The sequence below is a fragment of the Halomonas sp. SL18_1 genome, assembly GCF_055755715.1.
On record NZ_JBVTRK010000001.1, the window covers coordinates 3970386 to 4141733 of the forward strand.

Below are 171348 nucleotides of genomic sequence, written 5' to 3' on the forward strand. Positions count from 1 at the left end.
CGGCCGATATTACCGCCCGGAAAGCGAGAAAGCTCAGCCTCAAGTTGCAGGAGCACAATGCCACGCTCATGCAGCTAGCGCATACCGATCCCGTCACCCAGATTGCCAACCGACATCATATTGAGCAGATCCTCGATGCCGAACTGCTGGTCAGTGAGAAAGATCACACGCCTTGCTCGTTGCTGCTCTTCGATATCGACCACTTCAAACGTATCAATGACACCCATGGCCACAACGCTGGCGACAAAATCCTCAGGCGGCTCGCGTCTGAAGTCCAGGCTCGACTGCGCACGACCGACCATCTCGGCCGTTGGGGGGCGAAGAGTTTCTGATCATCGCTTCCGGATCCAAGCTGGAAGCGGCTGTTGAGTTGGCCAACCGACTGTGTCACGAGATACCCTCCCTCTCCATTCCCCCCGTGGAACGGCTGTCCGTGAGCATTGGCGTCACACGCTGGGAGCCTGGCGATACGCCCAGAAGTATTGTTCGACGTGCAGATCTCGCCATGTACGAAGCCAAAGATGCCGGACGTGGCTGTGTTCGCGTGGTAACCACCCAGTAGCATTGCTCAGCCCTGTGATTGCCGCGCCAGCAGGCGCTGCATCGCCACCGTGGGCGTTTCGATCTTCTCGAAGCGCCGACTGGCGGCGTAGCTGTCGTTGAAGGCATCGAAGTAGTCGTCGAGCACGCCGGCGGCATCGGCATCGCCCGACTGGCGCAGCAGCTCGGCGGCCACCTCGGCGGTGCACAGGTGGGCCGCGGAAGCCGGCTTGCGCAGCCGGTAACGGGTCAGCCGCTCGGTGGCCAGCGGCAGCACCGGTAGCGCCTCGAGGTAGGGGCTCTTGCGGAAGATGCGCCGCGCCTGGCGCCAGGTGCCGTCGAGCAGAATGAACACCGGGGTTCGGGCCCGCTCCTTGGCGCTGGCCACCGCCTCGATCCCCACCACCCGGTCGGCATAGTCGGGCTGGTCGTCGGGGAAGATCACGAAGGGGGCGTAGCGCTCATCTTCCAGCAGCGCCAGCAGCCGCTCATCCGGGGCCGTGCGGTACCAGGTGAACACCTCGGTGTCGGGCAGCACGTCGCGGATCAGCCGCCCGGTATTGGTCGGCTTATGGTGCTCCAGGGGGTGGGTCAGCAGCCACACCCGCGCCTCGCTGGCGGCGCGGGCCCGGTAGGGGCAGAGGCAGTTGAGCTCGGGCAGGTTGCACCCCTGGCAGCGCACCACGAAACTGCCGCGGGCCTTGAACTCACGGCGCGGCGGGCGGGGATGACCGGTAGCGGGATCACGCGAAAGCCCGGTAGCGGGAGGCTCGGCGAGGGCATCCGGGGAGTAGCGATCGGACATAGGGTCACGCTTCGTCTCGACAGGGGGCGGCATTCTACCATGCCTGACCACCGGGCCGGAGCCGCTCCGCCCTCACCCCTCGCCCCTCGTGCCTCGCGCCTCGCACCTCGCACCTCGCACCTCGCGCCTCGCGCCTCGCACCTCGCACCTCACCCCAGCACCACCTCCGGCACCCAGAGCCGTCCCGCGCGCTTCCAGTGGCGCACCAGCTGCGGCACGCCCTTGCCGGCGGGCCGGGCCAGCCGAACCACGCCCGGCGGCGCCAGCGATTCGGCGTCGGGGTCGACCAGCAGGCAGGGCGTCTCCAGGGGGGCGTGATCGAGCAGCGAGGCGGCCGGCATCACGGCAAGCGAGGTGCCCACCACCAGCAGCAGGTCCGCCTCGGCGACGATCTCGCAGGCGTCACCGAAGTGCGGCACGCTCTCGCCGAACCACACCACATCGGGCCTGAGCTGGCTGCCCTTGTCGCAGATATCACCCAGCGCAATGCCGCCGCGCGGCAGCGGATACTGCATGCGACGGTCCACCGTGGAGCGCGCCTTGAGGATCTCGCCGTGCAGGTGCAGCACGTTGCGCGAGCCGGCCCGCTCGTGCAGGTCGTCGATGTTCTGGGTGACGATACTGACCCGAAAGCCCTGCTTCTCCAGGGCGGCCAGGGCCTTGTGGGCCGCATTGGGGCGGGCGCGACGCACCTGGTCGCGGCGCCGGTTGTAGAACTGCAGCACCCGCTCCGGGTCGCGCCGCCACGCCTCGGGCGTCGCGACCTCCTCGATGGGGTGGTCGGCCCACAGGCCGTCGCTGGCCCGAAAGGTCTGAATCCCGCTCTCGGCGCTGATGCCGGAACCGCTCAGCACCACCAGATGGGGGCGCGCTGGCTCGCCCATGCACTGCCTCCTGACCCATTGCCCCGCCGGCTTCAATAGACCAGGCCGTTGGTCTCGTTGCCGGCGAATCGCTGCTTGTTGCGATAGGGGTAGACGTCGATCACCCGCCCGTCGCGAATGGCCTGCTGCAGCCCCTTCCAGTAGTCGGCGTCGAGAAGCTCCGGATGCAGGTCATAGAAGAGCTTGCGCAAGCGGATATCGGCGAACAGGAAGGGGCCGAACTCCTCGGGAAAATATCATTGGGCCCCACCGAATACCAAGGCTCGTCGGCGAGCTCCTGCTCCGGGTACATGGGCTCGGGAATATGCCGGAAGTTGCACTCGGTGAGGTAGCAGACCTCGTCGTAGTCGTAGAAGATCACTCGCCCGTGGCGGGTCACCCCGAAGTTCTTCAGCAGCATGTCGCCGGGGAAGATATTGGCCGCCGCCATCTGCTTGATGGCGTTGCCGTAGTCCTTGATCACCGCCCGGGTCTCGGCCTCGTCGCACTGCTCCAGATAGAGATTGAGCGGGGTCATCATGCGCTCGGTGTAGCAGTGCTCGATGATCACCTTGTCGCCCCGGAGTTGCACCGTGGAGGGCGCCACCTCCAGCAGGTGCGCCAGGCACTCCGGCGAGAAGTGATCCTTGCGGGCGATGAAGTTGGAGAACTCCTGGGTATCGGCCATGCGCCCGACCCGGTCGTGGCGCTTGACCAGCCGGTACTTCTCGCGCACGTTCTCGCGGCTCATCTCCTTGGTGGGGTCGAAGCGGTCCTTGATGATCTTGAACACCGTGCGGAAGGAGGGCAGCACGAATACCGCCATCACCATGCCGCGCACCCCGGGGGCGATGATGAACTGATCCTCGCGCTTGGCCACCTGGCGGTTCAGCGCCCGGAAGAACTCGGTCTTGCCGTGCTTGAAGAAGCCGATCGACGCATAGAGTTCGCCCTCCGGCTTGTCCGGCATCAGCTCCCGGAGGTAGTCGACGAACTCCCCCGGCACCTGCACCTCGACCTGAAAGTAGGCCCGGGTGAAGGAGAAGATGATCGACACCTCGTCGGGCTCGATCAGCACCGTGTCCAGGTGCAGCCCCTGGCCCTCGTCGTGGAGCACCGGCAGCACCAGCGGCACCTGCTCGCCGCCGCCGCGGATGCGCCCCACGAGATAGGCGCCCTTGTTACGGTAGAAAACGCTCTTGAGCAGCTCGACCTCGGCATCGCCGGCCTCGAGAATCGCCGCCGGCAGGTGACCGCACAGGAAGTCGCTGCCCAACCGCGCGTCGCGCTGAAGATCGTCAAAAGGGGTCTCGAAGGGGGCCTCGGCCAGCGCCCAGCGAATGGCCGCCTCCCAGTCGCCGTTGACCGTGAAGCGACGGCAGCGCTCGATCCCCGAGTGGTGGGCGGCGGCATCCCGTGAGCTGTAGACGAACATCCAGTCGTTGCGGATATGCCGGTGGTGAAAGATCGAGCAGAACAGCGAGTTGAAATAGGTCTCGGCCAGCTCGTAGTCCAGGCGCTGACTGATCAGTTCGGCGTAGTGGTTCTTCGCCTCCCGCCAGCACTCGCAATGAGTCAGCTCCTCGTCGGAGAAGGTCCGCTGCAGCCGGCCCAGGGTCTCCCCCACCTTCTGTTCGTAGAGGTTAATGCGCTCCGCCGAGGCCTGCTGCGCCTCCCGCCAAGCGGCATCGCGGAAACGCCGGCTGGCATCGGCGGTGATCTCCTTGAAGCGCGAGCGGTATTCGTCGAAGCCATGCAGGATAGTGGCAGCAAGGCGATAGGCGGGCGAAAGCTTCATGACGGACTCCGGGCAGCGTGAAGGCACAGCTTCGCGAATTACGAGGCGCTTGGCGAGCCGACCATGGTGAGACGTGCTGTAGCGAAATGACAAGTGCCGCCACGCCGAGCGCCTTGGGCGGTGCAGCCTAACCGCCTCGGTCATGGCGAGCCCTGTCATGATTTGTTCATGGCAGCGTCTCGCCAGCGTCATCGCCTGGGCTCAGTCTGCAATGAGCCATCCCGCTCGATCGAGCCATTGAGCATACGACGAGGAGCCCATGCGCATCTGTCTGGTCAGCGAGACCTGGTCGCCCGACATCAACGGCGTGGCCCATACCCTGAGCCAGCTCAGCCGTGAGCTGATGTCGCGCGGTACGAGGCTGCAGCTGGTGCGCCTGCGACCACGCCACCATCTGGCCCTCCGGCGAGAACCCGGGATGCAAACCGAACTCCAGGTGCCCGGCGTATCGCTGCCCGGCTACCGCGAGGTCCGGTTCGGGCTGCCGGTCACCCGCCGCCTCCAGCGCCTGTGGCGCGAGCAGCGTCCCGATGTGATCTACCTGGCCACCCAGGGACCGCTCGGCTGGTCGGCCAGGCGGGCGGCCAGACACCTGTCGATTCCCGTTGTCGCGGGCTGGCACACCAACTTCGATCACTACTGCCAAGACTATCGCGTCCCCTGGCTAACGCCCGTCATGCGCGCCGCGCTGCGACACTTCCACAACGGCTGTGCGGCCACGCTGGTCCCCACTCACCGACAGGCCGCCGCGTTGAGCGCAAGCGGCTTTCAACGCCTGGCGGTGATGGGCCGAGGCATCGACGGCCAGCGTTTCTCGCCCGCCCACCGCGCCCCTCTCCTGCGACAGCAGTGGGGGGTGGATGCGCACTGCCCCGTGGCGCTCTACGTGGGTCGCCTGGCCAGCGAAAAGAACCTCGCCCTGCTGCAAGAGAGCTTCATCGCCATGCGCCAGGCGCGGCCCGACATGGCCGCGGTGATCGTCGGCGACGGCCCCGGGCGCCAGGCGTTGGAAAAGGCCCTCCCCGAGGCGCACTTCACCGGCTTTCTGACGCCGGAGGCGCTGGCCCGCCACTATGCCAGCGCCGATATTTTCGTCTTCCCCTCACTCTCCGAAACCTGGGCAACGTGGTGCCGGAGGCCATGGCCAGCGGCCTGGCGGTGCTCGCCTATCGCCACGCTGCCGCGGCCGAACTGATCGACAACGACATCAACGGCATGACCTTGCCCCCGGCGATGCAGAAGGCTTCTGCCAGACCGCCGCCGACCTCTGCCAGCACCCGGCCCGCTGCGCGCGCCTGGGCCGAGCCGCCCGCACCCGGGCCCTCGACTGCCGCTGGCCCGCCATTGCCGATCAATTCCTGTCAGTCCTCGAGCGCGCCAGGGAGGTCCCCCATGCCAGCACGCACACCTGCAGTATTTGACCGACTCGACCTGCTGGAGTGGCGGCTCTGCCGCCGCTTCGCCGGACTCAGCGCAAACCGCCCCTGGCTGGCCACTTTGCGGCTGGCCAGCAAGCTCGGCGACTGGCCCGCCTGGGTAGTCCTGATCGCGGCACAGCCCTGGCTCCACGGCCGAGACGGTATGCCCCTCCTGCTTCAGTACACGGCAACGGCGCTGGTGGCCCTCCTGGTCTACCGGCTGATCAAGACACGACTGTGCCGCGAACGCCCCTTTATCACCTTCGGCATTCGCTGCGGCGAACCGGCTCGGGATCGCTACAGCTTTCCCAGCGGCCATACCATGCATGCGGTGATGTTCTGTGTGCTGACGGCGAGCCATGCGCCCTGGCTGCTGCCCCTGCTGGTGCCGCTGACGCTGCTGATCGCCCTCTCCCGCGTCGGCCTGGGGCTGCACTACATCAGCGATGTCATTGCCGGCGCGCTGATCGGTGCCGCCTTCGCCCAGCTCAGCCTCAGGCTGCTGGGCTGAAACTCGCCAGTCTGCCAAGCCTTCTTACCGCCCCCAGCCCACTCGAGAGCGCTGGCTCTGAAGTGCCCTCGATTCCTGCACCGCTAAATGCCAAAAAGCCGGTGGCTTTTCAGCGCACCGGCAAGTGTAACGATCGAAACAGACACTAGAGGGTCGCCGGGCAGGGTCACACTGCCAGGCACCCCGAGACAGCCTCAGAAATGATACCGCGCACCCAGAATGTAATAGGCATCATCGTTGGCGTCGCCGTCTCTCGCTTCTTCATCCATGAACTCGACGAAGAAGTCGAGACTGCTGGAGAGTCGATAGTGCGCGGCAGCCACCCAGATATCTCGACTGCCTGACTGGGCTTCTTCATCCTTGTTGTAGTAGTCGGCATGAAAGCGCCACTGACCGGTGGAGAAGGTGCCACCCAAGCCGATAGTGTCGAAATTATCATCCTGCGTTTCGTAGCCGATACGGGCAGAGAAGGCATCGTTGAAGGCGAAGGAAGCGGTAGCCCCGTAAAGCACTTCTCCGGCCCCACCAGCGACGCCATCCTTGTCATCCACATAGCCCAGGGCAATGCCGAACGGCCCTGTTTCATAGCTCACGCCGCCTTGGGTGACTATCTCGGACGACTCCCCGGGAGCCGCATCGTTGCTGCTGTAGTGCTTGGCTGAGATAAAGGCCTTGAAGCCTTCCAGGTTCGGTGTGATGTAGCCCAGGGAGTCGCCGCGCGCCTGAAGACCGCCACCGCCGATTTCAAACCCCTTGTTGATGTAAACATCGAAGGGTGCGGCCACCAGGTCACTGTAAAAACTGTCATAGTTGCCGGCGATCAGGGTGCCGAAAGTAGCGCTTTCCACCCCCAGGTAGCTGTTGCGCACTTCGCTGAAGCCCGACGACTGGTCACGCTCATCACCATTGAAGCGCCACTGCACCCGCGCAAAACCACGCAGATCATCATTGATCACGCTACTGCCGGTCAGCTGCAGGCGAGAGCCCACGTTAACGAACTCACTACCATTATCCTCTGCATTACCACCGGACTCTACGCCCATGGCGATGCGACCATAGAGATCGAGGCTGGTGCCATCCTGATCATAAACCTTAGCCGCATGGGCCGCAGAAGATGCCAGCAAGACGCTGGCGATGGCACTGGAAATGAGAGATTTCTTCATCATCATAAATTCCCTTGGACGAACGATCATGTAGACGATTGGCGTTAGTAGAGGCACCGCAAAAGGCACCCTATTCTTGTTCTTTGGCCTCGATCATAACGGCCCAAAATGTCAGTTATGTGCCAATCTCATGTCGATACACTGATTCGTCATCATCCCCCAGCCGGCGTCACTAAACGGTCATGATCGTGAAGCCCCTCTGTCACATCACCTTGGCAAGGTTGGCAACCGCTAACGCAGTTATTCACACCGCTTGCCAAGAGGTTCTCCATGATCAAGTCGATGCTGCCCCTGACCATTGCCGCCGCGCTCTTCGCTACTGGCCAGGCCCAGGCCGCCGAGTCCTGCCCCTCCACCCTGCGCTTTGCCGATACCGGTATTGAAGGCACAGAAGAACTTCAGCGCGCCTTCAATGAATTTGTCGAGGAAGTTGAGTCGCGCTTAGGTGTCGAGGTGGAGTTCTTCCCAGTGGGCAACCGCACTACCGCCATCAACGCCCTGCGCTTCGAGCAGGTCGACATCGTGCTGGCCGGTCCTTCGGAGTACGTGCTGATGGCCGAGCGCGTCGAGGGCATCCAGCCGATCAGCGCCATCGTACGCCCGGAGTACTACTCGGTGTTCATCGCCTCCACCGACAGCGACATCGAGACCCTGGAGGATCTGCGTGGCAAGCACGTGGCCATGAAGGACCACGGTTCCACCACCGGCCATATCATGCCCAGCTACATGCTGCACCAGGCCGGCCTGGACATTGACCGCGACCTGCAGATCACCCTGCTCGACGGTGCCCGCATGCAGGCCTTGGCTTCTGGCGAGGTGGACGCCGTGGGTACCGGCGTGCGCGACTTCGCGCCTTTCGTTGCCCAGCACGGCGAGGAGAACTACCGCATCATCGAGCGCGGCCAGGACATGCCGGGCGACCCGATGGTGGCCGGCCCGCATATCGCCGCGGATTGCGTGAGCGAGATCCAGGAGGCCTTCATGGCCGACCCGGAGGGCCTGCTGCAGGCAATTCTCGCCCCGGGCGAGCGTGACAAGTATATCGGCGCCGAGATGGTTCGCGTGAATGACGCCGAGTACGACGTGGTGCGCGACTCCTACGCCCTGCTGGGCCTCAGCGACTAAGTGTGAGCTGTATGCAATTGACCGTAAGCGACCTAACCAAGATCTACCCGGACGGCACCCGCGCCCTGGGCGGGCTGTCGTTCGAGGTGGCTCCCGGGGAGGGCGTTGTGATCCTTGGGCACAACGGCTGCGGCAAGTCGACGCTGATGAAGTGCCTGACCGGTCTCGAGCGCCCCACCACGGGGCGCCTGGTACTGGACGGCCTCGACCTTGCCCGCGCCTCCCGCCGCGAGCTGCGTCCGCTGCGCCAGCGTATCGGCTGCGTCTTCCAGAAGTTCAACATGGTCGGCAACCTCTCGGTGCTGCAGAACGTCCTGTTCGGCCTGATGGGCCGCCGCGGGATCCTGGCCAGCCATGCCCTGACCGCCAGCCGCGAATCGAGACGGGACGCCATGCAGGCACTTGAGCGGGTGGGCCTCGCCCACCTGGCGCCGCGCCGCACCGACACCCTCTCCGGCGGCCAGCAGCAGCGCGTGGCCATCGCTCGCATGCTGATGCAGGACGCCGAGATCGTGCTGGCCGACGAGCCAGTGGCGAGTCTCGACCCCCGTGCGGGCCGCGAGGTGATGGAGCTGCTCTGGTCGGTGGTGCGCGAGCGCGGCATGACCGTGCTCTGCGTGCTGCACCAGATCGACCTGGCTCGGGAGTTCGGCGAGCGGCTGATCGGCCTGCACGGCGGTCAGCTTGCCTTCGACCGCCCCACCGCCGAGATCGGCGACGCCGACATCACGGCCCTCTACCAGACCGTCACACCACAGGAGGCCGCTACCGATGAGCGATTCATCGCCGCACCGCGACGCCCCGCCCAGGCTTGAACGGCCCTCCCCCATCGCCTTCATCTTGCTGCTGGCCTTCGCGGCCTTCTTCATCAGCGGCTTTACCAGCGCCGATATCCACCCGGACCGGCTGCTGCGTGGCGTCGCGAATCTGGGCACCTTCTTCGGCGAGGCGATGCCGCCCAACTTCGCCCGCTGGGACGTCATCGCCGTCGCCATGCTGGAAACCTTCCAGATGGCCATCGTCGGCGTGGTGTTCGGGGTGATCCTGAGCCTGCCCATGGCCCTGCTGTGTGCCCGCAACACCAGTCCGCACCCCCTCGTTCGGGTCATCGCTCGCAACGTGGTGGCGACGCTACGTACCGTGCCCGACCTGGTGTGGGCGCTGATCTTCGTGGTCGCCGTGGGGCTGGGTCCATTAGCGGGCATTCTCGCCATCATCATGGATACCATCGGCTTCTGCGCGCGCTTTTTCTCCGAGCGCATCGAGGAGGTGGACCCGGCCCCGGCCAGGCCCTAGCCGCCACCGGCGCCTCGCGTAGCGGGGTGGTGTGCGGTGCCATCATCCCCGAGTGCACGCCCTCCTTCGTGGCGACCAGCCTCTTTTCGGTGGAGAAGGCGGTGCGCAGCGCCGTGGTACTGGGCCTGGTGGGCGCCGGCGGCATCGGCGTGGAGCTCTCCGCGGCCATGAACCTGTTCCGCTACGACCAGGCCCTCACCGTGATCCTTGCCATCCTGGTGGTGGTGATCGGCGTCGAGCAGGTCAGCGCCTGGATTCGCAAGCGGGTGATTTGAGTAGATCGGCTCTCTCCGGCTCCACCGGCGTGGGCATGGCGATGAGCGCCGCGGCGGTCTTCACCACCACGGCGCAGCGAGTGGCGCCAGCCGCCTTACTCCACCACGCGGTAGATCTCCCAGCGGGTGGAGCCGCTGACCACCAGGGGCTCGATCGCCTTGCCCCACTCCCGGTGGTCGTCACGCTCGGCGAGCTTGTCCCACTGGGCGCTCAGGGTGGCCATGTCCGCCACCCGGAGATCCACCGCCACCACCGACTCGGCGGCGCCCACGCTGCCGGTGGTGATGGTGTAGTCGGTCTGGCCTATGTCGCGGCCGATGGTGGACCACCACTCCTGGGTCTTCGCCAGCAGCTCCTGCTTGTGCCCGAAGCGGGCCTGACAGTACCAGCGTGCAATGATCATGACATCCTCCCGTGCTCTGCAGGTTGCGAATCGCCGGAGCTCACCCCGGCGAGCGCAAGGACGCAGCCGGCATCGGGATTGTTCCCGCCTCCTGCCTCCCCGGCCAAGGGCGTACGGTTGCGTCTCCCCCAGGCCCTACGATACTGAGACGGAAGGCGGCGGCAGATGGGGCGGCGCATCGGCCTGCCTTCGAGCCGTGGCCGGAGACCGCCGCCATCGCGTCGCACTCACCAGGGAGCAACGCCATGAGTGACCCAAAACCGTCGTCAGCGAAGTCAGGCGACCAGCCAACGCCACCCCAGGAGACGCCATCCGACGAGCTGGCAAAGCGCTATGGCGAGGCCCTCGCGCGATTGTCGACCGGATCGTCCCAGGCCTGGCAGGGCTGGCTCGAGCGCCAGGCGCGCGGGGACTTCTTCACCCTGCCCGACCCGGCGGTCGCGGCCAAGGCCATGACCCGCCTGGGCCAGCAGTTCCTCTTGCAGCCACAGCACGCCCTGGAGGTCCAGCGGCAGCTGTGGCAGGGCTACACGACGCTGTGGCATAACACCGCGCAGCGCCTGCTCGGCGAAGCGCCGTCATCGGCCCTCAAGCCCACCCCGCGAGACAGGCGCTTCAAGGGCAAGGGCTGGGAGGAGAACCTCTACTTCGACATGCTCCGCCAGGCCTACCAGCTGACCGCCGAGCAGTGGTTGAAGGGGGTGCATGAGGTCACCGAGGAGCTGGACCACGACGAGCGGGTGAAGGTCGAGTTCTATGCCCAACAGCTGATGGATGCCCTCGCCCCCAGCAACTTCGCCACCACCAACCCGGAGGTGATCGAGGCCACGCTGCGCACCGGCGGCGCCAACCTGCTGCAGGGCATGGCCAACCTGATGGAGGACCTGGCCCGGGGCGAGGGGCTGCTGCGCATCAAGCAGAGCGATTCGGCCGGGCTGGAGCTGGGCAAGAACATTGCGGCGACCCCGGGCAAGGTCATCTACCAGAATGAGTTGATGCAGCTCATCCAATATGCGCCGACCACCGAGACGGTCGACCGCCGGCCGCTGCTGATCGTCCCGCCCTGGATCAACAAGTTCTACATCCTGGACCTGACGGCGCAGCGCTCCTTCATCCGCTGGGCCGTCGAACAGGGCATGACGGTCTTCGTCATCGCCTGGGTCAATCCGGACGAACGCTATGCCGAGGTGGCCTTCGACGACTACCTCACCCAGGGCACTCTCAAGGCCATGGACGTGGTGGCCGAGGTCACCGGCGAGGAGTCGCTCAACACCATCGGCTACTGCATCGGCGGCACCCTGCTGGCCAGCACACTGGCGCATCAGGCCGCCCGAGGCGATGAGCGGGTGCACAGTGCTACCTTTTTCACCACCCTGCTCGACTTCAGCGAGGTGGGGCCGCTGGAGGTGTTCATCGACGAGGAGCAGATTCGCTATATCGAGCAGCACATGGCCCAACGCGGCTACCTGGAGGGCACGCATCTCTCCAACGCCTTCAACCTGCTGCAGTCCGCCGACCTGATCTGGGGCTTCGTGATCAACAACTACCTGCTCGGCCGGGAGCCCCAGGCCTTCGACCTGCTCTACTGGAATTCCGACTCTACCCGCATGCCGCGGCGCATGCAGAGCTTCTACCTGCGCAACATGTACCTGGAGAACCGCCTCGCCGAACCCGGGGGCATCTCCCTGGCGGGGGAAGCCATCGACCTTGGCAAGGTGAAGATCCCGACGTTCTTCGTGGCGACCGAGAAGGATCACATCGCGCCCTGGCAGTCTAGCTACCGCGGCGCGCACCTACTGGGCGGGCGACCCCGCTTCCTGCTCGGCGGCTCCGGCCATATCGCTGGGGTCATCAACCCCGCCGGCTCGCCGAAGTATGGCTACCGGACCTATGGCCACCTGCCGAAAGAACCCGAGCGCTGGCTGGCCTCGGCCACCCACCATGCGGGCTCCTGGTGGCCGGAGTGGCGCGGCTGGATCGAGCGCCACGCCGGTGGCCAGGTGCCCGCCCGCGAGCCCGGAGGTGGGCGCTACTCCCCCATTGAGGACGCGCCGGGTTCCTATGTCCGGGTGCGGGTCGACGACGTGGGTGCCTCCGGCGGGTGAGACGCCGGAGGCGCTTGCCCCGATACGGCGGCCCAGAAGCAGTACACTGCTTCTGGGCAAGATCCCTCCCCATCGACACTTCGGAGCCCACTCATGTCTCGCGCTATCGACATTCCCGCCGCCGACGGCACCATAGACGCCCATATCGTCACGCCCGGGAGCGCCGAAGGTCCACTGCCGGCCGTGCTGCTGTTCACCGATATCGGCGGCCTGCGCCCCTGCTTTCACGAGAAGGCCCAGCGGATAGCCGACAACGGCTACGCCGTGTTGATGCCCAACGTCTACTATCGCGATGTGCGCGGCCCCGTCGTGCCGGAGGGCAAGTCCTTCCGCGACCCGGACGTGCGTCCGACGCTATTCGAGTATGCCGGCCGGCTGACCCCGACGCGCAATCCCGCGATTTCGCCGCCCTCCTCGCCTGCCTTGACGGCGAGGCCGAGTTCACGGCCGGCAAGATCGGCGTGGTCGGCTACTGCATGACCGGCGCCTTCGCGCTGCGCCTGGCGGCCGAACACCCCAACCGCGTAGCCGCCGCGGCCGGCTTTCACTCGGCCAGGCTGGCGGGCGCCGATGATCAGGAGAGTCCAGTCCATCTGGTCGACACCATCGAGGGGCGCGTCTATCTCGGCCATGCCGACCAGGATGAGCTGCTGCCCCCGAGCAGATCGCCCGCCTGGACGAGGCGCTGGCCAAGGCCGGCGTGCACTTCACCACGGAGCTCTACAAGGGAGCGGCCCACGGCTTCACGGCCAAGGACGCCCCCTCCTACAACGCCACCGCCGACGCCCTGCATCACAAGCGGCTCGCCATGCTTCTGGAAGAGACGCTTTGACGAACGAAGCGTCGTCCCTCACGACGAGACTCACCACACGCCGAGCTGGGTCGCCACCCAGCGCCCCGGGGCCAGGGTACCGGCAAAGGCGCCGACCAGCCCAAGATAGGCCCCGCGCATCCAGCCACGGTGCTGCGCCACCCGTCCCTGGCTGATGGCATGGACCGCCACGCCAAGTGCCACCAGCATCCACAGCGACAGCAGGTGAATGGGGCCGAAATGTCCCACCAGCGGCAGCACGCCGCCGCCCAGCCAGAAAGAGCTCAGCGCCGAGAGGGCCATGGCCAGCACCCAGACGCCACCCATCAGCCGGTGAGGGGCGGTCCCCTTGGGCGAGAGCAGCAGAACGGCCCCTAGCCCGAGAGCCAGGAAGGACGCATAGAGATGCAGGGTGAATGCCATGACAGCCTCCGATTACCGGGCGCCGGCCGGCTGGCCAACGCATCGCTTGAAATGCAACTTGTTGCATAAGACTAGCCGCCGCCCGCTTCCTATGCAACCATATGCATATCAAGGTCATCCCCATGGTCTCCCATGTCACTACGCGCCGTCCTCCTGATCACCCTCCAGCGCGAGCCGGGCACCGGCTACGACGTTCTTCAGCGCTTCAAGGCCGGGCTCGCCCACGTCTGGCAGGCCAGCCACCAGCAGCTCTACCGGGAGCTGGACCGCATGCGCGGCGACGGCCTGCTCGAGTGCAAGACGGTGCCCCAGGCCGAGCGCCCCGACCGCAAGGTCTACCGGCTGACCGAGGCGGGTCGGCAGGCGCTGGACGCCTGGCTCGCCAAGCCCCTGGCCGCCAGCCCCGTGCGCCAGCCGCTGTTCGCCAAGTTCTTCGCCTGGGAGCGCTGGCCCGACCCCGCCCGCCGCGAGGAGCTTGCCGCCCTGCGCAAGCAGCTCCGCGAGCGCCTGGCGACCTACGCCACCATCGAGCGGGAGTGGTTCAGCGACCCGGAGGCCCTGACGTCCGCCCAGCGTGCGCCCTGGCACACTCTGCGGCTGGGGCAGCGGCTTACCGAGACCTGGCTGGCGTGGATCGAGGAGGTGTTGAAGGACGTGCAAGAGAGGCCTTCGTCCTAGCCAAAAGAAGCCTTCGCTTGCGTTACATCATTGTGTTGAATAAAACCCGAGCAATAATGAATCCTATGTCATCGCGATAGGGACAGCGCCCATCATGCACGGGAGTCATGGATCACTCCGAGGAGCGTGCATAGACGAGACAAGGACCCGTGCATGCATCCTTATCAAGCGGATCAAGGCCACCGCCGGGCGGTGCTGCAGGCAATGCTGCTGGTCACCATCGTCAGCGCCCTCGGCTTTGCGGCCCTCAACTTTCCTGACGACATGATCCTGGTCGCTTGGATCCAGGTAGCCCTTGCCGCCTTCGCCGCCGGCCTACTGGTCGTGGTTCGCCGTACTGAGCGGGTTCAGGCCTGGTGTCTGGGCTTCATGCTGGTGTTGCTGTCCGCCACGATCCTGCTGCTAAGCCGCCCGGACATCTCGCCCTACGCCTTCATCTGGCTGCTGATCATCCCGCTTGTCACCCATCTCCTGCTCGGCTCCCGGCTGGGACTGTGGCTCTCACTGGGCTATATGGGGGTTGGCGGCGTCATCTATCTGTACCGCTTTGGCGGCCACCCCGAACTCGTTCGAGTGGAGGTGCTGGCCAACGCCGTCATCGCCGCGCTGACCACCCTGGGCATGTCACACTTCTACGAACGCACCCGTGAACGCTCCGAGAAAACGTTGATGCGCCTGGCGACGGTCGACCCGCTGACCGGGCTGGCCAATCGCATGCGGCTCAACGATGTCTTCGAATGGGAACGGGCACAGGCGCAGCGCCACGGGACCCCGTTGTCGGTGCTGATGCTGGACCTGGATCGCTTCAAGCGGATCAACGACGAGCACGGTCATGAGGCCGGCGACAGGGTGCTGGTCGCCTTCGCCCGCATGCTGCGGGAGCGCCTGCGGGAGATCGACCTGATCTCACGCTTTGGCGGCGAGGAATTCCTGGTGCTGCTGAACAACACCGATGGCAAACGCGCCGTCGCCGTGGCCGAGGCGCTGCGGGAAGGCGTGGAGCAGCTGGCTATCGAACATCGGGACAAGACCCTGAAACTCACCGTCAGCATCGGCGTCGCCGAATACGGCCCCGATGGAATAGACCTGGATACCCTCAGCCGAATCGCCGATGAACGGCTCTACCAGGCCAAGGCGAATGGACGCAACCGCGTCTGCGATGGCCGTGCAGTGGAGGCTGGAGTCGCGTCGGAGACCACCGTTGACGTATAGCCGGGGTCGCCATGCAGAGAGTCACTTCGCAATAGGGGCAAGTGCCTACCTTGGAAGCACGAGAAGATGCCGGCTTTCGGCCATGAGCTGACATTCAGCGCATTCTGATGTAACGCCCGCAGCACGCGCGGCTTTTTACTGGAGGCGCAGCCGCAATGAAAAAGCCGTCGCTGTGCCTGCGATTGTTATGCATTTATAAGAGCGCCAGAAGAGCCGAAGCACCAGCGCCAACAATACTTGCTACTGTGCTGTTTTCCAGAAGTTTTCTTAGCGCCAATTTCGCCTCTTGGTCATCACTTTTTGCTACAGCTTCAACAAGACCTTGAACGCTAATATTGACAACCTGTGAGTTGTTGCTTCCTACCTGTACTTGCTCGCCAGTGATAGAGCCAATATTAAAGGTAGAGGATTGAGTACTTGTCGTGTGCGGCTGTGCCGTAAGATTTTCCACTTTAAGTGTTAGTAGATTTTTATGCTTAGTACCTACGCCAAGAGTTCCGCCCGCCTGAAACTGAGCATCAATGACCTTGAGTTCGATTTCTCGCTTTCCAGACTTTTGAGTGATTATGTCGCCGATTCCTACGTCTGGTTCATCAGTGTATGGAACTAGTAATGTACCTTTCGACACGTTGCGCTGGCCGCTGAATTCAGACCCCGCAATAATGATTTTCTCTGGATACGCAAGTGCGTCAAAATTCATTTGGCCTCCCTGCGGTTGATTTGTGCATAACGCCCGCACACCGGTGTGAGCTTGCGAGCATCCGGCGGCCGACAAGCTGCGTAGTGATGTGCTTGGTTATTATTTTCAGTCACCTGAATCCGTGAGGTCAGCCACCCGAAATGCTTCTAACTCACTGACCTGAATGGCAATATAGCTGATATCGCCATTCACCCAGACAGTGCCATGCCCAACGTCAAATTCCGCGCCAGTCGCCGCACCCTTACCAGCCACGCCGGGCTATCCATCATCGGGCAGTGCCTCGAGATCGCCGGCGTCGACAGCATCGACAGCCGCTTCCCCACCACGCTGGGCATGCGCACCAGCGACGTGGTCAAGAGCTACCTGGGCCTGCTGTGCCTGGGCATGAGCGACTATGATGCCATCGAAAACTTCCGTCGCGACAAGCCCTTCCAGCAACTGCTGACCCTGCAGAAGGTGCCGAGCACGGCGACGCTGCGACAGCGGCTGGAGAAGCTTGCCGCCAACGACCTGCAGGCACGCACCGCCACCTGGTCCACCACCCTGCTGTCGCTGGTGGAGGCACCGATCACCGCCGAGACGACACATGTCTGCCTCGACATCGACACCTTCGTCATGGACAACAGCAACTCGAAGAAGGAAGGCGTCTCGCGGACCTACAAGAAGGTCGACGGCTACACCCCAATCGCCGCCTACCTGGGCAACGAAGGGTGGTGTCTGGGCCTGGAACTGCGTCCCGGCAAGCAGCACACCATGAAGGAGAGCAACGCCTTCCTGGAGCGGGTGCTGCCCCGCGCCCAAGGCCTGACCGAGCGACCTATCTTGCTGCGTGAGGACAGCGGCTTCGACAGCCAAGCGCATCTGGCCCTTCTCGAACGGCAGCGGCTGGCCTTTGCCGAGGAAGGCCGCCAGCTGGACTACCTCGTCAAATGGAACCCGCGGGACTCGGCCACGGCCGATCAGGACACCTGGCTGGCCGTGGCGGCGGACTATTGGGAAGAATTGCGCCCCGGAAAGCGCCAGGCACTATGGACGCAGACCGTCTCGATCCGCGATGGTCGGTCTGAGTACGAGCTCAAGCGCGTGATGCGCCTGGTGGAGCGCACCGCCGATCACGATGGCCAGTTACTGCTCGAACCGGAGTATGAGCTGGAAGGCTGGTGGACCAGCCTGGACGAGGCGCCGGAGGCGGTGATCAAACGCTACCAGGCGCATGCCACTCATGAGCAGTTTCACAGCGAGATCAAGACCGATCTCGACCTGGAGCGGCTGCCGTCGGGAAAGTTCGCCACCAATGATCTGATTCTGCACCTCGCCCAGCTGGCCTACAACATCCTGCGGCTGATGGGCCAGATGGGCATGACCGGCGAGCTGAGCCCGGTGCGCCATCCCGCCAAGCGGCGCCGGATCCGCACCGTGCTCCAAGAGTTGGTACATCGCGCGGCTCTCGTGATCCACAAGGCACGGCAGGTCATCCTCGACTTCGGGCAGGACATCGGGCGCATGACGGTGTTGAACACCCTGCGATGCCGCCTTCGCTATCCCCGAGGCACACCATGCTGATCGTCTGTCGGACAACGACATCACGTAGAGGGCTGACGGTCACCGGCAGCCAGCATCACCGTGCCCGGCGGGTAGCTATGCATGTCAAAACGGGCTGCCGTCGCCGGTCGACGCCGCCCTGGTCGGCCATCACCGGCATGCATTGGGCAGTTGAGACGGAATCGGAGGTCAAAAAATGCGCACTGGCGGTGATAGGGGAAGTGTCGGCGCTGGCTTCACGGAATCAGGAGTCAAAATAGTGCCACCAACGCTATTAATACACTCAATACAGATAGTGCTATTGTTATCAAGATGTAGTGACGCCCACAGAAATCCTGCAGCCGCGCCATGAAGTTTGTGGCCTGGTTATCTGGCGCTCTATCGGACTCTTCAATTTCACTTATGAGGTCGCTCACCTTAATATGGATTCCCCTGCAGCCACCCCCAAATTTAGCCTCTAACTCTGGAGCTGGATTGATGTCTCGGAAATCATCAAATTCCAGAGTAACCGATTTTCCGGTTGATGGCTGCACAGCCCGAACTTTGCGAGCGTCTCGGTCAATGTAACCTTCATACTGCCCAAACACGGTATTCACTTCAAAGTTCACAGCACCCTCTGGTAAAATCAGGTATTAGGCCGCGTGCTCGATATTTCACTTGAACGCGCATGCGCGTTCAACAATGTTATGCTGCGCGATCAAACATATCTCATCATATTGAAAGCCCTAGGCATTAAGTATAGCTCGGTAGTATAGCACCAAACATCGTGCATGCTGCATATCCCCAATGAACGTGCTCGCTGCCTCTGCCACCATGTCGGCTTAGGGTCGTTTTCTGTCCTTCTCCTCCCTCACGCCGGCGGTTTTCGATACTCAGTGCCTTCATCTGGCCAGCTCAACCGCCGCTGGTCGCGCGCTAAAGCGACCTCCTACAGTGGGGGAGCCACCGAATAGCGCATTCGAGCCGCTCGCGGCCCTTCATGCTGACCCTTTCCGGTAGCCGATTGCCTACATCGAGCCATCAAGACGAGATCGATAGCCCATCTGGCCACATCGAGTAACTCTCAGCGTACTAAAGATTTCTTCGATCTGCCCGGCCGAATCTCGAGTTTTCTCATATTCGTGGGGCAAGAGACTAGCCCCGCCGATGCGCAGCGGTGCCTCGCCGTCGGTGCTGGGGCTTTTCGTGGCCAACCGGGTGGGTTGGCACAACCGGCCCTACCCCTTGGCGATCAGGAAGGCGCCGGCGGCGGCCATCAACGAGCCGGCGGAGCGGTTGGCGCCCTTCATGGCGCGCTCGGTCTGCAGGAAACGCCGCGCGCTGGAGGCGCCGGAAGCCACCAGCATCAGGCCTGCCATCAGCCCGAGGAAGGTGAGGCCGACCACCAGCCCCATGTCGCCGCCGCTCAGGGCGGTGAGGTCGATGAAGGTGGGCAGGAAGGCGATGTAGAAGAGAATCACCTTGGGGTTGGAGGCGGAGATCAGAAAGCCTTGCAACACGCCTTTCATGGCATCGACTCGCCGCTGCTCCGGGTCCAGGGGCTCGGCCCGTACCGGGGCGGTCCACATCTTCCAGCCCAGGTAGAGCAGGTAGGCGGCGCCAAGGTAGCGGATCACCGTGAAGGCCTCGCTCCAATTCTCGGCGATGGCCGCCAGGCCGTAGAAAGCCAGCACCAGGTAGATCAGATCGCTCAAGGTCATGCCCAGCGCCAGAGGCAGGCAGGCTCGCGCTCCGGATGCCATGCCTCGGGCCAGCAGGGCGAAGACCCCAGGACCGGGGGTCACGGCAAACACGAAGATGGCCACGAGATAGAGGAGCGCGCTTTCGAGGGACATGGTTTTCCTGCCGATGTATCGAGTGAGCACTACACGCTATCACGCGCCGTGGCAGCCGTCGCCCCGGGTTCTCACGGGGCCCCAGGCCGCCGAGCCGACCGCGCTCTACCGCAGCATCTCCGCCAAGGCCCCTTCGGGGCTGCCACCAACGCTTCATCAGCTCTTAACCGCTCCGTCATGCCATCGACTGCTGACTGTCATGATCCCAGGCGAAAGTAGGGGCCGATTCCGCTTCACCCAGTACCGTTATCACGACCTGGAGCCACCATGACCGTTTCGACCCTGAATCGCACCCTGCTGGCCAGCACCGTGGCCGGCCTGTTCGCCGCCGCCAGCTTCTCCGCCAGCGCCGATCTTTCACAGCGCTACACCGACGCCGACGGCGACATGGTCGCCGACATTCCCAGCGATGAGTCCCGCTGGGTCGACCCGGCTACGCTGGTGTTCGCCTACACCCCGGTGGAAGATCCGAGCGTCTATGCCGACGTTTGGGCCGACTTCCTCGATCATCTCGCCGAGGCGACGGGCAAACGGGTGCAGTTCTTCCCGGTGCAGTCCAACGCCGCCCAGCAGGAGGCGCTGCGCGCCGGTCGTCTTCATGTGGCCGGCTTCAACACCGGCGGCGTGCCGGTGGCGGTGAACTGCGGCGGCTTCCGCCCCTTCGCCATCATGGCCGGGGAAGACGGCAGCTTCGGCTACGAGATGGAGATCATCACCTATCCGGGCAGCGGCATCGAGCAAATGGAGGATCTGGCCGGTCGCCAGCTCGCCTTCACCTCGCCCACCTCCAACTCCGGCTTCCGCGCTCCCTCGGCGCTGCTGCGCTCCGAGTACGGCATGGAGGCCGATGAGGACTTCGAGACCGCTTTCTCCGGCTCCCACGATAACTCCATCCTCGGCGTCATCAACAAGGACTACGAGGCGGCGGCCATCGCCAACTCGGTGTCCGGCCGCATGCAGGCCCGTGGCGTGATCAACGAAGGCGACTACGAGGTCATCTACACCTCCGAGACCTTCCCCACCACTGCCTACGGCACCGCCCACAACCTGCATCCGGAGCTTCAGGAGGCGATTCAGCAGGCCTTCTTCAGCTACGACTGGGCGGGCACCCCGCTCGAAGCCGAGTTTGCCAACAACGGTGAGTCTCAGTTCATTCCGGTCACCTACGAAGAGCACTGGTCGGTGATTCGCACCATCGCCGAGGCCAACGGCGTGACCTACGACTGCGACTGATTCCGAGAACGACCAGCGGCGATCGCTGCTTTTCTCATTGGAATCGAGCCATCAACAGTACGGGCCAGGAGGGCCTCGCTCTCCGGGCCCGTGCGCATGTAAGGGAGACCCGACCATGCTGACGCTTTCCCAGGTCAACAAGCGCTACCCCACCGGGGACCGTGCCCTGACCGACATCGAGCTGACGCTGCCCCGCGGTCAGGTGATGGCGCTGATCGGCCCCTCCGGGGCCGGCAAGAGCACCCTGATCCGCTGCGTCAATCGCCTGGTGGAGCCTACCAGCGGCAGTATCCGCCTGGAGGAGACCGAACTGACCCGGCTTTCCGGCAACACCCTGCGCCGGGCGCGCCGCGCCATGGCGATGATCTTCCAGGAGTACGCCCTGGTGGATCGCCTCACGGTGATGGAGAACGTGCTCTCCGGCCGGCTGGGCTACGTGGGCTTCTGGCGCAGCTTCCTGCGTCGCTACCCAAAGGAGGACATCGCCGAGGCGTTTCGCCTGCTGGAGCGGGTGGGCCTGCCCCACGCCCTGGACAAGCGCGCCGACGCCCTCTCCGGCGGCCAGCGCCAGCGGGTGGGCATCGCCCGGGCGCTGATCCAGCGTCCCAGGCTGCTGCTGGTGGACGAGCCGACGGCGAGCCTCGACCCCAAGACCTCCCGGCAGATCATGCGCCTGATTCGCGAGCTGTGCGCCGAGCGGGAGCTGGCCGCCATCATCAATATCCACGACGTGGCTCTGGCCCAGCAGTTCGCTGACCGCATCGTGGGGCTGCGCGCTGGCGAGATCGTCTTCGACGGCAGGCCCGGCGAGCTCGACGCCGACACCCTCACCACCATCTACGGCGAGGAGGAGTGGGATACCCGGGTCCAGGAGGAAGAAGCCCGAGCGAGCCCGCTGCCGAGCCCACCTCCTCTCCCCAGTTGACCCTGGCCACCGGGGGCACCTCATGAGCCGTCAGACACTGGCGCAGGCGGGCCGCTGGCGGCGCCTGCCGTTGATCGAGAATCCTAGGCTGCGCTGGGGCTTGGTGGTGGGCCTGGCCGTCTATCTGGTGCTGGCCCTTTCCACCATCGACGTCAACTGGGCACGGGTCGCCGAGGGCGCCAGCCGAGGGCTGAACTTCCTGGCGGCCTTCACTCAGCCAGATTTCGTCAGCCGCCGCGGCGACATCATCGACGGCATCCTCGAGAGCCTCACCATGACGCTCACCTCCACGGTGATCGGCGTGGCCCTGGCCGTTCCAGTGGGGCTGGGCGCGGCGCGCAATATCGCTCCCTGGCCGATCTATTACCTGTGCCGGGGCATCATCACGGTGTCGCGCACCTTCCAGGAGATCATCATCGCCATCCTCTTCGTGGTGATGTTCGGCTTCGGCCCCCTGGCCGGCATGATCACCCTGGCCTTCGCCACCATTGGGTTCATGGCCAAGCTGCTCGCCGAGGACATCGAAGACCTGGACTGGCGCCAGGTGGAGGCGGTGCGCGCCACCGGTGCGAGCTGGTGGCAGACCATGAACCACGCCGTGCAGCCCCAGGTGATGCCGCGGCTGATCGGGCTCTCCATGTACCGGCTGGACATCAACTTCCGCGAGTCGGCGGTGATCGGCATCGTCGGGGCCGGCGGCATCGGCGCCACCCTGAACACCTCCATCAGCCGCTACGAGTACGACACTTCGGCCGCGATACTGCTGATCATCATCGCCATCGTGCTGCTGTGTGAGTACTCCTCGAGCCACATCCGCCGCTGGACCCAGTAATGCAATGACTGCGCGTACGAATCGCTGTGTTGCTCGAATGCTCAGAATCCTCACATATCCCTCATATGCTCCGGTTCTTGCGCTTCGAGCGCCTTGCGCTTCATTCCGCTCGCTCATTGCCTTTGCCTGAAAGGAATGATCCATGCCCGTTTCAACGACGCCGCAGGGCACGCCCACCTGGCGCCTGCGCACGACCCGCGCCCAGTGGCTGGGCTATCTGGCCTGGCTAGCCGGCGCCTGCCTGTTCCTGCTCTGCTGGAAGCTGATCTCCGACAACACCATGTGGGTCTTCGTGGAGGATGCCGGCCGCCAGGGCAGCGACCTGATCAGCCGCATGCTGCCGCCCCAGTGGGAGATCGCCCACCGGCTCTGGAAGCCGATGTGGGACACCCTCAACATTGCCACCCTGGGCACCCTGCTGGGTATCGCCATGGCCTTTCCGGTGGCCTTCCTGGCCGCCCGCAACACCACGCCCCACCCCCTGGTGCGCAGCGCCGCCCTGGTGATCATCGTCTCGTCGCGCTCCATCAACTCGCTGATCTGGGCCATGCTGCTGGTCACCATCCTGGGGCCGGGGTGCTGGCCGGCATCATCGCCATCGCCCTGCGCTCCATCGGCTTTATCGGCAAGTTGCTCTATGAGGCCATCGAGGAGATCCACCCCACCCCGGTGGAGGCGATCAGCGCCACCGGCGCCGGCCGCCTGCAGGTGATGAGCTACGGGTGCTTCCCCAGGTGATGCCCGCCTTTGCCGGCATCAGCGTCTACCGCTGGGATATCAACATTCGCGAGTCCACGGTGCTGGGGCTGGTGGGGCAGGCGGCATCGGGCTGCAGCTCAACGCCGCCATCAACAGCCTGGCCTGGAATCAGGTCAGCGTGATCTTCGTGATGATCTTCGTCACCGTGCTGGCTTCGGAGTGGATCTCCGCCCGGGTGCGCCACGCCATCATCTGAACGTGAACAGGAGCACCACCATGCGCTTTCCCGATGCCGAGGTGACTACCCTCGACCTGGTCCGACACGGCGAACCGGTGGGGGGCCGGATGCTGCGCGGCACCACCGACCACCCCCTAAGCGAGCAGGGCTGGCAACAGATGCAGGCGGCCGTCTACGCCCTGACAACCGACGGGGCGGCCCCCGGGATGCCATCGTCACCTCGCCGCTGTCGCGCTGCCGCGAGTTCGCGCTGTGGCTTGGCGAGCAGCATGACCTGCCGGTGACGGTGGAGCCTGACCTGGCCGAGATGGCCCTGGGCGACTGGGAGGGCAAGACCCACGAAGAGGCACGGGCGCTCGAGACGGACGAGGATCGCCAGGCAGCGCTGTGGGCCGACCCCAGCCGCACCTCGCCGCCGGGCGGCGAAGCGGTGGCGGCCTTCGACGCCCGGGTGGGCGGCGCCTGGGAGGCGCTGCTGGCACAGCCGCCCGGCCGGCATGTGCTGGTGGTCTGCCATCTCTTCGTCACCAATGCCGTGCTGCGCCAGGTGCTGGCCCAGCCGCTCTCGCGCATCCTGGCCTTCGATCTGCCCTACGCTGCCACCTGCCGCATTCGCCACGAACGCCACGCTCTGGGCGAGACCAGCCTGGTGGAGTGGGTCGGGCGATGATGGCGTGGCCAGCCAGATAAAGTGGATTAGTGCAATGGCCCGCTGCCCGGGAGGCAGACGACTCACTGCCGCACCCCTAGGCGTGCCACTACTCGACGGTTGATCATCATGACTCTCTGGATCGCCACCCTGCTCGGCACCATACAAGGCGTCTTCATGTTTCTACCGGTCAGCTCTACCGCCCATCTGGTGCTCACGCAGCACTGGCTGATCGGTCAGGGACACCGTCTGCCGGCCCCGGACAGCGCCGAGATGATTCTCTTCGACCTGGTGGTGCATGTCGGCACCCTGGTCTCCATCGCCCTCGTGTTTCGATCGAGTCTGGTGCGCCTGAGCGTCGGCATCACGCGCCAGAGCCTCGAGTGGGCCTCTCGGCGCGGCTCCCTGGGCGTGAGCTGCTCTATCTGCGCCTGGCGCTGCTCTGCGTGCTGTCGGTGGCGGCCACCGCCGCGGTGGGGCTGCTGCTCAAGACCACCTTTGAGCGGGTCTTCGCGCTGCCCATGCTGGTGGTCGGCACCCTGACGCTGACCGGGCTCCTGTTGTGGTGGACCGATACCCTCGGCGCTCGCCCCCGGGGGCTGCGCCAGATCACGCCGCGCAATGCCCTGGTCATCGGCGCGGCCCAGGGGCTCGCGCTGGTGCCGGGCTTTAGCCGCAGCGGCCTGACCATCTCCGCCGCCCTGCTGAGCGGGCTCAAGCGCCGCTGGGCCGCGGAATACAGCTTCTTCCTGGCGATCCCTACCATCCTGGCCGCCACCGGCGTGCAGGCCGTCGAAGTGGCCCGCAACGGCGGGCTCGGCGAACTCGACTATGCCGTGATGCTGACCGCCTTCGTGGTGGCCGCCGCCGTGGGCGCCCTGGCCCTGCGTCTGGTGCTCTACTTCCTCTACCGCGCCCGCATGAAGGTCTTCTCGTTCTACCTCTGGGGCCTGGCCGCCGCCGTGCTGCTGGGCGTGATCAACCTTGGCTAGGGGTGGCGGTCCCTGGGGAGGCGAGCCTTGGTCAGGCCGTCGCTGCGCACGCATCGAAACAGGCAGAACACGGCCAGGGCGCCGGTTGCCGTGGGCAGCAGGAAGCCCACGGCGTAGCTGCCGGTGAGCCAGACGATCAGGCTGAACAGCGCCGGCCCCACCAGTACCCCCATGTAGGTGAGCACCAGCACGGCAGCGGTGGCCTCGCCCACCTCGCCGGGCTCGCAGCGCCGCGCTACCTCTCCCAGGTAGACGCCGTTCCACCCCACCGCTGTGGCGCCGGCCACCACCATTAGCGTGATCGTCAGCCAGGTTGGCACCGCGGGGCCGAGCGCCGCCAGCAGGAAAAAGATCACCGCAATGATCCCGGCGAGGCCAAACAGCACCGGCAGGCTGCCGCCCAGGCGGTCGGCCAGCGCCCCCCACGCCAAGCGGCCCGATACCCCGGCCACGTGCACCAGGGAGACCACGGCGCCGGCCACCACCAGGCTTAGCAGCAGCTCCTCGACCATGTAGGCCACCGCGAAGCTGAGCAGCGAGAGCTGGGCGGCCGAGAGACAGAAACCGGTGGCCCCCAGCCAACGCATGGACGAATAGCGGCGCAGCACGCCCAGGCTGCCGGCCCGCTGTATGCGCACGCTGGCATCCCGGCTGGCATCCCATCGCTCGCGGCGCGGCTGAAGCAGCAGCAGGGTGGCCAGGCAGGCCACCCCCACCGCCAGGAAGGCCGCTTGCCAGTTCCAGATGGATGCCAGCGGGGGGGCCATCAAACCGGCAAGCACGCCGCCCAGGGGCACGCCGGTCTGCTTAATCGAGTAGACAAGGTTGCGCCGTTCCGGCGGGGTGAAGCGGGAGAGCAGCTCGGCGGCCGCAGGGCTGGTGACACCGTAGGCAAGGCCCAGCAGCAGGGTGGTGGCCAGCAGGGCCAAGGGCGTACCGATCAGCGCCAGCGCACAGCCCCCCATCACCAGCGCCATGGCCAGCTGGCTGGCCCGGCAGCCCCCCAGGCGTCTGGATAGCACCGCTGACTGCAGCGAGGCGAGCATCGCCACCCCGTAGAGCAGGCTGACCTGCAGCCCCACCCAGCCGGTGGGTATGCCAAAGGCCGCCGCCACCTGAGGCGCCAGGGTCGGCACCAGCAGCATGCCCCCGCTGCACAGGACCTGCACCCAGGTCGTGGCGGCAAGGACCCGCCAGCCTTCTCCGCGAACGTGCAGCGACAAAGCGTCAGGAGGCGAGGCAGACATGGCAGGCTCCGGTCATAACAGGGAAAACCGTTAGCCTACACACAATTTTTCGCCTTTAGCCAACGCCATTGGCGAAGGCTGCATTCGTCATCTGAGTTCTGGCAGCCAGAGCGGCACACGACCGAGACACCGTGTCCTCAGCTGGAGTTCCCCGCGCGACGCCTGTGGTGGCGACGATCGACGAAGAGGCTGTTGCCGGGCCGGCGTTTGGCCTGGGCCTTGAGTTCGGAGAGCTCGGCGGCAAGCTGTGGCGGCGCCAGTGCTTCACCGGCCGCTATCGGCCGCGCCGCCAGCGACAGGCTGACCAGTGGATGAAAGACCTGCTCACCCCGGCGACTCTCACCTACCATGCCGCCGGCAGCGCGGTGCTCAGGACGATAGAACTCGGGCACCAGAGCGGCGAAATCCGCGAGTATCGCCTCGCAGTTAGCTCGCCAGTCATCTCCCCCGAGCAGCAGCATGAAGTCATCGCCGCCCACATGCCCCAGGAAATCATCGGCATCACTCAGGCGCGCCAACAACAGTCGCGACAGTGACAGGATCATCCGATCCCCTTCGGCATAGCCATAGCCGTCGTTGTAGGCCTTGAAGTTATCCAGGTCGGCAAACACCGCCACCAGGGCCTGCCCCTGACGTAGTCGCTCGGTCAACGCTTCCTGAATCAGGATATTCCCCGGCAGGCCGGTCAGCGGATTAGCGTTGCGGGCCTGGCGCACCTGGATGGCGGTGATCTCCCGCAGCAGGTCGATGATATTCCCCATGCCTCGGTAGCGCCCCGTATCGTCGACGACTACGAAGTCCTCCTGCTGCAGCCCACGGGCATCGGTAATGCGCTGGCTGAGTACTTCCAGGGACGTATCCTGAGGCACGCTGAGCAGGTGACGATCGGCAATCTGATCCACCTCTGTTCTGGCGTGCAGAGCATGACTGTAGGGATTGGTGAACAGCGTCAGGAATTCGTGACGACGCACCACCGCCAGTGGGCGGTCAGCCTCCACCACCGGCACGCAGCGAAGCTCGGGCTGGGCACGGAAGCGCTCTACCAGGGACAGAACCGGCAGCCTCGGCGAGACAGGGTCCACCTGCGCAACAATCGTGCTGGCACTGCGTCGCGGTGACTGTGCCGTCAGGCCGTGGCTGGGCAGCAGCGGCGACACCTGGCGCGGTGGCTCGGCACAGGGTCGGGCGAAATAATAGCCCTGCAGCAGCACGAGCCCACGGTCCAGCTCCCAGAGACAGCGCTGCTCCTCGGCGGTTTCGACACCTTCCGCAATCAGTTCACATCCCAGGCTGCGGGCCACGTCCAGCAGCGAGCGCAGGAACTCGCGCTTGTCGGGAGAACTATCGATCCCGGCGACGAAGTGACGATCCAGCTTGACCATGTCCGGACGCAATTCCGCCCAGTGGCGAAGGCTGGAGTGACCCGCCCCCAGGTCGTCCAGGGCCACTCGAAAGCCCATCTCCCGATAGTGGTCCATGGCCTGTCGCATCGCTTGGTAATCCGCGATGGGAAGATGCTCGGTAAGCTCGATTACCACCCGCTCCGGTGCCAGCCCACCTCTATCCAGATAGGCCAGGGTCAGCCCCTCTCGAAAGTCACGCTCCAGCAGGGTCGAGGGCATGACATTGAGGAACAGCTTTCCTCCAAGCCCCAGCGCCACAAAACGTTCGATGGCCAGCCGCCGGCAGAGCAGGTCCAGCTCCACTAGCAGACCGGCCTGCATGGCGCTCTCGAAAAGCCGCTGGGGAGCGTGCAGCGGTGAATGCTGTGGACCACGAATCAACGCCTCATAGCCGTGGATGCGGCGTTGCCCCATATCGACGATGGGCTGGAAGTAGGGCGTCAACTGCTCCCCAACGATGATCGCCTCCAGCAGGTGTTGCTCGCTCGGTGTCATGCCCGCACTCGTCGCCATGAAAAGCCATAAGGATGCGGCAGTGCGATGGCAAATCCATGACAGTCGAAGCGTGTCACTGAAGCATCGCCATGGACACGAACTCTCATCAGCCCCACCGCGACCGACCAACGCCCCGAGGCAGGCTGGATACATGATGTCAGCCACCCACCATCACCTAACCGACATTTTTCTGCCACCGCGATGTCATCGCCTGTCACTAATATCGGCGGGAAAAGTGTTCATTTTCATCATTGGCCCATGGGTCGCCGCAGACGCAAGGAGAGCATCATGCCCGCATTTTCATTGAAAGGCCTGGCCGCCGGCATCGCCGCAGCCAGCCTGTCGCTGTCCGCTCATGCCACCGTGGAGGTGCAATGGTGGCATGCTATGGGCGGCGAACTCGGCGAGATACTGGAAGGCATCACCGAAGACTTCAACGCCTCCCAAGAGGAGTATCGGGTTCGCCCCAGCTACCGGGGCAACTACACCGAGACCATGACCGGTGCCATCGCCGCCTTCCGCGCCGGCCAGCATCCCCACATCCTGCAGGTGTTCGAGGTCGGAACTGGCACCATGATGGCCGCCGAAGGCGCCGTCTATCCCGTTTACCAGCTGATGGAAGACCATGGCCGAGCCTTCGATCGGGAGGCCTTCCTGTCGGCAGTGGTGGGCTACTACACCGATACCCGCGGCAACATGCTCTCCTTTCCCTTCAACTCCTCCACCCCGATCCTCTACTACAACCGCGATGCCTTCGAGGCGGCGGGGCTCGAGGGTGCGCCGCAGACCTGGGAGGACGTCGAAGCCTATTCACGCCGGCTAAGCGAGCAGGATGCCGCCAGCTGCGGCTTCACCACCTCCTGGCCGAGCTGGGTGATGCTGGAAAACTTCTCCGCCATGCACGACTCGCCGCTGGGCACCCTGGAAAACGGCTTCGGCGGCCTCGAAACGGAGTTCGTTTTCGATAACGAGCTGGTGGCCCGCCACTGGGACAACCTGAAGACGTGGCAAGACGAGGGCGTGTTCCGCTGGGGTGGACCGGGACCGGGCAGCGACGCCGCCCCGATGTTCTATTCCGGTGAGTGCGCCATGTTCTTCGGTTCTTCGGCAGCCCGTGCCGGCGTGCTGGCCAATGCCGATTTCGCGGTCGGCTACGGCATGCTGCCCTACTACGCCGACGTAGAGGATGCGCCGCAAAACTCCATCATCGGTGGTGCCACCCTATGGACGCTGCGCGGGCACAGCGAGGAGGAGTACGCAGCCGTGGCGGCCTTCTTCGATTACCTCTCCGAGCCTGAGGTGCAGGCCGACTGGCATCAGCGCACCGGCTACCTGCCGATCACCCATGCCGCCTGGGAGCTTAGCGAGGCACAGGGTTTCTATGCCGAGAACCCGGGCACCGAGATCTCCATCGAGCAGATGACCCTCAACGAGCCAACCGAGAACTCCAAGGGGCTGCGCTTCGGCAACTTCGTGCAAATTCGCGACATGATTTCCGAGGAGATGGAAGCGGTGATGGCCGGACGCAAGAGCGGCGAGCAGGCCAGCGCCGATGCGGCACGGCGCAGCAATGCCCTGCTTAGGGATTTCCAGCAAGCCAATCAATAAGAACAGCCCTTTCGCGCCGCCCTCCCCTGGGAGGGGGCGCCTTTTTCATCGTCTTGCCGAGCAATAAATCATGCAGACCAAACGCATGACGTTTCCCGGTCGCTGGCTGCCCTATGCGTTGCTGGCGCCTCAGGTCATCATCACCCTGATCTTCTTCATCTGGCCGGCGGGACAGGCGCTGTACCAATCGCTGCTGCGCGAGGATGCCTTCGGCCTGAGCACCACCTTCGTCGGGCTGGCCAATTTCTCCCGGCTGTTCGAAGACGCCTACTATCTCAACTCCCTCTCGGTCACCGCCGTGTTCGCCTTGGGCACGACCCTGCTCTCGATGAGCGCGGCCCTACTCCTGGCAGTCACCGTCAACCGAATGCTTCGCTCCCGAGATGGCTACACCATCCTGCTGGTGTGGCCCTATGCCATCGCACCGGCCATCGCCGGTGTGCTGTGGTGGTTCATCTTCAACCCCTCCATTGGCATCGTGCCCTACGTGCTCGACATGCTGGGCTACCGCTGGAACCACCGCACCTCGGGCACGGATGCCATGATCCTGGTGATCATCGCGGCGGCCTGGAAGCAGATCGCCTACAACTTCCTGTTCTTCCTGGCCGGGCTCCAGTCGATCCCGCAGTCGCTGATCGAGGCCGCAGCCATCGACGGTGCCGGTCCGGCCAAGCGCTTCTGGACCATCGTCTTCCCGCTGCTCACCCCCACCACCTTCTTCCTGCTGGTGGTCAATGTGGTCTACGCCATGTTCGACACCTTCGGCGTCATTCATGCCACCACCCAGGGAGGCCCGGCCCAGGCGACCAACATCCTGGTCTACAAGGTCTACGCCGACGGCTTCGTGGGCATGAACATCGGCAGCTCGGCTGCCCAGTCGGTGATCCTGATGGCCATCGTCATCGCGCTGACGGTGATCCAATTCCGCTTCATCGAACGCCGCGTCAACTACTGATTCCAAGAGGCACGCAACATCATGGTCGAAAACCGGCCCTGGGGCAACCTGGTTGCCCATCTGATCATCATCCTCGGCGTGGCCCTGGTGCTGTTTCCGGTCTACGTGGCCATCGTCGCCTCCACCCAGGGGCCGGGCGAGTTCCTGCGCGGCACCCTGCCGCTGGTACCAGGTAGCCACGCCCTGGAGAATTACCGCGCCATGTGGCAGACCGGCCTCTCCCGCGCCGGTGCCCCGCCGGCAGGCCAAATGCTCTGGAACAGCCTGGTGATGGCGCTGGCCATCACCCTCGGCAAGCTGTCCATCTCGCTGCTGTCAGCCTTTGCCATCGTCTATTTTCGCTTTCCCTTCCGGATGTTCTTCTTCTGGATCGTCTTCATCACCCTGATGCTGCCGGTGGAAGTACGCATCATCCCCACCTTCCGCGTGGTGGCGGACCTCGGCATGCTCAACAGCTTCGCCGGCCTCTCCATCCCCCTGATCGCCTCGGCGACCGCCACCTTCCTGTTCCGCCAGTTCTTCATGACGGTGCCGGAAGAACTGCTGGAAGCCGCCCGCGTTGATGGCGCCGGGCCGCTGAAATTCTTCAAGGACATCCTGCTGCCGCTGTCGGTGACCAACATCGCCGCGCTGTTCGTGATCATGTTCATCTACGGCTGGAACCAGTACCTGTGGCCCCTGCTGATCACCACCGACCCCGACTACTACACCATCGTCATGGGCCTGCAGCGCATGACCACCGCCGCCGACGGCGACCCGCAATGGCACCTGGTGATGGCCGCGGTGGTCATGGCCGCGCTGCCCCCGGTGCTGGTGATCCTGTTCATGCAACGGCTGTTCGTGAAGGGCCTGACCGAGACGGAGAAGTAAAATGGCAAGTATCAAGCTGGAAGGCCTGAAGAAGACCTATCCCGGCGATGTCCAGGCGGTCAAGGGCGTCGACCTGGAGGTGGCGGACGGCGAATTCGTAGTGCTGGTAGGCCCCTCGGGCTGCGGCAAGTCGACCCTGCTGCGCATGGTGGCGGGTCTCGAGACCATCAGCGAGGGCCGGCTGACCATCGGCGAGCGGATAGTCAACGACCTGGAGCCCGCCCAGCGCGACATTGCCATGGTGTTCCAGAACTACGCCCTCTATCCCCACATGACGGTGTTCGACAACCTCGCCTACGGACTGAAGAATCGCGGCTTCAAGCGCGACGAGATAGAGCGCCGGGTGCGCGAGGCGGCACGTATGTTGGAAATCGAGGAGTTCCTCCCGCGCAAGCCACGCAAGCTCTCCGGCGGCCAGCGCCAGCGGGTGGCTATGGGCCGGGCGCTGGTGCGCGAACCCGCCGCTTTCCTGTTCGACGAACCGCTCTCCAATCTCGATGCCAAGCTGCGCGTGCAGATGCGCGTGGAGATCAAGCAGCTCCAGCGTCGCCTCAAGACCACCAGCCTCTACGTCACTCACGACCAGCTCGAGGCCATGACCCTGGGCGACCGCCTGGTAGTGCTCAACGGCGGTCGCATCGAACAGGTCGGCACACCCATGGAGATCTACGCGCGCCCGGCCTCCCTGTTCGTGGCCACCTTCATCGGCTCGCCGGCGATGAACCTGATTCCGCTGGACTATCTGCGTGAGCGGGGCAATGGACTACTCGAGGACCTGCCCACAGGCACCGATATCGTCGGCATCCGCCCCGACGACCTGCACATGCAGACCCCGAGTGGCCCACATCTGGTGGTGGACTCCACCCTGGAGCTGTTCGAGGCCGCCGGCGCTGAGAGCCACCTCTACGTGCGCCTGGCCGGCAGCGACCAGTCCAGCGTGATTCGCACCGCCGGCCAGCCGCCGGTGGCGGAAGGCGAGACCCTGCGCTTTTACGTGCGCCGCGAAGCGCTGCACCCCTTCCACCGGGAAAGCGGAAGGCGCACCGACAAACCCACCCGACAGGAGGCCGCATGATCCACAAGACGCCGCTAATCGACACGCTCAAGCAAGCCGCTCAGGCGGCCGGCGAAATCCTGCGCGAGGGTTATCAGGCCGCAGGCACGATCGATTTCCAGTGCAAGGGCGCCTCGGACTTCGTGACCGACTACGACAGGGCGGCAGAGCGGGCCATCATCGACACCGTGCGTCGCCACCATCCTGAGGTGGGTTTCCTGGGGGAGGAGACGGGCGCAACGCCAGCCCAGGACGGCACCCTCGTGGTGGTCATCGACCCGTTGGATGGCACCAACAACTTCCTGCACCGCGTGCCTCACTTCTCGGTGTCCATCGCCGTGCAAGAGGGTAACCAGCTGACCCATGGGGTGGTCTACCAGCCGCTGCTCGACGAGATGCTGTGGGCGGTCAAAGGACAAGGCGCCCACCTTGGCAGCCATCGTGTCGTCGCTTCTCCAGCCCGCCCCATGCCGGAAATGCTCCTCGCCACCTGCCTGCCGTATCACGCCAAGGGCGACTGCCCTACCAGCCTGCGCCAGCTCACGGCACTGATGCCGACCGTGGCCGGGATTCGGACCCCCGGCTCGGCAGCTCTGGAGATCGCCTACACCGGCCTTGGCCGTTTCGATGCCTTCTGGTCCCAGGGCGCCAGGCTCGACCTGTGGGATGTGGCCGCCGGTATCGTCTTCGCCCGGGAGGCAGGCCTTGTCGTGACTGACCTCGAGGGCAACACCGATCCCGCCGAATGGCACAGCCTGCTGGTGGCCCATGCCGAGCGGCACGATGCGCTGCTCGAAGCCTTGCTGAAGGCAGGCTGACCACCTCGATACACTTGATGCCTTGCCCGGCCCGACTCGTCACCCTGCTGTCATCCTCCGTCGTTAGCGTCTAGAGACCTAGACCCTTCGACAGGAGACAGCCCGATGCCACGGCGACAGCGCGAACCGCTGAGTGACGAGGAGGTCGAGTTCCTGGTCCAATTGGCCAATGGCAATGCCCTGGCCCAGCACCGTCGCCGTGAGCGCGAGCGGCGACGCTCAAGATGTGAGCAACGGCCCGACAATCGCAAAAACGACTGACGCACCACGGACAAGAGGGTCGACTGCCATGAAGCATCTCTACTTGATTCGACATGCCAGGGCGAAACGAACTGGCGATATCGAGGATCGCCAGCGTCCGCTGAGCGCCCGAGGCCAGCGCCAGGCAGCGGCCATGGCCCCGGCGCTGAGGCAACTTGGTGCCTTTTGCGGAGACATCCACGTCAGCTCGGCCCTTCGGGCTCGGCAAACGCTAGAGGCACTGGATACCGCTCTGCACGAGCTGGATCTGGTAAAGCGGGCACGGTGCCATGACGCCCTTTACACCTTCGAGGAAGAAGCGCTTCACCGATGGCTCCAGGCCGTTGATCCTGCGGTCGATCATCTCGCCTTGATCGGCCATAATCCTGCCCTGCTGGCACTGGCCCAACGTTTGAGCGACGAGGTGCCCAAGCGGCTACCGACCGGTGGGCTGATACACCTCGCCCTGCCCATCGACACCTGGCACGATCTGGGCCGCTGCCAAGGGGAGGTCCGCCATACGCTCTCGCCTCTGGAAGCGAGTCATACCCTGTTCCAGCGTAAGGCGCCTGAACCGCCGCGCCTCGACAAGCTGGAGACGGCCACGCGCATCCAGTATCGACTGGCATACCAGTACCGCATGATCCGATCCCTGGAAGCCGGTGCAAGCGCCGGGCACGACCCCGAATTCCTGCACCAGTATCGGGTCAACCTGCGACGCAGCCGAGCGGTGGGAGAGGCGCTGAAAGCCATTCTTGACATCCCGGGGCTCAAGCGTGCGTTGAAAGGGCTGCGTCGTCATGCACAGGCCACCAGCGACTTGCGCGACCTGGAGGTAATGCTGGATGACCTGAGCCGGCGGTCTAACGATGCCCCCCGGAAAGCACGGGAGCCGATAATTGCCTGGCTGCGTGCCGAGGCACAGAGGGCGCGCCAGGCGTTCAGGGAAAACTTGCGAGGGCGACGCTATGCTCGCGACATGCAGGCATGGAGGGAGCTCATCGACTCTGGGACTTTGCCAAGGCACTCAACCGCCTGAAGAAACCTCAGGTCGATCAGGTCTTGCACGAGCAACTGGCCCGCCATGATGCGCTCCTTAACTCTCTCGACGAAGCCTCTCCGGATGCGGCACTGCATCGGCTGCGCAAGCAGGTGAAGCGCATCCGCTATCTCGCCGAGTTGGCACCGGAAAGGCACCGGGGCCTGCTCGACCAGCTCAAGGGGCGCCAGGAGCGGCTGGGAGAGTTTCAGGACCTCTGCACGCAGCTGGCCTGGTTCGAGGCCTTTCGTCAACAGGCATCGCCCTCTCGGGAAACTCTTCAGGCGCTGCGTCATTGGCAAGCACGACGCGAGGAACGCAAGGCCGCGGCACGGCACGCCATCCTGAGGCTCGGCGCCCTTGCCAGCAAGGACGCCCTGTGAATCCTCCTGAGCGGCGAAAGCCACCAGGCTCTGCCCTTGACGACCGCCGCACCGCTAAGCTGGAAGGCTTAGAAAGCACCGTCGGCACACTGCAGGCAAGTGAGGCCCAGGCGACGCCACTGCGCCACCACGGCATCGCGATCATCCAGGACTAACCAGGGGATGAAGCCGTCACAGCGCATACGCTCAAGCAGCCGGGATTTTACGACTTCGTCGGCGAGGTGATCATCACCCTGGTCTCGCAGGTAGAGGCCGTGGTAGGGAATCTCTTGCTCCATCAGCCAGCGCCGGGTGTGCTCGCGATAGCCATCGGGCCGACCACTGCAGATCACGATGCTCTGGCCCTGTTCCGCCAGGATGCGTACCAGTCTCACGACCGGCTCGATGGCCGGGGCCTCGGCCATATGCGAAAAAAATGGATCCCACTGTTTTTCCGGCCCCAGCACCCAGGCCCCTCCCGGCCGGGATTGAACTCTGCCAGGGTGCCGTCGACATCGACGATTACTGCGTTATCTTGCATGCTGATGTGCCTCATAGCGGTGTATTTGCCAACCCAGAACGCCGGGCGACATCAAGTACGGGGTGGCGTTGGCCAGCCGCGGGCCGTGCGGCGTGCCGATCAGTTGGGCGCGGATGGCCCGAAACACCCCCGAGTGAGCCACAATCAGCGGCAGCTCCGCGCTTGCCAGCACGCCGTTGAGCGCCGTCAGCACCCGGGCCTGAAAATCCGCCCAGCTCTCGCCGCCGGGTGGCGTGGCTTCGTAGGCCGGCTGCTGCGTCAGATGCATCTGGTCCAACTGCCCCCAGTCGCGCTCGTCGAGCCCGCTCAGGCGCGTGGCCTGCTGGCCGGGCACCGCCAGCTCCGCGGTGTGCCAGGCGCGTTGCAGGGTGCTGGTCACGACCCGGCTCCAGGGTCGCTCCAGCCAGGCGCCGGCCCGGCGCGCCTGAGCCTCGCCCAGCGCCGTCAATGGCACGTCGATGCGCCCGCAGATGCGCTGCTCGCGATTGAGCCGGGTCTCGCCGTGGCGAATGAAGACGAAGGGCCTAGCCAGCAACATCGCTTTCCTCCGCCGCGTTCACGGCCAATCCTGTCGGTAGTTGCAACATGTTGCTTACCTCATGGGTTTGGGAAGTGAACAGTGGAATCGCCCGTATGGCCCGGAGCCGATGCACCAGTACGCGCAGGTGCGACAATCGCAGGTGGACGTTCCAGCGTCGCCAGTCGACCTCACCCGCTGCGCGCTGACGCTGTCGTCGGGGGTGAGATAGCCGGTATGAAGCAGGCGATGAATCGGCCAGTCATCCGGGTCGTCGTCGCAGTCTTCCACCAGCCACAGTCTGGGCGAGGTCGAATGCGAGGCCTCGAGCAGCCGGCGAATGGCCGCGTCGTGTTCCACCCGGCGCAGCGTGGCGGGCAGGCACAGCAAGCGTTCGAGCCCCACCCGACAGGCGTCGTCCAGGTTCCAGTCGATGCCGAGCCGCGGCGCCATGGCATCGAGCCACAGCGCCATCTCCAGCGCGCGACCCGAAGCCGGCACCGGCATTACCCGCGGTTCGCTCAGCTGCTGCGCAAGGGCGTCTCGGCACTGCGCCTGGGGCACATCGTAGAGCCCGTAGGAAGCATCCAGCAGCGCAACGCAGGCCGGCGGCGGCTCGTCGAAGGGAAACAGCAGCGATTCCAGGCAGGCATCACCGCTGTAATAAACGCCTTGACCAACACCGAGATGCAGCCATACACCGCCCAGCGAATGCCCCGCCTGGCCAGTGGTAACCGTAATGCCAGCAATCCGACACTCGCCGCGTGCGGGCAAGGGACGCCACTCACGCCCCTGCGGCAGGGCAGCCGCCACCGGGGCCGTACAGTAGAGCGGCAGCTCGGCGGGCAACGCCGCCACGCCGCCGATATGATCGACATGGTCGTGGCTGATCAGCACCGCATCGACATCCAGGCCCTTGGCCCATTCGCTCGACTGCCCCGGGTGGAGGGCACCGCCGGCATCGAGCAGCAGGCGCCTGCCCTCGGCCTCGACCAGGATGGCGGCCGGGGCCTTCTCGCCCAGTCCGCTGAGCACTTCGATACGCAGGCTCATACGTCGGGCTCCAGGCACCATCCCTCGTGCAGCACAACCGTCACCTCCTGCCCCATGGCAGGCGCGGCATGATGATAGGCCAGCAGCGTCTCACCGCTTTCGAGACGCAGGTGCAACTCGTAGCGCTCGCCACGGAAGGTCACGCTCTCCACCCGCGCCAGCAGGCCCCGCCCTGCTGAGTCATCAGGCAACACCATGACATGCTCGGGACGCACCAGCACCGACTGGGTACGCTCGCCGGAAACGGCGGCAAGCCCGCGCATCAAGGCAGCCTCTTCCAGGCGCCGGCCCGGCCGCCCCGCCGCCACCCGGAGCAGGCTGCCCTGGCCGATGAAGCCGGCTACCCAGGCACTGAGTGGCTTGCGATAGAGCGCTTCGGGCGTGGCCCATTGCGCCAGCCGGCCGTCACGCATCACGGCGATGCGATCAGCCAACGACATCGCCTCGCTCTGGTCATGGGTGACGTAGATCATGGTGGCCCGGGTGCGGCGATGAAACTCCCGAAAGCTTTGCTCCATGGACGCCCGAAGGTGGCGATCGAGGTTGGCCAAGGGTTCGTCGAGTAGCACCACTTGCGGATCGGTGACCAGGCAGCGGGCCAGCGCCACGCGTTGTCGCTGACCGCCGCTCAGCGCCTGCGGCGTGCGCTCGGCGTAAGGAGCGAGATCCACCATCGCCAGCGCCTGTTCCACCCTACGGCGGTAGGCCTCGCCCGCTAGACGCCGCAGCTTGAGCGGGTAGCCGACGTTATCGGCCACGCTCATATGCGGCCATAGGGCGTAGGACTGGAACACCATCGCCATGTTGCGCTGTTCGGGCGGCACATGGTGCTCACGGCTGGCCAGTGTGCGCTGCCCCAGGCGAATTTTGCCCTCGCTGAGTGACTCGAAGCCGGCCAGCATGCGCAGCATGGTGGTCTTGCCGCAGCCGCTGGGGCCGAGCAACGCGACGAACTCTCCCGGTTCGATGTCCAGCGAGAGGGCCTCGACGGCGGACTGTTCGCCGAAGCGCTTGGTAACCCGATCGATTATCAGCTCTGCCATGGCACGACTCCCTTGGGCAGGCGAGGCGCCAGCACGCTGAGGAGTAGCATCAGCGCAGCGATCATCGCCACCACCAGCACCGACACCGCTGCAGCCAGGACGCTCTCGCCACCCTCCGCAAGATTGAAGATCAGAACGCCCAGGGTCTCGCTGCCGGCACTCCACAGCAGAGCCGAGACCGTCAGCTCGTTTACCGCCAGCAGGAACACCAGCAGTCCACCCGCAAACATGGCCGGAGCCACCAACGGCAGCACGATGCCTACCAAGCGCCGCCAGGGTCCGGCACCTGCAAGCTGGGCGGCCTCCTCCAATGCAGGGTCGAGCTGGGAAAGCCCCGCGGACACCGGCTTGAGGCACACCACCAGAAAGCGCATCAGGTAAGCGACGAAGATCAGCCCCAGGGTGCCGTAGAGGGCTACGTTGACCACCGGAATAGGCCGCACGAAGAGCAGGATGCAAGCCACCGCCAGCACCACACCCGGCAGCGCGTAGGGTAGCTCGATGGCACTCAGCGCCAGGTTCTGCCAGCGCTGGGGAAGACGCTGCAGGCGGTAGGCCAGTGGCAGGCTACACAGCATCAGCACCAGCGCGGCCCCTCCCGCAAGCCTCAGGCTATTGTGCACTGCACGCCAGGTCGCCCCCTGGCGTCCGATCACTTCGTGATAGGCATTCAAGGTGGCGGTCTCCCAGGAGAGCGGCACCCCCACGGCAGGCACCAGCGAGCTCACTATCAAGGCGGCCAGGGGTGCGACCAGAATCGCCATCAGCACAGCGACCAACAGTGCGGTCACCGCGCTGCGCCAACGCCCCAGCGAGAAGTCGTGGGCACGTCCGGCATGGCCCACCAGGCCGAATCGGCTGCGCTTCATCCACGCCTGTTGCAGTGCCACACCGGCCAGCGCCAGAAAGCCGATCAGCAGCGACAGCGAGGCCATCTCGGCCAGCACGCCGGTGCCGAAGCTGGCCATGCGCTGGTAGATCAGGGTCGGCAGCACATAGTAGCCGGCGGGGATGCCCAACATGGCCGGGATGCCGAAGTTGCCCAGGCTGGAGATGAACGCCATGGCACCGCCGGCGATCAGGCCGCCGCGAGTCACCGGCAGGATGATATGGCCCCACACCTGGGTCTGGCGGGCGCCGCTGATTCTGGCGGCCTCGACCAGCTCACGGGGGAGGGAAAGCAGTGAGGTGCGTAGAGCCAGGAACACCAGCGGCGCACTCTGGATGCCCAGCAGCAGGGCAATGCCCTCGGCGGAGTACAGGGGCTGCGGGCTGCCCAGCGGTGGCGCCATGCCGATGCTCTTGAGCAGCGGACTGGCCGGACCGAAGAGCTGCAGCCAACTCAGCGCCGTGACCTGGGGCGGAATCATCATGGGCAGCATGAAGCAGAACACCAGCCAGGCCTTGCCGCGAATATTGGTCAGCGTGACCACGAAGGCGAACAGGCTTCCCAGCGCCAGGGCAATCAGCATGCCCAGCCCCGAGGTATAGAGGCTGCGCCAGAGTGCCCGCCAGGTGCTCTCGGCCTGCAGCACTCGCCATAGCGGTGCCTCGTTGCCCTGGGCCAGGTCGCCCAGCGCTTCCATCAGCAAGCGCAGGCTGGGCACGAGGCTGAGCGCCACGATAGTGATGGTTAACAAGGTGAGCAGCCAGCGTTGCTGGCTGCCGTCAGTCAGACTCGGTGTCATGATCAGCTACCGAAAAGGTCGCCAAAGCGCTGCTTGAGCTCGGCTTCCCTGGCCAGGGCACTCTGGGTATCCAGCGGCATCAGGGCGATATCGTCACGCGCGGGGAAGCCCTCGGGCGGCGCCACCTCGGGATGTGCGGGCAGGTAGCCCTGCTCGCTGACCAGCTCCTGCCCTTCACGCGAGAGCACGAAATCGACGAACTTCTGCGCCGCTTCGAGATTCCTGGCCTGCTGCATGATGGCGACCGGCTCGGTCACGGCGCTCACGCCCTCTTCGGGGAACACAAACGCCACCGGCGAGCCCTTGGCGGCCTCACGGATCGGCAGGAAGTCCACCACGATGCCATAGGGCTTGTTGCCTGCCGCCACGGCATTGAACACGCCGCCGTTACCGCCCTGGGCCTCGGTGCGGTTGGCCTGCAGCGCCTCATAGTATCCCTCCCCCAGATCAGGATGAGCCTCCACCGCCGCCATATGAATCAGCGCGGCGCCCGAGTAGAGGGGGCTCGGCATGGTGACCTGCCCAGCGTATTCGGGCTGGGTGAGCTCCTCCCAGCTCTGCGGCTGTCGATCGGCACCGGTGTTGTAGACGATACCGGTGGTGATCAGCTTGGTGCCGTAGTAGTAGCCCTCCGGCTCATACAGTTCGGCAGCATAGGCCTCGCGCTCGGGGCTGAGGTAGCCCTGCAGATGCCCCTCCTGCTTGAGTGACACCATGGTCATGCTGTCGGCAATCAGCAGCACGTCGGGATTGCTGACGCCGGCCGAGAGCTCGGAGCGCAGACGGGTCATCAGTTGCGTAGTGCCGTCGCGCACCCACTCCACCTCGATATCCGGGTGGGCGGCACGAAAGGCATCGACGGTCTGCTGGGCATCGCTGTTGGGCTGGCTGGTGTAGAGCACGAGCTTGTCGCTGGCGAGTGCGGGAAGAGCCAGGCCGGCCAGTATTGCGGCTGCGGAAAGAGCGGTAATCGAGGGGCGCTTCAACATGAGAAAATCTCCTGAGGTTGGGCCCCATCAACATTACTGTCATCGCCTTACAGCAAAGTGACACCAACGTTTCGTTCGACAAGCCATGTGCTTCGCATCACTTCTTTTTCCTTTCGTTTGGAGATGGCATGAACAAATTTGAACGGCATAGAAAGTTGCTGGAGGAGGTGAATCAGCATGGCCGTCAGCCGCTGGAAACTCTGGCACAGAGGTTCGGGGTATCGGTCCAGACCCTGCGGGGGGATGTGCGCCACCTGGCCGAGAAAGGCCTGGTACTGCGTCGTCATGGCGAGGTCTTACCGTTTCCCGAACGAGAGAACATTGGCTACGACCGGCGAAAAATCATCAACGAAGAAGGCAAACGCCAAATTGCACGACGCGCTGCCACATTGATCCAGAACAATCAGTCGCTGTTTCTGGGCACCGGCACTACCGTCGTGCAGCTCACCGAGATGCTGCGTGACAAACAGGGCCTCCAGATCATGACCAACAACCTGCATGCAATGATTCGGCTGTGTAGCATGGAGGCCGAGCTAATAGTGGCGGGAGGACGCGTACGCCAGAGGGACCAGGACGTGATAGGCGGTGATGCTTGGCGTTTTTTTCACCGCTATCGGGTCGATGTGGGCATCGTCTCAGTGGGCGGAATGGATAGCCAGGGGCAGCTATTCGACTACAATGACGACGAGGCGATGGCTCGCGAGGCACTGCTCACAAACGCCGCCTATCGCATCCTGGTTATGGACAGCACCAAATTCGATCTCCCGCTGCGCAGAGCTGCGGGTGAACTCGCCGATTACGATGCCGTTATCACCGACATTCCGTTACCCGACCAACTGCGAAGCCCGCTGGCGGCAAAGGGTATACATTGCGCCTCGGCTAGCGCCTCACGATAACCTGGCTAAGTAGAGCAGGCTGACTTACAGCCCTACCTAGCCAACCAGTATGCCGAAGGCTTCATTCATCATCTGATGTCTGGCTACCAGGGCAGCGGCTCGCCGTTGCTGTGCCAGAAGGTGCCGGAGGTGGAGAGCGTCAGCGTCGCGATGCGCTCGGCGATACCGGCGGCGGCCTCTTCCGGGGTGATCAAGCCGCCGAAGTTGACCATGCGGGTCTGCACATAGCCGGGGTGGAGCTGGATCACCGCGATGCCGCGGGGCGCGAGGTCCACGGCCAGGGACTTGCCGAAGGCGTTCAGGGCCGCCTTGGAGGCGCGGTAGCCGTAGCGGCCGCCGGAGTCGTTGTCGGCGATGGAGCCCATACGGCTGGTGATGTTGGCCACCTTGCTGCCCTCGCCCAGGTTATCGAGCAGCGCCTCGGTCACCCGTAGCGGCGCGTAGGCGTTGATCTCCATTTGCTCGCGGATCGAGTCGAAGTCGATCTCGCCCAGCACCTCGTCCCTGAGCAAGCCGGCGTTATTGATCAGCAGCGTCAGGCGCTGCCCCGCCAGCTCGTCGGCCAGGCGAGCCACGTCATCGGCGCGGGTCACGTCGATGCCTTCGATCAGCCGCTCCGCGACCTCGGCCAGCTCGTGTGAGGCCTCGCGGCAGACGCCGATTACTGCCCAGCCCTCGGCGCGATAGTGGCGGGCCAGGGCCAGGCCGACGCCGCGATTGGCGCCGGTGATCAATACGGTGGACGTCATGGCAACTCCAGTATGGGAATGATCGGTGCCCTAAAGGTGGGGACGGGCCTCCGACGTCAACCGCCGCCTGACTCGCCGGGATGCCAGCGCTCGAGATGCTCGGCATGGGTGGCCAGGTAGGCCCCCGGTCGGTAGTGGCGGTCGTAGAAGTCGGTGTCCAGGTGCACCGCCTGAACGAAGCCGGGCAGCACGATGGTGGTGAAGGTGCCGGGAAACTTGCCGTACTTGTCGTGGATGTACTGGGCCACCTCGCCCAGGCAGGCCACGAACGCCTCCGAATAGGGAGTCACCCCACCCTTCACCTCGCGGTTGCGCTGCCAGGGGCCGGGCGTGGCGGCATCGTAGGCGCCGCCGGGGCCGAACTTGCGCTCCACGAAGGCCGCCACTGCCGCCCGCATGTCCGGGTAGTAGGGCGGGCAGAGCGCCTCGTAGACGCCATCGAGCCCCACCGGGTTGGGCAGGGTCCAGCGCGCATCGCGCACGAAGCGGAAGCCGGCGCCGGCGATGCCCTGGTCGGCGAAGGCGCCCAGGATGCTCCAGCGGTTGAGGCCGTTGAAGTAGAGACCGCCGAGGCCCATGGCCTGCATCGTCAGCACCATATTGTGGCCCATCATGGCCAGTTCGGCGCAGTTCCCCTCATAGGCCATCTGCTGCAGCACCGAAAGGGGCACCCGCTTCTCCTCCTGGAGCAGGCCGCTGCGCTGGAAGGGCGCCAGGTCACCGGCGGGACAGCCAAGCTCGTCATCCACGAGGGTGTTGCCATTGCCGATGGCCATGGCCAGCAGCGCCAGCACCTGCTCGCTGGCATCGCCGACGGGCATGAACAGGGTCGAGCCCGGCGCATTGGCCATCCACAGGTTGGGCTCGAGCATATGGGGCGGCGCCGCGGGCAGATCCAGCCGCTGGGGCGAGAGCGTCAGGGTGTGCTCGCGCACCAGCGCCACCAGGCGTTCCAGGTCGTCGTCGACGTCCCGGTACTCCTGCATGCGGCTCGGGGGCAGGTCGCGGGTGTTGAGAAAGTGGAGGCCCTCGTCATCGGTGAAGAGCATCGCCGGGGTACCGAAGCCCCCGGCGGTGGGCGCGGTGCGCCCGGTATAGCGCAACGAATAGTGGGCGTGCTCGTCGGGGCGATCCGGCCCGTAGGGCACCCCAAAGCTCCAACCGCTGACCCCGGTGCCGGCGATCAGCAGCAGGTCCCGCTCCAGGGCCGAGAGCGGCAGCGGCGCGTGACGGGAGCGATAGGCCAGGGGCCCGGAGGGGATCTCCATGCCCAGGCCGAAGCGCCGGGCGCGGCGCCCCAGCATGGCCTCGAAGAGGGGGTAGTGGAACAGCGCGTTCAGGTGGTCCGGCGACGCCATGGCAACGCCTCCTCCATCGGTGGAACCCGCCGCACCGCAGGGCGCGACGCCTTGCCTCCAGTGTAGGCTCCCCGCCAGGGCTCCGCGCACACCGCCCTGCATCGCCCGGGGCGCGACGTCAGGGGCGGCCACTGCCCCGCCGGCGGGAAGTGCGAAGGGATGGAAAGCGGCTAGGCTGAACGTCAGGACTCCCCTTTCCTTGCCGCGAGAACCCGCCGAGATGAGCCAGCGAATCCTGATCCTGCAGGGACACCCCGATGCCAGCGAAACGCACCTCTGCCACGCCCTGGCCGCCCACTACCACGAAGGCGCCCATGCCCAGGGCCATGAGGTCCGCCTGATCGACCTGGCCACCCTGGAGTTTCCGCTGCTGCGCTCCCAGAAGGCGTGGAAGGTCGCTCCCCTCCCCTCCTCGCTGGCGGCGGCACAGGAGGCCATCGGCTGGTGCCAGCACCTGGTGCTGTTCTTCCCGCTGTGGCTTGGCGACATGCCGGCCCTGGTCAAGGCCTTCCTGGAGCAGGTGCTGCGCCCCGGCTTCGCCTTCGAGTACGTGGAGGGCAACCCGCTGGGCAAGAAGGGGCTGACCGGCCGCTCGGCGCGGGTGGTAGTGACCATGGGCATGCCGGCGCTGATCTACCGTCACCTCTATCGTGCCCACAGCGTGAAATCACTGGAGCGCAATATTCTGGGCTTCGTCGGCCTGTCACCGGTCCGCGAGACGCTGATCGGCAGCGTGGAGACGATGAGCGAGCTGGAGCGCGACAAGTGGTTTCGCAAGCTGCATGCCCTCGGCGCCGAGGCAAAGTGAGCAGGCCGCCAGGAACGCCGTCCGTGACACGGACTCGTCGCTCCTCTACAGGGCGGTTCCGGCTTGATGCAAGGAAGGGAAAGGGGCTTTCGGGATGGCGCACGCTCCCCGGCAGGGGCGTGGGCCTCCTGCCGGGGAATCCACGGCTACCGAACCGCGATCACGCGCCGTGATAGCCGTCCTCCTCGGGGTTTTCGTGGGCGCCCTTGGGCAGATCGCCGGCCCACTGCATGGCGGCGGCGTAGTCGTGCCTGGGAAAGGTGCGGATCTCCACGACCTTGAACAGGCGCTCTTCCAGATGAGCGAGGTGCTTGATCCACTCCCGGTCGGTGATCACGGCGGCGCGATGATAGCGCTCGAGGTCGCTAAGCTGGGTGAGGCCGTAGCCAATGTCCTTGAGCAGGGCGGTGAGGGTCATCCAGCGCATGTCGTCGAGCTCCACCACCAGGCTGACCCGGGGATGGTCGCGCTTGGCGGTCTCGATGGCATCGATGGCCCGCTGCAGCTCTTCGGCGGTGACGACACCGCCGGCCCTCATGGCCACGACATGCTCTGCGGGATGGGTAATGAATTCCAGCATCTAGCGTCTCCTTGAATCGCAGCGGTTTCTCTCGCCTTCAGCATAGCCGGTCGTGGCAGACTGCCGGGGGAGGATCGCGCCACCCTTGGGGGCTGGGGGGCCTAACGGCGCAGGGGAGCGCGGCGGCCATAGGTCCCCCACCGCCATAGCCACTCCACCGGCCCCATCCGAAAGTGACGAAACCAGAGCGGGGCCAGGCCCAGCAGCAGCGCCCACACCATGGCGACGACCAGCAGCTGCTCGACCCGGTCGAGCCGGCCGAACAGCCCCAGACCGTGGCCATAGAAGAGCGCGGTACACAGCAGGCTGGTAAACAGGTAGCCGGTGAGCGCACCCCGCCCCAGGCAGCGCAGCCGGTGCATCAGCCCCGGCCAGGCACCGCGCTTGAGCAGCCAGATGAGCGCACAGACCCAAGCCATGGCGATCAGCGGCGTGGCGACATGGTTGAACAGCCCGCCCAGGTAGAGCGAGGTGCGCATCTCCCAACCGGTGGCGTGATGAAAGAGCTGGCCGGCCGCGGCCAGGGGCAGCCCCAGCCCTGCCCCGAGCAGCGCCGCTCGCCGATAGCGTGCCGCCGACCAGGCACCGGTCAGCAGGCCGCTGCGGTAGGCGGCCATGCCGGCGAGCATCATCGCCAAGATGCGCCAGCCCTCCTCCAGGGGAACCACCAGCAGATGCATCTGCAGCACGTCGGGCACCCGCTGCGCCATCTGCGCCCGCCAACCGCCGCGGTAGGCGCCCTGCTCGGCGGCCAGCTGCTCGGCAGAGGGCTGCCAGGCGCTGACCACCAGGTCGCGGTAGGCGGCCTCGGGCATGGCGTGCATCAGCCATGTCATCAGCAGGCCCCACAGCACGGGTACGGCATACAGCCAGGCCGCCGCCCGCAGCAGGCGAGGCGACGACCAGCGGCGAAAGACGAAGGCCAGCAGGCCGATCAGCGCCAGAGTGAAGAGGATATCGCCGAACCAGATCAGGTAGGCGTGGGCCAGCCCGATCAGCGCCAGCACCGCCGTACGGCGTCGATGGCGGCGCCAGGGCGCGACACCGGCGGCCTGGGCACGCTCGGCCATCAGCACCAGGCCGGCCCCGAACAGCACCGAGAAGATCGCCAGGAATTTTCCGGCGAAGGCCACCTGGCCGAGGCTCCAGACCCACCACTCGGCCGGGCCGATGGGGCCGGCATAGGTGGGGTTCACGTAGGCGGCGGTCACCATGGCGAACCCCTGAACGTTCATCACCAGGATGCCGAGGATCGCCATGCCCCGCAGCACGTCGAGGCTGTCGATGCGTTCGCCCGGCTGTACGCCGCCGGCTGCTGCGTCACGCCCTGTCATACCACGCCTCCCCGCGGCCCTCGCCGCCCCTGCCCTCCCGCACGTTAACAGGCGAGATCACCCGCGTCAGGCGCCACACCGAGGCTCTGCTACCTTGAAACACTGGCGGAACCGCAACTGGAGGCAACCCCATGACCCTGACGCCCTCGACCATGCCCGAGCTCGGCAGCCCCATGCCGGCCTTTCGGCTACCCGACCCCCGCGGCGGCGAGGTGGGCAACGCCGAGTACCACGGCCAGCCGCTGCTGGTAGTCTTCCTGTGCAACCACTGTCCCTTCGTCAAGCACATCGCCGATGCCTTCGCCGACTTCGCCCGAGAGTATCAGGCCAGAGGCCTGGCGGTGGTTGGCATCAACAGCAACGACTACCGGGCCCAGCCCGACGACAGCCCGGCGCGGATGATCGAGGAGGCGCAGCGGCGCGGCTACTCCTTTCCCTACCTGGTGGACGAGAGCCAGGAGGTGGCACGGGCCTTTCAGGCCGCCTGCACGCCGGACTTCTTCCTCTACGACCGGGAGCACCGGCTGGCCTACCGCGGCCAGTTCGACGCCAGCCGCCCCAGCCAGGCCACCCCGGTGACCGGGGAGGACCTGCGCGCCGCCGCCGAGGCGGTGCTGGCCGGCCAGTCGCCGAGCGAGCGGCAGATGCCGTCGATGGGGTGCAATATCAAGTGGAAATAGGCCGTGCCGGTCAGGCGGTCAGCCAGATCGCCAGCAACAGGACGATCGCCACCAGGACCAGGGCCATCAGGATGCCGAGCCGGCGGGCGTAGCGATGTAGCATGGCGACTCCTTGCGCTGTTACACCATATCGAAGCGGTCGGAAAAGATCCGGGTGGGGGCCACGCCCCGGTCGATCAGCGCCCCCTCGGCGGCGTTCATCAGGGGATCGGGGCCGCAGATGAAATACTCGCGCCGGCCGTCGTCGGCGGGCAGCCGGCGCTCGAGCAGCGCGCCGTCCACAAGGCCCCGCTCCCCCTCCCAGCCGGTGGGCGGCTCGGCCAGCACGTGGATAACCTCGAGGCGCAGCGCCTGGCGCAGCTCGGCCAGCTCCTCCCGGAAGGTGGCCTCCTCCCAGGTCTCGTTGGCGTAAACCAGCCACAGCGGCATCCTCTCCCGGCGGTCGCGAAAGCTGCGCAGTATGCTCATGATCGGCGTGATGCCGATCCCCCCGGCGATCAGCACCGCGCCCGAGGGGTGGCCAGACTCCGGTATGAAGGCGCCATATGGCCCCTCGATGAAGGCCCGGGTGCCGGGCGTTACCTCGGGCAGGCGCGCCGTGAAATCGCCCAGTCGCTTGGCCGTGAAGGCCACCCGCCCGGGCTCGGCCGCCGAGGAGACCAGCGAGAACGGATGCTGCTGCAGCGAAAGGGGGTCTCGCCCAGGGTGATCCAGATGAACTGACCCGGCTGGAACCTCAGACCGCGATGCCCTTCGGCTTCCAGGGTCAGGGTGGTGGCATCGCCGCGGGCCGGGCGATTGTCGATGACCTTCCAGGGCCGGCGACGCAGGCGCCAGACCCGCAGCAGCCGAGAGTCGAGCAGCAGCCCCACCGGCACCGCCATGATGGCGACCAGGGCCAGGGCGCTGATCCAGCCGCCACTGTAGCGCCCCACCATCAGCGCATGCCCCAGGCCGCCGAGTACCAGGAACAGCGCCAGGCCACCGTGCAGCAGGCGCCACCACTCGTAGCTCAGCCCCCAGCGCGTTCGCCACAGCGAGCTTGCCACCAGCACCAGGGCCGCCCCCGCCAGGGCGAACAGGCTGAGCGCGCGCAGCGGCGCATCGCGGGGGTCGAGATGGTGGAGAAAGCCCGGCTCGGCGCCCAGGAGCACCAGCGGATGGGCCAGCACCAGCAGCAGCGCGAACAGGCCGAGCTGCCGATGGAACTGGAGCACGTTGTCGAAGCCCAGGCCGCGGGCAAACCAGCGATGCCGACCCGAGGCCACCAGCTGCATGCCGAACACGCCCAGGGCCAGCAGCCCCAGCAGCGCGCCGAACTCCCCCAGCAGCCCCCGCGGCTCGGGCCGCCCGCCCAGCATCACCGCGGCGAGCGGCATCAGCACCAGCGCCAGGTAAATACCGCTCCACAGCAGCGCGCGTCGGGTCACCGGCCTCATGGTCGCCTCCTCTGCAACGGGTCAGTCTGGCATCCTGCAGCCCAGTGTGGCCGCAATGCCCCCGGGGGTACAGCGCCCTCCCCCATGGCCGCCGGGGGTGGTGACATCCGCGGCCTCGACGGCGACAATGTCGGCCCTTTGCTGCCACGGGCTAATCCAGCATGCCGCATTCGCTGACCCTCCTGCATCAGGACGAGCACCTGGTCGCCGTGCACAAGCCGGCGGGGCTGCTGGTGCATCGCACCGCCCTGGCCCGCGGCGAGCGGGAATTTCTGCTGCAGCGGCTGCGCGACCGGCTCGGCCAGCGAGTCTATCCGGTGCATCGCCTGGACCGCCCCACCTCCGGGGTGATGGTCTTTGCGCTGTCGCCCGAGGTGGCCACCTCCCTGGCCGCGGCCTTCACCGAGCGGCGGGTGGCGAAACGCTACCTGGCGGTGGTGCGGGGCATCGGCCCCGAGGCGGAGCGCCTCGACTATCCGCTGCGGGAGGAGGACGCCCGCCTGCCCAAGGCCGAGATGCCCGCCATGGAGGCGGTCACCGATGTTCGCCGCCTGGACAGCGTGGAGCTGCCGGTGCAGGTGGACCGCTACCCCCAGAGCCGCTACTCATTGATGGAGGCGCGGCCGCTGACCGGGCGTCGCCACCAGATCCGCCGCCACCTGTCGCGGCGGGGCTACCCGATCATCGGCGACGCCAAGCACGGCAAGGGCAACCACAACCGTTTCTTCGCCGAGCGCCTCGCCTGCCCGCGCCTGCTGCTGGCCGCGGTGGAGCTGACATTCGACCATCCGGTAGAGACGTATCGCCTGGCGCTGAGCTGCGCGCCGGACGCCGCCATGCGCGCACTGTTCGAGCGCTTCGGCTGGGCCGGCCACCTGCCGGTAGACGGCGCGCGCCGCCTTGCCCCTTCATCCGCCACCCCCGCCTGACCGGGAGACTCGACTGCCGCCATGACCGCCCCCTCGACCCCCAGCGCCGCACTGCCCACTGACGACTACGCCCTGCGCTTCGGCGGCATCCGCCGGCTTTACGGCAACACCGCCGTGGAACGCTTCCGCCAGGCCCATGTGGTGGTGGTCGGGGTCGGCGGTGTGGGTAGCTGGGCGGTAGAGGCCCTGGCCCGCTCGGGCATCGGCAAGCTGACCCTGATCGACCTGGACGACGTCTGCGTCTCCAACGTCAATCGCCAGCTTCACGCCCTGGACGGGACCGTGGGGCGTCCCAAGGTAGAGGTGCTGGCCGAGCGCTGCCGGGCCATTCAGCCGGGGATCGAGGTGATGGCGGACAGCGCCTTCGTCACCCCCACCAACCTGGCCGAGCGCATTCCCGACGACGCCGACCATGTGCTCGACGCCATCGACAGCGTGGTGGCCAAGGCGGCGCTGATCGCCTGGTGCAAGCGGCGCAAGCTGGCCATTACCGTCACCGGCGCCGCCGGCGGCCAGACCGACCCCACCCGGATTCGGGTGGCCGACCTGACCCGCACCGAGCACGACCCGCTGCTGGCCAAGGTACGCTCGCGCCTGCGCCGCGATTTCGGCTTCTCACGCAATCCCAGGCGGCGCTTCTCGGTGGAATGCGTCTACTCTGACGAACAGCTGGTCTATCCCGACAGCGACGGCGAGGTGTGCTTCGCCAAGCCCGCCAGCGGCGAGTCGACGCGCCTCGACTGCGCCTCGGGGTTCGGCGCCGCCACCTTCCTCACCGGCAGCTTCGGCTTCGTTGCCGCCTCGCGGGTGCTGGCCCGGCTGGCGAAGCAGGCCAGCAAGACGCGACAGGCACCGCCCCCGGAAGAGTGACCCCAAGCGCGACCCCACCAAAGCCGGTCGAGGAAAGCCGGCCCCCACCCCTGGAGCCCACCATGACACGTCCCCGCCCCGTTCCCGGCATCTACTGCCACTACAAGGGTAACCGCTATGAGGTGCTCGGCGTCGCCCGCCACAGCGAAACCGAGGAGCCGGTCGTGGTCTACCGCGCCCTCTACGGCGACTACGGCCTCTGGGTGCGCCCGCTGGACAACTTCACCGAGCTGGTGGAGGTGCAGGGCGAGCCGGTGCCGCGCTTCGAACTCGAAAAGGCGTTCTAAGGCAAAGAAGATACCCTATCGCCCGAGGGAAGAGTGGATTCCCGTCGCGAGCGAAGAGAGGCTGGCCGCCGCCGGAACGGAGCAACCGGAGTTGACTGGCGGCTCAATGAGGATTGCGAGTACCGCCGGCGGCCAGGATATCGAGCGCAGCAGGGAAGGCACCTTACCGCTGGCCGCGGTGAGCCCACGCTGTCATCCGCTTCTCGAGGACGGCGAACAGCTCGTACATCACCATGGCCATGGCGCTGATCACGATCAGCCCGGCGAACACCAGCGACATGCGCATCTGGGAGCCGGCGCTCATCATCAGGTAGCCGATGCCCTGGTTGGAGGCCACCGTCTCCGACACCACGGTGCCGACGAAGGCGAGCGTGATGGCGATCTTCAGCGAGGCGAAGAAGTAGGGCAGTGAGCGCGGCAGGCCCACCTTGAGCAGCACGTCCAGGCGCCGCGCGCCCAGCACCCGCAACACGTCCTCCATTTCCGGCTCCAGGGTGGCAAGCCCGGTGGCCACGTTGACCACGATGGGAAAGAAGCAGATCAAAAAGGCGGTGAGGATCGCTGGCACCGAGCCGATGCCAAACCACACCACCAGGATCGGCACGAAGGCTACCTTGGGAATGGCGTTGAAGCCCACCAGCAGCGGGTAGCAGGCGTGGTAGAGGAAGCGCGACGAGCCGATGATGAAGCCCAGCAGCAGACCCACCGCCACCCCCAGGCCGAAGCCCGCCATGGTGGTCCAGAAGGTCTGCCAGGAGTGCACTCCGATGGGGCCCGCGAAGGTGACCAGGGCCTGGGCGGTGGCCGAGGCGCTGGGGAAGATGAAGGGCGGCACGTTGAAGAGCCTGACCGTCGCCTCCCAGATCAGGATCAGCGCCAGCACGGCGATCCAGGGGGCCAGGCGCTCGAGCAGCCGGCTGTGCTTGGACATGATGACTCCTCAGCTGCCGCGGATCGTGCCGATCCGCGCGCGCAGTTCCTGCACCAGGCCGGTGAAGGCGGGTTCAAAGGTCATTTCCAGCGACCGAGGCCGCGGGAAGTCGATCTTCCGCTGCTCGAGGATGCGCCCGGGGCGACGACTCATCACGTAGACGGTGTCGGCCAGGAAGGCCGCCTCGCGCAGGTCGTGGGTGACCAGCACCACGGTGAAGCGCTGCGCCTCCCAGAGGTCGCGCAGCACGCACCACAGCTCCTCCCGGGTAAAGGCATCCAGCGCCGCGAAGGGCTCGTCGAGCATCAGCAGGCGCGGACGATGGATCAGCGCGCGACAGATAGAGGCACGCTGCTGCATTCCCCCGGAGAGCTGCCAGGGGTACTGATCCTCGTAGCCCTCGAGACCGACGGTACGCAGCAGCTCCCGGGCCCAGCCCTCGAACTCGGCCCGGCGCTTGCGGAACTGGGAACGGTAGGGCTTCACGATCTCCAGCGGCAGCAGCACATTGTCCAGAGTGGTGCGCCAGGGCAGCAGGTTCGCGCTCTGGAAGGCCATGCCGCAGATCTTCAGCGGCCCGCCCACCGACTCGCCGTCGACCCGCACGCTCCCCCCGGTGGGGGCGTGCAGGCCGGTACAGAGCTTCATGAAGGTGGACTTGCCGCAGCCCGAGGGGCCCACGAAGGCGACGAACTCCCCCTCCTCGATGGTCAGCGACACCTCCTCGATGGCGTTGCCGCTGTCATCGTAGGCCAGGCTGACCCGGTCGAAGGCCACGAAGGGGGCCGCCCCGGCGCGCGTAGCGCCGTCCGGGGTCAGGGTGGCGGGTGCCGTCATGCTCAGTCTCCCTGCGCCGGGAAGATCATCCGCTCCGCCTGCTCGGGGAGATAGCGGGAGGTGAAGACCCGCTCCGCCGAGGGCGCCTCGGGCAGGTCGTAGGCGTCGGCCACCAGCTGGATGGCGTTGGCCAGGCGCGCCTCGTCCACCGCGCCGGCCCCGTGGTCGCGGGCATCCGGGGTGTCGATCACGCTCTCGATGGCGAGCTTGAGACGGCGTGTCTCCATCTCCACGTCGATCAGACCGTCCCGGGCCAGCACGTAGTCGATGGCCCCCTCCGGGTCGGCCAGGGTCTCGGCCAGGGCCCGGTTGAAGGCGCGCAGGAAGCCCTCCACCGCCTCGGGGTTGTCCTCGGCGAAGGCTTCACTGGCGATGATGGCGTTGCCGTAGAGCGGCACCCCGTAGTCGGGGAAGGGCAGGATGGTCAGGTCCTCTTCGCCCATGCCGCGCCCCTCCAGGTTGAGCAGGCTGGTGAAGTAGAAGCCAGTGATGGCGTCCACGTCGCCGCGTACCAGCAGGGTCTCGCGCAGGGTCGGATCGACGTTCTGCCAGGAGACGGCCTCGGCGTCGAGGTCGTTGGCGGCGGCGAAGATCCCCAGGCGCGGTAGCCAGTATCGAAGGCGGGCGCGGCGAGGGACTTGCCGTCCAGGTCCGCGGGGACTCGATGCCGCGATCCTTGCGGGCGAAGACCGCGGCCGGGGAGCCATCGTAGACCACGTAGACCCCCTGGATGCCAGGGCCGTCCGGATTCTCGGCCAGGAATTCCACCAAGGCATTGAGATCCCCGAAGCCCATCTCGTAGGCGCCGGAGGCGACTCGGTTGATGGCGCCGGCGGAGCCGCTGCCGGAGTCGACCTGGACGTCGAGCCCCTCCTCGGCGAAGTAACCGCGCTCCACCGCCATCAGGAAGGGCGCCGAGGGACCCTCGAAGCGCCAGTCGAGCTGGAAGCGGATGCGGGTCTCGTCGGCCGCCGCCAGCGGGGCCCCGATCAGCGACAGGCCGAGTGCTCCGGCAATCAGGCCAGTAGAACGAACAGGAAATCGATGCATGGATGTGCCCTCGCGCAGTCTGGATTTTACTTTTTGTATGCAGAAAGCCTGCCAACTCCACGCTGCCGGACACCACCCGGGGGATTGCGGGTGACGACGGTGCAGACCGCAACGCCAGCGGCAGCGACGTGGTGCAGCACCTGCCTGGCGGTGCATCCACATGCACCAGCGTAGATCATTGCCGGACGTTGCCAAGCGGGCGGTAGGGGCAGAGAGCCGGGGCAGACACACCACCGGCGCCTCAGGGGCGCCGGTGGAGTGTCTCTGGCTTGCTATCGCGGAGGGGGCGTTATTCGTCGCCGGCTTCCTGCATCTGTTTGAGCAGGTAGTTCTCGATGCCGACCTTGTCGATCAGGCTGAGCTCGGTTTCGATATGGTCGATGTGCTCTTCCTCATCCGCGAGAATATCGCGGAAGAGATCGCGGGAGACATAGTCCTTCACCTGCTCACAGTAGGCGATGGCGTCGATGTAGTCCTGGCGACCTTCGTGCTCGATCTTGAGGTCGCACTCGAGCATCTCGCGCACGTTCTCGCCGATATTGAGCTTGCCGAGGTCCTGCAGGTTGGGGACGCCCTCGAGGAAGAGGATGCGCTCGATCAGCTTGTCGGCGTGATTCATCTCATCGATGGACTCGTCGTACTCCCACTTGGCCAATGCCTTGAGGCCCCAGTCCTTGTACATCTTGGCGTGCAGGAAGTACTGGTTGATCGCCACCAGCTCATTGCCGAGTGCCTTGTTGAGGTGTTCGATGACCTTGGCATCGCCTTTCATTGCACTTCTCCCTATTGCGTCGTCAGGTCTTGCGGGAAGTCAGCGCCCATCGGCGCTGAATCCATTCTGACAGTATTGGACAACAGTGCCAAAAAGTCCAATATCAACAATGGCTTGGAGAAATATCAACAAGAATGAGAAGGATTGGCTTCACGTTGGGAAGGAGGTGGGCGACCGGGCCCGATCACGTTCAGACGGCGTAGGCCAGATCGCTCGCCGAGGCGGTCATCTCGGTCATTACGGCTTCACGGGTGATCGCCTTGCCGGCACCAGCGCACTTGCCGCACTGGGTACCGCAGCCGGTCTCGCCCTGCACCTCGCGCCAGCTGCGCGCGCCACTCTCCACGCTCTCGCGGATCTTGTGGTCAGTTACACCCTTGCAGAGACATACGTACATCGCCATCACCTCGCTGTGCCTACGAGGTTTAATGTAAACGATTCGCATAGGCTATCGCAAGCGTTGATCGCCTCGATGTGTGTCCCAGGTCAACTTTCCCGCTTCCTGTCGATCAGCGGGAGGCCTTGGGCAGCACCACCACCCGGGTGCCGGAGACGATATCCGGCCAGCTGCGCCGCTCGTTGTCGATCAGCACCCACAGGTAGCCCAGCCCGAAGACCGCCAGGGAGACCCAGGCCACCAGGAAGCGCACCAGGCTCTGGCCCAGGGTGATCGAGCAGCCGTCGCGGGTTTGCACCCGCAGGCGCCAGGCCTGCATGCCCAGGGTCATGCCGCCGCGGGTCCAGGAGACCGCAAAGAAGGCGAAGGCCCCGGCCAGCAGCAGCAGCTGGAGCGTGAGCCGCTGCAGGCTGCCGACCCCCACCTCCTCGGCGGAAAAGCCCAGCAGCTGACGCAGCACGCCCAGATGCAGCGTCGCCAGCAGAATCCAGATGGCGGCGACCAGAAAGGCGTCGTAGAGCATGGCCCCCAGCCGTCGTCCCAGGCCGGCGGGCCAGACATCGTCGAGTTGGGTGAAGCGTCGTTGCATAGCGTGGGTACCTTGTTTCCAACCGATTAAGCGCAACCGAGGGTCAGCCGGTGCGGCGTAGCAGATAGAGCCCTAGGGCGGCGCACAGCAGGGTTGGCGCCAGCACCGCCCAGGCCGGCGAGAAGCCGAACACCATGGAGGCCGGGGCCAGCAGGTCCTGCAGGTACTTGAACACCAGGCCGGTGACGACCCCGTAGAAGACCCGAGTACCGGCGGCCACGGTGCGCAGCGGCCCGAAGACGAAGGAGGCCGCCACCAGCACCAGCGAGGCCATGGTCAGGGGCATCAAGACCTTCTGCCAGAAATAGAGCAACGGCTGGGTGGCCTGCAGCCCCTGGTCCTGTAGATAGCGGGCATAGGCCCACAGTTCGCTGGGCGCCTGGCTGTTGATGGGGCGCAGCAGGCGGTTGAGCTGCTCGGGCGTCAGCGCGGTCTCCCAGACCTGGGCGTCGCGGTGTTCGACCTCGGTGTGCGACTCGCCGAAGCGGGTGGTGGCCACGTTCTCCAGCACCCAGGCACCGTCGCGCCACACGGCCCGATCGGCCACCGTGGCCTCGCGCAGGCTGCGCGCCTCGAAGCGATAGCGGGTCAGGTCGAGCACGGTGTCGTCGGCGCGAATGGCGCCGAAGCGGTAGACGCTGTCGCCCTCCCGCTGCCAGCCGCCGCGCTGGGTCACCACCGCTCCCTCGCCCTGCAGCTGCTCCAGCCGCCAGGCGCTAGCGAACTGCTCGGTTCGCGGGCTGACGTACTCGGCGATGAGCAGCACCACGACCACCACCAGAATGACCGGCTTCATCACGCTCCACAGGATCCGCGTCAGCGAGCGGCCGGCGGCGCGCATCACCGTCAGCTCGTTGCTCGAGGCCATGCTGCCCAGGCCGATCAGCGCCCCGATCAGCACCCCCACCGGCGCATACTGGTAGAAGCGCCAGGGCAGGCGCAGCAGCAGGTAAAGCAGCACCTGGAAGGCGCCATAGTCGCCTTCGATATCGTCCAGGTCGTTGATGTAGGAGATCACCAGGTCGAGCCCCAGCAGCACCACCTGGACGACGATGATCGCGCCCAGCACGTTGCGGGCGATATAACGGTCGAGACGATCCAGGCCCATCAGCGCATCCCCTTGCGCTGGGCGTGCAGCATCAACCCCAGCCCCAGGGCCAGGAAGACGGCGTGAATGGGCCACATGCCGATCGCCGCCGGCAGCGCCCCGCGGCCGATGGCATCCAGGGCCGCCAGCAGCAGGCTGAGGTAGCAGACGTGCAGAAAGACCGCCGGCAGCAGCTTGGCGAAGCGGCCCTGGCGCGGGTTGACCCGGGAGAGCGGCATAGCCAGCAGCGTCAGCACGAAGACCATGACCGGCAGCGACAGCCGCCACTGCAGCTGGGCGCGGGCCTCGGCGGCGTCGTCGGCCAGCAGCGCCGCGGTGGAGGCATACTCGGTGGCATCGAGCTCGCGCATGTCGTCCACCTGGGAGAGACGCACGGCGTAGGTGGCGAACTCAAGGCGCTCGGCCTCGAAGCGCCCTGGGTCGACGCTGTAGCGCTCGCCCTCGGCCAGCACCAGAAAGCGGCTGCTGGTCTCCTCGTCGACGGTCTGATAGCCGCTGGCGGCGCGGGTCACCGCGCTCTCCGGGGTGCCGTCACGGCGCCGCTGACGCTCGCTGATGAACACCTCCAGCATTTGAGAGCGATCGTCGCTGAAGGCCTCGGTGTAGGCGGTGCGGCCGCCGCCGAAGTCCTGGAAGCGCCCCGGCGCCAGGGCGGTGAAGTCCAGCCGGCTGCGCTGTTCCTCGAGCATCACCGCGTTGTGCAGCGCCCCGGCGGGGGTCAGCCACAGGCTGCACAGCCCCACCAGCAGCGCCACCAGCGCCGCCGGCACCAAGCTTACCTGCAGCAGCTTGGCCGGGCTGGTACCGCAGGCCACCAGCACGGTGATCTCGCTGTTGAGATACAGCTGGCCGTAGGCCAGCAGGATGCCGAGGAAGAACGCCAGCGGCAGGATCAGCTCGAGAAAGCCCGGCAGATGAAAGAGCATCAGGGTGCCGAGGATGCTGGCCGGGATGTCTCCCTCGGCGGCATCGGTGAAATAGCGGATGAAGCGACTGCCCATGATGACCAGCAGCAGGACCCCGGCCACGGCGGCCATGGTCAGCAGGATCTCGCGGGTCAGGTAGCGAAAAATGATCATGCAGCTCTTTTATGCAATGGGGCCATGCCTTGGGTACACTGAGGCGATTCGGCACGGCCTGCGGGCGTGCCGGCATTATCCAGAATCCCTCAACGCTTGTAACCCCAAAGCTTGTCTTGTGGAGTCACCATGGAATTCCCAGTTCAGACGGCCAACCCCGCCAAGATCGAAACGGCCTGCTTCGTAGTCCCGGTGTTCAAGGACGGCGACCTGCTGCCCGCCGCCGCCAAACTCGATGACGCCAGCGAGCGACTGATCGGCCAGCTGATCGAGCGCGGCGACTTCGATGCCAAGCTGGGCAATGTGCAGCTGATTCCCTTCGCCCCCGGGCTGGGCGCCGACCGCCTGATGCTGGTCGGCCTGGGCGAGCGCGACAAGTGCCTGGAAGGTGCCTTCCGCAAGGCCGTGGACGCCGCTTTCACCGCCCTGGCCGGGCTGCAGGTGGACGACGTCACGGTCGCCTTCACCGACGTGCCGCTGGCCGACCGCCAGTGCGACTGGAAGGCGCGCATGGTGGCCGAGGCGGCCCATCGCGCCGTCTATCGCTTCAACGAGTTCAAGTCCCAGCCGGCGCCGACGCCCCGCCTGGCGCGCACCACCCTGCTGGTCAGCGAGGGCGGCAACGCCGAGGCGGCCCGGGAAGGCGCCCGCATCGGCGACGCCATCGGCCAGGGGGTGAGCCTGACCCGCACCCTGGGCAACCTGCCGGGCAACGTCTGCACGCCGCGCTACCTGGCCGAGCAGGCCGAGCAGCTGGGCCAGGGCTCCGGCGGGGCGCTGGCGGTGGAGATCCTCGACGAGGAGGCCCTGGAGGCGCTGGGCGCCCACAGCCTGCTCTCGGTGGGTCGCGGCAGCGAAGAGCCCTCGCGGCTGATCGTGATGCGCTACCAGGGCGCCGAGAACCCCGACGACGCGCCCCATGTGCTGGTCGGCAAGGGCATCACCTTCGACACCGGCGGCATCTCGCTCAAGCCCGGCGAGGCCATGGATGAGATGAAGTTCGACATGTGTGGCGCGGCGAGTGTGTTCGGTGCCGTCAAGTCGGTGCTGGCCATCAAGCCCAAGCTCAACCTGGTATTCATCGTCGCCGCCGCCGAGAACATGCCCGACGGCCGCGCCACCAAGCCCGGCGATATCATCAAGACGCTGAAGGGCCTCACCGTGGAGGTGCTCAACACCGACGCCGAGGGACGCCTAGTGCTGTGCGACGCCCTGACCTACGCCGAGCGCTTCGAGCCCGCCAGCGTGGTCGACATCGCCACCCTGACCGGCGCCTGCATCATCGGCCTGGGTCATCACGCCACCGGGCTGCTCTCCAACGACGACGACCTGGCTCTCGACCTGCTCGACGCCGGCCAGACCGCCTGGGACCGCGCCTGGCACCTGCCGCTGTGGGACGAGTACCAGGAGCAGCTCGACTCCAACTTCGCCGACCTGGCCAATATCGGCGGCCGCCCGGCGGGCACCATCACCGCGGCCTGCTTTCTGTCTCGCTTCGCCGACAAGTTTCCCTGGGCGCACCTGGACATTGCCGGCACCGCCTGGACCTCCGGCAAGCAGAAAGGTGCCAGCGGCCGGCCCGTGGGCCTGCTGACCCAGTACCTGCTGGATCGCGAGGCCGAGGCCGTGGTGGAAACCGAGAAGGAGTGAGAGGCGGTTCCACGGCGCCCCTCGATCGGGCCGCGTTGAGTCCCTACAGGGCTTGCGTTTTTGCCGCGTCGCCTTTCTCATGTGGACTGACGATGAATCCACGACCCGGGCCGGCACTCACCGGCCCGAGCTTCCTGTATCACCCCGGGGCCGGCACGCCCCGGGCGTAGCGGAGACCCCTTGCCGTGTCGAATGCTAGCTTCGAATTCCTGCCCAATTCCACCCCCACGGCCGACTCGATCCGTGAGGATATCCTCGCCAGCCCCGGCTTCGGCCAGCACTTTACCGACCACATGGCCCACGTACGCTGGACCCTGGACGCCGGCTGGCACGGCCATGAAGTGCGCCCCTACGGGCCCCTGACCCTGGATCCTGCCGCCGCCGTGCTGCACTACGCCCAGGAGATCTTCGAAGGCATCAAGGCCTACCGCCATGCCGACGGCTCGGTATGGACCTTCCGCCCGGAGAAGAACGCCGAGCGCTTCCGTCGCAGCGCCCGCCGTCTGGCCCTGCCGGAGCTCTCCGACGAGGACTTCATCGGCTCGCTAAAAGCGCTGCTCGCCCAGGACCATGCCTGGGTGCCGACGCCGACGAGCGAGGCGGACGAGTGCAGCCTCTACCTGCGCCCCTTCATGATCGCCAGCGAGAAGTTTCTCGGTGTGCGCCCGGCCCAGGAGGTCGACTACTACGTGATCGCCTCCCCGGCGGCGGCCTACTTCAAGGGCGGCATCGCCCCGGTGTCGATCTGGCTCTCCAGCCACTACAAGCGCGCCGCCCCCGGCGGCACCGGCTTCGCCAAGTGCGGCGGCAACTACGCCGCCTCCCTGGCCGCCCAGAAGGAGGCCAGCAACCACGGCTGTGGCCAGGTGGCCTTCCTCGATGCCGCTGAGAACAAGTGGATCGAGGAGCTGGGTGGCATGAACCTCTTCTTCGTGTTCAAGGATGGCCGCATCGCCACGCCGCGCCTCACCGACACCATCCTCGAGGGCGTGACCCGCGACTCGGTGCTGACCCTGGCCAAGGACGAGGGCCTCACCCCCGAAGAGCGTCCAATCAGCATCGACGAGTGGCGCGAGGCCGCCGCCTCCGGCGAGCTGACCGAAGTATTCGCCTGCGGCACCGCGGCGGTGATCACTCCGGTGGGCCAGCTGGTTACCGAGGACGGCACCATTCAGATGCCCGATGCCGGCAACGAGATCGCCAAGCGTTTACGCGGCAAGCTGCTCGACCTGCAGTATGGCCGCGCCGAGGATACTCACGGCTGGCTGACGCGGCTGGTGTGATCGCTTCGCCGGCCGTGGCGCACGGGAGGCCTGCGGCCTCCTTCGCCCGGTAAACCGGGCTCCCACAGAAGCCTCGCTGCCCCAGGCCGGGGATGGCGCCATGGCAACTGTGGGAGCCCAGCTCGGCTGGGCGAAGGCGCCGCAGGCGCCCCGGGGCTTGCAGGTCAACCGTGAATCTCCCACCAGGAGCACAGTCCGCCTTGGACAGAGTCCCATGACCCAAGTCGATTTCTACATCCTCCCCGACACCACGCTCGAGGCGCGGCTCGGCTTCGCCTGCCGGCTGGCCGAGACCATCGCCGGCAAGGGCTACCGACTGCACTTGCACGCCGAGGACGAGGCCATGGCCAACGACCTCGACGAGCGGCTGTGGACCTTCCGCCCCGACGCCTACCTGCCCCACGCCCTGGCCGGCAGCGAGATGGCCCGCGAGGTGCCGGTGGTGATCGGCTGGCAGGCGCCACCGGAACCCGCCGAGGAACACCCCCAGGCGCTGCTCAACCTGCACCCGGAGATTCCCGAGTGGTTCTCGCGCTTCGAGCGGGTCGCCGAGATCATCAACCAGCACCAGCAGGTGCTCGTCGCCAAGCGCGAGTGCTGGCAGACCTACCGGCAGCGCGGCTATCCCGTCAAGGCGCATCAGCTGCGCGGCCAGGCAGGCTGAGCCCGTTCACGAGGCCATTGCGGTTGCGGCCTTCAACCCTGAGTGGCCGAGCAAGGTGGGAGGCCGATTCATCGGGCGAAGGCGCCGCCAGGCGCCCGGGTGTGGCAGCGCTGCGCGCTGCTTCGCGAGCTGAAGCTCCCTCCCACACAAACTGCGACAGCCCAGCATCAGCACTCCGGCGCCCATGACGCCAGGCGCCCCCTCGCGCTATAATCAGGCTCATTTTTCGTCGCCCTCTCCTGCCGTCCGACCCCCGGGTCGGCGGCGACCATTTCTGGACCCGGAACGCCCATGGACAAGACCTACCAACCCGAGCAGATCGAATCCCGCTGGTACGAGCGCTGGGAGGCCGACGGCCATTTCGCCCCCTCCGGCTCCGGCCTGCCCTACTCGATCATGATCCCGCCGCCCAACGTCACCGGCAGCCTGCACATGGGTCACGCCTTCCAGGACACCATCATGGACACCCTGATCCGCTGGAAGCGCATGCAGGGCAGGAACACCCTGTGGCAGGTAGGCACCGACCACGCCGGCATCGCCACCCAGATGCTGGTGGAGCGCAAGGTCGCCGCGGAAGAGGGCAAGAGCCGCTTCGACCTGGGCCGCGAAGCGTTCATCGATAAGGTCTGGGAGTGGAAGCAGGAGTCGGGCGACCATATCACCCGCCAGCTGCGCCGCATGGGCGCCAGCGTCGACTGGAGCCGCGAGCGCTTCACCATGGACGATGGCTTCTACAAGGCGGTGCAGGAAGTCTTCGTGCGGCTCTTCAACGAGGGCCTGATCTATCGCGGCAAGCGCCTGGTCAACTGGGACCCCACCCTGCACACCGCCATCTCCGACCTGGAGGTGGAGAACCGCGACCAGCAGGGCCAGTTTTGGCACTTCCGCTACCCGCTGGCCGACGGCGTCACCACCGACGCTGGCCAAGACTACCTGGTCGTCGCGACCACCCGCCCCGAGACCCTACTCGGCGACACCGGGGTGGCGGTAAACCCGGAAGACCCGCGCTACGCCTCCCTGGTGGGCAAGTTCGTCGAGCTGCCATTGGTAGGACGGCGCATTCCCATCGTCGCCGACGAGCACGCCGACATGGAGAAGGGCTCGGGCTGCGTGAAGATCACCCCCGCCCACGACTTCAACGACTACGAGGTCGGCAAGCGCCACGACCATGCGCTGATCAACGTCTTCTCCCAGGACGCCAAGATCCTGGCCCGCGCCGAGGTCTTCGACCTGCAGGGCAATCCGCTGCCCAACATCGACCCCAGCCTGCCCGACGCCTACGCCGGGCTCGATCGCTTCGAGGCTCGCAAGCAGATCGTCGCCGACATGGAGGCTGCCGGGCTGCTCGAGCAGGTGGAGACGGTCAACAACACCCTGCCCTATGGCGACCGCTCCGGCGACGTCATCGAGCCGCTGCTCACCGACCAGTGGTTCGTGGCCGTGGAGAGCCTCGCCAAACCGGCCATCGAGGCCGTCGAGAAGGGCGACATCCAGTTCGTGCCCAAGAACTACGAGAACATGTACTTCTCGTGGATGCGCGACCTGCAGGACTGGTGCATCTCGCGCCAGCTGTGGTGGGGCCATCGCATTCCCGCCTGGTACGACATCGACGGCAACGTCTTCGTGGCCCGCAACGAGGTCGAGGCAACTCGCCAGTACGTCTCCGAACTGGCCGACTACCTCGAGCACGAGTGCGACAACTTCCACGACGCCATGCGCCTACGCTCCTTCGACAAGCTGCTGGGCGGTACCACCCGGCTGACCTCCGACGCCCTGCTGACCATGGAGCGGCTCGGCGTGCAGCCGCTGACCCAGGACGAAGACGTGCTGGACACCTGGTTCAGCTCGGGCCTGTGGACCTTCGCTACCCTCGGCTGGCCCAACCGCGGCGAGGACTTCCTCAACTTCCACCCCTCAAGCGTCTTGGTCACCGGCTTCGACATCATCTTCTTCTGGGTCGCGCGGATGATCATGCTGACCCTGAAGTTCACCGGCGAGGTGCCGTTCAAGACCGTCTACGTCCATGGCCTGGTGCGCGACGGCCAGGGGCAGAAGATGTCCAAATCCAAGGGCAACGTGCTCGACCCCATCGACCTGATCGATGGCATCGACCTGGAAAACCTGGTGGAGAAGCGCACCGGCAGCCTGATGCAGCCGCAGAAGGCCAAGGCGATCGCCAAAGCCACCCGCGCCGAGTTCCCCGAGGGCGTCGAGCCCCACGGCACCGATGCGCTGCGCTTCACCTTCCTCTCCCAGGCCACCACCGGACGCGATATCAAGTTCGACATGGGCCGCCTCGACGGCTACCGCAACTTCTGCAACAAGCTATGGAACGCCTCGCGCTACGTGCTGATGAACGCCGAGGGGCAGGACTGCGGCGCCGATGGCGGCGACGTGGAGCTGTCGCTGGCCGACCGCTGGATCGTTTCGCGCCTGCAGCAGACCGAGACCCAGGTGACCCGAGCGCTGGAGGAATTCCGCTTCGACCACGCCTCCCAGGCGCTCTACGAGTTCGTCTGGAACGAGTACTGCGACTGGTACCTGGAGCTCTCCAAGCCGGTGCTGTGGGACGATGCCGCCTCGGCCGAGGCCAAGCGCGGCACCCGTCGCACCCTGGTGCGGGTGTTGGAAGCGATCCTGCGCCTGGCCCACCCGATGATGCCCTACATCACCGAGGAGATCTGGCAGCGCGTGGCCCCGCTGGCCGGCACCCTGGATGCCGACTCGAGCCCGCGCGACTCGATCATGGTCCAGCCCTGGCCCAGCACCGAAGAGGACAAGATCGACGAAGCCGCCGAGCGCGATATCGAGTGGCTCAAGGGGTCATCGTGGCGGTGCGCAATATCCGCGCCGAGATGAACATCGCCCCGGGCAAGCCTCTCGACGTGCTGCTGACCAAGGGCTCGGCCGCCGACCGCGAGCGCCTCACGGCCAATCGCCCCTTCCTGGCCAAGCTCGCCAAGCTGGACAGCGCCGCCTGGCTCGACGACCCGAGCGAGGCGCCGCTTTCGGCCACCCAGCTGGTGGGCGAGATGGAGGTGCTGGTGCCCATGGCCGACCTGATCGACAAGGACGCCGAGCTGGCCCGCCTGACCAAGGAGATCGACAAGCAGGAGAAGCTCATCGGCGGCATCGAGAAGAAGCTGTCCAACGAGAGCTTCGTCGCCAAGGCCCCCGAAGCGGTGGTGGAGAAGGAGCGCGGCAAGCTCAAGGAATTCCAGACCACCCGCAGCCTGCTGGTCGAGCAGCGCGACAAGATCGCCGCCCTCTGAGGGCGGCCGGGGACCCCTGAGATGCGCCGCCGCGACCAACGGCAGAGTGGCAGTGGCCCGCCATCCGACCCTCCCAGCCCCCTGAGCGCGGGGCTGACGCGGGAGGCGATCAGCCCGCTGTTTCCGCTGTTCGAGCATGCCAGCGCCGGCGCCATCTCGGTGGATGCCCAGGCGCGGCTCACCTGGATCACCGACAGCTACTGTCGTCTGCTGGGCATCGACGACCCGGCCAGCGCGATCGGCCGACCGGTGGGCGAGGTGATCCCCCACACCCGCATGCCGGAGGTGGTGCGCAGCGGCCGTCCTATCCTGCTCGACATCATGGAGTACGGGGCGCATCAGCTGGTGGTCACCCGGCTGCCGCTGCACGACCGCCAGACCGGCGCCATTACCGGCGCCGTGGCCTTCATCGTCTTCGAGGACCTGGAGGCGCTGACGCCGCTGATGGGCAAGTACCGCCGCCTGCAGCACGACCTGGCGGTGGCCCGCCGCGCCCTGGCGAGCCGCGGGGCCCGCTACGCCCTGGGCGACTTTATCGGCGCCAGTCCCGGCGTGCTGGAGGTCAAGCGCCGCGCCCGGCTGGCGGCGGCCCGCTCCACCCCAGTGCTGCTGCTGGGCGAGACCGGCACCGGCAAGGAGGTGCTGGCCCAGGCCATCCATGGCGACTCGCCCCGCTACGCGCAGCCCTTCGTGGCGGTCAACGTGGCGGCAGTGCCGGAGACCCTGCTGGAGGCGGAGTTCTTCGGCGTTGCCCCCGGCGCCTACACCGGCGCCGACCGGCGGGCGCGGCAGGGCAAGTTCCAGCTGGCCAGCGGCGGCACCCTGTTTCTCGACGAGATCGGCGACATGCCGTTGCCGCTGCAGGCCAAGCTGCTGCGCGCTCTTCAGGAGGGCGAAGTGGAGCCGCTGGGCTCCAACGAGGTCAAGTCGGTGGACGTGCGCCTGATCGCCGCCACCAGCCGCGATCTCGAGGCCATGGTCACCGAGGGCAGCTTCCGCTCCGATCTCTACTACCGGCTCAACGTGCTGCGCATTCGCGTGCCGCCGCTGCGGGAACGCCTGGCGGACCTGGGCATTCTCTGCGAGGCGATCCTTGGCAGGCTGTCTGCGGAGAGCGGCGAGCCACGCGCCGAGATCACCGCCGAGGCGGTGGCACTGCTGCAGCGCCACGACTGGCCGGGCAACATTCGCGAACTGCGCAACACCCTCGAGCAGACCCTGGCCCTCCATGAGGCATGCAGCGTGATCGACGCCCCGGCGCTGCTCACCACCCTGCCCGCCGCGCCCGACGACACGCTCCCCGGGCCGGCCGGCCCCTCCCCGGTGCGCCCGCTGGCCCAGGTGGTGGCCGAGGCGGAGCGCACCGCCCTGCACAATGCGCTGAACGCCTGCCACGGCAACAAATCCCGCGCCGCCCGCCTGCTGGGCATTCCCCGCTCGGTGCTATATGAAAAACTGGCTCGACTGTCTGAAAAACCAGACACCTGACCGGATTTTCGGACACCTTCGTCTCGAACCAAGGTCGAACATTGTCTGTATATCCGGACACCCTGCCTAACACCCTTCCCGAGCCACGACTACAACCCCTTGTTTTTAAATCGCTTTCCAAAGATGGCACGGAGTCTGCAATGACATGGCCAGGCGCCACGCCGCGTGGCGCGTCTATGCCAACAACAACCGCTTCAAGGAGCCGTCATGTCCTCCAAGACCTCTTTCGCCAGCCTGCTTCGCCCCCTCACTCTCGGCGTCGCCGGCGCCTCTCTGCTGCTGGGCGCCGCCGGGGCCAGCTCGGCCGAAGCCCAGGAGCGGGTGCGCTGGCAGGTGCCCATCGCCTTTCCCTCCCACCTGGTGGGGCTCAGCACCCCGGTACGCTATCTCAGCGAGTCGCTGGACCAGGTCTCCGGGGCAACATCAACCTGCGCTACTACGAGCCGGGCGAGCTGATCCCGCCCTTCGAGATCCTCGATGCGGTATCGGAAGGTCGCTATCCGGCCGGCTTCACCTGGGTCGGCTACGATCAGGGCAGCATCCCCGCCCTGCCGCTGTTTGCCGGCGCCCCCTTCGGCATGGAGCCGCCCGCCTACCTGGCCTGGCACTATTTCGGCGGCGGTGCCGAACTGCTCGAGGAGATCTACGCGGACTACGACGTCCATCCGCTGCTGTGCAGCATGATCGGCCCCGAGGCCGCCGGCTGGTTCGCCGAACCCCTCGAGGACCTGGAGCAGATCGACGGCCTGCGCATCCGCTTTGCCGGCATCGGCGGGCGCGTGATGGAGCGCCTGGGCGCCTCGGTCACCATGATTCCCGGCGGCGAGCTCTACCAGGCCATGGAGCGCGGCACCATCGATGCCATGGAGTTCTCGGCGCCGGCCGTCGACCGCATCCTGGGCATGCAGGAGATCGTCCAGAACTACGTGCTGCCGGGCTGGCATCAGACCTTCACCACCGCCCACCTGCTGATCAACCAGGAGAGCTGGGACGCCCTGGAGCCCCAGACCCGCGCCACCATCGACATGGGCTGCCGCGCCGCGACGCTGTACGGCTACTCCGAGAGCGAGATGGAGAACCCCAAGGCGCTTCGCGACTTCGAGGAAGAGGGCGTCAACGCCCAGGTGCTCCCCGACGAGATCCTCGGCGAGCTGCGTCGGGTGACCAACGAGGTGCAGGCCGAGATCGCCGCCGAGGACGAGATGTTCGCCCGCGTGCTCGAAAGCCAGCGTGAGTTCATGAAGGTGCACGGCAACTGGCACGTGAAAGGCCACCTGCCGCGCTCCTACTACGCCCCCGAGGCCCTCGACGAGGAGTGATGCGCGCCATCGCCGCCTGAACGCCGGCCGCCGCCCGCAGGGGGCGGCCAGCTGCCTCGTTACTTCCGTATCCCGCATCGACGCCACGGAGCCACCCCATGAGCGTGCACGATTCCGCCTCCGGCGCCCCGGCGCCGGAAGGGCACTCTGCGCCTGAGCTGCCCACCAACCGCCTGAGCTACCGCCTTGACATGGCCATCCTGACGGTCGGGCGGGTCATCTCCTGGCTGTGGCTCGCCACCCTGGCGGTGGTGCTGACCAACGTGGTCAACCGCTTCATCCTCGGCCGCGGTTCCATCGCCGTGGAAGAGCTCTCCTGGCACCTGTTCGGTGCCACCATGATCCTGACCCTGGCCTACGCCGTGGTCAGCGACGATCACGTGCGCGTGGACGTGATCCGCGAGAAATTCTCGCTTCAGGGCCCAAGCCTGGATCGAGCTGCTGGGCATCGTTCTGCTCGCCCTGCCGATTCTCTATCTGATGGTGGAGCAGCTGTACCAGTACGGCTACCGCTCCTTTGCGCGCGGCGAGCGCTCTCAGGCCCCCAGCGGCCTGCCCTATCGCTTCATCATCAAGACCCTGATTCCCATCGGCCTGACCCTGGTGGCGGTCGCGCTGGCCTCCCGCGCCCTGCGTTGCACCACCCTGCTGTTCGGCTTCCCGCGGCGCCTGGCGCGCACCACGCCGCGTCAGTAGCGCCCTGGCCGGCTTCCCGCCCCCCGGGCCTTGCTTCGCTAACGCATCGAGATTGACTATGGGACTGGAACAACTCCTCGTGCTGGCCATGTTCGCCAGCTTCATGAGCCTGCTGCTGCTGGGCTTCCCCGTCGCCTGGTCGCTGGCCGGCGTCGGCTTCGTCTTCGCCGTGATCGGCCACCTACTGGTGGAGGTCTTCGCCGCCGACCTGTGGTTCTCCTGGGGCGGCACCATCGGCGTACTGGACCGACGCATCTACGGCATCGTCTCCAATGAGCTGATGGTGGCCCTGCCGCTGTTCATCTTCATGGGCATCATGCTCGACCGCTCCGGCATCGCCGAGCGGCTGATGAACTCCCTGGTTCGGGTGCTGGGCGGGCTGCGCGGCGGCTACGCCGTCACCGTGGTGATCGTCGGCGTGCTGCTGGCCGCCTCCACCGGCATCGTCGGCGCTTCGGTGGTGCTGCTCGGCATGCTGTCGCTGGGGCCGATGATGCGCGCCCAGTACGATAAGTCGCTGGCCGTGGGCACCGCCTGTTCGGTGGGCACCCTGGGCATCCTGGTACCGCCAAGCATCATGCTGGTGCTGATGGCCGACCGGATGGGTACCTCCGACGCCTCGGTGGGACGGCTGTTCATGGCGGCCCTGGTGCCCGGCGTGATGCTGGGGCTGATGTATATCGCCTACATCCTGATCGCCGCCTACCTGAAGAAGGACCTGGCCCCGGCCCCCAAGAACCGCGAACCCCTGGATGCCCGCGCCTACCTGCAGGTGTTTCTGGCCGTATTGCCGCCGCTGGGGCTGATCCTGGCGGTGTTGGGCTCGATCTTCACCGGCTTCGCCACCACCACCGAGGCCTCGGCGGTGGGGGCGCTGGGCGCCATGCTGCTGGCCCTGGCCAACCGCCGCCTGACCGTGGCCAAGGTGCGCGATGCGCTCTATCAGACCAGCCGCACCACCGCCTTTATCTTCGCGATCTTCATCGGCGCCACGGTCTTTGCCGCGGTGCTGCGCGGCCTGGGCGGCGACGACGTGGTGCGCCTGGCGCTCACCGGGCTGCCCTTCGGCGAGACCGGCATCGTGTTGACCATCCTGGCGGTGGTGTTCCTGCTCGGCTTCTTCCTCGACTGGGTGGAGATCACCCTGATCATCCTGCCGCTGGTGGCCCCGGTGGTGATGAGCCTGGGCGTGGATCCGCTGTGGTTCGCCATTCTCTTCGCCATCTGCCTGCAGACCTCGTTCTTAACCCCGCCGGTGGGCTTCGCGCTCTTTTACATCAAGGGCGTCTGCCCCCGGGGATCACCACTGGCGATATCTATCGCGGGGTCGCCCCCTTCGTGGCCATCCAACTGCTGGGCCTGCTGCTGGTGTTCGCCTTCTCGCCACTGGCGACCTGGCTGCCCAGTGAAGTCTACGGCGGTCGCTGACCGCCCTTTAACCTGGAGATACCCTTATGCGCATGATTGACAAGACCGCCCTGATCACCGGTGCCGCCGGCGGTATCGGTCGCGCCGTGGCCGAGCGCTACGCCCGCGAAGGGGCCCGGGTGGCCATCGCCGACCTCGACCTGGCAGCGGCCGAACGGACCGCCGCGGGAATCCGCGAGGCCGGCGGCGAGGCCATGGCGCTGGCCATGGACGTCACCGACGAAGCGGCGGTCAACGCCGGCGTTGAGGCCCTGGTAGCGCGCTGGGGCCGCCTGGACGTGGTGCTGGCCAACGCCGGCATCCAGCACATCGAGCCGCTGCACACCCTGAGCTTCGCCGACTGGCGCAAGGTCACCGCCGTTCACCTGGACGGCGCTTTCCTGGTGACCAGCGCCGCGCTGCGCCAGATGTATCGCCAGGATGAGGGTGGCTGTCTACTGTACATGGGCTCGGTACACAGCAAGCTAGCCTCGCCGCTGAAGGCCCCCTATGTGGCGGCCAAACACGCTCTGCTGGGGCTGTGCCGCACGGTGGCCAAGGAGGGGGCCGCGCACCGCGTACGCACCAACGTGATCTGCCCGGGCTTCGTGCGCACGCCGCTGGTGGATCGCCAGATCCCCGAGCAGGCCCAGGCCCTGGGCATCTCCGAGGAGGCCGTGGTGCGCGACGTGATGCTCAAGGATACCGTCGACGGCGAGTTCACCACCCTGGAGGATATCGCCGAGGTGGCACTTCACCTGGCGGCGTTTCCCACGGCAGCGCTCACCGGGCAGTCGGTGGTGGCCAGTCACGGCTGGTACATGCAGTAGCCGGGTCAGCCAGGGGGCAGCCGGGGCAAGGCAGTTGGGGAACACTGTTCTGTTATCGCCATTTGGCCTAAAATAGCGTCACAATTCCCCAACCTAGCCATTGCGATGCCGCCGACTACCCCCAAGCTCGATCTGCCCAAGCTGCTGCTCTTCAACCTGCTGGGGGTGGCGCTGATCCTGACCTGGATCTCGCCCGGGTCATGTTCTGGACAGAGCTGGATGATGCCGTCTTCTTCGTCACCAACGCCTGGCTGACGGAAGACAACAGCGCTTGGGTTTGGCTGGTGGCCGCCACCAACGCACGGCTCTTCGACGTGGTCAGCTTCTTCATCCTGCTGGCGATCTACCTGTGGGCCATCGGCCGCGACCCGGAGCCGCACCAGCGGATGCTGCGCTGGGGCGGCACCGGCATCACCATGCTGCTCACCGCGGTGTTCATCGCCCAGGGGGTTCGCATGGTGGTGCCCTACACCCATCCCAGCCCCACCCTGGTCTATGAGGACGTCAACCTGGTCACCCAGATGGTCGACTTCTCCACCAAGGACAGCTCCGGGTCGAGCTTTCCGGGCGACCACGGCGTCAACCTGATCCTGTTCACCGCCTTCATGTGGCGCTTCGCCGGCCTCAAGGTGATGCTGGTCAGCGCGGTGACGGCGGTGATCCTCAGCGCCCCGCGGATTCTCAGTGGCGCCCACTGGTTCAGCGACGTCTACTTCGCCGCGCTGGTCATCAACCTGATCGTCGCCCCCTGGATCCTGCTGACGCCGGTGGGCCCCTGGCTGTCGCGGGGCATCACCGCGGGGCTGGCCAAGGTTCTGGCACTGCTGCCAGGGCGCTAACAGCCTTTCGCGAAGAAAGCGCATAGTCGCGTAACGAGCGAAGATAGGCTGGCCGCCGCCGGAACGGAGCAACCGGAGTTGACTGGCTGCTCAATGAGGATTGTGACGGTCCGACGCTTCGGTACCGCCGGCGGCCAGGATGGCTAGGTTCGTTCCCGACGAACCAACGCACTTCCCACATCCATGTGGGTCGTCGAGCGCAGTAGCGAATCCGCGCTTTCGTCAGTTGGCCTTGCGCCAGCCGCCCAGCACTCGCTGGTCGGGGCCGAAGAAGACCAGCCGGTCGTGGTCGATCAGGTAGCGGTAGGCGGTTTCCAGCATGCCGGTGACGCGGGCCGCGTTCTCGCCCTGGGGGCAGGCGCGGCGGGTGGTGGCAAGCTCGGTGAACTCGATGCGCTGATGCTCTCCCAGGCGCACCCGGCCCCGCATCTCGTTGCAACCGTCGCTGCCCGTCACCCGGCCCTTTTCATCGATGCGAAACCAGGCAGGCTGGGGCAGGGAGAGGCGCTCGTCGGTGCCCACCAGCAGCAAGTTCCAGCGCTGCTCCACCACCGGCCCCGAGAGGCTCACCTCGCGCTCTGGCGGCGCATCGGGGCGGCTGCCGCAGGCCGCCAACAGCAGCGTGGCGGCCATTACCAGGCCCAGGCGGGCCGGAAGCTTGGTCGTCATGTCTCGATATTCTTCCTTGTCAGGGACCGGCATCTCACCAGGTGCCGGTATTTTCCATGGAGGCCCAGGGCTCTCGGGCGGGCAGCGCCTCGCCCTTCTGCAGCAGCTCGACGGAAATGCCGTCGGGGCTGCGCACGAAGGCCATGTGGCCGTCTCGCGGCGGGCGGTTGATGGTCACCCCGGCGCTCTGGAGCTTCTCGCACAGGGCGTAGATATCGTCGACCCGGTAGGCCAGGTGGCCGAAGTTGCGCCCGCCGGTATACGTCTCCGGGTCCCAGTTGTAGGTGAGCTCGAGCTCCGGCGCCTTGAGCTCGGCGGAGCGCGCCTCATCTTCCGGGGCGGCCAAGAAGACCAGGGTGAAGCGCCCCTTCTCATTCTCCTTGCGCCGCACCTCCTTGAGGCCCAGCAGGTCGCAGTAGAAGCGCAGCGAGGCCTCGAGGTCGCTGACGCGCACCATGGTGTGCAGGTACTGCATATCGGCTCCTTTCTTTAATCAGGCCTATCTCAGCGGAGCATGTCGAGGGGCGCCGGGGACAGGTCGTCGCGGAGGTCTTTTGCCAGGGATGGCAAAAATAGCGCCCAGGGAAGGGTTCACAGCGCCTCCGCACAGACCTGTCGCCGGATCAGCCCCGATCGCTATCGCTCTTGGCAATCAACACCGACGGGGCTCGACTCAGTGAGTGTACTCGCTGAATACCGCCGGGGTACGATCGTCATGCTGCCAGGTCAACACCTGATAGTCATCGTACTGCCCGGTCTCCATGCCCGGGGAGCCGTGGGGCATGCCCGGCACCGTGAGGCCGACCACGTCGGGGCGCTCCTCCAGCAGGCGGTGGATATCCGCGGCGGGCACATGGCCCTCGATCACGTAGCCGTCCACCAGGGCGGTGTGGCAGGAGGCCAGCTCCGGGCTGACGCCGTGCTCGATCTTCACCGAGCGCACGTCGCGAGTCCGGTGCTGCTCGACCGTGAAGCCCTCGGCCTCCAGGTGTTCGGCCCAGGCGTCACAGCAGCCGCAGTTGGGGTCCTGGTACATCTCGACCACGGTGCCGGCCTGGGGGCTGGTACCGGGCGCGAAGGCGAGGTAGACGGCCAGGGCGCCGCCGGCCAGCAGCGAGAACGCCGTCATCTTTCTCGCCTTGCGGTTCATGGGTAGGCTTTTCATGCTGGGTGGCTCCTGAAGCGTTGACACCGGATAGTGGAATCGTGACAAGCCGTCAACGGCTTGCCAATACCTGCCAATGGAAAGAGAGTGGAAATGTCGCACTATTGTGATCTGGCACCGGGTCATCCGTTTCATGGCCCCTATCACGATCGGGAGTACGGTTTCCCGGTGGCCGATGACGCCGCGCTGTTTGAGCGTCTGGCGCTGGAGATCAACCAGGCCGGCCTCTCCTGGCTGACGGTGCTCAAGAAGCGCGAGGCGTTTCGTCGTGCCTTCGACCACTTCGATATCGCAAAGGTTGCCGCCTACGGTGACGGTGAGCGCCAACGCCTGCTCGGCGACGCCACGATCATTCGCAACCGGCTCAAGGTCGCGGCGGTGATCCACAACGCCGGGGTGATCCAGGCGCTGCAGCGCGAGCACGGCAGCTTCAAGGCGTGGCTGGATCATCACCATCCGCTCGACCACGGCGACTGGGTGCGCCTGTTCAAGCGCACCTTCCGCTTTACCGGCCCCGAGATCGTCGGAGAGTTTCTGATGAGCACCGGCTACCTGCCCGGCGCCCACCGCGACGACTGCCCGGTGCAGGCGCATATCCTCGAGGCAGGGCCAAGGTGGGCTCGGGCGTGAGCAAAGGGCATTGCCGTCAACTCCCCATAGACTTGTCGACGGAAAAGTCCCAAGCGAGCTGCCATCTGCGCTAATCATCGGCCTGGTGAGCAAGCGGGAACCGAGCCTGCACCCATGGCATCATAGTCGGGCACTCTCAGCGAGGAGCCCCTCCCGATGGATCCCGTCACCCATGCCGCCCTGGGCGGCGCGGTAGGTGGAGTGGTACTGGGCCGCCGACTGGGCCGCAAGGCGGTAGTCTTCGGCGCGCTCCTGGGCATGTCACCCGACCTGGACGTACTTCTCGACTACGGCGATGCCGTGGCCAACGTCACCGAGCATCGCGGCTTCAGCCACTCGCTGTTCGTGCTGACGGGGCTCGGCACCCTGCTGGCCCTGCTCGCCTCACGATGGCAATCGGCCAGAGCGATTCCGCTGGGGCACTGGTGGCTCTTCTTCGTGCTCTGCCTGACCACTCACCCGCTGCTGGATGCCCTGACCACCTACGGTACCCAGCTGTGGTGGCCGCTGGACGTGCCCCCCACCGCCTATCCCATCGTGTTCATCATCGACCCGCTCTACACCCTGCCGCTGCTGGCGGGCATCGGCGTGGCACTGATCACCGGCAACGGCCGGCGCGGCCCGGCCTGGGGGCTGGCGCTCTCCTGTGCCTATCTGGTCTTCGCCTTCGGTGCCAAGCAGCTGGTGGAGCAGCGGCTCGAGCCGCTGCTGGCCGAGCACGGCCTGCAGGACGCGCCGCGGGTGGTGCAGCCCACGCCCTTCAATACGCTGCTGTGGCGGGCCACGGTGGTGGACGGCGACGCCCACCATGAGGTGCTGATCGGTCTTTTCGACGGCGCGACGCCGCCGCGGCTGGAGACCTATACCCGCGGCGCGGCGCTGGAATCGGAAGCGCTGGCTATCGAACAGGGGCGACAGCTGGACTGGTTCGCCGGCCCCTTCCTGCGCTACGAGGCGGAGATGATCGACGGCCGCGAGACGCTTACCGCCACCGATCTGCGCCTGGGCTTTCCCGGCTTTCATCCCTTCGTTTTCACCCTGGCCACCCGGGAGGGCGGCGAGTGGCAGCCGCTGGCCGTCACCGAGCAGCTGGCGAGCCCCTACCAGGCCGACGAGGCGCGCCTGGCGGCGCTGCCCCGCCTGATGCAGCGCATCCTCAGCCCCGACCCGATGCTGTGCACCAGCGACTTCGTGGCCAGCCGCTGGGTGGTGGAAACACCTGAGCGGTGTTGATGGCCGCCGGGCGCCTTAGGAAGCGCTGAACAAATCGCCGAGCGAGATGAAGCGCAAGGCGCCCGGAGCACAGGAACCGGAGCATATGGGGTATATGTGAGGATTCCGCGCACCGCGCAACGCAGCGATTCGCTCGCGCAGGCATTTGTGCAGTGTTTCCTTAGAGGCGCTCGACCAGCCCATCGACGGCCTGCTTGGCCTCGGTCATGGCGACGTCCTTGCGTCCCATGGCCAGCCCCTCGGCGTAGACCACCTGCACATCGGTAATGCCGATCAGCCCCAGCATCCCCTTGAGGTGGGGGTCTGGCTGTCGAGCTCGGTGCCGGCGTACTGGCCGCCGCGGGCCGCCAGGATCACCGCACGCTTGCCTTCGAGCAACCCCTGGGGACCGTTCTCGGTGTAGCGGAAGGTTTCCCCGGCGCGCATCACCCGGTCGAACCAGGCCTTGAGCTGAGAGGGAATGCCCAGGTTGTAGAGCGGCACCGCCAGCACCAGCAGGTCATGGGCCCGCAGCTCCTCGATCAGCGCATCCGAGCGGGCCGCCAGCTCGCGCTGCTCGGCGGTCCGCTCATCCGCCGGCTGCTGCCAGCTGGAGAGCTCGGCGATGTCGAGATGGGGCAGCGCTTCGGCCACCAGGTCGCGCTCGGTGACTTGCACGTCGTCCCGGGTGGCGACCCGCTGCTTGAAGTGCTCGGCCAGGGCGATGGACTGGCCCTGCTGGCCGAGAATGGAGGAGGTGAGAACGAGAGTCCGGGTGGTCATGGCAAGCTCCTTGATAGGCGATGAATCATGGGAGCCATGATTGCGTGCATTTAGTGCAACGAAAAGCAGAAAAATCCGGGCGTGACATTCAATAAAATCGAAAAAACGGGGCCCCGCCGTTTCCGACGAGGCCCCGCATGTCAGCCGGCAGGCGCCGCGGCCGCGGCGCCGGCAATCAGCTGAAGTTCTGGGCGACGAAGTCCCAGTTAAGCACGTTCCACACGTTCTCGAGGTACTTCGGACGCGCGTTGCGGTAGTCGATGTAGTAGGCGTGCTCCCACACATCGATGGTCAGCAGCGGGGTCTGGCCGTGGGCGATGGGGGTGTCGGCGTTGCTGGTGTTGACGATGTCCACGCCGCCGTCGTCGGTCTTGATCAGCCAGGTCCAGCCGGAGCCGAAGTTAGCCACGGCGTTGGCGTTGAAGGTCTCCTTGAACTTGTCGAAGGAGCCGAACTTGGCGTTGATGGCCTCGGCCAGGGCGCCGCTCGGCTCGCCGCCGCCGTTGGGAGACAGGCAGTGCCAGTAGAAGGTGTGGTTCCACACCTGGGCCGCCTGGTTGAACAGGCCGCCGGAGGAGGACTTGATGATCTCCTCCAGGGACTTGTTGGCGTCCTCGGTGCCTTCGGTCAGCTCGTTGAGCTTGGTGACGTAGGCCTGGTGGTGCTTGCCGTAGTGATACTCGAGGGTCTCGGCGGAGATGTGCGGCTCGAGGGCGTTCTTCTCGTACGGCAGTGCGGGCAGTTCGAATGCCATGCTGGTCGCTCCTTGCTTTTCACGGTGGGAATCGGGGCGATCCCTGCCGGACTCGCCGGCTTGCCTGATGGCCGCCCCGTCGGTATTTTCATTGCAGCGTAATTTTCAAAGCGATCACTAGGTTAATTCCATCAGACGCCATGTCAAGCGATCCTAATGAAAAACCCGCCACCGCCGGCGAGCGGCTGCTGCACCTGCTGAAGACCCGCGGCCCGCACTCCGCCGCCGCCCTGGGCGAGATGCTGGGCACCAGCGGCGAAAACGCCCGCCAGCAGCTCGGCAAGCTGGCGCGCCAGGGGCTGGTGGCCCAGCGCCCGCGCCCGGGAGGCGTGGGGCGGCCGGTCACCGAGTGGCGGCTCACCGAGGCGGGGCACCGCCGGTTTCCCGACACCCACGCCGAGCTGGCGGCGAGGCTGATCGTCAGCGTGCGCGACACCCTCGGAGAGCCGGCGCTGAAGCGCCTGGTGGACACCCGCGAGGCCGAGACCCTGGCGCTCTATCGTCGCGAGCTGGCCGCCTGCGCCTCGCTGGGCGAGCGCGTGGCCCGGCTCGCCGAGCTCCGCGCCCGGGAGGGCTACATGGCCGAGTGGCACCGGGAGGACGATGGCAGCCTGCTGCTGATCGAGAACCACTGCCCGATCTGCAGCGCGGCCCAGGCCTGCCCGGCCCTGTGCCAGTCGGAGCTTCAGGTGTTTCGCGCCGCGCTGGGCGAGGACGTCAGCGTCGAGCGCCTCGACCATGTGCTGGCCGGCGCCCGGCGCTGCGCCTACCGGATCACGGAGGAGTAGGCGCGATACCCTGGCCACAGCCCCGATAGCTTTCCCCTCGAGGGTCAGGGTCACCCGCGCCGGAAAGGGCTCACCGCTCATGTCATCGAAGCAGGCCCGCGCCTCCAGGCGCAGCTCGAAGGGCGTGTCACTGCGGCCACTGGCCAGGGTCACCCGCCCCGCGGCGTTGTCCATCTCGGTGACCCGGTAGGGCAGCGTCAGCTCCCGGGTGCCGTAGTCCAGCAGCAGGCTCACCTCGGGCACGTCGTGGGCCAGATCGGCGACCCAGCCCGGCTCGTTGCCCCGGGCATGGAACATCACCCCGGGACGCTCCTGGCGGGTCAGCGTCTTGCGGGTCGCATCCCGGGTGCAGTCGAGCCGGCCGTTGGCGCTCTCGACCAGCGCCTCCTCGCCCTTCGACCAGAAGCTGATGTCACCATGCTGAAAACGGGCCCCGCTGGCCACCACCGCCGGCTGCAGCCGATAGGCGCCGTGGGCCGACCACAGCCGCAGCTCATCGTTGGCCTGCACCGAGACCAGATCTTGAGCCGGCATGCAGCGCCAGGCCTGAAATTCCCGGGCGCCGCCGGCGAACAGCAGCGAAGGCAGCAGCGGCGCGGAGGGCGCCTCCAGGGCCGCTTCCGTCGCCTCGGGCTCTTCCGGGGAGGGGGCGGCATCGCGGATTTCGGGCCGGGGGCCTTCACCGGGGGCGGCACAGCCGGCCAGCATCAGCAGGGCGACCAGCCCCAGCGCGGGGCGCGGCAAAGTGGACGGGGAGACAGAGGCGGAGAGATGAGACATCGGGGTGGCTCCTTGCGCGGATCGACGGTCCATGGACGCCAGCATACCAGGCGCCGGGGCACTTGGCCCCGGCGCCTGTCGTCGATGCCGACCCGGCTTTCGCACACGCCGTGCTCAGCCGTGGCGGCGGCGCAGCGTCTCGGCGGCCTTGACCATGTTGGCCAGCGCCGGCTCCACCTCGGCCCAGCCGCGGGTCTTCAGCCCGCAGTCGGGGTTGACCCACAGCCGGTCGACCGGGATACGCTCGGCGGCCTTCTCCATCAGCGCCACCATCCAGTCCACCTCGGGAATGTTCGGCGAGTGGATGTCGTAGACGCCGGGGCCGATCTCGTTGGGATAGGCGAAGTCCTGGAAGGCGTCGAGCAGCTCCATGTCGGAACGCGAGGTCTCGATAGTGATCACATCGGCATCCAGCGCGGCGATGGAGCCGATGATGTCGTTGAACTCCGAGTAGCACATGTGGGTGTGAATCTGGGTAGCGTCGTCGGCCACCGCCGCGGTGAGGCGGAAGCAGGTCACCGCCCAGTCGAGATAGCCCTGCCACTCCGCCTGGCGCAGGGGCAGCCCCTCGCGCAGCGCCGGCTCGTCGATCTGGATGGCCGCAATCCCCGCCGCCTCGAGGTCGGCCACCTCGTCGCGCAGGGCCAGGGCGATCTGGCGGCAGGTGGTCTCGCGGGGCTGGTCGTCACGCACGAAGGACCATTGCAGGATCGTCACCGGCCCGGTGAGCATCCCCTTCATGGGCCGCTCGGTGAGCGACTGGGCGTACTCGCTCCAGCGCACCGTCATCGGTGCGGGGCGGGCCACGTCGCCGACGATCACCGGCGGCTTCACGCAGCGCGAGCCGTAGCTCTGCACCCAGCCGAAGCGGGTGAAGGCGAAGCCGTCGAGCTGCTCGCCGAAGTACTCCACCATGTCGTTGCGCTCGGCCTCGCCGTGCACCGGCATGTCGATCCCCAGCGCCTCCTGGCGCGCCACGGTGGCGGCGATCTCTTCGCGCATCCGCGCCTCGTAGGCCTCCCGGTCGAGCTCGCCGGCCTTGTAGGCCCGCCGGGCGGCGCGGACCTCGGCGGTCTGGGGAAAGGAGCCGATGGTGGTGGTGGGAAACAGCGGCAGCGCCAGCTTGCGCCGCTGGGCCCGCGCCCGCTCGGGGTAGGCGCTGTTGCGGCGGGTATCGGCTTCGCTCAGCCGGGCCAGGCGCTCGGCCACCGCCGGCCGGTGAATCCGCGCCGACTCGCGACGCCCGTCCAGTGCCGCGGTGGCGGCATCCCGGCGGGCGCGATCGGCGTCGCCGGCCCGACCGTCCAGCAGCCGCGCCAGGGTCACCGTCTCGTCGAGCTTCTGGCGGGCGAAGGCCAGCCAGCCCTTGAGTTCGTCGTCCAGCTCGGTCTCGGCGGCCAGATCCACCGGCACGTGCAGCAGCGAACAGGAGGGAGCGATCCACAGCCGTTCGCCCAGGCGCATGCGCGCCCCGGCCAGGCGCTCGTGCAGGGCGGCCAGGTCGGCCCGCCAGACGTTGCGGCCGTCGATGGCCCCCACCGAGAGCACCTTGTAGCCGGGCAGGTTGTCGATCACCGGGGTCAGCTGCTCGGGGGCGCGCACCGCGTCGATATGCAGGCCCTCCACCGGCAGGTTGACCGCCAGCTGCAGGTTGTCGCCCAGCCCGCCGAAGTAGCTGGCCACCAGCAGCTTGACCGGGGCACGCCCCAGCACGCTGTAGGCGGCCTCGAAGGCCTGTTTCCAGGCCTGGGGCAGGTCCTGGACCAGCGCCGGCTCGTCGAGCTGCACCCACGCCACGCCCTGCTCGGCCAGCCGCGCCAGCACCTCGCCATAGACCGGCAGCAGCGCCTCGAGCAGCGACAGGCGGTCGAAGTCGGTGTCGCCCTTCTCCTTGCCCAGCCACAGCCAGGTCAGCGGCCCAGTGAGGGTCACCTTGACCGAGTGACCCGCCTCGCGGGCCTCGTCCACCTCGTCGAACAGCCGGCTGCTGGCCAGACGGAAGGTCTGCCCGGCATGCAGCTCCGGGACCAGGTAGTGGTAGTTGGTATCGAAGTACTTGGTCATCTCGCAGGCGGCGGCGGGCTCGCCGCTGGGCGCCCGGCCCCGGGCCATGCGGAACTGGGTGTCCAGGTCAACCTCGCCGCGAGCGACCTCCTCCTCGGCGGCGAAGCGCGGGGGCACCGCCCCCACCAGGGCGGAGACGTTGAGCACCTGGTCGTAGAAGGCGAAGTCCCCACCGTGACCAGGTCGAGGCCGGCATCGCGCTGGGCCTGCCAGTGGCGGGCGCGCAGCTCGCGACCCACGGTTTCCAATCCCTCCCGGTCCAGGCCCCCCTGCCAGTAGCGCTCCAGCGCCCGCTTCAGTTCGCGATTGGCGCCGATGCGCGGGTAGCCGGAGATATGAGCCAGTGTCATGATAATGTCTCTTCTGCATGAGTGATGCAGCAGAGTCTCGCTGGCCACCTCTAGTGAATCAAACTAAACTTTTTAATTAAAAACATGAGGTGATTTCATACGATGCTGGAACTGCGCCATCTCCGCACCCTGCTCGCCCTGCGCGATGCCGGCTCGCTGGTGGAGGCCGCCGAGCGGGTGCATCTCACCCAGTCGGCGCTCTCCCACCAAATCAAGGATCTGGAAGAGCGCCTGGGCAGCCCGCTGTTCGTGCGCAAGACACGACCGGTGGAGTTCACCCGCGCCGGCCAGCGGCTGCTGGCCCTGGCCGAGCAGGTGCTGCCCCAGGTGCGCATGGCCGAGCGCGACCTGGCGCGCCTGGCCGGCAACGAGCCCGGCCGACTGCACATGGCCATCGAGTGTCACAGCTGCTTTCAGTGGCTGATGCCGACCATCGACCACTTCCGCGACCACTGGCCTGAGGTGGAGGTGGATATCCCCGGCGGCCACCACTTCGACCCGCTGCCGGCGCTGGCCCGGGAGCAGCTCGACCTGGTGATCACCGCCGACCCCCAGCCGCTGGCCGGCGTGCACTACGAGCCGCTGTTCCGCTATCAGGGGCTGCTGGCCGTCGCCCGCCAGCACCCGCTTGCCGAACGCGGCTTCGTTACCCCGGAGGAGCTCGCCGACGAGACCCTGATCACCTACCCCGTGGAGCATTCGCGGCTGGATGTCTTCACCCAGTTTCTCGACCCCGCCGGGGTGCGTCCCCGGGAGATCCGCACCGCCGAGCTGACCATCATGATGATGCAGCTGGTGGCCAGCGGCCGCGGCGTCTGCGCGCTGCCCAACTGGGCGCTGACCGAGTATCTGGAGCGCGACTATGTCAAGGCGGTGGCGCTGGGCGAGAAGGGGGTCTGGAGCACGCTGTTCGCCGCCATCCGCGAAGAGAGCCGCGAGCAGCCGTGGATGGAGGATTTCCTGCGCACCGCGCGGGAGACCTCCTTCGCGGTGCTCGAGGGCATCAGGCCTGCCTGATAGTGGGGACCGGCTGGGCAGCAGCAGCGAGAAGCGCCCGCCGCCCAGCGCCTCGCTGTCGTCGACCAGGGCACTGCCGCCGTGCCAGGCCATGATGCGCTCGACGATGGAGAGCCCGAGCCCGTAGCCGCCCGACTGGCGGGTGCGGCTGTCGTCGAGGCGGGCGAAGGGCTTGAAGATGGCCTGGCGTTCGCTTTCCGGCACCCCGGGGCCGTCATCCTCGACGTCGAAGCGCACTACCCGACGCTCCACGGTGATGCGCACCAGCACCCGCGACCGGGCGTGGCGGCAGGCATTGGCCACCAGGTTCTGCAGCGCTCGCTGCAGGTAGCGCGGCTCCGCCAGGATCTCGGCTTCCTCGCCGGGGGCCAGCTCGAGGCGCAGCTGGGCGTGCAGCGGCGCCAGCGTCTCGATGACCCGCCGGGCCAGGGCCCGGCACTCCACCGGGCTGCGCTGCAGCTCGGCGCCGTTGGCGATGCCACTGTCGAGCCGGGCGTAGGTGAGGATCTCGTCGATCAGGTGGTCGAGCTCCTCGATATCGCCATCGATGCCCTGTAGCTGGCGATGCACCGCCGGGTCGTCGCTCATGTCCTCGACCATCTGCATGGCGAAGCGGATGCGCGCCACCGGGGTGCGCAGCTCGTGGGAGACCGCGCGGATCATCTCCTGCTGGGCGCGCAGCAGCGACTGCACCTGAACCGCCATGGCATTGAAGGCCATGCCGACCCGACCCATGAAGCCGCCGCCGTCGACCTTGACCCGGGTATCCAGGCGCCCGCCAGCGATGCGCTCGGCGGCCAGCTCCAGCCGCGCCAGGCGCGCCTCCACGCCTCGCACGATCAGGTAAATGGCGCCGGCCAGGCCCAGCAGGATGATCACCGCCAGCAGCAGCGACAGGGTCAGCGGCATCGGCTCGAAGGCGTGCAGCGGCCCCACCTCGACCCACTGCAGGCCGCCGGTGGCGGTGGGCAGGCGAAGGTAGAGCGACATCGCCCAGCGCTGGGGCAGCAGGCGGATCACCACCTCGGCGTCGTAGAGCCGCTCGAGCTGCGCGCTGTCCAGGCCATCGGGCGGGTCGTCGCTGAGCATCAGCGGAATCGCCGAGCTCTGCAGCATGTCCAGCCGCTCCCGGCGTTTCTCCCCCTGCACGCTAGCCAGCCAGTCGCCGAGCATCTCCGCCAGCCCCAGCAGCTGATGCTCGCCGAGGCTGGCCAGGTTGGCTCTCAAGACCAGCGGCTCGTCGGGCAGCTGGCGATAGAGCTGCCAGCCCTGCTCCCCCTCGCGGCTGACCAGGGTGCGCCCGGCCGCAAGCCGCGAGCGTTCGAAGTAGTTCAAGGGGTAGGCGCCGATGTCGTGCAGCGAGAAGCGGATATCCAGGCGCTCCTGCTGCTCGACCAGCCAGGGGTCGCGCAGCTCGGCGGGCAGCTCCGCCACCTGCGCGGTGAGCAGCGCCATGGGTGCCAGCGCCAGCTGCTCGTGATAGTGCTCGCGGCGCACGTGGTCGACCATCAGGAAGCTCGCCACCGCCAGGCCGCCGCTGAGCAGCAGCGCCAGCGCCAGCGCCAGGTAGACGCGCAGGAAGGAGCCGTCTGCCAGGAATCGCTGCATGGGCTCAACCGTCCTTGACGAACAGGTACCCCTTGCTGCGCACCGTCTTGATCCGGTGGGGATGGTTGGGGTCGTCGCCGATCTTGGGGCGGATCCGCGAGACCCGGACATCGATGGAGCGATCCTGACCGTCATACTTGATGCCGCGCAGATCGCTGAAGATCTCTTCGCGGGTCAGCACCCGGCCGGCGTTGCTGGCCAGCAGCCACAACAGGTCGAACTCGGCGCTGGTCAGGTCGATGCGCTCGCCGGCGAGCCAGGCCTCCCGGGTGGCACTGTCGATCTCCAGGTTGCCGAAGCTCAGGCGTGCGTCGCCGCTGGGCTCGGCCACATCGGTGCGGCGCAGCAGAGCGCGCATGCGCGCCAGCAGCACCCGCGGCTGCACCGGCTTGGGCACATAGTCGTCGGCGCCCATCTCCAGCCCCAACACCTGGTCCATGTCGTCGGTGCGGGCGGTGAGCATCAGGATCGGGCCGGCGTAGCTGGGCCGGGCGCGGCGACAGATCGACAGGCCATCCTCACCGGGCAGCATCAGGTCGAGAATCACCAGGTCCGGCTGCAGGGCCAGGATCTGATCGACGCCACGGGCGCCGTTGGCCTCAACCGTGACCCGGAAACCGTTGCTCTCCAGGTAGTCGCGGGTCAGCCCGGCAAGCCGCTCGTCATCCTCGATGATCAGCACATGCTCCCTGTCGCTCTGTTCCAGGTTGTCGTCCATCCTCTCCATCCCCGAACTGGGCCATCGTTAAGTAATCGGGACGTTACATCCCGTCATCATTCTATAAAGGATACCCGAAAAGCGCCCTTTCGCCTGCCCGGAGCGCATCTCATTGACCAAAATGCCCGCCCCGGGCGTCGGCCGGCAGGCGCGTCGCAGCGGGCTTCATGCCGGGCCCGCGAGGCTTGCCCACAGGGGCGACCGGATGCTGCACAGCTCACCCACAGCTTATCCACTTGATGAGGGGCAAAACACACACTATCTTGTGCCCACTGACACATGAACCACAAGATGATGTGCGCCTAACAACCGACAGCGCGACTGTCAATGCCCATCTTTCCCTGATGTAGGCTCTGCCTGAAGCGTCGACGTGCGATGGCCAGACAGCGCCTAGCCCAACCCAAGAGGAAGGGACTGACTCCCATGGAAACACTCCACTCCCCCGACGCCCCGACCTGTCGGTCACCGCCCCGCGAACCCTGCGCGTCATCAAGCGCACCGGCGACGTGGTGGCCTTCGACGTCGACAAGATCGCCGTGGCCATGTCCAAGGCCTTCATCGCCGTGGAGGGCGACAACGCCGCCGCCTCCTCGCGGGTGCGCGACTTCGTTGCCGAGGCGTCCCGCGGCATCGCCGATACTTTCCAGCGCCGCATGCCCGACGGCGGCACCGTGCACATCGAGGACATCCAGGACCAGGTGGAACTGGCGCTGATGCGCGCCGGCGAGCAGAAGGTCGCCCGCGCCTACGTGCTCTACCGCGAAGCCCACGCCCGGGCCCGCGCCGCCAATGAAGACATCGCCAAGCCCCACCCCACCCTCAACGTCACCCTGACCGACGGCACGGCGCGCCCGTTGGACCTGGGCCGCATCGAGACCCTGGTGCAGGACGCCTGTGCGGGGCTCGCCAACGTCGACCCGGACAAGATCGTCGAGGACTCGCTGAAGAACCTCTACGACGGCGTCACCGTTGACGGCGTCTCCCAGGCGCTGATGATGACCGCCCGCACCCTGGTGGAGAAGGAGCCGGACTACACCTACGTCACCGCGCGGCTGCTGCAGGACAACCTGCGCCGCGAGGCCCTCTCCTTCCTGGGTATCGCCGAGGAGGCCACCTTCGGCGACATGGCCGAGCTCTACAAGCCGGCCTTCGAGGCCTACGTGGCCAAGGGCATCGAGTTCGAGCAGCTCGACCCGCGGCTCGCCGAGTTCGACCTGGCGCGGCTGGGCGAGGCCCTGGATCACACCCGCGACAACGCCTTCACCTACCTGGGGCTGCAGACCCTCTACGACCGCTACTTCATCCACCGGGACGAGGTGCGCTACGAACTGCCCCAGGTGATGTTCATGCGCGTGGCGATGGGGCTGGCGCTCAACGAGGATGATCGCGAAGCGCGCGCCATCGAGTTCTACGAGCTGCTCTCGCGCTTCGACTACATGGCCTCCACCCCGACGCTGTTCAACGCCGGCACGGTGAGAAGCCAACTCTCCTCCTGCTACCTGACCTCGGTGCCCGACGATCTGGACGGCATCTACAGCGCCATCCGCGACAACGCCCTGCTCTCCAAGTGGGCCGGGGGCTCGGTAACGACTGGACGCCGGTGCGGGCGCTGGGCTCCTACATCAAGGGCACCAACGGCAAGAGCCAGGGCGTAGTGCCGTTTCTCAAGGTGGTCAACGACACCGCCGTGGCGGTGAACCAGGGCGGCAAGCGCAAGGGCGCGGTGTGCGCCTACCTGGAGACCTGGCACCTGGACATCGAGGAGTTCCTGGAGCTGCGCAAGAACACCGGCGACGACCGCCGCCGCACCCACGACATGAACACCGCCAACTGGGTGCCGGACCTGTTCATGAAGCGGGTCTTCGACGACAAGGAGTGGACGCTCTTCTCGCCCTCCACCTGCCCCGACCTCCACGACCTCTACGGCGCCGCCTTCGAGCAGCGCTATGCCGAGTACGAGGCGATGACCCACACCGGTCAGCTCAAGCTCTACAAGCGGGTGCGGGCCAAAGACCTGTGGCGCAAGATGCTCTCGATGCTCTTCGAGACCGGCCACCCCTGGATCACCTTCAAGGACCCCTGCAACCTGCGCAGTCCCCAGCAGCACGCCGGGGTGGTGCACTCCTCCAACCTGTGCACCGAGATCACCCTGAACACCAGCGTCGACGAGATCGCGGTGTGCAACCTGGGCTCGGTGAACCTGGCGGCCCACGTGGTGGACGGCGAGCTCGACGGCGACAAGCTCAAGCGCACCGTGCGTACCGCCGTGCGCATGCTCGACAACGTCATCGACATCAACTACTACGCGGTGCCCCAGGCCGAGCGCTCCAACCTCAAGCACCGCCCGGTGGGGCTGGGCATCATGGGCTTCCAGGACGCCCTCTACGCCCAGGACATCGCCTACGCCTCTGACGCGGCGGTGGCGTTCGCCGACCGCTCCATGGAGCTGGTCAGCTACCACGCCATCGAGGCCTCCAGCGATCTCGCCGCCGAGCGCGGCCGCTACGCGAGCTTCGATGGCTCGCTGTGGAGCCAGGGCGTGCTGCCCATCGACTCCCTGGAGAAGCTCAAGGTCGAGCGCGGCGCCGACTACCTGGAAGTGGACACCAGCACCACCCAGGCGTGGGGCCGCCTGCGTCACAAGATCGCCGAGCAGGGCATGCGCAACTCCAACGTGATGGCCATCGCCCCGACGGCGACCATCTCCAACATCTGCGGCGTGACCCAGTCCATCGAGCCGACCTACCAGAACCTGTTCGTCAAATCGAACCTCTCAGGGGAGTTCACCGTGGTCAACGCCGCCATGGTGGCCGACCTCAAGGCCCGCGGCCTGTGGGACGAGGTGATGATCAACGACCTCAAGTACTACGACGGCAGCGTGCAGCCCATCGACCGGGTGCCCGAGGACCTCAAGGCCAAGTACGCCACCGCCTTCGAGGTGGAGCCCAAGTGGCTGGTGGAGGCCGCCGCGCGCCGTCAGAAGTGGATCGACCAGGCGCAGTCGCTGAACCTCTACATCAAGGGCGTTTCCGGCAAGAAGCTGGACGTGACCTACCGCATGGCCTGGTTCCGCGGCCTCAAGACCACCTACTACCTGCGCGCCCTGGGCGCCACGGCAGTGGAGAAGTCCACCGTGGACCGCGGCACGCTCAACGCCGTGAGCAGCGGCAGCGCGCCGGCCGCCACGCCCGCCGAGCCTGCCGGCAAGCCGGAGCCCTCAGCGCCCGGTAGAGAGCCCCGCGGCATCGAGGACTTCCTCACCGGCAAGAGCGGCAGCGGCTCCCGGGCCCCCTCGGCGAGCGATATCGACGAGCTGGGCTGCGAAGCGTGCCAGTAAGCGCCGCAGGCAACACCGCCGGGAGGCCGCACCTGTAGGACGCCGGTCCCCGTCGCGACTGGCGCCGCAGGCGCCCCGGCGGAGCCTGAAACGAGTCATATATCTGAGGGAAAATGAAATGCTGAACTGGGACGAGTTCCACGAAGACGATACCCCCGTCGCCGAGCAGCCGGCCAAGGCCGCGCCGGCCGCCAAGCCGCAACCCGCCAAGGCCGCGAGCGATACGGTGGCGGAATCCAGCGGCAGCTACCGGGTGGCCGAGGGCGACCGTCTCGAGCGTGCCCGTCGGTCCCTGGAGGAGCTCGACGTGGCCGCGGGCCTGGAAGAGCTGGAGATGGGCGCGGCGCGCATCGAGGTCGACGACAAGCAGATGATCAACGCCCGCGCCGACCTCAACCAGCTGGTGCCCTTCAAGTATGAGTGGGCCTGGCAGAAGTACCTGGACGGCAGCGCCAACCACTGGATGCCCCAGGAAGTGAACATGAACGCCGACATCGCCCTGTGGAAGAGCCAGGATGGCCTGACCGCCGACGAGCGGCGCATCGTCGAGCGCAGCCTGGGCTACTTCTCCACTGCGGATTCGCTGGTGGCCAACAACCTGGTGCTGGCCCTCTATCGGCTGATCACCAACCCCGAGTGCCGCCAGTACCTGCTGCGCCAGGCCTTCGAGGAGGCGATCCACACCCACGCCTACCAGTACTGCGTGGAGTCGCTGGGCATGGACGAGGGCGAGGTCTTCAACATGTACCGCGAGGTGCCCTCGGTGGCCGCCAAGTCGGCCTGGAGCCTCAAGCACACCCAGTCCCTGGCGCGCCCGGACTTCCAGACCGGCACCCCGGAGACCGACCAGGAGCTGCTGCGCAACCTGGTGGCCTTCTACTGCGTCACCGAAGGGATCTTCTTCTACTGCGGCTTCAGCCAGATCCTCTCCATGGGGCGGCGCAACAAGATGACCGGCGTGGCCGAGCAGTTCCAGTACATCCTGCGCGACGAGTCCATGCACCTGAACTTCGGCGTGGACATGATCAACCAGATCAAGATCGAGAACCCGCACCTCTGGACGGCCGAGTTCCAGGACGAAGTGACCCAGATGATTCTGGAGGGCACCGAGCTGGAGATCGCCTACGCCCGGGACACCATGCCCCGGGGCGTGCTGGGCATGAACGCGGCGATCATGGAGGAGTATCTCCATTTCATCTGCAACCGCCGCCTGGCCCAGATCGGCCTCAAGGAGCAGTTCCCCGGCGCCCAGAACCCCTTCCCCTGGATGAGCGAGATCATCGACCTGCGCAAGGAGAAGAACTTCTTCGAGACTCGGGTCACCGAGTACCAGGTGGGCGGCGCGCTGAGCTGGGACTGAACTCGGCCTGCGGCGACCTTTCGACAGGGCCGGCATCCTCGGGTGCCGGCCCTGGGCGTTCTGCCGCCCCCGGGCGACCACCCCGACACCGCGCAGCCGGCCACCACCAGGGCGGCGGCCGCCGGCAGCCGCCAGTCCAGGGTGGCGACACCGGCCATCACCATGAACAGCGCGGCAAACACCGGCACCCCATAGGCGAGGCTGCCCACCAGGCCGGGGTGGCCGAGACGCAGCGCCCTGTCCCAGCACACCATGGCCACCCCGTAGGGCCCCGCGCCCAGCGCCACACCGGCCAGCAGCGCCTGGCCGGCGGGCAGGCCTCCCACTCCCTCCAGCGCCAGGCTGAGCAGCGCGGCCAGGCCACCGGCCGCCAGGAAGAGCCGCGGCATCAGCGCGGTGAGGGCCACCGGCGCCGCCTGGCAGAGCCAGGAGTAGAGCGCCCAGCAGCATCCCGCCAGCAGCGCCAGCGCATAGCCCGCCAGCTCTCCCGACATCCCGCCCGCCAGGGCCTGGGGGGCCAGCAGCAGCGCACCGCCGGCAAAGGCCACGGCGGCGCCGCCCAGCGCCGAGAGGGTGACACGCCCCTGAGCAAACCACTGGCTGATGACCACGAACAGCACCGGCCAAGTATAGGTGATCAGCGCCGCCTCGGCGGTGGGCGCCATGCCCAGGCCGGCCAGGTAGGCGCCCACCGCCCCCACCATCAGCAGCGGCACCAGGGCGAAGAGCGCCAGCCGCCAGGCGGAGGAAAGCGGCGCCGGTACGCTGGGGCGGCGCGGCCCCAGGGTCGCCGTGGCCAGCGCCCCCGCCACCAGCGCCAGCGCACTCAAACGCAGAGGCGGCAGGCTGCCGGCGGCCTCCACCAGCAGCGGCGCCAGGCTCCACAGCAGAATGGCCGGCAATGCCGCGGCCACGCTGCCCAGCAGGGGACGATGGGGGGCATGCGTGAGGGTCGACATGGCTAACTCCTGTCCGGGGATGACGGCAGCAGGGTAACCGGGGCAGAATCATCACAATATCGATCTTTCATGATGCGATTCATCAATCTTGGTGATGTATGCGACAGCGCACCCTGGACCTGAACCTGCTGCGCACCCTGGTGGCGATCGCCGACACCGGCACCGTGACCGCCGCCGCCCAGCGACTGGCCTACACCCAGTCCACGGTGAGCATGCAGCTCCACCGGCTGGAGGCCTCCCTGGGGGTGGCGCTGCATGAGCGCGACGGCCGCCGCCTGCGCTTCACCGCCGAGGGGGAGCGGCTGCTGGGCCATGCCCGCCGGCTGCTGGCGCTCAACGACGCGGCCTGGAGCGACATGCAGCAGCGCCAGGTCGCCGGCAGCCTTAGCCTGGGCATCCCCGAGGACTACGCCTCGCTGCTCTCCTCGGTCTTCTCCTATTTCCACCAGCTCTACCCGGCGGTGCGGCTCCAGGTGGCCTGCAACACCAGCGCCACCCTGGTCCAGCAGGTGCGGGCCGGCGAGCTGGACCTGGCCCTGGTCACGCGCCAGCGCCACTCCCCGGGAGGAACGGTGGTGCGCCGCGAGCCTCTGGTGTGGGCGGTGGGCCTGCATCAGCAGCCGTCGCTCAGCGATCCCCTCCCCCTGGCGCTCTACTCCCCGGCGCGGATCTCTTCCGCGAGGTGGCGGAAGGCGCCCTGGCGGCCGCAGGCCGCGACTGGCGGCTCGCCTTCACCAGCCAGTCGATGACCGGCCTTGCCCCCATCGTGACGGCCGGCCTGGCGGTCGTGGTGGTGACCCGCAACATGCTCACGCCCGCGCTGCGGGCCCTGGACGAGAGCAGCGGACTGCCGGCGCTACCCGCCATCGAGCTAGCGCTGCACAGGGCCCCGGGGCGCCCGACGGCGCCGGCCCGCTGCCTGGCCGAGCTGATCGCGGAGCAGCTCGCGCCCCAGGGCCCCGCCGGCAACTGAGGCGGCGCCGATTGGACGGCCCCGTGCTGACTCGGTAGCCTTTTCTCAGAACCCCCACCGTCTACCCCAGGCCGCCAGGAGAGGCATCGCCATGCAAGGACTCAGGCAATTCGCGACCTTCTCCACGGTCGGGCTGCTGCTCGGCACGCTGCTATTCGCCGCCTCCCTCACCCCGAGCCTGCTGCCACGCCCGCTCTACGCCCAGGGGGTCGTCTCGGGGCTGTCCTTCACTGCCGGCTATGCGCTGGGGGTGGCCGGCCACTGGGTGTGGGCCTATCTCCATCTGCCGGAGCCGGGGCCACGCCTTGGCCGCATCGTCACCTGGGTGGCCGCCCTGCTCTGCGGGCTGATCGCCGTCGCCTTCCTATGGCAGGCCTCCGCCTGGCAGAACTCGGTGCGCGAGCTGATGGGCATGGACGAGGTGCGCGGCATTCGTCCCCTGACCATCGCCCTGCTCTCCCTGCTGGTCTTCTCCGCCCTGCTGCTGCTGGCGAGGCTCTTCCGGCGCACCTTCCACTTTCTCTCCGCTCGGCTGCAGCGCCATATCCCGCGCCGGGTCTCCAACGTCATCGGCGTGGTGGCGGCGGCGGCGCTGTTCTGGTCGGTGATCGACGGCATCGTCTTCACCCTCGCCTTGCGCGCCGCCGACACCTCCTACCAGCAGGTCGACGAGCTAATGCAGGACGACCTGGCGCCGCCCGCTGACCCGATGACCACCGGCAGCGCCGAGTCGCTGGTGAGCTGGGAGGCGCTGGGCAGCCGCGGGCGGCGCTTCGTCTCCCGCACGCCCTCGGCCGAGACGCTGAGCGACTTCTCGGCGAACCGGCATCGGCGCCGATTCGCGTCTATGTGGGCCTGAACGCCGCCGAGAGCGCCGAGGCGCGGGCCGAGCTGGCCCTGGAGGAGCTCAAGCGGGTGGGCGGCTTCGAGCGCAACGTGCTGCTGCTGGCCACGCCCACCGGGCGCGGCTGGCTCGACCCCCGCGCCCAGGACACCCTGGAATACCTCCACCGCGGCGATATCGCCACCGTCACCGCCCAGTACTCCTACCTGCCCAGCCACCTGTCGCTGGTGGTGGAGGGCGACTACGGCGTGGAAAGCGCCCGGGCGCTGTTCGAGGCCGTCTACGGCCACTGGACCACGCTGCCCGAGGAGGAGCGCCCGCGGCTCTACCTGCATGGGCTGAGCCTGGGCTCGCTCAATTCGGATCTCTCCTTCGACCTCTACGACATCATCGACGACCCCTTCCACGGAGCGCTGTGGAGCGGCCCGCCGTTTCGCAGCGCCACCTGGCGCAATGTCACCCGGGACCGCGAACCGGGCTCGCCGGCCTGGCTGCCGCGCTTCCGCGACGGCTCGGTGGTGCGCTTCATGAACCAGTATCAGGGGCTGGAGGCGCCGGAGGGCGAGTGGGGAGCGTTTCGCATCGCCTACCTGCAGTATGCCAGCGACCCGATTACCTTCTTCGAGCCCCGGGCGCTCTATCGGGAGCCGGACTGGATGCGCGAGCCCCGGGGCCCGGATGTCTCCGAGGCGCTGCGCTGGTACCCGGTAGTCACGCTGCTGCAGCTGCTGGCCGACCTGGCCATCGGCCGCGCCCCGCCGGGCTACGGCCACGAGATCGCCGCCGAGCACTATATCGACGCCTGGCTGGCGCTGACGGAACCCGATGGCTGGAGCGAGGACGACCTGGACAGGCTACGAGAACGCTTCGCCCCCTGACGGACCGGCCCGGCGAGCCGCGCCAAATAAGGCGCCCACCGGCGAGCGGTTGCTCACCCTGCCGTCGGAGGCTTATGTTGAAGACACATGGAAGGACAAGGAGGAACGGCCATGAGCGAGCAGCGCAGGAGCGTCATCAAGCGGGTCTATGTGCCCACCTATTTCCGGCAGCTGCCCAGCGGTGAGAGAGTCAAGGTGCCCGGGCATTATCGGGAGCCTGATAAGGGGGAGTGATAGGTTGTCCCAGACGTTGCCACCCCTTGTCCCCCTAAGCCCTATTCTTGCCAGTCCCACCCCTACCTGCGTGCTAAGCTACGGGCCCCAGGAGTAGGAGCCCTCTTGAGAAAAGGACGTTTCAATGCTTGACAGACTCATCGGCAGGCGGCCGATTAGAGCTTGGGCGATCAAGCAGATCGACGATGCGGTTATGCACCTTTGCGGGCAAGGCATTCTGGAATCGGGCCAGAAGCCCCGTAAAGTGCGCGAAGCCCTGAGTGCAGGCCGTTTCGAAGGGGGAATCCGCATCGTCGATACCGGCATCGTGATCAACACCTGCCGGCTCGCTGCCGTTGTCCCCATTGACGCGCTACGACTGCTGGATGGCGGCAATGCCGCAGAGTGGCAGGGGCTTCACTGGTCGGTCTCCCATGTGCCTCAGCGGGCCTGGGCATTCGACGGGCCCTTGGTGGCGGAACCCAACCCCGCGGGCGGCTCACCCGCCCTGGTCAGTCGAGAAGATGTATCGCATATTCAACGCAACGTGCGCCAGGATGCGGCTCCCCCTGGGAAAGTCGCCTTTCGCCCGATGGATGCGCTGGAAGATCCCAACAGGGATCTGGATGCCGCTATCGAGGAGGCACAGCGCAGGCGAAGGGAAGCCCACAAGGGTTGGCGAGAGGATGGATCATGAGGGCCATTGGATGAGAAAGACCATGAATAATTATCAAACCATAACAACATAACCCATATCCTAGCTTGCTATTCTTTATCGCCATTTCATCATAGACCATTAAAATACAGCCTACCGACAAAAGCAGTCACTTCCAAGATATAATTTTTTTTCCTCCGCCCTCTGTCCCGGGAAGTTCTACACTCCCCTCATCAACATGATTAAAAACCATCCCCCCATTTCTTCTTATCGTTCCGTGCGCAACAATAGAGCCATTCAATATTGAGCTGCCATTCTGCCTTACATCCCCCCCGGAAAGAAACCAACCATAGACCACACTTGCCCCGTTAAACCTTATATCACCTTTTGCCAGAATCGCAGTATCGACACCATCCTCTCCCTGATGAATTGCCCCATTCTGTTCAACGTCCCCCTCTGATAACAGCACTGCATTACTAAACGAAGATGAAGAACCCATATTTATATTGGCCGAACAATAAAACACGGCGCCAGAGAGGTCGCCACCATAATCAAAATCACAATAATCAGGATTGTTACCATTTCCCGAAACCACCTCAAGCTCCACCACATCGTAATTATCAAAATAGGGCGAAAAATCCACTTCGGGTATATCAACCTCAAAACCAGAGGTCATGGTAGCATCTTCATTCTTCTGAACATACGCTCCACTTATATCCAGCTGCCCATTTGCATGCATACTACCATTAAACACGGAAGCCCCGTTAATATCTATATCCTCACCTGCGAGCAAGCCAGCGCCACGGAATAATGACTCCATTCCAGAACTTCCGACCAAAACAGCAACAACCTCACTTATCGAAACAACGTCTCCATCCCCAACCCCTCCCATAGACACAACATATCTATCGCCGCCATCCTCAATATATAAATAATAGCAACTCACAGGAGACGAGCAACCACCATCCTCACCGCTATTTTTAAAATCACCCCAACCCAGATTCTTCACATTAGAAACAGAAAAGCCTGAAATATCAACCCAGCCATTATCAAAGTCACTAGAAAAAAAAGCCTCCAGCCCCGCTGAGGCTGCCTTCTCAGCCCCCATCTGCGCCTCAGACTGAGCCTTATAATTCCCCGCCAGCCGTTCATCAATCAGCGAAGACTGCATGCCGGAAAGGCCGAGCATCAGCGACATGATCAGCATCGACAAAACGACAATCAATGCTGCGCCTTTTTGCTTTTTCATAACTTCCTCGCTACGCATGCTTAACACGCGAATTAACTAGCACCCTGCTGGCTTTCCACCTGGCCAAGGAGGACCATCGCATACAGGGGAGTCATCGCCGCCATCGCCGCCATCGCCGCCATCGCCGCCGTTGCCACCAACAGCCTTGGTGCGGTTCATGGCATGAAAGCGCAACGCTATGCCGTCACTTAAGCTTATATCTATACAAAAATAACCTTCTTCCCCTCACAATCACCTTGACCTCCCCGACGAGGGTCGAAGCTTTCCACACCGTCTGCCACTGGCTGATTATCGCCATCTACACTCAGCCTCAACGTCCCTGATTCATCAACTGTGTAGATATGACACGCATCGCCAACCCAGAGCTCCAGATCCCCATTGGGAGCACAAGTAGGATGTGAAAGGTCCGCACGCCGAATATCGCGCATCAGAAACTCAGACATAATGGTCAAGACTGCTTGCCTATCACTCAGCCCTTCTATCTTTCTAAAATTTTGAAACCCCGTAAGAAATAGCTGCCCGGCACCAAGAATAATGACAAGCCCTATCACAAGAGCCACCATCAACTCGACCAAGGAAAAGCCCTGAGAGCGACTTATTGCAGCCTTCATGGCCCACTCCCTGGCAGCCGTGTCGTATAGCTGAACGTCTGCTCATCACCACCATCAAGGCGAGAATCAGACCATTTCAGGGTGACAGTAAAGACACAACTATTACTATCATCATCTGACACATCAGGATTCAGGCCAGGAATAAGTGCTTTCCACCGAGCCTCCCAGGCCGCTTCATCGTTACCATCCAGTTCATGGCACTGCCCGTTTTCGTATGCCGCCCACAGCAGCTCAACGGCATCTTGCGCTGCAAGAGACGCGGCAGCCCGCTGATACCCGGCATGCGCACTCTGCAGCGCCTTGAGCTGCATGGCAGCCACGCCCAGCAGGCCGATGGAGAGGACCAACAGGGCTACCAGCGCTTCTATTAGCGTAAAACCGCGTTGCCGATTCGCCATCATGAGCCACCCCGACCAATTCGACCAAAGCCACTGATCTGAATGCTCTTGCTATCAATCGTCAATGTACAGCCGCTGTCACAGTCCGAACTCTCGGCGATCCGTCCCAAGCGATTGAATTCGATAATATTGTCATCCGAGACGCTCACCGCCCCTCTCCTGGCTTGGCGCACGCGTATCGCATTATCGCTGCCGTCGTCCGTGACGTAGACACGGTACTCCCACGGCGAGCTCGCCATGAGCTCAAAGGAGACGTTCTGTCGCCGCTTTATCGCTTCACTTCGCGCATAGTTCAAACCAGACAAAATCTCGTTATAGTCACTGGCCAGACGATTATTGGCCATCATACTTTGAAAGCCTGGCACCGCAATAGTCGCAATAATTGCCATGACGGCAATGGTGACCAGCAACTCAATTAGCGTAAAACCCGAAATTTTCACGAGATCACCAACAATCGCCCGGGTCATCATCACCCGTTCCGGAACCTAGGTTTCCAGAGCTATCCACCCATACAGAACCGCAGCCAGATGGATAGCGCTTGCCAGATTTTACAGAAGCAGTAAGCCTATAGCTTGCTCCATTATTACTCACACTAGGCGAACTAACTGAATAGGCACTATCTGACGAGCCACTGACACTCACAGAGCAAGATGCATAGCTATAATTATCGGTATAACACCTCTCCATTTGAGAAGCAGCATCCATCAGCATCGATTTTCCCTCTGCCAGGTTGGAGCGCTCTACATACCCCGTATAACTCGGATAGGCAATCGACGCCAAAATGCCGATGATCGCCACGGCAATCAGCAGCTCGATCAGCGTAAAGCCGGCGGCGCGGCGCCGGGAGGTGCCTGTGGTGGCCGTTGGCCGACGTCGGGTGGCGGTGCTCGTCACTCGGCGCTTCTCCCTGCCTTGGTTACATTAGGTTTCAGTATGTATCATCAAAACCGCGCTCGCCAGGCACCAGATCAAAAAAGCCGGGCTTTCGCCCGGCATCCTTGCCCAGTCGTCATGCTGGCGTCCCTGATTCACCCAGTGCCAGCTTTCTCATCCTCGAAAGGGGGCTGGCTACTCGCTGGCGATCACCCGCTCGCGTAGCTCCCGGGGCATGGAGAAGGTGATGGTCTCCTCGCGGCCGTCGAGCTCTTCCGGGGCGGTGGCGCCCAGGCCCTGCAGCCGCTCGATCACCCCCTTGACCAGCACCTCCGGGGCGCTGGCGCCAGCGGTAATGCCCACCACCTTGACCCCGTCGAGCCAGCGGGGTTCGATCTGCTCGGCGTCGTCGATCAGATAGGCCGGGGTCCCCACCCGCTCGGCCAGCTCGCGCAGGCGGTTGGAGTTGGAGCTGTTGGGGCTGCCCACTACCAGCAGCAGATCGCTGCCCGCAGCCAGCTCGCGCACCGCGTCCTGGCGGTTCTGGGTGGCGTAGCAGATGTCGTCCTTGCGCGGCCCGTCGATGGCGGGGTACTTGGCGCGCAGGGCGTCGATCACCTTGGCGGTGTCGTCCATGGAGAGGGTGGTCTGGGTAACGAAGGAGAGATGCTCAGGGTCCTTGACCTCCAGCTTCGCCACGTCGGCCTCGTCTTCCACCAGGTAGATCCGCCCGCCGTGGGCGGTGTCATAGCGGCCCATGGTGCCTTCCACCTCGGGGTGGCCGGCGTGACCGATCAGGATGCACTCCTGGCCGCGCTTGGCGTAGCGCAGCACTTCCATGTGCACCTTGGTGACCAGCGGGCAGGTGGCGTCGAAGACCTTGAGGCCGCGGCGCTCGGCGTCCTCCTGCACGGCGCGGGAGACGCCGTGGGCGGAGAAGATCACTATGACGTCGTCGGGCACCTCGTCGAGCTCCTCGACGAACACCGCCCCGCGTTCGCGCAGGGTGTCGACCACGAAGCGGTTGTGGACCACCTCGTGACGCACGTAGATCGGCGGGCCGAAGACGTCCAGCGCGCGGTTGACGATCTCGATGGCGCGGTCCACACCGGCGCAGAAGCCGCGGGGGTTGGCCAGCTTGATCTGCAAAGAACTAGCTTGCATGGTGTTGCGTCCTTGATGCCTCGGCATCGGTGTCTGTGTTCCGGTGCTGGTGGAGCCTTCGCTGCGACCTTCCCCCGGCGCCCCTCAGCCGCTGGGAGGTTTCTCAATCGCTCTCAGTGCGTCTGGGCGGGCTTCACCTCGATCACTTCCACCTCGAAGGTCAGGGTACGCCCTGCCAGCGGGTGATTGAAGTCCACCTCCACCTGCTTGTCGTCGACCCGGGTGATGACGCCGGGCAGCTCGCCGCCGGCGGGGTCGGCGAAGGACATCACCGTGCCCACTTCGGGCTCGATCTCCTCGAAGTCGCTGCGGTCGAGGAGCTGCATGTTCTGCGGGTTGTGCTGGCCGAAGGCGTGCTCCGGGGTGATCTCGTAGCGGCCGGACTCGCCGTCGGTCATGCCCTTCAGCGGCTGCTCGAAGCCCGGCGGCAGGTTGCCGTCGCCCACCTGGAAGGTGGCGGGCTGCTTGTCGCGGGTGGAGTCTACCACGGTGCCGTCTTCCAGCTTGAGGGTGAAGTGCAGGGTGACTTCCATGCCCTCGTCGATTCGATAGTCGCTCATGAAATCTCGGACTCGCTAAAGATGGTATGGGTTCGTAGCTCCGCCAGGCGCCTATCGGCGCCATTCGTCGAAGCGTCGAGCCGCCGGCGGAGCCGGCCTCCTACAAAGCCACCGCGGCCTGGCGCTCAGCCGCGCCGGGACGCCTTGCGGCGGCCGTCGAAGATGGATTCCCAGATCAGGGCGATGGCCCCCAGGGTGATGCCGATGTCAGCCACGTTGAAGGCCGGGTAGTACCAGCCGGCCACGTGGAAGGAGAGGAAATCCACCACGTAGCCGTGCACCAGACGGTCGTAGAGGTTGCCCAGGGCCCCGCCGATGATCAGCGCCAGGGCGGCACCCAGCAGCTTCTCGTGGGCCTTGAGCCGGCTCATCCAGACCGTCAGGCCGATGCTGGCGCCCACCGCGATCACGGCGAAGAACCAGCGCTGCCAGCCGCCGTGGTCGGCCAGGAAGCTGAAGGCGGCGCCGTGGTTGTGCAGCAGCGTCAGGTTGAAGAAGGGCAGCACCGCCACCGGCTGGCCATAGGTCAGCAGGGCCGAGGCCAGGGCCTTGGTGGCGAGGTCGAGCGCCACCACCGCCGCGGCCAGCCACAGCCAGCGCAGCGGCCGCTTCATCGGGACCTCCTCGGGGCGCGGCTGCTCAGGCATAGCGACGCACTTCGCCGGGGCCTTCCGGCAGGTTACTCACGCAGCGCCCGCACAGCTCGGGGTGCTCGGCGTGGCGGCCCACGTCCTCACGGTGGTGCCAGCAGCGCTCGCACTTGGTGTGGCCGCTGGCGGCCACGGCCACCTTCAGGCCGGCAAGCTCGGTGGCCTCGGCGCCGTCGCCATCGGCCAGCAGCGCCAGGCGCACTTCGCTGGTGAGCATCACGAAGCGCAGCTCGTCGCCCAGCTTGGCCAGCGTCGCCTGCAGGGCGTCGTCCACGTAGAGGGTGACCTCGGCGGCCAGGCTGCCCTTGATGGTCTTGGCGTTGCGCGCCTCTTCCAGGCACTTGTTGACCGCCTGCTTGACCTCGAGCACCTGCTCCCAGAAGTCGCGACCCATCTCGGCGTTTTCCGGCAGGGTGGCCAGGCCGTCGTAGTACTCCTCCAGCAGAACGCTGTCGCCGCGCTCGCCGGGGATATTCTCGTAGATCTCCTCGGCGGTGAAGGAGAGGATCGGCGCCACCCAACGGGCCAGGGCCTCCACCACGTGATAGAGGGCGGTCTGGGCGCTGCGTCGGGCCAGGGAGTCTGCCTGGGTGGTGTACTGGCGGTCCTTGATCACGTCCAGGTAGAAGCCGCCCAGCTCCCGGGCGCAGAAGCCGTGCACCTGCTGGTAGACGTCCAGGAAGCGATATTCGTCGTAGGCGGTCTCGATGCGCGCCTGCAGCTGGGCGGCGCGGTCCACCACCCACTGGTCCAGCGCCAGCATCTCACCGAAGGCCACGGCGTCGCGGCTGGGCTCGAAGCCATGGAGGTTGGCCAGCAGGAAGCGCGCGGTGTTGCGGATGCGCCGGTAGACGTCGGCGGTGCGCTTGAGGATCTCGTCGGAGACCGCCATCTCGCCACCGTAGTCGGTGGAGGCGACCCACAGGCGCAGGATGTCGGCACCGAGCTTGTCCATCACCTCCTGGGGGGCCACCACGTTGCCCATGGACTTGGACATCTTGCGGCCGTGGGCGTCCACGGTGAAGCCGTGGGTCAGCAGGCCGCGGTACGGCGGATGGCCGTCGATGGCGCAGCCGGTGAGCAGCGAGGAGTGGAACCAGCCGCGGTGCTGGTCGGAGCCTTCCAGGTAGAGATCGGCGCGGGGGCCCGACGCGTGGCCGTGGGGGTGCGAGCCGCGCAGCACGTGGCGGTGGGTGGTGCCGGAGTCGAACCAGACGTCCAGGGTGTCAGTGACCTTGTCGTAGTCGGCGGCCTCCTCGCCCAGCAGCTCGGCCGGGTCGAGGCGGAACCAGGCGTCGATGCCCTCCTTCTCCACGCGGCTTGCCGCCGCCTCCATCAGCTCGACGGTGCGGGGATGCAGCTCGCCGGTGGTCTTGTGCAGGAAGAAGGGGATCGGCACGCCCCAGCTGCGCTGGCGGGAGATGCACCAGTCGGGGCGGTTGGCGATCATGCTGTGCAGCCGCGCCTGGCCCCAGCCCGGGGTGAAGCGGGTCGCCTCGATGCCGGCGAGCGCCCGCTCGCGCAGGGTCTTGCCGTCCTTGCCCGGGATGTCCATGCCCACGAACCACTGGGCGGTGGCGCGGTAGATCACCGGGGTCTTGTGGCGCCAGCAGTGCATGTAGCTGTGGGTGATCGGCTTGTGGGCCATCAGCGCGCCGACCTCGCGCAGCTTGTCGACGATATGGGGGTTGGCCTTCCAGATCAGCTGGCCGCCGAAGAAGGGCAGGTCGTCGGCGTAGACGCCGTCGCCCTGCACCGGGCTTCTGATCTCGCTGAAGTCCATGCCATAGGCGCGACAGGTGACGAAGTCGTCGACGCCGTAGGCCGGCGAGGAGTGGACGATGCCGGTGCTGCCCACCTCGGCCTCGACGTAGTCGGCGAGATAGACCGGCGAGCGGCGATCGTAGAAGGGGTGGCGGAACTCCAATAGGTCGAGGCGCTCGCCGGTGGCGGTGGCGATGATCTCGCCCTCCAGGCCGAAGCGCTCCAGGCAGCTCTCCACCAGCTCCTCGGCCAGCATCAGCAGCCGTTCGCCGGTGTCCACCAGGGCATAGGTGAACTCGGGGTGAACGTTGAGCGCCTGGTTGGCGGGAATGGTCCAGGGAGTGGTGGTCCAGATCACCACGGCGGCCGGCTTGGTGAGCTCGGTCAGGCCAAAGGCGGCGGCGAGCCCGGCCTCGTCGGCACAGGGGAAAGCGACGTCGATGGCGTCGGACTTCTTGTCCGCGTACTCCACCTCGGCCTCGGCCAGGGCGGAGCCGCAGTCGAAGCACCAGTTGACCGGCTTGAGGCCCTTGAAGACGTAGCCCGCCTCGACCATGTCGGCCAGGGCGCGGATTTCGCCGGCCTCGTTGGCGTAGTCCATGGAGCGGTAGGGGTTGCCCCAGTCGCCGATCACGCCCAGCCGCACGAAGTCCTGGAGCTGGCCCTGGATCTGTTCACCGGCGTATTCGCGGCACAGTTCCCGGGCACGCTCGGGGGCCAGGTGCTTGCCGTGGGTGGTCTCCACCTTGTGCTCGATGGGCAGGCCGTGGCAGTCCCAGCCGGGCACGTAGGGGGCGTCGAAGCCGGCCAGGTTCTTGGACTTGACGATGATGTCCTTGAGGATCTTGTTGACGGCGTGACCGATATGGATGCTGCCGTTGGCGTAGGGAGGGCCGTCGTGCAGCACGAAGGTCGGCCGCCCCTGGCGCGCTTCGCGCAGGCGCTGGTAGAGCTTCAGCTCCTGCCACTGCGCCACCCGGCCGGGCTCGCGCTTGGGCAGCATGCCGCGCATGGGGAAGTCGGTTTCGGGCAGGTTCAGTGTGTGCTTGTAGTCGCTCATATCCTGGGGGTCAGCCGTCGTCGTGGTCGGCGGGAGTACCCGCCGAGGAATCGGAAGTCACGGCCTCGCGCGCCAGCGGCGCCGATGCCAGTGGAAGAGTCTCGTCCGCGCCGGGCCCGCGCTCGGTCAGGTAGCGGCGGGCCCGGACCTGGTCGGCGGCGATCTGCTGCTTGAGGGCCGCGAAGTCGTCGAACTTCACCTCGCCGCGCAGCTTGGCGCAGGGGAAGACGGTCAGCCGCTCGCCGTAGAGGTCGCCGTCGAAGTCGAACAGGTGCACCTCCAGCACCGGCCGGGCGCTGCCCACCGTGGGCCGCCAGCCGATGTTGGCCACTCCGGGCCGGCGCCGGCCGTCGGGCAGCTCGGTGACCACCGCATAGACCCCGCGCAGCGCCAGGGGCAACGGCGGCAGCGGCAGGTTGGCGGTGGGCACGCCGATGGTGCGGCCGAGCTTCTGGTCGGCCACCACCCGGCCGCCGAGGCGGTAGGGGCGCCCCAGCATGCGCGCCGCCTGAGCGAAATTGCCGCTGGCCAGCAGGGTGCGCACTCGGGTGCTGGAGACTCGTTCGTCGTCCAGGGCGAAGGTGCGGGTGTGCTCGACGCTGAAGCCGCGCACCTCGCCGACCTCGGTGAGCAGGTGGAAGTCGCCGCTGCGGTCGCAGCCGAAGCGGAAGTCGTCGCCCACCACCAGGTGGCGCACGCCCAGCCCTTCGACCAGCACCCGGTCGATGAATTCCTGGGCGGTGAGGCTGCGCAGGGCGTCGTTGAACGGCAGGCAGAGCACGTAGTCGACGCCGCACTCGCCGAGCAGGCGCACCTTCTCGCGCAGCCGGGTCAGGCGCGGCGGGGCCTGGTCGCCGGCGAAGAACTCCCGGGGCTGGGGCTCGAAGACCACCACGGTGACCGGCAGCTGCAGCGCCGTGGCCTGCTCTCGACACTGGTCGAGGATCGCCTGGTGGCCACGGTGCACGCCATCGAAGTTGCCGATGGTGGCCACGCAGCCGCGGTGGGCGTCGCGCAGGTTGTGCAGTCCTCGGATCACTTGCATGGCGTTGCTCGAGCCCCGCTGCCTTGGGTGAGTGGCGAAAGGATGGTCATAAAGTGGGCGATTATACCGGACAGCCGGCCCCTTGACAGCCGGGCCGGCTTGGTCCCTGGCAATCCAGCGCGATTCGTTGCAGGGCACCCTGTGGGAGCTGGGCTATGCCCGGCGAATGGAGACCGAAGGGCTCCTGGCGGCATGCGCCAACGCTAGCAACACCGCCGGGGCGCCTGCGGCGCCATTCGCCCGGCGGAGCCTGGCTCCCACAAAGTCAGGTCAGCTCTTCATCCGGAAGTGGCGGATGCGCACGCCGGTGGCGGCGAGCCAGGCGAAGTAGACCCCGGCGCCGGCGCCTACCAGCAGCGCCAGCCACTGCACGCGGGTCCAGACGCTCCAGTCGAGCCAGGCCTGCCAGTCGGGGCGAGCCAGACGAGCCCCAGGCCCATTACCGTACAGCCGCCGATCAGCTGCACCGCGTAGCGCCCCCAGCCGGGCTGGAACACCAGCACCCCCTCGCGGCGCAGGAGCCAGCCCAGCAGGCCGGCATTCAGAAACGCCGAGAGCGCCGTGGCAAGCGCCAGGCCGGCGTGGGCCAGCGGCCAGATCAGGATCAGGTTGAGGACCATGTTGGCGACCATCGCGATGATGCCGATCTTCACGGGGGTCTTGGTGTTCTGGCGGGCGAAGAAGCCCGGCGCCAGCACCTTGATCAGCATGAAGGCGACGAGGCCAAAGGCATAGGCCCGCAGGCTCATCGCCGCCATGACGATGTCGCGCTCGGTCATGGCGCCGTAGTGGAACAGCGAGATCAGCAGCGGCTCGGCCAGTATCGCCAGGGCCAGGGCCGCCGGCAGGCCGAGCAGCAGCACGGCGCGGATCGCCCAGTCGAGCATCGCGCTGAAGTGCTCCCCGGACTGCTCGGCGTGGCGCTTGGAGAGCGCCGGCAGGATCACGGTGCCGATGGCGATGCCGAAGACTCCCAGCGGCAGCTCCACCAGGCGGTCGGAGTAGTAAAGCCAGGAGACGCTGCCCGGGGCCAGCAGCGAGGCCAGCACGGTGTCGAGCAGCAGGTTGATCTGGGACACCGAGACGCCGAACAGCGCCGGTGCCATCAACACCATGATCTGCTTCACCCCGGGATGGACGAAGCTGGGCCAGGGCCGTGGCATCAGCCCCAGGCGCACCAGGAAGGGGACCTGGAAGGCGAGCTGGGCGACGCCGGCGATCAGCACGCCCAGGCCAGGGCCATGGCCGGCTCGCTCATCAGCGGGGTGAGCAGCAGCGCGGCGCCGATCAGCGAGAGGTTGAGCAGCACCGGGGTAAAGGCCGGGATGGCGAAGCGGTTCCAGGTGTTGAGCACGCTGCCGGCGAAGGCCGTCAGCGAGATCAGCAGCAGGTAGGGGAAGGTGAGCCGCAGCATGTCGGCGGTGAGCGCCAGCTTGGCCGGGTCGCGGCCGAAGCCGGGGGCGAAGACCCACACCAGCCAGGGGGCGGCCAGCATGAACAGCGCGGTGAGCAGCGCCAGCACCACGGTGAGGCTGCCGGAGACGGCGTCGAGGAGCTCGCGCACCTCGCGCTTGCTGCCGCGAGTGGCGTACTCCGAGAGCACCGGCACGAAGGCCTGGTTAAAGGCGCCCTCGGCAAACAGCCGGCGCAGGAAGTTGGGAACCTTGAAGGCGACGAAGAAGGCGTCGGCGCCGTTGCCGGCCCCGAACAGGGTGGCCACCACCACGTCGCGCACCAGCCCCATGACCCGCGAGAGCATGGTCATGACGCTGACCACCAGGCCCGAGCGCATCAGGCCGCCAGCCTTGGGGGCCACCACCTTGTCGTGCTCGGCCACCGGCGAGGGTGGCGTCTGCTCGCGATCCGTCACGTCTGGGTCCTCAGCCTGTCTGACAGCCACAAAAAACCGGCCGCAGCCGGTCTTTCTGCTGGAGGCTCGCCCATCGGGGCGAGTCACTCCGCGGGCATCCGGTCTGCTTAGGCAGCCAGCGCCTTGATACGCTTGTTCAGGCGGCTCTTCAGGCGCGCGGCCTTCTTCTTGGAGAGCACGTCCTTGTCGGCGATGCGGTCGATGACCGGCTGCGCCTTCTGGAACGCGGTCATCGCCTCGGCGTGGTCGCCGCCGTTGATGGCCTTGATGACGCGCTTGATGTAGGTGCGGACCATGCTGCGCTGGCTGGCCTTCAGGACACGACGGCCTTCGGCCTGACGGGCGCGCTTGCGAGCTTGCTTGCTGTTTGCCACTGAACTGTCTCCTTGGAGATTCTTCGCCGCCCGTGTAATGACGGCATCGATAACGTATTGATCCGGCAGAAAAGCCTGAGCCTTTCCGCCGGCTTGGCCATCTGGCCGACCGCTGGCCATGCAGCGATCGTTCACGGGCCGTGTCTGAGAGGATGGCGCATCCTATCACAGCCCTGGCCGTGCTTGCTATAGCCCCTGTTTTACAGCTCATCGCCGACTGGCGTGAACTGGCTCTGTGGGAGGGACGGTTCGACGCCTCGACTTCAGCTCGCGAAGTAGCGCGCAGCGCTACCCATGGGGCGCCTGCGGCGCCTTCGCCCGGCAGAGCCGGCCTCCCACCATAAAACCAGCCAAACATGTTCACGCTAACGTGCGATGAACCCGCTTTACAGCACCACCAAGTTGTCGCGATGGATCAGCTCCGGGGCTTCCATGTAGCCCAGGATCGCCTCGATCCGGTGGCTCGGCTGCCCCAGCAGGCGCCGCGCCTCGTCGGCGTCGTAGTTGACCAGCCCCTTGGCGATCCGCTCGCCGTGCGGGTCGACGCAGAGCACCATGTCGCCGCGGCGGAACTGGCCGCTGAGCGAGCGCACCCCCACCGCCAGCAGGCTGGAGCCGCTGTCGCGCAGCACCTTCACCGCCCCGGCGTCGAGGGTCAGGGTGCCGCGCACCTGCAGCTGGCCAGCCAGCCAGCGCTTGCGCGCCGCCATGGGCGCCTCCTCCGGGCAGAGCAGGGTGCCGAGCCGCTCACCGCCGATCAGCCGCTCGAGCACCGCCGGCTGGCGGCCGCTGGCGATCACCGTATAGGCGCCGGAGCGTGCCGCCAGGCGCGCCGCCTGCACCTTGGTGACCATGCCGCCTCGCCCCAGGCTGCCACCGCCGCCGGCCACCGCCGCCAGCGCCGGGTCGTCGGCCCGCCCCTCGTGGATCTGGCGAGCCTCGGGGTTATGGCGGGGGTCGGCGTCGAACAGGCCCTCCTGGTCGGTGAGGATCACCAGGGCGTCGGCCTCCAGCAGGTTGGCCACCAGCGCCCCCAGGGTGTCGTTGTCGCCGAAGCGGATCTCGTCGGTGACCACGGTGTCGTTCTCGTTGATCACCGGCACCACGCGCAGATCGACGAGGGTGCGCAGCGCCGAGCGGGCATTGAGATAGCGCTTGCGGTTGGAGAGGTCGTCATGGGTCAGCAGCACCTGGGCGGTGAGCAGGCCGTGACGGGCGAAGTGCCCCTCGTAGCACTCGGTGAGGCCGTTCTGCCCCACCGCGGCGGCGGCCTGCAGCTTGTGCACCGCCGAGGGACGCGCCTGCCAGCCCAGCCGCACCATGCCAGCGGCCACCGCGCCGGAGGAGACCAGCACCACCTCGATACCGCGCCGATGCAGCGCGGCGATCTGATCGACCCAGCCTCCGATGGCGGGCTCGTCGAGACCCCGGCCGTCGTTGGTCAGCAGCGCGCTGCCGATCTTCACCACCACCCGGCGGGCGCCCACCAGCGCCTCGCGGCCCGTCACCTGCTCGTTGCTATCCATCGGCTCTCAACCCTCAGGGCGCGTATTCGACCTCGACGTCGTAGTCGTCGTCATCGAAATCGTCGTCATCCTCATCGGTCTTCTTGCGCTTGCGGCCCAGCCGCGCCTCGGTGCGCGCCACGGCCTCCGCCTCCATGCGCTCGCGCATCTCGCGCTCCTGCTCGGCGACCGCTTCGTCCTCGTTCTCCAGCCGCCGCTGCTCGGTGAGCCAGCGATGAGCGGCCTGCACCAGGGCGTCGGTGCCCTCGCCGCCAATGGCGGAGATGCGATACACCGGCCCTTCCCAGCTCAGCCCCTCGACGATAGCGGCCACCCGCGCTTCGCGCTCGTCCTCGGGGAGCAGGTCGAGCTTGTTGAGCACCAGCCAGCGCGGACGCTCGGCCAGCGCAGGCGAAAACTGCTCCAGCTCCCGGGCAATGGCCCGGGCCGCCTCCACCGGGTCCGACTCGTCGAAGGGCGCCACATCGACCACATGGAACAGCAGCCGGGTGCGGGTCAGGTGCTTGAGAAAGCGCAGCCCCAGGCCGGCGCCGTCGGAGGCGCCTTCGATCAGCCCCGGCACGTCGGCCATCACGAAGTGCTCGTGCATGCCGAGCTTCACCACGCCCAGGTTGGGCACCAGGGTGGTGAAGGGGTAGTTGGCCACCTTGGGCTTGGCCGCCGAGACGGCGCGGATCAGCGTCGACTTGCCGGCATTGGGCATGCCCAGCAGGCCCACGTCGGCCATCACCTTCATCTCCAGACGCAGGTTGCGACGCTCGCCCTCGGTTCCCGGGGTGGTCCTGCGCGGCGCGCGGTTGGTGGAGGACTTGAAGTGAATATTGCCGAGCCCGCGGCGCCCGCCCTGGGCGATCGGCACCACCTGGCCGGCCTCGGTGACATCGGCGATTACCTCGAGGGTGTCCTCGTCGATCACCGTGGTGCCCACCGGCACCTTGACGTGCAGGTCGTCGCCGGCCCGACCGCTCATCTGCCGACCCTGGCCGGGCTGGCCGTTCTGGGCCTTGTAGAAGCGCTGGTACTTGAAGTCGATCAGGGTATTGAGGGCGTCATCCCCGATCAGGTAGACGCTGCCGCCGTGACCGCCGTCGCCGCCGTCGGGGCCACCCTTGGGCACGTACTTCTCGCGGCGGAAGCTCAGGCAGCCGTTACCGCCCTTGCCGGCCTCCACGATGATCGAGGCTTCGTCGACGAACTGCATCTGTCACTCTCCTGACGGCAGCCTGCCGTCACAGCCGCTATGGCAGCCATGGTATAAGTACAAGAAAGCCCCGCCTGAGCGGGGCCTTCCATTGCCGGTTCGGGCGCGCTCAGGCAGAGACGACGCTGACGAACTTGCGATTCTTCGGACCCTTGGTCTCGAACTTGATCACGCCCTCGTCCAGTGCGAACAGGGTGTGGTCCTTGCCGATACCGACACCGGTGCCGGCGTGGAACTTGGTGCCACGCTGACGCACGATGATGTTGCCCGGGGTGACGACCTGGCCGCCGAACAGCTTGACGCCAAGGCGTTTGGATTCGGAATCGCGACCGTTGCGGGTAGAGCCCGCCGCCTTCTTATGAGCCATTGCAAAGTCCTCGCTCGTTCAGGGGGTATCTCGAAACACCTGCCGCATGCACGGCGATGCTTACGCGGAGATCCCGGTGATCTTGACTTCAGTGAACCACTGACGGTGGCCCTGACGCTTCATGCTGTGCTTGCGGCGACGGAACTTGATGATGCGGATCTTCTCGCCACGGCCGTGGGAGACGATCTCGGCAGACACCTTGGCACCGTCGACCAGCGGCGCGCCGACCTTGATGTCGTCGCCGTCGGCAACCAGCAGCACCTCGTCGAACGCGACGCTCTCGCCGGTCGGCAGCTCCAGCTTCTCGAGCTTGAGGGTCTGCCCTTCCTCAACGCGGTACTGCTTGCCACCGCTCTTGATAACTGCGTACATGCTTGTCTCTCCGAAACTCATCGGGGTTGGCTCTTCATCGGCCTGCTTCGAGTGGCGCCCCTTTCGGCAGCCATCTGGCAGGGAGCATGATGAGTGGGCCGCGTATTATAACGACAGTCAACCCCGCCCACAAGTCGCGGCTTGTCCGGCGTCAGCGCCCAATCGCAACGCCCGCCTGCCGGGAGCCGCTGCCGCTTGACGCCCCATGGGGGCCCCATAGCATGACCGGCAACCCAAGGCCAGCGGCCACGCCTGCCCGTGCCCGGCCCCACCCGCTCGATGACCCGACTCCATGCCAGCCAAAGCCACTCCGACACCGTCCGCCAGCACCGCCCCCGCCTCGCCGCTGCACGCGGCGGTCGCCGATGACTTTGCCGCCGTCAATCGCACCATCATGGCGCAGCTGGCCTCGCGCGTGCCGCTGGTCGAGACCATCGGCCAGTACATCATCGCCAGCGGCGGCAAGCGGCTGCGCCCGCTGCTGGTGCTGCTGGCCGCCCGCTCGCTGGACTACCGGGGCGAGCAGCATATCTCCCTGGCCACCCTGATCGAGTTCATGCACACCTCGACGCTGCTGCACGATGACGTGGTGGACGAATCCCACCTGCGCCGCGGCAAGGCCACCGCCAACGACGCCTGGGGCAACGCGCCCTCGGTGCTGGTCGGCGACTTCCTCTACTCGCGCTCCTTCCAGATGATGGTGGAAGTGGGCTCGCTCAAGATCATGGACGTGCTGTCGCGCGCCACCTGCGTGATCGCCGAGGGCGAAGTGCAGCAGCTCACCAACGTGGGCGATCCGGACACCGACGAGGCCGCCTACTTCGAGACCATTCAGGGCAAGACCGCGATGCTCTTCGAAGCGGCCTCCCACAGCGGCGCCATCCTCGCCGACGCCACCCCGGAGCAGGAAGCCGCGCTGCAGCACTATGGCCGCTACCTGGGCCTGGCCTTCCAGCTGATCGACGACCTGCTCGACTACGAGGGCGACGCCGAGGCGATGGGCAAGAACGTGGGTGACGATCTGGCGGAAGGCAAACCGACCCTGCCGCTGATCCAGGCCATGGCCGTAGGCTCGCCTGAGCAGGCCAGCACGGTGCGCGAGGCCATTCGCCAAGGCGGCCTCGACCGGCTCGACGACGTGCTGGCCATCGTCCACGACACCGGCGCCCTGGCCTACACCCGGGCCCGCGCCGAAGAGATGGCCGCCAAGGCGCTGGCCCAGCTCGACGCCCTGCCCGCGAGTCGCTACCGGGACAGCATGGCCGATCTGGCCCGCCTGGCGGTAGAGCGGCGGACCTAAGGCCCCCGCTCAGTGCCCGGGACTTGCAAGCCCAACGCTTTTGGGTATAATGCCCATCCGTCGGCTCCCGGAGCCGACCCAGAGCCCCATTGAAACGGCTCGAAAGGCAAGACACGGAGTATAGCTCAGCTTGGTAGAGCGCTGCCTTCGGGAGGCAGAGGTCGTAGGTTCGAATCCTGCTACTCCGACCAAAGAACACAGCAAAAACCGCCACTTACGGATCATGCCGGGTGGCGGTTTTTCGTTGTGCCTCATTCCCTGGTGGTAGCCGGGGGTCAGAAAGCCGCACCTGGCGCTGGAAGCGAAGGGCTACGCTTCGGGGGATATTGGCGGCGGGTGTGAACCACGTTGACGATCTCGACCCTGGTAGCGGTGACCCGGTAAACGATCAGGTAGTTGGGGTGAGCGACGAGTTCTCGTGTCCCGGGAATCCGCCGGGAGGGCATAGGTAGGGATGATCAGCCAGCAGCAACGGGGCCAACTCCAGTCGAGCGTGGAGCCGGTGAGCGGCTGCAGGGTTCTCCTCGGCGATGAACGCCACGATCTCCAGCAGGTCGTCACTGGCATCGTCCAGCCAGACCATCGGAAGCATCACGCCTGCTCACGACGACGGCGCTCGATTTCTTCGATTACCTTTTTTGCACGCGCCATCACTTCGTCATGCGGTACGCCGGGGCCAGGATCGGCCAGGCTGGCCTCGACCTTGGCGCGCAGCCATTGATCATAGGCGTCTGCCTGCTCTTGGGTCTCGAACTCGGAGACGATGGGGTCGAGCCGCGTGGTCATGGTGCGCTCCAGAATGCAGGGTTGCTCACAGTGTAGCGCGTCAACACCAGCCGCATCATCCGCTGGCTGGTGTGAGGCGGCCCCGCTGCTATCTCATGTTGCCCTTGCCACCCAAGGCGAATGCCGGCGCGCCCAAAAAACGCTATGCTTGCACGCCCTAGGTGACGACACAGCCCCGCTTACACAAGCCATTCAGCCGCTTCTGGAAGAAGACTTGCCCAGAAACAAGAATAAGGAGAATGTGCGTGACGTCCGACAAGCTCGGCACCACTACCCCACACAGCGCGGTTGGCCAGGCCACGGCCTTCGGCAACGCCTGGCAAAGCGCCGATATCGAGATCCTGCGCGCCAAGTTCTACCAGCTCTACATTGCCGTGGAGCAGAGCCCGGCCGCCACCGCGATCACCGATACCAACGGGCGCATCGAATACGTCAACCAGCGTTTCCTGGATGTCACCGGCTATCGCCGCGAGGAGCTGATCGGCAGGACGCCAGCCATGATTCAGTCGGGCAAGACGCCGGAGGCGGTCTACCACGACCTCTGGCAGTCGCTGCGCCGCGGCGAGGTGTGGAAGGGGGAGCTGCTCAATCGCAAGAAGAACGGCGAGCTGTACTGGGAGTCCGAGGTGATCACGCCGATCCGCAACGATGACGGCGAGATCGTCAACTTCGTGGCGGTGAAGGAGGATATCACCGAGCGCAAGCGCCAGGAGAGCGAGCTGAAGCTGCTGGCCAGCGTCTTCGAAACCGGCCAGGCCACGTTGATCACCGATGCCGAGATGCGTATCGAGAAGGTCAATCAGGCCTTCACCGACATCACCGGCTACCGCGCCGAGGAGGTCATCGGCGAGACCCCGCGACTCTTCAAGTCCGGGCGCCACGGCAAGCGCTTCTACAAGCGACTGTGGGACTCGGTACTGACCACCGGTCACTGGCAGGGCGAGATCTGGAACCGCAACAAGTATGGCGACGTGTACCCGCTCTGGCAGTCGATCACCGCCGTCCATGACGACCAGGGCGAGATTCGCCACTTCATCGCGGTGTTCCACAACATCAGCGAGCGCAAGGAGATGGAGAGCGAGCTGGCGCGCCAGGCCACCCGAGACCATCTCACCGGCACACACAATCGGCGCGCCTTCGACAGCGCCATCCACAGGGCGATTCGCCAGGCAGAGCGTGGCGGCGAGCCCTTCTCGCTGCTGCTGTTCGACATCGACCACTTCAAGTCGGTGAACGACCGCCACGGCCACGACGTCGGCGATGCCATCCTCAAGCGCCTGGCCGACAAGGTCGGCGCCAGTCTGCGCAGCACCGACCTGCTGGCACGCTGGGGCGGCGAAGAGTTTACCGTGCTGCTCTTCGACACGCCCCTGTCCGGCGCCAGCACCTTTGCCGAGCGACTGCGCCAGCAGATCGCCGACTCCCGCTTCCAGGGCCTGGCCATCACCATCAGCCTGGGCATTACCCAGTACCGCCCGGGGGATGACATGGACAGTATGATCGCTCGCACCGACGAGGCCCTCTACCGGGCCAAGCGGGCAGGTCGCAACACCCTGATGCTGGCCGACGACTGATCCGCTTCACGTCACGGTAATGACCGTGCACTCGGCCGCGTGCGATACCCGGTGGGACACGCTGCCCACCACCATTCCCTTGAGGTCGCTCATGCCGCGGCTGCCCATGACGATGACATCGGCCCCGACTTCCTTGGCCACCTCCAGAATGACATGGGCCGGGCGCCCCTCGCGTATCAGTTCCTTGGCGTCCAGCCCCGACAGATCCACCGCCTGGCGGGACTGATCGAGGACCCGGCGCGCCTTGTCGCGATTCTCGGCGGCAAGCGCCTCCCGCTTCTCCTCGGTCAAGGGCCCGGTACCGCGCCCCATCAGGATGCCGATATCATCGGGAAACTCGGTAACATGCAGCAGATGGATGGCGGCCGAGGATGCCATGGCCATCTGCGCCGCCACGGCCAGGGCCTTCTCGGCATGAGCGGAGCCGTCGATGGGTACGAGTATGGCGTGATTCATGTGCGATCCTGCCCTCCAGCTTTGCTCTGAGACGAGGACGCGCGCAGCGCCGCTCCCTGCTTCCAGACTAGCCGCTGCTCGGCAGAGGGCAACCCCGTGCCGGCGACCTCCTCAGCGCGCCCAGCCGAAACCCAGCACCGGCATGGCCAGGGCAAACACCACCAGGGTGATCACCGCCACGCCGGCCAGGCTGACCAGCGCACCGGCGCGCACCATGTCGACCACCTTCAGCTTGCCGCTGCCGAACACCACGGCGTTGGGCGGCGTGGCCACCGGCAGCATGAAGGCACAGCTGGCGGCCATGGCCACCGGCACCGACAGCAGCAGCGGGCTGGCTCCCAGGCTGACGGTCAGCGAGGCGGTCAGCGGCAGGATGGCCGCCGCCGTCGCGGTGTTGCTCGTCACATGGCTCATCAGCATCACCACCAGCACCACAAGGGTCACCAGGGTCCAGGACGGCCAGTCGCCGAAGGCCGACAGCCCCTCGGCCACCGCGGCGGCCAGGCCGCTGCTCTCGATGGCACTGCCCAGGCTCAGGCCACCCCCGACCAGGATCAGCACCCCCCAGGGCAGGTGGCGCGCGCTCTCCCAGTCGAGCAGGAACTGGCGAGTCTGCCAGCGAGCCGGGGTCACGAACAGCAGCAGAGCGCCGATCACCGCGATCCCGGCATCGCTCAGTTCCAGCCCCGGCAAGAGCGTCTGGAGCAGCGGGCGCGTCACCCAGGCCAGCGCCACCAGCGCGAAGATCATCGCCACCCGGCGCTCGGGGCCGGTCATGCGCCCCAGGTCATCGGCCTGCTCGCGCAGCAGCCCGGCGATGCCCGGCACGACATCCCGGGGCAGCGGGTAGACCAGTCGGGTCAACAGCCACCAGGCCAGCGCCAGCAGCACCACCGCCGGCGGCAACGCCAGCAGCATCCACTGGGCGAAGCCGATCTCGATACCGTAGTTGTCGGCCATGAAGCCGGCCAGCAATGCATTGGGCGGGGTGCCGATCAGCGTCCCATGCCGCCGATATTGGCCGCCAGGGCGATACCCAGCAGCAGCGTCAGCGCCATGTGCCGGCTGGCGCCGACCCCGCCCTGGCGCTCCAGCAGCCCCAGCACCGACAGGCCGATGGGCACCATCAGCGCCGCCGTGGCGGTATTGCTGACCCACATGCTGAGCCCGGCAGTGGCGATCATGAAGCCGCCCACCAGCTGGTGGGGCCGATGCCCGGAGACATGCAGCACCAGCATGGCGATGCGCCGATGCAGGTTCCAGCGCTGGATGGCCTCGGCCAACAGGAAGCCGCCGAGGAACAGAAAGATCAGCGGGTTGGCATAGGGCGTCGCCACCTCGGCGATCGGCGCCGTGCCCATCAGCGGCAGCACCGCCACCGGCAGCAGCGCGGTCACCGCGATGGGCACCGGCTCGGCGACCCACCAGGCGGCCATCCAGACCGTGAGCGCCACCACCTGCCAGGCGGTCGGTGACAGCTGGGCCGGTGGCGACGCGAGCATCACCAGCAGGGCCAGCAGCGGTCCCGACAGCAGGCCTGCTGCCAGCCCCCATCGCCGCCGCCTCTCGCGGCGGGCCTCCTGGTTCGCCTCCTGCGAGTCGCCGTGCATCATGCGTTCTCCTCTCTCCTCAGCCGCCTGCGCAGCTCAGCACCCCGCGTCAGGGCGCATCGTCGTCCTCGTCGTCCGCCAGGCGCCGGTCCAGCGCCTTGCGCGCCTTGTTGCGCCGATAGAGCCGCACCACGGCAAGCGCCAGCGCAAAGGCCACCATCAGCGCCAGGGTCAGCCCCTGCCAGGGCCGAGCGGCATTGCCCATCAGGGTTTCCAGGGTGATGATGGCGATGAACCCCAGTGCCTGGCTGCCAATGGCCAGGGCACGCAGGGTATCGAGAGGCTTGTTGACCATGAACGGCTCCCACCGGGTGGCATAGCGGCGCTTGAAAAGCTGGCCCTGTCGATGAACAGTAGGCATGCCTTTATCGAAACGCTGTCGTAAGCGTGTGATTCTACCCGGTCCCGCCGCCGGCGCCGACCCCGCACCCCGGAGCCATACCCATGGATGCCTTCGCCCTGGGCCCCGTGCTGATTTCGATTCCCCGCCTCTATGCCCTGGCCTGTGCGCTGCTGCTGCTTCTCGCCGCCTGGCTGCTGCTGGGGCTCTCCACCAGCGCCCGGGCGCGCTGGTTCAACGGCCTGATCCTGGCCTGGCTGGTGGGTGCCCGGCTGGGCCATGTGGCGATGCACCTGGACGCCTATGCCGCCGCCCCCCTGGACATCCTCAAGCTCTGGCTGCCGGGCTATCACGGCCTGTGGGGGCTGCTCGCCGCGCTGATCTGGACCGGCTGGGCCCTGCGCGACCATCTGCTGCGGCTGATCGGCGCCATGGCGCTGACGGTGGGCGCCTCGGCACTGTGGCTGGTGCTGGTGACCCTGGCCCCGCTGGGCGGCGACATGGTGGTGGGCGAGCTGCCCGATGTCGCCCTGGAGAACCTCGAGGGCGAGACGGTGCACCTCCACGACCTGCGCGGCGAGCGCGTGGTGGTCAACCTGTGGGCCACCTGGTGCCCGCCCTGCCTGCGCGAGATGCCGCTGCTGGCCGAGGCCGATACCCGCGATGGCGTCACCGTGGTGGTGGCCAATCAGGGCGAGGAGCTGTTGCAGGTGGTCCGCTACCTCGACGAGCAGGCGCTGGCGTTTCGCTACCCGCTGCTCGATCCCCATCAGGAGCTGATGATGCTCATGGAGTCGCCCGGGCTGCCCACCACGGTGCTGTTCGACGCCGAAGGCCGCGCCGTGGAGCGTCACGTCGGCGAGCTCTCCCGCGCCCAGCTCGACGGCTGGCTGCGCCGCCACTGAGCTAGCAGGTTCTGCCCGCCAGCGCCACCCTTAAGCCGGGGCGGGCTTTGCGTTAGAATCGCCCGCCCCGTTGCTGCCGCCGGTTCGAGCCGTCGGCGGCGTGCGCACCGTTATCAGCATCCTCCGAGGCACCATGAGCGACTTTTCACCCGGCCAGCGCTGGATCAGCGACGGCGAGGCCGAGCTGGGTCTGGGCACCATCCTCAGCTGCGATGCACGCAGCGTCACCGTCCTGTTCGGCGCCAGCCAGGAAACCCGCACCTACAGCAGCCGCCAGGCGCCGCTGACGCGGGTGGTGTTCGGCAGCGGCGACCGCATCCGGTCCGCCGACGGCTGGCAGATGCGGGTCGAGGACAGCAAGGAGGTGGGCGGCCTGATCGTCTACATCGGCGAGGATGACCAGGGCGAGCTCACCGAGCTGCCCGAGGCGCGGCTTGCCGACACCATGCAGTTCGACCAGGCCCGCGACCGCCTGCTCACCGGCCAGGTGGACCGCAACGACTGGTTCGACCTTCGCTTTCGCACCCTGCACCATCATCACCGCATCGAGCAGAACCCGGCCCTGGGCCTGGCCGGACCGCGCATCGACCTGATTCCCCATCAGCTCTACATCGCCGACGAAGTGGCCCGGCGCCACGCGCCGCGCGTGCTGCTGGCCGACGAGGTGGGGCTGGGCAAGACCATCGAGGCGGGGCTGATCCTGCATCGCCTGCTGCTCACCGGCCGCGCCGAACGGGCGCTGATCCTGGTACCGGCGAGCCTCTGCCATCAGTGGCTGGTGGAGCTGCTGCGCCGCTTCGCCCTGGAGGTGACCCTGCTCGACGAGCAGCAGAGCCAGGCCCACGGCGACGCCAACCCTTTCGAGGCCGGTCAGCTGATCCTGGCCAGCCAGGACTGGCTGTTCGCCAACCCCCACCGCCAGTCCCAGGCCCTGGCCTGCGCCTGGGATCTGCTGATCGTCGATGAGGCCCACCACCTGGACTGGAGCGAGGAGCAGGTGGGGCCCGGCTACGCCTGCGTGGCACGCCTGGCCCAGGAGAGCGAGGGGCTGCTGCTGCTCACCGCCACTCCCGAGCAGATGGGCGTGGCGAGCCACTTCGCCCGCCTGCGCCTTCTCGACCCAGACCGCTACCACAGCCTGGCCGCCTTCCGCGAGGAGGAGGCCCACTATGTCGAGGTGGCCGAGGCGATCGACGCCCTGGAGCGCCTGCCCGGCGAGGGCGCCGACCGCGAGCGGGTCGCCGCGGTGATCAATGAGGCCGACAGCCTGGCGCTGCTCGACACCCTGGCCAACCCCGAGGCCAGCGAGGCTCAGCGCACCACCGCCCGGGACCAGCTGCGCGACCAGCTGCTCGACCGCCACGGCACCGGCCGGGTGATGTTCCGCAACAGTCGCCGCCACGTGGGCGGCTTCCCGGAGCGCCACCTGCATGTCACCGAGCTCGCCCTGCCCTCCGCCTACCGCCGGGTACTGCGCAAGCTGGAGCGCGACGAAGACTACCTGGACGAGCTGCTGATCGAGACCGGCCTCGACCACCCCGAGGTGCTGGTCTACCTGGACGCCATGTACCGCGCCCTGGCCGACGACCCTCTCAACGGGGAGCCCTGGTGGCAGATCGATCCCCGGGTCAACTGGCTGCTGGAGCGGCTGGCCGACGACGCCGACGGGGGGCTGGCCGGCGACAAGGTGCTGGTGATCGCCCATGACCGGGAGACCGCCCAGGGGCTGGCCGAGGCGCTGCGGGTGCTGGGCGGCTACCATGCGCCGGTGTTCCACGAGGGACTCTCCCTGGTGGAGCGCGACCGCGCCGCCGCGGCCTTCGCCGACGAGGAGGAGGGCTGCCAGGTGCTGGTCTGCTCGGAGATCGGCTCCGAGGGACGCAACTTCCAGTTCTGCCGCCACCTGGTGATGTTCGACCTCCCCTGCATCCGGACCAGCTGGAGCAGCGTATCGGCCGCCTGGACCGCATCGGCCAGCATCATGCCATCGAGCTCCATGTGCCGGTGTTCGAGGGCAGCCCCGGCGAGAAGATGCTGCGCTGGTACCGGGACGGCATGGACGCCTTCAGCGCCCCCCACGGCATCGGCAGCGAGATCTTCGACGCCTTCGGCGATCCCCTGGCCGAGGCGCTGCTCGACGAGGAGGCGCTGACCGAGGTGGTGGAAGAGACCCGCGCCTTCTTCGAGAGCCGCCTGGCCGAGCGCGACGCCGGCCGCAATCGCCTGCTGGAGCTCAACGCCTGCCGCCCGGAGCGCGCCGAGGCGGTGGCCGCGGCGATCGGCGAGCTGGACGAGGACCGCGCCCTGCCCCGCTACCTCGACCTGGCCCTGGACATCTTCGGGGTGGACAGCCAGGAGCTGGGCGGCGGCATCCAGCACCTGACGCCCAGCCAGCAGATGCTCGACGGCCTGCCCGGCCTGGTGAAAGGGGAGGAGGGCTTCTCAGCGACCTTCTCCCGGCTGCGTGCGCTCTCCCGTGACGACGTCCAGCGGCTCTCCTGGGAACATCCGCTGGTCCGCGAGATGATGGGGCGTATCCTCGACGGCACCATGGGCAATACCGCGCTGGCGCTGCTCAAGCACCCGGCGCTGCCCGCCGGTCGGGTAATGGCCGAGCTGGTGTTTCGCACCCACTGCCCGGCACCGAAGCGGCTGCACCTCAACCGCTTCTTGCCGCCCACCGCGGTGCGGGTGCTGCTCGACGAGTCGGGCGCCAACCTCACCGACAAGATCTCCTTCAGCGGGCTCTCCAAGAACCTGCAGAAGGTCAAGAAGGCCATGGCGCGAGACCTGATCCGCAGCCGGCTGGAGGTGCTGCGCGACCTGCTCGACCGCGGCGAGGGCGAGGCGGAGCGCGAGCTGCCCTCCATCGTCGAGGCCGCCCAAGGACGCATGCGTTCGGCCCTGGACGGCGAGCTGGCCCGCCTGACGGCCCTGGCGCGCCACAACCCGGCAGTGCGCGAGGACGAGATCGCCGCGCTGCGCGCCGAGCGCACCGCCCTGGACGAGGCCATCGAGGGCACCCGCCTACGCCTGGATTCGGTGCGCGTCATCGTCACGGTGGGTGACGAGAGCCGCTGAGCCTCGTGGCGGTAAGCGTCAGGACTTGCCGAGGATATCCGCCAGCGCCTGCTCGAGGGTCGGGAAGTGGAACTCGAACCCTGCCTCGAGCAGCCGCGCGGGGCGCATGTCGGCACCGGTCAGCAGCAGCCGCGCCATCTCGCCGAAGGCGGTTTCCAGGGCGATGGCCGGCACCGGCAGCGCCGCCGGCCGCCGCAGCTGCTTCGCCAGGGTACGAGCGAACTCGGCGTTGCGCACCGGGTGGGGCGCGCTGCCGTTGACCGGCCCCTCCAGGTCGTCACGTTCGAGCAGGAAGAGAATCGCCCGCACCAGATCCTCGCGATGAATCCAGGGCATAAACTGCTTGCCGTCGCCAAAGCGGCCTCCAAGGCCCAGCTTGAAGGGCGGCAGCATCTTCTCCAGGCTGCCGCCGCCGGCGTCGAGCACCAGGCCGATTCGCAGCAGTACCACCCGAGTGCCGAACGCCGTCGCCTCCCTGGCGGCATCCTCCCAGCGCTTGCAGAGCCGATGGGCGAACTCGTCGTGGGCGCCGTCTCCTCGGTGACCTCGGTGTCCCCCTGATCACCGTAGTAACCCATTGCCGACCCCGAGACCATCACCCGCGGCGCCTGTCCGTTGGCCTGCTTGAGCTGCTCGCAGAGCATCGCCAGGTCGCGGGTGATGTTGACCCGCGAGTCGATCAGCCGCTTCTTCTGGTTGTCGCTCCAGCGCCGACCGGCAATCGACTCGCCGGCCAGGTTGACGATGGCATCGGGCGGGGAGTCGACGAAATCCAGCACCGAGCGGCGCAGATCGGCCCCCTCGGGTAACCGACTGCGCACCGCCTCAGGGTCGCGGGACACTACCAGCAGCCGATGCCCCGCCTCATCGAGGCGTTGACACAGCCGCTGTCCGACGAACCCACTGCCTCCGGTAATCAGCACTCGCATCCCGAATTCCTCCCCTGGCATCGTTGATGGCGAAAGGTTGGTTATACAACCGTTGTACACTTCTGCTAGTCTAGCGGAAAAGCCGCCCAATTGCGTGAGGCACCCATGACCCCATCGGCTCCCCGCTCCACCGCCATCATCGGCGCCGGCATCGCCGGCCTGGCCTGCGCCCGCGCCCTCACCGCGGCCGGCCGGCCGGTGACGCTGTTCGAGAAGTCCCGCGGCCCCGGCGGACGCCTGGCGACCCGACGGCTGACGGATGCCCATCTGGATATCGGCGCCCAGTTCTTCAGCGTAAGGGACCCGAGCTTTCAGCGGGAAGTGGAAGCCTGGTCCCGGGACCGACGCATCGCTCCCTGGCCCCAGCGGGTGTGGCGCGTGGAGGGCGGCCAGTGGCACAGCCACCATGACGGCCGCACCCGCTATATCGGCACGCCGCGCATGAGCGCCATCACCCGCCACCTGGCCGAAGGCCTGACGCTGCACGCCGAAACGCGCATCGTCCAGCTTAGCCGCGATAGCACTGGCTGGTGGCTGCACGACCACGGCGGCCATCGCCACGGGCCCTACGCCCGGGTGGTTGTGAGCGCTCCCTCGCCCAGGCCGAACCCCTGGTGGCGCCCCATGACGCGGCGCTCGCCGAGGCCTGCCGCCGGGTCATCCAGCGCCCCTGCTGGGCCGCCTGGGCACGCTTCTCAGCACCGCTACCGCGCCTGCCCGGCGTGCCGGAGGACTGGCAGGCGGCCATGCCGGCCGAGGGGCCGCTGCGCTTCGTGGCCCGCAACGACACCAAGCCCGGCCGCGAAGGACAGGGGGAAAGCCTGACCCTGCTGGCCAGGCTGACCTGGAGCCAGGAACACCTGGAGGCCGACGCCTCCTGGGTGGCGGCCGCGCTGCTCGACGCCCTGGGCGAGGTGCTGCCTGCGGGCGTCACGCTTCCCGCGCCCAGCGAGGCGGGCGCCCACCGCTGGCGCTATGCCCAGCCCGATGTGTTCGCCAGCGGCGAGGCGGTCAACCGCGACTACCGGCGCGGGACCCACGGCCTGGCGCTGTGCGGCGACGGCTGGCGCGGGCCCCGCGTCGAGGACGCCTGGCTGTCCGGCCACCACCTCGGCCAGGCGCTGGCGGAAGATGACTGATCCGGCCGCTGGCGGCAGTTGTACACCGCCAGACTGGTGTACAATACCGCGAGATGCAGGGCGAAGGTGCCCGGACCAAGGTGACGACAGGCGGAGGCGTTCGGTCCCGCCCAACCAGGAGGCAAGCGCAGCATGACCGACAAGGCGACCCACCCGGCCGACACGCCGCTGTACCCGATACGCGAGGTGTCCCGACTCACCGGTGTCAACTCGGTCACCCTGCGCGCCTGGGAGCGTCGCTACGGGCTGATTTGCCCCAGCGTACCCCCAAGGGGCACCGCCTCTACGCCCGCGAGGACATCGAGCGCGTCGAACGCATCCTGCAGTGGCTCAACCGCGGCGTCCCGGTCAGCCAGGTCAAGGACCTGCTCGACCAGCCGGAGGTCGTCCCCGACCCCGAGCCGGCGTCCGGCGACTGGCCGAGCCAGCGGCGCCAGCTGGTCGCGGCGGTGGAAGCCCTGGACCTGGCGCGCCTGGAGGCGCTGTTCCACCAGGGGATGTCGCTCTATCCGGTGCCCACCTGCCTGGCCGAGCTGTGGCAGCCGGCCGTGCGCGAACTGGAGGAGCGCTGGGAGGACCAGCTCGGCGCCGCCCTGCAGCGCCGAGCCCTGGAGGCCTTTCTGCGTACCTGCATCGGCACGCGGCTCTACCACGCCAACCAGGTAAGCCAGGGACCGCGCCTGCTGATGACCCCGCTACCCGACGACCCGGGCCCCCTGTGGCTGCTACTGGCGGCACTGGCGGCCAGCGATGCCGGCTACCATATCCAGCTGTTCGACGCTCCCCTGCCGCTGGGTGAGCTGCCGCTGGCAGCGGAGCGACTCAAGGCCTCGGCCCTGCTGATGGCCAGCGGCCGCGCCGAACGCGCCGACCTGATCCGCCGCCAGCTGCCACGCCTGGCAGAGCAGCTGGAGGTGCCGCTGGCGCTGTGTGGGCCGGTGGCGCGGATTCGCCAGAGCGACCTCAAGGCCAGCCAGGTGGCGCTGCTCGGCGACGATCTGCCCCGGCCATCACCCGCCTGGGCACCCTGCTGCACGAGGCGTGATCGCCCCCTCCGATCGCCACGCCCAAGGAGCCGCCATGCCACCCGTCCTGATGTGGTTTCGTAGCGACCTGCGCATTACCGACAACGCCGCCCTGGCCGCCGCGGCCCGCCAGGGGCCGGTGGTGGCGGTCTTCCTGCGCTGCCTGCCCCAGTGGCAGCGCCACGGGCACGGCGCCAACAAGCTGGATTTCTGGCACCGCGGCGTGGCGGCGCTGGGCGAGGCCCTGGCCGGGCTCAATATCCCGCTGCTCCATCGCGACCTCGAGGCCTTCGACCAGGCCCCCGAAGCGCTGCTGACCATCGCCCGCGACGTCGGCGCCACGGCGCTGCATTTCAACCACGAGTACCCGCTGAACGAGGTGGCCCGGGACCGGGCGGTAGTCGAGGCCTTCCAGGCCAACGGGCTCGATGCTCACGGCCACCACGACGGCGTGGCCTTCGCGCCCGGCGAGCTGTTGACCGGCAAGGGGACTACTACGGCGTCTTCACCCCCTTCGCGAAGCGCTGGCATCGCCAGCTGTCCCCGGAGCGCCTGACCCTTGCCGACACCCCGGCGCCCCAGGCGGACACCGGCATTGCCGGCGATCCGCTGCCCGCACAGCCCGAGCTGCCGGACGCCCCCATCGACGGCCGCCGATGGCCCGCCGGGGAGGGCCCGGCCGCCGACCGGCTCGAGCGCTTCCTGCGCTTTCGCGCCCGGCACTACGCCCAGCAGCGCGATTTTCCGGCGACCCACGGCACCAGCGAGCTCTCGCCCTACCTGGCGCTGGGCATGCTCTCCCATCGCCAGTGCCTGCAGGCGGTGCTGGCCGAGAATGACGGCCAGCTGGCCGAGGGCAACGCCGGTCTGGTCGCCTGGGTCAACGAGCTGGTGTGGCGCGAGTTCTACCAGCACATCGCCTTCGGCTTCCCCGGGTGTGTCGCCACCGCCCCTTCCAGGCCCACACCGAGCAACTCGCCTGGCGCGACGACGAGGCGGGCTTCGCCGCCTGGTGCGAAGGCCGCACCGGCTACCCCATCGTCGACGCCGCCATGCGCCAGCTGGTGAGCACCGGCTGGATGCACAACCGGCTACGCATGATCACCGCCATGTTTCTCGCCAAGCACCTGCTGATCGACTGGCGACGCGGCGAGGCCTTCTTCCTGCGCCACCTGGTGGACGGCGAATTCAGCGCCAACAACGGCGGCTGGCAGTGGGCGGCCTCCACCGGCACCGATGCCGCCCCCTATTTCCGCATCTTCAATCCCACCACCCAGTCTCAGCGCTTCGACCCTGAGGGCCGCTTTCTCGCCGAGTGGCTGCCCGAGCTAGCCGGCCTGCCGGCCAAGGCCCGTCATGCCCCGCCGACCGACCGCCGGGATGAGATCGGCTATCCGCCGCCCATCGTCGATCACAAGGCGGCCCGAGCCCGCGCCCTAGCGGCCTTCGCCGCGCTCAAGGCCGACTGAGCCAGGCCACACCGAGAGGTACGCCCCATGCACCGGGACCCGCACCTGGAAGCCTTCTGCGGCTTCTTCAATAATCTTGACAAGAGCTGTACAAGAGAGCTTTACAGGTTCTATACTGAGGACGTCGAATTTATCGACCCGCTGCACCGCATAGAGGGAGCAGAGGCGCTGGAACGCTACTTCGCCAGCCTGTACGAGAATGTGACGTCGTGCCGGTTCGAGTTCCATGAGCGACAGCGTCTGGGCGATACCGCCTTCGCCACCTGGACCCTGCATCTGGCCCATCCCCGACTGGCGAAAGGGCGCGACATTCAGGTCGAGGGCTGCTCCCGGCTGCGCTTTGCCGCCGACGGCAGCGGCAGGGTGGCCTTCCACCGCGACTATTTCGACGTTGGCGCCCTGCTCTATGAGCGCTTGCCGCTGCTTGGCGGGGTGATTCGACAGCTCAAGCGACGCTTCGGCTAGGGCGGCTACGGCCGCCATCCACTGGAGGCCACATGCCCCGACCCGCGACCCAACGCATCTGGCTGACCGGTGCCACCTCCGGCATCGGGCGCGCCCTGGCCCTGCGGCTGCTGGCGCAGGGACACCGCGTCGCGCTGAGCGCCCGGGGAGAAGGCGCGCTGGCCCAGCTCACCGCGGGATATGACAATGCCCTGGCGCTGCCGCTGGACGTGACCGACCGGGACGCCGTGGCTCGCGCCGGCGAGCGACTCGCCGACGCCTTCGGCGGCCTCGACCTGGCGCTGCTCAACGCCGGCACCTGCGAGTACCTGGAGGTGCATGACTTCGATGCCGCACTGGTCGAGCGGGTCTTCACCGTCAACGTCTTCGGCACCATTCACTGCATCGAGGCGGCCCTGCCGCTGCTGCGCCGGGCCAGGGCACAGGGCCACCATCCGCTGCTCGCCGCCACCTCCAGCGCCGCGGCCTACCTGCCGCTGCCCCGGGCCGAAGCCTACGGCGCCTCCAAGGCGGCATTGAGCCACTTCCTGGAGTCGCTGCGCCAGGACCTCCACGCCGAAGGCATCGACGTCAGCGTGATCCATCCCGGTTTCGTCGAGACGCCGCTGACCGAGCGCAACGACTTCGCCATGCCGATGCGCATCCCCGCCGACGCCGCCGCCAAGGCCATTCTCGCCGGGCTGGCCCGACGCCGCCTGGACATCCACTTTCCGCGTCGCTTCACCCTGGCGCTGCGCCTGCTCGGCCTTCTGCCGCCCGGGCTGCGCTTCCGGCTCGGGCGACGCCTGTCCCGGTCATCGGCCACGGAGGCCCAGCCATGAACGCACCCTGCTTGTCCCTGCCCCCCAGCCACAGCGCATCGCCGTGGTGGGGAGCGGTATCAGCGGCATGGCGGCCGCCTGGTACCTGAGCCCCCGTCACGAGGTCACGCTGTTCGAGGCCGGCGAACGCCTGGGCGGTCACACCGCCACCGTGGATGTCGAACTCGACGGCCGCCGCTACGCCATCGATACCGGTTTCATCGTCTTCAACGACTGGACCTACCCCCACTTCCAGCGCCTGATGGCGACGCTGGGGGTCGCCAGCCAGCCCACCGAGATGAGCTTTTCGGTGCACCAGACCGATCGCGACTTCGAGTACAACGGCCATACCCTGGCGACCCTGTTCGCCCAGCGTCGCAATCTGCTGCGCCCCGCGTTCTACCGCCTGCTGGCCGACATCCTGCGCTTCAACCGCCGCGCCCTACGCGACCTCGACGGCGACCGGCTGGATGCCGCCACCCCCTGGGGGCGTATCTGGAAAGCGGCGGTTACGGCCAGGCGTTCCAGGCCCGCTACCTGCTGCCCATGGGCGCCGCCATCTGGTCGGCCAGCATCGATAGCCTGCGCGCCTTCCCGGCGCTGTTCTTCCTGCGCTTCTTCCGCCACCACGGCCTGCTGTCGGTGAACGACCGGCCCCAGTGGTACACCCTGGTGGGCGGCTCGCGCGCCTATATCCCGGCGCTGACCGCTCCCTACTCCGAGCGCATCCGCCTCTCGACCCCGGTACGCGGCATCCGCCGCCTGACCGACGGCGTTGCACTGCGCACCGACCAGGGCGTCGAGCGCTTCGACCAGGTGGTGCTGGCCTGCCACGCCGATCAGGCGCTGGCCCTGCTGGATGACGCCGGCGCCACCGAGCGCGAGATCCTCGGCGCTCTGCCCTACCGCGACAACGACGTGGTGCTGCATACCGACACCCGCCTGCTGCCGCGCCGCCCCCGCGCCTGGGCGAGCTGGAACTACCGCCTCGACGGCCGCGGCGAAGCCGCCCGCGTCTCGGTGACCTATGACATGAACATCCTGCAGCGCCTGGACGCACCGCACACCTTCTGCGTAACGCTCAACGACACGGCCGCCGTCGACCCGGCCCGAGTGCTGGGCCGCTTCACCTACGCTCACCCGCAGTTCACCCTGGCGGGCCATGCCGCCCAGGCACGCCACGGGGAGATCTCGGGCGGGGCGAGCCGAACCCACTTCTGCGGCGCCTACTGGCGCAACGGCTTCCACGAGGACGGGGTGTGGAGCGCCCTGCGGGTCGCCAGGGGCCTGGGCTGCGACGAAGAGACGCCGCCGCCGGGCACACCGACCGATGCCGCACGGCCTGCCGCCGAGGGCATCCCGGCATGATCGCGACGCCGCGCTCGCGGATCTACCGCGGCAGCCTGTGTCATCGTCGCTTGCTGCCGCGTCACCACGCCTTCACCTACCAGGTGTGGATGGCCTGGCTCGACCTGGAAGAGCTGCCCGGGCTGTTCGACGGCGTGCCCGGCTTCAGCGCCCGGCGTCCGGCGCTGGCCCGCTTTCGCCGCGAGGACTATCTCAACAAGGCCCCTCTCAACAAGGCCCCTGCCCAGGACGACCTGCCCGCTCACGACCGGCCGCTGAAACAGGTCGCCCAGGAGGAGATCGAGCGCCAGCTGGGCTGGGCGCCGGATGGACGGATCTGCCTGCTGACCCAGCTACGCACCCTCGGCATGGGCTTCAATCCGATCTCGCTCTACTACGCCTTTGACGCCGCGGGCGAGCTGCGCGCCCTGCTCGGCGAGGTGAGCAACACCCCCTGGGGCGAGCGGGCCTATTACGCCTGTCCCGTCGCGCCGCAGCGCCGTGTCCACCGCGCCGAATTCGCCAAGGCGATGCACGTCTCGCCCTTCAACCCCATGGACATGACCTATCGCTGGCGCTTCAACACGCCCGGCGAGGCGCTGATGATGCACATGGAGACCTGGAAGGATGGCCGGCGTCATTTCGATGCCACCCTGACCCTGACGGCCCGCCCCGCGACCCGCGGGGTGCTACTCGCCACCCTGGCGCGCCAGCCGTGGATGAACCTCAAGACCCTGGCCGGCATCCACTTCGAGGCGCTGCGCCTGTGGCTCAAGCGCGTGCCGATCCACGACCACCCCGGTCCCGCCCCGAGATCCCGTAAGGAGGGTTCATCGTGAACACCCTGCGCTCTGCTAGCCCCCCGCCCCCTGGCGGAAGAGACCGACCAATTGACCCGCTGGCTGCGCCCCCGGCTGCTGGCCCAGCTGCAGCGCCTCGAGGGGGAAAGATCACCCTGATCGAGGGCAGCCAGTGCTACCACCTGGGCCAGGACGGCCCGCTGCGGGTCACGCTGGTGGTGCGTCGTCCCAGGGCCTGGCGGCGCCTGGCACTGGGCGGGAGCGTAGGGGCCGCCGAAGCCTATATCGACGGGGACTGGGACGCCGATGACCTGGTGGCGCTGATCCGCCTGTTCGCCCTCAACCTGGAGCGCGTCAACGGCGAGCTGGAAAACGGTCCCGCGCGAATCGGCCGCTGGCTGCTCGGCGCCCTCAACGCCCTGCGACGCAATACGCGGCGCGGCGCACGGCGCCACATCGCCGCCCATTACGACATCGGCAACGAGCTCTTCGCGACCTTCCTCGACCGCGAGCACCGCATGTACTCCAGCGCCCTCTTCCCGCATGCCGAGGCGAGCCTGGAGGAGGCCTCCACCCACAAGCTGGATGTGATGCTGGATGCGCTGGGCGTTGGTCCCGACCATCACCTGCTGGAGATCGGCACCGGCTGGGGCGGCCTGGCGATTCATGCCGCCCGCACCCGCGGCTGTCGGGTCACCACCACCACCATCTCCGCCGAGCAGTACGCTCATGTCGCTCGGCGCATCGAGGAGGAGGGCCTTGGCGAGCGCATCACCCTGCTCCAGCAGGACTACCGCGAGCTCACCGGTCGCTACGATCGGCTGATCTCGGTGGAGATGGTCGAGGCGGTGGGCCATCAATACCTGGACACCTACCTGGCCACCCTCGACCGGCTGCTGACCGACGACGGCCTGGCCATGCTGCAGGCGATCACCATCCGCGACCAGCGCTTCGAGGCGGCCAAGCGGGAGATGGACTTCATCAAGCGCCATGTCTTTCCCGGCGGCTTCTTGCCCTCCCACCGCGCCCTGCTCGACGGCCTGACCCGGCGCACCTCGCTCAACGTCCTCGCCCTGGACGAGATCGGCCCCCACTATGCGCGCACCCTGCGCGAGTGGCGCCATCGCTTCGAGGCCAGCCTCGAGCGCGTCCGCCGGCTCGGCTACGACGAGCGCTTCATCCGCCTGTGGCGCTACTACCTCTGCTACTGCGAGGGGGATTTACGGAGCGCAGCATCGGCACCTGCCAGCTGCTGCTGGCCAAGTCCGGCGCGCGGCCTGCGCCGCGGCTAGGACGGCCTTGACGCCGCGATAGCCTCGTCACGGGTGAGGGGGCAAGGGTCGCTCAGGGGGTGGGGTTAGAGCGCAGCGCGCCGGGGGCCGCCGACGCACCCTCGGGTGCGGCCTGCCACTGCGCTTCCAGGGCCTGGGCCGAGACCGGCCGCGAGTAGAAGAAGCCCTGCACCAGCGCGCAGCCGGCATCGTTCAGGAACGTCAGCTGTCCCTCGGTCTCCACCCCCTCTGCCACCACGTCCATGGCCAGGCCCCGGGCCATGGCCAGCACGGCGCTGACGATAGCGGCATCGGCGGGGTCGTTGGGCAGCGAGCGAATGAAGGCGCGGTCGAGCTTGATCTTGTCCAGGGGCAGGCGCTTGAGATAGCTCAGCGACGAGTACCCGGTGCCGAAGTCGTCGATGGCGATTCGATGGCCGCGCTGACGCAGCGCCTCGAGCCGCGGCACGATATCGCCGGCCCGCTCGTCGAGCAGCACCGACTCGGTCAGCTCCAGGCCCAGCTGGTCGGCGGAAATGCCGTGACGCGCCAGCCCCGAGGAGAGCGCCGACTCCAGCTCGCCCTGGAACATCTGGATCGCCGAGATGTTGATCCACACCGGAAGCAGCGGGAGGCCCAGCTCACGCCAGCGCGCCATCTGCCCAGGGCTTCGTCAATGACCCAGTTGCCCAGCTGGCCCATCAGACCATGCCGCTCCGCCAGGGGGATGAAATCCCCCGGGAGACCATGCCGTGCTCCGGGTGGCGCCAGCGCAGCAGCGCCTCCATGCCGACCACCGCGCCGTCGCGGGTGCGATGCTGAGTCTGATAGTGAAGCTCCAGCTGATCACCGTTGGCCAGGGCATCGCGCAGGGCATAGACCAGCGCCATGTGGGGGCTTTCCTGGACGTCCAGCGCAGGACGAAAGCGCTGGCTGACGTTGCGGCCGTGGCGCTTGGCCGAGTAGAGCGCCGATTCCAAGCGCTGGAACAGCACTCCCGAGTCGCGACCGTCCTCCGGTGCCCGGCAGCTGCCGATGGACAGCCCCAGGCGCAGCGAGCGACTGCCGATCTCGAAGGGCTCCCCCAAATGCTGGCGCAGACCGGCAATCCAGTTGTCGTGGTCATCGAAGGTGGTGGTACGGATCACCAGAAATTCGTCGCCGCCCAAGCGCCCGACCACGCCGCCGGCCACATGGCCCACCAGGCGCTGACCGAAACGGGCCAGCAGGCGGTCGCCCTGTTCGACGCCCAGGCTATCGTTGACCGACTTGAAACCGTCGATGTCGATGATGGCGATATCCAGGCTCTCCCCGGCGCGCAGATGGCGCAGCCGCGAGGTCATAAGGTCGTGCAGCCGGCGCCGGTTGGGCAGGCCCGTCAACGGGTCTTCGAAGCCGATGCGCCGCAGGTCCTGCTCGCGGGCCTTGTGCACCGAGATATCGGTGAAGGTGCCGACATAGTGGCGAATGCGGCCGCGGGCATCGGTGATCGCCTTGATGCGCAGCCACTCGGGGTAGTCGTCACCCTGCTTGCGGCGGCTCCAGATCTCCCCTTCCCAGCGCCCCTTGCTCTCCAGGGTCTGCCAGTAACGCTTGAAGAAGGCCGCATCGTGTCGGGCGGCCACCAGATTGCTGGCATTGAGGCCGCGAACCTCCTCTTCGGTAAAGCCGGTGATACGGGTGAAGGCCGGATTGACCGCCAGGATACGATGCCGGGCGTCGGTGATCTGCACCCCCTCTTCGGAAAGCATCAGCGCCTGCTGCATCAGGTCGGCATGCTGTCGGTCGCGCCGCAGCTGACGCCAGGCGTCGGCGCCCCCCAGCGCGACAATGCCCACCGCGACCAGCCGCAGCCCGGGGTCGGGCAGCCAGATGCAGGCCGGCAGTGCGGCCAGGGCCGCCCAGGCCAGAGGGCGATTGAGGGTCGTGGAAGACAGCATGTCAGGGTCCGCGGTAACGGGCGTAGGAAGAGCGGCGTCACGAGTCGCCTGCTTGGCAACCCCTATCGGCCGGTTGGCGCCACACTTTAATCCTTCGGCGGCGGCGCGTCATGCCCGGCGTGCATTCATCGGCCACGGCCAGTAGACTAGGCGGGGCCGCCCGGGCGAGGGGCGCCGCCAGACGACGCGCCCGCCACGCTGCGGGAGGCCCACAACAACTGCGACTCGGAACGACCCAGTGACCAAGCAACACTCCTTCGAACGCGAAGAGCTGCTGGCATGCAGCCGCGGCGAACTGTTCGGCCCCGGCAATGCCCAGCTGCCGGCCCCCAACATGCTGATGCTCGACCGCATCACGCGGATCTACGAAGACGGCGGCGATCACGGCAAGGGCGAGCTGGTCGCCGAGCTGGATATCCATCCCGACCTGTGGTTCTTCGACTGCCACTTCCCCGGCGATCCGGTGATGCCGGGCTGTCTGGGGCTGGACGCCATGTGGCAGCTGGTGGGCTTCTATCTGGGCTGGCTGGGCCATCCCGGCCGCGGCCGCGCCCTGGGCTGCGGCGAGGTCAAGTTCACCGGCCAGATCCTGCCCGACGCCAGTAAGGTCACCTACAAGATCGACATCAAGCGCATCATCACCCGGCGCCTGATCCTCGGCATCGCCGACGGCACGGTGTCCGTGGACGGTCGCGACATCTACCAGGCCACCGACCTGCGCGTCGGCCTGTTCACCTCTACCGCGAACTTCTGATCAGGAGGCTCCCATGCGACGAGTGGTAGTCACTGGACTGGGCATCGTGTCCTGCCTGGGCAATGACCGCGACGCGGTTACCGAAGCCCTGAAAACGGGGCGCTCGGGCATTCGCTTCAAGGAAGACTACGCCGAGCGTGGCTTCAGAAGCCAGGTGGCCGGCGTCGTGGACATCGACCTCGACAGCCTGGTCGACCGCAAGCTGCGCCGCTTCATGGGTGACGCCGCGGCCTACGCCTACGTCTCCATGGCCCAGGCCATCGAGGATGCGGGGCTCGCCCCGGAGATGGTGTCCAGCGAGCGCACCGGGCTGATCGCCGGCTCCGGCGGCGCCTCCAGCGCCAACCAGGTCGAGGCCGCCGACGTCATGCGCGAAAAAGGGCTGCGCCGCGTGGGGCCCTACCGAGTGACCCGCACCATGGGCAGCACCGTGTCCGCCTGCCTGGCCACGCCCTTCAAGATCAAGGGGGTCAACTACTCGATCTCCTCGGCCTGCGCCACCTCGGCCCACTGCATCGGCAGCGCCATGGAGCAGATCCAGATGGGCAAGCAGGACGTGGTCTTCGCCGGCGGCGGGGAGGAGGAGCACTGGACCCTGTCGTGCCTGTTCGACGCCATGGGCGCGCTCTCCACCCACTACAACGAGACCCCCGACAAGGCCTCGCGCCCCTATGACCAGGCCCGCGACGGCTTCGTCATCGCCGGCGGCGGCGGCATGCTGGTGCTCGAGGAGCTCGAACATGCCAAGGCCCGGGGCGCCAAGATCTATGCCGAAGTCGTGGGCTACGGCGCGACCTCCGACGGCTACGACATGGTCGCCCCCTCCGGTGAGGGCGCGGTACGCTGCATGCGCCAGGCGCTCGCCAGCGTCGACGGCAAGATCGACTACATCAACACCCATGGCACCTCCACCCCGGTGGGCGATGTCGCCGAGCTCAAGGCGATCCGTGAGGTGTTCGGCGATACCACCCCGGCCATGAGCTCCACCAAGTCGCTGACCGGCCACTCGCTGGGCGCCACCGGCGTGCAGGAGGCGATCTACTCGCTGCTGATGATGGAGAACGACTTCATCGCCGCCTCGGCCAACGTCGAAGCGCTCGACGAGCAGGCAGACGGCTTCGATATCGTCACCCAGCGTCGCGATGAGGCGACCGTCGAGCGGGTGCTCTCCAACAGCTTCGGCTTCGGGGGCACCAACGCCTGCCTGGTGCTGGAGAAATACCGGGGCTGACGCCGCCCTGACGCCTCAGCGTAACGCCAGCGGCGCCCCTTGGGGCGCCGCTGGCGTTTGCGCCGGCCACTCTGACCCTTGAGCCGGCGCCGTCAGGCGGGCTTCTCGGCGGGCACCGGCCGCGGCACCTCGGAGATTTCGGCCAGGCGCGCCTCGATCCACGCCTCCGCCTCGGCCAGCACCTCGTCGGCGCTGCGTCCGGCGGTGGCGATCGGCTCGCCCACCACCACGTTCAGGGTGCCCGGGTTCTTGACCCAGTGGCGCCCCGGCCAGCGCTCGCCGGCGTTGTGTGCCACTGGCAGCACCGGCACCCCGGCGCGGCAAGCGATCACCGTGCCGCTCTTGTTGTAGCGACGGCGCTGTCCCGGCGCCACCCGAGTCCCCTCCGGAAAAATCAGCACCGAGAGCCCCTCCCGCAGGCGCGCCACGCCCTGGGACAGCACCTGCTTCATGGCCCGGGCGGGGCGGGAGCGATCCAGGGCGATGGGATGCAGCAGCCTAAGCCCCCAGCCGAACAGCGGGATGCGCAACAGCTCCTGCTTGAGCACCGTGCACACCGGCGGCTTGAGGATCTGCAGGTAGAGGGTCTCCCATTCGCACTGATGGTTGGCCAGGATCACGCAGGGGCCTTCGGGCAGATGCTCGCGCCCTCGAATGCAGTAGCGCACCCCGCAGGTCCAGCGGAACCAGGCGGTCAGGAAATGGTTGTAGAGATTGAGCAGGCGATAGCGGGCAGGCAGCGGCAGCAGCGGCGCCACCGGCAGGAAGAGCCCGCCGCAGACCAGGATGGCCAGGAAATAGCCTAGGTAGAAGAGCAGGCTGCGAAACACGTTCATGGGCGAGCATCACCCTCTTCCCGCGGTGGGCGACGCGCCTGACACCACTCATCGAGCATGCGCCCCACCTCCAGGCGCCAGGGCTTCTGGTGCACGCCGAAGGCCTGCAGCACCCGCCGGCAGTTCAGCACCCGCCGCAGCGGCTGGTCATGGTGGTGCTTGAGCGCCTTGACCTGGCCCAGCTCGACCTGCTCGCCGAGGCCTTCGAGCCGCGTCGCCAGCTGGGTACGCACCAGGGAGGTGAAGGTGTAGGCGCTGACCGGCTCGGTGCCGGCCAGGTGGTAGGCGCCCCAGGCATTGGAGCCACAGGCCAGCTGGTGCAGCATCCCCACCAGCGCCATGGCCACGGCATCCGCCGAGGTGGGGCAGAAGATCACGTCCTGGGCGGCGCGCACGTCGTCTCCGGCGATCAGGCTATCGATGACGCCGCTGAGCCAGGCGTGACCGCCTTCCAGGGCGAACAGCGGCCCCAGCCGCACGATGAGATGGCGCGGATGGCCGCTGCGGATGCGATCGCCGATGGCGATCAGCCGACGCAGGCTCTCGTCCCGCGGGGCGGGAATCACGTGCTCGTCGATGGGCGTATCGAAGCCGTCCTGGTAGAGCTGGTCGGAGACGCACCACACCAGCGGCGTATCGGTTTCCCGGCAGGCCGCCAGGCAGGCGTCGACGCCGTGACCGTGGGCGACCACCGTCGCCGGCTCGATATCCATGGGGCCGGAGAGCGGCGGCATGATGACCGCGTCCGGCGCCAACTCGCGCAGCCGGTGGGCATCAATCTCCAGGCCGGACTCGATCACCAACTCGGTATCGCTACGCCGATGCGCCACCCTGGCCAGGGCCAGGTTCAGGCAGTGCCCGGCATCCAGTATCAGCAGCTTCACGCCAGACCCTCCCGCAGACTGGAAATACGCTTCAGAGGATTCGACTAGAACGGAATCTCGTCATCGAAGTCGTCGAAGCTACCCGGATCGGGGGCGCCGTAGCTGCCCTGCTGCTGGCCACCCTGCTGGGGATTGCCCTGCTGACCGCCTCCCTGCTGGGGCATCGGCGCCGGCTGGGGAGCCGGACGCTGCTGGGGCTGTCCGCCGGCGAAGTTGCCCCCCTGGGGCGGCGGGGCGGCACCGTAGTTGCCCTGCTGCTGGGGCTGGCCGCCGTAGCCGCCGCCCTGCTGATAGCCGCCCTGACGAGGCGCCCCGCCGCCCTGGAAATCGCCACCGCCGCCGCGGAGTCCAGCATCTGCATGTCGTTGGCGACGATCTCGGTGGTATAGCGGTCCTGGCCATCCTGGCCCTGCCACTTGCGGGTCTGCAGCCGGCCCTCGATGTAGATTCGCGAGCCCTTCTTCAGGTACTGCTGGGAAATCTCCGCCAGCTTGTTGAACATGACCACCGAATGCCACTCGGTGCGCTCCTGGCGCTGACCGCTCTGGCGATCGGTCCAGGTGTCGGTGGTGGCCAGGCGCAGATTGGCCACGGGGTTGCCGGACGGCATGAAGCGCACCTCCGGGTCCTGCCCCAGATTGCCGATGAGTATGACCTTGTTGACGCCTCGGGCCATGGTGGAACTCCCTATTCGTTGATTCAGCTCGTGTCGTGGGTCGAGCGTGTGGAAACAGGCGCCCCGGGGCGCCGTTGGGCGCCCGGATTCAGGGCTAGCCGCCGCGATGGCGGTTGGAACGGATCAGGCGGTCCAGGGCGTCTTCGTCGAGATGCCGCCGGTCCACCTTAAGATAGGCCAGCCGCTCCTCGGGCACGACCAGCACATCCTCGACGCCGGCCACCTCGGCAAAGCTCGCCATCAGTGTTTCCATGGTGCCTTCGGGGTGGTCGTCGTCGAGCGCCACCACCTCGCTGGAAAGATGCGGCGGCACCGGCATCCCCAGCATCACCAGCCACCACAGTGCGGCCAGCAGGGCGCAGCCGATGAACACCGCCGGCAGCCCCCACTGCTGGGCCAGCAGGCCACCCAGCAGGCCGCCCAGGAAGGCCCCCAGGAACTGGCTGGTGGAGTAGACGCCCATGGCAGTGCCCTTGGCCCCGGCCGGCGCCAGCTTGCTGAGCATCGACGGCAGGGTGGCTTCGAGCAGGTTGAAGGCCGTGAAAAACAGCAGCAGCCAAGCAAACAGCAGCCAGCCGCCACCGACCCCGGCCAGACCGGCCAGGCTGACGGCGATGCCGCCGATAGCCAGCAGGCACATGCCGCGCATGCGGTGGCGCTTCTCGGCCACGATCACCAGCGGCACCATGCAGGCGAAGGCCAGCACCATGATCCCCAGGTAGGCCAGGCCGTGACGCTCGGCGGCGATGCCGGCCTCGACCAGGCGGAAGGGCACGGCGACGAAGATCGCCATCAACACCAGGTGCAGGGCGAAGATCGACAGGTCGAGCCGCCACAGATCGGCGCGGGTGAGGATTCCGGCCAGCTGGCGGCGGTCGATGCCCACGTCGCGGTGCCGCAGGCGACGCGGCGCCGGCGGCACCAGCTTCCACAGCACCGCCAGGCCCAGCGCGGCCAGCAGGGCCGTGAACCAGAAGACCGAGGACAGCCCGAAGGCCGAGGCCAGCCAGGGCCCCAGCACCATGGCCACGGCGAAAGCCACCCCGATGGAGAGGCCGATGGTGGCCATGGCCGCGGTGCGTACCTGCTCGCGGGTCTGGTCGGCCAACAGCGCCATGATAGCGGCGGCCACCGCCCCGCTGCCCTGCAGGCAGCGCCCGAGGATGACGCCGCCAATGGTATCGGCCTGGGCGGCCACGACGCTGCCAAGCAGAAACAGCAGCAGGCCGCCGGCGATCACCGGTTTGCGCCCGAGGCGGTCGGAGAGCAGGCCGAAGGGAATCTGCAGGACTGCCTGGGTCAGACCGTAGACGCCCAGCGCCAGCCCCACCAGCAGCGGCGTGGCGCCGGCCAGGTCGTCGGCATAGAGCGCCAGTACCGGCAGCACCATGAACAGGCCCAGCATGCGGGTGGCATACAGCCCAGCCAGGCCGCTGATGGCGCGCCGTTCGGAGGCTAGCAGGAGTCCAGAGACCTTGCGCATAGGGTGGCGTGAATCCGATGGATAGACGGGCGAGCTCGCCCTGGGTGAGGGGCCATTCTAGCCGTTCCGGCCGACGCAGGAAACGTTCGCCACCAAGCCGCTTTGCCGGCCGATGGACCCCGCCCGTATAATGGTGGTTTTGCCGCGCGCCACGAGGTGGGAATGGACAGGATTCTGGTCAGGGGTGCCCGCACTCACAACCTCAAGCAGATCGATGTCGAGCTGCCCCGGGACAGCCTGATCGTGGTGACGGGGCTCTCCGGCTCGGGCAAGTCGTCGCTGGCCTTCGACACCCTCTATGCCGAAGGACAGCGTCGCTACGTGGAGTCGCTCTCCACCTACGCTCGCCAGTTCCTGTCGATGATGGAAAAACCCGACGTCGACCACATCGAGGGGCTCTCACCGGCCATCTCCATCGAGCAAAAATCCACCTCCCACAACCCGCGCTCCACCGTGGGCACCATCACCGAGATCTACGACTACCTTCGCCTGCTGTTCGCCCGGGCCGGCACGCCGCGCTGCCCCGAGCACGACGAGCCGCTGGAGGCGAGCACCGTCTCGCAGATGGTCGACCAGGTGCTGGCGCTGCCCGAGGGCAGCAAGCTGATGCTGCTGGCCCCGGTGGTCAAGGGCCGCAAGGGCGAGCACCTGCAGCTGCTCGCCGAGCTGCGCGCCCAGGGCTTCGTGCGCGCCCTGATCGATGGCCAGGTGCTGGAGCTCGACGATATCTCTCCGCTGGACAAGAACAAGAAGCACGATATCAGCGTCGTAGTGGATCGCATCAAGGTTCGCGAGGGACTCGCCCAGCGCCTGGCCGAATCCTTCGAGACCGCGCTAAACCTGGCCGACGGCACCGCAGTGATCCATTTCATGGACGGCGAGGCGGAGGACATTCCCTTCTCATCGCGCTTCGCCTGTCCGGTATGCGGCTACGCCATCGCCGAGCTCGAGCCGCGCATGTTCTCCTTCAACAACCCGGCCGGCGCCTGCCCCACCTGCGACGGCCTGGGCGTGCAACAGGTGTTCGACCCCGACAAGCTGATCAGCCACCCCGAGCTGTCGCTGGCCGAAGGGGTGATCAAGGGCTGGGATCGGCGCAGCGTCTACTACTTCAGCCAGCTACAGGCGGTGGCGGCGCACTATCGTTTCGAACTGGAGACCCCCTGGCGAGACCTGGCGCGGCACGAGCGCGAGATCATCCTGCACGGCAGCGGCCACGATGACATCGCCTTCCACTATGTCAACGACCGCGGTCGCAAGGTAACCCGGGAACACCCCTTCGAAGGTGTGCTGCCCAACATGCAGCGGCGCTACCGGGAGACCGAATCCAGCATGGTCCGCGAGGAGCTGGCCCGCTACATCGCCGAGCGCCCCTGCCCCAGCTGCCACGGTTCGCGGCTGCGCCAGGAGGCCCGCCACGTCTACATCGATGGACGCCCGCTGCCGGAGGTGGTCCGCCTGCCCATCGGCGAGGCCTGGGACTACTTCAGCCGTTTGACCCTGCCCGGGCGCCGCGGCGAGATCGCCGTCAAGATCATCAACGAGATCCACGCCCGCCTGGAATTCCTGGTCAACGTGGGGCTCGACTACCTTAACCTGGAGCGCAGCGCCGACACCCTCTCCGGCGGGGAAGCCCAGCGCATCCGCCTGGCCAGCCAGATCGGCGCCGGCCTCGTGGGCGTCATGTACATCCTCGACGAGCCCTCCATCGGCCTGCACCAGCGCGACAACGACCGCCTGCTCAAGACCCTCGAGCACCTGCGCGACCTGGGCAACACCGTCATCGTGGTGGAGCACGACGAGGAGGCCATCCGCGCCGCCGACCACGTGCTGGATATCGGTCCCGGCGCTGGCGTGCACGGCGGACGCATCGTCGCCCAGGGCACCCCGGAGGCGGTCATGGCCAGCCACGACTCCCTGACCGGCCAGTATCTCTCCGGCAAGCGCCGCATCGAGGTGCCCAAGTGGCGCATTCCCGGCAACCCGGAAAAGCAGCTGCGCCTGACCGGCGCCACCGGCAACAACCTGCACCGGGTCAACCTGACGCTGCCGCTGGGGCTGTTCATTTGCGTCACCGGGGTGTCCGGGTCGGGCAAGTCGACCCTGATCAACTCGACGCTGATGCCGATCGCCGCCCGGGAGCTCAACAAGGCGACGACCCTGACCCCGGCCCCCTATGAACACATCGAAGGGCTCGATCAGCTGGACAAGGTCATCGACATCGATCAGAGCCCCATCGGCCGTACGCCCCGCTCCAACCCGGCCACCTATACCGGCATCTTCACTCCCATCCGCGAGCTCTTCGCCGGCACCCAGGAGGCGCGCTCGCGGGGCTACAAGCCGGGGCGCTTCTCCTTCAACGTCAAGGGCGGCCGCTGCGAGGCATGCCAGGGCGAGGGGATGATCAAGGTGGAGATGCACTTCCTGCCCGATATCTACGTGCCCTGCGACGTCTGCAAGGGCAAGCGCTACAACCGCGAGACCCTGGAGATCGCCTACAAGGGCAAGAGCATCCACGAAGTGCTCGAGATGACCGTGGAGGAGGCGCTGGCGTTCTTCTCGCCGGTGCCGGCCATCGCCCGGCGCCTGCAGACGCTGATGGATGTCGGACTCTCCTACATCCGCCTGGGCCAGAGCGCCACCACGCTCTCCGGCGGCGAGGCCCAGCGGGTCAAGCTGGCCCGCGAGCTGGCCAAGCGCGACACCGGCAAGACCCTCTATATCCTCGACGAGCCCACCACCGGGCTGCACTTCGAGGACATCCGCCAGCTGCTCACCGTGCTGCACCGCCTGCGCGACCACGGCAACACCATCGTCGTCATCGAGCATAACCTGGACGTGATCAAGACCGCCGACTGGCTGGTCGACCTCGGCCCCGAGGGCGGCTCCGGCGGCGGGCGCATCATCGCCGAGGGCACCCCGGAGCAGGTGGCGAAGATGGAAGCCTCCCACACCGGGCGCTTCCTCAAGCCGCTGCTGGAGCGGGCCAAGGAGCATCAGTCAGAGCCGGAAGCTACGGCCTAGAGGTGCGAGGTGCGAGGTGCGAGGTGCGAGGTGCGAGGTGCGAGGTGCGAGGTGCGAGGTGCGAGGTGCGAGGTGCGAGGTGCGAGGTGCGAGGTGCGAGGTGCGAGGTGCGAGGTGCGAGGCAGTATAGATTCTGCGCAGCTAGCCAAAGGGTTTTCCTTGTAGCTCGCCCCTTGTCGCTTGTCACTGGAATAAAAACCGGCCCCTTGCGGGGCCGGCTTTCTTTCAGCGCTTGCCGAGCCGGAGGGCCGGTCGAGGTTCACTCCTCGGCGGCTTCCTCGGTCTCCTCGACGACCGGACGGTCGACGAGCTCGACGAAGGCCATGGGCGCGTTGTCGCCGGTGCGGAAACCGCACTTGAGGATCCGGACATAGCCGCCCGGACGCTCGACGTAACGCGGACCCAGCTCATTAAAGAGCTTGCCGACCGCTTCCTTGGAACGGGTGCGGCTGAAGGCCAGGCGCCGGTTGGCGACGCTGTCCTGCTTGGCCAGGGTGATCAGCGGCTCGATGACGCGACGCAGCTCCTTGGCCTTGGGCAGGGTTGTCTTGATCACTTCGTGCTCGATCAGCGACACGCTCATGTTCTTGAACATGGCCTGGCGATGCGAGCTGGTACGATTCAGGTGACGACCACTCTTACGATGACGCATGGTTGTGATTCCTTACCAAACTGGGACTCGAGTCGACGCTTAGGCGGAGCTCTTTTCGTCCTTCAGGCTTGCCGGGGGCCAGTTTTCCAGCCGCATGCCAAGCGAAAGACCGCGCGCTGCCAATACGTCCTTGATCTCGTTCAGGGACTTCTTGCCGAGGTTCGGCGTCTTGAGCAGCTCCACCTCGGTGCGCTGGATCAGGTCACCGATGTAGTAGATGTTTTCGGCTTTCAGGCAGTTGGCACTGCGAACGGTCAACTCGAGATCGTCCACGGGGCGCAGCAGGATCGGATCGATATGATCCTCTTCCTCCTCGACCTCCTGTTCCTTGTCGGCTTCCAGGTCGACGAACGCGGCCAGCTGCTCCTGCAGGATGGTGGCGCTGCGACGGATCGCTTCCTCGGGATCCAGGGTGCCGTCGGTCTCCAGATCAATGATCAGCTTGTCGAGATCGGTCCGCTGCTCGACACGCGCCGCATCGACGGCGTAGGAGACACGCCGCACGGGGCTGAAGGTGGCATCCAGCTGCAGGCGACCGATGGCGCGCGACTCGTCATCCGCCCCGACGCGCGCGTCGGCGGGCTCATAGCCGCGACCGCGAGCGATCTTGAGCTGAATCTTGAGCTCGGCACCTTCGTTGACGTGGGCGATGACGTGATCCGGATTGACGATCTCGACATCATGATCGAGAACGATGTCACCCGCGGTCACCACGGCCGGGCCCTGCTTGTTCAGCGAGAGCACCGCCTCGTCGCGACTGTGCATGCGGATGGCCACGTCCTTGAGGTTCAGGAGGATCTCGATGACATCTTCCTGAACGCCCTCGATCGCGCTGTACTCGTGCTCGACACCCGCGATCTCGACTTCCACCACGGCACAGCCGGGCATGGACGAGAGCAGGATGCGGCGCAGCGCATTCCCCAGAGTGTGGCCAAAGCCACGCTCGAAGGGCTCGAGCACGATCTTCGCGTGATGCGCGCTGATCTCTTCGACCTTGATATCGCGCGGACGGAGAAACTCTGTCACTGAACGCTGCATATACTACACCTTTGAGGCTGCCAAACGGTTACTCGGTACTCGGTGCCGACCCCGAAGGGCCGGCCCGCCGCGATCAGCGACGCTTACTTCGAGTACAGCTCGACGATCAGGTTTTCGTTGATGTCGGCAGACAGGTCGCCGCGTTCCGGGATAGCCTTGAAGGTGCCTTCCATCTTCTTCGCGTCCACTTCGATCCAGGCCACATCGCCACGGTTGGCAGCGATCGACAGGGCGCTCTGGATGCGCGCCTGGTTCTTGGCCTTCTCGCGCACGGACACCACGTCACCGGGCTTCACCTGGTAGGAAGCCACGTTGACGGTCTTGCCGTTGACCGCGATGGCCTTGTGGCTGACCAGCTGGCGCGCCTCGGAGCGCGTGGAGCCGTAGCCCATGCGGTAGACGACGTTGTCCAGTCGGGATTCCAGCAGCTGCAGCAGCACTTCGCCGGTAGCGCCAGAGCGACGCGCGGCTTCCTTGTAGTAGCTGCGGAACTGCTTCTCGAGCACGCCATACATGCGACGTACTTTCTGCTTCTCACGAAGCTGCAAGCCGTAGTCGGAAAGACGCTGACGGCGCTGGCCGTGCACACCCGGGATCTGCTCGGATTTGCACTTCTTCTCGAAGGGAGTGACACCGCTCTTCAGAAGAGGTCGGTCCCCTCGCGACGAGACAGTTTGCACTTCGGTCCAATATAACGAGCCATGAATCTGTCTCCTTAAACGCGGCGTTTCTTCGGCGGACGGCAGCCATTGTGGGGAATGGGCGTCGCGTCGGTGATGCTCTGCACGCGGAAGCCGGCGGCGCTCAGCGCGCGCACGGCGGATTCACGGCCAGGACCGGGGCCCTTGACCAGCACGTCGACGTTTTTCACACCATACTCGGCTGCAGCGGTCGCTGCACGCTCGCTTGCCACTTGAGCAGCGAACGGGGTGCTCTTGCGAGAACCACGAAAACCCGAACCACCGGCTGTCGCCCAAGAGAGAGCGTTGCCCTGGCGGTCTGTGATCGTCACGATCGTGTTGTTAAAAGAGGCGTGGATGTGCGCAACGGCGTCCACTACCTGCTTTTTAACCTTTTTACGGTTGCTACGCGGGTTAGCCATGTTGATGTCTATTCCTGTCTTTACGCCAGAACGTGCGTGTTACTTGCGGATCGGCTTGCGCGGGCCCTTACGGGTACGCGCATTGGTCTTCGTACGCTGACCACGCAGCGGAAGACTACGACGATGACGCAGACCACGATAGCAACCCAGGTCCATGAGACGCTTGATATTCAGCGTCACATCACGACGAAGGTCACCTTCCACGGTGTACTTGCCAACCTCAGAACGCAGGGCATCAACCTCTTCCGAGGAGAGCTCCTGAATCTTGGCGGTCGGCGCGATGCCGGTAGCGGCACAGATTTCCTGCGCGCGCGTGCGGCCAATCCCGAAGATATAGGTCAGCGAGATCGCCGCATGCTTGTTGTCCGGGATATTGACGCCTGCTATACGGGCCATCAGCTTACTCCGAATATGTGAGCGGCTTGCTCGTTGGGTCATCTACAAAAGGCGCAACAGCATACCCCTTTACCCACCGAAGGGCAAGGGGCATGCCGGCACCGGTTTCATCCAGCGCAGGGATCAACCCTGGCGCTGCTTGTGCCGCGGCTCGATGCAGATAACGCGCACGGCGCCATTGCGTCGAATGATCTTGCAGTTGCGGCACATCTTCTTGACGGAAGCTCGAACTTTCATCGTTCCTTCTCCAATTCACGTACGGCGCGCCTTAGCGCATGATGCCGCCGCTGCCGTAGCCTTTCAGGTTGGACTTCTTCATCACCGAGTCATACTGATGCGACATCAGATGCGACTGCACCTGGGCCATGAAGTCCATGATCACCACCACGATGATCAGCAGCGCGGTACCGCCGAAGAAGAACGGCACGTTCCACGCCACGATCAGGAACTGGGGCATCAGCGAAACCGCAGTGATGTACAGGGCGCCGCACAGGGTCAGACGGGTCATGACCTTGTCGACATAGCGAGCGGTCTGCTCACCAGGGCGAATCCCCGGCAGGAAGGCCCCTGACTTCTTGAGGTTGTCAGCGACATCCTTGGGATTGAAGACCAGCGCTGTGTAAAAGAAGCAGAAGAATATCACCGCCGCGCCGAAAAGCAAGATGTAGAGCGGCTGGCCCGGCCCCAGGGCCTGGGAAGCACGCTGCAGCCACTCCATGCCGTCGCCAGCGCCGACCCACTGCCCCATGGAGGCGGGGAACAGCAGGATGCTGGAGGCGAAGATCGGCGGAATCACGCCCGCCATGTTCACCTTGAGCGGCAGGTAGCTGCTCTGTCCGGCATACATCTTGTTGCCGACCTGACGCCGCGGATAGTTCACCGTGATGCGGCGCTGGCCGCGCTCGATGAACACCACGAAGGCCACGGTCGCCACGCCCAGGACTGAGAGAGCCAGCAGCGGCAGCACGTTCCACGCGCCTTCGTTGCGGGCCAGCTCGAACGCCTGGCCCACCGCGCCCGGCAGGCCGGCGACGATACCCGAGAAGATCAGCAGCGAGATGCCGTTGCCGATCCCCTTCTCGGTGATCTGCTCGCCCAGCCACATCAGGAACACCGCCCCGCACACGAAGGTGACGATGGCAGTGAAATAGAAGCTGAAGTCGGCCGTGTAGGCGATACCCTGGCTGGCCAGCCCCACCGACATGCCGACAGCCTGAACGAAGGCCAGCAGCACGGTCCCGTAGCGGGTGTACTGGCTAATCTTGCGGCGGCCGGCCTCGCCCTCCTTCTTGAGCTGCTCCAGATGGGGCGAGACCGCGGTCAGCAGCTGCATGATGATCGACGCGGAGATGTAGGGCATGATGCCCAGCGCCATAATGCTCATGCGCTCCAGGGCGCCACCCGAGAACATGTTGAACATGCCCAGAATGGTCCCCTGCTGCTCCCTGAACAAGGCAGCAAGCTGGTCAGGATTCATACCGGGTACGGGGATGTGGGCACCGATCCGGTACACCACGATGGCGAGGAGCACGAAGCGCAGACGCGCCCACAGTTCACTCAGACCGCTGCCCATCGCCGGCACATTTCCTGACTTGGCCATTTAGTCCTCTACCTTGCCGCCGGCGGCTTCGATCGCGGCACGGGCACCCTTGGTGACCTTGAGGCCGCGGACCGTGACCGCCTTGTTGAGTTCGCCGGACAGGATGATCTTCGCGTGGAGCGTGGCATCCTTGAGCACGTTGGCCTGCTTGAGGCTCTCGAGGGTGACTTCGTCACCGGCGACCTTGGCCAGCTCGGCCAGACGCACTTCCTCGGAGGCCAGCGACTTCATGGAAGTGAAGCCGAATTTCGGCAGACGCCGCTGCAGCGGCATCTGACCGCCCTCGAAGCCGGGCTTGACGCTGCCGCCGCTGCGCGACTTCAGGCCCTTGTGGCCACGGCCACCGGTCTTGCCCAGACCGGAGCCGATGCCGCGGCCGACGCGCTTCTCGGCGTGCTTGGAGCCCGGTGCCGGGCTCAGGCTATTGAGTTTCATGGATTACTCTCCCTCAACGCGCACAAGGTAGTTGACCTTGTGGATCATGCCGCGCACGGCAGGGGTGTCTTCCAGTTCGACCGTGTGACCAATGCGGCGCAGCCCCAGGCCCTTCATGGTGGCCTTGTGCTTGGGCAGGGTGCCGATGGTGCTACGGGTCTGGGTAACCTTGAGTGTTGCTGCCATGGTATTTACCCCGTGATCGCTTCGACGGACAGACCGCGCTTGGCGGCGATGTCGTCCGGCGACTGCATGGAAGCGAGGCCCTTGACGGTTGCCCGCACCACGTTCACCGGATTGGTGGAACCGTAGCACTTGGCCAGGACGTCGTGGACGCCCGCCAGCTCGAGGACCGAGCGCATGGCGCCGCCGGCGATGATGCCGGTACCCTCGGAGGCCGGCTGCATGTACACCTTGGAGGCGCCGTGACGCGCCTTGACCGGGTACTGCAGGGTGTGGCCCTTCAGGGTGACCTTGACCATGTTGCGGCGTGCCTGGTCCATGGCCTTCTGGATCGCGACCGGCACTTCACGCGCCTTGCCGCGGCCGAAGCCGACACGACCATTGCCGTCGCCCACGACGGTCAGGGCAGTGAAACCGAAAATACGGCCACCCTTGACCACCTTGGCGACGCGGTTGACCTGCACGAGCTTTTCCTGCAGGTCGCCGGTGTTCTGTTCGTTCTTCGCCATCGTAAAACCCTTTAGAATTCCAGGCCGCCTTCACGAGCGGCGTCGGCCAGGGCCTTGACGCGACCGTGATACTTGAAGCCGGCACGATCGAAGGCCACCTGGGTGATGCCAGCCTGCTTGGCGCGTTCGGCGATCAGTGCCCCCACCTTGGCGGCGGCGTCTGAGTTGCCGGTCGCACCCTCGCGCAGGGCCTTGTCCAGCGTCGAAGCGCTGGCGAGGACCTGGCCACCATCCGGCGAGATGATCTGCGCGTAGATGTGGCGGGGGTACGGTTGACGCACAGGCGATACACGCCCAGCTCGCGGATCTTGGCGCGAGCGCGGCGGGCACGACGGAGACGAGATTCTTTCTTCGCGTTCATAACCCTGCCTTACTTCTTCTTGGCTTCTTTGCGACGCACCTGCTCGTCGGCGTACCGAATCCCCTTGCCCTTGTAGGGCTCGGGCGGACGGAAGGCGCGGATTTCCGCGGCGACCTGACCGAGTTTCTGCTTGTCCGCGCTCTTCAGCACGATGACGGTGTTCTTCGGTGTTTCCACCGCGACACCCTCAGGCAGGGAGTACTCGACCGGGTGCGAGAAGCCCAGTGACAGATTGAGCGTCTGGCCCTTGGCCTGGGCACGGTAGCCGACGCCGTTGATTTCGAGGGTCTTGGTGAAGCCCTCGGAGGCGCCGGTGACCAGGTTCTGGACCAGAGCACGAGTAGTGCCGGCCATCGCCCAGGACTTGGCGGTCTCGCTCGGATTGAAGGTCAGCTGACCCTCTTCCTGGCCGACGACCACGTCCTGGTGGACGGTCATGGACAGCGTGCCCTGACCGCCCTTGACGGTCAGCTGGTCACCGTCGAGCTTGATCTCGACGCCAGCGGGCACTTTAACCGGATATTTGGCTACGCGGGACATTCCAAACTCCTAGAATACGGTGCAGATGACTTCGCCACCGACGCCGGCCTGGCGGGCGGCACGGTCGGTCATCACGCCCTTGGAGGTGGTGACGATCGCGATACCCAGACCGTCGGCCACCTTGGGCAGCGAATCCTTGCCCTTGTACTGGCGCAGGGACGGCTTGGAGACCCGCTGCAGGTGCTCGATGACCGGCTTGCCCTCGAAGTACTTGAGGGTCACGGTCAGCTCGGGCTTGGCGCCTTCGTCCACCGCGAATTCGGTGATGAAGCCCTCGTCCTTCAATACGCGGGCCACCTCGACCTTCAGCTTGGAAGACGGCATGGTGACCGTCTCCTTGGTGGCCATCTGCGCATTGCGGATACGGGTAAACATATCCGCCAGAGTGTCTTGCATGCTCATTTACGTTGCGCTCCTGATGATTCTACGTGGCGGCTTACCAGCTGGACTTCTTCAGCCCAGGGACCTCGCCACGCATGGCGGCTTCACGCAGCTTGTTACGACCGAGGCCGAACTTGTTGTAGAAACCGTGCGGACGGCCGGTCACGCGGCAGCGATTGCGCTGGCGCACCGGGCTCGAGTCGCGCGGCAGCTGCTGCAGCTTCAGCGTTGCCTCGAAGCGCTCTTCGTCGGAAGCGTTCACGTCCTGGATGATTGCCTTGAGCTGGGCGCGCTTGGCCGCGTACTTCTGGACCAGCTTGGTGCGCTTCAGCTCACGCTCTACCATGCTTTTCTTTGCCATGATCCCACCCTTATTTCTTGAACGGGAAGTTCAGCGCGCTCAGCAGCGCACGACCTTCCTCATCGGTGTTGGCGGTGGTGGTGATAGTGACATCCAGACCACGAATCCGGTCGATCTTATCATACTCGATCTCCGGGAAGATGATCTGCTCACGCACCCCCATGGAGTAGTTGCCGCGACCGTCGAAGGACTTCGGGTTGAGACCACGGAAGTCACGCACGCGGGGAATCGCGATGTTGACCAGGCGATCAAGGAACTCCCACATGCGCTCGCTGCGCAGGGTCACCTTGATGCCGATGGGCCAACCTTCGCGTACCTTGAAGCCCGCGATGGACTTGCGCGCCTTGGTCACCACCGGCTTCTGACCGGAGAGCTTCTCCAGGTCGCCGATGGCATTCTCGATCAGCTTCTTGTCGCTGGTCGCGTCGCCGATGCCCATGTTGAGGGTCACCTTGGTGATCCGCGGCACCTGCATCACGTTGGCGTAGCTGAACTGCTCTTTGAGCTTAGCCACCACCTCGTTCTGATAACGTTCTTTCAAGTTCGCCATTTTGCTACCCGACTCGCGTTAGGCGTCGATCCGCGTCTGCGTCGACTTGTAGATGCGTACCTTGGTACCGTCTTCCTTAACCTGGAAGCCGACGCGATCCGCCTTACCGGTCTCCGAGTTGAAGATCGCCACGTTGGACGCGTGAATCGGAGCCTCGCGCTCGACGATACCGCCCTGCTTGCCCGCCATAGGGTTGGGCTTGGTGTGACGCTTGATCATGTTCACACCGGACACGACGAAGCGTTCGTCCTTGAGGACGCGCTTGACAGTGCCGCGCTTGCCCTTGTCCTTGCCGGCGATGACGATCACTTCATCGTCACGTTTGATCTTTTGCATATCCGCCTCGCTCCTTACAGCACTTCCGGCGCCAGGGAAATGATCTTCATGAACTTCTCGTTGCGAAGCTCACGGGTCACCGGCCCGAAAATACGGGTACCGATCGGCTGTTCGTTGGTGTTGTTCAACAGAACCGCCGCATTTCCGTCGAAGCGGATCAGCGAGCCGTCGGAACGACGGACACCGCTGCGGGTGCGAACCACTACCGCCTTGAGGACCTGGCCTTTCTTGACCTTGCCACGCGGAATGGCTTCCTTCACCGTGACCTTGATGATGTCACCCACGCGAGCGTAGCGGCGATGTGAACCGCCCAGCACCTTGATGCACTGCACCCGGCGCGCTCCGCTGTTGTCGGCGACATCCAGCATTGTCTGAGTCTGAATCATCGGTTTTCTCCAAACCTAATCTGACTGCTCTCGCCGAGCTCAGCCCTTGGCCTGCTCGATCACCTCGACCAGCGCCCAAGCCTTCTTGCGGGACAGCGGACGACACTCCTGAATGGAGACCGTATCGCCGACCTTGGCCTGGTTCGCCTCGTCATGGGCGTGCAGCTTGGTGGAGCGCTTAACGTACTTGCCGTAGATCGGGTGACGCTCGCGGCGCTCGATCATCACGACGATGGACTTTTCCATCTTGTCGCTCACCACCTTGCCGGTGAGCGTACGGGATTTCTTCTCTTCGGCCATCTCAGTCACCTGCCTTCTCGTTGAGCACAGTCTTCACCCGGGCGATGTCCCGACGAACCTGCTTGAGCAGGTGTGTCTGGCTCAGCTGGCCGGTGGCCTTCTGCATGCGCAGGTTGAACTGCTCGCGGAGGAGTTCGAAAAGCTGCTCGTTGAGCTCTTCGACAGACTTTTCACGAATTTCCTGGGCGTTCATCACATCACCGTCCGTTTCACAAAGGTGGTGGATACGGGCATCTTCTGGGCCGCCAGGGAGAAGGCCTCGCGGGCCAGCTCTTCGGAGACACCTTCGATTTCATAGAGGACCCGGCCCGGCTGGATCTGTGCGACCCAGTACTCGACGGAGCCCTTGCCCTTGCCCATACGAACTTCGAGCGGCTTCTTGGAAATCGGCTTGTCGGGGAAGACGCGGATCCAGATCTTGCCGCCACGCTTGACGTGACGGGTGATCGCACGACGGCCGGCCTCGATCTGGCGGGCCGTGATGCGGCCGCGACCGGTAGCCTTCAGGCCGTATTCCCCGAAGCTGATCTTGCTTCCGCGATGTGCCAGGCCACGGTTGCGGCCCTTCTGCATCTTGCGGAATTTCATGCGCTTGGGTTGTAACATCGACTCGCTCTCCCCTTACCTGGAACCTTTCTTCTTGGAGGGCGCGGCAGGCTGCTGTTTCGCCTTGGCGCGGACCTCTTCGATGCCCCCGAGGATTTCACCCTTGAAGACCCAGACCTTGACACCGATGATGCCGTAGGTGGTCTTGGCTTCGTAGGTGGCGTAGTCGATGTCCGCACGCAGGGTGTGCAGCGGCACGCGACCTTCCCGGTACCACTCGGTACGGGCGATTTCGGCGCCACCGAGACGACCGGAGAGCATCACCTTGATGCCGCCGGCGCCCAGGCGCATGGCGTTCTGTACGGAACGCTTCATGGCGCGACGGAACATCACGCGGCGCTCGAGCTGGCCGGCGATGTTCTGCGCGACGAGCCTGGCGTCGAGTTCCGGCTTGCGCACTTCCTCGATATTGACGTGCACGGGCACGCCCATCATGGCGGTGATGTCGCGACGCAGGCGATCGACGTCCTCGCCCTTCTTACCGATCACGATGCCCGGACGGGCGGTGTGAATGGTGATGCGGGCGTTGTTGGCCGGACGCTCGATGTGGATGTGGCTCACGGAGGCGTTCTTCAAACGCTCTTCCAGGAAGCGACGCACCTCGAGATCGTTGTTCAGCTTGTCGGCGTAGGCACCGCGCTCGGCGTACCACACCGAGGTGTGATCCTTGACGATACCCAGCCGAATACCTGTCGGATGTACTTTCTGACCCATCTGGTCGACTCCTACTTCTCGGCTACCTTGACGGTGATGTGGCAGGTGCGCTTCAAGATACGATCCGCACGGCCCTTGGCGCGCGGCTTGATACGCTTGAGCGTCATGCCCTCATCGACGCAGATGGTCGAGACACGCAGCTCGTCGATATCCATGCCGTTGTTTTCTTCCGCGTTCGCGATGGCGGACTGCAGCACTTTCTTGACCAGCTTGGCAGCCTTCTTCGGTGAGAAGGTCAGCAGGTCGAGCGCTTCGGCGACCGGCTTACCGCGCACCTGGTCAGCCACCAAACGGGCCTTCTGGGCGGATAAACGAGCGCCACGCAGCTTAGCTGTGACTTCCATCTCTCAATCCTCTCTGGCTTACCGTTTGGCTTTCTTGTCCGCCGCATGACCGCGATAGGTGCGGGTGGCAGCGAATTCGCCCAGCTTGTGGCCAACCATTTCCTCGGAGACGTGCACCGGGACGTGTTGGCGACCGTTATGGACTGCAATGGTGAGCCCGACCATGTTGGGCAGGATCATGGAGCGACGCGACCAGGTCTTGATCGGCTTGCGATCGCCCTTCTCCACTGCAGCCTCAACCTTCTTCAGCAGATGAAGGTCAATGAAAGGACCTTTCTTCAGTGAACGTGGCACAGCCGTTACCTCTTAATGTCTTGGCGTATGGTCTCAGCCCCGTGCCTTGCGGCGACGGATGATGAGCTTGTCGGTGCGCTTGTTCTTGCGCGTCTTGTGGCCCTTGGTGGGAACGCCCCACGGGGACACCGGATGACGACCGCCGCTGGTGCGGCCTTCGCCGCCGCCGTGCGGGTGATCAACCGGGTTCATGGCCACGCCGCGAACGGTCGGACGCACGCCTCTCCAGCGCTTCGCACCGGCCTTGCCAAGTTGACGCAGGCTGTGCTCGGAGTTGCTCACTTCCCCAGGGTCGCGCGGCACTCGGCCAGCACCTTGCGCATTTCGCCGGAGCGCAGACGCAGGGTGGCATAGTTGCCTTCACGGGCGACCAGCTGGGCGCTGGTGCCGGCGCTGCGGGCAATCTGAGCGCCCTTGCCGGGCTTCAGTTCGATGCAGTGCACGGTGGAACCCAGCGGGATGTTACGCAGCGGCAGGGTGTTGCCCTTCTTGATGGCTGCGTTGACGCCGGACTCGAGGCGGTCGCCAGTCTTCACGCCCTTGGGCGCGATGACATAGCGACGCTCGCCGTCCAGGTACTTCAGCAGCGCGATGTGGGCGCTGCGGTTGGGATCGTACTCCAGGCGCTCGACGACGGCGGGAACGCCATCCTTGGTGCGCTTGAAGTCGATGACCCGGTAGTGCTGACGGTGACCACCGCCCACGTGGCGGGTGGTGATGCGACCGTTGTTGTTGCGTCCGCCGCTGCGCGACTGCTTTTCCAGCAGGGGCGCATAGGGCTTACCCTTGTGCAGATCTTCGCTGACGACCTTGACCAGGTGGCGACGACCGGCGGATGTGGGTTTAGTCTTGACGATTGCCATGATCCGTACTCCTGCCCTTATTCGGCGCCAGTGAAGTCTTCGAGCGTCTCACCAGCGGCCAGGGTCACGTAAGCCTTGCGGTAGCCCTGGCGGCGGCCCAGACCGTGCGCGGTGCGCTTGGTCTTGCCCTTCATGTTCAGCACCTGGACGCGATCGACCTTCTTGCCGAACAGCGCCTGAACGGCCTGCTTGATCTCGGGCTTGGTCGCGTCGCTGGCCACCTTGAACACATACTGGTTGCGCTCGGCGGCGAAAGCGGCCTTCTCGGTCACATGGGGACCAAGCAGAACCTTGAATACGCGCTCCTGGTTCATGCCAGCTTCTCCTCGAATTTACGCAGGGCGGAGACGGTGACCAGCACCTTGTCGAAGGCGATCAGGCTCACCGGATCGGCGGCAGCGACGTCCACCACATCCACGTTGGGGATGTTGCGGGCGGCCAGATAGAGCTTCTCGTCGACCTCTTCGGTCACGATCAGCGCCTTCTCCAGGCCCAGCTCCTCGAGCTTCGCCACCAGCTGCTTGGTCTTGGGCGCATCGACGCTGATCGCATCGACGGCCACCAGGCGCTCTTGACGCACCAGCTCGGACAGGATGGCGCGCATGGCCGCGCGGTACATCTTGCGGTTGACCTTCTGGGTGTAGTCCTGCGGACGGGCCGCGAAGGTCACGCCGCCGCTGCGCCACAGCGGCGAGCGGATGGTGCCGGCACGGGCACGACCGGTGCCCTTCTGACGCCACGGCTTCTTGCCGCCGCCGCGCACTTCGGAACGGGTCTTCTGAGCGCGGGTGCCCTGACGACCACCGGCCAGGTAGGCGGTGACGACCTGGTGGACCAGCGCCTCGTTGAATTCTTTGCCAAAGGTGGCGTCGGACACTTCGACGGTACCCGCGCCTGCAGCAAGATTCAGATTCATCGGTTTATCCCCTTCAGCCAGCTTTGACGGCGCTGCGCACGATGACGTCGCTGCCGGTGGCACCGGGCACGGCACCCTTGATCAGCAGCAGGTTGCGTTCGGCGTCGACACGGACGACTTCCAGGCTCTGCACGGTGCAGCGGACATTGCCCATCTGACCGGCCATTTTCTTGCCCTTGAAGACGCGACCCGGGGTCTGACACATGCCGATGGAGCCCGGCGCGCGGTGCGACAGGGAGTTACCGTGGCTGTTGTCCTGGGTGCGGAAGTTCCAGCGCTTGACGGCGCCCTGGAAACCCTTGCCCTTGGAGGTGCCGGCCACATCGACCATCTGGCCAGCTTCGAAGAGGGATACGGTGAGTTCGCCGCCCACTTCCGGAGCCTCAGCGCCCTCTTCCAGGCGAAACTCCATCAGCGAACGACCGGCCTCGACACCCGCCTTGGCGTACTGACCCGCCTGGGCTTTGGTGAGGTGCTTGGCCTTGCGAGAGCCGGTTGTCACCTGAATCGCGGCGTAGCCGTCAGACTCAACGGTCTTGACGCGGGTTACGCGATTGGGATCAACCTCGATCACGGTCACGGGCACGGATGCGCCATCTTCGGTGAAGACACGGGTCATTCCGGCCTTCCTACCGACTAAACCGATAGTCATTCTCAGTCTCCTATAGTGTACGGGGCTATCACCCGCTATGGCTGCCCTTTCCAGAGCATTCCACTAGCACGTTGTGTGGCGCCTCACGGCGCGGCGGCTGCTGCTCGAACGCTGGCGACGAGCGCTGGGCCGCGGGTGTCTAGTGTTATCAGTCGAGCTTGATCTGCACGTCCACGCCGGCGGCGAGGTCGAGCTTCATCAGGGCATCAACGGTCTTTTCGGTCGGCTCGACGATATCGAGCACGCGCTTGTGAGTGCGGATCTCATACTGGTCGCGCGCGTCTTTATTGACGTGCGGCGAGATCAGCACGGTGTAGCGCTCACGGTTGGTCGGCAGCGGGATCGGACCGCGCACCTGAGCACCGGTACGCTTCGCGGTCTCGACGATCTCCGCGGCGGACTGGTCGATCAGGCGATGGTCGAAGGCCTTCAACCGAATGCGAATCTTCTGGTTCTGCATTTGCCCTAAACTCCAATGGATGTCGACGGCGCGAGCCGTCTACCCACGCATTTAAAGGATGCGCATTATAGGCGCGGCGCAACCGAGTGTCAAACACTCGTCGCGCTGCGCAGAAAGGGGGCCCCTCGCGGAGCCCCCTTCGATCAATCAGCAGCCGGTCGCTTACTGAACGATCTTGGCCACGACGTCGGCGCTGACGGTACGACCGCCTTCGCGGATGGCGAAGCGCAGACCTTCGTCCATGGCGATCGGAGCGATCAGGGTGACGACCATCTTGACGTTGTCGCCCGGCATGACCATCTCGACGCCTTCCGGCAGCTCACAGGTACCGGTCACGTCGGTGGTACGGAAATAGAACTGCGGACGGTAGCCCTTGAAGAACGGCGTGTGACGACCACCCTCTTCCTTGGACAGCACGTACACCTCGGCTTCGAAGATGGTGTGCGGGGTGATGGTGCCCGGCTTGGCCAGGACCTGGCCACGCTCGACTTCGTCACGCTTGGTGCCGCGCAGCAGGGCGCCGACGTTCTCACCGGCACGCCCTTCGTCGAGCAGCTTGCGGAACATCTCGACACCGGTCACCACGGTCTTGGTGGTGTCCTTGATGCCGACGATCTCGATCTCTTCGCCGGCCTTGATGATGCCGCGCTCGATACGACCGGTGACCACGGTGCCGCGACCGGAGATGGAGAAGACGTCCTCGATCGGCATCAGGAACGGCTGATCGATGGCGCGCTCCGGCTCGGGGATGTACTCGTCCAGGGCCTTGATCAGGTTGGCAACGGCGGTGGTGCCCATGCCGTTGTCGTCCTTGCCTTCCAGCGCCATCAGGGCGGAGCCGGTGATGATCGGGGTATCGTCGCCCGGAAAGTCGTACTCGTTGAGGAGCTCACGCACTTCCATCTCGACCAGCTCGAGCAGCTCCTCGTCGTCGACCATGTCTGCCTTGTTCAGGAACACGACGATGTACGGAACGCCAACCTGACGAGACAGCAGGATGTGCTCGCGGGTCTGCGGCATGGGGCCGTCGGCGGCGGAGCAGACCAGGATAGCGCCGTCCATCTGGGCAGCACCGGTGATCATGTTCTTCACGTAGTCGGCGTGACCCGGGCAGTCGACGTGCGCGTAGTGGCGCTCTTCGGACTGATACTCGACGTGAGAGGTGGCGATGGTGATACCGCGCTCACGCTCTTCCGGGGCGTTGTCGATGGTGTCGAACTCGCGCCAGTCGCCACCGAACACCTCGGCAGAGACGCGGGTCAGGGCCGCAGTCAGAGTGGTCTTGCCGTGGTCGACGTGACCGATGGTGCCGACGTTGACGTGCGGTTTGGAACGTTCAAATTTTTCCTTAGCCACTTCGATAACCTCTTTACGTTAGCTAACGGTTAACCGATTAACCTTTCTGGTTGATGACGGCTTCAACGACGCTGGAGGGCGCCTCGTCGTACTTCGCGAACTCCATGGAGTAGCTCGCACGGCCCTGGGTCTGAGAGCGCAGATCGGTGGCGTAACCGAACATCTCGCCCAGCGGCACCATTGCGCGGATGACCTTACCGGAAGAAGTGTCATCCATGCCCTGCACCAGACCGCGACGACGGTTCAGGTCGCCCATGACGTCACCCATGAAGTCCTCGGGGGTCACGACCTCGACCTTCATCATCGGCTCCAGCAGCACGGCCTTTGCCTTCCTGGCACCTTCCTTGACTGCCATGGAAGAGGCGACCTTGAACGCGTTCTCGTTAGAGTCCACGTCATGGTAGGAACCATCGTACAGCGTAACTTTGACGTCGATCATCGGGTAGCCCGCGATGACACCGTTCTGCAGCTGTTCAAAGGCCCCTTTCTCGACGGCGCCCACGTACTCCTTGGGCACGACGCCGCCAACGATCTCGGAGGCGAACTTGAAGTGCATCTCTTCGTCTTCGCCCTTGTCCGCGTCGGTGAGCGGCTCGATGCGCAGCCAGACGTGGCCATACTGGCCGCGACCGCCGGACTGGCGAACGAACTTGCCTTCCTGCTCCACGCTGCCGCGGATGGTTTCGCGGTAGGCCACCTGCGGCTTGCCGATGTTGGCCTCGACCTTGAACTCGCGACGCATGCGGTCGACGATGATGTCCAGGTGCAGCTCACCCATCCCGGAGATGATGGTCTGGCCGGTCTCCTCGTCGGTCTTGACCTGGAAGGAGGGATCCTCCTGAGCCAGCTTACCCAGGGCCACGCCCATCTTCTCCTGGTCGGCCTTGGACTTCGGCTCCACGGCCACGGAGATCACCGGGTCCGGGAACTCCATGCGCTCGAGGACGATCTTGCTCTCCAGATCGCACAGGGTGTCACCGGTGGTGACGTCCTTGAGGCCGATGCAGGCGGCGATGTCACCGGCGCGAACTTCCTTGATCTCTTCGCGGGAGTTGGCGTGCATCTGAACGATACGACCTACGCGCTCCTTCTTGCTCTTCACGGAGTTGAAGACGCTATCGCCGGAGTTGAGCACGCCTGAGTAGACGCGGATGAAGGTCAGGGTGCCGACAAAGGGATCGGTGGCGATCTTGAACGCCAGGGCGGCGAAAGGCGCCTTGTCGTCCGCTTCGCGGGTGGCGATGGTGCCATCCTTGTCGTCCAGCTCACCCTCGATGGCCTTGACCTCGGTGGGCGACGGCAGGTACTCGACTACGGCATCCAGCACCGCCTGCACGCCCTTGTTCTTGAACGCCGAACCGCAAGTGACCAGCACGATCTCGTTGTCCAGGGTGCGGCGACGCAGGCCGGCCTTGATCTCTTCCTTGGTCAGCTCGCCGCCTTCCAGGTACTTGTCCATCAGCTCTTCGGAGGCCTCGGCAGCCGCCTCGATCATCTCCTCGCGATACTTCGCGGCGGTTTCCTGAAGCTCGGCGGGGATATCGACCAGGTCGTAGGTCGCACCCAGATCCGCTTCGTTCCACAGGATCGCCTTCATCTCGAGCAGGTCGATGACGCCCTTGAAGTCTTCCTCGGTACCCCAGTTGATCTGGATCGGAACGGCGTTGGCGCCGAGACGCTCCTTGAGCTGGTCGACCACCATGAAGTAGTCGGCGCCGGTGCGGTCCATCTTGTTGACGAACACCATGCGCGGCACTTCGTACTTGTTGGCCTGACGCCAGACGGTCTCGGTCTGCGGCTGTACGCCGGAGGAGCCGCACAGCACCACCACGGCACCGTCGAGCACCCGCAGCGAACGCTCCACCTCAATGGTGAAGTCGACGTGCCCCGGCGTGTCGATGATGTTGATGCGGTGCTCATCGAACTGGTGGTTCATGCCCTTCCAGAAGGTGGTCACGGCAGCGGAGGTAATGGTGATACCCCGCTCCTGCTCCTGCTCCATCCAGTCGGTGGTGGAGGCACCTTCATGGGTCTCGCCCAGCTTGTGGTTGATGCCGGTATAGAACAGCACGCGCTCGGTCGTGGTGGTCTTGCCGGCATCGACGTGGGCGACGATCCCGATATTACGATAGCGGTTGAGTGGAGTCTTGCGAGCCACGGTGGAACTCCCCGTTGGTTGGCGATGCGCTTAGCGGCGCTGCGCTTAGAAGCGGTAGTGAGAGAAGGCCTTGTTGGCTTCTGCCATGCGATGCACGTCTTCACGCTTCTTGACAGCGGAGCCCTTGCCTTCGGAGGCATCGAGCATTTCGCCTGCGAGACGCTGCACCATGGTCTTCTCGCCACGCTTGCGGGCGGCGTCTACCAGCCAGCGCATGGCCAGCGCCTGGCGGCGCGAGGGGCGAACTTCCACGGGCACCTGATAGGTCGCACCGCCGACGCGGCGGGACTTGACCTCGACCATGGGCTGAATGGCTTCCAGCGCCTTGTCGAAGATCTCCAGCGGCTCTTCTTTACTGCGCTCGGCAACCGTGTCCAGCGCACCGTAGACGATGCGCTCAGCTGTGGACTTCTTGCCGCTGACCATCAGGTGGTTCATGAACTTCGCCAGACGCTCACTTCCGAACTTGGGATCCGGCAGAATCTCGCGCTTGGCTACAACTCTTCTTCTAGGCATGACAAGCCCTCTGTGAAGGGTCTTTCAGGCAAACCCGGCACTCACGCCATTACGCGACTCACGCTGCGCTGACGCCGTCCGGCCTTACTCTTATCAGACCGATATCAAAAAACGGTGGATACGAACGTCCGGGCCGATCAGGCCTTGGGACGCTTGGTGCCGTACTTGGAACGGCCCTGCTTACGGTTCTGCACGCCGGAGGTATCCAGGGCACCGCGCACGGTGTGGTAGCGCACACCCGGCAAGTCCTTGACACGGCCGCCGCGGATCAGGACCACGGAGTGTTCCTGAAGGTTGTGACCTTCACCGCCGATGTAGGAGGAAACCTCGAAGCCGTTGGTCAAGCGCACGCGGCAGACCTTACGCAGGGCCGAGTTCGGCTTCTTCGGGGTGGTAGTGTAGACGCGGGTGCAGACGCCGCGCTTCTGCGGGCAGGCCTGCAGCGCCGGCACGTCGCTCTTGGCGGCGGGGCGCTTGCGCGGCTTGCGCACGAGCTGATTGATCGTTGCCATATTGGTAGCTGACTCCAGTGGTTGCCTTGCCTTGCAGCGGGCGCGGGCGTACCCACCCCACTGTTAAAGGCTGCGCATTCTAATGTCTCACGTGCCCCGGCGTCAAGCCGGGGCACGTGGCCCCTGCCTGACGCGGCACGCGGTCTACAGGTCGTCGTCGTCCGAGTCTAGCGCGGTGAGCTGAGCGCCCAGCTCCTGCTCGACGTCGAAGGCCGACGGGTGAAGCAGCCGCTCGCTGTCCTCGCGCTTGCGGCGACGCTCCTGGTGATGGGCCAGGCCGGTCCCGGCCGGGATCAGGCGACCCACCACCACGTTCTCCTTGAGGCCGCGCAGGTAGTCGCGCTTGCCGGTGACCGCCGCCTCGGTCAGCACCCGGGTCGTCTCCTGGAAGGAGGCCGCGGAGATGAACGACTCGGTGGCCAGGCTGGCCTTGGTGATGCCCAGCAGCACACGCTGGTAGCGAGCCGGGAACTTCTCGTCCTTCTCCAGGCGCGCGTTCTGCTCCAGCACCCGCACCAGCTCCACCTGGTCGCCGGGGATGAAGTCGGAGTCACCGGCGTCGGTCACCTCTACCTTGCGCAGCATCTGACGCACGATCACTTCGATGTGCTTGTCGTTGATGCCCACGCCTTGGAGGCGGTAGACCTCCTGGATCTCGGCAGTGATGTACTTGGCCAGCTCCGCCACGCCCAGCAGGCGCAAGATATCATGCGGGTTGCTCGGGCCGTCGGAGATCACCTCGCCCTTCTCCACGGTCTCGCCTTCGAACACCGCGATCTGACGCCACTTGGGGATCAGCATCTCGAAGGGATCGCCGCCGTCGGTCGGAGTGATGGCCAGGCGGCGCTTGCCCTTGGTCTCCTTGCCGAAGCTGATCACGCCGCTGATCTCGGCCAGGATCGCCGGCTCCTTGGGCTTGCGTGCCTCGAAGAGGTCCGCCACCCGGGGCAGACCCCGGTGATGTCCTTGTTGCCGGACGCCTCCACCGGAATCCGCGCCACGATCTCGCCGACCCCGATCTGGGTGCCGTTATCGACCGAGACGATGGCCTTGCCGGGCAGCAGGTACTGCACCGGGGTGTTGGAGCCCGACACGCAGACCGGCTCGCCGGCCGCGTCGGTCAGCATGACCATCGGGCGCTTGTCGCGGCCGGCCTGGGGCCGCGCCGCCGACTCGATCACCTCGATGGAGGAGAGACCGGTCATCTCGTCCACGCTGCGGTGGATGGTGACACCCTCATCCATGTCGGTGTACTGCACCTGACCCTCGACTTCGGCGATGATCGGGTGAGTGTGCGGGTCCCACTTGGCCACGGCCTGGCCGGCATCGACGGCGTCGCCGTCCTTGACCGAAAGCTCGGCACCGTAGGGCAGCTTATAGTACTCGCGCTCGCGGCCGTGATCGTCGGCGACGGCCAGGGCGCTGGAGCGCGACACCACCACCAGCTTGCCGTCGGCGCGCTCCACGAACTTCATGTTGTGCAGGCGCACCCGGCCGCCGTGCTTGACCTGAACGCTGTCCACCGCGGAGGCCCGCGAAGCGGCGCCGCCGATGTGGAAGGTCCGCATGGTCAGCTGGGTGCCCGGCTCACCGATGGACTGGGCGGCGATGACGCCCACCGCCTCGCCGATGTTGACCTGGTGACCCCGCGCCAGATCCCGGCCGTAGCAGGAAGAGCAAACGCCGTGACCGGATTCACAGGTGATGGCGCTGCGCACCACGATCTCGTCGACGCCCATGGTGTCGAGTCGCTCGCACCAGGCCTCGTCGAGCAGCGTGCCCTTCTCGATCAGCACCTCCTCGGTGGCCGGGTCGACGACGTCCTGGGCCACCACCCGGCCCAGCACGCGCTGGGCCAGGGAGACGATGATGTCGCCGCCTTCGATCACCGGGTGCAGGGTCAGGCCGCGCTCGGTGCCGCAGTCGGTCTCGGTGATGACCATGTCCTGGGCCACGTCGACCAGACGACGGGTCAGGTAGCCGGAGTTGGCGGTCTTGAGTGCCGTGTCCGCCAGGCCTTTCCGCGCGCCGTGGGTGGAGATGAAGTACTGCAGGACGTTCAGGCCTTCACGGAAGTTGGCGACGATCGGCGTCTCGATGATCGAACCGTCCGGCTTGGCCATCAGGCCGCGCATGCCCGCCAACTGGCGGATCTGGGCGGCACTGCCCCGGGCACCGGAGTCGGCCATGATGAAGACGCTGTTAAAGGAGTCCTGCTCGACCTCGTTGCCGTCGCGATCGGTGACGGTCTCCTTCTCGATCCCGCGCATCATCGCCTTGGCCACCTTGTCGTTGGCCTTGGACCAGATGTCGATCACCTTGTTGTACTTCTCGCCAGCGGTGACGAGACCCGAGGAGAACTGATCCTCGATCTCCTTGACCTCGGCCTCGGCCGCATCGACGATCTCGGCCTTGGCCTCGGGGATGACGAAGTCGTTGACGCCGATGGAGGCGCCGGACCAGGTCGCCAGGCGGAAGCCGGTGTACATCAGCTGGTCGGCGAAGATCACCGTCGGCTTGAGGCCGGCGCGGCGATACACCTCGTTGAGCAGCTTGGAGATCGCCTTCTTCTTCATCGGCTGGTCGACCAGCTCGAAGGGCACGCCGTCGGGCAGGATGCGGAACAGCAGCGCCCGCCCCACGGTGGTGTCGTAGAGGTTGCGCACGATGCTTTGCTCGCCGCTCTCCTCGTCGATGACCACTTCGGTCAGGCGCACCTTGACCCGGGCGTGCAGATCGACGTGCTGGGTACCGAAGGCGCGCTCCACCTCGTTGAGGTCGGCGAACACCATGCCCTCGCCCTTGGCGTTGATGCGCTCGCGGGTCATGTAGTAGAGCCCCAGCACCACGTCCTGTGAGGGCACGATGATCGGCTCACCGTTGGCCGGCGACAGCACGTTGTTGGTGGCCATCATCAGCGCCCGGGCCTCGAGCTGGGCCTCCAGGGTCAGCGGCACGTGCACCGCCATCTGGTCGCCGTCGAAGTCGGCGTTGTAGGCGGCGCAGACCAGCGGGTGCAGCTGGATCGCCTTGCCCTCGATCAGCAGCGGCTCGAAGGCCTGGATGCCGAGACGGTGCAGGGTCGGGGCGCGGTTGAGCAGCACCGGATGCTCGCGGATGACATCGGCGAGGATGTCCCACACCTCGGGCAGCTCGCGCTCGACCATCTTCTTGGCCGCCTTGATGGTGGAGGCGTAACCCAGCGACTGCAGCTTGGAGTAGATGAACGGCTTGAACAGCTCCAGCGCCATCTTCTTGGGCAGGCCGCATTGGTGCAGGCGCAGGGTCGGACCCACGGTGATCACCGAGCGGCCGGAGTAGTCGACGCGCTTGCCCAGCAGGTTCTGACGGAAGCGCCCCTGCTTGCCCTTGATCATGTCGGCCAGGGACTTCAGGGGACGCTTGTTGGAGCCGGTGATGGCACGTCCGCGGCGGCCGTTGTCCAGCAGCGCGTCCACCGCCTCCTGCAGCATGCGCTTCTCGTTGCGCACGATGATGTCCGGCGCGTTGAGGTCGAGCAGGCGCTTCAAGCGGTTGTTGCGGTTGATCACCCGACGATAGAGATCGTTGAGGTCGGAGGTGGCGAAGCGTCCGCCGTCTAGCGGCACCAGCGGGCGCAGGTCCGGCGGCAACACCGGCAGCACCTCCATGACCATCCACGCCGGGTCGTTACCGGAGTTGAGGAAGGCCTCCAGCAGCTTGAGGCGCTTGGAGAGCTTCTTGATCTTGGTCTCGGAGTTGGTCTGCGGGATCTCCTCGCGCAGGCGCTCGACCTCCTCGGAGAGGTCGATGTCCTTGAGCAGCGCCTGGACCGCCTCGGCACCCATGCGGGCGTCGAAGTCGTCACCGAACTCCTCGAGCGCCTCGAAGTACTGCTCGTCGTTGAGCAGCTGGCCGCGCTCCAGCGTGGTCATGCCGGGTCGATGACCACGAAGCTCTCGAAATAGAGCACCCGCTCGATGTCGCGCAGGGTCATGTCCAGGAACATGCCGATGCGCGACGGCAGCGACTTGAGGAACCAGATATGGGCGACCGGGCTTGCCAGCTCGATATGGCCCATGCGCTCGCGGCGCACGGCGGCCTTAGTGACCTCCACGCCGCACTTCTCGCAGATGATGCCGCGGTGCTTCATGCGCTTGTACTTGCCGCACAGGCACTCGTAGTCCTTCACCGGGCCGAAGATCTTGGCGCAGAAGAGCCCGTCCCGCTCCGGCTTGAAGGTGCGGTAGTTGATGGTCTCGGGCTTCTTGACCTCGCCGTAGGACCAGGAGCGGATCATGTCTGGCGACGCCAGGGTGATCTTGATCGCGTCGAACTCTTCGGTCTGCGACTGCGATTTGAGGACTTTCACCAAATCTTTCATGGAGTCGGCTCCTAGCTCTCTAACTCGATATCGATGCCCAGCGAACGGATTTCCTTCACCAGCACGTTGAAGGACTCCGGCATGCCGGCATGCATGGTGTGGTCGCCGTCGACGATGCTCTTGTACATCTTGGTGCGACCCTCCACGTCGTCGGACTTCACCGTGAGCATCTCCTGGAGGGTGTAGGCGGCACCGTAGGCTTCCAGCGCCCAGACCTCCATCTCGCCGAAGCGCTGTCCGCCGAACTGCGCCTTGCCGCCCAGCGGCTGCTGGGTGACCAGCGAGTAGGAGCCGGTGGAACGGGCGTGCATCTTGTCGTCCACCAGGTGGTTGAGCTTGAGCATGTACATGTAGCCCACCGTGACCTGGCGGTCGAAGGCGTCGCCGCTGCGGCCGTCGTAGAGCGTCATCTGACCGGAGTCGGGCAGGTCGGCCAGGCGCAGCAACTGCTTGATCTCCTGCTCCTCGGCGCCGTCGAAGACCGGCGAGGCCATGGGCACCCCCTGCTGAAGGTTCTTGGCCATGGCGATGATTTCGTCATCGGTCAGGGTGCTCAAGTCCTCCACCCGGGTGCCCGGGGTGTTGTAGACCTTGCCGAGGAAGTCGCGCAGCTGAGCGACCTGCTGGTCGCGGGCTTCGCGCAGCATGGCCTGGATCTTCATCCCCAGCCCATGCGCCGCCAGGCCCAGGTGGGTCTCGAGGATCTGACCGACGTTCATGCGCGACGGCACGCCCAAGGGGTTCAACACCACGTCCACCGGCTCGCCGTTGTCGTCGAAGGGCATGTCCTCGATCGGCATGATCGCCGAGATGACACCCTTGTTGCCGTGACGACCGGCCATCTTGTCGCCCGGCTGGATGCGGCGCTTGACCGCCATGTAGACCTTGACGATCTTCAGCACGCCCGGCGCCAGGTCGTCGCCCTGGGTCAGCTTGCGCTTCTTGTCCTCGAAGCGCTCCTCCATCTCCTTGCGACGATTCTCCAGCTGCTCGTCGGCCTGGGCCAGCAGCTCGTTGAGGGTCTCGTCCTGCAGGCGCAGCTTGAACCACTGCTGGCGGGGCAGCTCCTCCAGATAGCTTTCGGAGAGCAGATCATCCTTCTTGAGCTTGGGCCCGCCGTTGACCGGCTGGCCGGCCAGAGTGCGCTTGAGGCGCTCGAAGGTGGCGTCCTCGGCGATCCGGTAGGTCTCCTGAAGATCCTTGCGCACCTCGTCGAGCTGCATCTGCTCGATGGAGAGCGCCCGGGAATCCTTCTCCACGCCGTCGCGAGTGAAGACCTGGACGTCGATGACGGTGCCCTTCATGCCGGTGGGGGCACGCAGGGAGGTGTCCTTCACGTCGGAAGCCTTCTCGCCGAAGATCGCCCGCAGCAGCTTCTCTTCCGGGGTCAGCTGGGTCTCGCCCTTGGGGGTGACCTTGCCCACCAGGATGTCGCCCGGGCCCACCTCGGCACCGATGTAGACCACGCCGGCCTCGTCCAGCTTGGCCAGGGCGGATTCCCCCACGTTGGGAATGTCGGAGGTGATCTCCTCCGGCCCCAGCTTGGTGTCGCGGGAGACGCAGGTGAGCTCCTGGATGTGGATGGTGGTGAAACGGTCTTCCTGGACCACCCGCTCGGAGAGCAGGATGGAGTCCTCGAAGTTGTAGCCGTTCCAGGGCATGAAGGCGATGCGCATGTTCTGACCCAGGGCCAGGTCGCCCATGTCCACCGAGGGGCCATCGGCGAGGATGTCGCCACGCTCGACCACGTCACCGGGGCGCACGATGGGGCGCTGGTTCATGCAGGTGTTCTGGTTGGACCGCACATACTTGGTGAGGTTGTAGATATCGACGCCGGCCTCGCCGCCGATGATCTCGTCCTCGTTGATCCGCACCACGATGCGCTTGGCGTCGACCGAGTCGATCACCCCGCCGCGACGCGCCACGGCGCAGACGCCGGAGTCCCGGGCGACGAAGCGCTCCATGCCGGTGCCGACCAGCGGCTTGTCGGCACGCAGGGTGGGCACCGCCTGGCGCTGCATGTTGGCCCCCATCAGGGCGCGGTTGGCGTCATCGTGCTCGAGGAACGGAATCAGCGCCGCGGCCACGGACACCACCTGACGCGGGAGACGTCCATCAGGGTCACCTGCTCGGGACGCATGAAGGTGGTCTCGCCCTTGTGACGCACCTGCACCAGGTCATCGACCAGGCGGCCGTTCTCATCGACGCCAGCCGAGGCCTGGGCGATGACGAAGTCGCCCTCCTCGATGGCGGAGAGATGCACCACGTCATCGGTCACCTGGGCATCCACAACCTTGCGGTACGGCGTCTCCAGGAAGCCGTAGCTGTTGGTGTGGCTGTAGGTGGCCAGGGAGTTGATCAGGCCGATGTTGGGGCCTTCCGGCGTCTCGATCGGACAGAGGCGGCCGTAGTGAGTGGCGTGAACGTCGCGCACCTCGAACCCGGCCCGCTCGCGGGTCAGGCCGCCCGGGCCGAGTGCGGAGACGCGGCGCTTGTGGGTGACCTCGGAGAGCGGGTTGTTCTGATCCATGAACTGGGAGAGCTGGCTGGAGCCGAAGAACTCCTTGACCGCCGCAGCGACGGGCTTGGCGTTGATCAGGTCCTGAGGCATCAGGCCCTCGCTCTCGGCCATGGAGAGGCGCTCCTTGACCGCGCGCTCGACGCGCACCAGGCCGACGCGGAACTGGTTCTCGGCCATCTCACCGACGCAGCGGATGCGACGGTTGCCCAGGTGATCGATATCGTCGACTTCGCCGAAGCCGTTACGGATATGGATCAGCTCCTTGAGCACATCGAGGATATCGCGGTTGTCGAGCACGCCGGAGCCGGTGTCGGCGTCGCGACGCAGGCGACGGTTGAACTTCATGCGGCCAACGCCGGAGAGGTCGTAGCGGTCCTCGGTGAAGAACAGGTTGTGGAACAGCGTCTCGGCGGCCTCCTTGGTGGGGGCTCGCCGGGACGCATCATGCGATAGATCTCGACCAGCGCCTCGAGCTGTGACCCGGTGGTATCCAGCTTGAGGGTATCGGAGATGAAGGGGCCACAGTCGAGGTCGTTGGTGTAGAGGGTCTCGAGGCTGGTGGTACCCGCCTGGGCCAGCTTCTCGAGCAGCTCGGGGGTGATCTCGGTATTACAGGGGCAGAGCAGCTCGCCGGTGTTGGCGTCGACCTGATCCTTGGCCAGGGTCTTGCCGTAGAGGTACTCCATCGGCACCTCGAGGCGTTCGAGGCCGGCCTTCTCCAGCTGGCGAATATGCTTCTGAGTGATCCGCCGACCTTCCTCGACGATCAGGTTGCCTTCGCCATCCTTGATGTCGAAGGTGGCGGTCTCGCCGCGCAGGCGCGACGGCACCAGCTCCACGGAGAAGCCGGAGCGCTCGATATGAAAGGTGCTGGTCTCGAAGAACTCGTCGAGGATCTCCTCGGCGCTCATGCCCAGCGCGCGCAGCAACACCGTGGCCGGCAGCTTGCGGCGACGGTCGATACGCACGAAGACGCTGTCCTTGGGATCGAACTCGAAGTCGAGCCAGGAGCCGCGGTAGGGAATCACCCGGGCCGAATAGAGCAGCTTGCCTGACGAGTGGCTCTTGCCCTTGTCATGGTCGAAGAACACGCCCGGAGAGCGGTGAAGCTGGGAGACGATGACCCGCTCGGTGCCATTGACCACGAAGGTGCCGTTCTCGGTCATCAGGGGGATCTCCCCCATGTAGACTTCCTGCTCCTTGATGTCCTTGATGGCCTTGTTCGAGGAGTCACGATCGTAGATGATCAGACGAACCTTGACGCGCAGCGGCGCGGAGTAGGTCACGCCGCGCAGCTGACACTCCTTGACGTCGAAGGCCGGGGTGCCAAAGCGATAGCTGACGTACTCGAGGGCGGCGTTGCCGGAGAAGCTCTCGATTGGGAACACAGACTTGAAGGCCGCGTGCAGGCCGATATCGAGACGCTCCTCGGCCGAACGGTCCTGCTGGAGGAAGTCGTAATAGGAATCAAGCTGGATCGCCAGCAGGTAGGGCACATCCATCACTTGGGGCAGTTTGCCGAAATCCTTGCGGATGCGTTTTTTCTCAGTGTATGAGTAAGCCATCTGTATTCCCCAGCTTGTTCACCATGGGTGACCGATGCGTGGTCGGCGCCACCCGACAGGCTCGGCCCTGTCAGGCGCTGACGGCAAGCCCCCTGTGGGTAGCTCGCCGTCGGGATTCTTCTAGCGACGCTGCGTAAGCAAGACGCTAGTGCAACAGAAAAAGGCCGGCAGCGGGAGGGCCCGCCACCAGCCGTGGAAGCTTACGCAGCGCGTGAAGCCATGGGCACAAGGATTACTTGAGCTCCACGCTCGCGCCGGCTTCTTCCAGCTTCGCCTTGGCCGCTTCGGCGTCTTCCTTGGACATGCCTTCCTTGATGGTCGCCGGTGCACCGTCGACGGCACCCTTGGCTTCCTTCAGGCCCAGGCCGGTCAGCTCGCGGACGGCCTTGATGACGTTGACCTTCTTGTCGCCGGCAGCGGTCAACACCAGGTCGAACTCGGTCTGCTCTTCGACGGCTTCGGCTTCGCCACCACCCGGGCCAGCGACCACGGCGGCAGCGGCAGAGACGCCGAATTTCTCTTCCATCGCTTCGATCAGCTCGACGACTTCCATCACGGACATGTCGGCGACGGCGTTGATGATGTCTTCTTTGGTCAGTGCCATTTTCGTATTCCTACCTTTGCGGGAGCCTCGGCGTGCCGAGCGCTCGTCTATTCAGTGTTCGATTCAGGCTGCAGCGTTGAGTTCGCCAATCAGGCGGCCGCTTCCTGCTTCTGGTCGCGCAGGGCCGCAAGGGTGCGGACCAGCTTGCCGGCGGACGCTTCCTTCATGACGGACATCAGCTTGGCGATGGCCTCGTCGTAGGTCGGCAGGCTCGCCAGACGGTCGATGTCGCCAGCCGGGATCAGCTCGCCTTCGTAGGCCAGCGCCTTGACTTCGAAGCTCTTCTCTTCTTTGGCAAAATCCTTGAACAGACGGGCGGCAGCGCCCGGATGCTCGGTGGAAAAGGCCAGCAGAGTCGGACCCACGAAGCTCTCGTTCAGGCACTCCCACTGAGTGCCCTCGAGGGCGCGACGTGCCAGGGTGTTGCGAACAACACGCAGCTGGACGCCATTCTCGCGTGCCTGCTTGCGCAGGCCGGTCATCTTCTCGACCGTAACGCCACGAGAATCGGCAACAACGACGGAGAGTGCGCCCTTGGCGGCTTCACTGACCTCGGCAACGATCGCCTTCTTGCCTTCAAGTGCTAGTGGCACAGTGATCACTCCTTCGCGCCGGAACCGCAGAGCGGTGTCCGGGGGTTACCATCTCTTCCGTCACACGCCAGGCGGCAACGGAAGTCCAGGGTGATGGTGCTCACCAGCGGCGACTGGCGGACACACCATCTGCGCAGGCATCCCTAAGCGGAAAGATTAAGCCGCTCTTCGCGTGAGGAGCGGCGCCTGCGGTCTTTGACGGTGCCCCGCCGAGACTGAATGCATCAGCGCACGGGGACCGCAAAGTTCTTGCAACCGGCCGAATCAGGCCGCGCCGATCAAACCAGCGCGGAATGATCGATGGTCACACCCGGGCCCATGGTGGTGGACAGGGTGACCTTCTTGAAATAAACGCCCTTGGAGGTGCTCGGCTTGAGCCGCTTGAGATCGGCGATCAGCGCTTCCAGGTTGCCCTGAATGGCGGCGGCGTCGAAATCGACCTTGCCAAGGGTGGTATGAATGATGCCGTTCTTGTCGGTACGGAAGCGCACCTGACCCGCCTTGGCGTTCTTGACGGCAGTGGCCACGTCGGGCGTCACGGTGCCGACCTTGGGGTTCGGCATCAGGCCGCGCGGACCGAGGATCTGGCCCAGCTGGCCGACCACGCGCATGGCGTCCGGCGAGGCGATGACCACGTCGAAATCGAGCTGGCCCTTCTTGACCTGCTCGGCCAGGTCGTCCATGCCGACGATATCGGCACCGGCTTCCTTGGCCGCATCGGCGTTGGCACCCTGGGTAAAGACCGCCACCCGGACGTCCTTGCCGGTACCGTTGGGCATCACGGTCGCACCGCGAACCACCTGATCGGATTTTCGCGGATCGACACCGAGATTAACGGCAACGTCCAAGGACTCCTTGAACTTGACGGTGGACAGCTCGGCGAGCAGGGCCACGGCCTCCTCGAGGGAGTAGGCCTTGGAGGTGTCGACCTTTTCGCGAATCTGCTGCGCACGCTTGGAAAGCTTGGCCATGATCAGAGACCCTCCACGTTGAGGCCCATGCTGCGGGCGCTACCGGCAATGGTACGCACCGCGGCGTCGAGATCGGCTGCCGTCAGATCCGGCTCCTTGGTCTTGGCGATCTCTTCGAGCTGTTCGCGGGTCACGGTACCGACCTTCTTCTTGTTCGGCTCGCCGGAGCCGGACTTGATGCCAGCCGCCTTCTTCAGCAGGACCGCGGCGGGCGGGGTCTTGGTGATGAAGGTAAAGCTGCGATCGGAATAGACGGTAATCACCACGGGAGTGGGCAGACCCGGCTCGATCTCCTGGGTCGCGGCGTTGAACGCCTTGCAGAACTCCATGATGTTCACGCCGTGCTGACCCAGCGCGGGGCCCACGGGGACTCGGGTTGGCTTTACCCGCTGCGACCTGCAGCTTGATGTAAGCCTGGACTTTCTTGGCCATGTGTAGACTCCAGTTGGGTAGTAGCGCCTCGGAAAACACCGCTCGACTTGAGCGTGCTCCTTGCGGCTCCCCGGTTACGCGGCTGCTTCAGCGGCCGCCTTACAGATGCCAGGACGAGCGGATCACTCCTTCTCGACCTGTGCGAATTCCAGCTCGACAGGAGTGGCCCGACCGAAGATCAGCACGCTGACCTGCAGGCGACTCTTGTCGTAGTTGACCTCTTCGACCACGCCGTTGAAATCGGCGAAGGGGCCGTCGATGACACGAACGGACTGCCCCGGCTCGAACAGCGTCTTGGGGCGCGGCTTGTCGGTGCCGTCTTTGACACGACGCAGGATGGCATCGGCTTCCTTCTGGGTAATTGGCGCCGGCTTCTCCTTGGTGCCACCGATGAACCCCATCACGCGAGGCGTCTCGTTGACCAGGTGCCAGGTGGCGTCATCCATCTCCATCTCGACCAGCACGTAGCCGGGATAGAACTTGCGCTCACTCTTGCGACGCTTGCCGTCGCGCATCTCGACGACCTCTTCGGTCGGCACCAGGATTTCGCCGAAGCGATCCTCCATGCCATACATCTTCACGCGCTCGATGAGCGAGCGCATGACATGCTTCTCGAAGCCGGAGTAGGCGTGAACGACGTACCAACGCTTGGACATGAAAACTCCTAACCGATAACGCCGGACATCGCCCAGCTCAGAAGAGTGTCGATCAGCCACAGCATCAGCCCCACGACCAGCACAGCCACCAGCACGATGGCGGTGGTCTGAACGGTCTCGGGGCGCGTCGGCCAGACCACGCGCTGGATCTCCTTCTTGGCGCTCTTGGCCAGCTCGGCCAGCTCCCGACCCTTGACGGTGGTCAGGGCGAGCACGCCGGCGAGGGCACAGAGGGCAACCACGCCCAGCACGCGGTAGAGAATGGCCACGTCGGCGAAGTAGGTGTTGCCGACGACAGCCACTACCAGCAGAGTGACGATAACCGCCCACTTGAGCCCGTCGTGGCGCGAGTCCTGCACCTCGGCGTTATGTTTCATAAAAACGAGACTCCTCAGGGTGCGGCAGCGAATCGTGTTCTGAAAGGCATGTAGATGGCGCTTCGCGCCTGCGCCAACCTGGGGAAGGTTGGCAGGCCAGGAGGGAATCGAACCCCCAACCTGCGGTTTTGGAGACCGCTGCTCTGCCAATTGAGCTACTGGCCTGTATTTGCTGAACGCCGCCACCCTTTGCAGGCGGCGGTGACAACAGCGGGCGCCATGATAGCGAAGCCTGACTCGCCTGACAACCCCTTTCGGGCACCGGGTGCCGCGAAATAAAAGGCGAGCCGAGGCTCGCCTTTTTTATATTTGGAGCTCATGGACGGATTTGAACCGTCGACCTCACCCTTACCAAGGGTGTGCTCTACCCCTGAGCTACATGAGCCAAACTCTGCCTGGAGCGGGTAGCGGGAATCGAACCCGCATCATCAGCTTGGAAGGCTGAGGTTCTACCATTGAACTATACCCGCCTACCCACTCTGGCCGTCGAATCGCCAAAGCCGATTACGACAAAAACTTGGTGGAGGGGGAAGGATTCGAACCTTCGAAGCTTTCGCGGCAGATTTACAGTCTGCTCCCTTTGGCCACTCGGGAACCCCTCCAACTGGCGGCCTGATTCTACCGCCTCCGGTTGCCGTGTCAAGCGCTTATTTATCAGCGACTTGCCTCTGGGCGCATCTCGCTGGAGATGCCCTCGCCCCCGGAACGCGCTGCATTGTGTCAAAGCAGCATGGAGAATGCAAGGCCGGCGCGAATTTTTTCCAGGCCGGCCGGTGCCGGCACCCTGGGCGCCCCCGACATCCGCCCGGCCCGCTCGGCGGCCGTCAGCGGGAAGCACGCCTCGAGGCCTGCATAGACCATGTCGGGCCAGATGGCGTGGGGGACTGGACTCCCCGCGCGACCACGCGCGCATCGCCTCCCGTCAGCAGCATCGGCAGGGCGACGCCCTCTCGGTCGCACACCTCCGCATAGATTCGGTTGATCGCGCTGACCGCCGCCAGGAAGATGCCGTGGTTGACCGCCTCGACGGTGCGCTGCCCCGGCAACAGCAGCTCTTCGGCCTCGCTGTCGGGATCTATGGCCACATTGCGGGTACCGAGCTTCAGGCTCTCCTTCATCAGCCGCAGGCCGGGAATGATGTAGCCCCCAGGTGGCGCCCGCCGGGCAGCACGAAGTCCACGGTGATAGCACTGCCGCAATCGACCGCACAGCAACCACCGGCCAGCTGGTAGCCGGCCAGCACGCCCATCCAGCGATCCACGCCCAGCCGATGCGGCTCCTCATAGCCGTTGACGACCCCCAGGGCCTCGGGCGCCGAGCGAGCCACATGCACCAGTGCCACGCGATCCTGCAGCAGCGAGACCGTCTGCCCCAGCACTGCCGCCCGGGCCACGCTGGAGATGCGCACCGCCTCGACCACGTCCAGGTCCGGGATATCGGAGCCCGGCTTCCACTCCTCCCGGGTCCACACCGCCCCCCGCGAGCGGATCTCGCTGCTGTCGGCATCCTTGAGCCGCCACTTGGACAGCGTATTGCCGATGTCCAGATCCAGGATCATGAACGACCACGCACGCTAATTTCCCCACCGGCCAGCCGCTCCCGCGCCTCTCCTCGACGAATCCACAGGTTGCCGGATGCGTCCACCGACTCGGCCACGGCGTCGAGACGCTGTCCCTGGCTGAGCACTTCGATAGCGCAGCCGGCAAAGGCATGACGGACATTCCACTCGGCCTGCCAGGCGGCAAAGCCCTGGCGCTCGTAGCCCGCCATCATCGGCAGCAGCTCTTCCAGCAGCTCCACGGCCAGCGCATTGCGCGAGAGCCCCGGTGCCTGGTCGTGCACCGCCACCACCGGCTGCTCGATGCGCTCCCGAAACGTCGACGGCAGACTGACGTTGATCCCCATCCCCACGATCGCCTCGCAAGGACCCGCCGTATCGCCACTGATCTCCACCAGGATTCCGGCGAGCTTGGCCAGTCGGCCGTCTTCCCCTTCGAGCAGGACATCGTTGGGCCACTTGAGCCGGGGGTCACACCATGGCGTTCCAGGACGCGAGCCAACGCCACGCCCACGGCGAGACTCAGCCCCTCCAGGGAGGCGATGCCCGAGTCGAACCGCCAGCCAAGCGAGAGCATCAGGGCACGCCCCCAGGGGGTAGACCAGCTTCGACCACGCCGCCCTCGCCCCTCGCTCTGCTGCTCGACCAGACACACCTCGGCATGCCCGGCCCCTTGGTCGAAGCGCTGACGAATGAACTGGTTGCTCGATGGCAGCGTCTCCTCGACGAACAGCCGCGTCAGATGCTGCCTTCCCGTGCGGGACAGGCCGGCGATAATGGCGCTCCCGTCCATCAGCTCCAGCGGCTCCGAGAGTCGATAGCCTTGGCCCTTGACGGCCTCTAGGGGAATATCCAGTGCTTCGAGCTTCTTCAGCTGCTTCCACACCGCAGTGCGCGAAACGCCAAGCCGCTCGCCCAGCTGTTCGCCGGAATGAAATTCACCGTCGCTGAGCAAGCGAATCAGTTCACCGATGGTCATGCCCTATGCCCCAGCGGGAAAAGGCCCATTCTAGCGGAACTGGCGCAGGCCCGGAAACGCACCGCCCGGAAAAACCAAGCCCCCGAGCGCTTTCGCACTGCCCTAAC

Annotated in this window: 160 protein-coding genes, 5 tRNA genes and 29 pseudogenes (1 of these 194 cut by a window edge); 77 read left to right on the top strand and 117 right to left on the bottom strand. The window is 66.2% G+C overall.

The annotated features are described in order from the left end of the window. Nucleotides 1-562: pseudogene (locus ACSJDS_RS20270) on the top strand (sensor domain-containing diguanylate cyclase) (it extends 1285 nt beyond the left edge of the window). 6 nt (nucleotides 563-568) lie between these two features. On the opposite strand, the gene ACSJDS_RS20275 reads toward ACSJDS_RS20270, so the two are convergent. From ACSJDS_RS20275 to aceK, 3 genes and pseudogenes are all read right to left on the bottom strand, one after another. After that, nucleotides 569-1345, bottom strand: coding sequence for a tRNA-uridine aminocarboxypropyltransferase (locus ACSJDS_RS20275; RefSeq protein ID WP_473034795.1), 777 nt, complete (start codon nucleotides 1343-1345; stop codon nucleotides 569-571). Nucleotides 1346-1494: 149 nt separating this feature from the next. After that, nucleotides 1495-2229: an SIR2 family NAD-dependent protein deacylase gene (locus ACSJDS_RS20280; protein WP_473034796.1), complete on the bottom strand. Its 735-nt coding sequence runs from the start codon at nucleotides 2227-2229 to the stop codon at nucleotides 1495-1497. Between the two features lie 32 nt (nucleotides 2230-2261). Then, a pseudogene (gene aceK / locus ACSJDS_RS20285) lies at nucleotides 2262-4006 on the bottom strand (bifunctional isocitrate dehydrogenase kinase/phosphatase). 259 nt (nucleotides 4007-4265) lie between these two features. Between aceK and ACSJDS_RS20290 the strand changes: the two are divergent. Together ACSJDS_RS20290 and ACSJDS_RS20295 are read left to right on the top strand one after the other, a co-directional pair. Further along, entirely contained in the window at nucleotides 4266-5201 is a 936-nt protein-coding gene (locus ACSJDS_RS20290; protein WP_473034797.1) for a glycosyltransferase family 4 protein, read from the top strand. Nucleotides 5202-5398: 197 nt separating this feature from the next. Continuing rightward, nucleotides 5399-5935, top strand: coding sequence for a phosphatase PAP2 family protein (locus ACSJDS_RS20295; protein WP_473034798.1), 537 nt, complete (start codon nucleotides 5399-5401; stop codon nucleotides 5933-5935). A gap of 194 nt (nucleotides 5936-6129) precedes the next feature. On the opposite strand, the gene ACSJDS_RS20300 is transcribed toward ACSJDS_RS20295, so the two are convergent. After that, on the bottom strand, nucleotides 6130-7101 hold the full coding sequence (locus tag ACSJDS_RS20300) for a porin (protein ID WP_473034799.1): 972 nt from the start codon (nucleotides 7099-7101) through the stop codon (nucleotides 6130-6132). A 267-nt stretch (nucleotides 7102-7368) separates the two neighbouring features. Here ACSJDS_RS20300 and phnD (ACSJDS_RS20305) point away from each other — a divergent pair, with 267 nt between their 5' ends. The 4 genes from phnD (ACSJDS_RS20305) to ACSJDS_RS20320 are packed head-to-tail and all read left to right on the top strand — an operon-like array spanning nucleotide 7369 to nucleotide 9794. Beyond that, on the top strand, nucleotides 7369-8223 hold the full coding sequence (gene phnD, locus ACSJDS_RS20305) for a phosphate/phosphite/phosphonate ABC transporter substrate-binding protein (protein WP_473034800.1): 855 nt from the start codon (nucleotides 7369-7371) through the stop codon (nucleotides 8221-8223). A gap of 11 nt (nucleotides 8224-8234) precedes the next feature. After that, nucleotides 8235-9038 carry a phosphonate ABC transporter ATP-binding protein gene (phnC, locus tag ACSJDS_RS20310; protein WP_473034801.1) on the top strand — a complete coding sequence of 268 codons (804 nt, stop codon included), beginning with the start codon at nucleotides 8235-8237 and terminating at the stop codon, nucleotides 9036-9038. Next, nucleotides 8995-9519, top strand: a complete 525-nt coding sequence (locus tag ACSJDS_RS20315; protein WP_473034803.1) for a PhnE/PtxC family ABC transporter permease — start codon at nucleotides 8995-8997, stop codon at nucleotides 9517-9519. Before phnC (ACSJDS_RS20310) ends, ACSJDS_RS20315 begins: the two co-directional genes overlap by 44 nt. Before the next feature lie 29 nt (nucleotides 9520-9548). Continuing rightward, nucleotides 9549-9794, top strand: a complete 246-nt coding sequence (locus ACSJDS_RS20320; protein WP_473034804.1) for a PhnE/PtxC family ABC transporter permease — start codon at nucleotides 9549-9551, stop codon at nucleotides 9792-9794. Between the two features lie 95 nt (nucleotides 9795-9889). On the opposite strand, the gene ACSJDS_RS20325 is transcribed toward ACSJDS_RS20320, so the two are convergent. Beyond that, nucleotides 9890-10198 carry a hypothetical protein gene (locus tag ACSJDS_RS20325; protein WP_473034805.1) on the bottom strand — a complete coding sequence of 103 codons (309 nt, stop codon included), beginning with the start codon at nucleotides 10196-10198 and terminating at the stop codon, nucleotides 9890-9892. A gap of 245 nt (nucleotides 10199-10443) precedes the next feature. Here ACSJDS_RS20325 and ACSJDS_RS20330 point away from each other — a divergent pair, with 245 nt between their 5' ends. From ACSJDS_RS20330 to ACSJDS_RS20340, 3 genes and pseudogenes are all read left to right on the top strand, one after another. Beyond that, nucleotides 10444-12303: a PHA/PHB synthase family protein gene (locus ACSJDS_RS20330; protein ID WP_473034806.1), complete on the top strand. Its 1860-nt coding sequence runs from the start codon at nucleotides 10444-10446 to the stop codon at nucleotides 12301-12303. 93 nt (nucleotides 12304-12396) lie between these two features. After that, nucleotides 12397-12783, top strand: a complete 387-nt coding sequence (locus tag ACSJDS_RS20335; RefSeq protein WP_473034807.1) for a dienelactone hydrolase family protein — start codon at nucleotides 12397-12399, stop codon at nucleotides 12781-12783. After that, nucleotides 12744-13135: pseudogene (locus ACSJDS_RS20340) on the top strand (dienelactone hydrolase family protein); the annotation flags it as partial. The gene ACSJDS_RS20335 and the pseudogene ACSJDS_RS20340, both read left to right, overlap by 40 nt. A gap of 30 nt (nucleotides 13136-13165) precedes the next feature. Here ACSJDS_RS20340 and ACSJDS_RS20345 read toward each other — a convergent pair. Continuing rightward, nucleotides 13166-13537 (bottom strand): DUF2306 domain-containing protein, encoded by a 372-nt coding sequence (locus ACSJDS_RS20345; RefSeq protein ID WP_473034808.1) that lies wholly within the window; start codon nucleotides 13535-13537, stop codon nucleotides 13166-13168. A 132-nt stretch (nucleotides 13538-13669) separates the two neighbouring features. Here ACSJDS_RS20345 and ACSJDS_RS20350 point away from each other — a divergent pair, with 132 nt between their 5' ends. Both ACSJDS_RS20350 and ACSJDS_RS20355 read left to right on the top strand, forming a co-directional pair. Then, a complete protein-coding gene (locus tag ACSJDS_RS20350) occupies nucleotides 13670-14215 on the top strand; it encodes a PadR family transcriptional regulator (protein WP_473034809.1) in 546 nt (181 codons plus the stop codon). Between the two features lie 153 nt (nucleotides 14216-14368). After that, entirely contained in the window at nucleotides 14369-15427 is a 1059-nt protein-coding gene (locus ACSJDS_RS20355) for a GGDEF domain-containing protein (RefSeq protein ID WP_473034810.1), read from the top strand. 193 nt (nucleotides 15428-15620) lie between these two features. On the opposite strand, the gene ACSJDS_RS20360 is transcribed toward ACSJDS_RS20355, so the two are convergent. Next, nucleotides 15621-16127, bottom strand: coding sequence for a hypothetical protein (locus ACSJDS_RS20360; protein WP_473034811.1), 507 nt, complete (start codon nucleotides 16125-16127; stop codon nucleotides 15621-15623). Nucleotides 16128-16331: 204 nt separating this feature from the next. Between ACSJDS_RS20360 and ACSJDS_RS20365 the strand changes: the two genes are divergently transcribed. Beyond that, nucleotides 16332-17690: an IS1380 family transposase gene (locus ACSJDS_RS20365; protein ID WP_473034812.1), complete on the top strand. Its 1359-nt coding sequence runs from the start codon at nucleotides 16332-16334 to the stop codon at nucleotides 17688-17690. Nucleotides 17691-17920: 230 nt separating this feature from the next. Here the strand turns inward: ACSJDS_RS20365 and ACSJDS_RS20370 are convergent, their stop codons facing one another. Further along, a complete protein-coding gene (locus tag ACSJDS_RS20370) occupies nucleotides 17921-18277 on the bottom strand; it encodes a hypothetical protein (protein WP_473034813.1) in 357 nt (118 codons plus the stop codon). Nucleotides 18278-18886: 609 nt separating this feature from the next. Beyond that, nucleotides 18887-19504: a LysE family translocator gene (locus ACSJDS_RS20375; protein ID WP_473034814.1), complete on the bottom strand. Its 618-nt coding sequence runs from the start codon at nucleotides 19502-19504 to the stop codon at nucleotides 18887-18889. Nucleotides 19505-19771: 267 nt separating this feature from the next. Between ACSJDS_RS20375 and phnD (ACSJDS_RS20380) the strand changes: the two genes are divergently transcribed. From phnD (ACSJDS_RS20380) to ACSJDS_RS20420, 9 genes are all read left to right on the top strand, one after another. After that, nucleotides 19772-20737: a phosphate/phosphite/phosphonate ABC transporter substrate-binding protein gene (gene phnD, locus ACSJDS_RS20380; RefSeq protein ID WP_473034815.1), complete on the top strand. Its 966-nt coding sequence runs from the start codon at nucleotides 19772-19774 to the stop codon at nucleotides 20735-20737. A 115-nt stretch (nucleotides 20738-20852) separates the two neighbouring features. Continuing rightward, the gene (phnC, locus tag ACSJDS_RS20385) at nucleotides 20853-21662 is read left to right on the top strand and encodes a phosphonate ABC transporter ATP-binding protein (protein WP_473034816.1); all 810 of its coding nucleotides are present in this window, start codon (nucleotides 20853-20855) and stop codon (nucleotides 21660-21662) included. Nucleotides 21663-21684: 22 nt separating this feature from the next. After that, complete coding sequence (phnE, locus tag ACSJDS_RS20390; RefSeq protein ID WP_473034817.1) at nucleotides 21685-22494, top strand: phosphonate ABC transporter, permease protein PhnE; 810 nt, start codon at nucleotides 21685-21687, stop codon at nucleotides 22492-22494. Between the two features lie 142 nt (nucleotides 22495-22636). Further along, nucleotides 22637-23206 carry a PhnE/PtxC family ABC transporter permease gene (locus tag ACSJDS_RS20395; RefSeq protein WP_473034818.1) on the top strand — a complete coding sequence of 190 codons (570 nt, stop codon included), beginning with the start codon at nucleotides 22637-22639 and terminating at the stop codon, nucleotides 23204-23206. Nucleotides 23207-23216: 10 nt separating this feature from the next. Further along, nucleotides 23217-23375, top strand: a complete 159-nt coding sequence (locus ACSJDS_RS20400; protein WP_473034819.1) for a hypothetical protein — start codon at nucleotides 23217-23219, stop codon at nucleotides 23373-23375. A 94-nt stretch (nucleotides 23376-23469) separates the two neighbouring features. Next, nucleotides 23470-23715, top strand: coding sequence for a histidine phosphatase family protein (locus ACSJDS_RS20405; RefSeq protein ID WP_473034820.1), 246 nt, complete (start codon nucleotides 23470-23472; stop codon nucleotides 23713-23715). Beyond that, nucleotides 23682-24101 carry a histidine phosphatase family protein gene (locus tag ACSJDS_RS20410; RefSeq protein ID WP_473035093.1) on the top strand — a complete coding sequence of 140 codons (420 nt, stop codon included), beginning with the start codon at nucleotides 23682-23684 and terminating at the stop codon, nucleotides 24099-24101. The genes ACSJDS_RS20405 and ACSJDS_RS20410 overlap by 34 nt, the downstream gene beginning before the upstream one ends. A gap of 108 nt (nucleotides 24102-24209) precedes the next feature. Then, complete coding sequence (locus ACSJDS_RS20415) at nucleotides 24210-24623, top strand: undecaprenyl-diphosphate phosphatase (RefSeq protein WP_473034821.1); 414 nt, start codon at nucleotides 24210-24212, stop codon at nucleotides 24621-24623. Next, nucleotides 24527-25072 (top strand): undecaprenyl-diphosphate phosphatase, encoded by a 546-nt coding sequence (locus ACSJDS_RS20420; RefSeq protein WP_473034822.1) that lies wholly within the window; start codon nucleotides 24527-24529, stop codon nucleotides 25070-25072. The genes ACSJDS_RS20415 and ACSJDS_RS20420 overlap by 97 nt, the downstream gene beginning before the upstream one ends. Here the strand turns inward: ACSJDS_RS20420 and ACSJDS_RS20425 are convergent. Together ACSJDS_RS20425 and ACSJDS_RS20430 are read right to left on the bottom strand one after the other, a co-directional pair. Then, complete coding sequence (locus ACSJDS_RS20425; RefSeq protein WP_473034823.1) at nucleotides 25069-26319, bottom strand: MFS transporter; 1251 nt, start codon at nucleotides 26317-26319, stop codon at nucleotides 25069-25071. The genes ACSJDS_RS20420 and ACSJDS_RS20425 overlap by 4 nt on opposite strands. 137 nt (nucleotides 26320-26456) lie before the next feature. Then, entirely contained in the window at nucleotides 26457-28217 is a 1761-nt protein-coding gene (locus ACSJDS_RS20430) for a GGDEF domain-containing protein (RefSeq protein ID WP_473034824.1), read from the bottom strand. 288 nt (nucleotides 28218-28505) lie between these two features. Here ACSJDS_RS20430 and ugpB point away from each other — a divergent pair, with 288 nt between their 5' ends. The 8 genes from ugpB (at nucleotide 28506) to ACSJDS_RS20470 (ending at nucleotide 35184) form a co-directional block, all read left to right on the top strand. Beyond that, nucleotides 28506-29825 carry a sn-glycerol-3-phosphate ABC transporter substrate-binding protein UgpB gene (ugpB, locus tag ACSJDS_RS20435; protein WP_473034825.1) on the top strand — a complete coding sequence of 440 codons (1320 nt, stop codon included), beginning with the start codon at nucleotides 28506-28508 and terminating at the stop codon, nucleotides 29823-29825. A gap of 70 nt (nucleotides 29826-29895) precedes the next feature. After that, nucleotides 29896-30780 (top strand): sn-glycerol-3-phosphate ABC transporter permease UgpA, encoded by an 885-nt coding sequence (ugpA, locus tag ACSJDS_RS20440; protein WP_473034826.1) that lies wholly within the window; start codon nucleotides 29896-29898, stop codon nucleotides 30778-30780. A 21-nt stretch (nucleotides 30781-30801) separates the two neighbouring features. Beyond that, nucleotides 30802-31650 carry a sn-glycerol-3-phosphate ABC transporter permease UgpE gene (ugpE, locus tag ACSJDS_RS20445; RefSeq protein WP_473034827.1) on the top strand — a complete coding sequence of 283 codons (849 nt, stop codon included), beginning with the start codon at nucleotides 30802-30804 and terminating at the stop codon, nucleotides 31648-31650. 1 nt (nucleotide 31651) lies between these two features. Further along, entirely contained in the window at nucleotides 31652-32725 is a 1074-nt protein-coding gene (locus ACSJDS_RS20450) for a sn-glycerol-3-phosphate import ATP-binding protein UgpC (RefSeq protein WP_473034828.1), read from the top strand. After that, the gene (locus ACSJDS_RS20455) at nucleotides 32722-33522 is read left to right on the top strand and encodes an inositol monophosphatase family protein (RefSeq protein WP_473034829.1); all 801 of its coding nucleotides are present in this window, start codon (nucleotides 32722-32724) and stop codon (nucleotides 33520-33522) included. Before ACSJDS_RS20450 ends, ACSJDS_RS20455 begins: the two co-directional genes overlap by 4 nt. A 105-nt stretch (nucleotides 33523-33627) precedes the next feature. Continuing rightward, nucleotides 33628-33783 carry a hypothetical protein gene (locus tag ACSJDS_RS20460; protein WP_473034830.1) on the top strand — a complete coding sequence of 52 codons (156 nt, stop codon included), beginning with the start codon at nucleotides 33628-33630 and terminating at the stop codon, nucleotides 33781-33783. Nucleotides 33784-33811: 28 nt separating this feature from the next. Continuing rightward, nucleotides 33812-34801 (top strand): CHAD domain-containing protein, encoded by a 990-nt coding sequence (locus ACSJDS_RS20465; RefSeq protein ID WP_473035094.1) that lies wholly within the window; start codon nucleotides 33812-33814, stop codon nucleotides 34799-34801. A 23-nt stretch (nucleotides 34802-34824) separates the two neighbouring features. Further along, the gene (locus ACSJDS_RS20470) at nucleotides 34825-35184 is read left to right on the top strand and encodes a CHAD domain-containing protein (RefSeq protein ID WP_473034831.1); all 360 of its coding nucleotides are present in this window, start codon (nucleotides 34825-34827) and stop codon (nucleotides 35182-35184) included. Between the two features lie 68 nt (nucleotides 35185-35252). Here the strand turns inward: ACSJDS_RS20470 and ACSJDS_RS20475 are convergent, their stop codons facing one another. The 6 genes from ACSJDS_RS20475 to ACSJDS_RS20500 all read right to left on the bottom strand — a co-directional run bounded on the left by ACSJDS_RS20475 (nucleotide 35253) and on the right by ACSJDS_RS20500 (nucleotide 40994). After that, entirely contained in the window at nucleotides 35253-35630 is a 378-nt protein-coding gene (locus ACSJDS_RS20475) for a phosphatase domain-containing protein (RefSeq protein WP_473034832.1), read from the bottom strand. 63 nt (nucleotides 35631-35693) lie between these two features. Then, nucleotides 35694-36242, bottom strand: coding sequence for a histidine phosphatase family protein (locus ACSJDS_RS20480; RefSeq protein ID WP_473034833.1), 549 nt, complete (start codon nucleotides 36240-36242; stop codon nucleotides 35694-35696). Nucleotides 36243-36296: 54 nt separating this feature from the next. After that, nucleotides 36297-37274, bottom strand: coding sequence for an MBL fold metallo-hydrolase (locus tag ACSJDS_RS20485; RefSeq protein ID WP_473034834.1), 978 nt, complete (start codon nucleotides 37272-37274; stop codon nucleotides 36297-36299). Then, complete coding sequence (locus ACSJDS_RS20490) at nucleotides 37271-38317, bottom strand: ABC transporter ATP-binding protein (RefSeq protein ID WP_473034835.1); 1047 nt, start codon at nucleotides 38315-38317, stop codon at nucleotides 37271-37273. The genes ACSJDS_RS20485 and ACSJDS_RS20490 overlap by 4 nt, the downstream gene beginning before the upstream one ends. Next, on the bottom strand, nucleotides 38305-40005 hold the full coding sequence (locus ACSJDS_RS20495) for an ABC transporter permease (protein WP_473034836.1): 1701 nt from the start codon (nucleotides 40003-40005) through the stop codon (nucleotides 38305-38307). Before ACSJDS_RS20495 ends, ACSJDS_RS20490 begins: the two co-directional genes overlap by 13 nt. A gap of 2 nt (nucleotides 40006-40007) precedes the next feature. Further along, on the bottom strand, nucleotides 40008-40994 hold the full coding sequence (locus ACSJDS_RS20500; RefSeq protein ID WP_473034837.1) for an ABC transporter substrate-binding protein: 987 nt from the start codon (nucleotides 40992-40994) through the stop codon (nucleotides 40008-40010). A gap of 128 nt (nucleotides 40995-41122) precedes the next feature. Here ACSJDS_RS20500 and ACSJDS_RS20505 point away from each other — a divergent pair, with 128 nt between their 5' ends. Continuing rightward, complete coding sequence (locus tag ACSJDS_RS20505) at nucleotides 41123-41890, top strand: DeoR/GlpR family DNA-binding transcription regulator (protein WP_473034838.1); 768 nt, start codon at nucleotides 41123-41125, stop codon at nucleotides 41888-41890. Nucleotides 41891-41973: 83 nt separating this feature from the next. Here ACSJDS_RS20505 and ACSJDS_RS20510 read toward each other — a convergent pair whose 3' ends face one another. Next, nucleotides 41974-42639 carry an SDR family oxidoreductase gene (locus ACSJDS_RS20510; protein ID WP_473034839.1) on the bottom strand — a complete coding sequence of 222 codons (666 nt, stop codon included), beginning with the start codon at nucleotides 42637-42639 and terminating at the stop codon, nucleotides 41974-41976. Nucleotides 42640-42695: 56 nt separating this feature from the next. Continuing rightward, the gene (locus tag ACSJDS_RS20515) at nucleotides 42696-43997 is read right to left on the bottom strand and encodes a hypothetical protein (protein WP_473034840.1); all 1302 of its coding nucleotides are present in this window, start codon (nucleotides 43995-43997) and stop codon (nucleotides 42696-42698) included. A 220-nt stretch (nucleotides 43998-44217) separates the two neighbouring features. On the opposite strand from ACSJDS_RS20515, the gene ACSJDS_RS20520 reads away from it, so the two are divergent. Next, nucleotides 44218-44805: an NAD(P)H-dependent oxidoreductase gene (locus tag ACSJDS_RS20520; RefSeq protein WP_473034841.1), complete on the top strand. Its 588-nt coding sequence runs from the start codon at nucleotides 44218-44220 to the stop codon at nucleotides 44803-44805. Nucleotides 44806-44965: 160 nt separating this feature from the next. On the opposite strand, the gene ACSJDS_RS20525 is transcribed toward ACSJDS_RS20520, so the two are convergent. Both ACSJDS_RS20525 and ACSJDS_RS20530 read right to left on the bottom strand, forming a co-directional pair. Next, a complete protein-coding gene (locus ACSJDS_RS20525; RefSeq protein WP_473034842.1) occupies nucleotides 44966-45385 on the bottom strand; it encodes a SpoIIAA family protein in 420 nt (139 codons plus the stop codon). A 101-nt stretch (nucleotides 45386-45486) separates the two neighbouring features. Next, on the bottom strand, nucleotides 45487-46719 hold the full coding sequence (locus ACSJDS_RS20530) for a DUF418 domain-containing protein (protein ID WP_473034843.1): 1233 nt from the start codon (nucleotides 46717-46719) through the stop codon (nucleotides 45487-45489). Between the two features lie 131 nt (nucleotides 46720-46850). Between ACSJDS_RS20530 and ACSJDS_RS20535 the strand changes: the two genes are divergently transcribed. Beyond that, nucleotides 46851-47399, top strand: a complete 549-nt coding sequence (locus tag ACSJDS_RS20535; protein ID WP_473034844.1) for a thioredoxin family protein — start codon at nucleotides 46851-46853, stop codon at nucleotides 47397-47399. A 120-nt stretch (nucleotides 47400-47519) separates the two neighbouring features. Here ACSJDS_RS20535 and ACSJDS_RS20540 read toward each other — a convergent pair whose 3' ends face one another. Both ACSJDS_RS20540 and ACSJDS_RS20545 read right to left on the bottom strand, forming a co-directional pair. Next, a complete protein-coding gene (locus ACSJDS_RS20540; RefSeq protein WP_473034845.1) occupies nucleotides 47520-48032 on the bottom strand; it encodes a ferric reductase-like transmembrane domain-containing protein in 513 nt (170 codons plus the stop codon). Next, nucleotides 47978-48838, bottom strand: coding sequence for a ferric reductase-like transmembrane domain-containing protein (locus tag ACSJDS_RS20545; protein ID WP_473034846.1), 861 nt, complete (start codon nucleotides 48836-48838; stop codon nucleotides 47978-47980). The genes ACSJDS_RS20540 and ACSJDS_RS20545 overlap by 55 nt, the downstream gene beginning before the upstream one ends. A 161-nt stretch (nucleotides 48839-48999) precedes the next feature. Between ACSJDS_RS20545 and ACSJDS_RS20550 the strand changes: the two genes are divergently transcribed. The 3 genes from ACSJDS_RS20550 (at nucleotide 49000) to ACSJDS_RS20560 (ending at nucleotide 50924) form a co-directional block, all read left to right on the top strand. Next, the gene (locus ACSJDS_RS20550; RefSeq protein WP_473034847.1) at nucleotides 49000-49767 is read left to right on the top strand and encodes a pseudouridine synthase; all 768 of its coding nucleotides are present in this window, start codon (nucleotides 49000-49002) and stop codon (nucleotides 49765-49767) included. A 21-nt stretch (nucleotides 49768-49788) separates the two neighbouring features. Next, the gene (gene tcdA / locus ACSJDS_RS20555; RefSeq protein WP_473034849.1) at nucleotides 49789-50637 is read left to right on the top strand and encodes a tRNA cyclic N6-threonylcarbamoyladenosine(37) synthase TcdA; all 849 of its coding nucleotides are present in this window, start codon (nucleotides 49789-49791) and stop codon (nucleotides 50635-50637) included. A 62-nt stretch (nucleotides 50638-50699) separates the two neighbouring features. Further along, the gene (locus tag ACSJDS_RS20560) at nucleotides 50700-50924 is read left to right on the top strand and encodes a DUF1653 domain-containing protein (protein ID WP_473034850.1); all 225 of its coding nucleotides are present in this window, start codon (nucleotides 50700-50702) and stop codon (nucleotides 50922-50924) included. A 163-nt stretch (nucleotides 50925-51087) separates the two neighbouring features. On the opposite strand, the gene ACSJDS_RS20565 is transcribed toward ACSJDS_RS20560, so the two are convergent. The 9 genes and pseudogenes from ACSJDS_RS20565 to lptF all read right to left on the bottom strand — a co-directional run bounded on the left by ACSJDS_RS20565 (nucleotide 51088) and on the right by lptF (nucleotide 57687). Then, nucleotides 51088-51855 carry an ABC transporter permease gene (locus ACSJDS_RS20565; RefSeq protein ID WP_473034851.1) on the bottom strand — a complete coding sequence of 256 codons (768 nt, stop codon included), beginning with the start codon at nucleotides 51853-51855 and terminating at the stop codon, nucleotides 51088-51090. 9 nt (nucleotides 51856-51864) lie between these two features. Further along, complete coding sequence (locus tag ACSJDS_RS20570) at nucleotides 51865-52692, bottom strand: ABC transporter ATP-binding protein (RefSeq protein ID WP_473034852.1); 828 nt, start codon at nucleotides 52690-52692, stop codon at nucleotides 51865-51867. Between the two features lie 2 nt (nucleotides 52693-52694). Further along, nucleotides 52695-53399: an ABC transporter substrate-binding protein gene (locus ACSJDS_RS20575; protein ID WP_473034853.1), complete on the bottom strand. Its 705-nt coding sequence runs from the start codon at nucleotides 53397-53399 to the stop codon at nucleotides 52695-52697. 4 nt (nucleotides 53400-53403) lie between these two features. Further along, nucleotides 53404-53904: pseudogene (locus tag ACSJDS_RS20580) on the bottom strand (ABC transporter substrate-binding protein); the annotation flags it as partial. Nucleotides 53905-54031: 127 nt separating this feature from the next. Next, nucleotides 54032-54514, bottom strand: a complete 483-nt coding sequence (gene bfr / locus ACSJDS_RS20585) for a bacterioferritin (protein ID WP_473034854.1) — start codon at nucleotides 54512-54514, stop codon at nucleotides 54032-54034. A gap of 190 nt (nucleotides 54515-54704) precedes the next feature. Beyond that, nucleotides 54705-54911: a (2Fe-2S)-binding protein gene (locus tag ACSJDS_RS20590; protein WP_473034855.1), complete on the bottom strand. Its 207-nt coding sequence runs from the start codon at nucleotides 54909-54911 to the stop codon at nucleotides 54705-54707. A gap of 112 nt (nucleotides 54912-55023) precedes the next feature. Then, on the bottom strand, nucleotides 55024-55500 hold the full coding sequence (locus ACSJDS_RS20595; protein WP_473034856.1) for an RDD family protein: 477 nt from the start codon (nucleotides 55498-55500) through the stop codon (nucleotides 55024-55026). 43 nt (nucleotides 55501-55543) lie between these two features. After that, nucleotides 55544-56608: an LPS export ABC transporter permease LptG gene (gene lptG, locus ACSJDS_RS20600; RefSeq protein ID WP_473034857.1), complete on the bottom strand. Its 1065-nt coding sequence runs from the start codon at nucleotides 56606-56608 to the stop codon at nucleotides 55544-55546. Next, nucleotides 56608-57687, bottom strand: a complete 1080-nt coding sequence (gene lptF / locus ACSJDS_RS20605; protein ID WP_473034858.1) for an LPS export ABC transporter permease LptF — start codon at nucleotides 57685-57687, stop codon at nucleotides 56608-56610. The genes lptG and lptF overlap by 1 nt, the downstream gene beginning before the upstream one ends. A 129-nt stretch (nucleotides 57688-57816) precedes the next feature. Here lptF and ACSJDS_RS20610 point away from each other — a divergent pair, with 129 nt between their 5' ends. From ACSJDS_RS20610 to ACSJDS_RS20675, 14 genes and pseudogenes are all read left to right on the top strand, one after another. Continuing rightward, nucleotides 57817-59337, top strand: a complete 1521-nt coding sequence (locus tag ACSJDS_RS20610) for a leucyl aminopeptidase (protein WP_473034859.1) — start codon at nucleotides 57817-57819, stop codon at nucleotides 59335-59337. 185 nt (nucleotides 59338-59522) lie between these two features. Beyond that, nucleotides 59523-60620 carry a branched-chain amino acid aminotransferase gene (locus ACSJDS_RS20615; RefSeq protein ID WP_473034860.1) on the top strand — a complete coding sequence of 366 codons (1098 nt, stop codon included), beginning with the start codon at nucleotides 59523-59525 and terminating at the stop codon, nucleotides 60618-60620. Between the two features lie 214 nt (nucleotides 60621-60834). Continuing rightward, nucleotides 60835-61284 carry a DNA polymerase III subunit chi gene (locus tag ACSJDS_RS20620; RefSeq protein WP_473034861.1) on the top strand — a complete coding sequence of 150 codons (450 nt, stop codon included), beginning with the start codon at nucleotides 60835-60837 and terminating at the stop codon, nucleotides 61282-61284. A gap of 291 nt (nucleotides 61285-61575) precedes the next feature. Beyond that, a complete protein-coding gene (locus ACSJDS_RS20625; protein ID WP_473034862.1) occupies nucleotides 61576-64143 on the top strand; it encodes a valine--tRNA ligase in 2568 nt (855 codons plus the stop codon). Beyond that, entirely contained in the window at nucleotides 64113-64556 is a 444-nt protein-coding gene (locus ACSJDS_RS20630) for a hypothetical protein (RefSeq protein WP_473034863.1), read from the top strand. Before ACSJDS_RS20625 ends, ACSJDS_RS20630 begins: the two co-directional genes overlap by 31 nt. A gap of 21 nt (nucleotides 64557-64577) precedes the next feature. Then, entirely contained in the window at nucleotides 64578-66044 is a 1467-nt protein-coding gene (locus tag ACSJDS_RS20635) for a sigma-54 interaction domain-containing protein (protein ID WP_473034864.1), read from the top strand. Nucleotides 66045-66251: 207 nt separating this feature from the next. Next, nucleotides 66252-66500 carry a hypothetical protein gene (locus ACSJDS_RS20640; protein ID WP_473035116.1) on the top strand — a complete coding sequence of 83 codons (249 nt, stop codon included), beginning with the start codon at nucleotides 66252-66254 and terminating at the stop codon, nucleotides 66498-66500. A gap of 14 nt (nucleotides 66501-66514) precedes the next feature. Then, entirely contained in the window at nucleotides 66515-67363 is an 849-nt protein-coding gene (locus ACSJDS_RS20645) for a TRAP transporter substrate-binding protein (protein ID WP_473035095.1), read from the top strand. 191 nt (nucleotides 67364-67554) lie between these two features. Next, nucleotides 67555-67722, top strand: a pseudogene (locus ACSJDS_RS20650) (TRAP transporter small permease subunit); the annotation flags it as partial. A gap of 121 nt (nucleotides 67723-67843) precedes the next feature. Beyond that, nucleotides 67844-68059, top strand: a complete 216-nt coding sequence (locus ACSJDS_RS20655) for a hypothetical protein (RefSeq protein WP_473035117.1) — start codon at nucleotides 67844-67846, stop codon at nucleotides 68057-68059. 58 nt (nucleotides 68060-68117) lie between these two features. Beyond that, nucleotides 68118-69487: pseudogene (locus ACSJDS_RS20660) on the top strand (TRAP transporter large permease). Between the two features lie 32 nt (nucleotides 69488-69519). Then, entirely contained in the window at nucleotides 69520-70296 is a 777-nt protein-coding gene (locus ACSJDS_RS20665) for a 3-hydroxybutyrate dehydrogenase (RefSeq protein WP_473034865.1), read from the top strand. A 105-nt stretch (nucleotides 70297-70401) separates the two neighbouring features. Continuing rightward, on the top strand, nucleotides 70402-70551 hold the full coding sequence (locus ACSJDS_RS20670; RefSeq protein WP_473034866.1) for a hypothetical protein: 150 nt from the start codon (nucleotides 70402-70404) through the stop codon (nucleotides 70549-70551). Beyond that, entirely contained in the window at nucleotides 70497-71135 is a 639-nt protein-coding gene (locus ACSJDS_RS20675) for a phosphatase PAP2 family protein (RefSeq protein ID WP_473034867.1), read from the top strand. The genes ACSJDS_RS20670 and ACSJDS_RS20675 overlap by 55 nt, the downstream gene beginning before the upstream one ends. A gap of 222 nt (nucleotides 71136-71357) precedes the next feature. Here the strand turns inward: ACSJDS_RS20675 and ACSJDS_RS20680 are convergent, their stop codons facing one another. The 3 genes from ACSJDS_RS20680 to ACSJDS_RS20690 all read right to left on the bottom strand — a co-directional run bounded on the left by ACSJDS_RS20680 (nucleotide 71358) and on the right by ACSJDS_RS20690 (nucleotide 72969). Then, nucleotides 71358-71804: an META domain-containing protein gene (locus ACSJDS_RS20680; protein WP_473034868.1), complete on the bottom strand. Its 447-nt coding sequence runs from the start codon at nucleotides 71802-71804 to the stop codon at nucleotides 71358-71360. Between the two features lie 34 nt (nucleotides 71805-71838). Beyond that, entirely contained in the window at nucleotides 71839-72279 is a 441-nt protein-coding gene (gloA, locus tag ACSJDS_RS20685) for a lactoylglutathione lyase (RefSeq protein WP_473034869.1), read from the bottom strand. A gap of 198 nt (nucleotides 72280-72477) precedes the next feature. After that, nucleotides 72478-72969 (bottom strand): DUF411 domain-containing protein, encoded by a 492-nt coding sequence (locus tag ACSJDS_RS20690; protein WP_473034870.1) that lies wholly within the window; start codon nucleotides 72967-72969, stop codon nucleotides 72478-72480. Between the two features lie 93 nt (nucleotides 72970-73062). Here ACSJDS_RS20690 and ACSJDS_RS20695 point away from each other — a divergent pair, with 93 nt between their 5' ends. Then, nucleotides 73063-73599, top strand: a complete 537-nt coding sequence (locus tag ACSJDS_RS20695; protein ID WP_473034871.1) for a DNA-3-methyladenine glycosylase I — start codon at nucleotides 73063-73065, stop codon at nucleotides 73597-73599. A gap of 156 nt (nucleotides 73600-73755) precedes the next feature. After that, the gene (locus tag ACSJDS_RS20700) at nucleotides 73756-74832 is read left to right on the top strand and encodes a metal-dependent hydrolase (RefSeq protein ID WP_473034872.1); all 1077 of its coding nucleotides are present in this window, start codon (nucleotides 73756-73758) and stop codon (nucleotides 74830-74832) included. Between the two features lie 160 nt (nucleotides 74833-74992). Here the strand turns inward: ACSJDS_RS20700 and ACSJDS_RS20705 are convergent. The 4 genes and pseudogenes from ACSJDS_RS20705 to metE form a co-directional block, all read right to left on the bottom strand. Continuing rightward, nucleotides 74993-75594 (bottom strand): annotated as a pseudogene (locus tag ACSJDS_RS20705) (FMN-dependent NADH-azoreductase). Between the two features lie 175 nt (nucleotides 75595-75769). Then, nucleotides 75770-76348, bottom strand: a complete 579-nt coding sequence (locus tag ACSJDS_RS20710) for a superoxide dismutase (protein ID WP_473034873.1) — start codon at nucleotides 76346-76348, stop codon at nucleotides 75770-75772. 143 nt (nucleotides 76349-76491) lie between these two features. Beyond that, nucleotides 76492-77916 carry an MliC family protein gene (locus ACSJDS_RS20715; RefSeq protein WP_473034874.1) on the bottom strand — a complete coding sequence of 475 codons (1425 nt, stop codon included), beginning with the start codon at nucleotides 77914-77916 and terminating at the stop codon, nucleotides 76492-76494. A 114-nt stretch (nucleotides 77917-78030) separates the two neighbouring features. Then, a pseudogene (gene metE, locus ACSJDS_RS20720) lies at nucleotides 78031-80330 on the bottom strand (5-methyltetrahydropteroyltriglutamate--homocysteine S-methyltransferase). 102 nt (nucleotides 80331-80432) lie between these two features. On the opposite strand from metE, the gene ACSJDS_RS20725 reads away from it, so the two are divergent. After that, nucleotides 80433-81347 (top strand): LysR family transcriptional regulator, encoded by a 915-nt coding sequence (locus ACSJDS_RS20725; RefSeq protein WP_473035096.1) that lies wholly within the window; start codon nucleotides 80433-80435, stop codon nucleotides 81345-81347. A gap of 24 nt (nucleotides 81348-81371) precedes the next feature. Here ACSJDS_RS20725 and ACSJDS_RS20730 read toward each other — a convergent pair. Both ACSJDS_RS20730 and ACSJDS_RS20735 read right to left on the bottom strand, forming a co-directional pair. Next, nucleotides 81372-83066, bottom strand: a pseudogene (locus ACSJDS_RS20730) (ATP-binding protein); the annotation flags it as partial. After that, nucleotides 82960-83673, bottom strand: coding sequence for a winged helix-turn-helix domain-containing protein (locus ACSJDS_RS20735; protein ID WP_473034875.1), 714 nt, complete (start codon nucleotides 83671-83673; stop codon nucleotides 82960-82962). The pseudogene ACSJDS_RS20730 and the gene ACSJDS_RS20735, both read right to left, overlap by 107 nt. Nucleotides 83674-84128: 455 nt before the next feature. On the opposite strand from ACSJDS_RS20735, the pseudogene ACSJDS_RS20740 reads away from it, so the two are divergent. Together ACSJDS_RS20740 and ACSJDS_RS20745 are read left to right on the top strand one after the other, a co-directional pair. Further along, nucleotides 84129-87010 (top strand): annotated as a pseudogene (locus ACSJDS_RS20740) (ribonucleoside-diphosphate reductase subunit alpha). Nucleotides 87011-87128: 118 nt separating this feature from the next. Next, complete coding sequence (locus ACSJDS_RS20745; RefSeq protein WP_473034876.1) at nucleotides 87129-88370, top strand: ribonucleotide-diphosphate reductase subunit beta; 1242 nt, start codon at nucleotides 87129-87131, stop codon at nucleotides 88368-88370. Nucleotides 88371-88900: 530 nt separating this feature from the next. Here the strand turns inward: ACSJDS_RS20745 and ACSJDS_RS20750 are convergent. Further along, nucleotides 88901-89329: pseudogene (locus ACSJDS_RS20750) on the bottom strand (EamA family transporter); the annotation flags it as partial. A 98-nt stretch (nucleotides 89330-89427) separates the two neighbouring features. Between ACSJDS_RS20750 and ACSJDS_RS20755 the strand changes: the two are divergent. The 5 genes and pseudogenes from ACSJDS_RS20755 to ACSJDS_RS20775 all read left to right on the top strand — a co-directional run bounded on the left by ACSJDS_RS20755 (nucleotide 89428) and on the right by ACSJDS_RS20775 (nucleotide 92934). Then, nucleotides 89428-90302 (top strand): annotated as a pseudogene (locus ACSJDS_RS20755) (LysR substrate-binding domain-containing protein). A 91-nt stretch (nucleotides 90303-90393) separates the two neighbouring features. Beyond that, nucleotides 90394-91161, top strand: coding sequence for an alpha/beta-hydrolase N-terminal domain-containing protein (locus ACSJDS_RS20760; protein ID WP_473034877.1), 768 nt, complete (start codon nucleotides 90394-90396; stop codon nucleotides 91159-91161). Beyond that, nucleotides 91152-92024: an alpha/beta-hydrolase family protein gene (locus ACSJDS_RS20765; protein ID WP_473034878.1), complete on the top strand. Its 873-nt coding sequence runs from the start codon at nucleotides 91152-91154 to the stop codon at nucleotides 92022-92024. Before ACSJDS_RS20760 ends, ACSJDS_RS20765 begins: the two co-directional genes overlap by 10 nt. A 111-nt stretch (nucleotides 92025-92135) precedes the next feature. Continuing rightward, nucleotides 92136-92258: a hypothetical protein gene (locus ACSJDS_RS20770; RefSeq protein ID WP_473034879.1), complete on the top strand. Its 123-nt coding sequence runs from the start codon at nucleotides 92136-92138 to the stop codon at nucleotides 92256-92258. Nucleotides 92259-92382: 124 nt separating this feature from the next. Next, nucleotides 92383-92934, top strand: a complete 552-nt coding sequence (locus ACSJDS_RS20775) for a hypothetical protein (RefSeq protein WP_473034880.1) — start codon at nucleotides 92383-92385, stop codon at nucleotides 92932-92934. A 127-nt stretch (nucleotides 92935-93061) separates the two neighbouring features. Here ACSJDS_RS20775 and ACSJDS_RS20780 read toward each other — a convergent pair whose 3' ends face one another. From ACSJDS_RS20780 to rplU, 16 genes and pseudogenes are all read right to left on the bottom strand, one after another. Further along, complete coding sequence (locus ACSJDS_RS20780) at nucleotides 93062-94141, bottom strand: pilus assembly PilX family protein (protein ID WP_473034881.1); 1080 nt, start codon at nucleotides 94139-94141, stop codon at nucleotides 93062-93064. A gap of 200 nt (nucleotides 94142-94341) precedes the next feature. After that, the gene (locus tag ACSJDS_RS20785) at nucleotides 94342-94752 is read right to left on the bottom strand and encodes a prepilin-type N-terminal cleavage/methylation domain-containing protein (protein WP_473034882.1); all 411 of its coding nucleotides are present in this window, start codon (nucleotides 94750-94752) and stop codon (nucleotides 94342-94344) included. After that, a complete protein-coding gene (pilV, locus tag ACSJDS_RS20790; RefSeq protein WP_473034883.1) occupies nucleotides 94749-95153 on the bottom strand; it encodes a type IV pilus modification protein PilV in 405 nt (134 codons plus the stop codon). The genes ACSJDS_RS20785 and pilV overlap by 4 nt, the downstream gene beginning before the upstream one ends. After that, nucleotides 95150-95620: a GspH/FimT family pseudopilin gene (locus tag ACSJDS_RS20795; RefSeq protein ID WP_473034884.1), complete on the bottom strand. Its 471-nt coding sequence runs from the start codon at nucleotides 95618-95620 to the stop codon at nucleotides 95150-95152. Before ACSJDS_RS20795 ends, pilV begins: the two co-directional genes overlap by 4 nt. Beyond that, nucleotides 95595-96044 carry a type IV pilin protein gene (locus ACSJDS_RS20800; protein WP_473034885.1) on the bottom strand — a complete coding sequence of 150 codons (450 nt, stop codon included), beginning with the start codon at nucleotides 96042-96044 and terminating at the stop codon, nucleotides 95595-95597. The genes ACSJDS_RS20795 and ACSJDS_RS20800 overlap by 26 nt, the downstream gene beginning before the upstream one ends. Nucleotides 96045-96218: 174 nt before the next feature. Beyond that, nucleotides 96219-97214: a 4-hydroxy-3-methylbut-2-enyl diphosphate reductase gene (gene ispH / locus ACSJDS_RS20805; RefSeq protein WP_473034886.1), complete on the bottom strand. Its 996-nt coding sequence runs from the start codon at nucleotides 97212-97214 to the stop codon at nucleotides 96219-96221. Between the two features lie 86 nt (nucleotides 97215-97300). Continuing rightward, nucleotides 97301-97747: an FKBP-type peptidyl-prolyl cis-trans isomerase gene (gene fkpB / locus ACSJDS_RS20810; protein ID WP_473034887.1), complete on the bottom strand. Its 447-nt coding sequence runs from the start codon at nucleotides 97745-97747 to the stop codon at nucleotides 97301-97303. A gap of 125 nt (nucleotides 97748-97872) precedes the next feature. After that, nucleotides 97873-98361, bottom strand: coding sequence for a signal peptidase II (lspA, locus tag ACSJDS_RS20815; RefSeq protein ID WP_473034888.1), 489 nt, complete (start codon nucleotides 98359-98361; stop codon nucleotides 97873-97875). A gap of 25 nt (nucleotides 98362-98386) precedes the next feature. After that, nucleotides 98387-101221, bottom strand: a complete 2835-nt coding sequence (ileS, locus tag ACSJDS_RS20820) for an isoleucine--tRNA ligase (RefSeq protein WP_473034889.1) — start codon at nucleotides 101219-101221, stop codon at nucleotides 98387-98389. A 10-nt stretch (nucleotides 101222-101231) separates the two neighbouring features. Further along, nucleotides 101232-102266, bottom strand: coding sequence for a bifunctional riboflavin kinase/FAD synthetase (ribF, locus tag ACSJDS_RS20825; RefSeq protein ID WP_473034890.1), 1035 nt, complete (start codon nucleotides 102264-102266; stop codon nucleotides 101232-101234). A 270-nt stretch (nucleotides 102267-102536) separates the two neighbouring features. After that, a pseudogene (murJ, locus tag ACSJDS_RS20830) lies at nucleotides 102537-104058 on the bottom strand (murein biosynthesis integral membrane protein MurJ). Between the two features lie 185 nt (nucleotides 104059-104243). Next, nucleotides 104244-104510 carry a 30S ribosomal protein S20 gene (rpsT, locus tag ACSJDS_RS20835; RefSeq protein WP_102626712.1) on the bottom strand — a complete coding sequence of 89 codons (267 nt, stop codon included), beginning with the start codon at nucleotides 104508-104510 and terminating at the stop codon, nucleotides 104244-104246. A 386-nt stretch (nucleotides 104511-104896) separates the two neighbouring features. Next, nucleotides 104897-106036 carry a glutamate 5-kinase gene (proB, locus tag ACSJDS_RS20840; RefSeq protein WP_473034891.1) on the bottom strand — a complete coding sequence of 380 codons (1140 nt, stop codon included), beginning with the start codon at nucleotides 106034-106036 and terminating at the stop codon, nucleotides 104897-104899. Nucleotides 106037-106049: 13 nt separating this feature from the next. Beyond that, the gene (gene cgtA, locus ACSJDS_RS20845; protein ID WP_473034892.1) at nucleotides 106050-107237 is read right to left on the bottom strand and encodes an Obg family GTPase CgtA; all 1188 of its coding nucleotides are present in this window, start codon (nucleotides 107235-107237) and stop codon (nucleotides 106050-106052) included. Nucleotides 107238-107346: 109 nt separating this feature from the next. After that, a complete protein-coding gene (rpmA, locus tag ACSJDS_RS20850) occupies nucleotides 107347-107604 on the bottom strand; it encodes a 50S ribosomal protein L27 (protein WP_473034893.1) in 258 nt (85 codons plus the stop codon). Between the two features lie 60 nt (nucleotides 107605-107664). Further along, on the bottom strand, nucleotides 107665-107976 hold the full coding sequence (gene rplU / locus ACSJDS_RS20855; RefSeq protein WP_473034894.1) for a 50S ribosomal protein L21: 312 nt from the start codon (nucleotides 107974-107976) through the stop codon (nucleotides 107665-107667). A gap of 292 nt (nucleotides 107977-108268) precedes the next feature. Between rplU and ispB the strand changes: the two genes are divergently transcribed. Both ispB and ACSJDS_RS20865 read left to right on the top strand, forming a co-directional pair. Then, nucleotides 108269-109276 carry an octaprenyl diphosphate synthase gene (gene ispB / locus ACSJDS_RS20860; protein WP_473034895.1) on the top strand — a complete coding sequence of 336 codons (1008 nt, stop codon included), beginning with the start codon at nucleotides 108269-108271 and terminating at the stop codon, nucleotides 109274-109276. A 114-nt stretch (nucleotides 109277-109390) separates the two neighbouring features. Next, nucleotides 109391-109467 (top strand) — tRNA-Pro (locus ACSJDS_RS20865). A gap of 84 nt (nucleotides 109468-109551) precedes the next feature. Here ACSJDS_RS20865 and ACSJDS_RS20870 read toward each other — a convergent pair. Genes ACSJDS_RS20870 through relB form a run of 3 tightly spaced genes read right to left on the bottom strand, consistent with a single transcriptional unit; the run spans nucleotide 109552 to nucleotide 110062 of the window. After that, on the bottom strand, nucleotides 109552-109722 hold the full coding sequence (locus tag ACSJDS_RS20870) for a type II toxin-antitoxin system RelE/ParE family toxin (protein ID WP_473034896.1): 171 nt from the start codon (nucleotides 109720-109722) through the stop codon (nucleotides 109552-109554). Beyond that, complete coding sequence (locus ACSJDS_RS20875; RefSeq protein ID WP_473034897.1) at nucleotides 109665-109868, bottom strand: type II toxin-antitoxin system RelE/ParE family toxin; 204 nt, start codon at nucleotides 109866-109868, stop codon at nucleotides 109665-109667. The genes ACSJDS_RS20870 and ACSJDS_RS20875 overlap by 58 nt, the downstream gene beginning before the upstream one ends. Continuing rightward, the gene (gene relB, locus ACSJDS_RS20880) at nucleotides 109868-110062 is read right to left on the bottom strand and encodes a type II toxin-antitoxin system RelB family antitoxin (protein WP_473034898.1); all 195 of its coding nucleotides are present in this window, start codon (nucleotides 110060-110062) and stop codon (nucleotides 109868-109870) included. Before relB ends, ACSJDS_RS20875 begins: the two co-directional genes overlap by 1 nt. Before the next feature lie 245 nt (nucleotides 110063-110307). Between relB and ACSJDS_RS20885 the strand changes: the two genes are divergently transcribed. Beyond that, on the top strand, nucleotides 110308-111636 hold the full coding sequence (locus tag ACSJDS_RS20885) for a sensor domain-containing diguanylate cyclase (RefSeq protein ID WP_473034899.1): 1329 nt from the start codon (nucleotides 110308-110310) through the stop codon (nucleotides 111634-111636). Between the two features lie 6 nt (nucleotides 111637-111642). On the opposite strand, the gene ACSJDS_RS20890 is transcribed toward ACSJDS_RS20885, so the two are convergent. From ACSJDS_RS20890 to ACSJDS_RS20905, 4 genes are all read right to left on the bottom strand, one after another. After that, nucleotides 111643-112092, bottom strand: coding sequence for a universal stress protein (locus tag ACSJDS_RS20890; protein WP_473034900.1), 450 nt, complete (start codon nucleotides 112090-112092; stop codon nucleotides 111643-111645). A 111-nt stretch (nucleotides 112093-112203) separates the two neighbouring features. Continuing rightward, a complete protein-coding gene (locus ACSJDS_RS20895) occupies nucleotides 112204-113052 on the bottom strand; it encodes an SLC13 family permease (protein WP_473034901.1) in 849 nt (282 codons plus the stop codon). 35 nt (nucleotides 113053-113087) lie between these two features. Next, a complete protein-coding gene (locus ACSJDS_RS20900; RefSeq protein WP_473034902.1) occupies nucleotides 113088-113705 on the bottom strand; it encodes an SLC13 family permease in 618 nt (205 codons plus the stop codon). Between the two features lie 46 nt (nucleotides 113706-113751). Beyond that, a complete protein-coding gene (locus ACSJDS_RS20905; RefSeq protein ID WP_473034903.1) occupies nucleotides 113752-113997 on the bottom strand; it encodes a hypothetical protein in 246 nt (81 codons plus the stop codon). Nucleotides 113998-114146: 149 nt separating this feature from the next. Here ACSJDS_RS20905 and ACSJDS_RS20910 point away from each other — a divergent pair, with 149 nt between their 5' ends. Both ACSJDS_RS20910 and rapA read left to right on the top strand, forming a co-directional pair. Continuing rightward, complete coding sequence (locus ACSJDS_RS20910) at nucleotides 114147-114947, top strand: TlpA family protein disulfide reductase (RefSeq protein WP_473034904.1); 801 nt, start codon at nucleotides 114147-114149, stop codon at nucleotides 114945-114947. A 133-nt stretch (nucleotides 114948-115080) separates the two neighbouring features. Then, a pseudogene (gene rapA / locus ACSJDS_RS20915) lies at nucleotides 115081-118028 on the top strand (RNA polymerase-associated protein RapA). Nucleotides 118029-118046: 18 nt separating this feature from the next. On the opposite strand, the pseudogene ACSJDS_RS20920 reads toward rapA, so the two are convergent. After that, a pseudogene (locus tag ACSJDS_RS20920) lies at nucleotides 118047-118957 on the bottom strand (TIGR01777 family oxidoreductase). A gap of 105 nt (nucleotides 118958-119062) precedes the next feature. Between ACSJDS_RS20920 and ACSJDS_RS20925 the strand changes: the two are divergent. The 9 genes and pseudogenes from ACSJDS_RS20925 (at nucleotide 119063) to ACSJDS_RS20965 (ending at nucleotide 127294) form a co-directional block, all read left to right on the top strand. Further along, nucleotides 119063-119782 (top strand): NAD(P)/FAD-dependent oxidoreductase, encoded by a 720-nt coding sequence (locus tag ACSJDS_RS20925; RefSeq protein WP_473034905.1) that lies wholly within the window; start codon nucleotides 119063-119065, stop codon nucleotides 119780-119782. Next, nucleotides 119731-120096, top strand: a complete 366-nt coding sequence (locus ACSJDS_RS20930; RefSeq protein WP_473034906.1) for a hypothetical protein — start codon at nucleotides 119731-119733, stop codon at nucleotides 120094-120096. Before ACSJDS_RS20925 ends, ACSJDS_RS20930 begins: the two co-directional genes overlap by 52 nt. Nucleotides 120097-120228: 132 nt before the next feature. After that, nucleotides 120229-121141 (top strand): annotated as a pseudogene (locus ACSJDS_RS20935) (MerR family transcriptional regulator). Nucleotides 121142-121176: 35 nt separating this feature from the next. After that, nucleotides 121177-122590: pseudogene (phrB, locus tag ACSJDS_RS20940) on the top strand (deoxyribodipyrimidine photo-lyase). Nucleotides 122591-122617: 27 nt separating this feature from the next. Continuing rightward, entirely contained in the window at nucleotides 122618-123055 is a 438-nt protein-coding gene (locus tag ACSJDS_RS20945; protein ID WP_473034907.1) for a nuclear transport factor 2 family protein, read from the top strand. A gap of 32 nt (nucleotides 123056-123087) precedes the next feature. Beyond that, nucleotides 123088-123876: an SDR family NAD(P)-dependent oxidoreductase gene (locus tag ACSJDS_RS20950; protein WP_473034908.1), complete on the top strand. Its 789-nt coding sequence runs from the start codon at nucleotides 123088-123090 to the stop codon at nucleotides 123874-123876. Nucleotides 123877-123943: 67 nt separating this feature from the next. Beyond that, nucleotides 123944-125223, top strand: a pseudogene (locus ACSJDS_RS20955) (NAD(P)/FAD-dependent oxidoreductase). Then, entirely contained in the window at nucleotides 125220-126041 is an 822-nt protein-coding gene (locus ACSJDS_RS20960; protein ID WP_473034909.1) for a DUF1365 domain-containing protein, read from the top strand. The pseudogene ACSJDS_RS20955 and the gene ACSJDS_RS20960 overlap by 4 nt, the downstream one beginning before the upstream one ends. Continuing rightward, nucleotides 126038-127294, top strand: coding sequence for a class I SAM-dependent methyltransferase (locus ACSJDS_RS20965; protein WP_473034910.1), 1257 nt, complete (start codon nucleotides 126038-126040; stop codon nucleotides 127292-127294). The genes ACSJDS_RS20960 and ACSJDS_RS20965 overlap by 4 nt, the downstream gene beginning before the upstream one ends. Before the next feature lie 52 nt (nucleotides 127295-127346). On the opposite strand, the pseudogene ACSJDS_RS20970 reads toward ACSJDS_RS20965, so the two are convergent. Beyond that, nucleotides 127347-129213 (bottom strand): annotated as a pseudogene (locus ACSJDS_RS20970) (putative bifunctional diguanylate cyclase/phosphodiesterase). Between the two features lie 238 nt (nucleotides 129214-129451). Between ACSJDS_RS20970 and fabA the strand changes: the two are divergent. Together fabA and fabB are read left to right on the top strand one after the other, a co-directional pair. Next, complete coding sequence (gene fabA / locus ACSJDS_RS20975) at nucleotides 129452-129967, top strand: 3-hydroxyacyl-[acyl-carrier-protein] dehydratase FabA (RefSeq protein ID WP_473034911.1); 516 nt, start codon at nucleotides 129452-129454, stop codon at nucleotides 129965-129967. A 13-nt stretch (nucleotides 129968-129980) separates the two neighbouring features. After that, complete coding sequence (fabB, locus tag ACSJDS_RS20980) at nucleotides 129981-131198, top strand: beta-ketoacyl-ACP synthase I (RefSeq protein WP_473034912.1); 1218 nt, start codon at nucleotides 129981-129983, stop codon at nucleotides 131196-131198. Nucleotides 131199-131290: 92 nt separating this feature from the next. Here fabB and ACSJDS_RS20985 read toward each other — a convergent pair whose 3' ends face one another. The 4 genes and pseudogenes from ACSJDS_RS20985 to ACSJDS_RS21000 all read right to left on the bottom strand — a co-directional run bounded on the left by ACSJDS_RS20985 (nucleotide 131291) and on the right by ACSJDS_RS21000 (nucleotide 135077). Continuing rightward, nucleotides 131291-132034, bottom strand: coding sequence for a lysophospholipid acyltransferase family protein (locus tag ACSJDS_RS20985; protein ID WP_473034913.1), 744 nt, complete (start codon nucleotides 132032-132034; stop codon nucleotides 131291-131293). Continuing rightward, entirely contained in the window at nucleotides 132031-132918 is an 888-nt protein-coding gene (locus ACSJDS_RS20990; protein ID WP_473034914.1) for a sugar nucleotide-binding protein, read from the bottom strand. The genes ACSJDS_RS20985 and ACSJDS_RS20990 overlap by 4 nt, the downstream gene beginning before the upstream one ends. A gap of 44 nt (nucleotides 132919-132962) precedes the next feature. Further along, a pseudogene (locus ACSJDS_RS20995) lies at nucleotides 132963-133594 on the bottom strand (single-stranded DNA-binding protein). A gap of 94 nt (nucleotides 133595-133688) precedes the next feature. Then, the gene (locus ACSJDS_RS21000) at nucleotides 133689-135077 is read right to left on the bottom strand and encodes an MFS transporter (RefSeq protein ID WP_473034915.1); all 1389 of its coding nucleotides are present in this window, start codon (nucleotides 135075-135077) and stop codon (nucleotides 133689-133691) included. 162 nt (nucleotides 135078-135239) lie between these two features. Here ACSJDS_RS21000 and uvrA point away from each other — a divergent pair, with 162 nt between their 5' ends. Beyond that, nucleotides 135240-138101: an excinuclease ABC subunit UvrA gene (uvrA, locus tag ACSJDS_RS21005; RefSeq protein WP_473034916.1), complete on the top strand. Its 2862-nt coding sequence runs from the start codon at nucleotides 135240-135242 to the stop codon at nucleotides 138099-138101. A gap of 259 nt (nucleotides 138102-138360) precedes the next feature. Here the strand turns inward: uvrA and rplQ are convergent, their stop codons facing one another. The 46 genes and pseudogenes from rplQ to ACSJDS_RS21235 form a co-directional block, all read right to left on the bottom strand. Further along, nucleotides 138361-138753 (bottom strand): 50S ribosomal protein L17, encoded by a 393-nt coding sequence (gene rplQ, locus ACSJDS_RS21010; protein ID WP_473034917.1) that lies wholly within the window; start codon nucleotides 138751-138753, stop codon nucleotides 138361-138363. A gap of 39 nt (nucleotides 138754-138792) precedes the next feature. Continuing rightward, on the bottom strand, nucleotides 138793-139791 hold the full coding sequence (locus ACSJDS_RS21015) for a DNA-directed RNA polymerase subunit alpha (protein ID WP_473034918.1): 999 nt from the start codon (nucleotides 139789-139791) through the stop codon (nucleotides 138793-138795). An 83-nt stretch (nucleotides 139792-139874) separates the two neighbouring features. Continuing rightward, a pseudogene (rpsD, locus tag ACSJDS_RS21020) lies at nucleotides 139875-140494 on the bottom strand (30S ribosomal protein S4). Between the two features lie 12 nt (nucleotides 140495-140506). Further along, nucleotides 140507-140893: a 30S ribosomal protein S11 gene (gene rpsK / locus ACSJDS_RS21025; RefSeq protein ID WP_010626488.1), complete on the bottom strand. Its 387-nt coding sequence runs from the start codon at nucleotides 140891-140893 to the stop codon at nucleotides 140507-140509. Between the two features lie 39 nt (nucleotides 140894-140932). Continuing rightward, a complete protein-coding gene (gene rpsM, locus ACSJDS_RS21030) occupies nucleotides 140933-141289 on the bottom strand; it encodes a 30S ribosomal protein S13 (protein ID WP_473034919.1) in 357 nt (118 codons plus the stop codon). A gap of 123 nt (nucleotides 141290-141412) precedes the next feature. Continuing rightward, nucleotides 141413-141526, bottom strand: a complete 114-nt coding sequence (gene rpmJ, locus ACSJDS_RS21035) for a 50S ribosomal protein L36 (RefSeq protein WP_009099023.1) — start codon at nucleotides 141524-141526, stop codon at nucleotides 141413-141415. A 31-nt stretch (nucleotides 141527-141557) separates the two neighbouring features. Then, nucleotides 141558-142889: a preprotein translocase subunit SecY gene (gene secY, locus ACSJDS_RS21040; protein ID WP_473034920.1), complete on the bottom strand. Its 1332-nt coding sequence runs from the start codon at nucleotides 142887-142889 to the stop codon at nucleotides 141558-141560. Beyond that, nucleotides 142890-143324: a 50S ribosomal protein L15 gene (rplO, locus tag ACSJDS_RS21045; RefSeq protein WP_473034921.1), complete on the bottom strand. Its 435-nt coding sequence runs from the start codon at nucleotides 143322-143324 to the stop codon at nucleotides 142890-142892. A gap of 3 nt (nucleotides 143325-143327) precedes the next feature. Then, nucleotides 143328-143510, bottom strand: a complete 183-nt coding sequence (gene rpmD / locus ACSJDS_RS21050) for a 50S ribosomal protein L30 (protein ID WP_066452141.1) — start codon at nucleotides 143508-143510, stop codon at nucleotides 143328-143330. A gap of 5 nt (nucleotides 143511-143515) precedes the next feature. Further along, nucleotides 143516-144016 carry a 30S ribosomal protein S5 gene (rpsE, locus tag ACSJDS_RS21055; protein ID WP_238978580.1) on the bottom strand — a complete coding sequence of 167 codons (501 nt, stop codon included), beginning with the start codon at nucleotides 144014-144016 and terminating at the stop codon, nucleotides 143516-143518. Between the two features lie 11 nt (nucleotides 144017-144027). After that, a pseudogene (gene rplR, locus ACSJDS_RS21060) lies at nucleotides 144028-144377 on the bottom strand (50S ribosomal protein L18). Nucleotides 144378-144386: 9 nt separating this feature from the next. After that, nucleotides 144387-144917 (bottom strand): 50S ribosomal protein L6, encoded by a 531-nt coding sequence (rplF, locus tag ACSJDS_RS21065; protein WP_473034922.1) that lies wholly within the window; start codon nucleotides 144915-144917, stop codon nucleotides 144387-144389. 9 nt (nucleotides 144918-144926) lie between these two features. Then, nucleotides 144927-145319, bottom strand: a complete 393-nt coding sequence (rpsH, locus tag ACSJDS_RS21070) for a 30S ribosomal protein S8 (RefSeq protein WP_238978577.1) — start codon at nucleotides 145317-145319, stop codon at nucleotides 144927-144929. A 34-nt stretch (nucleotides 145320-145353) separates the two neighbouring features. Continuing rightward, entirely contained in the window at nucleotides 145354-145659 is a 306-nt protein-coding gene (gene rpsN, locus ACSJDS_RS21075) for a 30S ribosomal protein S14 (protein ID WP_473034923.1), read from the bottom strand. Nucleotides 145660-145669: 10 nt separating this feature from the next. Beyond that, nucleotides 145670-146209 (bottom strand): 50S ribosomal protein L5, encoded by a 540-nt coding sequence (gene rplE / locus ACSJDS_RS21080; protein WP_473034924.1) that lies wholly within the window; start codon nucleotides 146207-146209, stop codon nucleotides 145670-145672. A gap of 18 nt (nucleotides 146210-146227) precedes the next feature. Continuing rightward, on the bottom strand, nucleotides 146228-146545 hold the full coding sequence (gene rplX / locus ACSJDS_RS21085) for a 50S ribosomal protein L24 (protein ID WP_238978574.1): 318 nt from the start codon (nucleotides 146543-146545) through the stop codon (nucleotides 146228-146230). A gap of 14 nt (nucleotides 146546-146559) precedes the next feature. Further along, nucleotides 146560-146931 carry a 50S ribosomal protein L14 gene (gene rplN, locus ACSJDS_RS21090; protein WP_238978573.1) on the bottom strand — a complete coding sequence of 124 codons (372 nt, stop codon included), beginning with the start codon at nucleotides 146929-146931 and terminating at the stop codon, nucleotides 146560-146562. A 39-nt stretch (nucleotides 146932-146970) separates the two neighbouring features. Then, nucleotides 146971-147231, bottom strand: a complete 261-nt coding sequence (gene rpsQ, locus ACSJDS_RS21095) for a 30S ribosomal protein S17 (RefSeq protein ID WP_238978630.1) — start codon at nucleotides 147229-147231, stop codon at nucleotides 146971-146973. Between the two features lies 1 nt (nucleotide 147232). Beyond that, nucleotides 147233-147424, bottom strand: coding sequence for a 50S ribosomal protein L29 (gene rpmC, locus ACSJDS_RS21100; RefSeq protein WP_238978572.1), 192 nt, complete (start codon nucleotides 147422-147424; stop codon nucleotides 147233-147235). Beyond that, complete coding sequence (gene rplP / locus ACSJDS_RS21105; RefSeq protein ID WP_111413341.1) at nucleotides 147424-147837, bottom strand: 50S ribosomal protein L16; 414 nt, start codon at nucleotides 147835-147837, stop codon at nucleotides 147424-147426. The genes rpmC and rplP overlap by 1 nt, the downstream gene beginning before the upstream one ends. A gap of 15 nt (nucleotides 147838-147852) precedes the next feature. Beyond that, nucleotides 147853-148551 (bottom strand): 30S ribosomal protein S3, encoded by a 699-nt coding sequence (rpsC, locus tag ACSJDS_RS21110; RefSeq protein WP_473034925.1) that lies wholly within the window; start codon nucleotides 148549-148551, stop codon nucleotides 147853-147855. An 11-nt stretch (nucleotides 148552-148562) separates the two neighbouring features. Then, on the bottom strand, nucleotides 148563-148895 hold the full coding sequence (gene rplV / locus ACSJDS_RS21115; RefSeq protein WP_010626471.1) for a 50S ribosomal protein L22: 333 nt from the start codon (nucleotides 148893-148895) through the stop codon (nucleotides 148563-148565). 18 nt (nucleotides 148896-148913) lie between these two features. Beyond that, entirely contained in the window at nucleotides 148914-149189 is a 276-nt protein-coding gene (gene rpsS / locus ACSJDS_RS21120; RefSeq protein ID WP_238978570.1) for a 30S ribosomal protein S19, read from the bottom strand. Between the two features lie 33 nt (nucleotides 149190-149222). Continuing rightward, nucleotides 149223-150052, bottom strand: a pseudogene (gene rplB, locus ACSJDS_RS21125) (50S ribosomal protein L2). A 17-nt stretch (nucleotides 150053-150069) separates the two neighbouring features. Further along, complete coding sequence (rplW, locus tag ACSJDS_RS21130; RefSeq protein WP_473034926.1) at nucleotides 150070-150366, bottom strand: 50S ribosomal protein L23; 297 nt, start codon at nucleotides 150364-150366, stop codon at nucleotides 150070-150072. Beyond that, on the bottom strand, nucleotides 150363-150968 hold the full coding sequence (rplD, locus tag ACSJDS_RS21135) for a 50S ribosomal protein L4 (RefSeq protein ID WP_473034927.1): 606 nt from the start codon (nucleotides 150966-150968) through the stop codon (nucleotides 150363-150365). Before rplD ends, rplW begins: the two co-directional genes overlap by 4 nt. Before the next feature lie 13 nt (nucleotides 150969-150981). Then, nucleotides 150982-151620 (bottom strand): 50S ribosomal protein L3, encoded by a 639-nt coding sequence (rplC, locus tag ACSJDS_RS21140; RefSeq protein ID WP_473034928.1) that lies wholly within the window; start codon nucleotides 151618-151620, stop codon nucleotides 150982-150984. A gap of 148 nt (nucleotides 151621-151768) precedes the next feature. Beyond that, the gene (gene rpsJ, locus ACSJDS_RS21145) at nucleotides 151769-152080 is read right to left on the bottom strand and encodes a 30S ribosomal protein S10 (protein ID WP_021819602.1); all 312 of its coding nucleotides are present in this window, start codon (nucleotides 152078-152080) and stop codon (nucleotides 151769-151771) included. Between the two features lie 162 nt (nucleotides 152081-152242). After that, nucleotides 152243-153436, bottom strand: coding sequence for an elongation factor Tu (gene tuf, locus ACSJDS_RS21150; protein ID WP_473034929.1), 1194 nt, complete (start codon nucleotides 153434-153436; stop codon nucleotides 152243-152245). A 37-nt stretch (nucleotides 153437-153473) separates the two neighbouring features. Further along, nucleotides 153474-155594, bottom strand: a complete 2121-nt coding sequence (fusA, locus tag ACSJDS_RS21155) for an elongation factor G (protein ID WP_473034930.1) — start codon at nucleotides 155592-155594, stop codon at nucleotides 153474-153476. Nucleotides 155595-155639: 45 nt separating this feature from the next. Then, complete coding sequence (gene rpsG / locus ACSJDS_RS21160; RefSeq protein ID WP_238978563.1) at nucleotides 155640-156110, bottom strand: 30S ribosomal protein S7; 471 nt, start codon at nucleotides 156108-156110, stop codon at nucleotides 155640-155642. 137 nt (nucleotides 156111-156247) lie between these two features. Then, nucleotides 156248-156622 carry a 30S ribosomal protein S12 gene (gene rpsL / locus ACSJDS_RS21165; protein WP_473034931.1) on the bottom strand — a complete coding sequence of 125 codons (375 nt, stop codon included), beginning with the start codon at nucleotides 156620-156622 and terminating at the stop codon, nucleotides 156248-156250. Between the two features lie 144 nt (nucleotides 156623-156766). Beyond that, a pseudogene (rpoC, locus tag ACSJDS_RS21170) lies at nucleotides 156767-160985 on the bottom strand (DNA-directed RNA polymerase subunit beta'). Nucleotides 160986-160996: 11 nt separating this feature from the next. Continuing rightward, nucleotides 160997-165071: pseudogene (gene rpoB / locus ACSJDS_RS21175) on the bottom strand (DNA-directed RNA polymerase subunit beta). Nucleotides 165072-165303: 232 nt separating this feature from the next. After that, entirely contained in the window at nucleotides 165304-165675 is a 372-nt protein-coding gene (rplL, locus tag ACSJDS_RS21180) for a 50S ribosomal protein L7/L12 (protein ID WP_473034932.1), read from the bottom strand. Between the two features lie 89 nt (nucleotides 165676-165764). Further along, nucleotides 165765-166268 carry a 50S ribosomal protein L10 gene (gene rplJ / locus ACSJDS_RS21185; RefSeq protein WP_473034933.1) on the bottom strand — a complete coding sequence of 168 codons (504 nt, stop codon included), beginning with the start codon at nucleotides 166266-166268 and terminating at the stop codon, nucleotides 165765-165767. Between the two features lie 347 nt (nucleotides 166269-166615). After that, a pseudogene (gene rplA, locus ACSJDS_RS21190) lies at nucleotides 166616-167239 on the bottom strand (50S ribosomal protein L1); the annotation flags it as partial. A gap of 2 nt (nucleotides 167240-167241) precedes the next feature. Continuing rightward, nucleotides 167242-167671, bottom strand: a pseudogene (rplK, locus tag ACSJDS_RS21195) (50S ribosomal protein L11). Between the two features lie 122 nt (nucleotides 167672-167793). After that, nucleotides 167794-168327 (bottom strand): transcription termination/antitermination protein NusG, encoded by a 534-nt coding sequence (gene nusG, locus ACSJDS_RS21200; protein ID WP_238978558.1) that lies wholly within the window; start codon nucleotides 168325-168327, stop codon nucleotides 167794-167796. Between the two features lie 8 nt (nucleotides 168328-168335). Then, on the bottom strand, nucleotides 168336-168704 hold the full coding sequence (secE, locus tag ACSJDS_RS21205) for a preprotein translocase subunit SecE (protein WP_473034934.1): 369 nt from the start codon (nucleotides 168702-168704) through the stop codon (nucleotides 168336-168338). An 89-nt stretch (nucleotides 168705-168793) separates the two neighbouring features. Next, nucleotides 168794-168869, bottom strand: a tRNA-Trp gene (locus ACSJDS_RS21210). Nucleotides 168870-169014: 145 nt separating this feature from the next. After that, nucleotides 169015-169089 (bottom strand) — tRNA-Thr (locus ACSJDS_RS21215). A gap of 11 nt (nucleotides 169090-169100) precedes the next feature. Continuing rightward, a tRNA-Gly gene (locus ACSJDS_RS21220) sits at nucleotides 169101-169174 on the bottom strand. A 48-nt stretch (nucleotides 169175-169222) separates the two neighbouring features. Next, a tRNA-Tyr gene (locus ACSJDS_RS21225) sits at nucleotides 169223-169306 on the bottom strand. 118 nt (nucleotides 169307-169424) lie between these two features. Beyond that, nucleotides 169425-170262: pseudogene (locus ACSJDS_RS21230) on the bottom strand (type III pantothenate kinase). Next, nucleotides 170259-171241, bottom strand: a pseudogene (locus ACSJDS_RS21235) (biotin--[acetyl-CoA-carboxylase] ligase). The pseudogenes ACSJDS_RS21230 and ACSJDS_RS21235 overlap by 4 nt, the downstream one beginning before the upstream one ends. Between the last annotated feature and the right edge of the window lie 107 nt (nucleotides 171242-171348).

What these genes read in the sequence shown, in the direction of transcription:
- ACSJDS_RS20275 (WP_473034795.1), bottom strand. Translation starts at nt 1,345, where the DNA reads ATGTCCGATCGCTACTCCCCGGATGCCCTCGCCGAGCCTCCCGCTACC.
- ACSJDS_RS20280 (WP_473034796.1), bottom strand. Translation starts at nt 2,229, where the DNA reads ATGGGCGAGCCAGCGCGCCCCCATCTGGTGGTGCTGAGCGGTTCCGGC.
- ACSJDS_RS20290 (WP_473034797.1), top strand. Translation starts at nt 4,266, where the DNA reads ATGCGCATCTGTCTGGTCAGCGAGACCTGGTCGCCCGACATCAACGGC.
- ACSJDS_RS20295 (WP_473034798.1), top strand. Translation starts at nt 5,399, where the DNA reads ATGCCAGCACGCACACCTGCAGTATTTGACCGACTCGACCTGCTGGAG.
- ACSJDS_RS20300 (WP_473034799.1), bottom strand. Translation starts at nt 7,101, where the DNA reads ATGATGAAGAAATCTCTCATTTCCAGTGCCATCGCCAGCGTCTTGCTG.
- phnD (WP_473034800.1), top strand. Translation starts at nt 7,369, where the DNA reads ATGATCAAGTCGATGCTGCCCCTGACCATTGCCGCCGCGCTCTTCGCT.
- phnC (WP_473034801.1), top strand. Translation starts at nt 8,235, where the DNA reads ATGCAATTGACCGTAAGCGACCTAACCAAGATCTACCCGGACGGCACC.
- ACSJDS_RS20315 (WP_473034803.1), top strand. Translation starts at nt 8,995, where the DNA reads ATGAGCGATTCATCGCCGCACCGCGACGCCCCGCCCAGGCTTGAACGG.
- ACSJDS_RS20325 (WP_473034805.1), bottom strand. Translation starts at nt 10,198, where the DNA reads ATGATCATTGCACGCTGGTACTGTCAGGCCCGCTTCGGGCACAAGCAG.
- ACSJDS_RS20330 (WP_473034806.1), top strand. Translation starts at nt 10,444, where the DNA reads ATGAGTGACCCAAAACCGTCGTCAGCGAAGTCAGGCGACCAGCCAACG.
- ACSJDS_RS20335 (WP_473034807.1), top strand. Translation starts at nt 12,397, where the DNA reads ATGTCTCGCGCTATCGACATTCCCGCCGCCGACGGCACCATAGACGCC.
- ACSJDS_RS20345 (WP_473034808.1), bottom strand. Translation starts at nt 13,537, where the DNA reads ATGGCATTCACCCTGCATCTCTATGCGTCCTTCCTGGCTCTCGGGCTA.
- ACSJDS_RS20350 (WP_473034809.1), top strand. Translation starts at nt 13,670, where the DNA reads ATGTCACTACGCGCCGTCCTCCTGATCACCCTCCAGCGCGAGCCGGGC.
- ACSJDS_RS20355 (WP_473034810.1), top strand. Translation starts at nt 14,369, where the DNA reads ATGCATCCTTATCAAGCGGATCAAGGCCACCGCCGGGCGGTGCTGCAG.
- ACSJDS_RS20360 (WP_473034811.1), bottom strand. Translation starts at nt 16,127, where the DNA reads ATGAATTTTGACGCACTTGCGTATCCAGAGAAAATCATTATTGCGGGG.
- ACSJDS_RS20365 (WP_473034812.1), top strand. Translation starts at nt 16,332, where the DNA reads ATGCCCAACGTCAAATTCCGCGCCAGTCGCCGCACCCTTACCAGCCAC.
- ACSJDS_RS20375 (WP_473034814.1), bottom strand. Translation starts at nt 19,504, where the DNA reads ATGTCCCTCGAAAGCGCGCTCCTCTATCTCGTGGCCATCTTCGTGTTT.
- phnD (WP_473034815.1), top strand. Translation starts at nt 19,772, where the DNA reads ATGACCGTTTCGACCCTGAATCGCACCCTGCTGGCCAGCACCGTGGCC.
- phnC (WP_473034816.1), top strand. Translation starts at nt 20,853, where the DNA reads ATGCTGACGCTTTCCCAGGTCAACAAGCGCTACCCCACCGGGGACCGT.
- phnE (WP_473034817.1), top strand. Translation starts at nt 21,685, where the DNA reads ATGAGCCGTCAGACACTGGCGCAGGCGGGCCGCTGGCGGCGCCTGCCG.
- ACSJDS_RS20395 (WP_473034818.1), top strand. Translation starts at nt 22,637, where the DNA reads ATGCCCGTTTCAACGACGCCGCAGGGCACGCCCACCTGGCGCCTGCGC.
- ACSJDS_RS20405 (WP_473034820.1), top strand. Translation starts at nt 23,470, where the DNA reads ATGCGCTTTCCCGATGCCGAGGTGACTACCCTCGACCTGGTCCGACAC.
- ACSJDS_RS20415 (WP_473034821.1), top strand. Translation starts at nt 24,210, where the DNA reads ATGACTCTCTGGATCGCCACCCTGCTCGGCACCATACAAGGCGTCTTC.
- ACSJDS_RS20425 (WP_473034823.1), bottom strand. Translation starts at nt 26,319, where the DNA reads ATGTCTGCCTCGCCTCCTGACGCTTTGTCGCTGCACGTTCGCGGAGAA.
- ACSJDS_RS20430 (WP_473034824.1), bottom strand. Translation starts at nt 28,217, where the DNA reads ATGACACCGAGCGAGCAACACCTGCTGGAGGCGATCATCGTTGGGGAG.
- ugpB (WP_473034825.1), top strand. Translation starts at nt 28,506, where the DNA reads ATGCCCGCATTTTCATTGAAAGGCCTGGCCGCCGGCATCGCCGCAGCC.
- ugpA (WP_473034826.1), top strand. Translation starts at nt 29,896, where the DNA reads ATGCAGACCAAACGCATGACGTTTCCCGGTCGCTGGCTGCCCTATGCG.
- ugpE (WP_473034827.1), top strand. Translation starts at nt 30,802, where the DNA reads ATGGTCGAAAACCGGCCCTGGGGCAACCTGGTTGCCCATCTGATCATC.
- ACSJDS_RS20450 (WP_473034828.1), top strand. Translation starts at nt 31,652, where the DNA reads ATGGCAAGTATCAAGCTGGAAGGCCTGAAGAAGACCTATCCCGGCGAT.
- ACSJDS_RS20455 (WP_473034829.1), top strand. Translation starts at nt 32,722, where the DNA reads ATGATCCACAAGACGCCGCTAATCGACACGCTCAAGCAAGCCGCTCAG.
- ACSJDS_RS20460 (WP_473034830.1), top strand. Translation starts at nt 33,628, where the DNA reads ATGCCACGGCGACAGCGCGAACCGCTGAGTGACGAGGAGGTCGAGTTC.
- ACSJDS_RS20465 (WP_473035094.1), top strand. Translation starts at nt 33,812, where the DNA reads ATGAAGCATCTCTACTTGATTCGACATGCCAGGGCGAAACGAACTGGC.
- ACSJDS_RS20480 (WP_473034833.1), bottom strand. Translation starts at nt 36,242, where the DNA reads ATGTTGCTGGCTAGGCCCTTCGTCTTCATTCGCCACGGCGAGACCCGG.
- ACSJDS_RS20485 (WP_473034834.1), bottom strand. Translation starts at nt 37,274, where the DNA reads ATGAGCCTGCGTATCGAAGTGCTCAGCGGACTGGGCGAGAAGGCCCCG.
- ACSJDS_RS20490 (WP_473034835.1), bottom strand. Translation starts at nt 38,317, where the DNA reads ATGGCAGAGCTGATAATCGATCGGGTTACCAAGCGCTTCGGCGAACAG.
- ACSJDS_RS20495 (WP_473034836.1), bottom strand. Translation starts at nt 40,005, where the DNA reads ATGACACCGAGTCTGACTGACGGCAGCCAGCAACGCTGGCTGCTCACC.
- ACSJDS_RS20500 (WP_473034837.1), bottom strand. Translation starts at nt 40,994, where the DNA reads ATGTTGAAGCGCCCCTCGATTACCGCTCTTTCCGCAGCCGCAATACTG.
- ACSJDS_RS20505 (WP_473034838.1), top strand. Translation starts at nt 41,123, where the DNA reads ATGAACAAATTTGAACGGCATAGAAAGTTGCTGGAGGAGGTGAATCAG.
- ACSJDS_RS20510 (WP_473034839.1), bottom strand. Translation starts at nt 42,639, where the DNA reads ATGACGTCCACCGTATTGATCACCGGCGCCAATCGCGGCGTCGGCCTG.
- ACSJDS_RS20515 (WP_473034840.1), bottom strand. Translation starts at nt 43,997, where the DNA reads ATGGCGTCGCCGGACCACCTGAACGCGCTGTTCCACTACCCCCTCTTC.
- ACSJDS_RS20520 (WP_473034841.1), top strand. Translation starts at nt 44,218, where the DNA reads ATGAGCCAGCGAATCCTGATCCTGCAGGGACACCCCGATGCCAGCGAA.
- ACSJDS_RS20525 (WP_473034842.1), bottom strand. Translation starts at nt 45,385, where the DNA reads ATGCTGGAATTCATTACCCATCCCGCAGAGCATGTCGTGGCCATGAGG.
- ACSJDS_RS20530 (WP_473034843.1), bottom strand. Translation starts at nt 46,719, where the DNA reads ATGACAGGGCGTGACGCAGCAGCCGGCGGCGTACAGCCGGGCGAACGC.
- ACSJDS_RS20535 (WP_473034844.1), top strand. Translation starts at nt 46,851, where the DNA reads ATGACCCTGACGCCCTCGACCATGCCCGAGCTCGGCAGCCCCATGCCG.
- ACSJDS_RS20545 (WP_473034846.1), bottom strand. Translation starts at nt 48,838, where the DNA reads ATGAGGCCGGTGACCCGACGCGCGCTGCTGTGGAGCGGTATTTACCTG.
- ACSJDS_RS20550 (WP_473034847.1), top strand. Translation starts at nt 49,000, where the DNA reads ATGCCGCATTCGCTGACCCTCCTGCATCAGGACGAGCACCTGGTCGCC.
- tcdA (WP_473034849.1), top strand. Translation starts at nt 49,789, where the DNA reads ATGACCGCCCCCTCGACCCCCAGCGCCGCACTGCCCACTGACGACTAC.
- ACSJDS_RS20560 (WP_473034850.1), top strand. Translation starts at nt 50,700, where the DNA reads ATGACACGTCCCCGCCCCGTTCCCGGCATCTACTGCCACTACAAGGGT.
- ACSJDS_RS20565 (WP_473034851.1), bottom strand. Translation starts at nt 51,855, where the DNA reads ATGTCCAAGCACAGCCGGCTGCTCGAGCGCCTGGCCCCCTGGATCGCC.
- ACSJDS_RS20570 (WP_473034852.1), bottom strand. Translation starts at nt 52,692, where the DNA reads ATGACGGCACCCGCCACCCTGACCCCGGACGGCGCTACGCGCGCCGGG.
- ACSJDS_RS20575 (WP_473034853.1), bottom strand. Translation starts at nt 53,399, where the DNA reads ATGGCTCCCCGGCCGCGGTCTTCGCCCGCAAGGATCGCGGCATCGAGT.
- bfr (WP_473034854.1), bottom strand. Translation starts at nt 54,514, where the DNA reads ATGAAAGGCGATGCCAAGGTCATCGAACACCTCAACAAGGCACTCGGC.
- ACSJDS_RS20590 (WP_473034855.1), bottom strand. Translation starts at nt 54,911, where the DNA reads ATGTACGTATGTCTCTGCAAGGGTGTAACTGACCACAAGATCCGCGAG.
- ACSJDS_RS20595 (WP_473034856.1), bottom strand. Translation starts at nt 55,500, where the DNA reads ATGCAACGACGCTTCACCCAACTCGACGATGTCTGGCCCGCCGGCCTG.
- lptG (WP_473034857.1), bottom strand. Translation starts at nt 56,608, where the DNA reads ATGGGCCTGGATCGTCTCGACCGTTATATCGCCCGCAACGTGCTGGGC.
- lptF (WP_473034858.1), bottom strand. Translation starts at nt 57,687, where the DNA reads ATGATCATTTTTCGCTACCTGACCCGCGAGATCCTGCTGACCATGGCC.
- ACSJDS_RS20610 (WP_473034859.1), top strand. Translation starts at nt 57,817, where the DNA reads ATGGAATTCCCAGTTCAGACGGCCAACCCCGCCAAGATCGAAACGGCC.
- ACSJDS_RS20620 (WP_473034861.1), top strand. Translation starts at nt 60,835, where the DNA reads ATGACCCAAGTCGATTTCTACATCCTCCCCGACACCACGCTCGAGGCG.
- ACSJDS_RS20625 (WP_473034862.1), top strand. Translation starts at nt 61,576, where the DNA reads ATGGACAAGACCTACCAACCCGAGCAGATCGAATCCCGCTGGTACGAG.
- ACSJDS_RS20635 (WP_473034864.1), top strand. Translation starts at nt 64,578, where the DNA reads ATGCGCCGCCGCGACCAACGGCAGAGTGGCAGTGGCCCGCCATCCGAC.
- ACSJDS_RS20640 (WP_473035116.1), top strand. Translation starts at nt 66,252, where the DNA reads ATGTCCTCCAAGACCTCTTTCGCCAGCCTGCTTCGCCCCCTCACTCTC.
- ACSJDS_RS20655 (WP_473035117.1), top strand. Translation starts at nt 67,844, where the DNA reads ATGGTGGAGCAGCTGTACCAGTACGGCTACCGCTCCTTTGCGCGCGGC.
- ACSJDS_RS20665 (WP_473034865.1), top strand. Translation starts at nt 69,520, where the DNA reads ATGATTGACAAGACCGCCCTGATCACCGGTGCCGCCGGCGGTATCGGT.
- ACSJDS_RS20670 (WP_473034866.1), top strand. Translation starts at nt 70,402, where the DNA reads ATGCCGCCGACTACCCCCAAGCTCGATCTGCCCAAGCTGCTGCTCTTC.
- ACSJDS_RS20675 (WP_473034867.1), top strand. Translation starts at nt 70,497, where the DNA reads ATGTTCTGGACAGAGCTGGATGATGCCGTCTTCTTCGTCACCAACGCC.
- ACSJDS_RS20680 (WP_473034868.1), bottom strand. Translation starts at nt 71,804, where the DNA reads ATGACGACCAAGCTTCCGGCCCGCCTGGGCCTGGTAATGGCCGCCACG.
- gloA (WP_473034869.1), bottom strand. Translation starts at nt 72,279, where the DNA reads ATGCAGTACCTGCACACCATGGTGCGCGTCAGCGACCTCGAGGCCTCG.
- ACSJDS_RS20690 (WP_473034870.1), bottom strand. Translation starts at nt 72,969, where the DNA reads ATGAAAAGCCTACCCATGAACCGCAAGGCGAGAAAGATGACGGCGTTC.
- ACSJDS_RS20695 (WP_473034871.1), top strand. Translation starts at nt 73,063, where the DNA reads ATGTCGCACTATTGTGATCTGGCACCGGGTCATCCGTTTCATGGCCCC.
- ACSJDS_RS20700 (WP_473034872.1), top strand. Translation starts at nt 73,756, where the DNA reads ATGGATCCCGTCACCCATGCCGCCCTGGGCGGCGCGGTAGGTGGAGTG.
- ACSJDS_RS20710 (WP_473034873.1), bottom strand. Translation starts at nt 76,348, where the DNA reads ATGGCATTCGAACTGCCCGCACTGCCGTACGAGAAGAACGCCCTCGAG.
- ACSJDS_RS20715 (WP_473034874.1), bottom strand. Translation starts at nt 77,916, where the DNA reads ATGTCTCATCTCTCCGCCTCTGTCTCCCCGTCCACTTTGCCGCGCCCC.
- ACSJDS_RS20725 (WP_473035096.1), top strand. Translation starts at nt 80,433, where the DNA reads ATGCTGGAACTGCGCCATCTCCGCACCCTGCTCGCCCTGCGCGATGCC.
- ACSJDS_RS20735 (WP_473034875.1), bottom strand. Translation starts at nt 83,673, where the DNA reads ATGGACGACAACCTGGAACAGAGCGACAGGGAGCATGTGCTGATCATC.
- ACSJDS_RS20745 (WP_473034876.1), top strand. Translation starts at nt 87,129, where the DNA reads ATGCTGAACTGGGACGAGTTCCACGAAGACGATACCCCCGTCGCCGAG.
- ACSJDS_RS20760 (WP_473034877.1), top strand. Translation starts at nt 90,394, where the DNA reads ATGCAAGGACTCAGGCAATTCGCGACCTTCTCCACGGTCGGGCTGCTG.
- ACSJDS_RS20770 (WP_473034879.1), top strand. Translation starts at nt 92,136, where the DNA reads ATGAGCGAGCAGCGCAGGAGCGTCATCAAGCGGGTCTATGTGCCCACC.
- ACSJDS_RS20775 (WP_473034880.1), top strand. Translation starts at nt 92,383, where the DNA reads ATGCTTGACAGACTCATCGGCAGGCGGCCGATTAGAGCTTGGGCGATC.
- ACSJDS_RS20780 (WP_473034881.1), bottom strand. Translation starts at nt 94,141, where the DNA reads ATGAAAAAGCAAAAAGGCGCAGCATTGATTGTCGTTTTGTCGATGCTG.
- ACSJDS_RS20785 (WP_473034882.1), bottom strand. Translation starts at nt 94,752, where the DNA reads ATGAAGGCTGCAATAAGTCGCTCTCAGGGCTTTTCCTTGGTCGAGTTG.
- pilV (WP_473034883.1), bottom strand. Translation starts at nt 95,153, where the DNA reads ATGATGGCGAATCGGCAACGCGGTTTTACGCTAATAGAAGCGCTGGTA.
- ACSJDS_RS20795 (WP_473034884.1), bottom strand. Translation starts at nt 95,620, where the DNA reads ATGATGACCCGGGCGATTGTTGGTGATCTCGTGAAAATTTCGGGTTTT.
- ispH (WP_473034886.1), bottom strand. Translation starts at nt 97,214, where the DNA reads ATGCCGAGGCATCAAGGACGCAACACCATGCAAGCTAGTTCTTTGCAG.
- fkpB (WP_473034887.1), bottom strand. Translation starts at nt 97,747, where the DNA reads ATGAGCGACTATCGAATCGACGAGGGCATGGAAGTCACCCTGCACTTC.
- lspA (WP_473034888.1), bottom strand. Translation starts at nt 98,361, where the DNA reads ATGAAGCGGCCGCTGCGCTGGCTGTGGCTGGCCGCGGCGGTGGTGGCG.
- ileS (WP_473034889.1), bottom strand. Translation starts at nt 101,221, where the DNA reads ATGAGCGACTACAAGCACACACTGAACCTGCCCGAAACCGACTTCCCC.
- ribF (WP_473034890.1), bottom strand. Translation starts at nt 102,266, where the DNA reads ATGCAAGTGATCCGAGGACTGCACAACCTGCGCGACGCCCACCGCGGC.
- proB (WP_473034891.1), bottom strand. Translation starts at nt 106,036, where the DNA reads ATGGATAGCAACGAGCAGGTGACGGGCCGCGAGGCGCTGGTGGGCGCC.
- cgtA (WP_473034892.1), bottom strand. Translation starts at nt 107,237, where the DNA reads ATGCAGTTCGTCGACGAAGCCTCGATCATCGTGGAGGCCGGCAAGGGC.
- rpmA (WP_473034893.1), bottom strand. Translation starts at nt 107,604, where the DNA reads ATGGCTCATAAGAAGGCGGCGGGCTCTACCCGCAACGGTCGCGATTCC.
- rplU (WP_473034894.1), bottom strand. Translation starts at nt 107,976, where the DNA reads ATGTACGCAGTTATCAAGAGCGGTGGCAAGCAGTACCGCGTTGAGGAA.
- ispB (WP_473034895.1), top strand. Translation starts at nt 108,269, where the DNA reads ATGCCAGCCAAAGCCACTCCGACACCGTCCGCCAGCACCGCCCCCGCC.
- ACSJDS_RS20870 (WP_473034896.1), bottom strand. Translation starts at nt 109,722, where the DNA reads ATGCCCTCCCGGCGGATTCCCGGGACACGAGAACTCGTCGCTCACCCC.
- ACSJDS_RS20875 (WP_473034897.1), bottom strand. Translation starts at nt 109,868, where the DNA reads ATGCTTCCGATGGTCTGGCTGGACGATGCCAGTGACGACCTGCTGGAG.
- relB (WP_473034898.1), bottom strand. Translation starts at nt 110,062, where the DNA reads ATGACCACGCGGCTCGACCCCATCGTCTCCGAGTTCGAGACCCAAGAG.
- ACSJDS_RS20890 (WP_473034900.1), bottom strand. Translation starts at nt 112,092, where the DNA reads ATGAATCACGCCATACTCGTACCCATCGACGGCTCCGCTCATGCCGAG.
- ACSJDS_RS20895 (WP_473034901.1), bottom strand. Translation starts at nt 113,052, where the DNA reads ATGGCCGACAACTACGGTATCGAGATCGGCTTCGCCCAGTGGATGCTG.
- ACSJDS_RS20900 (WP_473034902.1), bottom strand. Translation starts at nt 113,705, where the DNA reads ATGATGCACGGCGACTCGCAGGAGGCGAACCAGGAGGCCCGCCGCGAG.
- ACSJDS_RS20905 (WP_473034903.1), bottom strand. Translation starts at nt 113,997, where the DNA reads ATGGTCAACAAGCCTCTCGATACCCTGCGTGCCCTGGCCATTGGCAGC.
- ACSJDS_RS20910 (WP_473034904.1), top strand. Translation starts at nt 114,147, where the DNA reads ATGGATGCCTTCGCCCTGGGCCCCGTGCTGATTTCGATTCCCCGCCTC.
- ACSJDS_RS20925 (WP_473034905.1), top strand. Translation starts at nt 119,063, where the DNA reads ATGACCCCATCGGCTCCCCGCTCCACCGCCATCATCGGCGCCGGCATC.
- ACSJDS_RS20945 (WP_473034907.1), top strand. Translation starts at nt 122,618, where the DNA reads ATGCACCGGGACCCGCACCTGGAAGCCTTCTGCGGCTTCTTCAATAAT.
- ACSJDS_RS20950 (WP_473034908.1), top strand. Translation starts at nt 123,088, where the DNA reads ATGCCCCGACCCGCGACCCAACGCATCTGGCTGACCGGTGCCACCTCC.
- ACSJDS_RS20960 (WP_473034909.1), top strand. Translation starts at nt 125,220, where the DNA reads ATGATCGCGACGCCGCGCTCGCGGATCTACCGCGGCAGCCTGTGTCAT.
- fabB (WP_473034912.1), top strand. Translation starts at nt 129,981, where the DNA reads ATGCGACGAGTGGTAGTCACTGGACTGGGCATCGTGTCCTGCCTGGGC.
- ACSJDS_RS20985 (WP_473034913.1), bottom strand. Translation starts at nt 132,034, where the DNA reads ATGAACGTGTTTCGCAGCCTGCTCTTCTACCTAGGCTATTTCCTGGCC.
- ACSJDS_RS21000 (WP_473034915.1), bottom strand. Translation starts at nt 135,077, where the DNA reads ATGCGCAAGGTCTCTGGACTCCTGCTAGCCTCCGAACGGCGCGCCATC.
- uvrA (WP_473034916.1), top strand. Translation starts at nt 135,240, where the DNA reads ATGGACAGGATTCTGGTCAGGGGTGCCCGCACTCACAACCTCAAGCAG.
- rplQ (WP_473034917.1), bottom strand. Translation starts at nt 138,753, where the DNA reads ATGCGTCATCGTAAGAGTGGTCGTCACCTGAATCGTACCAGCTCGCAT.
- ACSJDS_RS21015 (WP_473034918.1), bottom strand. Translation starts at nt 139,791, where the DNA reads ATGCAGCGTTCAGTGACAGAGTTTCTCCGTCCGCGCGATATCAAGGTC.
- rpsK (WP_010626488.1), bottom strand. Translation starts at nt 140,893, where the DNA reads ATGGCTAACCCGCGTAGCAACCGTAAAAAGGTTAAAAAGCAGGTAGTG.
- rpsM (WP_473034919.1), bottom strand. Translation starts at nt 141,289, where the DNA reads ATGGCCCGTATAGCAGGCGTCAATATCCCGGACAACAAGCATGCGGCG.
- rpmJ (WP_009099023.1), bottom strand. Translation starts at nt 141,526, where the DNA reads ATGAAAGTTCGAGCTTCCGTCAAGAAGATGTGCCGCAACTGCAAGATC.
- secY (WP_473034920.1), bottom strand. Translation starts at nt 142,889, where the DNA reads ATGGCCAAGTCAGGAAATGTGCCGGCGATGGGCAGCGGTCTGAGTGAA.
- rplO (WP_473034921.1), bottom strand. Translation starts at nt 143,324, where the DNA reads ATGAAACTCAATAGCCTGAGCCCGGCACCGGGCTCCAAGCACGCCGAG.
- rpmD (WP_066452141.1), bottom strand. Translation starts at nt 143,510, where the DNA reads ATGGCAGCAACACTCAAGGTTACCCAGACCCGTAGCACCATCGGCACC.
- rpsE (WP_238978580.1), bottom strand. Translation starts at nt 144,016, where the DNA reads ATGGCGAAGAACGAACAGAACACCGGCGACCTGCAGGAAAAGCTCGTG.
- rplF (WP_473034922.1), bottom strand. Translation starts at nt 144,917, where the DNA reads ATGTCCCGCGTAGCCAAATATCCGGTTAAAGTGCCCGCTGGCGTCGAG.
- rpsH (WP_238978577.1), bottom strand. Translation starts at nt 145,319, where the DNA reads ATGAGCATGCAAGACACTCTGGCGGATATGTTTACCCGTATCCGCAAT.
- rpsN (WP_473034923.1), bottom strand. Translation starts at nt 145,659, where the DNA reads ATGGCAAAGAAAAGCATGGTAGAGCGTGAGCTGAAGCGCACCAAGCTG.
- rplE (WP_473034924.1), bottom strand. Translation starts at nt 146,209, where the DNA reads ATGGCGAACTTGAAAGAACGTTATCAGAACGAGGTGGTGGCTAAGCTC.
- rplX (WP_238978574.1), bottom strand. Translation starts at nt 146,545, where the DNA reads ATGCAAAAGATCAAACGTGACGATGAAGTGATCGTCATCGCCGGCAAG.
- rplN (WP_238978573.1), bottom strand. Translation starts at nt 146,931, where the DNA reads ATGATTCAGACTCAGACAATGCTGGATGTCGCCGACAACAGCGGAGCG.
- rpsQ (WP_238978630.1), bottom strand. Translation starts at nt 147,231, where the DNA reads ATGGCCGAAGAGAAGAAATCCCGTACGCTCACCGGCAAGGTGGTGAGC.
- rpmC (WP_238978572.1), bottom strand. Translation starts at nt 147,424, where the DNA reads ATGAACGCCCAGGAAATTCGTGAAAAGTCTGTCGAAGAGCTCAACGAG.
- rplP (WP_111413341.1), bottom strand. Translation starts at nt 147,837, where the DNA reads ATGTTACAACCCAAGCGCATGAAATTCCGCAAGATGCAGAAGGGCCGC.
- rpsC (WP_473034925.1), bottom strand. Translation starts at nt 148,551, where the DNA reads ATGGGTCAGAAAGTACATCCGACAGGTATTCGGCTGGGTATCGTCAAG.
- rplV (WP_010626471.1), bottom strand. Translation starts at nt 148,895, where the DNA reads ATGGAAGTCACAGCTAAGCTGCGTGGCGCTCGTTTATCCGCCCAGAAG.
- rplW (WP_473034926.1), bottom strand. Translation starts at nt 150,366, where the DNA reads ATGAACCAGGAGCGCGTATTCAAGGTTCTGCTTGGTCCCCATGTGACC.
- rplD (WP_473034927.1), bottom strand. Translation starts at nt 150,968, where the DNA reads ATGAATCTGAATCTTGCTGCAGGCGCGGGTACCGTCGAAGTGTCCGAC.
- rplC (WP_473034928.1), bottom strand. Translation starts at nt 151,620, where the DNA reads ATGACTATCGGTTTAGTCGGTAGGAAGGCCGGAATGACCCGTGTCTTC.
- rpsJ (WP_021819602.1), bottom strand. Translation starts at nt 152,080, where the DNA reads ATGCAGAACCAGAAGATTCGCATTCGGTTGAAGGCCTTCGACCATCGC.
- rpsG (WP_238978563.1), bottom strand. Translation starts at nt 156,110, where the DNA reads ATGCCTAGAAGAAGAGTTGTAGCCAAGCGCGAGATTCTGCCGGATCCC.
- rpsL (WP_473034931.1), bottom strand. Translation starts at nt 156,622, where the DNA reads ATGGCAACGATCAATCAGCTCGTGCGCAAGCCGCGCAAGCGCCCCGCC.
- rplL (WP_473034932.1), bottom strand. Translation starts at nt 165,675, where the DNA reads ATGGCACTGACCAAAGAAGACATCATCAACGCCGTCGCCGACATGTCC.
- nusG (WP_238978558.1), bottom strand. Translation starts at nt 168,327, where the DNA reads ATGTCCAAGCGTTGGTACGTCGTTCACGCCTACTCCGGCTTCGAGAAG.
- secE (WP_473034934.1), bottom strand. Translation starts at nt 168,704, where the DNA reads ATGAAACATAACGCCGAGGTGCAGGACTCGCGCCACGACGGGCTCAAG.